The 227430-nt window shown below is 62.8% G+C and carries 204 protein-coding genes (2 of these 204 only partly in view); 110 read left to right on the top strand and 94 right to left on the bottom strand.

Translation table 11 applies throughout. The features are described 5' to 3' along the window. Together AC1Z3V_RS09230 and AC1Z3V_RS09225 are read right to left on the bottom strand one after the other, a co-directional pair. Positions 1 to 901 carry the 5' portion of an HlyD family secretion protein gene (locus AC1Z3V_RS09230; protein ID WP_483498430.1) on the bottom strand. It extends 332 nt beyond the left edge of the window, so 901 of the gene's 1233 nt are visible here — the first part of the coding sequence; it begins with the start codon at positions 899 to 901; its stop codon lies off the left edge, out of view. Between the two features lie 430 nt (positions 902 to 1331). Continuing rightward, positions 1332 to 2261, bottom strand: a complete 930-nt coding sequence (locus AC1Z3V_RS09225) for a substrate-binding domain-containing protein (protein WP_483498429.1) — start codon at positions 2259 to 2261, stop codon at positions 1332 to 1334. A 305-nt stretch (positions 2262 to 2566) separates the two neighbouring features. Here AC1Z3V_RS09225 and AC1Z3V_RS09220 point away from each other — a divergent pair, with 305 nt between their 5' ends. Together AC1Z3V_RS09220 and AC1Z3V_RS09215 are read left to right on the top strand one after the other, a co-directional pair. Continuing rightward, positions 2567 to 3712 carry a serine hydrolase domain-containing protein gene (locus AC1Z3V_RS09220; RefSeq protein WP_483498428.1) on the top strand — a complete coding sequence of 382 codons (1146 nt, stop codon included), beginning with the start codon at positions 2567 to 2569 and terminating at the stop codon, positions 3710 to 3712. Positions 3713 to 3841: 129 nt separating this feature from the next. After that, a complete protein-coding gene (locus AC1Z3V_RS09215) occupies positions 3842 to 4639 on the top strand; it encodes a C1 family peptidase (protein ID WP_483498427.1) in 798 nt (265 codons plus the stop codon). A 72-nt stretch (positions 4640 to 4711) separates the two neighbouring features. Here the strand turns inward: AC1Z3V_RS09215 and AC1Z3V_RS09210 are convergent, their stop codons facing one another. From AC1Z3V_RS09210 to AC1Z3V_RS09200, 3 genes are read right to left on the bottom strand one after another with little or no spacing between them, the layout of a single operon-like run. Next, entirely contained in the window at positions 4712 to 7873 is a 3162-nt protein-coding gene (locus tag AC1Z3V_RS09210) for an efflux RND transporter permease subunit (RefSeq protein WP_483498426.1), read from the bottom strand. Positions 7874 to 7900: 27 nt separating this feature from the next. Continuing rightward, positions 7901 to 9049, bottom strand: coding sequence for an efflux RND transporter periplasmic adaptor subunit (locus tag AC1Z3V_RS09205; RefSeq protein ID WP_483498425.1), 1149 nt, complete (start codon positions 9047 to 9049; stop codon positions 7901 to 7903). 57 nt (positions 9050 to 9106) lie between these two features. Next, entirely contained in the window at positions 9107 to 9709 is a 603-nt protein-coding gene (locus AC1Z3V_RS09200) for a TetR/AcrR family transcriptional regulator (RefSeq protein ID WP_483498424.1), read from the bottom strand. Positions 9710 to 9957: 248 nt separating this feature from the next. On the opposite strand from AC1Z3V_RS09200, the gene AC1Z3V_RS09195 reads away from it, so the two are divergent. Beyond that, the gene (locus tag AC1Z3V_RS09195) at positions 9958 to 10926 is read left to right on the top strand and encodes a DUF808 domain-containing protein (protein ID WP_483498423.1); all 969 of its coding nucleotides are present in this window, start codon (positions 9958 to 9960) and stop codon (positions 10924 to 10926) included. Between the two features lie 75 nt (positions 10927 to 11001). Here the strand turns inward: AC1Z3V_RS09195 and speB are convergent, their stop codons facing one another. Next, entirely contained in the window at positions 11002 to 11955 is a 954-nt protein-coding gene (speB, locus tag AC1Z3V_RS09190; protein ID WP_483498422.1) for an agmatinase, read from the bottom strand. Between the two features lie 240 nt (positions 11956 to 12195). On the opposite strand from speB, the gene AC1Z3V_RS09185 reads away from it, so the two are divergent. Genes AC1Z3V_RS09185 through AC1Z3V_RS09170 form a run of 4 tightly spaced genes read left to right on the top strand, consistent with a single transcriptional unit; the run spans position 12196 to position 16119 of the window. Continuing rightward, on the top strand, positions 12196 to 13302 hold the full coding sequence (locus AC1Z3V_RS09185) for a polyamine ABC transporter substrate-binding protein (RefSeq protein WP_483498421.1): 1107 nt from the start codon (positions 12196 to 12198) through the stop codon (positions 13300 to 13302). A 30-nt stretch (positions 13303 to 13332) separates the two neighbouring features. Next, complete coding sequence (locus AC1Z3V_RS09180; RefSeq protein ID WP_483498420.1) at positions 13333 to 14400, top strand: ABC transporter ATP-binding protein; 1068 nt, start codon at positions 13333 to 13335, stop codon at positions 14398 to 14400. Positions 14401 to 14408: 8 nt separating this feature from the next. Then, positions 14409 to 15311 (top strand): ABC transporter permease subunit, encoded by a 903-nt coding sequence (locus AC1Z3V_RS09175; RefSeq protein WP_483498419.1) that lies wholly within the window; start codon positions 14409 to 14411, stop codon positions 15309 to 15311. Between the two features lie 10 nt (positions 15312 to 15321). Continuing rightward, complete coding sequence (locus AC1Z3V_RS09170) at positions 15322 to 16119, top strand: ABC transporter permease (RefSeq protein WP_483498418.1); 798 nt, start codon at positions 15322 to 15324, stop codon at positions 16117 to 16119. Positions 16120 to 16229: 110 nt separating this feature from the next. Here the strand turns inward: AC1Z3V_RS09170 and AC1Z3V_RS09165 are convergent, their stop codons facing one another. Both AC1Z3V_RS09165 and AC1Z3V_RS09160 read right to left on the bottom strand, forming a co-directional pair. Continuing rightward, on the bottom strand, positions 16230 to 16499 hold the full coding sequence (locus AC1Z3V_RS09165) for a hypothetical protein (RefSeq protein ID WP_483498417.1): 270 nt from the start codon (positions 16497 to 16499) through the stop codon (positions 16230 to 16232). Between the two features lie 470 nt (positions 16500 to 16969). Then, positions 16970 to 17971, bottom strand: a complete 1002-nt coding sequence (locus AC1Z3V_RS09160; protein ID WP_483498416.1) for a helix-turn-helix transcriptional regulator — start codon at positions 17969 to 17971, stop codon at positions 16970 to 16972. A 267-nt stretch (positions 17972 to 18238) separates the two neighbouring features. Between AC1Z3V_RS09160 and AC1Z3V_RS09155 the strand changes: the two genes are divergently transcribed. Further along, a complete protein-coding gene (locus AC1Z3V_RS09155; RefSeq protein ID WP_483498415.1) occupies positions 18239 to 18616 on the top strand; it encodes a cupin domain-containing protein in 378 nt (125 codons plus the stop codon). Between the two features lie 14 nt (positions 18617 to 18630). Beyond that, entirely contained in the window at positions 18631 to 20025 is a 1395-nt protein-coding gene (locus tag AC1Z3V_RS09150; RefSeq protein WP_483498414.1) for an NAD(P)/FAD-dependent oxidoreductase, read from the top strand. 95 nt (positions 20026 to 20120) lie between these two features. Here the strand turns inward: AC1Z3V_RS09150 and AC1Z3V_RS09145 are convergent, their stop codons facing one another. The 3 genes from AC1Z3V_RS09145 to AC1Z3V_RS09135 all read right to left on the bottom strand — a co-directional run bounded on the left by AC1Z3V_RS09145 (position 20121) and on the right by AC1Z3V_RS09135 (position 23851). Then, positions 20121 to 21059 (bottom strand): LysR family transcriptional regulator, encoded by a 939-nt coding sequence (locus AC1Z3V_RS09145; protein WP_483498413.1) that lies wholly within the window; start codon positions 21057 to 21059, stop codon positions 20121 to 20123. Positions 21060 to 21317: 258 nt separating this feature from the next. Continuing rightward, positions 21318 to 23021 (bottom strand): amidohydrolase, encoded by a 1704-nt coding sequence (locus AC1Z3V_RS09140; protein ID WP_483498412.1) that lies wholly within the window; start codon positions 23019 to 23021, stop codon positions 21318 to 21320. Between the two features lie 419 nt (positions 23022 to 23440). Beyond that, complete coding sequence (locus tag AC1Z3V_RS09135; RefSeq protein WP_173518918.1) at positions 23441 to 23851, bottom strand: hypothetical protein; 411 nt, start codon at positions 23849 to 23851, stop codon at positions 23441 to 23443. A 359-nt stretch (positions 23852 to 24210) separates the two neighbouring features. Here AC1Z3V_RS09135 and AC1Z3V_RS09130 point away from each other — a divergent pair, with 359 nt between their 5' ends. From AC1Z3V_RS09130 to AC1Z3V_RS09110, 5 genes are all read left to right on the top strand, one after another. Continuing rightward, positions 24211 to 24891 carry an RNA polymerase sigma factor gene (locus tag AC1Z3V_RS09130; protein WP_483499609.1) on the top strand — a complete coding sequence of 227 codons (681 nt, stop codon included), beginning with the start codon at positions 24211 to 24213 and terminating at the stop codon, positions 24889 to 24891. 89 nt (positions 24892 to 24980) lie between these two features. After that, the gene (locus tag AC1Z3V_RS09125; RefSeq protein WP_483498411.1) at positions 24981 to 25502 is read left to right on the top strand and encodes a DUF4142 domain-containing protein; all 522 of its coding nucleotides are present in this window, start codon (positions 24981 to 24983) and stop codon (positions 25500 to 25502) included. An 8-nt stretch (positions 25503 to 25510) separates the two neighbouring features. Continuing rightward, complete coding sequence (locus AC1Z3V_RS09120) at positions 25511 to 25825, top strand: cupredoxin domain-containing protein (RefSeq protein WP_483498410.1); 315 nt, start codon at positions 25511 to 25513, stop codon at positions 25823 to 25825. 130 nt (positions 25826 to 25955) lie between these two features. Next, positions 25956 to 26978: an LLM class flavin-dependent oxidoreductase gene (locus tag AC1Z3V_RS09115; protein WP_483498409.1), complete on the top strand. Its 1023-nt coding sequence runs from the start codon at positions 25956 to 25958 to the stop codon at positions 26976 to 26978. A 124-nt stretch (positions 26979 to 27102) separates the two neighbouring features. Beyond that, positions 27103 to 28833: an adenylate/guanylate cyclase domain-containing protein gene (locus tag AC1Z3V_RS09110; RefSeq protein WP_483498408.1), complete on the top strand. Its 1731-nt coding sequence runs from the start codon at positions 27103 to 27105 to the stop codon at positions 28831 to 28833. Between the two features lie 184 nt (positions 28834 to 29017). On the opposite strand, the gene AC1Z3V_RS09105 is transcribed toward AC1Z3V_RS09110, so the two are convergent. The 5 genes from AC1Z3V_RS09105 to AC1Z3V_RS09085 all read right to left on the bottom strand — a co-directional run bounded on the left by AC1Z3V_RS09105 (position 29018) and on the right by AC1Z3V_RS09085 (position 33471). Beyond that, positions 29018 to 29326: a hypothetical protein gene (locus AC1Z3V_RS09105; RefSeq protein WP_483498407.1), complete on the bottom strand. Its 309-nt coding sequence runs from the start codon at positions 29324 to 29326 to the stop codon at positions 29018 to 29020. Positions 29327 to 29449: 123 nt separating this feature from the next. Beyond that, positions 29450 to 30220 (bottom strand): ABC transporter ATP-binding protein, encoded by a 771-nt coding sequence (locus AC1Z3V_RS09100; RefSeq protein WP_483498406.1) that lies wholly within the window; start codon positions 30218 to 30220, stop codon positions 29450 to 29452. Positions 30221 to 30229: 9 nt separating this feature from the next. Beyond that, a complete protein-coding gene (locus AC1Z3V_RS09095) occupies positions 30230 to 31210 on the bottom strand; it encodes an ABC transporter substrate-binding protein (protein WP_483498405.1) in 981 nt (326 codons plus the stop codon). Between the two features lie 38 nt (positions 31211 to 31248). Next, a complete protein-coding gene (locus AC1Z3V_RS09090) occupies positions 31249 to 32109 on the bottom strand; it encodes an ABC transporter permease (RefSeq protein ID WP_483498404.1) in 861 nt (286 codons plus the stop codon). Positions 32110 to 32118: 9 nt separating this feature from the next. Beyond that, positions 32119 to 33471 (bottom strand): LLM class flavin-dependent oxidoreductase, encoded by a 1353-nt coding sequence (locus AC1Z3V_RS09085; RefSeq protein ID WP_483498403.1) that lies wholly within the window; start codon positions 33469 to 33471, stop codon positions 32119 to 32121. Between the two features lie 514 nt (positions 33472 to 33985). On the opposite strand from AC1Z3V_RS09085, the gene AC1Z3V_RS09080 reads away from it, so the two are divergent. Both AC1Z3V_RS09080 and AC1Z3V_RS09075 read left to right on the top strand, forming a co-directional pair. Beyond that, positions 33986 to 35347: a dicarboxylate/amino acid:cation symporter gene (locus AC1Z3V_RS09080; RefSeq protein WP_483498402.1), complete on the top strand. Its 1362-nt coding sequence runs from the start codon at positions 33986 to 33988 to the stop codon at positions 35345 to 35347. Positions 35348 to 35720: 373 nt separating this feature from the next. Next, a complete protein-coding gene (locus tag AC1Z3V_RS09075; RefSeq protein WP_483498401.1) occupies positions 35721 to 36185 on the top strand; it encodes an SRPBCC family protein in 465 nt (154 codons plus the stop codon). Positions 36186 to 36418: 233 nt separating this feature from the next. Here the strand turns inward: AC1Z3V_RS09075 and AC1Z3V_RS09070 are convergent, their stop codons facing one another. The 6 genes from AC1Z3V_RS09070 to AC1Z3V_RS09045 form a co-directional block, all read right to left on the bottom strand. Beyond that, positions 36419 to 37435: an ABC transporter ATP-binding protein gene (locus AC1Z3V_RS09070; protein WP_483498400.1), complete on the bottom strand. Its 1017-nt coding sequence runs from the start codon at positions 37433 to 37435 to the stop codon at positions 36419 to 36421. Then, on the bottom strand, positions 37432 to 38427 hold the full coding sequence (locus AC1Z3V_RS09065; protein WP_483498399.1) for an ABC transporter ATP-binding protein: 996 nt from the start codon (positions 38425 to 38427) through the stop codon (positions 37432 to 37434). The genes AC1Z3V_RS09070 and AC1Z3V_RS09065 overlap by 4 nt, the downstream gene beginning before the upstream one ends. Then, complete coding sequence (locus tag AC1Z3V_RS09060; RefSeq protein WP_483498398.1) at positions 38420 to 39328, bottom strand: ABC transporter permease; 909 nt, start codon at positions 39326 to 39328, stop codon at positions 38420 to 38422. The genes AC1Z3V_RS09065 and AC1Z3V_RS09060 overlap by 8 nt, the downstream gene beginning before the upstream one ends. Then, positions 39319 to 40254, bottom strand: coding sequence for an ABC transporter permease (locus tag AC1Z3V_RS09055; RefSeq protein WP_483498397.1), 936 nt, complete (start codon positions 40252 to 40254; stop codon positions 39319 to 39321). The genes AC1Z3V_RS09060 and AC1Z3V_RS09055 overlap by 10 nt, the downstream gene beginning before the upstream one ends. A gap of 12 nt (positions 40255 to 40266) precedes the next feature. Next, positions 40267 to 41844, bottom strand: a complete 1578-nt coding sequence (locus AC1Z3V_RS09050) for a nickel ABC transporter substrate-binding protein (RefSeq protein WP_483498396.1) — start codon at positions 41842 to 41844, stop codon at positions 40267 to 40269. A gap of 915 nt (positions 41845 to 42759) precedes the next feature. Continuing rightward, complete coding sequence (locus AC1Z3V_RS09045) at positions 42760 to 43362, bottom strand: TetR/AcrR family transcriptional regulator (protein WP_483498395.1); 603 nt, start codon at positions 43360 to 43362, stop codon at positions 42760 to 42762. 449 nt (positions 43363 to 43811) lie between these two features. Here AC1Z3V_RS09045 and AC1Z3V_RS09040 point away from each other — a divergent pair, with 449 nt between their 5' ends. Next, entirely contained in the window at positions 43812 to 46955 is a 3144-nt protein-coding gene (locus tag AC1Z3V_RS09040) for an efflux RND transporter permease subunit (RefSeq protein ID WP_483498394.1), read from the top strand. Between the two features lie 15 nt (positions 46956 to 46970). Then, positions 46971 to 48122 carry an efflux RND transporter periplasmic adaptor subunit gene (locus AC1Z3V_RS09035; protein ID WP_483498393.1) on the top strand — a complete coding sequence of 384 codons (1152 nt, stop codon included), beginning with the start codon at positions 46971 to 46973 and terminating at the stop codon, positions 48120 to 48122. 143 nt (positions 48123 to 48265) lie between these two features. On the opposite strand, the gene AC1Z3V_RS09030 is transcribed toward AC1Z3V_RS09035, so the two are convergent. Continuing rightward, a complete protein-coding gene (locus AC1Z3V_RS09030; RefSeq protein ID WP_173518941.1) occupies positions 48266 to 48724 on the bottom strand; it encodes an SRPBCC family protein in 459 nt (152 codons plus the stop codon). Positions 48725 to 48870: 146 nt separating this feature from the next. On the opposite strand from AC1Z3V_RS09030, the gene AC1Z3V_RS09025 reads away from it, so the two are divergent. Beyond that, a complete protein-coding gene (locus tag AC1Z3V_RS09025) occupies positions 48871 to 49929 on the top strand; it encodes an adenylate/guanylate cyclase domain-containing protein (RefSeq protein ID WP_483498392.1) in 1059 nt (352 codons plus the stop codon). Here AC1Z3V_RS09025 and AC1Z3V_RS09020 read toward each other — a convergent pair. Beyond that, a complete protein-coding gene (locus AC1Z3V_RS09020; protein WP_483498391.1) occupies positions 49910 to 50926 on the bottom strand; it encodes an AraC family transcriptional regulator in 1017 nt (338 codons plus the stop codon). The two genes, AC1Z3V_RS09025 and AC1Z3V_RS09020, sit on opposite strands and share 20 nt — an antisense overlap. Positions 50927 to 50980: 54 nt before the next feature. Between AC1Z3V_RS09020 and AC1Z3V_RS09015 the strand changes: the two genes are divergently transcribed. From AC1Z3V_RS09015 to fabF, 4 genes are all read left to right on the top strand, one after another. Beyond that, a complete protein-coding gene (locus tag AC1Z3V_RS09015) occupies positions 50981 to 51994 on the top strand; it encodes an SDR family NAD(P)-dependent oxidoreductase (RefSeq protein ID WP_483498390.1) in 1014 nt (337 codons plus the stop codon). A 117-nt stretch (positions 51995 to 52111) separates the two neighbouring features. Continuing rightward, positions 52112 to 52717, top strand: a complete 606-nt coding sequence (locus AC1Z3V_RS09010; RefSeq protein WP_483498389.1) for a TetR/AcrR family transcriptional regulator — start codon at positions 52112 to 52114, stop codon at positions 52715 to 52717. Positions 52718 to 52762: 45 nt separating this feature from the next. After that, positions 52763 to 53956 (top strand): acetyl-CoA C-acyltransferase, encoded by a 1194-nt coding sequence (locus tag AC1Z3V_RS09005; RefSeq protein ID WP_483498388.1) that lies wholly within the window; start codon positions 52763 to 52765, stop codon positions 53954 to 53956. 127 nt (positions 53957 to 54083) lie between these two features. Continuing rightward, positions 54084 to 55352, top strand: a complete 1269-nt coding sequence (gene fabF, locus AC1Z3V_RS09000; protein WP_483498387.1) for a beta-ketoacyl-ACP synthase II — start codon at positions 54084 to 54086, stop codon at positions 55350 to 55352. 24 nt (positions 55353 to 55376) lie between these two features. On the opposite strand, the gene AC1Z3V_RS08995 is transcribed toward fabF, so the two are convergent. Then, a complete protein-coding gene (locus AC1Z3V_RS08995; protein ID WP_173518946.1) occupies positions 55377 to 55832 on the bottom strand; it encodes an Lrp/AsnC family transcriptional regulator in 456 nt (151 codons plus the stop codon). A gap of 116 nt (positions 55833 to 55948) precedes the next feature. Here AC1Z3V_RS08995 and AC1Z3V_RS08990 point away from each other — a divergent pair, with 116 nt between their 5' ends. Together AC1Z3V_RS08990 and AC1Z3V_RS08985 are read left to right on the top strand one after the other, a co-directional pair. Beyond that, on the top strand, positions 55949 to 56860 hold the full coding sequence (locus AC1Z3V_RS08990) for a DMT family transporter (RefSeq protein WP_483498386.1): 912 nt from the start codon (positions 55949 to 55951) through the stop codon (positions 56858 to 56860). A 25-nt stretch (positions 56861 to 56885) separates the two neighbouring features. After that, positions 56886 to 58091, top strand: a complete 1206-nt coding sequence (locus tag AC1Z3V_RS08985) for an aromatic amino acid transaminase (protein ID WP_483498385.1) — start codon at positions 56886 to 56888, stop codon at positions 58089 to 58091. Positions 58092 to 58146: 55 nt separating this feature from the next. On the opposite strand, the gene AC1Z3V_RS08980 is transcribed toward AC1Z3V_RS08985, so the two are convergent. Continuing rightward, positions 58147 to 58629 carry a methyltransferase family protein gene (locus AC1Z3V_RS08980; protein WP_483498384.1) on the bottom strand — a complete coding sequence of 161 codons (483 nt, stop codon included), beginning with the start codon at positions 58627 to 58629 and terminating at the stop codon, positions 58147 to 58149. 165 nt (positions 58630 to 58794) lie between these two features. Here AC1Z3V_RS08980 and AC1Z3V_RS08975 point away from each other — a divergent pair, with 165 nt between their 5' ends. Further along, a complete protein-coding gene (locus AC1Z3V_RS08975; RefSeq protein WP_483498383.1) occupies positions 58795 to 59220 on the top strand; it encodes an OsmC family protein in 426 nt (141 codons plus the stop codon). 66 nt (positions 59221 to 59286) lie between these two features. Here AC1Z3V_RS08975 and AC1Z3V_RS08970 read toward each other — a convergent pair whose 3' ends face one another. The 7 genes from AC1Z3V_RS08970 to AC1Z3V_RS08940 all read right to left on the bottom strand — a co-directional run bounded on the left by AC1Z3V_RS08970 (position 59287) and on the right by AC1Z3V_RS08940 (position 69646). Then, positions 59287 to 59667 carry a VOC family protein gene (locus AC1Z3V_RS08970; protein WP_483498382.1) on the bottom strand — a complete coding sequence of 127 codons (381 nt, stop codon included), beginning with the start codon at positions 59665 to 59667 and terminating at the stop codon, positions 59287 to 59289. A gap of 263 nt (positions 59668 to 59930) precedes the next feature. Continuing rightward, entirely contained in the window at positions 59931 to 60902 is a 972-nt protein-coding gene (locus tag AC1Z3V_RS08965) for an aldo/keto reductase (RefSeq protein ID WP_483498381.1), read from the bottom strand. Between the two features lie 120 nt (positions 60903 to 61022). Beyond that, entirely contained in the window at positions 61023 to 61460 is a 438-nt protein-coding gene (locus AC1Z3V_RS08960; RefSeq protein ID WP_483498380.1) for a hypothetical protein, read from the bottom strand. 476 nt (positions 61461 to 61936) lie between these two features. Next, entirely contained in the window at positions 61937 to 63277 is a 1341-nt protein-coding gene (locus AC1Z3V_RS08955; protein WP_483498379.1) for an HlyD family type I secretion periplasmic adaptor subunit, read from the bottom strand. A 6-nt stretch (positions 63278 to 63283) separates the two neighbouring features. Then, entirely contained in the window at positions 63284 to 65569 is a 2286-nt protein-coding gene (locus AC1Z3V_RS08950; protein ID WP_483498378.1) for a type I secretion system permease/ATPase, read from the bottom strand. 175 nt (positions 65570 to 65744) lie between these two features. After that, positions 65745 to 67787 carry a type I secretion protein gene (locus AC1Z3V_RS08945; RefSeq protein WP_483498377.1) on the bottom strand — a complete coding sequence of 681 codons (2043 nt, stop codon included), beginning with the start codon at positions 67785 to 67787 and terminating at the stop codon, positions 65745 to 65747. 128 nt (positions 67788 to 67915) lie between these two features. Further along, positions 67916 to 69646, bottom strand: a complete 1731-nt coding sequence (locus AC1Z3V_RS08940) for a hypothetical protein (protein ID WP_483498376.1) — start codon at positions 69644 to 69646, stop codon at positions 67916 to 67918. A 533-nt stretch (positions 69647 to 70179) separates the two neighbouring features. Between AC1Z3V_RS08940 and AC1Z3V_RS08935 the strand changes: the two genes are divergently transcribed. The 3 genes from AC1Z3V_RS08935 to AC1Z3V_RS08925 all read left to right on the top strand — a co-directional run bounded on the left by AC1Z3V_RS08935 (position 70180) and on the right by AC1Z3V_RS08925 (position 74886). After that, positions 70180 to 70662, top strand: a complete 483-nt coding sequence (locus AC1Z3V_RS08935; RefSeq protein WP_429809694.1) for a hypothetical protein — start codon at positions 70180 to 70182, stop codon at positions 70660 to 70662. Positions 70663 to 70826: 164 nt separating this feature from the next. Beyond that, positions 70827 to 71774, top strand: coding sequence for a DUF817 domain-containing protein (locus AC1Z3V_RS08930; protein WP_483498375.1), 948 nt, complete (start codon positions 70827 to 70829; stop codon positions 71772 to 71774). A gap of 76 nt (positions 71775 to 71850) precedes the next feature. Then, complete coding sequence (locus AC1Z3V_RS08925) at positions 71851 to 74886, top strand: AsmA family protein (RefSeq protein ID WP_483498374.1); 3036 nt, start codon at positions 71851 to 71853, stop codon at positions 74884 to 74886. A gap of 46 nt (positions 74887 to 74932) precedes the next feature. Here the strand turns inward: AC1Z3V_RS08925 and AC1Z3V_RS08920 are convergent, their stop codons facing one another. The 6 genes from AC1Z3V_RS08920 to AC1Z3V_RS08895 all read right to left on the bottom strand — a co-directional run bounded on the left by AC1Z3V_RS08920 (position 74933) and on the right by AC1Z3V_RS08895 (position 81757). Next, on the bottom strand, positions 74933 to 75817 hold the full coding sequence (locus tag AC1Z3V_RS08920) for a dihydrodipicolinate synthase family protein (protein ID WP_483498373.1): 885 nt from the start codon (positions 75815 to 75817) through the stop codon (positions 74933 to 74935). Positions 75818 to 75843: 26 nt separating this feature from the next. Next, entirely contained in the window at positions 75844 to 77463 is a 1620-nt protein-coding gene (locus tag AC1Z3V_RS08915; RefSeq protein WP_483498372.1) for an ABC transporter ATP-binding protein, read from the bottom strand. Beyond that, positions 77456 to 78379: an ABC transporter permease gene (locus AC1Z3V_RS08910; protein WP_483498371.1), complete on the bottom strand. Its 924-nt coding sequence runs from the start codon at positions 78377 to 78379 to the stop codon at positions 77456 to 77458. The genes AC1Z3V_RS08915 and AC1Z3V_RS08910 overlap by 8 nt, the downstream gene beginning before the upstream one ends. Positions 78380 to 78389: 10 nt before the next feature. Further along, positions 78390 to 79304, bottom strand: a complete 915-nt coding sequence (locus AC1Z3V_RS08905; protein WP_483499608.1) for an ABC transporter permease — start codon at positions 79302 to 79304, stop codon at positions 78390 to 78392. 87 nt (positions 79305 to 79391) lie between these two features. Beyond that, positions 79392 to 80861 carry an ABC transporter substrate-binding protein gene (locus AC1Z3V_RS08900; RefSeq protein ID WP_483499606.1) on the bottom strand — a complete coding sequence of 490 codons (1470 nt, stop codon included), beginning with the start codon at positions 80859 to 80861 and terminating at the stop codon, positions 79392 to 79394. A 56-nt stretch (positions 80862 to 80917) separates the two neighbouring features. After that, the gene (locus AC1Z3V_RS08895) at positions 80918 to 81757 is read right to left on the bottom strand and encodes a DMT family transporter (protein WP_483498370.1); all 840 of its coding nucleotides are present in this window, start codon (positions 81755 to 81757) and stop codon (positions 80918 to 80920) included. A gap of 263 nt (positions 81758 to 82020) precedes the next feature. Here AC1Z3V_RS08895 and AC1Z3V_RS08890 point away from each other — a divergent pair, with 263 nt between their 5' ends. Genes AC1Z3V_RS08890 through AC1Z3V_RS08880 form a run of 3 tightly spaced genes read left to right on the top strand, consistent with a single transcriptional unit; the run spans position 82021 to position 85295 of the window. After that, positions 82021 to 83217, top strand: coding sequence for a sialidase family protein (locus AC1Z3V_RS08890; protein WP_483498369.1), 1197 nt, complete (start codon positions 82021 to 82023; stop codon positions 83215 to 83217). Next, positions 83214 to 84170, top strand: a complete 957-nt coding sequence (gene pdxA / locus AC1Z3V_RS08885) for a 4-hydroxythreonine-4-phosphate dehydrogenase PdxA (RefSeq protein WP_483498368.1) — start codon at positions 83214 to 83216, stop codon at positions 84168 to 84170. The genes AC1Z3V_RS08890 and pdxA overlap by 4 nt, the downstream gene beginning before the upstream one ends. A gap of 6 nt (positions 84171 to 84176) precedes the next feature. After that, positions 84177 to 85295, top strand: coding sequence for an iron-containing alcohol dehydrogenase (locus AC1Z3V_RS08880; protein ID WP_483498367.1), 1119 nt, complete (start codon positions 84177 to 84179; stop codon positions 85293 to 85295). Between the two features lie 161 nt (positions 85296 to 85456). Here the strand turns inward: AC1Z3V_RS08880 and AC1Z3V_RS08875 are convergent, their stop codons facing one another. Both AC1Z3V_RS08875 and AC1Z3V_RS08870 read right to left on the bottom strand, forming a co-directional pair. After that, positions 85457 to 86158, bottom strand: a complete 702-nt coding sequence (locus tag AC1Z3V_RS08875) for a FadR/GntR family transcriptional regulator (RefSeq protein ID WP_429809676.1) — start codon at positions 86156 to 86158, stop codon at positions 85457 to 85459. A gap of 3 nt (positions 86159 to 86161) precedes the next feature. Then, positions 86162 to 87190: a four-carbon acid sugar kinase family protein gene (locus AC1Z3V_RS08870; RefSeq protein ID WP_483498366.1), complete on the bottom strand. Its 1029-nt coding sequence runs from the start codon at positions 87188 to 87190 to the stop codon at positions 86162 to 86164. A gap of 417 nt (positions 87191 to 87607) precedes the next feature. Here AC1Z3V_RS08870 and AC1Z3V_RS08865 point away from each other — a divergent pair, with 417 nt between their 5' ends. From AC1Z3V_RS08865 to AC1Z3V_RS08840, 6 genes are all read left to right on the top strand, one after another. Further along, the gene (locus tag AC1Z3V_RS08865) at positions 87608 to 88597 is read left to right on the top strand and encodes a GlxA family transcriptional regulator (protein ID WP_483498365.1); all 990 of its coding nucleotides are present in this window, start codon (positions 87608 to 87610) and stop codon (positions 88595 to 88597) included. Positions 88598 to 88782: 185 nt separating this feature from the next. Beyond that, the gene (locus tag AC1Z3V_RS08860; RefSeq protein ID WP_483499604.1) at positions 88783 to 89844 is read left to right on the top strand and encodes a hypothetical protein; all 1062 of its coding nucleotides are present in this window, start codon (positions 88783 to 88785) and stop codon (positions 89842 to 89844) included. A gap of 280 nt (positions 89845 to 90124) precedes the next feature. Then, positions 90125 to 90742 (top strand): PE-PGRS family protein, encoded by a 618-nt coding sequence (locus tag AC1Z3V_RS08855; RefSeq protein WP_483498364.1) that lies wholly within the window; start codon positions 90125 to 90127, stop codon positions 90740 to 90742. Positions 90743 to 90932: 190 nt separating this feature from the next. Next, entirely contained in the window at positions 90933 to 92648 is a 1716-nt protein-coding gene (locus tag AC1Z3V_RS08850; protein WP_483498363.1) for a type I secretion system permease/ATPase, read from the top strand. Between the two features lie 19 nt (positions 92649 to 92667). Then, positions 92668 to 94095, top strand: a complete 1428-nt coding sequence (locus tag AC1Z3V_RS08845) for an HlyD family type I secretion periplasmic adaptor subunit (RefSeq protein ID WP_483498362.1) — start codon at positions 92668 to 92670, stop codon at positions 94093 to 94095. 96 nt (positions 94096 to 94191) lie between these two features. After that, positions 94192 to 94461 carry a transposase gene (locus AC1Z3V_RS08840; protein WP_483498361.1) on the top strand — a complete coding sequence of 90 codons (270 nt, stop codon included), beginning with the start codon at positions 94192 to 94194 and terminating at the stop codon, positions 94459 to 94461. Here the strand turns inward: AC1Z3V_RS08840 and AC1Z3V_RS08835 are convergent. Together AC1Z3V_RS08835 and AC1Z3V_RS08830 are read right to left on the bottom strand one after the other, a co-directional pair. Then, positions 94430 to 95203 carry a LuxR C-terminal-related transcriptional regulator gene (locus AC1Z3V_RS08835; protein WP_483498360.1) on the bottom strand — a complete coding sequence of 258 codons (774 nt, stop codon included), beginning with the start codon at positions 95201 to 95203 and terminating at the stop codon, positions 94430 to 94432. The two genes, AC1Z3V_RS08840 and AC1Z3V_RS08835, sit on opposite strands and share 32 nt — an antisense overlap. A gap of 315 nt (positions 95204 to 95518) precedes the next feature. After that, on the bottom strand, positions 95519 to 96085 hold the full coding sequence (locus AC1Z3V_RS08830) for a methylated-DNA--[protein]-cysteine S-methyltransferase (RefSeq protein WP_483498359.1): 567 nt from the start codon (positions 96083 to 96085) through the stop codon (positions 95519 to 95521). 197 nt (positions 96086 to 96282) lie between these two features. Here AC1Z3V_RS08830 and AC1Z3V_RS08825 point away from each other — a divergent pair, with 197 nt between their 5' ends. Continuing rightward, positions 96283 to 96771, top strand: coding sequence for an RrF2 family transcriptional regulator (locus AC1Z3V_RS08825; RefSeq protein ID WP_173518970.1), 489 nt, complete (start codon positions 96283 to 96285; stop codon positions 96769 to 96771). On the opposite strand, the gene AC1Z3V_RS08820 is transcribed toward AC1Z3V_RS08825, so the two are convergent. The 4 genes from AC1Z3V_RS08820 to AC1Z3V_RS08805 all read right to left on the bottom strand — a co-directional run bounded on the left by AC1Z3V_RS08820 (position 96754) and on the right by AC1Z3V_RS08805 (position 98775). Next, on the bottom strand, positions 96754 to 96957 hold the full coding sequence (locus AC1Z3V_RS08820; RefSeq protein ID WP_483498358.1) for a hypothetical protein: 204 nt from the start codon (positions 96955 to 96957) through the stop codon (positions 96754 to 96756). The two genes, AC1Z3V_RS08825 and AC1Z3V_RS08820, sit on opposite strands and share 18 nt — an antisense overlap. A 67-nt stretch (positions 96958 to 97024) precedes the next feature. Next, positions 97025 to 97432, bottom strand: coding sequence for a cupin domain-containing protein (locus AC1Z3V_RS08815; RefSeq protein WP_483498357.1), 408 nt, complete (start codon positions 97430 to 97432; stop codon positions 97025 to 97027). A 51-nt stretch (positions 97433 to 97483) separates the two neighbouring features. Beyond that, entirely contained in the window at positions 97484 to 98236 is a 753-nt protein-coding gene (locus tag AC1Z3V_RS08810) for an SDR family oxidoreductase (RefSeq protein WP_483498356.1), read from the bottom strand. Between the two features lie 59 nt (positions 98237 to 98295). After that, complete coding sequence (locus tag AC1Z3V_RS08805) at positions 98296 to 98775, bottom strand: carboxymuconolactone decarboxylase family protein (protein ID WP_483498355.1); 480 nt, start codon at positions 98773 to 98775, stop codon at positions 98296 to 98298. A 131-nt stretch (positions 98776 to 98906) separates the two neighbouring features. Here AC1Z3V_RS08805 and AC1Z3V_RS08800 point away from each other — a divergent pair, with 131 nt between their 5' ends. After that, on the top strand, positions 98907 to 99812 hold the full coding sequence (locus AC1Z3V_RS08800) for a LysR family transcriptional regulator (RefSeq protein WP_483498354.1): 906 nt from the start codon (positions 98907 to 98909) through the stop codon (positions 99810 to 99812). Positions 99813 to 99828: 16 nt separating this feature from the next. Here AC1Z3V_RS08800 and AC1Z3V_RS08795 read toward each other — a convergent pair whose 3' ends face one another. Then, entirely contained in the window at positions 99829 to 100314 is a 486-nt protein-coding gene (locus AC1Z3V_RS08795; protein WP_483498353.1) for an Lrp/AsnC family transcriptional regulator, read from the bottom strand. Between the two features lie 131 nt (positions 100315 to 100445). Here AC1Z3V_RS08795 and AC1Z3V_RS08790 point away from each other — a divergent pair, with 131 nt between their 5' ends. Both AC1Z3V_RS08790 and AC1Z3V_RS08785 read left to right on the top strand, forming a co-directional pair. After that, entirely contained in the window at positions 100446 to 100862 is a 417-nt protein-coding gene (locus AC1Z3V_RS08790) for a DUF2000 domain-containing protein (RefSeq protein WP_483498352.1), read from the top strand. 315 nt (positions 100863 to 101177) lie between these two features. Then, positions 101178 to 102356 (top strand): MFS transporter, encoded by a 1179-nt coding sequence (locus AC1Z3V_RS08785; protein ID WP_483498351.1) that lies wholly within the window; start codon positions 101178 to 101180, stop codon positions 102354 to 102356. Positions 102357 to 102427: 71 nt separating this feature from the next. On the opposite strand, the gene ycaC is transcribed toward AC1Z3V_RS08785, so the two are convergent. Further along, complete coding sequence (gene ycaC, locus AC1Z3V_RS08780; RefSeq protein WP_483498350.1) at positions 102428 to 103054, bottom strand: isochorismate family cysteine hydrolase YcaC; 627 nt, start codon at positions 103052 to 103054, stop codon at positions 102428 to 102430. A gap of 146 nt (positions 103055 to 103200) precedes the next feature. Here ycaC and AC1Z3V_RS08775 point away from each other — a divergent pair, with 146 nt between their 5' ends. Both AC1Z3V_RS08775 and AC1Z3V_RS08770 read left to right on the top strand, forming a co-directional pair. Further along, on the top strand, positions 103201 to 104148 hold the full coding sequence (locus AC1Z3V_RS08775; protein ID WP_483498349.1) for a LysR substrate-binding domain-containing protein: 948 nt from the start codon (positions 103201 to 103203) through the stop codon (positions 104146 to 104148). A 214-nt stretch (positions 104149 to 104362) separates the two neighbouring features. Then, on the top strand, positions 104363 to 104656 hold the full coding sequence (locus AC1Z3V_RS08770) for a hypothetical protein (protein WP_429809638.1): 294 nt from the start codon (positions 104363 to 104365) through the stop codon (positions 104654 to 104656). Between the two features lie 113 nt (positions 104657 to 104769). Here the strand turns inward: AC1Z3V_RS08770 and AC1Z3V_RS08765 are convergent, their stop codons facing one another. Next, a complete protein-coding gene (locus AC1Z3V_RS08765) occupies positions 104770 to 105468 on the bottom strand; it encodes an aspartate/glutamate racemase family protein (RefSeq protein WP_429809636.1) in 699 nt (232 codons plus the stop codon). 259 nt (positions 105469 to 105727) lie between these two features. Between AC1Z3V_RS08765 and AC1Z3V_RS08760 the strand changes: the two genes are divergently transcribed. The 5 genes from AC1Z3V_RS08760 to AC1Z3V_RS08740 all read left to right on the top strand — a co-directional run bounded on the left by AC1Z3V_RS08760 (position 105728) and on the right by AC1Z3V_RS08740 (position 110941). Further along, positions 105728 to 107257: an ABC transporter substrate-binding protein gene (locus AC1Z3V_RS08760; RefSeq protein WP_483498348.1), complete on the top strand. Its 1530-nt coding sequence runs from the start codon at positions 105728 to 105730 to the stop codon at positions 107255 to 107257. A 120-nt stretch (positions 107258 to 107377) separates the two neighbouring features. Beyond that, positions 107378 to 108319 (top strand): ABC transporter permease, encoded by a 942-nt coding sequence (locus AC1Z3V_RS08755; RefSeq protein ID WP_483498347.1) that lies wholly within the window; start codon positions 107378 to 107380, stop codon positions 108317 to 108319. After that, positions 108319 to 109188 (top strand): ABC transporter permease, encoded by an 870-nt coding sequence (locus AC1Z3V_RS08750; RefSeq protein WP_483498346.1) that lies wholly within the window; start codon positions 108319 to 108321, stop codon positions 109186 to 109188. The genes AC1Z3V_RS08755 and AC1Z3V_RS08750 overlap by 1 nt, the downstream gene beginning before the upstream one ends. A 3-nt stretch (positions 109189 to 109191) precedes the next feature. After that, entirely contained in the window at positions 109192 to 110403 is a 1212-nt protein-coding gene (locus AC1Z3V_RS08745) for an amidohydrolase/deacetylase family metallohydrolase (protein ID WP_483498345.1), read from the top strand. Between the two features lie 22 nt (positions 110404 to 110425). Further along, positions 110426 to 110941, top strand: a complete 516-nt coding sequence (locus tag AC1Z3V_RS08740) for a RidA family protein (RefSeq protein WP_483498344.1) — start codon at positions 110426 to 110428, stop codon at positions 110939 to 110941. A gap of 15 nt (positions 110942 to 110956) precedes the next feature. Here the strand turns inward: AC1Z3V_RS08740 and AC1Z3V_RS08735 are convergent, their stop codons facing one another. Further along, positions 110957 to 111694 (bottom strand): IclR family transcriptional regulator, encoded by a 738-nt coding sequence (locus AC1Z3V_RS08735; RefSeq protein ID WP_429809839.1) that lies wholly within the window; start codon positions 111692 to 111694, stop codon positions 110957 to 110959. A gap of 271 nt (positions 111695 to 111965) precedes the next feature. Between AC1Z3V_RS08735 and AC1Z3V_RS08730 the strand changes: the two genes are divergently transcribed. Together AC1Z3V_RS08730 and AC1Z3V_RS08725 are read left to right on the top strand one after the other, a co-directional pair. Beyond that, on the top strand, positions 111966 to 113165 hold the full coding sequence (locus AC1Z3V_RS08730; protein ID WP_483498343.1) for an aminotransferase class V-fold PLP-dependent enzyme: 1200 nt from the start codon (positions 111966 to 111968) through the stop codon (positions 113163 to 113165). Positions 113166 to 113216: 51 nt separating this feature from the next. Then, entirely contained in the window at positions 113217 to 115052 is a 1836-nt protein-coding gene (locus AC1Z3V_RS08725; RefSeq protein ID WP_483498342.1) for an ABC transporter ATP-binding protein, read from the top strand. A 508-nt stretch (positions 115053 to 115560) separates the two neighbouring features. Here the strand turns inward: AC1Z3V_RS08725 and AC1Z3V_RS08720 are convergent. Further along, complete coding sequence (locus AC1Z3V_RS08720) at positions 115561 to 116010, bottom strand: winged helix-turn-helix transcriptional regulator (protein WP_483498341.1); 450 nt, start codon at positions 116008 to 116010, stop codon at positions 115561 to 115563. A gap of 153 nt (positions 116011 to 116163) precedes the next feature. Here AC1Z3V_RS08720 and AC1Z3V_RS08715 point away from each other — a divergent pair, with 153 nt between their 5' ends. Continuing rightward, the gene (locus tag AC1Z3V_RS08715) at positions 116164 to 117387 is read left to right on the top strand and encodes an MFS transporter (RefSeq protein ID WP_483499602.1); all 1224 of its coding nucleotides are present in this window, start codon (positions 116164 to 116166) and stop codon (positions 117385 to 117387) included. A gap of 115 nt (positions 117388 to 117502) precedes the next feature. Here AC1Z3V_RS08715 and AC1Z3V_RS08710 read toward each other — a convergent pair whose 3' ends face one another. Beyond that, positions 117503 to 118339, bottom strand: coding sequence for an oxidoreductase (locus tag AC1Z3V_RS08710; RefSeq protein WP_483498340.1), 837 nt, complete (start codon positions 118337 to 118339; stop codon positions 117503 to 117505). A gap of 115 nt (positions 118340 to 118454) precedes the next feature. Between AC1Z3V_RS08710 and AC1Z3V_RS08705 the strand changes: the two genes are divergently transcribed. Continuing rightward, positions 118455 to 119354 (top strand): LysR family transcriptional regulator, encoded by a 900-nt coding sequence (locus tag AC1Z3V_RS08705; protein ID WP_483498339.1) that lies wholly within the window; start codon positions 118455 to 118457, stop codon positions 119352 to 119354. Positions 119355 to 119444: 90 nt separating this feature from the next. Here AC1Z3V_RS08705 and AC1Z3V_RS08700 read toward each other — a convergent pair whose 3' ends face one another. Continuing rightward, positions 119445 to 120386: an MYG1 family protein gene (locus tag AC1Z3V_RS08700; protein ID WP_483498338.1), complete on the bottom strand. Its 942-nt coding sequence runs from the start codon at positions 120384 to 120386 to the stop codon at positions 119445 to 119447. A gap of 353 nt (positions 120387 to 120739) precedes the next feature. On the opposite strand from AC1Z3V_RS08700, the gene AC1Z3V_RS08695 reads away from it, so the two are divergent. Further along, positions 120740 to 121183, top strand: coding sequence for a hypothetical protein (locus AC1Z3V_RS08695; protein ID WP_429809612.1), 444 nt, complete (start codon positions 120740 to 120742; stop codon positions 121181 to 121183). 79 nt (positions 121184 to 121262) lie between these two features. On the opposite strand, the gene AC1Z3V_RS08690 is transcribed toward AC1Z3V_RS08695, so the two are convergent. The 12 genes from AC1Z3V_RS08690 to AC1Z3V_RS08635 form a co-directional block, all read right to left on the bottom strand. After that, positions 121263 to 122375 (bottom strand): ABC transporter permease, encoded by a 1113-nt coding sequence (locus AC1Z3V_RS08690; RefSeq protein WP_483498337.1) that lies wholly within the window; start codon positions 122373 to 122375, stop codon positions 121263 to 121265. A gap of 2 nt (positions 122376 to 122377) precedes the next feature. Further along, complete coding sequence (gene rbbA / locus AC1Z3V_RS08685; protein WP_483498336.1) at positions 122378 to 125164, bottom strand: ribosome-associated ATPase/putative transporter RbbA; 2787 nt, start codon at positions 125162 to 125164, stop codon at positions 122378 to 122380. Next, on the bottom strand, positions 125164 to 126234 hold the full coding sequence (locus AC1Z3V_RS08680; RefSeq protein ID WP_483498335.1) for an HlyD family secretion protein: 1071 nt from the start codon (positions 126232 to 126234) through the stop codon (positions 125164 to 125166). The genes rbbA and AC1Z3V_RS08680 overlap by 1 nt, the downstream gene beginning before the upstream one ends. Before the next feature lie 331 nt (positions 126235 to 126565). Next, positions 126566 to 127492: a fatty acid desaturase gene (locus AC1Z3V_RS08675; RefSeq protein ID WP_483498334.1), complete on the bottom strand. Its 927-nt coding sequence runs from the start codon at positions 127490 to 127492 to the stop codon at positions 126566 to 126568. Between the two features lie 214 nt (positions 127493 to 127706). Then, complete coding sequence (locus tag AC1Z3V_RS08670; RefSeq protein ID WP_483498333.1) at positions 127707 to 128513, bottom strand: phosphate/phosphite/phosphonate ABC transporter substrate-binding protein; 807 nt, start codon at positions 128511 to 128513, stop codon at positions 127707 to 127709. Positions 128514 to 128827: 314 nt separating this feature from the next. Continuing rightward, positions 128828 to 129043, bottom strand: a complete 216-nt coding sequence (locus AC1Z3V_RS08665; protein ID WP_429809601.1) for a hypothetical protein — start codon at positions 129041 to 129043, stop codon at positions 128828 to 128830. Between the two features lie 45 nt (positions 129044 to 129088). Continuing rightward, on the bottom strand, positions 129089 to 129499 hold the full coding sequence (locus tag AC1Z3V_RS08660) for an SRPBCC family protein (protein WP_429809600.1): 411 nt from the start codon (positions 129497 to 129499) through the stop codon (positions 129089 to 129091). After that, positions 129496 to 129819 (bottom strand): ArsR/SmtB family transcription factor, encoded by a 324-nt coding sequence (locus tag AC1Z3V_RS08655; RefSeq protein WP_173519002.1) that lies wholly within the window; start codon positions 129817 to 129819, stop codon positions 129496 to 129498. Before AC1Z3V_RS08655 ends, AC1Z3V_RS08660 begins: the two co-directional genes overlap by 4 nt. Before the next feature lie 136 nt (positions 129820 to 129955). Then, positions 129956 to 132160, bottom strand: coding sequence for a TonB-dependent siderophore receptor (locus tag AC1Z3V_RS08650; RefSeq protein ID WP_483498332.1), 2205 nt, complete (start codon positions 132158 to 132160; stop codon positions 129956 to 129958). A 182-nt stretch (positions 132161 to 132342) separates the two neighbouring features. Beyond that, positions 132343 to 133227 carry a helix-turn-helix domain-containing protein gene (locus AC1Z3V_RS08645; protein WP_483498331.1) on the bottom strand — a complete coding sequence of 295 codons (885 nt, stop codon included), beginning with the start codon at positions 133225 to 133227 and terminating at the stop codon, positions 132343 to 132345. A 112-nt stretch (positions 133228 to 133339) separates the two neighbouring features. Beyond that, entirely contained in the window at positions 133340 to 133561 is a 222-nt protein-coding gene (locus AC1Z3V_RS08640) for a hypothetical protein (protein WP_483498330.1), read from the bottom strand. Further along, positions 133558 to 134010: an Rrf2 family transcriptional regulator gene (locus AC1Z3V_RS08635; protein ID WP_483498329.1), complete on the bottom strand. Its 453-nt coding sequence runs from the start codon at positions 134008 to 134010 to the stop codon at positions 133558 to 133560. The genes AC1Z3V_RS08640 and AC1Z3V_RS08635 overlap by 4 nt, the downstream gene beginning before the upstream one ends. Positions 134011 to 134207: 197 nt before the next feature. Here AC1Z3V_RS08635 and AC1Z3V_RS08630 point away from each other — a divergent pair, with 197 nt between their 5' ends. Beyond that, entirely contained in the window at positions 134208 to 135179 is a 972-nt protein-coding gene (locus AC1Z3V_RS08630) for an alpha/beta fold hydrolase (protein ID WP_483498328.1), read from the top strand. Positions 135180 to 135227: 48 nt separating this feature from the next. Here AC1Z3V_RS08630 and AC1Z3V_RS08625 read toward each other — a convergent pair whose 3' ends face one another. Continuing rightward, entirely contained in the window at positions 135228 to 135959 is a 732-nt protein-coding gene (locus AC1Z3V_RS08625; RefSeq protein WP_483498327.1) for a glutathione S-transferase family protein, read from the bottom strand. Positions 135960 to 136265: 306 nt separating this feature from the next. Between AC1Z3V_RS08625 and AC1Z3V_RS08620 the strand changes: the two genes are divergently transcribed. The 7 genes from AC1Z3V_RS08620 (at position 136266) to AC1Z3V_RS08590 (ending at position 141903) form a co-directional block, all read left to right on the top strand. Next, positions 136266 to 136739 (top strand): VOC family protein, encoded by a 474-nt coding sequence (locus AC1Z3V_RS08620; RefSeq protein WP_483498326.1) that lies wholly within the window; start codon positions 136266 to 136268, stop codon positions 136737 to 136739. Positions 136740 to 136981: 242 nt separating this feature from the next. Then, positions 136982 to 137896 (top strand): glutathione-dependent disulfide-bond oxidoreductase, encoded by a 915-nt coding sequence (yghU, locus tag AC1Z3V_RS08615; protein ID WP_483498325.1) that lies wholly within the window; start codon positions 136982 to 136984, stop codon positions 137894 to 137896. Positions 137897 to 137906: 10 nt separating this feature from the next. Further along, positions 137907 to 138284: a hypothetical protein gene (locus AC1Z3V_RS08610; RefSeq protein ID WP_173519008.1), complete on the top strand. Its 378-nt coding sequence runs from the start codon at positions 137907 to 137909 to the stop codon at positions 138282 to 138284. 316 nt (positions 138285 to 138600) lie between these two features. Beyond that, positions 138601 to 139941, top strand: a complete 1341-nt coding sequence (locus tag AC1Z3V_RS08605) for an ABC transporter substrate-binding protein (RefSeq protein WP_483498324.1) — start codon at positions 138601 to 138603, stop codon at positions 139939 to 139941. A 65-nt stretch (positions 139942 to 140006) separates the two neighbouring features. After that, positions 140007 to 140153, top strand: a complete 147-nt coding sequence (locus AC1Z3V_RS08600; protein WP_483498323.1) for a hypothetical protein — start codon at positions 140007 to 140009, stop codon at positions 140151 to 140153. Next, positions 140150 to 141091, top strand: a complete 942-nt coding sequence (locus AC1Z3V_RS08595) for a carbohydrate ABC transporter permease (protein WP_483498322.1) — start codon at positions 140150 to 140152, stop codon at positions 141089 to 141091. Before AC1Z3V_RS08600 ends, AC1Z3V_RS08595 begins: the two co-directional genes overlap by 4 nt. Further along, positions 141088 to 141903, top strand: coding sequence for a carbohydrate ABC transporter permease (locus AC1Z3V_RS08590; protein WP_483498321.1), 816 nt, complete (start codon positions 141088 to 141090; stop codon positions 141901 to 141903). Before AC1Z3V_RS08595 ends, AC1Z3V_RS08590 begins: the two co-directional genes overlap by 4 nt. Positions 141904 to 141921: 18 nt before the next feature. Here AC1Z3V_RS08590 and AC1Z3V_RS08585 read toward each other — a convergent pair whose 3' ends face one another. Beyond that, positions 141922 to 142353 (bottom strand): CHRD domain-containing protein, encoded by a 432-nt coding sequence (locus tag AC1Z3V_RS08585; protein WP_483498320.1) that lies wholly within the window; start codon positions 142351 to 142353, stop codon positions 141922 to 141924. 129 nt (positions 142354 to 142482) lie between these two features. After that, positions 142483 to 143046: a TetR/AcrR family transcriptional regulator gene (locus AC1Z3V_RS08580; protein WP_483498319.1), complete on the bottom strand. Its 564-nt coding sequence runs from the start codon at positions 143044 to 143046 to the stop codon at positions 142483 to 142485. Positions 143047 to 143189: 143 nt separating this feature from the next. Here AC1Z3V_RS08580 and AC1Z3V_RS08575 point away from each other — a divergent pair, with 143 nt between their 5' ends. Next, complete coding sequence (locus AC1Z3V_RS08575) at positions 143190 to 144392, top strand: MFS transporter (RefSeq protein ID WP_483498318.1); 1203 nt, start codon at positions 143190 to 143192, stop codon at positions 144390 to 144392. Positions 144393 to 144438: 46 nt separating this feature from the next. On the opposite strand, the gene AC1Z3V_RS08570 is transcribed toward AC1Z3V_RS08575, so the two are convergent. From AC1Z3V_RS08570 to AC1Z3V_RS08545, 6 genes are all read right to left on the bottom strand, one after another. Then, entirely contained in the window at positions 144439 to 145023 is a 585-nt protein-coding gene (locus AC1Z3V_RS08570; RefSeq protein ID WP_483498317.1) for a cysteine hydrolase family protein, read from the bottom strand. Positions 145024 to 145159: 136 nt separating this feature from the next. Next, positions 145160 to 145537 (bottom strand): response regulator, encoded by a 378-nt coding sequence (locus AC1Z3V_RS08565; RefSeq protein ID WP_483498316.1) that lies wholly within the window; start codon positions 145535 to 145537, stop codon positions 145160 to 145162. Positions 145538 to 145539: 2 nt separating this feature from the next. Next, positions 145540 to 147066 (bottom strand): sensor histidine kinase, encoded by a 1527-nt coding sequence (locus AC1Z3V_RS08560; protein ID WP_483498315.1) that lies wholly within the window; start codon positions 147064 to 147066, stop codon positions 145540 to 145542. A 440-nt stretch (positions 147067 to 147506) separates the two neighbouring features. Continuing rightward, positions 147507 to 147854: an ArsR/SmtB family transcription factor gene (locus AC1Z3V_RS08555; protein WP_483498314.1), complete on the bottom strand. Its 348-nt coding sequence runs from the start codon at positions 147852 to 147854 to the stop codon at positions 147507 to 147509. Then, positions 147820 to 148338 carry an SRPBCC family protein gene (locus tag AC1Z3V_RS08550; RefSeq protein WP_483498313.1) on the bottom strand — a complete coding sequence of 173 codons (519 nt, stop codon included), beginning with the start codon at positions 148336 to 148338 and terminating at the stop codon, positions 147820 to 147822. Before AC1Z3V_RS08550 ends, AC1Z3V_RS08555 begins: the two co-directional genes overlap by 35 nt. Before the next feature lie 107 nt (positions 148339 to 148445). Continuing rightward, complete coding sequence (locus AC1Z3V_RS08545) at positions 148446 to 149777, bottom strand: PQQ-dependent sugar dehydrogenase (RefSeq protein WP_483498312.1); 1332 nt, start codon at positions 149775 to 149777, stop codon at positions 148446 to 148448. Positions 149778 to 150010: 233 nt separating this feature from the next. On the opposite strand from AC1Z3V_RS08545, the gene AC1Z3V_RS08540 reads away from it, so the two are divergent. Then, on the top strand, positions 150011 to 150904 hold the full coding sequence (locus AC1Z3V_RS08540; RefSeq protein ID WP_429809561.1) for a DMT family transporter: 894 nt from the start codon (positions 150011 to 150013) through the stop codon (positions 150902 to 150904). 57 nt (positions 150905 to 150961) lie between these two features. Here AC1Z3V_RS08540 and AC1Z3V_RS08535 read toward each other — a convergent pair whose 3' ends face one another. Beyond that, on the bottom strand, positions 150962 to 151792 hold the full coding sequence (locus tag AC1Z3V_RS08535; RefSeq protein ID WP_429809560.1) for an alpha/beta hydrolase: 831 nt from the start codon (positions 151790 to 151792) through the stop codon (positions 150962 to 150964). A 329-nt stretch (positions 151793 to 152121) separates the two neighbouring features. On the opposite strand from AC1Z3V_RS08535, the gene AC1Z3V_RS08530 reads away from it, so the two are divergent. From AC1Z3V_RS08530 to AC1Z3V_RS08500, 7 genes are all read left to right on the top strand, one after another. After that, on the top strand, positions 152122 to 153741 hold the full coding sequence (locus tag AC1Z3V_RS08530) for a benzoate-CoA ligase family protein (protein ID WP_483498311.1): 1620 nt from the start codon (positions 152122 to 152124) through the stop codon (positions 153739 to 153741). Between the two features lie 4 nt (positions 153742 to 153745). Next, a complete protein-coding gene (gene kynA / locus AC1Z3V_RS08525; RefSeq protein ID WP_483498310.1) occupies positions 153746 to 154582 on the top strand; it encodes a tryptophan 2,3-dioxygenase in 837 nt (278 codons plus the stop codon). 43 nt (positions 154583 to 154625) lie between these two features. After that, on the top strand, positions 154626 to 155759 hold the full coding sequence (locus AC1Z3V_RS08520) for an ABC transporter substrate-binding protein (protein ID WP_483498309.1): 1134 nt from the start codon (positions 154626 to 154628) through the stop codon (positions 155757 to 155759). A 93-nt stretch (positions 155760 to 155852) separates the two neighbouring features. Beyond that, a complete protein-coding gene (locus AC1Z3V_RS08515; protein WP_429809552.1) occupies positions 155853 to 156773 on the top strand; it encodes a branched-chain amino acid ABC transporter permease in 921 nt (306 codons plus the stop codon). Positions 156774 to 156780: 7 nt separating this feature from the next. Then, positions 156781 to 157752: a branched-chain amino acid ABC transporter permease gene (locus AC1Z3V_RS08510; protein ID WP_483498308.1), complete on the top strand. Its 972-nt coding sequence runs from the start codon at positions 156781 to 156783 to the stop codon at positions 157750 to 157752. Next, positions 157745 to 158494 carry an ABC transporter ATP-binding protein gene (locus tag AC1Z3V_RS08505; protein ID WP_483498307.1) on the top strand — a complete coding sequence of 250 codons (750 nt, stop codon included), beginning with the start codon at positions 157745 to 157747 and terminating at the stop codon, positions 158492 to 158494. Before AC1Z3V_RS08510 ends, AC1Z3V_RS08505 begins: the two co-directional genes overlap by 8 nt. Continuing rightward, positions 158491 to 159177, top strand: coding sequence for an ABC transporter ATP-binding protein (locus AC1Z3V_RS08500; protein WP_483498306.1), 687 nt, complete (start codon positions 158491 to 158493; stop codon positions 159175 to 159177). Before AC1Z3V_RS08505 ends, AC1Z3V_RS08500 begins: the two co-directional genes overlap by 4 nt. Positions 159178 to 159186: 9 nt before the next feature. On the opposite strand, the gene AC1Z3V_RS08495 is transcribed toward AC1Z3V_RS08500, so the two are convergent. From AC1Z3V_RS08495 to AC1Z3V_RS08475, 5 genes are all read right to left on the bottom strand, one after another. After that, positions 159187 to 160155 carry a threonine ammonia-lyase gene (locus tag AC1Z3V_RS08495; protein ID WP_483498305.1) on the bottom strand — a complete coding sequence of 323 codons (969 nt, stop codon included), beginning with the start codon at positions 160153 to 160155 and terminating at the stop codon, positions 159187 to 159189. Positions 160156 to 160267: 112 nt separating this feature from the next. Beyond that, positions 160268 to 161515 carry a kynureninase gene (kynU, locus tag AC1Z3V_RS08490; protein ID WP_483498304.1) on the bottom strand — a complete coding sequence of 416 codons (1248 nt, stop codon included), beginning with the start codon at positions 161513 to 161515 and terminating at the stop codon, positions 160268 to 160270. A gap of 13 nt (positions 161516 to 161528) precedes the next feature. Then, positions 161529 to 162452 carry an ABC transporter permease gene (locus tag AC1Z3V_RS08485; RefSeq protein ID WP_483498303.1) on the bottom strand — a complete coding sequence of 308 codons (924 nt, stop codon included), beginning with the start codon at positions 162450 to 162452 and terminating at the stop codon, positions 161529 to 161531. Positions 162453 to 162457: 5 nt separating this feature from the next. Continuing rightward, a complete protein-coding gene (locus tag AC1Z3V_RS08480; RefSeq protein ID WP_483498302.1) occupies positions 162458 to 163237 on the bottom strand; it encodes an ABC transporter ATP-binding protein in 780 nt (259 codons plus the stop codon). A 64-nt stretch (positions 163238 to 163301) separates the two neighbouring features. Next, the gene (locus tag AC1Z3V_RS08475; RefSeq protein ID WP_483498301.1) at positions 163302 to 164285 is read right to left on the bottom strand and encodes an ABC transporter substrate-binding protein; all 984 of its coding nucleotides are present in this window, start codon (positions 164283 to 164285) and stop codon (positions 163302 to 163304) included. Positions 164286 to 164446: 161 nt separating this feature from the next. Between AC1Z3V_RS08475 and AC1Z3V_RS08470 the strand changes: the two genes are divergently transcribed. The 14 genes from AC1Z3V_RS08470 (at position 164447) to AC1Z3V_RS08405 (ending at position 180751) form a co-directional block, all read left to right on the top strand. Continuing rightward, on the top strand, positions 164447 to 165220 hold the full coding sequence (locus AC1Z3V_RS08470; RefSeq protein ID WP_483498300.1) for a GntR family transcriptional regulator: 774 nt from the start codon (positions 164447 to 164449) through the stop codon (positions 165218 to 165220). Positions 165221 to 165317: 97 nt separating this feature from the next. Next, positions 165318 to 165842: a MarR family winged helix-turn-helix transcriptional regulator gene (locus AC1Z3V_RS08465; RefSeq protein ID WP_483498299.1), complete on the top strand. Its 525-nt coding sequence runs from the start codon at positions 165318 to 165320 to the stop codon at positions 165840 to 165842. A gap of 212 nt (positions 165843 to 166054) precedes the next feature. Further along, complete coding sequence (locus tag AC1Z3V_RS08460; RefSeq protein ID WP_483498298.1) at positions 166055 to 168376, top strand: bifunctional salicylyl-CoA 5-hydroxylase/oxidoreductase; 2322 nt, start codon at positions 166055 to 166057, stop codon at positions 168374 to 168376. After that, positions 168373 to 169149: an SDR family NAD(P)-dependent oxidoreductase gene (locus tag AC1Z3V_RS08455; protein ID WP_483498297.1), complete on the top strand. Its 777-nt coding sequence runs from the start codon at positions 168373 to 168375 to the stop codon at positions 169147 to 169149. The genes AC1Z3V_RS08460 and AC1Z3V_RS08455 overlap by 4 nt, the downstream gene beginning before the upstream one ends. A gap of 2 nt (positions 169150 to 169151) precedes the next feature. Next, positions 169152 to 169994, top strand: a complete 843-nt coding sequence (locus AC1Z3V_RS08450) for an enoyl-CoA hydratase family protein (protein ID WP_483498296.1) — start codon at positions 169152 to 169154, stop codon at positions 169992 to 169994. A 2-nt stretch (positions 169995 to 169996) separates the two neighbouring features. After that, complete coding sequence (locus AC1Z3V_RS08445; protein ID WP_483498295.1) at positions 169997 to 171196, top strand: acyl-CoA dehydrogenase family protein; 1200 nt, start codon at positions 169997 to 169999, stop codon at positions 171194 to 171196. Positions 171197 to 171210: 14 nt separating this feature from the next. Then, positions 171211 to 172398, top strand: coding sequence for an acyl-CoA dehydrogenase (locus AC1Z3V_RS08440; RefSeq protein ID WP_483498294.1), 1188 nt, complete (start codon positions 171211 to 171213; stop codon positions 172396 to 172398). Positions 172399 to 172408: 10 nt separating this feature from the next. Beyond that, positions 172409 to 172837, top strand: a complete 429-nt coding sequence (locus AC1Z3V_RS08435) for an acyl-CoA thioesterase (RefSeq protein ID WP_483498293.1) — start codon at positions 172409 to 172411, stop codon at positions 172835 to 172837. Then, complete coding sequence (locus tag AC1Z3V_RS08430) at positions 172815 to 173210, top strand: RidA family protein (RefSeq protein WP_173519042.1); 396 nt, start codon at positions 172815 to 172817, stop codon at positions 173208 to 173210. Before AC1Z3V_RS08435 ends, AC1Z3V_RS08430 begins: the two co-directional genes overlap by 23 nt. An 11-nt stretch (positions 173211 to 173221) precedes the next feature. Continuing rightward, positions 173222 to 175204: a 3-hydroxyacyl-CoA dehydrogenase NAD-binding domain-containing protein gene (locus AC1Z3V_RS08425; protein ID WP_483498292.1), complete on the top strand. Its 1983-nt coding sequence runs from the start codon at positions 173222 to 173224 to the stop codon at positions 175202 to 175204. After that, positions 175197 to 176399, top strand: a complete 1203-nt coding sequence (pcaF, locus tag AC1Z3V_RS08420) for a 3-oxoadipyl-CoA thiolase (protein WP_483498291.1) — start codon at positions 175197 to 175199, stop codon at positions 176397 to 176399. The genes AC1Z3V_RS08425 and pcaF overlap by 8 nt, the downstream gene beginning before the upstream one ends. A 233-nt stretch (positions 176400 to 176632) precedes the next feature. Then, positions 176633 to 178072 (top strand): NAD-dependent succinate-semialdehyde dehydrogenase, encoded by a 1440-nt coding sequence (locus tag AC1Z3V_RS08415; protein WP_483498290.1) that lies wholly within the window; start codon positions 176633 to 176635, stop codon positions 178070 to 178072. 176 nt (positions 178073 to 178248) lie between these two features. Beyond that, positions 178249 to 178374 (top strand): hypothetical protein, encoded by a 126-nt coding sequence (locus tag AC1Z3V_RS08410; RefSeq protein ID WP_334197706.1) that lies wholly within the window; start codon positions 178249 to 178251, stop codon positions 178372 to 178374. A 307-nt stretch (positions 178375 to 178681) separates the two neighbouring features. Continuing rightward, the gene (locus AC1Z3V_RS08405) at positions 178682 to 180751 is read left to right on the top strand and encodes an ATP-dependent helicase (RefSeq protein WP_483498289.1); all 2070 of its coding nucleotides are present in this window, start codon (positions 178682 to 178684) and stop codon (positions 180749 to 180751) included. 59 nt (positions 180752 to 180810) lie between these two features. Here the strand turns inward: AC1Z3V_RS08405 and AC1Z3V_RS08400 are convergent, their stop codons facing one another. Genes AC1Z3V_RS08400 through AC1Z3V_RS08390 form a run of 3 tightly spaced genes read right to left on the bottom strand, consistent with a single transcriptional unit; the run spans position 180811 to position 183562 of the window. Then, complete coding sequence (locus AC1Z3V_RS08400; protein ID WP_483498288.1) at positions 180811 to 181587, bottom strand: SDR family oxidoreductase; 777 nt, start codon at positions 181585 to 181587, stop codon at positions 180811 to 180813. Positions 181588 to 181598: 11 nt separating this feature from the next. Continuing rightward, a complete protein-coding gene (dgoD, locus tag AC1Z3V_RS08395; RefSeq protein ID WP_334197703.1) occupies positions 181599 to 182747 on the bottom strand; it encodes a galactonate dehydratase in 1149 nt (382 codons plus the stop codon). A 53-nt stretch (positions 182748 to 182800) separates the two neighbouring features. Further along, positions 182801 to 183562: a FadR/GntR family transcriptional regulator gene (locus tag AC1Z3V_RS08390; RefSeq protein WP_483498287.1), complete on the bottom strand. Its 762-nt coding sequence runs from the start codon at positions 183560 to 183562 to the stop codon at positions 182801 to 182803. Positions 183563 to 183754: 192 nt separating this feature from the next. Between AC1Z3V_RS08390 and AC1Z3V_RS08385 the strand changes: the two genes are divergently transcribed. The 4 genes from AC1Z3V_RS08385 to AC1Z3V_RS08370 all read left to right on the top strand — a co-directional run bounded on the left by AC1Z3V_RS08385 (position 183755) and on the right by AC1Z3V_RS08370 (position 188355). After that, positions 183755 to 184738, top strand: coding sequence for an arabinose ABC transporter substrate-binding protein (locus tag AC1Z3V_RS08385; protein WP_429809512.1), 984 nt, complete (start codon positions 183755 to 183757; stop codon positions 184736 to 184738). A 177-nt stretch (positions 184739 to 184915) separates the two neighbouring features. After that, the gene (gene araG, locus AC1Z3V_RS08380; RefSeq protein WP_483498286.1) at positions 184916 to 186448 is read left to right on the top strand and encodes an L-arabinose ABC transporter ATP-binding protein AraG; all 1533 of its coding nucleotides are present in this window, start codon (positions 184916 to 184918) and stop codon (positions 186446 to 186448) included. Further along, on the top strand, positions 186445 to 187395 hold the full coding sequence (gene araH, locus AC1Z3V_RS08375; RefSeq protein ID WP_483498285.1) for an L-arabinose ABC transporter permease AraH: 951 nt from the start codon (positions 186445 to 186447) through the stop codon (positions 187393 to 187395). Before araG ends, araH begins: the two co-directional genes overlap by 4 nt. A gap of 3 nt (positions 187396 to 187398) precedes the next feature. After that, entirely contained in the window at positions 187399 to 188355 is a 957-nt protein-coding gene (locus AC1Z3V_RS08370) for an aldose 1-epimerase (RefSeq protein ID WP_483498284.1), read from the top strand. A 62-nt stretch (positions 188356 to 188417) separates the two neighbouring features. Here the strand turns inward: AC1Z3V_RS08370 and AC1Z3V_RS08365 are convergent, their stop codons facing one another. From AC1Z3V_RS08365 to AC1Z3V_RS08355, 3 genes are all read right to left on the bottom strand, one after another. Continuing rightward, positions 188418 to 189437 (bottom strand): 2-dehydropantoate 2-reductase, encoded by a 1020-nt coding sequence (locus AC1Z3V_RS08365; RefSeq protein ID WP_483498283.1) that lies wholly within the window; start codon positions 189435 to 189437, stop codon positions 188418 to 188420. A 64-nt stretch (positions 189438 to 189501) separates the two neighbouring features. Then, the gene (locus tag AC1Z3V_RS08360) at positions 189502 to 190356 is read right to left on the bottom strand and encodes an EamA family transporter (RefSeq protein WP_483498282.1); all 855 of its coding nucleotides are present in this window, start codon (positions 190354 to 190356) and stop codon (positions 189502 to 189504) included. Then, positions 190353 to 190967 (bottom strand): nitroreductase family protein, encoded by a 615-nt coding sequence (locus tag AC1Z3V_RS08355; protein ID WP_483498281.1) that lies wholly within the window; start codon positions 190965 to 190967, stop codon positions 190353 to 190355. The genes AC1Z3V_RS08360 and AC1Z3V_RS08355 overlap by 4 nt, the downstream gene beginning before the upstream one ends. Positions 190968 to 191071: 104 nt before the next feature. Here AC1Z3V_RS08355 and AC1Z3V_RS08350 point away from each other — a divergent pair, with 104 nt between their 5' ends. The 5 genes from AC1Z3V_RS08350 to AC1Z3V_RS08330 all read left to right on the top strand — a co-directional run bounded on the left by AC1Z3V_RS08350 (position 191072) and on the right by AC1Z3V_RS08330 (position 197432). Then, complete coding sequence (locus tag AC1Z3V_RS08350; protein WP_483498280.1) at positions 191072 to 191962, top strand: LysR family transcriptional regulator; 891 nt, start codon at positions 191072 to 191074, stop codon at positions 191960 to 191962. A gap of 142 nt (positions 191963 to 192104) precedes the next feature. Continuing rightward, complete coding sequence (locus tag AC1Z3V_RS08345; protein ID WP_483498279.1) at positions 192105 to 193289, top strand: glycoside hydrolase family 5 protein; 1185 nt, start codon at positions 192105 to 192107, stop codon at positions 193287 to 193289. 200 nt (positions 193290 to 193489) lie between these two features. Then, positions 193490 to 195322, top strand: coding sequence for an adenylate/guanylate cyclase domain-containing protein (locus tag AC1Z3V_RS08340; protein WP_483498278.1), 1833 nt, complete (start codon positions 193490 to 193492; stop codon positions 195320 to 195322). A gap of 427 nt (positions 195323 to 195749) precedes the next feature. Continuing rightward, a complete protein-coding gene (locus AC1Z3V_RS08335; RefSeq protein WP_483498277.1) occupies positions 195750 to 197051 on the top strand; it encodes a DUF2778 domain-containing protein in 1302 nt (433 codons plus the stop codon). Positions 197052 to 197165: 114 nt separating this feature from the next. After that, entirely contained in the window at positions 197166 to 197432 is a 267-nt protein-coding gene (locus AC1Z3V_RS08330) for a DUF2277 domain-containing protein (RefSeq protein WP_429809493.1), read from the top strand. Between the two features lie 12 nt (positions 197433 to 197444). Here AC1Z3V_RS08330 and AC1Z3V_RS08325 read toward each other — a convergent pair whose 3' ends face one another. Both AC1Z3V_RS08325 and AC1Z3V_RS08320 read right to left on the bottom strand, forming a co-directional pair. Continuing rightward, complete coding sequence (locus AC1Z3V_RS08325) at positions 197445 to 199028, bottom strand: Na+/H+ antiporter (protein ID WP_483498276.1); 1584 nt, start codon at positions 199026 to 199028, stop codon at positions 197445 to 197447. 705 nt (positions 199029 to 199733) lie between these two features. After that, positions 199734 to 201047, bottom strand: coding sequence for an MFS transporter (locus tag AC1Z3V_RS08320; RefSeq protein ID WP_483498275.1), 1314 nt, complete (start codon positions 201045 to 201047; stop codon positions 199734 to 199736). 345 nt (positions 201048 to 201392) lie between these two features. Between AC1Z3V_RS08320 and AC1Z3V_RS08315 the strand changes: the two genes are divergently transcribed. The 6 genes from AC1Z3V_RS08315 to AC1Z3V_RS08290 are packed head-to-tail and all read left to right on the top strand — an operon-like array spanning position 201393 to position 208584. Next, positions 201393 to 202229, top strand: coding sequence for a MurR/RpiR family transcriptional regulator (locus tag AC1Z3V_RS08315; protein ID WP_483498274.1), 837 nt, complete (start codon positions 201393 to 201395; stop codon positions 202227 to 202229). Between the two features lie 30 nt (positions 202230 to 202259). Further along, complete coding sequence (locus AC1Z3V_RS08310) at positions 202260 to 203378, top strand: ABC transporter substrate-binding protein (protein ID WP_483499601.1); 1119 nt, start codon at positions 202260 to 202262, stop codon at positions 203376 to 203378. Positions 203379 to 203432: 54 nt separating this feature from the next. Next, a complete protein-coding gene (locus AC1Z3V_RS08305) occupies positions 203433 to 205178 on the top strand; it encodes an ABC transporter permease (protein ID WP_483498273.1) in 1746 nt (581 codons plus the stop codon). Then, entirely contained in the window at positions 205175 to 206275 is a 1101-nt protein-coding gene (locus AC1Z3V_RS08300) for an ABC transporter ATP-binding protein (RefSeq protein WP_483498272.1), read from the top strand. Before AC1Z3V_RS08305 ends, AC1Z3V_RS08300 begins: the two co-directional genes overlap by 4 nt. Continuing rightward, on the top strand, positions 206272 to 206877 hold the full coding sequence (locus AC1Z3V_RS08295; protein WP_334197684.1) for a histidine phosphatase family protein: 606 nt from the start codon (positions 206272 to 206274) through the stop codon (positions 206875 to 206877). Before AC1Z3V_RS08300 ends, AC1Z3V_RS08295 begins: the two co-directional genes overlap by 4 nt. A 21-nt stretch (positions 206878 to 206898) precedes the next feature. Further along, positions 206899 to 208584, top strand: coding sequence for a Na/Pi cotransporter family protein (locus AC1Z3V_RS08290; protein WP_483498271.1), 1686 nt, complete (start codon positions 206899 to 206901; stop codon positions 208582 to 208584). 56 nt (positions 208585 to 208640) lie between these two features. Here the strand turns inward: AC1Z3V_RS08290 and AC1Z3V_RS08285 are convergent, their stop codons facing one another. After that, complete coding sequence (locus AC1Z3V_RS08285; RefSeq protein WP_483498270.1) at positions 208641 to 209171, bottom strand: BA14K family protein; 531 nt, start codon at positions 209169 to 209171, stop codon at positions 208641 to 208643. Positions 209172 to 209442: 271 nt separating this feature from the next. On the opposite strand from AC1Z3V_RS08285, the gene AC1Z3V_RS08280 reads away from it, so the two are divergent. From AC1Z3V_RS08280 to AC1Z3V_RS08270, 3 genes are all read left to right on the top strand, one after another. Further along, positions 209443 to 210132 carry a hydrolase gene (locus tag AC1Z3V_RS08280; protein ID WP_483498269.1) on the top strand — a complete coding sequence of 230 codons (690 nt, stop codon included), beginning with the start codon at positions 209443 to 209445 and terminating at the stop codon, positions 210130 to 210132. A 323-nt stretch (positions 210133 to 210455) separates the two neighbouring features. Then, positions 210456 to 211658, top strand: a complete 1203-nt coding sequence (locus tag AC1Z3V_RS08275) for an HlyD family secretion protein (protein ID WP_483498268.1) — start codon at positions 210456 to 210458, stop codon at positions 211656 to 211658. Positions 211659 to 211801: 143 nt separating this feature from the next. Continuing rightward, positions 211802 to 213412, top strand: coding sequence for an MDR family MFS transporter (locus AC1Z3V_RS08270; RefSeq protein WP_483498267.1), 1611 nt, complete (start codon positions 211802 to 211804; stop codon positions 213410 to 213412). Between the two features lie 78 nt (positions 213413 to 213490). On the opposite strand, the gene AC1Z3V_RS08265 is transcribed toward AC1Z3V_RS08270, so the two are convergent. Continuing rightward, the gene (locus AC1Z3V_RS08265; RefSeq protein ID WP_483498266.1) at positions 213491 to 214030 is read right to left on the bottom strand and encodes an invasion associated locus B family protein; all 540 of its coding nucleotides are present in this window, start codon (positions 214028 to 214030) and stop codon (positions 213491 to 213493) included. Beyond that, positions 214030 to 217185: an autotransporter family protein gene (locus AC1Z3V_RS08260; protein ID WP_483498265.1), complete on the bottom strand. Its 3156-nt coding sequence runs from the start codon at positions 217183 to 217185 to the stop codon at positions 214030 to 214032. The genes AC1Z3V_RS08265 and AC1Z3V_RS08260 overlap by 1 nt, the downstream gene beginning before the upstream one ends. Positions 217186 to 217385: 200 nt before the next feature. Here AC1Z3V_RS08260 and AC1Z3V_RS08255 point away from each other — a divergent pair, with 200 nt between their 5' ends. Together AC1Z3V_RS08255 and AC1Z3V_RS08250 are read left to right on the top strand one after the other, a co-directional pair. Then, positions 217386 to 218480 carry a sensor histidine kinase gene (locus AC1Z3V_RS08255; RefSeq protein ID WP_483498264.1) on the top strand — a complete coding sequence of 365 codons (1095 nt, stop codon included), beginning with the start codon at positions 217386 to 217388 and terminating at the stop codon, positions 218478 to 218480. Then, positions 218477 to 219280 (top strand): LytR/AlgR family response regulator transcription factor, encoded by an 804-nt coding sequence (locus tag AC1Z3V_RS08250; protein ID WP_483498263.1) that lies wholly within the window; start codon positions 218477 to 218479, stop codon positions 219278 to 219280. Before AC1Z3V_RS08255 ends, AC1Z3V_RS08250 begins: the two co-directional genes overlap by 4 nt. A gap of 75 nt (positions 219281 to 219355) precedes the next feature. On the opposite strand, the gene AC1Z3V_RS08245 is transcribed toward AC1Z3V_RS08250, so the two are convergent. After that, positions 219356 to 220249, bottom strand: a complete 894-nt coding sequence (locus tag AC1Z3V_RS08245) for a LysR family transcriptional regulator (protein ID WP_483498262.1) — start codon at positions 220247 to 220249, stop codon at positions 219356 to 219358. Between the two features lie 146 nt (positions 220250 to 220395). Here AC1Z3V_RS08245 and AC1Z3V_RS08240 point away from each other — a divergent pair, with 146 nt between their 5' ends. From AC1Z3V_RS08240 to AC1Z3V_RS08230, 3 genes are read left to right on the top strand one after another with little or no spacing between them, the layout of a single operon-like run. Then, positions 220396 to 221007: a glutathione S-transferase family protein gene (locus tag AC1Z3V_RS08240; RefSeq protein ID WP_429809461.1), complete on the top strand. Its 612-nt coding sequence runs from the start codon at positions 220396 to 220398 to the stop codon at positions 221005 to 221007. A 59-nt stretch (positions 221008 to 221066) separates the two neighbouring features. Further along, positions 221067 to 223133, top strand: coding sequence for a 2Fe-2S iron-sulfur cluster-binding protein (locus AC1Z3V_RS08235; protein WP_483498261.1), 2067 nt, complete (start codon positions 221067 to 221069; stop codon positions 223131 to 223133). A gap of 51 nt (positions 223134 to 223184) precedes the next feature. Beyond that, on the top strand, positions 223185 to 224405 hold the full coding sequence (locus AC1Z3V_RS08230; protein ID WP_483498260.1) for an adenylate/guanylate cyclase domain-containing protein: 1221 nt from the start codon (positions 223185 to 223187) through the stop codon (positions 224403 to 224405). 12 nt (positions 224406 to 224417) lie between these two features. Here AC1Z3V_RS08230 and AC1Z3V_RS08225 read toward each other — a convergent pair whose 3' ends face one another. Further along, entirely contained in the window at positions 224418 to 224699 is a 282-nt protein-coding gene (locus tag AC1Z3V_RS08225; protein WP_334197669.1) for a DUF6074 family protein, read from the bottom strand. A 352-nt stretch (positions 224700 to 225051) separates the two neighbouring features. On the opposite strand from AC1Z3V_RS08225, the gene AC1Z3V_RS08220 reads away from it, so the two are divergent. After that, entirely contained in the window at positions 225052 to 226770 is a 1719-nt protein-coding gene (locus tag AC1Z3V_RS08220; RefSeq protein WP_483498259.1) for an ABC transporter ATP-binding protein, read from the top strand. A 98-nt stretch (positions 226771 to 226868) separates the two neighbouring features. Further along, a protein-coding gene (locus AC1Z3V_RS08215; RefSeq protein WP_483499599.1) for a D-aminopeptidase crosses the window boundary here: on the top strand, positions 226869 to 227430 show its beginning. The gene runs 1001 nt beyond the window's last position; the window shows 562 of its 1563 coding nt (coding positions 1-562); the start codon lies at positions 226869 to 226871; its stop codon lies off the right edge, out of view.

Raw genomic sequence — 227430 nt, 5'->3', positions numbered from 1 at the left:
ACAGTTCGCGGCAGTCGAGGATGCGCATCAGTTCGTTGTTCAAAATGACATTGGAACCGTTGACGACGTTGCGGCTCCACACGACGCCGCTGAAGGGCGCAGCAACGTCTGCAAATTCGAGGCTGCGAACGCGTTTCTCCTCCTCGGCCAACTGACGCTCGGTCTGTTCGGCACGCGTTCTGTTTTCGGCGATGCGGGTATTGAGGTCATTGATGCGCACGATCACTTCGTCCTGGCGCTGACGCGAATAGGGCACATCGTTCTGGCCGTCGCCGACAACGAAGATCCCTTGGCGCAATGCGGCCAAACGCTGCTCCAGCAATTCGAGCGACAGATTGCTGATCTCGACCTCCCCGCCCGTTGCAGCGCCCGCCGCCTCGGCCGCCTCCACCATCTTTCGCGTGAAAATTCCCTTGGATTCCAGTTCCTGTCGCCTGTTGATGTCGACCTTGGCAACTAAGTCCTGAGCCTGTGACACCTCGACCCGCTTGCGCAGAATGCGAAGTTCCCGCTCCAGACTGGCGATGGTCGCGCTCTTGAAGATCTCCAGCCGGTCTGCAAGCTGGCCGCGAAGAGCGACGAGTTCGTCCCGTTCCCGCTCCAGTGCCGAGACGCGATCGGCCGCGGTTTTTCCTTCGACATGCAGCGAAGCGAGGACCGTCCGATTGACCCGATCATTGCGGATTGTCAGAAGGGTTTCGTCTTCGGCAACCGGCGTTCCGATACGCGGCGGCGCCTGCCCGATTTCGCCGTCGATCGGGGCGTTGATCACCGCAAAGCGTGCGTTGACTGTGCCGTCGAGGCTGGTAAAGCCGGTCAATCCGGGCAGAAGCACGACCACGGCCAGCGTCAGAAGCAGGATGCCGACGGTGATCCGTGTGATGCGATGGTTCAGAAGCATTCAAACCGTTCCCACTCACTACGTTGCCTAGCGCGACAAACGCCAGAGCGTAGTCCCGGGTCTGTCCACGGCTCCGGCTGGGCCATGAAGATCGTCCGCCAAGGCGCGGCGGGCAACCCTCAGAATTAGGTGCTTTTGTCGTTCGGTTAACAATTGCCAACGGTTAGCGACGCCGGCGCAGCCGGACGATGACCCCGGAACGCGCACGACCCAGGCAAGGAATGGCCTCGACCCACAATGCCGTAGGCAACAGGGAGAGACGCCAGCCGGCGATCGATTTTGACGGAAGCATGCCTTGAGAAAGTTCAAGCGCATGCTCGAAACGCCGGCGGGCCGCACAGCAGCCCACCGGCTTCCCTGGCTGTCCAGCGAGAATACCAGCGGCAATCTTCAGTCGCCGCAATGCTGGCTCGCGGTCGATATCCCCGGCCTACTGGTTCGCCTTTGCGTAGTCCTTCATGTTGGCCGGCGTGACCAGTTCGAAGGGAACCCAGATCTGGCGCTCCGTCTTCTCCTCACGCGCCAGCGCGACGGCTGCATCCATCGCCGTCGCACCCTGGGCGATCGCATTCTGGAAAACGGTGACGTCGAGATCCCCGGCGGCCATCGCGGCGAGCCCATCGGGCGTGGCGTCGACCCCGCCAACCACCACCTTCGACATGTCGGTGCCTGCTGCCTTCATCGCCTGGATCGCACCGATCGCCATCTCGTCATTGTTGGCGATGACGGCATTAAATTCCCGGCCGGTCGAAAGCCAGTTGGTCATGATGTTGGTGGCTTCGAGGCGATCCCAATTGGCGCTCTGCTCCTCAATCACGCTCATGCCCTTGCATTCGTCGGTGGCGATGACGTCGTGAATATCCTTGGTGCGTGTCAGCGACGAATGGTTGTTGAGCGGCCCCATCAGCACATAGACCGCGCCCTTGCCGCCAAGCAGCCGGCAGACTTCCTTCGTTTCCAGCGTGCCCGAATCCGTCTCGTTGGACCCCACGAAGGCGGCGGTTTCCGGCAGGGTCTCGACGTCGGCCGGCGGATGGTTGGCATAGACGATCGGGATGCCGGCGGCACTCGCCATCTTCGTCAGCGCCGGCGTGCTGTCGCCGTCGACGGCGACCACGACGATTGCGTCGACGCCGGAGGAGATGAAGTTCTGCACCTGATCCATCTGCTTGCTGGGATCGTTCTGGGCGTCTTCGACCTGAACCGAGATGCCATCCAGCTTGGCGGCGCGATCCTCCATGCCCTGCCGCAGGATCGTCAGAAACGCGCTATCGGAACGCGCGATGGTAATTCCGATGTTTTCGGCATGAGCGGTGCCAGCGAGCAGAGCCGACATGGCGACAAATAGCAGCTTCTTCATTCAGAAATCCCCCAAAGAGCGACGGTCAATCGCCCTGAATGGAATGCCTGTTCCATGTAAAGTCAATATCGAAATGCACATTTCATTCAATTGCGACAATTGGTACGTCTGACTCCACCCGCGCCGAGAAATAGCGCGTAGGGGGTCACCGGATGCTCGCGGACTTTGCTGTCTCGCGGTTGCCCGCAAGGCTGCAGGCGGACCAAGGATCCGGAAATACCCCGCTAAACTCAGGATAGATTGCGTGTATACACGTGGTACACTCTACCAATACGTGTATCATTATGAAACGAGGAGGAACTGCGATGCGAGACCAGAGTGTCGTTGGTGAAACTGTCGATCGCCTCTTTTCACCACTGACGGCCAATCCCGACGATCCGCAACCCGGCAAATCGGTCGGAATACTGGTCGGAGTCACGCTTGCCGGCCAACGATACTATTTCAGATTTGGCAAGGTCGACCTAAACGATGGCGGCAGCGTCGATATCAAAGACATCGTGTTTTTCATTGGTTCGAACAGCAAGGTCGTCACGGCGACGCTGTTGGCGCTCGCGCCTGGCGAAACCAACGGCCCGGTCGGCCCGTTCACCCATGTCAGTTCGCTTCTGCCGTCGGATGTCACGGTACGGCAGCCCTATGGCGACATCCTGCTCTGGCATCTTGCCACCCACAGCGCGGGCTTCCCGGATGGGGTCTGCGGCCCGCGGCCTGCATTTGGCGACTATCCGTTCTCTTCGATGGGTCAGTTTCTCGATACCTTCGAGCCGTCCTACGGGCCAGGCAAATATTGGGTTTACAGCAACCAAGGCTTTGCGCTTCTGGGTGTGCTCCTCTCACACGCCTATGCCGGCGGGAAGACGAGTTCCGACTGGGATGAAACCTATGAGAACTGGCCCACACTCGCCATCGAAAAGGTGACGTCACCCCTGGGGATGAAGACGACACAGGTCGCTTATCAGGCGGTCGCCGCCCAGGTCGCGCAAGGTTACAACTACAGCGACAAGGGCAGTACGCCCGTCTATAACCCCGTTTCACCGCCGAACTGGGTAATGACGTCGGCAGGACTGGGTGCCGGCGCCCTGTCATCCACCCTTAACGACATGCTGACGTTCCTAGAGATGGAGATCAATCCACCAAAGGGCGCGCTCGGTACAGCGATCAAGACGACGCAACAGGCCTATCCTGGCAGCGACACGCTTTCGATGGGGCTCGGCTGGCAGCTTGGCAACGACTATCTCGACAAGGATGGCGGGCTTGGCGGTTATCAAACCTACATGGCCTTCGATCCGAGCCGCAAGGTCGGCGTCTTCGTCTTTGGCAATACCAGCGGCGGCAGGGCCGGCGGTGTCTTGACCGGAACCGGCCGCAAGCTGTTGGGCGAGCTGCGCGGCCTGCCGGCGGAGCCCTCGAACTTCCCTCATCCGACGACGATTCCCCAATGCCCCGCATAGGGGTCAGACAACCGGCGTGCACCTTCGACAAAGGACGCGCCGAGAAATGCCGGCGGGCAGTGCCGGAACAAGCCAGTGACATCAGAACCCTTCAACCTTCGCAGCTGAAGCTGCCGACAGGAGGCCTACATGTCTGTGCATGAAGCAATTCTCGATCTCGGCTACGATCCAACCATCAGAGAAGACGGGCCGCTCGTGCGGCCGCCGATCCCCGCATCGCTACCGAGCTCGGCCACCGTCGATCCGAAATATCTGCCGCCGCCGAAGGCGCAGGGGACGCCGCGTCACGTCGGCAGTCCCGGAAGCTGCGCCGCTTGGGCTTCGACCTACGGGCTTGCGACCTACACGGCGGCCGCGGCGGCGGGCCAGCCGCCATCCCGCACTTCGGAGCAGGCGAGCCCCGCCCATATCTATATCGAGGTCATGAAGAGTTACGGGCAGAAGGGATGTGCGGGATCGCGGCTGGCATCCTACCTCAACCTGCTCACGCAAAACGGTACGCCGAACTGGCAGACCGCGCCCTACTATCCGAACTGCCCCGAACTCTGGTCGAGCTACGATCCCAACGCCGCCGTCGATGCCAGCTTCCAGATCCCCGGCTGGGCTATCGTCGAAACCAGCGATCTCGATGCGATCAAGGCGATCATCGCCGCCGGTGGTGCACTGTGTTACGGCACCTCGCTGAACGACGGCTTCATGAAATACGAGGGCCCCGGCCCGATGACCGGTCCCCTCAACAAGATCCCGAATGCCGGCCATTGCATGCTGATCATCGGCTACGACGACGAGCAGCAGGCGATCCTCATCCAGAACAGCTTCGGACAGGAGTGGGGTTGCGAATGGAACGGACGTCGGGGCTATATCTGGATGAGCTACGAGCTGTTCCAATATCTGGCTCAGGGTCAGGCGATGTATGTCAAGGCCTGACCCAGGCGGTTCTGGAGCATCCCGCTGAGGGGACAAGCTCGATAGCCGGCTTTGCCTGGAGGGGCCGTGGCGCTATTCCGCCGCCACGGCCGGAGGATAAACCAGCGGCTCGTCGCGCCCGGCATTCGGACTGACCTCTTCCGCCTTCTCCAGATCGGCGCGCTCCTTCTTGGGCTCTCGCCCGAAGAACAGGGCATAGCCGGCGGGCAACACCAGAATGGTCAATACCGTCGCGACCAGGATGCCGCCCATCATGGCGTAGGCGAGCGGTCCCCAGAAGACGCCACGGGAGATCGGGATCAGTGCCAACACCGCCGTCAGCGCCGTCAGCGTGATCGGGCGGAAGCGTCGGACGGCAGAGCCGACGATCGCTTCGGCGCGGTCCATGCCGGCGGCGATATCCTGGTCGATCTGATCGACGAGAATGATCGAGTTGCGCATGATGATGCCGAGCAGCGCGATGACGCCGAGGATCGCGACGAAACCGAAGGGCGCCCCGCTGATCAGCAGTGCGGCCGCGGCACCGATAATGCCAAGCGGCCCGGTGGCGAGCACCAGCATCGCCTTGCCGAAATGCTGGAGCTGTATCATCAGCAGCACGACGATGACACCGAGCATGATCGGCGCCTTGGCGGCGATCGAGGCCTGGCTCTCCGCCGAATCCTCGGCGCCGCCCTGAATGCTGATGCTGTAGCCGGCGGGCAGGCTGTCGCGCAGCGACTGCATCTCGCCGAACATCTTCATCGCCACGTCATTCGGCTGCACGCCGTCCGGCAGGGTGCCGCGCACGGTGATCGTCGGCAGGCGATCGCGGCGCCATTCGATACCCTGTTCGAGCACGGGCACAACCTTGGCAACCTGCGAGAGCGGAACGAAGCCGCCGAAATCGGTCGGGATGTAGATGGAGTCGACCGAGCTCAGGAAGTTGCGGCTCTCCGCCGGCTCACGCGCGACGATCGCCACCGTTTCCTCGCCATCGCGGAAGTTGTCGAGCGGCGCACCGGTGACGCTCGCCTGCAGCATCTGGCGGATGCGCTGCGAGGTCACGCCGAGCGCGCGGGCACGATCCTGGTCGATCACCAGCTTCATGCCCGGCACCGGCTCCAGCCAGTCGTCGTGAACGGCACCCAACAACGGGTTTTCGTGGAACTTCGCCTTCACCCGGTCGGCAATACGCTTGACCTCTTCACGGTCCGGTCCCATGACGCGCATCTGGACGGGCCAGCCGGTCGGGGGACCCAGGAACAGGCGATCGACCTTGGCCCGGATCGACGGGAAGTCGGCGGCGAGGATCGCACGCATCTTGGCAATCAGCCGCTCGCGCGCCGGCTCGTCCTTGGCCATGACCAGAAGCTGGGCAAAGTTCGGATTGCGCAGTTGCTGATCAAGCGGCAGGAAGAAGCGCGGTGCGCCCTCGCCGATATAGGTGGCGATGAAGCGCTTGTCCTCGTCGTCCATCATGCGGGCTTCGAGCGCCTTCGCCTGCTTCTCCACCTCCTTGATGCTGGTACCCTCGGGCAGCCACAGATCGACGAGAATTTCCGGCCGCGACGACTGCGGGAAGAAGTTCTTCGGAATGAACTGGAAAGCCCAGAGGCTGACGAAGAAAATGACGAGCGTCGTCGAGAGCACGACGATGCGATGGCGCACGGCCCAGGCGACCGTCGAACGCAGATGCCGATAGAAGCGCGTGTCGAAGACATCGTGATGATTGCCGGCATGGCTGCGCTGTTTGAGCAGCATATTGCCGAGCCAGGGCGTGAAATAAACGGCGACGAACCAGGAGACGACGAGCGCGATCCCGACCACGTAAAACAGCGAACGCACGTATTCGCCTGCGGTGGAAGCCGCAAAACCAACGGGTATGAAGCCGGCCGTGGTGATCAGCGTGCCCGTCAGCATCGGGAAGGCGGTGGAGGTATAGGCGAAGCTCGCGGCCTCGACCTTGACGAGCCCCTCTTCCAGCTTTCGCTCCATCAATTCCACCACGATCATGGCGTCGTCGACCAACAGGCCGAGCGCGATGATCAGCGCTCCGAGCGAAATGCGCTGCAAATCGATGCCGAGCTCGTACATGATGGCGAATGTCGCAGCCAGCACCAGCGGAATGGTGATCGCGATCACCAGGCCCGAACGCCAGCCGATCGAGAGGAACGAGACGACGAGAACGATCGCCAGGGCTTCGCCAAGCGCCCTCATGAACTCGCCGACCGCCTCCTTGACGACCTCCGGCTGATTGGAGACCTGATCGACCTTGACGCCATAGGGCAGCGACGCCTCGAAGCGCTCATAGGTCGCTTCCACCGCCTTGCCGACATCCGTCACCTTGAAGCCCTTGGCCATGACCACGCCTATCTGAACGCTATCCTGGCCGTTGAAACGGAACTTGCGCGAGAAGGGATCCTCGAGCCCGGAGCTTACCGTCGCGATATCGCCGAGCCGGGTAATCTGGCCACCAGCGCGAAGCCTGAGGTTCTTCAGGTCCTCGACCTTGTCCAGGCCGCCCTCGACGGAGATGCGCACCGAGCGCGAGCCGGTGTCGACGGATCCCGCCGGGTCGATATTGTTCTGGCCGGCAAGGGTGCTGCGCAAATCGTTCAGCGTCAGGCCACGCTCGGCCAGCACCTTGGAAGACACGTCGATGAAGATCTTCTGCGGCTGGTCGCCGATGATGACGGCCTTCTCGACGCCCGGCGTCGTCAGGAGCATGTCGCGCGCCTGGATCGCGAACTTCTTCAGCTCCGGATAGCTGTATCCCTCGCCGCTCAGCGAATGCAGAGTGATGAAGGTGTCACCGAACTCGTCGTTGAAATAGGGACCGAGCAGGCCTTCCGGCAACTCGCTGGAGATGTCGCCCACCTTCTTGCGGACCTGGTAGAAGGCGTCAGCCACCTGCTCGGCGTTGGTATCGCCCTCGACCTGCAGCGTGATGATCGCGCTGCCGGCGCGCGTATAGGAGCGGACGAAATCGAGATGCGGCGTTTCCTGCAGCTTGCGCTCGATCTTGTTGACGACCTGATCCTGCATTTCCTCGATCGAGGCGCCTGGCCAGAAGGCCTGCACGACCATGACGCGGAAGGTGAAGTCCGGGTCCTCCTTCTGCCCCATGCGCATCAGGCCGAAGACGCCGGCGAGAATGATGAGGCCGAACAGGAAACGCGCCATGCTCGGATGCGCGATCGCCCAGCGCGAAAGATTGAAGGGCCGCTTGTCTTCAGAAGAGGAGGTCGTCATCGGCTCGGTTCCGCTATCCTGGCAACGTCAGCGCACGAGGCTGGTTTCGGCTGCCGCAGCAGCTTGGCGCGTCGTATCGTTGGAGATGGTCACCTTGAGATCGTCCGTCATGAACTGCGTTCCGGCGGCAACGACGAGGTCGCCAAATTTGAGGCCCTCGGTAACCCGCACGCCATCGGTGGTGAAATCCGCAAGCGTGACCGGCCGGCTGTGGACCGTTTCCGTACCGCGATCGACGACCCAGACGATCGGATAGCCGTCCTTCTCGGCCAACGCGCTCAAGGGAACGGAGACGAAAGGAGTGCCGCTGCCAGCGGAAGCCTCGACGGTCGCGGTCATCCCGAGCAGGACTCGCGGGTCATTCGGCAGGCTGACTCGCACCGAGAAGGTCCGCGATTGCTGGTCGGCGCTGCCGGCGACCTCGCGCACCATGCCGTCGAGCGACAGGCCCGCATCGGACCAGATCCCGACCTTGACCGGCAGACCGGCCTTGAAGTTGCCGATTTCCGTCTCGGGTACGGCGACCTGGACTTCCTTTTCGCCTTCGACCGCAACCGTGGCAACAGGCGTGCCAGAGCCGACGACCTGGCCGACATCGGCGTTGATGGCGGTCACGATACCCGGCCGGTCGGCGACGAGGTTCGTATAGACCACCTGGTTCTTCGCCTGGGATAGCGCCGACTTGGCGGCATCGCGCGTCGCAACGGCCTGGTTGTAGCTCAGCACCGCCTGGTCAAACTGGGCCTGCGAGGCGAATTTCCTGGCGAGCAACTGCTTAGCGCGATCGCGCACCAGTTCGACCGTCTCGACCTGGCGCTCGGCCGCCTCCAGATTGGCGGTGGCGCTGCGCACCGCGAGCTCGTAGTCGGTCGCGTCGATGCGAGCGAGGAGATCGCCGACATTGACGCGATCGCCGACATTGACGATCCGCTCGACAATTTTGCCGCTGACACGGAAGCCGAGGTTCATCTCGGTTCGCGCGCGAACCGCACCGGAATAGCTGAGCTGGCGCGCAGCGTCGGCCTGAGCGATCTCGACGACCTTGACCGGGCGCACGACGTCGGCAGTTTCGGATTTTTCTTCCGAGCAGCCGGCGAGCGCCGCCGAGAGGGTTGAAATCAGCGCAATGGTGGCAACGAATGAAATACGGCGGCGAAATTCAATAGGCGTAAACATAGTAACACTCCTGAAAATAGGCCGACGCCGCCATTGGCTGCGCCGGAAACAGTCCGGCTAGACCTTCAATCCCTTGATCGCGAATTCGACCAGTTCTTCCGGCGAGGCGCGGTTTGTCTTGCTGAGACATTGGGCAACCATTTGCGGGTGACAGAGCGTGACCGTCGCCGCACCGAAACAACGCGACGCCGCATCGGCATCCTGTTGCGGGAACTCGCCGGCGGCGATGCCTTCGCGGATGACGTTGGCGAGAAGCGCATCGATCCTGTCGATATGCTTGTCGATGACGTGCCACTCGCGTTCGATGGCAACGACCACCATCTCGTGCACTTTCGTATCGTCGAGCATGAGCTCGACCGTCATCTGATGCTGCGCATGGACGTACCGGCGCAGGCGTTCCGTCGCACTCAACGGCAAGGAGCAGATCTCCTGTGCCATCTGATAGCTGGCCGCGAGCATGCGGCCGCAGAGCGCCTGATGAATCTCCGTCTTGGAGGCAAAGAACCGGTAGATGTTCGCCGGCGACATGCCGAGTTCCTTGGCGATGTCGGCGACATTGGTCTTGCTGTAGCCGAAATGCCGGAACAGCCGCTCCGCGGCATCGAGGATCCGCGTGATGTTGTCCTGGCGCGTCTGGTCCACGACGGTATCGTTGCTCACCGGCATTGTTTGCCTTTCGATTTACGACTGACGAATTTTGTATTTCGTCAGTCGTAAATCGAAATGAGACACCCGTCAACGATAGAATCCGTCCCCACGATCACGATTTGATAACCAAGACTGTGCCCACCGCGCGCGGCCGACAGCCCGCGAACGGCACCCGGCGGTCGTTGACTCGACACGCTATGGTGGTTACTGCCGCTACTGGAGCCTCGTTTCTCGGATTCTTCTCAAGGGGTTAGCAATTTATGGCCACAGGTCTCATCGCCCTCCTCGACGACATCGCGGCCATCGCCAAGATGGCGGCCGCTTCGCTGGACGACGTGGCGGCCCAAACCGCGAAGGCCAGCGCCAAGGCGGCCGGTGTCGTGATCGACGATGCTGCGGTGACCCCGCGTTATGTGGTCGGGCTGACGCCTGAGCGGGAACTGCCGATCATTGCGCGGATCGCCCTTGGCTCACTGAAGAACAAACTGCTTTTCCTGCTGCCCGGCGCACTGGTGCTCAGCTATTTCGCACCCTGGGCAATTACGCCGCTTTTGATGCTCGGCGGCATTTATCTCTGCTACGAGGGCGCCGAGAAGCTTTACGGAGCAGTCTTTCCGCATGCGGCCCACGTGCACGAGGAAGCGGTGCTCGGCGAGAAGAGCGATCCGGTGGCGCTGGAAAACGAGAAGGTCTCCGGCGCCATCCGCACCGACTTCATTCTCTCTGCCGAAATCATGGCGCTTACGCTCTCAACGGTCTCCGACGCCGGCATCTACACGCAGGGCATGGTGCTCGCCGGCGTCGGCATCCTGATCACGCTTGCGGTCTATGGCGTCGTGGCGCTCATCGTCAAAGCCGACGATGTGGGCGTCGCGCTCGCGAAAAGCCCGCTGTCTGCCTTGCGATTGTTCGGTCGCGGCCTCGTTCTCGGCATGCCCACATTCCTGAAAGTTCTTGCCGCGATCGGCACCGCCGCCATGCTCTGGGTCGGCGGCAGCATCCTCGTGCATGGCATGGCACAACTGGGAATGGCCGGTCCGGAACACCTCATCCACGATGTCTCCGAGGGCGTCGCCCATACCCTGGCTCTCGCCCCGGCGGTCGTCGGCTGGCTCACGACCTCGGCGCTCCAGGCCCTGCTGGCCATCGCCGTCGGCGCCGCAACCATCATCGTCATGGGCAATGTGGTCGCGCCGCTCTGGAGCCGTCTGCGGCCGGCAAGAAGCTAGAACAGCTCGCAGACGTGTTCGGCCAGGAGGCCACTCCGGGCCTCCTGCTACTTCGTTTCCGAGCTCTCCGTCGGCCTACCGCTTGTACTTCACGCCCGGCAGCACGCAGAGCATCTCGTAGAGAAGGTTGGCCGCGGTAATCGCCGTCGTGCCTGTGGTGTCAAAAGGCGGACTCACCTCGACGAGATCGGCACCGACGAGATTAAGGCCGCGGCAGCCGCGAATGATTTCGATCGCCTGGATGACGGTCAGCCCGCCGATCTCCGGTGTGCCGGTGCCCGGGGCATAGGCCGGGTCGAGGCTGTCGATATCAAAGGTCAGGTAGGTCTTGTGGTTGCCGATCCTGGCGCGGATGCCTTCGATCAGGGGCACCAACGACTTGTGCCAGCATTCCTCAGCCGGGACGACGGTGAAGCCCTTGTCGCGCGACCAGTCGAAATCGTCGGAGGCATAGCCTGTGCCGCGCAGGCCGATCTGGAACACCAGATTGGGATTGAGGCAGTCATCCTCGAAAGCGCGGCGGAACGGCGTACCGTGCGCGATCTTCTCGCCGAACATCGTGTCGTTGATGTCCGCATGGGCGTCGACATGGATCAGGGCGACCGGCCCGTGCTTTTCGGCAACCGCCTTCAGGATCGGATAGCTGATCGTGTGATCGCCACCAAGCGTCAGCGGGATGCAATCGTGCTTGAGAATCTCGCCGATGCCGCGGGTGATGATCTCCATGTTGGCCGGCAGGTTGAAGGTGTTGATGGCGATGTCGCCGATATCGGCCACCTGCAGACTTTCGAAAGGTGCGGCGCCCGTCGCCATGTTGTAGGGGCGGATCATCACGGACTCGGCGCGGATCTGGCGCGGTCCGTATCGCGTTCCGGATCGGTTGGACGCGCCGATATCCATGGGGATGCCGACGAAGCATGCATCGAGGCCCTCAGCCGATGTCGCAGCGGGAAGGCGCATCATCGTGCCCGGACCGCCGAAGCGGGGCATGTCGTTGCCGCCGAGCGGCTGATTGAATTTCTGCTCCATGGAAGCTCTCCCTCTTATTTCGCCGAACCCTAGCAGCCACAGCAGGCCGAGAAATACCCCTTGATCGAATGTTACTTCGACGCGGGTCAAACAAACATGGCTTGATGCAGCCAAGGCAGGCGTCGATTGCCATCTACGACGCCGCTCTGCCTCCCGCACCTAGCCAAAGGGAGTGTTGCCGTCTTCGGGCCTGCCGATCACTTTGGCGAAAACAAAAATACGCCGTTCTTGGGAGGAACCATGCAAAACTTACGTCGCACCACGTTGCGCTCCATGTTCGCCGCGTCGCTTGCTGCCCTCACGATCTCAACGACCGCCCAGGCGCAGGACAAACTGTTCATCTACAATTTCTCGGACTATTTCGCCGAAGACACGGTTTCGAACTTCCAGACGCGCACCGGCGTTGAAACGCGGGTCGATTTCTACGATTCGCTCGAAGTGCTCGAAACGCGGCTGCTCGCCGGCGGCAGCGGCTTCGACATCGCCTTCCCGAGCGCCACGGTCGGAGAGCGGCTGATCCAGTCCGGCGCGCTGAAGCCGATCGATGTCACGGCGCTCAAGAACTACGGCAATCTCGACAAGGACCTCTTGAAGCTCGTCGGCGAGCACGACCCGGAGAACAAATACCTCGTGCCCTATATGTGGCTGACGACGGGCGTCGCCTACAACGCCAAGCTCGTCGCCGAGCGGCTGCCGGATGCGCCCGTCAACAGCCTCGACATGTTCTTCAAGCCCGAGGTCGCCGAGAAATTCCAGGATTGCGGCATCGGCATCGTTGACGCGCCGAACGAGGTGATCCCGATCGCGCTCAACTATCTCGGCCTCGATCCCTATTCCACCAAACCGGATGATCTCGACAAGGCGAAAGAGCTTCTACTCAAGCTCCGCCCCTATATCCGCCACATGCAGAGCGGACAGCTCGTCGCCGACATGGCGTCGGGCCAGCTCTGCCTGGCGCTGATGTGGAGTGGCGATGCCGGCATTGCGGCAGCCCGCGCCGAAGAGGCGGAGACTGGCGTCAAGGTCGACTATTCGATCCCGAAGGAAGGCACGATCATCTCCTTCGACACGATGGCGATCCCGGCCGACGCGCCGGATCCGGAGCAGGCGCTGGCCTTCATCGACTATCTCCTCGAGCCGAAGACGGTCGCCGTGATCAGCAACCACGTCTTCTACGCCAACGCCAATGCCGCGGCGACACCGGAAGTCGACGCAGCGATCCGCGACAACCCGAACATCTATCCCCCTGCCGACGTTCGTTCCAAGCTCTTCGTCGACAAGTCGCTGCCGCCGCGCCAGACGCGCGAGCGTACCCGCGTCTGGTCGGCCTTCAGGGCCGGCCAATAGCGCGAACCGTCAACAGCAGGACCAGACCCCGTGCAATCCTATATTTCGATCGAGAACCTGGCGAAGTCCTATGGCGTCGTCACCGCCGTCAACAACATCAATCTCGGTATCGAGAAGGGCGAGTTTTTCTCGCTTCTCGGCCCCTCGGGCTGCGGAAAATCAACGCTGCTCCGGATGATCGCCGGTTTCGAGACGCCGACATCCGGCGCGATCAAGCTGGAGGGGGCGGATGTCACCGACGTTCCGGCGCATAAGCGTCCGACCAACATGATGTTCCAGTCCTATGCCCTGTTCCCGCATCTGACGGTGGGCAGGAACATCGCCTTCGGATTGCAGCAGGACGGCCTCGACAAGGGTGAGATCAAGAAGCGTATCGACGAGGTCGCGGAAAAGCTGCAATTGACCGCACTGCTTGATCGCAAGCCGGCGCAGCTTTCCGGCGGCCAGCGCCAGCGCGTGGCGCTCGCCCGCGCGCTGGTCAAGCGGCCGAAGGTGCTGCTGCTCGACGAACCGCTCGGCGCGCTCGACAAAAACCTGCGAACCGAAACACAGCTCGAACTCGTCCGCCTGCAGCGGGAACTCGGCCTCACCTTCATCATCGTCACCCACGACCAGCATGAGGCGATGACGGTTTCAACCCGCATCGCCATCATGAGGCAGGGCAAGGTGTTGCAGGTGGGTACGCCGTCGGAGGTCTACGAAACGCCGCAGTCTCGCTATGTCGCCAAGTTTCTTGGCGAAACGAACGTGTTTGCCGGCAGTCGCGCGGATCGCAGCGGCGGCGAACTGCAGATCGACAGCGACGAAGCCGGCGGACGCGTCCGCGCCGCTCCGACCGACCGGGTGTCGCTCGATCGGCCGTTCTGGGTCTCGGTTCGCCCAGAGCGGGTGGAACTTGCGACTTCGGGCGGCGGTCTCGAAGGCACCGTGGAGCAACTCACCTATACCGGCGTCGAGCGGCACTATCGGGTGCGGCTGAAATCGGGGGCAACGCTCGACGCACGTCGGGTCAATCTCGGCGCCGAAAGCGACCTTCGGGTCGGCGATCGGGTGTTCGCAAGCTGGTCGCCGCAGGCAAGCCGGCTCTTGGCCGAATAGGAGGTCCCATGCTCACGGCAGCAACACCGTCCGCAAAGACGAACTGGGGCAGGCGTCTTCTGATCGCCATTCCCTATGCCTGGCTTCTGGTCCTGTTCCTGGCACCCTTTGCACTGGTTGCGGGCATCAGCCTCTCGACCGTGCGGCTCGGCATGCCACCCTTCGAACCGCTGACGGCCTGGGACGGATCGATCCTGAACCTCAGGCTCAGCTTCGAAAACTTCCTCTATGTTCTCACCGACGACACCTATCTGCTTGCCTATCTGACCAGCCTCAAGATCGCGGCGATATCCACCGCCGCCATGCTTTTCATCGCCTATCCGCTCGCCTATGGCATTGCGTCCTGCTCGCCCTCCTCAAGGTCTCTGCTGGTCTTCCTGGTGATCGTGCCCTTCTGGAGCTCGATGCTGATCCGCGTCTATTCCTGGATGAGCATCCTCAGGAACGACGGTCTTCTGAACGCGCTGCTTCTGAAGCTCGGCCTGATCAGCGAGCCGCTGCGCATCCTCAACACCGAGACGGCGATCTACATCGGCATCGTCTACACCTACCTGCCCTTCATGGTGCTGCCGATCTACTCGAACTTGAGCAGTGCCGATCGTACCTTGATCGAAGCGGCGCGCGACCTCGGCTGCTCCCGCATCTCCGCCTTCTGGAGGGTCACCTTCCCCTTGAGCCTTCCCGGTGTCTTGGCCGGCTGCGCCCTGGTCTTTATCCCGGTCGTCGGTGAATTCGTCATCCCGGATCTGCTCGGCGGTGCCGATACGCAGATGATCGGCCGCGCCATCTGGCTCGAATTCTTCAACAACCGTGACTGGCCAATGGCCGCCGCCGTGACGATTGTACTGCTCGCCCTGCTGGTGGTTCCGATCGTCTGCTTCCAGTCGCGCCAGGCGCACACGCGGACCTAGGGAGATGGCCATGACGAAACCAAGCTGGTTCAATCGGCTGTCGATCCTGTTCGGCCTTGCTTTCCTCTATCTGCCGATCGTCGTTCTCGTCGTCTACAGCTTCAACGGCTCGAAGCTCGTGACCGTCTGGGGCGGCTTCTCGACCCAGTGGTATGCGACGGTTCTCGCCAACCCCTCGATCATCGAGGGCGCGAAGGTCAGCTTCCTGGTGGCCGCGGTGTCGGCAACGGCAGCGACCATTCTCGGAACGCTCGCGGCCGTTGTCATGGTGCGGCTTCGCCGCTTCCGTGGCCGGGCGCTGTTGAACGGCATGCTGCTCGCGCCCATGGTCATGCCGGAAGTGGTGATGGCCGTCTCTATGCTTTTGATGTTCGTGACGCTCGGGATCGATCGCGGGCCGCTCACCATCACGCTGGCACACACCACTTTCACGCTCTGCTTTGCCACCGTCGTGCTGCAATCACGGCTGGTCGAACTCGACCCCTCACTGGAAGAGGCGGCGCGCGATCTGGGCTGCACGCCGGCCAAGGCTTTCGTCAGCGTTGCCTTGCCGAACATGTTCCCGGCTCTCGTTTCCGCCTGGCTGCTGTCCTTCACCCTGTCGCTCGACGATCTGGTTATCTCCAGCTTCACGACGGGCCCGGGCGCCTCGACCCTGCCGATGAAGATCTACTCGCAGATCAAGTTCGGGGTGACACCGGAGATCAACGCGATCTCGACGATCATCCTCGGCATCGTGGTGCTTGGATTGGTCGCCGCGCAACTGGTTTCGCGGCGACCGGAACAAGGGGGAAGCGCCGCGGCTTGAAGCAATTCGAAAGACGATTGGAAGGGGATCCCGCGAAATGCGATCTGCCGATGGCGTCCGGATGAACCGTTGCCGTAACGGTCCTATCGACTGGTGGACTGGCTCTATCGCTAACCTGGCGAACGATTTCCTACGGCATGTGCAGCTCGTTGAGGCTGTTGCTGGCTGGGCCTGTGCTTAAGGAGATAGGCATCGGTGCGCTGGCGCTTGTCACCAGTATAGTGTTGGTTTGCGCCGATGCCTGCGTAGTAATCTCCGTCGCATTCCTGTGCAAAGGAAGAAAGGGGCGCGACACCTGTTACCGTCACGAGAATAGTCGCCAACAAAACCCCGCGCTTCCTATTCATTGTTTCCTCCACGTTGCCGACATCATGTCTCATTCTCCTCTTCAAACACGGCCCCGGTCGGTGGTGCAGCATGGAAGACGAGCCGTCTGATGTCACCGGTTTACCGAAGAGTGGCAGCAAGCCGTTGGCGCGCTCATAAACCATCATATACAGCGAGCATAAACGGGCAATTTCGAGACGCGCATTGGATAGTGCTGTCGAAACCTCATCGTGGCGGATTGGCCGGCCTAGGGCGCCAGTAAGCCGCAAACCCTCTGGATGACTGTGCCGTCACTCCTGCGGCCCGGGACAGCCATTCCGATAAATCCCAGACAGCCGTTTACCAAATCGCGGACAATCGACTTTCGTTCGCCTATTTGAGGTCAATTGATTTCGGCGCTTCAGGGTCAAGAAAACATCCGATGGTCCTGCCCCGGAAGAAACGGTGGGATGCCCCTGATCGGCCTGAAGCACACCTTGCAAGTAGGCGCCGTCCAAATTGGAATTGGGTCATGAGGGCTAATTTAGTGCTGCGCCGGCACCCCGCCCGGCGAGAGGTATGAGACCAGCGGATCCTCGAAGGCATTGCTCGCCGACGACACGGCGTCGATGAACAGCGAGAACAGGGCGGTTTGCGAGGTGATGTCGAGCTTGGCGTAGAGGTTGCGGCGATGCAGCTTGACGGTTGCCGGTGAGATGCCGAGCTTTTCAGCAGCACCCTTGACCGAATATCCGCGCAGGATCATTTGCGCGACCTGGCATTCGCGATCAGTGAGCAGGCTGCGGCCAAAGTTCCGGATCGCCTGCGCTAAAGCGCTTTGCAGCGGCGAACTGTCATCGCCAAGGCTTTCGGGCCTGAGGTCGCGATAGTGCCGAAGCACGGCCATGCTGAGCAGCGGTGCTGCGCTCTGCAGAAAATCCTGGTCTTTCCCACTGAAGGCCGCATGCGAATGGCGCCGGGCCAGCGAGATCGCGATCTTCGTGTCGGCATCAATGCCGATGAAGAAATTGAATTCGTCGTGCAGGCCCGAGTGGCGGTAATAGTCGCGGTAATATTGCGACCGGTCGAAGGACGGATCGATCTGCCTCAGGCGGTAAAGACCGTCGTCACCATTGTCGAGCGCCAATCGGTAGAACGGATCGAGCCGGTACGGGCCCTGCAGATAGGCGCGGATATCGGACAAGCCCTTGTCAGTGCGCCAATCGTTGAACAGAATCTTCGGCGCTGCGTTTCGCCGATACAAGAGCATCAGACCTGCATCGATTGCAATGTGTCGCTTGAGCGATTGCGCCAGACGATCCTGGAAATCCGAACGCCCAACCCCCTCCATCAAGGATAGCGCCAGATCGCCAACAGCAGGGGCCTGCTGCGTCGGCGCGCAGACTTTGATGATCGTATCGTCGTTCATGTTGTTCTCCTCCAAGCGCAGATTAGGCGAAGGTTGAACTTGTCGCAAGTAACGGATTTTCACTACGGGATTTCCAAAACTATCGTTTGGGCCGGGCAAAACAACGGCAATCGCCACCAAAGCCCGGCAAGGCAAGACCTGTAGTCCAGTGCGGGGCGTCGTTTACATCCGCAACCTAGCCCTTTGGCGTATACCTAAGGTCATTCCAACCTCTTAGAAAAACAGGACAAGCCGCGCAGTAAGAACGCCGACTTGCAAAGCAAACCGCGACGGACGAGACGACATTGATCTCTGGCACCGCGTCGTATTGCGAAGATTTGAAGCAACGAAACCCTGATGCGCGGCCGATCATCTTGCCGCTCGTCCTTCTGAACTGGAGTGAATATGTCCAAGGTCATCAAACTCGGGCGCAACGGAGTCGGCCTGCGCGAGCTTGAAAAATGCAGCGTCGTGCCCCCGGAGGCGATCCTTTCCGGTTTTTCGGACGAGCTCGGCGACGTTCATTTCGAAAGCCCCGACAAGGCCGTCGCGATCGGCACCTGGCAGTCGACGCCCTATGCGGAAATGCTCTCCTATCCTGAGGGATGCGAATACAGCGTCATCCTCTCGGGCAAGGTCGCGATCACCAACCCGGACGGTTCGGTCGAGACCTTCGAAGCGGGCGAAAGCTACGTCCTGCCGGCTGGCATCGAGGTGCGTTTCGAAGTGCTCGAGACGATGCGCAAGGTCTATGTCCTCTACACCGCACCGGCCGCGAAGTGATGTGAGGCGCGCCCATGACCAAGGTAAGTAGCAAAGCCCTTGCAGATGTGAAGATGACGCCGTTCTGGCTCGATCGGCCGGATGCGCCCGAGCCGCGAGAGCGGCTGACGCGCCATCTGAAGGCGGATCTGCTCGTCGTCGGCGGCGGCTTTACCGGGTTGTGGGGTGCCATCCAGGCCAAGCAGCGCCAGCCCGAAATCGACGTGGTGCTGATCGAGAAGGGCTCGGTCGCCAATGGCGCTTCGGGTCGGCCGGGCGGCGTCGTCTCCACGTCGGTGATGCACGGGCTTTCGAATGCCGTGCGCATCTTTCCCAAGGACATCGCCGCGCTGGAGCGGCTTGGCCAGGAGAACATGCATGGCTTCCTGCGGACCCTTGAGGAACATCAGATCGACTGCCACGCCGAATGGGGCGGCGAGCTGACGGTGGCGGTGGACTATGCCCATATCGAAGCGCTGCACGAGGAGCACGAACTCCACCTCAAATATGGCCACCAGGCCGACTTCCTCGATCAGAGCGCCGTGCGCACCGAAATCAATTCGCCGCGCTACAAGGCTGGCGTCTGGTCGAAGCATATCTGCGGCACGGTGCATCCGGCACTGCTTGCCTTCGGGCTGAAGCGGGTTGCGCTCACCCTCGGCGTTCAGATCTTCGAGAACACCGAGCTCACCGGCCTTGAAGATCTCGGCGACCGGATGAAAGCCACGACGCTCTCGGGAAGCGTCACGGCACAGAAGGTTCTTCTCGCCACCAATGCCTTTGCCTCCGGCCACAAGAAGATCAAGCACCGGGTCGTCGCCGTTCGCGACCGGGTCCTGGCGACGGAACCCCTGTCGGCAGAACGCATGGCGTCGATCGGCTGGAGCCACCGGCAGGGCGTCTACGACACTCGCACGCAGATGAACTACATGCGGCTCACCAAGGACAACCGCATCATCTTTGGCGGCCGACTGGCTTATGCCTTTGCCGGCAATCCTTTCCCTTCCGTCGACAAGGAACTCGAAACCTACGAGCCCCTGGCATCCGCCTTCTTCGACACGTTCCCGCAGCTCGAAGGTGTGCGCTTCACCCACGCCTGGAGCGGACCGATCGATCTCAGCACCCGCATGGCGGTGCATTTCCAGCGGTATTACGGCGAGAAGGTCGTCTATGCCGGCGGCTATTCCGGCTTCGGCGTCTCGGCCTCCCGCTTCGGCGCACGCATCGCGCTCGATATCCTCGACGGTTCGAAGACGCCGGAGAGCCGGCTCGATTTCGCCACCAGCCTGCCGAACGCGATCCCGCCGGAGCCGCTCCGCTGGCTCGGCGCGCAGGTCACCATGTATGCGCTCGACACGGCCGACAAATCCGGCGGCTGGCGCAAGCCCTGGCTGAAAATGGTCTCCGCCATGGGCTTCCCGCTGAGCTGACGCTCTCTCCAGCAAGAGAGTGGACAGGGGCGGAACCGGTTTTACCGGTATCGCCCCTGTCTGGATGTTAGCGTTGAATGAATTCGAGGATGCGGCTATCGCCCGGCCCGCAGGCGCGACGCGCTTCGCCCCGTCTGTGAGACGCCGAATTCGCTGACGAGCAATTTCACGAAAAACGGGACCAGGCCCGACTTTGCACGCGACTTGTCGAAAGCGGCCTGGAACGGTGCCTTGTAGGTGAAGAGATCCGGACGGATCGGCCGCAGCAACCCTTCGCTGACATAACGGCTGGCGAAGTGGTCGGGCAGGTAGCCGAGGTAGCGGCCGGAAAGGATCAGCCGCGCTTCGGCCTCCATGTCGCTGACGGTTGCGCGCGGCGTGGCAATCGAGAAGATCTTGAGGTCGCGGGCGTTCCAATAGGAGCGGCCGATCAGATTGTAGGAGCGGATGTCGTCGATCTCGATCTCGCTGTCATCCCGGGAATAAAGCGGATGCTCGGCGCCGCAATAAAAGCGCTGGGTCTCGTCGTAGAGGTCGAAATATTCCAGCCCCAGCGTCGTGCGCGGAAAACTGGCGATCGCGATGTGAAGCTCCCCCGTTATCACGTCCCTCAGGAGTTCGTGCGGTGGCCGTGTGACGATCGAAAGCGCCACTTCCGGCGCTTCGTCCGTCATGCGGGCAAAGACGCGGTTGAGGCGGGAGGACGGATCGGAGAGCGTGTTGTCGATGAGGCCGACGCAGAGCGTGCCATTCAACTGGTGCTGCAATCCCTTCATGCGGATGTCGAACTGGTCGATCGAGCCGAAGAGGCGCTTGGCTTCCTCGTAGACGGCGCGCCCCTCCTCCGTGAGACGAAAGCCGGACCGGCCGCGCTGGCAAAGGGTGAGGCCCAGCCGGCCCTCCAGCGCCGAAATATGGTTGGAGATCGTCGACAGCGAGAGGTTGAGCTCGCCCTGCGCGGCCGCGAAGCCGCCCGCCTCCACGATCGTGACGTAGATGCGCAGCAGCCTCACGTCCAACGAGTCCAGTGCCATTACAACGCGCCCTTACCTTGATAAAAATCCAAGTGAAGCGCGATTATTATGCATATTCAGGCACTAAGCTAGGGCGGGCCGCGACGATCCCGTGGCAACAGCCTACCAAACTTCAGATGAGCACCGAACAGCTCCGAAAACTCGTAGCGGCAAAGCCCGCGCGCCAAATCGCCTGGCGCCACAGGCGCCCGCCGAAAATGAAAGCGCGATCGCCTTGGCTCACAAGGCGACCGGCAATAATGGTGAGCTCTCTTCGACTTACGGCTGGCGATAGACCTCGTTTCCGGCGAGATAGGTCGCCTCGACCTTGCGTTCCCGGATGGAACGATCAAGCGGATCCGGCAGCGTGCCGTTGATCACGACGAAATCCGCCCACTTGCCGACGCTGATCGAGCCGATCTGGTTGCCCCAGGGTGTCATGTCCGCACCCGCTTGCGTCAACCCGTGCAGCGCCTGGTCGAAGCTCACCGCCTGCTCCGGATGCCAGGGTCCATCACCAAGGCCGAACGGGCTTTCGCGGAAGACGGCGTCGTTGATCTGGGTCAGTGGGCTCAGCGGCGAGGTCGGCCAGTCTGAGCCGAACACCAGCGGTACGCCGGCATCGAGCATCGAATGCCAGACATAGGCCCGCGGCTCGCGTTCGATACCGATGCGTTCGGTGATGTATTTGCCGATCGTGCCGGTTGCATGGTTCGGCTGCATCGAGGCAACGACGCCGAGTTCCTTGAAGCGCTGAATGTCTTTGGTTTCGACCACCTCGATATGTTCGATGCGGTTTGGTTGCGGCCGCGGAACGGACGCCTCCGCAAACGCATCCAGCACGAGACTGACGCCGCCGTCGCCGATCGCATGCACCGCCGTCGGGAAGCCGTTTTCGTTGGAAGCCTTGATCGCGGCGGCAAGCTGCTCCTTGGTTTCGAAAGGCTTGCCCTTCCAGCCGTGCTGGTCGGAATAGTCCTCATGCATATAGGCCGTGCGCGTCGAGAGCACGCCGTCGATCACCGACTTGGTGTAGCCGAGCTTGAGCAGCGGTCCTTTCGTTTCCTGTTCGCCGGAATCCGCGGCGACCTTATCGACCTCGTCGCGATCCTTGACGGCGGCGGCGATCTTCTTCGGGTCGCCCTCGAAGAAGCCGTACCAGACGCGAAGCGGCATCTTCTTCTCAGCGAGGATCGCCGCATAGTCGTGCACGGCGGCAAGGTCGGACATGTCGTTGACGCCGGTGATCCCCAGGCTGTTGGCGAACTTCATCGTCTGCAGTAGTGCCTCGCGTCGTTCGCTATCGCTGGCGACCGGGCGGTGTTTCTCGACAAGATCACCGGCCTTTTCGAGCAGGATACCACTCGGTTCGCCCTTGTCGTCCAAGAGCACCTGCCCGCCCTCTTCGACTTTCGACGTTGCCGTCACGCCGCCGACTTCAAGCGCCTTGGAATTGACCCACACCGAGTGGAAATCGATATCGCGCAGGACGACGACGCGATCCGGCACCACGGCGTCGAGATCCTCCTTGGTCGGCAGCTTGCCTTCGCCAAGCGTGTAGTCCCATCCGCCGCCCATCAGCCAGACGCCCTTGGGCAGGCGCTGATCGGCCTCCTTGATCTTTTCGAGCCAGGTCTTCTTGTCCGGGATGTAGGAAAGATCGACGCCGGTCACCATGTCCATGCCGGATGTGAGATGCGTATGGCCGTCGATGAAGCCCGGCGTGACGGTCTTGCCACCGGCATCGATCACCTTGGTCCCGGCACCGGCGAGTGCCTTGATCTCGTCATTGCTGCCGATCGCGCTGAATTTGCCGTTCTCGACGGCGAAGGCCTGCGCCTTGGCCTTGCTTTCATCGACCGTGCGCACGTCGCCATTCAGAACGATCAGATCGGGCGCTGCCCAAACCGGCTCAGCTGCGCAAACCATGATCGCCAGGACCGAGGTCGCGCTCAGCGCCCGGGTTATTGCTGCCAATGTCATGAAATCCTCCTCCCGCGACTGCATCCCTCCAAGCCCCGGCGAGCCGCGCGACACCGGCGTGGGTGGATGATGCTGCAAGTCGGGAAGGCAGCGATATACTCCCTCGGGCTAGGTTTGCCCGTCGTCCATGCTCATGGACGCCTCCATCGAAGCAGATGTCGAGGCATCACGGCAGCCCGTTGCGCCGGGTCGAAGCTGAGGTGAGGCCGCCAATCCGCGCGCACCTTACAAAGCGGCACGATCGCACTACCTCGCTGCGGGCGCGGAGCCCGGCGACTGGAATTGGCCATGGCTGGCCGCCATGATTCACCGCAGCCTATCTCCCGGCGATCAAGTCCTGTCGCCGGGCATCAAGGACGGGAGGTGAGGGAAGCTTCCGACTGGCGCCCTGGCTTCCCTGATGGTGAGGCCGATCTGGCTCAGCTAAAGAGCGCCTTCAGTCGCGGCCAGAGGCCGATGGCTGAGCGAACCCGCCGGGCCGCATAGGCAGCACGTACCGAGCTGCCGAAATTGCAGTCGCAGACGATGTCGTGCAATTGGTGGTCCGATATTTCGAAGAACCGTTTTGCTTCGCCATAGCTGTCATCGGCAAGGCCCGCGAGCCGCAATTGCGGATCTTCGAATGCAACGGTCATGGGGGAACCGTTGACCTGCATGGCCTGCCGAACGGCAGCGGTCGCACGTTCGGTACCGGAAAGCGTGCCCAATCGGCGATCGGGATTGCTTTCCAAGAGTTCGGCCCAACGTTGAAGCCGTTCCGTTCTCGTCATCACGGGATCGGGACGGATTTCGGCGAGCGCTTGCAATTGTTCAATCGATTGATGCTTCATAGTCGTCTCTCCTGGTCCGAAGATGCGACCTCGGTGCGCGCCCCTCCACACGGAGATCGCCGCTCCACCAACTCGCCAGCACGAACCACAGTTCCCTTCTCAATAAAAAAAACACCGCCGATGCGTACCCCCGCGCGAAACCCGGCCCGGCCTCCAACTATCACTGGCGAAGATGCCCGTATTTTCCCTCCGCGCAGGCAAAATCACGCGAGCGCGGGTACCGGAAAGCGGAGACTCGTTTTCTGTTCCGGTCGCCCTTGGCAAGGGGTATTCTTTCCGTCGACCGATCGGGAACGATTTTGCCGGATCCGCATCAAACGTTGGTTTGGAGGTGGATGATGAAAGATGTTCTCTTGCAAATGCCACGGCTCGCGGCTCAGGCCGATCACTTGACGGACCACGATCTCGTCCAGCGCGCGCTCGCCAATGATCCCGAGGCGTTCCGCACCATCATGCGTCGGCACAATCAACGGCTCTTCCGCATCGCGCGTTCGGTCGTGCGCAACGACAGCATCGCCGAGGATGTGGTGCAGGAGGCCTATCTTCGCGCCTTCGAGCACCTTGAAACTTTCCGTGGTGACGCCAGTCTCACCACCTGGCTTCACCGCGTGGTTCTCAATGAGGCGCTCGGACGCTTGCGCAAGTCGTCCACGCGACATGAGGTTCCCCTGGCGACCGAACAGGCGAGCGCCGACATCGTGCCGTTTCCAAATGCGGCAGGTTCGGACGATCCGGAGCGGGCCCTCGCCCAGCGGCAAATTCTGCGTCTGGTGGAAGAAGCGACGGACGCCTTGCCGGAAGCGTTTCGCCTGGTCTTCACCGCTCGCGTCATAGAAGCGATGAGCGTCGAGGAAACCGCCGCCCTGCTGGACATCAAGCCGGAGACGGTCAGAAGCCGCCTGCACCGGGCCCGCCAGCTCCTGCGCCAACATATCGACCGCAAGATCGGACCCGTGCTGATGAATGCCTTTCCCTTTGCCGGTCGCCGCTGCGAACGGCTGACGGCAGCCGTCATGAGCCGGCTCGGGCTCGTCAGGTAAAATTTTCGGGAACCTTCGTCGATAGCGCGCATCCAATGGGTGTCATCCACAGAAACCGGCGGCAAGGCGCCGCCGGAGAGGAGTTCCCGATGTATGCCCGCCTGACCTCAGCCCTCGTCCTCGCCTGCCTCATCAGTGGCTCCAGCCTTGCGGCTGGGAGCAAGATCACCGATCCCCAGATTGCCCATATCGCCTACACCGCCGGCGTCATCGACATCGAGGCGGCCAAGCAGGCCCTGAAGATTTCGAAGGACAAGGAGGTGCTCGCCTTCGCCAACGACATGCTGCGCGACCACGAGGCCGTGAACAAACAGGCGCTCGATCTCGTGAAGAAACTGAAGGTGAAGCCCGAGGACAATGACACCAGCCGCTCGCTGACGAAGGCAGCCACGCAGGAGCGCGAAAAGCTGGCGAAGCTGAGCGGCACCGACTTCGACAAGGCCTATGTCGCCAACGAGGTTGCCTACCACAAGCAGGTCAACGGCGCGCTCGAAACCCTATTGATCCCGTCTGCGAAGAATGCCGAGCTGAAGGATCTGCTGGAGACCGGCCTCAAGCTGTTTCAGGGCCATCAGCAACATGCCGAGCACGTCGCTGCCATGATGAAGTAGGCCGCGTCATGATCTCGAAGCTGAGGCTTGGTGCCATTGGCGGTCTGGCCCTGATGCTGGCCGGATCGCCGGTGCGGGCCGAAACCATCCGGGTCACGATTGAAAAACTCGTCTTTTCGCCCGCCGAGATCAGCGCCGCCGTGGGCGACGTGATCGAGTGGCAGAACAAGGACGTCATGGCGCATACGGCAACGGCCAAGGGTGATTTCGACATCGTGATACCACCCGGAAAAACGGCGACACTTACCGTAACCAAGGCCGGCACCTTCAACTATTACTGCCGCTTTCACCCGAACATGAAGGCGCGTCTGCAAGTGCGGTAGAACCGGAAGGACCCTGTTCCATAGAGGGCAGGGTCCGCTCTGTTCACGGCGAAGTCACCGATCGCCGTCTGTATCCAAAATCGGAATCGTGTCATGAAGCGGTCGGTTTCATTCGACAGGCGGCACGACCATGAAGAAGATCGGTTTTCTTTCCTTCGGACACTGGACACCTTCGCCCCAGTCGCAGACGCGATCCGCGGCCGACGCTTTGCTGCAGTCGATCGATCTCGCCGTTGCGGCCGAGGAACTGGGCGCGGACGGCGCCTATTTCCGTGTCCATCATTTCGCCCGCCAGCTCGCCTCGCCGTTCCCGCTCTTGGCGGCGACCGGCGCCAAGACCAGCCGGATCGAGATCGGCACTGCCGTCATCGACATGCGCTACGAGAACCCGTTGTACATGGCCGAGGATGCCGGATCGGCCGATCTCATCGCCGGCGGACGCCTGCAGCTCGGCATCAGCCGCGGCTCGCCGGAACAGGTGATCGATGGCTGGCGCCATTTCGGCTACCAGCCAGCCGAGGGCGAAACCGAAAGCGACATGGCGAGACGGCACGCGGAAGTGCTGCTCGACATTTTGCGTGGCGAAGGCTTCGCTGCGCCCAACCCGCGGCCGATGTTTCCCAATCCTCCCGGCCTGCTGCGCATCGAACCTCACTCCGCCGGTCTCAGAGAGCGCATTTGGTGGGGCGCCAGCTCCAACGCCACCGCCGCCTGGGCCGCCAAGCTCGGCATGAACCTGCAAAGTTCGACGCTGAAGGACGACGAGACCGGCCTGCCGTTCCATGTCCAGCAGGCCGACCAGATCCGGGCCTACCGGGAAGCGTGGAAGGCCGCCGGCCATACGCGCGAGCCGCGCGTCTCGGTCAGTCGTAGCATCTTCGCACTGGTGGACGAGCGCGACCGCGCCTATTTCGGGCACGGCAATCAGCACGAGGACAAGATCGGCTTCATCGACGACAAGACGCGGGCGATCTTTGGGCGCAGCTACGCGGCCGAACCGGACGTTCTCATCGAGCAACTGGCAAGGGACGAAGCGATTGCCGAGGCCGACACGCTGCTCCTGACTGTCCCGAACCAGCTCGGCGTCGACTACAACGCCCATGTGATCGAGGCGATCCTGAAGCACGTCGCGCCGGCCCTCAGCTGGCGCTAAAGGCGGGCAACCCGCCGCGGCGGAACTCCGGTTGCCGTTGACCGGACCCATAAGCATTCCCTGATAGACATTTCCGGCGGACGTCCTACAATTCCGTGCATCCCATTTTGCGGAAGCGCGCGACATGGCTGAAGAACGCGCTCAACGGCGTCTCGCCGCAATCGTGGCTGCCGATGTTGTCGGTTACAGCCGCCTCGTCGAACTGGACGAAGGTGGTACGCTTGCAGCGTTGAAAGAACGCCGCAAGCAGATCCTCGATCCCCTCGTCCGCGAACACAACGGCCGCATCGTCAAGACGATGGGCGATGGCGTGCTGGTGGAGTTTGCCAGCGCCGTGAATGCGGTCACCTGTGCGATCGACATTCAGAAGGGCATGGCAGTTGCCAATCAGGGGCTTGCCGACGACCGCCGAATTCTCCTGCGCATCGGCATCAACCTCGGTGATGTCGTCGTCGAAAGCGGCGATCTCTACGGAGACGGCGTCATCGTCGCCGCGCGGCTTCAGACCATGGCCGGTCCCGGCGAAATCTATGTCTCCGGCAACATATACGACCAGGTGAGACGGCGCCTCTTTTGCGATTTCGACGCGCTTGGCCCCCACGCGATCAAGAACATAGTCGAGCCGGTTTCTCTCTATCGCATCGGCACGGCGACCTTGAACCAAGGCAGCGGCGCCAAGACCTCCTTGCCGTTGCCCATCAAACCATCCATCGCCGTCCTTCCCTTCACCAATATGAGCAACGAGCCGGAGCAAGAGGTCTTCGTCGACGGCTTGACCGAAGACCTGATCACAGATCTCTCCAGGGCCGGCGGGCTGTTCGTCATCGCCAGCAATTCGGTTTTTGCCTACAAGGGCCGGCATGAGGATGTGCGCCGCATCGCGCGCGAACTCGGCGTTCGCTACGTGCTGGAAGGCAGCGCCCGGCGGGCGGCGGGCCGTGTTCGCATCAACGCCCAACTGATCGATGCCCTGGAGGGCGATCACCTGTGGGCGGAGCGGTTCGACCGCAGCCTGGAGGATATCTTCGCCGTTCAGGACGAGGTGACGAGCAGGATCGTCGAAGCCCTGGTCGGGCGCCTCACCGACGCGCCGGCCCGCAACCGCCCATCGAACCTGAAAGCCTACGACTATTGCGTGCGAGCGCGCTCGCTCGGTCTGCAAACCGCAGGGGCAGCAAGGGAAGCGATCTTTCTTCTCCAGCGGGCGCTCGCACTCGATCCCGACTATGCGGAGGCGCATCGATTGCTGGCGCTTAACCTCTGGTTGAGTTGGGAATTCTGGGACCAGCCGATCGTTCCCTATCGGCAGCGCTCCGTCGACGAAGCGCAAAGGGCGGTAGCGCTCGACCCCAACGACGCCGGGAACCGCTGGGTCCTCGGCATCATTCTCGGTCACGAGCGCCGTTGGGAAGAATCCGACGCCGAGTTCGACCTCGCCCTGACGCTTGATCCCAACCATGCCGATGCCTGGGCGATGCGCTCCGACCTCATCGTCCTTTGCGGTCGACCGGCGCAGGCGATCGAGCATGTTCACAAGGCGCTTCGCCTCAACCCGCACCCACCGGGTTGGTACTATTGGATGCTTGGTCAGGCTCAATATGGCATTCGGGATTACGAGGCCGCAGTCCAAACCTTGCGCCACCCTGCGACCTACCGGGCGACATCACGCCGCCTGCTCGCTGCCAGTCTGGCGCGGCTCGGTCGCCTGGACGAGGCGCGGACGGAAGCGCAATTGTTCTTGATGAACAATCCAAACTTCACGATCGCCCAATGGGCCGCCTCTCAACCGTTCCGGGACGAGAAGATATTGCAGCACTTCGTCGAAGGCTACCGCCTGCTGGACCTGCCCGAATAGGGCACCGACCGACAGACGCGCGAGATCGCTATCTCACGCGTCGCCTCTACAGCGCCGCGCGTCTTATCAGACGCGCAAAGGCCGCTGTAGGACTTTGATTTGCTGCATGTCTTCGTCCTTAAATCGAGGTCGATTTAAGGAGGACATGCAGTAGGCACTGTCGGTTGGCTCCGCCGCCGGCGGCTTAAGGAACCTGTGGCGGATGCGCGACACCGAGATAGTAGTCGCCCTCGTGGGCGCCCTGGTACTCACCTGTGTAGCGCTGGCGGGCATCGCCCAAAGTCCGTGCAGGCGGGCGATAGACGTAACGTGGCGCCGGAGCCACATAGATACTCCCGGTCGGCATCGGATCGACATACACCGCACCTGGCGCCGGCGCCACATAGACCGGCGCAGGCGCGGGTTCGACGTAATACTGAGCCAGCACCGGACCAGCCGCCCCACTTAGGGCAAAGACGATTGCGGCGAATGACATTCTTTTGGAAATTCTCATAGCGTTACTCCTGTCTCGACTCGGCATCCGGCCCTGCACAGGAAGCCCAGCAGGCTGCGCCTCCTGTCGGATGCGGCCTTGAAGGGGGTAACGCTTGATCGCTGCAACCGTTCCGCCAAAGCCTCAATGCAGACCGAAGAGGTGGAGCAATTCTTCGCGATGACGGACAAATTCGGGTGCGCTGCGATCGCGTGGTCGCGGCAAGCCGATCTCGATCAGCCTGGGCTCACCGCCCTTCTCGCGCGGCAGGATCAGGATACGATCGGCGAGATAGATCGCCTCCTCGAGGTCGTGCGTGACGAGAACGGTCGTTACGTCCTCGTCACGCCATATCCGCGCCAGTTCCTGCTGCATGCCGATCTTGGTCATCGCGTCGAGCGCACCGAGCGGCTCGTCGAGCAGAAGGATTTCTGGCTGGACCGCCAGCGCGCGGGCAATGCCGACGCGCTGCGCCATGCCGCCGGAGAGCTGCCGGGGATAGGCGCCTTCGAACTGCTGCAGGCCGACGAGCTGGACGTAGCGCCGTGCCCGCTCCCTCGCCGCACCGCGGGAAAGCCCCTGCGTCTCCAGCCCAAAGCCGACATTGTCGAGCACGGTCAGCCAGGGCAAAAGCCGCGGCTCCTGGAATATCACCGCACGGTCGGTGCCGACGCCTCTCGTCCGCTTGCCGTCGATCAGCACCTCGCCGGCATCCGGGTCCTCGAGCCCCGCCAGTACTCGCAGCAGGGTCGTCTTGCCCGAGCCGCTGGCACCGACAATGGCTAGTGCCTCACCGGACCGGATGTTGAGGTTGATATCCCTGAGGACAGGCAGTGGCGTGCCGTTCAGGCGATAGGATTTGGAGAGGTGGCGGATTGCCACCTCTCCACGACGAAGGTTCTGGGAAGCGCTCATAGCCGTTCCTCAGTTGCTGACCGGAGCGTCGACGGCGAAGAGCACATCCTTGGGCGCCAGTTGGCCTTCCTTGAGCTTGCCTTCACGTACCAGGACGTCGATCCAGAACTGGACGTCGCGCTCGACGGGCAGGCCGCCCGCGCGCACCCCGTAACCGCGGAAATACTGGGCGATCTCAGGGTTTTCGCCGCGCGCCTGCAAAGCCTTTGCCAGGATCGCCTTGGTTTCCTCCGGATGTTCGCGCGCGTAATCGAGCGCACGGGCCGACTGACGAACGAAAGTCTTTGCGGCCTCGGGATGCGCCTTGATGAAATCCCGGCGCAGCACCACGAAGCCGCCGGCAATTTCCCCGAGCACGTCGGTGTCGTCGAAGATCGCCCGCAGGCCGCCGTTCTTGCGCGCTGCGCCCTCGAAGGTCGTCTGCCAATAGCCGAAAGCGGAAATGTCCACCTGGCGGGAGCGCAGCACCTGCTCGAGCTGCGGACCAGGCACGACCACCTGGTTGGCGGCGTCCGTCGGCAGGCCGACCGAATGCAAGGCTTCGCGGATCGTATAGTCGAGATGCGCGCCAAGCGTGTTCACCGCAATGCTCTTGCCGGCGATGTCCTTGATGCTCTTGATCGGGCTGTCTTCCAGCACGTAGAAGATCGACTGCACCTCGTCATTGATGCCGTTCGACGGGTAGGCGGCGACGAAATCGTTGCCGCTGATGATCGAGTTCAGCACGGCCGACGTTGCCGCACTGCCGATCTCGACATCACCCGAGGCCAATGCAATCAGCGATGCCGGGCCACCGGTGGCGTAGCCAACGTTCTCGAGCGTGATCCCGGTGCCATCGAAGTAGCCGAGCTCCTGGGCGAGTTCATGGGCAGACAGTCCGCCCTGGCTCGCGAGGTAGCGCAGCTTCACTGCGTCAGCGGCAGCCGCTGGTGCGGCCAGGCCGAGGGTGAGTACGGCAGACAGAAGAAGATTGCGGGGGTGGAAAGTCATCGGTTTGTCCTTTCAAAGGAGAAAATGGGAGGTGACGATCAGGCGTTGGGCTGTGACCAGCGGCAGAGGTTGCGCTGGGCAAGAACGAGCAGTGCGTTGGCGGCGAGACCGAGCAGGGCGAGCAGCAGGATCGCCGCGAACATCAGCGGGATTTGGAAGTTGTATTGGGCGTTCATGACCTGGAAGCCGATGCCCTTGTTTGCGCCAATCATCTCGGCGGCGATCAAGAGCAGAAGCGCCGTGGTGGCCGAGAGGCGCAGGCCGACGAAGATCGCCGGCACCGAGGCCGGCAGCACGACGCGACGGAAGACGGCGAGCGGCCCGGCACCGTAGGTCCGGGCCATCTCGACGAGCTTGTTGTCGACTTCTTTGACGCCGCCGGTGGTGGAAAGGAGGATTGGAAACAACGTGGCCCAGAAAATCACGAAGACCTTCGAGGTCTCGCCGAGGCCGAGCAGCAGGATGAAGACCGGGTAGAGCGCCAGGGCCGAAGTCTGGCGGAAGAGCTGCAGGATGGGGTCGAGCGCCTGCTCGACGAAGCGAACCTGCCCCATGAACAACCCGAGCGGGATACCGACCGCAACCGCGGCCGCGAAGGCGATGCCCGATCGCTGCAGGCTGATGGCGATATCGTCCAGCAGCGCGCCGCTGGCAAGACCGCTCCAGAGCGCGGACAGGATCACGTCGAGAGGCGGAAAGACCGCCGGATTGACCCAGCCGACTGTGCTTGAGAGTTGCCAGAAGGCGAGAAAGCCGAGCACCAGGCCATAACGCGCGACGATCGAGCCAAACAAGGCGCGCCAGCGCGAGGCAATCGCCGGGATTGCAGCGGAGTGCCCCTCAGCGCGGCCGAGCCCAAAGCCTGCCGCAAGCGACGTGTTGACGTGTTCGTAGGACATGATCGCCCCTCACTCGGCTGCCTGGACGGCCGTTCGCGCGGCGGCCCAGCGGTTGACGGGAACGGGCAGGCCGAGATTTTCCCGGAGCGTCCTGCCCTCGTAGGCGGTGCGGAAAAGGCCACGGCGCTGCAGTTCCGGGATGACCAGCTCGACGAAATCGTCGAGGGCCGTCGGGAACCAGGGCGGCAGGATATTGAAGCCATCGGCCGCTTCGTTTTCGAACCACTCCTGCAGGGTGTCGGCGACCTGCTCCGCGGTTCCGACGACCGTGTAATGGCCGCGCGCCGAAGCGATCCATTGATAGAGCTGGCGGATGCTGAAGTTGTTTTCGTCGGCGATCTGGCGGATCAGCGCCTGCCGGCTCTTCATGCCCTCGGTCGGCGGTGCCGGCGGCAGCGGCCCATCGAGATCGTAGCCATGCAGATCGAGCGTGCCGCCGGTCAGGCCATTGAGCAGGCCGATGCCGTCCTCCTCGACGATAAGCGAAGTGAGGCGATCATATTTCTCGCGCGCTTCGGCCTCCGTTCTACCTACGAACGGAGAGACGCCCGGCATGACCAGAATGTGGTCCGGGTTGCGGCCGAGCCCCCGGGCGCGGGCCTTGATGTCACGGTAGAATTCCTGCGCTGTCTCTATGTGCTGGTGGGCGGTGAAGATCACCTCTGCCGTTGCGGCTGCCAGCCCGCGGCCGTCATCGGACTGGCCTGCCTGTACGATCACCGGGTGGCCCTGAGGAGAGCGCGAGATGTTGAGCGGGCCGCGCACTTTGAAATGTTCGCCGCGATGGTCGGTATCGTGCAGCTTCGACGGATCGAAGAAGACGCCCGTTTCCTTGTCGCGAATGAAGGCGTCGTCCTCGAAGCTGTCCCAGAGTTTCCTGACCACCTCGACATGCTCGGCGGCGCGCCGATAGCGCTCGGCATGCGGAAGCTGGGTATCGCGATTGAAATTCTGCGCCGTCGGGTCGCCGGTTGTCGTCACCACGTTCCATCCGGCGCGACCGCCGGAGATCAGGTCGAGTGAGGCGAACTTGCGCGCCGTGGTGTAGGGCTCTTCATAGGTCGTCGACGACGTAGCGATGAAGCCGAGATGGGTGGTCAGTGGCGCAAGTGCCGAGAACAGGGTCACGGGCTCGAAGCCTGCCACCCGGGCGTTGCCGCCTTCACGCGCACCGCCGAAGCCGATCGCCAGCCCATCGGCCAGAAAATAGGCGTCGAACAGACCACGTTCTGCCGTCTGCGCCAGTTGCTTGTGAAACTCGAAACTGGTCGCCCCGTCGGCTGGCTGGTCAGGGTGGCGCCAGGCGGCGATATGTTGTCCACCGCCGGGAAGAAATGCTCCAAGCCGGATCTTGCGTGTCATCTCAATCCTCTCCTCTTCTCGCTGCAAATGCGTTGCGCGGCCGGATGAAGGATCGTCTGAAGCCAGACCCAGATCTCGGGCACGTCATACAGACAAGTTACATTATCCATTATATTTATAGAGAAAGAGTATTTCCCTCGCGCCGGAAGCAAGTGAAATGATTTTCGACACAGACGCAGAAAGCGGGATCAGTCGCCGTAGCCCCGCACTGAATGGGCGTCAAAGGAAGTCAGTCACGGCATGACCTTGCTGCGCGGGCAACCCAACGAGCCGAGGAATCAGCGGAACGCGCCGCTGCGCATGCTGCTTGGGCGCGGCTATCGTTTCTGACGGCGCCTCGGCTGTGCACTTGGGGCAACCCCAGGGAAAATGTTTCGGAGAGATTATTCTACTCTGAGTGGTTTTCGAGCCAAAGAGTTTCTTACCCCGAACCGGACACTCGACTATTTTTCGAGCACTTGCGGCGGCCATTGCCCAAAATTTCGGCCGCCGCCATCCAATGAGAGTGCAAGACGTGTCGCAAGCAACCACCAAATCCTCACCGAAACCGATTTACGCCGCCTTCGGTTTCCAAGTCCTGGCCGCCATGATCATCGGCCTGCTACTCGGCCTGATCGCCCGCAACATGGGCGTCGATGCCGCCGGTAATGCCAATTGGCTGACCGTTACTCTCCAGACGGTCGGCTCGATCTTCGTCCAGCTCCTTCGCGCGCTCGTGCCGCCGCTCGTCTTCACCGCGATCGTCGCCTCGATTGCCAATCTCGCGACACTGCAGAATGCCGCGAAACTCGTCTGGCAGACGCTGCTCTGGTTCGCGATCACCTCGCTGATCGCCGTTGTCATCGGTATTGCACTCGGCCTGATCCTTCAGCCGGGCGTCGGCTCGGCCGTGTCACAGGAAGCTGCCAAGGCGCCCTCCTACTCCGGCTCCTGGCTCGATTTCCTGAAGGGTCTCGTGCCTGCCAACGTACTCGGCCTCGAGGCCAGCACCAAGATCACCGAAGGTAGCGCCAGCACCTCGCTCAATTTCAATGTGCTGCAAATCCTGGTCGTTTCGATCGCCGTTGGCGCAGCCGCGCTGAAGGTCGGTGACGCCGCCAAGCCGTTCCTTGCCCTCAACCAGTCGCTGCTGGCAGTCGTCCGCAAGATCCTCTGGTGGGTTATCCGCCTGACGCCGATCGGCACGATCGGCCTGCTCGGCCGCGCCGTTGCGCAATACGGCTGGGAAACGCTGGCGCAGCTTGGCTGGTATGCCGCCGCCATCTATATCGGCCTCGCTATCGTGCTCTTTGTCGTCTATCCGGCACTGCTCGTCGGCCACGGCCTGAAGCCTTCGCGCTTCTTTGCCGGCGCCTGGCCGGCCATCCAGCTCGCCTTCGTCTCGCGCTCCTCTGTCGGCACCCTGCCCATCACCGAGACCGTGACTGAAAAGAGCCTTGGCGTGCCGCGCGAATACGCCGCCTTCGCCGTGCCGCTCGGCGCAACCACCAAGATGGACGGCTGCGCCGCGATCTATCCGGCAATCTCGGCGATCTTCATCGCACAGTTCTTCGGCCTGCCGCTCGGGATCCAGGAATATGTGCTGATCGTCTTCGTCTCGGTGCTCGGCTCGGCAGCAACGGCCGGTCTGACCGGCGCGACCGTCATGCTGACATTGACCCTTTCGACACTCGGCCTGCCGCTCGAAGGCGTTGGATTGCTGCTCGCCATCGACCCGATCCTCGACATGGGCCGTACGGCGGTCAATGTCGCCGGCCAGGCGCTGGTGCCGACAATCGTCTCCAAACGCGAGGGGATTCTCGACGAGACCGTCTACAACGGTGACAAGGCCGTCGACGACCTCGAGCCGCTCGCGGCGGCCGCCCGCGCAGCCTAACGCTATTACAGCGCCGCGCGTCTTTTCAGACGCGCAAAGGTCGCTGTACGACTTTGATTTGCTGCATGTCTTTGTCCTTAAATCGGAGTCGATTCAAGGAGACATGCAGTGGGAAAGAACATGCGGGTCACGACCGCCCGCATGTGCCCGTTCGACAAGGTGTACGGCCACCATCGGTCAAGCGCGCCTGCAGACGTCTGTTGGCAGCGGGCTGCAAATCCCCTTCCGCCGATCAGAGCTTGCACAAGCAAGCCAAGAGACGGATCTTTTACCGAGACTTATCGAATCTGGCCGGATCACATGCGCTGGCCTGCGCTTTGCTCAAGCATTGCCGCCGGCGTCCTGCGTCGTCCGGCTCTGAAGAGGACCGGCGATGCCTCTCACCGAATTCCATCTTGTCACCCGATGGGCCATCGATGCCCCGGTGGAGGATGTCTGGCGGGAGCTGAGCACGCCCGAGGCCTGGCCCGAATGGTGGCCATCGGTCAAGCGGGTTTCCCTCCTGCGTGAGGGAGATGAGCACGGCGTCGGCACAGTTCGTCGCCTGGAATGGGTGACCGCCTTGCCCTATGAACTGGCCTTTGACATGGAGACAGTGAAGGTTGAACCGCTATCGCTCATCGAAGGCAGGGCCTCGGGAGAGTTGGAGGGTATCGGCCGTTGGACGCTCCAAAGCAACGGCCCCCGCTGCCAGGTGCGTTACGACTGGATCGTCAAGATCACCAAACCCTGGATGATCAGGCTTTCGTTCGTCCTGAAACCCGTGTTCCGCTGGAACCACGGCGTGGTGATGGAACGTGGCCGACGCGGCCTCCAGCATCGCCTCGCCCGCGGCTAAATGCTGTACCGAGCAACGTTCCTTCCCGATGATTGCTTTCGGTCTTTCGTCTCCAGAGGCTCCGCTTCTGGCGGACCCGGGCGACATGCTGTCCGAGATGACAAAAAAGAGCCCCGCTCGATGGCGGGGCAGGCGCGCATCCCCAGCTTTAAGGATGCGAGGGAACTGTGGATCCGGTAGGGACCGAGGCGCCGCTCTTTGGAGAGCAACGCATCGGCAAGCCTTTCCCGGCTCTATGCGGCCGACACCTCCTGCTGAAGGAGAGCCGATCGCTTACCGCGATGAAGATCCGCCGCGAAGGTGCAGGCCGCCGTATGACCCGGCGAAAGCACACGGGATGGCGGCAGCGTCCTGGCACAATCGTCGACGACAAGAGGGCAGCGCGTTCGGAACCGGCAGCCGGACGGCGGATTTGTCGGGCTTGGCACCTCCCCGATCATCAGCGGTCCCCTGCGGTTCTTTTCGATCCGCGGATCCACCTCGGGAGCAGAAGCCAGCAGCATCTGCGAATAGGGGTGGCTCGGATGGTCGTAAAGCTCCTGGGACGGTCCATGCTCGACGATCTTGCCGAGATACATGACGTAGACGCGTGAGGCCGCCTGCCGCACCAGCGCAAGATCATGGGCAATGAAAAGACATGCGACGCCGAGATCCTTCTGCAAGCGCAGGAAGAGGTTCATCACCTGCGCCCGGATCGAAAGATCGAGGGCGCTCACAGGCTCGTCGCAGATCAGCACCCGCGGGTTCACGGCGAGCGATCTCGCAATCGCCACGCGCTGGCGCTGACCGCCCGAAAGCTCGCGCGTATGACGGTCCCTGACCGCGGATGCGAGACCCACCTGATCCAGCAGTTCCTTCGTACGGCGATCGCGCTCCTCCGGTGACCGGGTGCCGGCGATCACGAGCGCTTCGTCGATCGCCTCGCCGACCGTCTGACGGTCGTTGAGCGACGAATAGGGATCCTGAAAGACGTATTGCAGTGCCCGGCGGCTGTCCCGCAGGGCAGTTCCGGAGAGGGCGCTGAGATCGACGCCGTCGAGCAGAACGCGGCCACTGCTTGCCTTCTCGAGCCCGACGATGGTGCGCCCGAGGGTCGACTTGCCACAGCCGGATTCACCGACCAAGCCGACGATCTCGCCCGGATAGAGTTCAATCGAGACGTCGTCGACGGCATGCACATACTTGCCTCGCTGAACGCTCTTGAAGCGCGTCTGCAGGTTTTCGACTTTGAGAACGGGGGCTTGTGTCATGCGGCAGCCTTTCCTTGATTGACGACGGGGCAAGCCACGAGAACGGCGCTGTCGTCGGACCGGACCAGCGGCGGGCGGCTGTCGCCGCATGCCTGGACGGCCAGTTCGCAGCGCGGCGCAAGGGCACAGCCCTTGATCGGCGCACCGAGCGTCGGCGGGATGCCGGGAAGCCCGCGGAACTGCGAACCGATCGGGTCCTCCCGCCGCGGGATCGCGTTGATCAGGCCCCGGGTGTAGGGGTGGCGCGGGCTCACCAGAACCTTGTCGACCGGACCACATTCTGCGGCGCGCGCGGCATACATGACGACGATGTTGTCGGCCGCGCCCGCCACGACGCCCATGTCGTGGGTAATCAGCACCATCGCCATGTTCAGCCGACGCTGCACGTCCTTCAGCAATCGCAGGATCTGTGCCTGAACCGTGACGTCGAGCGCGGTCGTCGGCTCGTCGGCAATCAACAGCTTCGGTTCGCCGGCAAGCGCAATGGCAATGACGATGCGTTGCCGTAAGCCGCCGGAGAGCTCATGCGGATATTGCCGGAGCCGTGCCATGGGATCGGATATGCCGACGAGCTTCACCAGTTCCAACGCCCGCGCTTCCGCGGCCCTCGGCGTCATGTCGAGATGCAGTTCGGCCATTTCGGCAATCTGCCGCCCGATGCGACGCACCGGGTTGAGGGCGCTCATCGGGTCCTGGAAGATGAAGCCGACGGACTTGCCGCGCAGCTTCTGGATCTCTGCTTCGGGCAAGCCGATCAGTTCGCGGCCCTCGAGCTTGACGGAACCGGAGAGCATCGTCGTCACGCCTGTTGGCATCAGGCCGAGCGGTGCGAAGTTCATCACCGTCTTGCCGCTGCCGCTTTCGCCGACGATGGCGAGACACTCGCCCTGGCGAACCGAATAGCTGACGCCGTCGACGGGGCGAACCGCCGATTTCGCAGTCAGCAAATTGACCGTCAGATTGCTGACGTTCAGGAGGGGTTCGTCATGCATCGGAATTCTCCTTGCCCCAGCTTGCGACCTCGGCACGACGGATTGCCAGCATGCGCCGGGTGAGCGGTTTCGGAATGCGGTTGAGCGCGATGGATTCCCCAAGCGTGTTGAAGCCGATAACGGCGGCCGTGAGGGCAAGGCCCGGCAGCAGAACCTGGCGCGGGTCGGACTCGAGATAGGGCAGCGCATCCACAAGCATCTGACCCCATTCCGGCGTCGGCGGCTGGATGCCGAGGCCGAGGAAGCTCAGCGTCGCGACGGCGAGTGCGGCGGTGCCGGCATCGGCCGTCGCATAGACCATCACCGAGCCGATCGTGCCAGGCAGAAGGTGGCCGAAATAGATGCGCCAAGGGCTGGCGCCCAGTACCCGCAAGGCTTCGATATGCGGCTTGCTCATGATGCTGACGGCAACCGCGCGGCTGATGCGGCCGCTCATCGGCCACCAGGCGAGCGCCAGAGCCAGCACCATCGTCCAGTATCCAGGGCCGACAATGCCGATCACCGCCAGCGAGATGATCAGGCTCGGGACGGACAGGCCGACATCTACGACGCGCATAAGGAGGTCGTCGACCCAGCCGCGATGATAACCGGCGATCGTTCCGAGCAGGATGCCGATGGTCATGGCGACGCCGAGAACGGAACCGACGCTGACGAGCGAGGTGTTTGCGGCGATGATCAAGCGGCTGAAGGTATCGCGTCCCAGGTGATCGGTTCCGAGCCAGTGGGTAGCCGACGGGCCAAGTCCGGCGTCCAGCAGGTTCTGGGTGCTCGGATCCTGGGGTGCAAGCCAGGGCGCGATGGTTCCCAGAGCAACGAACAGGCCGATGGTGATCAGCGCCGCGCGCGGCATTTTGTTCAATCGGGCCAGAATTGGATTGAGCATATTCATGGTCAGCTCCATTGGCGGCGGATGCGCGGATCGGTCAGTAGGACTGCCAGATCGACGACCAGGTTCACTACGATGAAGAAAGTGAGAAAGATGAGCAGGCACGCCTGCACCACCATGAAATCGCGGAAGCGTACGCCGGCGAGGAAGTAGTCACCCACGCCCTGCCACGCGAACAACGGCTCGACGATGATGGCCGTCGCGGTCATCAAGCCGACCTGGGTGCCGAGCGCGTTGATGAAGATCGGCGTGATGTTGGGCAACGCTTCACGGAATAATATGGCGGTGCGACCGAGACCCTTGCTCTTTGCGGTCAGAACAAAGGGGCTGGTCATCGCCTCTTCCAGGCCCACCCGCACGACGCGACTGAGAACGGCCGCTGGCAAGACCGCGATAGTGAGCCAGGGCAGGATCCAGCTTTTCGGACCGTCGAAACCGAACGAGGGCAGGAGTTGGAAGGTGACGGAAAAGGCGTAGATCATCAGCGCTCCGACGAAGAACGTCGGTGTGGACGCGCCAAGGAGCGCCAGACCGCGCGAGACGCGGTCCGGCAATCTGTAGGGCCAGAAGGCACCGAGAAATCCCAGAGCCAGGCTGATGAGGGTGGCGATCACGGCCGAACCCGCAATCAGCGTTCCGGTCACGAGCATCCGGTTTGCGAGATCCGCACTGACGTCCTGACCGGTTCTATAGGAGATACCGAAATCTCCGCGGACAGCGTCACCAAGCCAATCCACGTAGCGCATCAGCAGTGGCTTGTTCAGTCCAATCTCTTCCTCGACCTGTTCAACATAACCAGGCGTGGCGACGGCTCCCCGCAGTTCGGCAATCAGGACGGCAACATTGCCCGGTGCCGACACGACGAGTGTGAAGCAAACCAGGGACGCCATGAACAAAAGGACCAGGGAATGCTTCAGCCGCTTGCTGATGAAGTGGATCAAGGCACCCTCCCGCTATTCGGCCAATACGATGTTTTCGTAGGGCATGTCGTATTCGGTGACCGGACTGCCAAAGCCCTGGACTCGCTTGGAATGCGCCCAGATGCTCGGCACGTAGACCAGCGGCGCAATCGCGTCGTTGTCCCTGAGCCAGTCAAAAACCTTCTGAATGGTCGGCTGGATCTGGTCGCCGGTCGCAGCCATCGCGGCATTGATCAACGGGTCCAGGTTGGTCGGATCGGTGACCAGCTTGCCCTCGACGTCATTCTTGAAAGTCGACAGGCACAGCCCGACGATCGAGCCGAACGGATCGTAAGGCGCGCCATAGGTCAGGAAGAAGCCGAGGTCGTACTTCTGCTCCAGCATGTCGGTGTGTTTGGAGGCATGGTCGACCGAGCGGATCACCAGGTCGATGCCGATCTCCTTCATTTCCGACTGGATGACTTCGGCGATCACCCGCGATCCCGGCACCGCATCCGGGCTGACGACCAGTTCGAGCGTCAGCGGTTTGCCGTTCTTCGATCGGATGGGGTTTCCCGTCCAGCCGGCCTTTTCGAGAAGCGCCGATGCAGCCGCGACGTCGCGGACGGGCGCATCATGTTGCGTCCCGGCATAGGGCAGAGCGCCGGAGAACATGTTGCCGGCGGGCTTGGCGTAGCCGTGGTAGAGCACCTTGGAGATCGCCGCGCGGTCGATGCCCATGCTGACGGCCTTGCGCACCTGCGGGTCCTTGAGCGCCTCGGCACGGTCGGGGTTGAACGCCATCACCAGCGTGACGTTGCCCGGATCGACAACGACGTTGAAGCCGGCTGACTCGAGTTGCTTGCCCTCCTCCGGGGTCAATGGCGCGATCCAGAAACCGCCGATGAGATCGATCTCGCCGGCACGCAACGCCGCAACCCGCGACCGCGCATCGGGGATGACCTTGGCCTCGAGACGCTCATAAGTCGGCTTGTCGCCCCAATAGCCGTCATAGTGTTCGAAGACACTCTGGGTGTCGTCGGCGCTAATCTGGACCCACGGTCCCGTTCCGACCGGATCCTTGAACTTGCCGTCGGCGCCAACCGATTTGGGCGAAAGGAAGCGTGTCGGTCGCGTGTAGGAAAGCTCCTGCATCAGCGCGAGGACCGGCTCCTTGAAATGCACGGTGATGTGGTAGTCGTCGACAACGTCCAGCGACTGGAAGTGCTTGGAGCAATTCATCCAGTTGAACTGGTCGAGACCCATCCAGCGCTCGAGGTTCCACTTGCACGCGGCGGCATCGAACTTGGTGCCGTCCTGGAACGTCACACCTTGGCGCAACGTCAGATGCAGCGTCTTGCCGCCGTCCTCGATCTTCCAGTCGGTTGCAAGGCACGGCTCGATCTGGCCACCCTTGCCATATTTCACGAGCGGTTCGAACATCAGGTCCTGGATCGCCCAGATGGCGTAGTGGCTCTGCGGATCGAGGTTGCCGGCGGGCTTGGCGATGGCGACCCGGAGCGTGCCGGCCGCTCCCTGCGCATAGGCGATCTTCGACAAAGCACCCTGCGCGATGGCCAAACCGATAGCGCCGGCCGCCCCTTGCAGGAACGTACGTCTCTTCACTGACATGGATTTTCTCCTCCTTTTTGGCGCTCCTCGCGCCGTCGACACAATCGGCCTCCACACCGTTTTGTATAGACAAAAAGACTCTCTCATGTATGCAATCTGGCGTCAATATCGTATTTTATATTGAAGACACGTTTGAACATTGAGTGAAAATTCGCCGATTACGATAGCCGGAAATGGCTACGAAAGTGCCATCTCCCGACGCTTGCCGAAGCAAGACCTCGGCAATGCTGCGGGTACGAAGCGGCCAAATCGACCCTGATCAGCAAAAGATGCCCGAAGGGGACTGCCCTACAATTGCATACAATGTGAGAACGACCGCTTCGTTCACCGGCAAGCTCGCGCGAGATTGAACGGGCCGAGCAAGCTGGCGCCTCAACTGCCCTAACCAGCCATTGCCTGAAATATCCCCACGAAGCCGTCGCCCATGTCGCGCAAGGCACGCGCTGCGAAAAGGAATGTTACCGGATGACCCGCGGCACCAATCTGGTCTCTCCGACCTTTGGTCGCTTGCATCGGCGTCATGGCCTTCGCCGATCGCTGCCTGAAGTCGCGATATGATGCAGCGGAGTGTCGGTTGTCACTACTGCATGTCTCCTAAATCGACCTCGATTTACCAACGGAAACATGCAGAAAATCAAAATTCTACAGTGACCTTTGCGCGTCTGGTCCGATGCGCGGCGCTGTAGCCGCCGGCATTCGGCAGCAGTTGCCGAGTGTCGGGGGATAGAGCGTCCCAACGGGCCACCCCGGAGGAGCGCGGTCCGGCACAAGTCTCCCGTCTCAATATCGTGATCATCCGAAGACAGCAGCAGTTTGTGCGGCTGACCTTTCCTGCAAAAACTGCAGCGCCGGCGCACCGCTTGTTGTCGCGAGTTCGATCATGGCCGACTGAAATCTCCGCAGCGGCCTCACCACCTATTCCAAAGCAGTGCGGCTCCCGGCGAAGGACAGAATCGCCGCGTCGGCGATCTCCGCAAAGCGGGCGCTTGGCCCTTCGGCGCCGCTGCTTTGCTGAGCGGCGCGCGCGCCCTCGATCAAAAGCAGCAGCGTGTCGCAAAGCAGTTCCGCATCAGCGATGCCGGCCCTGCGGCAAAGCCCCACGACACGGTCACGCTGCGCATCCTTGAACATCCGGATGACCGAGCGCCCGGGATGATCCTCGTCCGTAAGCTGGACGGCGGCGTTCATCAATTCGCAGTGGCAATTGTCGTCACCGAGATGCTCGGAAATCCGCCGGACCCAGGCCCTGAGCTGTTCCATCCCGTCACCGGGATACGCGTCTTCCAGTTCGCGCCAGAAGTGGTCCATCTCCATTCCCGCGTGGCGGAGGCATTCGACGATCAACTCGTCTTTCGAATTGAAGTGGCGGTAGAGTGTCATCTTGTTACTGCCGGCGGCATCGGCGATCGCATCGACGCCGGTCCCGCGAATGCCGTGCCGGCGGAAGAGATCACGCGCAGCCGCGACGATACGATCGCGCGGCGAACGACGTGATGGGTTGCAGGTATCCGTTGTCATCGCATTGGCCCGGCGTGGTCGGCGTGGAAAATCTTGCCCCTTGACGCCCTGGCATTGGTCGATAACATGCAGCGATGTTACCGACCAGTAACATTTTCGCCAACGCGGCACGTCGAGGAATGGCCGCTTGCCGCAAAGGCCCTTTCAGAGACGGCGGTAACCGAAAATAATTCTAGCGCAGTGTCGGCGGGCGCGGTCGTCAGACGTCTTCTATCCAGAGCGCACACCGAAGAGACTTTTAAAATTCGATAACGCTCGTGATTTGGGTCGATCCGGCCCATCATGATCTCGTGCTGGAGCCTGACAATGCGCATGCTGGATGGGCTTAAGGCTGGAAAATACGTCTCTGACCTGATGGTCTGCGTGGCAGGCGCGCGCGTGACCGGTTTCAAAACGTTCCGACTTGCCGCCCGACGGGCTGGCGGCGCTCCAAAAGGATCGATCCTGCCATGATCGACTTCTTCATTCACCGGCCGATCTTCGCATCGGCGATAGCGATCATCATGACGCTCGCCGGCGGCATCTGCTATTTCCTGCTGCCGATCTCGCAGTTTCCCGACGTGACGCCGCCGCAGATCGTCGTCGCCGCCAATTATCCGGGTGCCAGCGCCCAGGTGGTTGCCGACACGGTGACGACGCCGCTCGAACAGCAGATCAACGGCGTGCCGGGCATGCTCTACATGACCTCGACGAGTTCGAACGACGGTTCGTCGCGGATCATCATCTCATTCGAGGTGGGCTATCCGATCGACGTCGCGGCGCTCGACGTGCAGAACCGCGTCTCGCAGGCGGCATCCTCGCTTCCCGCGCTCGTCAACCAGACCGGCGTCACCATCGCCAAGCAGATCCCCAATTTCACCGTGCTGGTGAGCCTGGATTCGCCGGACAATTCGGTCGATTTCGCCTCGGTCAGCAACTACGCCTACCTGCAGATACTCGATCCACTGAAGCGCCTGCCCGGCATCGGCGACGTCCAGCTTTTCGGCGAGCGCCGTTATTCGATGCGCGTCTGGCTCGATCCCGACCGCATGGCCAATCTCGGTATCACTGCCGTCGACGTCCAGAACGTCATCGCCGAGCAGAACATCCAGGTCGCGGGCGGCAAGGTCGGGCAATCGCCGGCGCCAGCCGGCACGCCCTTCGAGATGCAGATCAATGCGCTCGGCCGGTTGAGCGACCCCTCGCAGTTCGGCGATATCGTGCTGCGGGCCGACCAGACGACCGGGGCGACGACCAGGCTGCGCGATGTGGCGCGCATCGAACTCGGGGCACTGCTCTATTCGTCCTCCGTCACCTTCAACGGCAAGGAGAGCGTGGTGCTTGCCGTGTTCCAGGCGCCGGGCTCCAACGCGCTCGATCTGCAGAGCCGCGTGCAGGCGAAAATGGACGAGCTTTCGCAGCGCTTCCCCGCAGGCATCGCCTATCACATGTTCTACGACACCACGCGGTTCGTCTCGGCGGCGATGAAGGACGTCGTCTTCACGCTGCTCGAGGCCCTGGCCCTCGTCGTTTTCGTCGTCTTCCTCTTCCTGCAGAGCCTGCGCACCACGATCATCCCGACGATCGCCATTCCAGTCTCGCTGATCGCGACCCTCGTCGTCATGTATCTGCTGGGCTTCTCGTTGAACATGCTGAGCCTGCTCGGCATGGTGCTCGCCATCGGCCTCGTGGTGGATGATGCGATCGTCGTCGTCGAAAACGTCGAAAGGCAGTTGGAGTCCGGCCTGCCGCCGCTTGCCGCCACACGCAAGGCCATGCAGGAGGTCACGGGTCCGATCATCGCGACGACGGCCGTGCTTCTCGCCGTCTTTGTGCCGGTCGCCTTCATTCCGGGCGTCGCCGGTAGCCTTTACAATCAGTTCGCCTTGACGGTCGCGATTTCGGTGGCTTTCTCCGCCTTCAATTCGCTGACCCTCAGCCCGGCGTTGAGCGCCGCCTTTTTGCGCTATCGCGGCGAACCGCGCTTTGCACCGTTCCGCTGGTTCAACACCGGCTTCCATGCGTTGTCGCACGGCTATGCGCGCAGCGTCGCCGGGCTCGTGCGCTGGCATTGGGCACTGTTTGCCCTCTTCCTGCTGGCGATCGGCTCCACCTACGCGCTATGGCAGCGCACCCCGTCGACCTTCCTGCCGGTCGAGGACCAGGGCTATTTCTTCGTGGTCATCCAGCTTCCGGATGGCGCCTCGCTCGAACGCACCGAGGCCGTCGCGCAGCGATCCGAGGAAATCCTCCGCGGCACCGCAGGCGTCGATTTCGTCGGTTCCGTCGTCGGCTTCAATTTCCTGTCCTTCGCCGCCCAATCGAACTCCGCCGTGCAATTCGCCGTGCTGAAACCATGGGACGAGCGGCCGCCGGAACAGGGCGCCTCGGCGCTCCGCCAGGCCGTGCAGCCGCAGCTCCTGCAGATCCCGGACGCCCTCGTGCTCGCCTTCGATCCGCCATCTATCCAGGGGCTTGGCGCTACGGGCGGTTTCGAATTTCAGGTGGAGGACCTGGGCGGACGCAGCGCCCAAGCGCTGAACGACGCAACGCAGGCACTGATTGCCGAGGCGCGCAAGCAGCCCGAGATCAACCCCTATCAGCTCTTCACCACCTTCAGCACGTCGAGCCCGCAATTCGACTATGACCTCGACCGCGACAAGGCAAAGCTCCTCGGGCTCACTTTGCCTGATATCTTCAACACGCTGCAGATCTATTTCGGCTCGCTCTATGTCAACGACTTCAACCTCTTCGGCCGCACGTTCCGCGTGACGCTGCAGGCCGACCAGGCCGCCCGGGCCTCGGCCACGGATCTTTCGCGCCTTTACGTGCGCAACACCCGGGGTGAAATGGTGCCGCTCAACACGCTTGGGACCTTCAGGCCGACGGTCGGCCCCGAGACCGTCACCCACTACAACAACTACCCGTCGGCGCTGATCAACGGTGCGGCAGCGCCCGGCTTCAGCTCTAGCCAGGCAGTGGCGGCAATGGAGCGCGTTGCCCGTACGACGCTGCCGCGGGACTACACATTCGAGTGGACCGGCATTACCTATCAGGAGATCCGGGCAGGCTCGATCGCCGCGCTCGTCTTTGCGCTCGCACTCGTCTTCTGTTTCCTGATCCTGGCCGCCCAGTATGAAAGCTGGTCGATGCCCTTCATGGTGCTGCTTTCGGTGCCGCTCGCGCTTCTGGGCGCGCTTTCGGCGCTGTGGCTGCGCGGAATGCAGATCGACGTCTATTCGCAGATCGGTTTCGTGATGCTGGTAGGACTTGCTGCCAAGAATGCCATCCTGATCGTCGAATTCGCCCGTCGCCGGCGCGAGGAAGGGCTGGATGTGGTCGCCGCGGCTGCGGAAGCAGCCCGCCTGCGCCTACGGCCGATCCTGATGACGGCCTTCGCCTTCATCCTCGGCGTGCTGCCGCTGATGTACGCCAGGGGCGCAGGGGCCGCCAGCCGCCAGTCGATCGGCACCACGGTCTTCGGTGGTATGCTGGCCGCGACCATTCTCACACTCATTTTCGTCCCGGTCTTCTACGCGGTCATCGAGCAATGGCGGGAGGGGGTCTCGTCCAAGCCCGTGGGTCCGAGCCAAGAGCCGGAGGCGGCGGAATAGGAATTGGAGCCTGATATGCGTGGTTCGAAACTGGTCCTTGCCGCAGTGGTCGTGAGTGCCGCCCTTGTCGCGGCCTATCATTACAAGAACGGGGGCTTTGAGATCAAAGGCGGCGATGCCGGCGCAGCGGTGGGGCCGCCGCAGCAGGCGATGCCCGTTCCCGTCGCGTCGGTCGTCAAAAAGACGGTCCCGATCTATTTCGACTATTCGGCGCGCACCGAGGCGATCCGCAACGTGACGCTTCGCGCCAAAATCACCGGCTATATCGAGTCACAGGCGGTACCTGACGGCGCGGACGTGAAGCACGGCGACCTTCTCTACCGGATCGACGCCCGCGATTACCGCGCGCAACTCGATCAGGCAAAGGCCCAGGTCGAACGCGATGAGGCATCGCTTGCTTACCTTCGTTCCAATCTCACGCGCGGCAACGAGCTCGCGACCACAGGCTATCTCGACAAAGACAGTTTCGACCAGCGCCAGAGTGCCGTGCATCAGGCGGAGGCGGCGCTCGCCATGTCGCGGGCGGCGGTTCGCACCGCGGAGATCAACCTCGATTACACCGAGATCCACGCTCCCTTCGCCGGCCGCTTGGGCCGCAACCAGGCGCCGGAGGGTACGCTGGTCAGCAACACGACCGGAACTCCGCTCAACAACCTGGTGCAGCTTTCGCCGATCTACGTCTCGTTCAACCCGAGCGAATCCGAGCTCGCCGACATCCAGAAGGCTCGGACGAAAGGCAAGGTGGAGGCCGAAGTGCTTCTGCCCGGCGATACCGAGCCGCGCTATCGCGGCGACCTCAGCTTCATCAACAACTCGGTCGAGGGCAATACCGGGACGGTCGTGGCGCGTGTGACGATCGACAACACGGACCTGACCCTGCTCCCCGGCCAATATGTCCGCGTGCGGCTGAAGATCAGGGATGAGCAGAACGTGCTGATGGTGCCGGAAACGGCGCTCGGTTCAAGCCAGCTCGGCAAATACGTCTATGTCGTCGGCAAGGGCGACACGGTCGAACAGCGGCTGGTCTCCCTTGGCCCGACGAGCGGCAGCCTCATCGGCCTGACGTCGGGGGTTTCGGAGGGCGATCGGGTGATCGCCGGAAACCTGCAGAAGATCTTCCCCGGCGCTCCGGTCAAGCCGATGCCTGCGGAGCAGGCGCAGAAGTAGCGTTCCCTCCACGACCTGCGGGAGCCGGTGCCGGTATTTCGCCGAGCGCTACAATGCCGACGAAGGCCGTCATACCTACGCGTCGGTGGCAGATGTCACGCCGGATGCGCTTTTGCCGATGTGTCTGATCGGGGGAGAGATGGTCAACTGCTGCTGCCGTCGCGGCCGAGCCATGGATCCGGCCCGGGATCTCGCCCCGACGCGACCTGCCCCAAGCGCTCCAGATAGTGCGCCCAACCTTCCGCATGGCCGGCGCATTGCTCGGAATTGGGCAACCCCGTGTGGGTGAGACGCAGCAGCGTTCCATCCGGTTGTTCGATCAGGTCGATCTCGACCAGACTGGAACCGGGCGGGACGATGTCGCTGCCCTCCCAGCCGAAGCTGTAGGCGAGCCGATGCACCGGCACCACCTCACGGAAGGATCCGCGGGCAAACCGGGCGCCGGTCACGTTGACGAGGTAGAGACCGCCGGGCTCCGCCTTGGTGTCGGCTTCCGTTCCCATCCAGCGGAGGATCTTCTCCGGATCGGTCAAGAGAGCGAAGACGGCAGCAGGCGGTGCCTGAATATGCGTTTCGCGGCGGACGACGAGGGCTTCCTGCATCGGTCTTCCCTTTGCTATTTGGCCTGCCCGCCGGCTCTTAAGAAAGGAAGCACGGAACCCAGGCTGCCGCGATCATAGACCCGCGCGGCCAATGGCGCCACCGGGATGGCTCTTGCCCGAACGGGTCCCGGCGCTATCATTCCGGCATGGATTTGTCCGCACCCCTCGCCTGGCTGGTGGATGAAGCGAGCGCCGCGCCTGAACCGGACCGTTTCCTGGCGCAGCTTGGACGTCTGCTTGTCGCCGACGAACTGCCGCTTGCCGGCGGTGCCCTCACCCTTTCCGTGCCGCACCCGATCATCGCTCGCCGTAGCTGGTTGTGGCGGGCAGAGACCGGCGTGGTGATCGAAAGCCTGGGCTTTGCGGGCGCAGTCTCCGATCGGGCAGGTCAAGATTGGCTGGCCGGGCTGGGGCCGGTGCTGGAACAATCGACCGGTTCGGGAACGGATCGGGCGACGCTCGCTTGGGCCGGCACCCGCCCGTTCGACCCGGCCGAGACGGCAAAACTTCGTCAGGTCGCCCGCTTCGCCGCCGCCCCCTTGGCCGCTCTTGTCGAGCGGGCAGCGCTCGCTGCGCTGCTCGAAGCCTATCTCGGCCGCCGCAGCGCCGCCCGCGTCCGGGCCGGGGCGCTCACCCGCGGAACCGGGGAAACCATTCCCGCAGCATTGTTTTACGCCGATCTGCGCAATTTCACCGTTCTGTCCGAAGCGACGGAACCCGCTTTGGTGATCGCGGCACTCGACGCCTGGTTCGATCGCGTGGCCGGCGCGATCCATGCCTTCGGCGGCGAGGTGCTGAAATTCATCGGCGATGGCGTCCTGGCGATTTTCCCGGTCACTGGTTCGCCGACCGAAGCCTGTGATGCGGCTTTGCGCGCGGTCACGGCCGCTCGCGCCGGCATGGCCCATCTCGATCAGACACGGCAGGCCGAGGGTCTGCCGCCGCTCTCCTTCGGCGTGGCCCTGCATCTCGGCGACATTCTCTGGGGCAACATCGGCGCAGCCGACCGGCTCGATTTCACCGCCATCGGTTCGGCAGTCAATCTCGTCAGCCGCCTCGAGGGATTGTGCCGGCCGCTCGGCCGGTCGGTACTGATCTCGGGCGCCGTTGCCGCAGCGACCTCGACGCCGCTCCTGCCGCTCGGCGATCACACCTTGCGCGGCATCGCAACACCTTGCGCCGTCTTCACCCTGCCGGACGCGTAGGGCCACCGTTGGGCTGCCGGTCAGAGCGCGCTCGGCGAGAGTTGGCCAAACCGCCAGCGTTCGTGCGCTGCCGCGGCGAGCGGCCCATGACACGTTTGAACGCGGTGCTGAAGGCGGCTTCCGAGGCGTAGCCGACAGACTGCGCGACCATCGCCACCGACTGGCCACCATCCTGTAGCTTTCGCTCTGCCAGCCGCATGCGCCATTCGGCGAGATAGCCGAGCGGGGCGATGCCTGCGACGGTCTTGAAGTAGGTGGCAAAGGCCGTACGCGACATTGCCGCGGCGCGGGCCAACTCCGGCAAGTGCCAGTTGCGTGTCGGGTCGCCATGCATCAATAAGAGCGCCGGCGCCAGCTTGGGATCGCAGGCGACACGCAGCCAGCCGACATCGACGCCGCGCTCGCGTGAAAGGTACCCCCTGAGGATCTGCAGAAACATCAGATGGGCGAGGCCCGTGCGTGCGGCATCCGCGCCGGGTGTGCTGTCCATCGTTTCCTGCACCAGTTCCCGGATCAGCCATTGCAGTTGACCCGCCCCGGCATCGTCGCTTTGCAGGTGAATAACCGGCGGTAGATTGTCGATGAGCAGCCGGCTGCTCGCAGTGCCGAGGTCGATATGGCCGCCCATGAACAGGAAATCCTCGCCCTGCCCCAGCGACGCCATGCGCTTGCCTTCGGTATAGAGGTCACAGGCATCGATGGGGGAAATCCCATCTGCGCTGGCAATCGTAAACGGAGCCGCTGTCGAAAGCAGCACGACATCGCCGGTAGCAAGCTGCAACGGATCGCCGAGGCCATCGACCGCAAGCAGGCAGGCCCCGCGGGCAATGGCGAAGAACTTGATCTTTTCCGGCGGCGGAAAGCGGATAGCCCAATCGCCGCCGGCACTGAAACCGCCGGCATAGACCGCTCGGGCTTCGATCAGCGACAAGATGGAGGAAAGCGGATCTTGGTCCATTTCTGAACTATGGCGAAAGAACTGCGGATTCTCAAGCATTCATAATTCGTGGGATGATAAATATCTCCAGGGTGCATCAACTGGAGACCCACCATGTCCACTTTGCAAGAGCCCATCAACTCCGGCTTCACCGCCGCCTCGACCACATCGGATGTCATCCGCGGCATCGACCTCACCGACAAGATCGCCATCGTTACGGGCGGCTATTCCGGCCTTGGCCTCGAGACTGTACGAACCTTTGCGCAGGCTGGCGCCAAAGTGGTCGTGCCGGCTCGCGACGTCGAACGCGCCCGCATGTCGATCGCAGAGGTTGCAGCCGGGATAGAAGTGCGACCGATGAACCTAACCGATCCGGCCTCGATCGACTCTTTCGCTGACGATTTCCTTGCCTCCGGCCTGCCGCTCCATATCCTCGTCAACAGCGCCGGTATCATGGCCGTCGATGAACTGACGCGTGACGCGCGCGGCAACGAACTGCAATTCTCTACGAACCATCTCGGCCATTTCCAACTGGTTGCGCGGCTCTGGCCGGCGATGCGGCGGGCACAAGGCGCGCGCGTCGTTTCCGTATCTTCCGCCGGGCACCGCTTTTCGCCCGTGATGTTCGACGATATCAATTTCGAGCGCCGCGCCTATGATCCGTGGCTCGCCTACGGCCAGTCGAAAACGGCGAATGTTCTCTTTGCCACGGCGCTCGACGCACGCGGCAAGGGTCACGGGATTCGTGCCTTCTCCCTGCATCCGGGCGGCATCGTCGGAACCGGGCTGACCCGCCATCTCTCGGTCAAGACTTTGCAGGCGCACGGTGCGCTGGACGACAAGGGCGAACCGATCCTCGACCCGTCGCGCGACCTGAAGACGCCGGCACAAGGGGCCGCCACCCAGGTCTGGTGCGCGACCAGCCCGCAGCTTGACGGCAAAGGCGGGGTGTTCTGCCTGGACTCTGATATCGCGCCGCAGCTTCCCCCGGACACACCCTGGTCGATCGCGCGCCATACGACATCTGCCCGCCTCTCCGGTGTCGAGGCCTATGCCGTCGATCGAGGGGCCGCCGAGCGGCTCTGGTTCATTAGCGAGACGATGACCGGTGTGCGGCTAGGCGCCTGAAGCGCCCTCAGCGGCCACTCAAGCGGCCGCTGAGATTGCGATCACCATCTATGCTTGACGAATAGATGGTGATCGCAATATATTCTGGCTGTCGCATTTTCCTGATGGGAGCAGGCCATGAGAGTGAGCCGCGCACAGGCGGAGGAAAACCGCCGAACGGTCATCGACGTCGCCAGTCGCCTTTTTCGGGAGAACGGCTTCGACGGCATCGGCCTGAACGACCTGATGAAGGGCGCAGGACTGACCCAAGGCGGCTTCTACAAGCAATTCGAATCCAAGGACGACCTCATCGTCCAGGCCTCCTCCAAGGCCTTGGAGAAGGGCGTGGCGAACTGGACCGGGGTCGTCTCCAAAGCGGCCGGCAAACCGCTTCGCGCCCTGCTCCGCTTCTACCTGTCGGATACGCACCGCCATGAAAAGGCGGACGGATGCGCCTTGGCAGCGCTCGCGCCGGAGGCTGCCCGCCGCGGCAAGGCGCTTCGCCAGGTTTTCGAGGCCGGCGTCGAAAGCCATCTCGATATTCTCGATGGCATGATGACACCTGCGCCGGGACAGGAGGCGCGTGACCAATCGATCGTCGCACTCTCGACCATGGTCGGTGCACTGATGCTGTCTCGGGCCGTCGACGACGCGCAACTCTCCAATAGGTTCCTGAAGGCGGGCGCGGACCATCTGTTTCCGGAACCCTCTACCGGGGACGCGTCCCAACATCTGCCTCAGTGAGCGGCGGGCACCGCACCGTCATTTTCCAGCCGGAAAGGTTTCGACATGTCCAGTCCCATTGATCCGATCGTCATCGTATCGGCGGTGCGCACGCCGCTTGGCCGCTTTCTTGGCGATCTGGCTCCGGTCCAGGCAAGCGCACTTGGCGCCCACGTCATTCACGCCGCACTTGAACGGGCCCGGCTCTCACCCGATCGGCCGGACGAGGTGCTGATGGGTTGCGTGCTTCCCGCTGGCCAGGGACAGGCACCGGCCAGGCAGGCCGCCCGCCGCGCCGGCCTGCCCGATGCCGTCGGCGCCACCACGATCAACAAGGTCTGCGGTTCCGGCATGAAGGCGACCATGCTGGCGCATGATCTCATTCTCGCCGGATCGATCGATGTCGCGGTCGCCGGCGGCATGGAGTCTATGTCGAACGCGCCCTATCTACTCCCCAAGGCGCGGGCCGGCTATCGCGCCGGGCACGACCACATCTTCGACCATATGATGCTCGATGGCTTGGAAGATGCCTATGAGCCCGGCCGGCCGATGGGTGATTTCGGCGAGGCGGCGGCCGAAGCCTATGGGTTCAGCCGCGCGGATCAGGACGCCTATGCGGTTGAGACGCTGACACGTGCCCGCGCCGCGATCGAAACCGGTGACTTCGCCGACGAGATCGCACCGATCACCGTCGCTGCCAAGGGGGCAGACAAGGTCATCGATAGCGACGAACATCCGCTGAAAGTGTCGCCCGAAAAGATCCCGAACTTGAAGCCCGCCTTTCGCGCCAATGGCACGATCACGGCCGCCAGCGCGTCGGCCAATGCCGATGGCGCGGCCGCTCTCGTCCTGACCCGCCGCTCGATCGCCGAGCGCGAAGGCATGCCGATCCTTGCTGAAATCAGGGCGCATGCGACGCATAGTCAGGAACCCGCCTGGTATACGACGGCGCCTATTCCCGCGATCCGCAAGCTATTGGAAAAGACCGGCTGGAGTGTCGATGACGTTGATCTCTTCGAAATCAACGAAGCCTTCGCCGTCGTCGCCATGGCCGCGGCCAGGGACCTTGGGATCGCCCGCGACCGGCTGAACGTCAATGGCGGCGCCTGCGCGCTCGGTCATCCAATCGGTGCCACCGGCGCGCGGCTGATCGTGACCCTGCTTCACGCCTTGGCACGCCGGGGGCTTTCGAAAGGCGTCGCGGCCCTGTGTATCGGCGGCGGTGAGGCCACTGCGATCGCCATCGAACGCCCACGTTGAGAGCACTGAGGATCAAAAGGGGCATCCGCGCTGCTGCACGCCCGTTGCGGCCCGCATACCAGAGCAATTTCGCAACAACACGAATGGTTTTCCGTTCGGGCTGTGTAAACCTAGGTCAGGAGAATAGATGCGTCGCATCGTCGTAACAGGCATGGGGGCCATCAGCCCTTTGGCAGCAGGCGTAGAGGCAAGCTGGTCGCGGCTTCTTGCCGGACACTCGGGGCTTCGGCGTCTGCCGGATGAGGTCGTCGCCGACCTTGGCAGCAAGATCGGCGGGACGGTGCCCACCCTTACCGACGACGCCATCGCTGGCTTCGATCCCGATCGGATCGTTCCGCCGAAGGACCAGCGCAAGATGGACCGCTTTATCCTGCTGGCGCTGGCGACAGCGGAAGAGGCAATCGAGCAGTCCGGCTGGAAGCCTGCAAGCGCGATCGAACAGCAGCGCACGGCCACGGTGATCGCGTCCGGCATCGGCGGCTTCCCGGCAATCTCGGAGGCGGTCCGCACGGTCGACCAGCGCGGTGTGCGGCGGCTCTCGCCCTTCACCGTGCCCTCGTTTCTCGTGAACCTCGCCGCCGGCCAGGTTTCGATCCGTCACGGTTTCAAAGGGCCGATCGGCGCGCCGGTAACAGCCTGCGCCGCAGGTGTCCAGGCAATCGGCGATGCGGCCCGGATGATCCGCGCTGACGAGGCGGATATCGCGATCTGCGGCGGGGCGGAAGCCTGCATCAACACCATCAGCCTCGGCGGCTTCGCCGCCGCTCGCTCCCTATCGACCGGATTCAACGAGACGCCTCATCGCGCCTCGCGACCGTTCGATGTCGATCGCGACGGCTTCGTCATGGGTGAAGGCGCCGGCATCGTCGTGATCGAGGCGCTGGAGCACGCATTGGCGCGCGGCGCGACGCCGATCGCCGAACTCGTCGGCTACGGCACGACGGCCGATGCCCACCACATCACCTCGGGCCCGGAGGACGGTGCGGGTGCCCGGCGAGCCATGGAGATCGCCATTGCCCAGGCCGGCATTCGGCCAGGCGATATCCGTCATCTCAATGCCCATGCCACATCGACGCCCGTCGGCGACAGGGGCGAAATCGAGGCGATCAAATCGGTCTTCGGCCGCAACGGAGAAATCGCCGTCAGCGCGACGAAATCCGCGACCGGACATCTGCTGGGCGCAGCCGGTGGTCTGGAGGCAGTCTTTACCGTGCTTGCGCTGCGCGACCAGACGGTGCCGCCGACGCTCAACCTTGAAACGCCGGATCCGGCTGCCGACGGCATCGACATCGTCTCTGGGGCGGCACGAAAGATGCCGCTCGATCATGCCATCTCGAACGGCTTCGGGTTCGGTGGCGTCAACGCCAGCGTCATCTTCCGACGCTGGGCGGCGTGACGAGGCCCGGCACTCGCTGGCCGCTCACAGACGCGGAAAGACGGTCGCACGCTTGACCGTGCCATAGGCAAAGCTCGTATCGATCGCCGCAATGCCCTCAATGTTGTGCAACTGCGTGCGGACGAACTGTTCGTAATCCTTGAGGCTTGTCACCAGGACACGCAGCAGATAGTCCGCCTCGCCGGTCATGACGTAACAATCCTGGATATTGTCGATTGTTCTCACCTTGCGTTCGAAGGCGGCGACGGAGGCTTCGGAGTGACGCTCCAGGCGGATGCGGACGAAGGCCGTGATCGGCAGACCATAGGCCTCCTCATCGACGATCGCCGTGTAGCCCTTGATGATCTTCGCCTCTTCGAGCAAACGCAGCCGCCTGAGGCACGGCGACGGCGACAGCGCAACCTTCTCGGAAAGGTCCTGATTGGAAAGGCGGCCGTCCTTCTGCAGCGCCCAGATGATCTGCCTGTCCTTTTCGTCCATTCACCCCTCCTTGTTGGCAGATTCTGCCAAAGTCCATGTGCCAGGCCAGTGAAATAGCAAGAAATCGACAGCCCGAGAAGCATATCATGTGAGCCATCCAGACAGCGAGGCTCCGCATGACCGATGTGACGTCAGATTTCCAGCAATCGAGAACCGGATGGCTGACACCAACGGCAACCGGCTACGTCGTGCTCTCCATCGTCGTCTTGGTCTGGGCGGGTTTTGCGCTGACCATGCGGGCGATCGGGGCGTCGCCGCTCGCCACCGCCGACGTCGCCGTCATCCGTTTCGCGATCCCCATCATCGCTTTGCTGCCGGCCATCCCTCAGCGGCTCTCCGCGCTTCGCAAGGTCAAGCTACGGGATGCGGCCCTGGTCTTGCTCGGCGGCGTGCCGTTCTTCTTCGTCGTCTCCGAGGGCGCCAAGGCGACATCCGCGGCCTATGTCGGCGCGCTGGTTGCAGGAACGACGCCGCTTTCCGTTGCCTTGCTCGCGCTTCTGCTCGAGCGAAAGAGCATTGCGAGGAAGCGCTGGCTGCCACTCGCGCTGATCCTTGCCGGAGTCATCGGCATCGTCGCCGGGCAGAAGCATGCGGTAACGACCGAGACGCTGCGCGGCGTCGGCCTGCTGCTGATCGCGAGCCTTATCTGGGGCGCCTATACGATCGGCCTTCGCCGCACCGGCGTGGATGCGATCAGCAACGGTCTGCTGCTCTCCATCGGCTCGCTCGTCATCCTCGCTCCACTGCTGCTCACGGGCGCCGTCACCATGCATATCGGGCAATTTTCGTGGCACCAGGCCCTGCCCTTCATTCTGGTCCAGGGGCTCGGCGTCGGTCTCGTCTCGACCGTCGGCTACGCCTTCGCGATCTCGCGGCTCGGCGCCGCCAGAAGCGCGACGCTCGGCTCACTCGCGCCGGCGCTTGCAAGCCTGATGGCGATTCCGATCCTCGGCGAGGCCCTCGCGCTCGCGACCGCCATCGGCATCCTGGTCATCACCACGGGCGTGATCCTGGCAAACCGCCATTAGTTTCAAGAACGACAGGAACCCAAGCATGCTCGCTGCTCTGCCAATCGCCGACCCCGATCCGTTGTGGGCCCTCATCAACGCATTTCGACAGGATCGTCGCGGCGACAAGATCGACCTCGTCGTCGGGGTCTATCGCGATGCTTCGGGCCAAACTCCGGTGATGCGAGCCGTGCAGGACGCTGAGGCGCGCCTCGCTTCCGCCGTTGCCTCCAAAGCCTACAGGGCACTCTCCGGGAACCTGGCGTTCAACGATGGAATGTCGAGACTCCTTCTCGGTGAAGGCGCCGAGGCGCTCGACCGTCAATGCACGATCCAGACGGTTGGTGGCACTGGCGCGCTTCGCGTCCTCGCCGATTTCATAGCGCTCGTCTCGCCGCACGCGACGGTCTGGAACACCAATCCCGGTTATGTGAACCACCGCCCGATCATGACTGCCGCGGGCCTGATCGTGCGGGCGTTCCGTTGGCAGGAGAACGAGGCCGGCCTTGATATCGACGCGGTCGTCGCAGATCTCGAGGAAGCCCGCCGGGGTGACGTGGTTCTCCTCCATGGCTGCTGCCACAATCCCACCGGTATCGACCCGACATCACAGCAGTGGCGCCGGCTTGCCATGCTCTGCAAGGAGAGAGGACTGATCCCCCTTATCGACATGGCCTATCAGGGCTTCGGCGACGGGATCGAACAGGATGCTGCGGGCTTGCGCCATTTCGCTCAAGAACTCGACACGGTGCTCGTTGCGGCAAGTTGCTCCAAGAACATGGGCCTTTACTGCGAACGGACCGGTGCGGCGATGATGATCGCGCCAGAGAGAAACCTGCTCGGCAACATTCGTGCCACACTGGAGAGGATCACGCGAGCCAACTATTCCATGCCACCGGAGCACGGCGCTGCCATTGCCGCGCACCTCTTCGAAAGCCCCGGAATGTGGCTTTCCGAACTGGAGGCAAGCCGCTGGCGCGTCGCCGAGGTCCGCCGCGACCTCACCGCGGCGCTCGCTCGCTGCGGCGCTCCAGAGACGTTCCAGGCATTGCGCCGTCAAAAAGGCATGTTCTCGCTGCTGCCGCTCGACCAGCACCAGATGAGCCGGCTCCGCGAGGATTTCGGCGTCTATGGAACCGCGAACGGTCGCATCAACATTGCCGGGCTGTTGCCTCGCGACATCGAGCGACTGGCCGAAGCCCTCCGGGCGGTTTCAAGCTCTCCGTACCTGGTTCACGCTCGAGCGGGATGAGGAAACTGCGTGCGGTTTCCGCTCGCATCCCTCCCCTCTCACTGATCGTCGTGATCTAGAGCCAGCGCCTGACACGTCCCTTATAAGCGCGATAGACATCACCGAACTTGCGCTCGAGATAGGCTTCCTCGCGGGCGACGACGCCATAGCGGATGACAAGGTAGAAGGGGAGCAGCAGGATCAGCAGCCACAGGCTGTCGAAGACGATGGAAAAGCCGACCAAGCCGAGGAACATGCCCGTATAGATCGGGTTGCGCGTGAAGCGGTAAGGCCCGGATTCAACGATCGTGGTGGTCGGCCGGTCGATCTGGATCTCGGTTCCCGCCCGCCCGAAGGTCATGGCTGACCAGATCAGCAGTGCCAGACCGGCGAGAAAAACGATGCCACCGGCCACAACTCCGGGCACCGCGTCGGGCACAAACGGCAGCGGGTAGAGGCGGTCAAGCACGAGGCCGCCCCCTACTGCCAACACCCAGGCGATCGGCGGATGGACCACCGCGCCGGAACTGTCAGCCGATTTTCCGGTCGTCTCGTTCATCCGACTTGATGCTCGCCCTGTTTCGCGTGCAAATGAACACAGGCTCCATTTTAGCGAAAGCGGGCCATTTGCGAAAACCCTTTGAGACGTTATGTGAACTGGAGATCATCGACCCCGACCCCCTGGGTCCATGATCCGGGCAATTGCTGCAATGGGACGAGACACATGAAAGCACGCGTCAAATGGGTGGAAGACCGGACCTTCGTCGGAGAGTCTGGAAGCGGCCACAAAGTCGTATTGGGAACCGCCTTCGGTGAAGAAGGGCGCACGCCGGGGCCGAGCCCCATGGAGATGGTGCTGATCGGCACGGGCGGCTGCTCGGCCTATGATGTCGTCCACATCCTCGAAAAGGGCCGCGAACCGGTTGAGGACTGCGTTGTGGAACTCGATGCGGATCGCGCCGAGACGGAACCCCGCGTCTTCACCCGCATTCACATGCACTTCATCGTCAAGGGGCGCGGGCTGGCGGTCAACAAGGTCGAACGCGCCATCTCGCTCTCGATCGAAAAATACTGCTCAGCCTCGGCCATGCTCGCCAAGACCGCGACGATCACGCACGATTTCGAAGTGATCGACACCAGCGCCGGCTGAGACCCAACCCACCGCTCGCACCCAGCGGTACGCGTGGCATCAACGAACGTGCTCAGGGCGCGAAAGTCATCGGCCCGCTGGCTGAAACAGTTCGATGACATTTCCGGAGGGGTCGATCAGCAGGATCTGCGCCCCTCCGGGACCGGTGACGATGTCGTTGCGAAACGTGACGCCGGCGTGGCGCAGCCGTTCCACTTCGGCCTTGAGGTCGTCGACAATCAGATGGATGCGGTTCCAGCCGCCGGGCCCCGGCTTCTCGCCATCCGGCATCGGCCTGCCCGCAGAACTCGTCGGCCCGCTGAGCAGGAGCCGCAACGCACCGCGCTGGACATCCGCGAAGGCCGGCGCGTGATTCGACAGAACCGAAAAGCCGAGATGGGCCGTGTACCAGGCGATCGCCGCCTCTACGTCGTCGACCATGTAGCGGACATTGACTGTTTCCGACATTGCCTTTCCTCCAACGGAGCTCGGCCGATGCGGCTCCCTCGCGACGGCCAGTGCTTATTCCGGTAATCCCAGAAGCCTCCCGCCTCCAACATGCAGCGCAAGCAGCATCGCGTCCCTATGTGGCGACGCGAGAACGGTATCAGCGGCGCGACGCACGCCCTCCAGGCGGCCGAGTTGCGGCGAGCAATCGGCAGGCCGAACCAAGATCGATCCAGCCGCCGCGCCACTCTCCGATCCTCGGCTAGGCGGGCGAAACAGGCCGTTCAATCCCGGTAGAAGTTGCGCCGCCAGCGATGGGCGCTCAGCTTTGCGCGCTGAGCATCCGGCAAGCCCAGGCCGTCGCCGATGGCGCAATTGCGCTCGACGTTGCGCACCGAGCGCATGCCGGGAATGACCGTCGATACCGCGGGGTGGCTGAGAACGAAGCGCAGCGCCGTTTCGGCGAGCGCATCGGGCGCGATCTCCAGGTCTTCGACGATCTTCTGCGTGCGCTCCTCCACCTCGCGCTTGCGCTCGCCCCGGAAGTAGGTCTCGCGAAAATCCCCTTCGGGGAAGACGGTGTCAGCGCGGATCTGACCGGTCAGGCCGCCTTCGTCCAGCGCCACACGAACAATGACGCCGACCTTGTGTTCAAGGCATGCGGGCAGCAGCTTTTCCTCCGGCGCCTGCTCGAAGATGTTGTAGATCACCTGCACGCTGTCGACCACGCCGGTCTCGATAAGCCTCAGGGCGTTGTCGGGCTCATAGTCGTTGATCGAGACGCCGAAGTAGCGGATCTTGCCGTCACGCTTCAGCCGCTCGATCCCCTCCAGCCAGTCGCCACGACCGACCCATTCATCGGACCAGACATGGAACTGCTGAACGTCGATCGTCTCGACCCCGAGATTGCGCAAGCTCATCTCGGTACAGGCGATCACATGGTCGGCAGGAAAGGTCTGCTCAACCGGCGTGCCGGCGCGGGCAGGCCATTGCATGTTCTTCGGCGGAATCTTGGTGGCGACATGGATCGTCTCCGACCGCTCTCGCAGCAAAGCCCCGATCAGCCTCTCGCTGTGACCCTGGCCGTAGCCGAGTGCGGTGTCGATGAAGTTCACGCCCAGATCGACCGCGCGGTTGAGGGCCCGGGCGGATTCGTCGTCGCTCGCGCCCCGCCAATGGCTCTTGCCGATGCCCCAGGCACCATAGCCGATTTCGGATATGCGAAGGCCGCTGCGGCCGAAGGTTCTATAGTACATGATGAGCTCGCTGGCGTTGGAAGGGCGGCGTGTCGCCCGTTATCTAGGGTTCGGCCTTCCCCCGTCAACCGTCGCGGCACTGCAGAGATCGGGCAATATCACCCGCAGGTTTTCGTCGCCCTATGCGAGGAACCAGAAGAAGACTGCTGACAGGAAGATGAAGGCGAGCACCAGGCCGATGAACTGCCGCATCGCGTCGCTGGTATTATCGCCGAGCACGGCCAACCAGACCGGCCCGCCGGAGCAGTCCTCGTCACGCATATCCTGGATGGAACCCAGCTTGCCAAGCTTGACCGCCGGACGGCTATAATCGTGCGGAGACGGTTGGCGGCTGCGATCCGGTTCAAGGGTGACGTCAAGGTCGGGAGCTACCAGGCCGCCGTCGCCCGCGTCGACAACCTGCGCGCGCGGTTCTTCCTTTACCGCTCGGCTGCGCGCCTCAGCGCCTTGCGCCCGGCGAAGGCTCCCCGCGCCGTGGTGAAACGCCCATCGCGGTGATTTCAGTTCCACACTGGATTTCAACTGCCGGATAGACATTGGAACCTCCTTGATATTCAACCGTCCAGCCGGCGCTTTGTTCCGCGAAGTTGGAGCGCGCCATGCACCCACCGTCGCTCTCGGCGTATGTGCGCAAGGTGAGGTTTCCATCGGGCGAAAAACAAAAGAGCCCGCCGCGGGAGGAGCGGCAGGCTCTTTAGAAAACCGATCAGCAGCCCTGGGAGGAGGAGTGGCGCTGATCTCACAAACGACCTTTGGGAGGAGGAGAAAGTCGTTCGCCTGTCGAAGCTCTGCGGGAGGAGGTGCATCGCTTCGATGCTTTTGAATATATAGCGATCGCGCCGAAATCGTAGCGGGGATTTCGCAAGCCAGCCATGCGTCCTGCGCGCAACGGGTGACACGGGGAGGCTGCACCATCGAAGCCTTCAAGGGTACCGGTGGCGAGGGCCTCTTCTATTGCTTCGCCGCGAATTGAAGCTACGGCATGTAACCCAGGCGATTGGTACGCTCTGCGAACGACCGTCGAAAGGCCAGGATCAGTTTTCCATGAAGGCGCGGGCCATGCTGTCGCGGATCGGTTTCGTAAGATAATCGAAGAAGGTCCGCTCGGCCGTCTGGATGAGGATTTCGGCCGGCATGCCCGGCGTCACGGCAAAGTTATGGACCCGTGCGAGTTCACTGGCCGGCAGACTGACGCGGGCCAGGTAAACCTCGCGCGTCCCGTCCTGCGTCTGCACGGGCAAGGCGTCGGCAGACACATAGAAGACCTGCCCGTTGAGAACTGGCGTCGTGCGCTGATTGAGCGCCGTCAGTCGCACGGTTGCCTTCTCGCCGACCTTGATATTGTCGATCTCGGTGCGCAGGACCTGTGCCTCGATGATGAGAGGCACGTCGGCCGGCAGGATTTCCATGATCGGCTTGCCGCTTTCGATGACGCCGCCTGATGTGTGGTAGTGCATCCTGATGACCGTCCCGGTTACCGGGGCGTTGATCGTGGCACGGCGCAGCACGTTGGTAGCCCCGCGCAACTGCTCGCGCACTGTGTCCAGTTCGGCTTCAGCTTTCTGCAACTCGTCGAGAGCCGCCTCCTTGTAGCTCTCTTCCGTCTGGTTCACTTGCTGCTCCTGCTTCAGGATCTGTGCACCCGTTTCGGAAACTTCCGACATCAGCCGGCCGATCTGGCCTTCGGCATCGGCGATCGCCCGCTGGATGGTCTTGATCTCCGTCTTCCGGATCAGGTCTTTCGCCAACAGCACTTTCTTGCCGGCGTATTCCTCGTCGAGAAGGGCGCGCTGCTCGCGGACCGCCTTCAACTGCTCCTGGAAGCCTTCGGACCGGAATTCCAGGCTCTCGATGTTGCGCTTCAGCAGGCCGATATCACTATCGAGCTTGCTTCTCCACGTCTGGAAATTGAGCTGCTGGCTTTGCACGATCGGCGCGATTTCCGGATCGTCCTTCAGGTGCGATGTCAGAACATCGGGCAATGTGATCTCCTTGAGACCATGCGCCTGCGCATTGAGGCGGGCGACGATCGCCTCAAGCCTTGCCCGTCGCAGGAAGAACTGGCGCTCATTGGCGAGCGCGGCCGTCTCGTCGAGACGGATCAGCGGCTGGTCTGCCATCACGCGATCGCCCTCGCTGACCAGGATCTCCTTGATGATCCCGCCTTCGAAATGCTGGATGACCTTGTTCTGGCCGGTGGCGACGAAACTGCCTTGTGCGATGATCGCCGCCGCCAACGGTGCGGTAACGGCCCAGACACCGAAGCCGCCAAATGTGACGCCGATAAGCACGAAACCGATCAGCGTGTGTTGCCATATGGAGCGCGGTACCTCCGCGTACCATGTCAGGTCCTGTACTTTGGCTACGTCCGTCATGATTGCCTACGGAAGTTGGGTCTGATCGAGTGGATTACCTTCGGTGTTCACCCCGCGCGCAGCGAGCGCCTTGAGAACATCCTGCCGATAGCCGAAGAGGGCCACGGTGCCGTTCACCAGCAGCAGGACCTTGTCGACGCTGTTGAGAAGCGCGGGGCGCTGCGTGATGGTGATGACCGTGATCTTCTCGCGCTTTGCATGCGCCAGCGCGCGCGTGAGCGCCGTTTCGCCTGACGTGTCCAGATTGGAATTGGGCTCGTCGAGCACGACCATGCGTGGATTGCCGAAGAAGGCGCGCGCCAGCGCGACGCGCTGCTTTTGGCCGCCCGAGAGCGGCGAACCGTCGGCCGCAACGACGGTCTCGTATCCATGTGGCAACATCGCGATCATGTCGTGGACGTCGGCAAGCTTGGCGGCGGCGTAGATCTCCGCATCGGTGGCATCTTCACGCATGCGGGCGATATTGGCCTTGATCGTCCCCGGGAAAAGCTGCACGTCCTGCGGCAGATACCCGATGCTCTCACCGAACTGGCGCTGGTCCCAGTTCCTAAGGTCCATGAGATCGAGACGGACATTGCCTGACGTCGGCAGGATCGAGCCGACCAGCATTTTTCCCAGCGTCGTCTTGCCGGCACCGGAACTGCCGATCACCGCAAGCGAGTCGCCCGGCTCGAGCGCGAAGGTAATGCCGTTCAGCACGACCCGTTTGGTGCCCTGCGGAACGAAGAGCAGGCGCTCGACGTCGAGGCGTCCTTCGGGCCGCGGCAGTTTCAGCCGCTCGAAATTGAGCGGAGACGTATGCAACAGCGCGGAAATCCGCCCATAGGCGGCCCGGGCCTGGATCACCTGGTGCCAGCCCTCGATCGCCGCTTCGATGGGGCCGAGCGCGCGGCCGGCGATGATCGAGGCGGAGATTACCATGCCGCCCGTCAGCTGGCCGTGCAGAGCCAGGTTCGCGCCCCAGCCGAGCATTGTCACCTGGGTGAGCAGCCGCACCGCCTTGGAGAGCGACGCGAAGGCGATGTTGCGGTCCTGTGCCAGAACCTGAGCCTTGAGCGAGCCGGCCATGTCCTTGCCCCAGATGTGGACGGCTTCGGGGATCATCGCCAGCGCATTGATGATCTGCGAATTGCGCGACATCGAATCCAGATGAAGGTTCGCCTTCGTCTGGTAGTTGGTCGCCTCCCCGAACCCGGCCGCGGTCGCCCGCTGGTTCAACAGCGTCACGATCAGGAGAAGAATGGCCGACGTAATGACGATCGCGCCAAGATGCGGATGGATGAGGAATACCGCCAGCACGAAGAAGGGCGCGATCGGCGCGTCGAGAAAGGAAAGCAGCGTTCCCGATACCAGGAAAGCGCGAAGCTGCTGCAGGTCGCCGAGCGTCTGATATTCACGCCCGTTGCTGTGAAGGGCGGCTCTTGCGGCGGCGCTCAGGATCGGCGCGCCGAGCTGGGCGGCAACCTCCACCGCCGTCCGCATCAGGATCATGCGGCGGATACCGTCGAAAATCGTCTGCAGCACCACCGCGCCGACGATCAGGGCCGTCAGCATCACCAGCGTGTCGATCGAGCGGCTGGTCAGTACCCGATCGGAAATCTGGAACAGATAAACCGGTATCGCGAGTACGAGGACGTTGGTGGCGATCGTGAACACCATAACGATCATCAGGTTCTGCCTGATCGCTTTGAGGCCGGCCTTGAGGCTCGCGGTGAAATCCACCGGTCCCAGGCGCTGGTGAAAGACGCTTGCGCCGCCGCCGTGACCACCATTGCCGCTCGAAGAGTCGCCATCCTTGCCGGACGGTCGCGCCTCTGCCTTGATCGGCCCGCGATCGCCATCGATCACGACCATGCCCGGCGGCGAGTTCCTCTCCTTCACTTCGGCCGCCGGCCAGACAACCGGTTTGTCGACATCGGGCTTACGTTGCTCTTGCGCTGGCCGCTGTTCCGCCGACATCCGATCACGCAGGGCCGAGAGCGTTTCTACCTTGGCCGGGTTCTCGACTTTCGGGGGGCAGGCGCGCTGTGCGACGCTGCCCACCTGCGCGGCATTGTTTGCCGGAGGCGCCGCGTTTGTGGTCGTCGGTACGGGTTTGACTGGCTGGGGCACGATATTCGTCGGCGGTGGGGTCACGTGGGTGGCCGGAGGTGTCGGGAAAGCCCTGACGCCTGGGCTCGCACCGGGTGCCCGGACGGGGTTTGCCCTGCCCTCATTTTCGCTGGCGTCGTTGGCCGCCGCTCTGCGCAGTTGCTCTGCAAACCCGTCGATCTCTTCTACGGCTCGGTCCAAGATGCTCTCCTGATGATCAAGTCTGCGAAGGAGCCGCTGCTGAGTGGCTTGCGTATCCGGCGATCCGGCCTGCCGTGGTTTCTCATCGGCATCCGCAGGAAGCGCGTTTCCGGCTTCGGTAACGTCTTGCCGCGACGGGTCGGTGCGGTCGGCCATGGAATCCTCCCGCGCCCCTTCAGGCGACCATGCTATGCATGGGATCGACGCTGACGGTGTCTGACGTATGCATGGCCGAATGCGGTGATGCGTGGCCCTGCGACTGATGACCGGTATCCGGACTCAGCATGTCGTCGCCGAGGAAGACGACTGCCTCGCTCGCCAGTGCATTCGGATCCTGCCCCTCGAGGAAGGGCTCGTTCTTGATCAGTTCGGCCTGCACGAGCACTTCGTCAGAATAGATGCCGCCACCGGCATAGATGGTCTTGCCGGAATCCACGTCGACGATGCCGGCGTAGTTCATCAGGGCGTTCTTGCCTGTCGAAATGGTCCAGTCCGCATCCGGACGCTCCGTCAGCGCGTTCATGGCCAGCGTCACCTGGTCGCTGTCGCCCAGAATATTGGTCTGCTGAATGTAGTTGAGACTGACGAGATCGCCGGAAACATAGAGCACTCTCAGGCCCAATAATCCGGCAAAGACAGAATCGTGCATGAAGTCTTTCGATGACGGGTTCTTGCCTTCAGAGAGGTCTTCCAGGGCCGACAGGTAGCTTTCGGGCATCGGGTTCACCGGGCCCGCGCCACCCGCTTCAACGATGCTGGCATAGTTCCACAAGAGGTTGCCGCCGGTCGAAACTGACCCATGGCCGCTCATATGGAAACCGCCGACAGCCCCGATGAAATCATTGTCGAGCAGGATGTTGGTCTGCTGGATGATGTTGGCATCAAAGACGTTTCCGCCGACGAAGACGAGATCGAAGCGATATCCCAGTTCCAATACCGAGATCTGGTTGGCGGCCGTATTGTCGCCGGCAATGATCGACAGCTTGGAGCCGGAGGCGGCCAGGATCGCCGTGTCGTTGTCGGACATGATGGTGAATTGCTGGTGCCAATTCACCATCATCAGGTCACCCTTGATTTTGGTGATGGCCCAAGCCTTGGGAAATGCATTCGTCTCGTCCTGTGCAGTTTCCGTCGACTCGACATGCTTGAACGATGCGATATTGAGCGCCTCGGTCAGCTTTTCCGCCGCAAGCTCCCCACCGGTGAGCGTGGCGCCCACGGCGTCATTGTCGGAATAGACATTGGTCTGGATGATAGCGTTGTGCTGGACGTGATCGCCGGCAGCCGCAAGGACATTCGCTTGCAGCCAGTTACCTGAAATCACGACCTCGTTGACCAGCGTGTTGCTGCCTGCATCCAGTTCAACCGAAGCCACGACCGGAACGGGGCCCTCGCCGTGCGCGACAGCGCCACTGGCCTCCTTCGGGCTGTTCGTCAGTTCAGGCTCATCGGGTTCGTTCGACGGTTCGTCGGGGTTTGGCAGATGATCCTTGAGAACCGGCGCCTTCTCGACGAGTTCACCGTTCACATGGATGCCTTCAAGCGTGTCGCCTTTGGCGACGAATTGGCTGGCAACCAACCCATCCACTTGCCCCGTATCGTCGGGAGAATAGGCATCAAGCGTCGCGGCCGTTGTCGTAACCAGGCTGGCGATCGTTGCATCGGAGCCGGCAACGTCCACGGGGCCCAGCGGCGAAACCTGCTGCGCGGCGTCTATGAGCTGAGCCATCGTCGCGCTGTCGTCGATATGCAGGCCGGATTTCAATCCGTGCCCACCCATATCGACGAAATCATTATCCGAGAGCTCGACGGTCTGTTGGCTGTAGACGGCCACCGACCCCGGGGGATTGATGGTGTGCGGTGTGCCGACAAAGGACGCCTTGATGGACCAGGTTTGCGCGACACCTTCAACGTCGCTGCGACCAATCACGCCTTCCGTGAGCGGGGGCTCCGGAAAGGGCAGTCCGGCATATCCGTCCGGAACGGGCCCATAGATGTTCGTGTCGAGCGGATGGTAGGGGACGTCGGGACTGAAGTCGTCGAGATCGTAGGGAGCCTGCGCCTTGACGGGCGCGGCCTCGATGTCCGTCGGATCCTTGTGAACTTCACGTTCCGGGTCGAACTTCTCGTGCGCCTCGCGTATGCGAATATCTTCGATCGAGACTTGGAAAAGGCCGATGAAGTGGGCGATGGATTCGGAGATTTTCGCGGAGTACATGGTTAGTGTCTCCTCTTTGTTGCCGGTAGTGCCCGTAGCGGATCGGGTCATGACGGGCTGCGCGGGACCCGCGCAGCCCTGTTCGAAACCGATTGCGAACCGTTGGAACCGGCCGCGTCACCTCACGATCAAGAGTTGTCGTCGTGACCGATCACGTCGGCATGGTAGTCGCCACCGACGACCGTCATGTCGATCGTGTTGCCTTGCAGGTTCGCGCCGAGCACGATCTGCTGGTTGAAGGCATTGGTGTCGATCGTGGCATCTGCCGTCGCCTGGGAGAGCCCCTCGACCACGGAGTCGCCGCCGTTGAAGGAGCCCCAGGTGCCGGCATCGCCGCCCGCGCCGCCATCACCGTTGGTCGCGAAGCCGCCGGCTCCGCCAGCTCCGCCGTCGCCGCCCCAGGCCTCGCCACCATAGGCCGCACCGCCTTCGCCGCCACTGGCCCACGAGCCCGTGAGAGCAAGGCCGCCAAGGCCATGACCACCGGTAGCAGCGCCGCCAGAGCCGTCGCCGCCATAGGCGTCACCACTGGTCCCACCGCTCGCATCGGCAGCACCGCCGGCACCGCCATCGCCACCATAGCCAGCACCTGCGCCAAAGCCGCCGCCGGCACCGGAGCCTGCGCCAAAGCCGTTGCCGCCATTGCCGGCATCGCCTGAGCTGCCACCATCGGCGTCACCAGTCTGACCGAGTGCTACGCTGTTGCCACCGTCGTTGTCGCCACCGTCGCCACCGAAGTTGAGGATCGGAAGCACGAACCCACCGGCGTCCCCACCGTTGCCAGCGTCCGACGCGTTGGCGTCGCCGCTTTGGACGGCACCCGACCCGCCACCGTTCCCGGCAGTGCTGTCACCGCCTTCGCCACCGGCTGCGGCACCGACACCCAGACCGACGCCAAGACCGAGGCCAACGCCGAGACCTGCGGCGCCTGCGCCACCGGCACCACCAGTGGCAGCACCACCGTTGGCATCACCGCTCGTGCCGTCCGCACCGACGCCTACGCTGGCTGCGATACCACCAAGGCCGTGCCCGCCGGTTGCGTCGCCATCGTTGTCGGAATCGCCGCCGTCACCCTCACCGCCGGCAGCAAAGCCGCCGATCGTGTGACCGCCGGCGCCACCGGCGCCGCCATTGGCATAGGACTCGCTTCCGCCTGCTCCGCCGTCAGCACCGGACTGGATACCGTCGCCAGAATTGGCGGTGCCACCCCAAGCGCTGCCGTTCTGGTTTAGCTGTCCGCTGTTTTGGATGTTTTCAGCCTTGTCGTCGTCCGACATGATGGCGTTCTGGCTGAAGACGTTGGCCACGTTGTTGTTGCCGTTGAGCGAGTCGTTCAGGATGTCCTTGAAGCTCGTGCTCGCCATGCCGTCGATCTTGGAATGGTCGATGTCGTTGAAGTCATCGTCAGACGGCTTGTAGCCATCAAGGTCGACATCGACCTTGACGTCGACGTTGGTCTTGCTGTCGACGTCGACATGGGTGTTCGATGTATTTTCATTGTGGTTGGCGTTCAGGTTGCCGTTGGCATTCAGGTTGCCATTACCGTTCAGGTTGGCGTTGCCGTTGGCGTTACCGTTACCGTTGGCATTGCCGTTACCGTTCAGATTGCCGTTGCCATTCAGGTTGCCGTTGTAGGATTCGCTGTACTGCGACTGGCCCTGGCCCTGATCTTGTCCTTGCCCCTGATCCTGTCCTTGCCCCTGCCCCTGCCCCTGGCCCTGGCCTTGTCCCTGACCCTGAAGCTGGCCCTGGAGCTCAGCTTGCAGTTGTCCTTGTCCCTGGCCTTGTCCCTGATCCTGGTCCTGGCTCTGGTCCTGGCTCGGGTCCCATGGGAACAGGAAATTCTTGTCCTTGCTCATAACGATCACCTCAAGTTGAGACCGCTACAGCCGAACCGCATTCTTCTCTTACGCGGATTTGGGCCATCAGCGGGCTGCGGTTGGTTTTGATGAAAGTTTGGATCCTCCGAGGCGCTTGCGCGCCCGCATGTCAATAATTTGCAATCAACTAAAATAGAGCTGCTCTCTCTCCCGCTTGGTCGAGAAGAGCTGATCAGGTTCTAAAAAGGGCATTATTCCATTCGGTGCAGTGTCCAGCCCTCAAAAGCCTGAGTGCATCCTGCTCTCCGGTTGCGTCAGCAGTCTGTCGCAAACAGACACGTGTTGTAAGCTGCCACTTCGGGTTAGCCTCGCCGGGGTAGCGCGGCCGTTGCCCTCGGTCCGCCCAAGGTATTACCTATTAGAAGTAGCTTTTAAACGGAGTCATTGCGCGCGATCGAGCCGGCACCGAATACGTGCGCCGCATCGTCCTATTGGAAGAATTTACTGAAAACGGGAATGCGCTATTCTGGAACGGAATGGTTCTTGGACAGCAAGGTTTTGGCAGGGGCCCAATGGCGAGATTTCACGACATCCTTCTCCTGATCGGGCAGCTCAACTACACCTGGACCAACACGGAAAGCCTGCTCATCTATCTGATCGCCGGCCTTGCGCGGGTGGACAAGGAAACCGCGATCGTCATCTTCCTGACGCTGAACACGACGCGGGCTCGCATCGAGCTCGTCGAGCGGTTGGCCAAGACAAACAAGACGCCGCCGAACCAACGGCAGGAAATTCTCGCGCTGACGCAACAGCTCGCCCGGCAGGCGAAGCTTCGCAACAAGTACAGCCACTGCATCTATTCCTTCGATGAGACCGGAGACCAGGCAAGCACCCAGTTGATGGCGATCTTCGACAGCAAGGACACGATCAAGTACGGCAAGATCGAGCAGATCAACGATGCCGAGATCTCCCGGATCAACGACGTCATCGAGCAGCTCCAGGGGGTCAACAGGGAAATCTGGGCGGTCGTCGAGCGCTATTCCTTCCCACGTTGAGGCCACTGGCCCGCAGGCGCTGCCGCAAGATGGAATGAGCCGGTGTCGCAATGAGGCGTCCGCACGTCCGTCCACCTGACAGTTGTCGTCCATCCATAATTCAACCGCATTGTCCCGCCATCGCGTCTCCAACGGTGAAGCGGGAGGCGGAAACGGTGGCTCAAATGTCAGACGGCAGGCGTTTTACGAGCCGGGAAGCGCGTATCGATGCTGTGGCGCATCGCCTCCTCGACCGACTTCCTGCGAGCGGCCTCCTCGGCGGTCTGACGGAGTTCCTGGTGTTCGGCATCAAGCAGGCCTTCGCCTGCCTTTTCGGCGGTGCCATGCTCGCCCTGATGCTCGCGACGAAAATGTTCTGGCCGGAGGAGATGGGCATCGCCCGCTATGATTTCCTTTTCCTCGCCGCCCTTGCCATCCAGGTTTGTCTGCTCGTCTTCAAGCTTGAGACCATTGCCGAGGCCAAGGTCATTCTGATCTTCCACGTCGTCGGCACGGTCATGGAGATATTCAAGACCTCGGCCGGGTCGTGGATCTACCCGGAGCCAAGCATCTTCCGCATCGGCGGCGTGCCCCTGTTCTCAGGCTTCATGTATGCCGCCGTCGGCTCCTATCTCGCCCGCGTGACCCGCATCCTCGACATGCGCTACGACGGCTACCCGCCGCTCTGGGCGACGGTGCTGCTCGCCTTGGTAATCTATGCCAATTTCTTTACGCACCACTTCGTCATCGACCTGCGCTACGCGCTGTTTGCGATCACCGCGGCACTGTTCTTGCGCACCACAGTGCACTATCGCGTCTTCCGGTTTCGGCACCGCATGCCGTTGCTTCTCGGATTCCTGCTGGTCGCCCTATTCATCTGGTTTGCCGAGAATATCGGCACCTGGTCGCGCGCATGGATCTATCCTTCTCAGCACAATGGCTGGACCCCGGTATCGCTCCAGAAGCTCGGCGCCTGGTACCTGCTGATGATCCTGTCCTTCGTGCTGGTCACGCTCGTGCATCGCCCGCGAACATATGTGGCAGCAGCTCGGAATGTGTCGACGACGAACAGCGATGCGGAGGCGAGGACGGACGTCACCGCGGGTGCAGGAGGTGCGGCGGCTTCCAGGTGAACCCACCGCAAGAGTTGCAAAACACGCCGCCGTGGAAAACGATACCGAATCAATCGCTTTCGCAACGGAGAGGCACATGCGGCGTTTCTTTCTTGGCCTGCTGGCGCTCGGCGTTCTCGTCGTCATTTCTCTCGTTGTCCTGCCGAGCTTCGTTTCCAGCGACTGGATGCGTGCCGAACTCAGCCGACAGCTCTCGAGCGCGACAGGCAGCTCGATCGAACTGAAGGGTCCCGTCCGGCTTTCCGTCATCCCTCACTTGGCAGTTGTGGCCGAGAATGTTTCGCTCGACGCAGAAGGCGATGGCGTGACCGCGGAAATCGGCGAAGTCGCCGGATCGGTGACACTCTCCTCGCTTTGGTCGGACCGCTTGCACGTCAAGGAAGTCAGGCTCGCGCGCCCGGTCGTGGTGATACGGCAGAAATCAGTAAACGCAGCGGTCGCGGATGACGGCGGCGGCAATGGCGCGGCAAAGCCGAATGACCCGCTTGCCGCCCTGGTTGCCTTCCTCGAACGAAGCGCGATCGATACGATATCGATCACCGAAGGCACTCTGAGACAGGTGAAGGACGGCGGGGCGACTGAGGTCGTCAGCGATCTCGACGTTACACTTCAGGCCCCTGACATTGACGGCGAACTTTCGCTGTCGGCCGGTGCCCGGCTCAAGGACCAGCGCTATCAGATTGCGCTCTCCGTCTCCCCGCTCCGCCCATTGCTTGAGCGCAAGCCGGCCGATCTCAGCCTCTCGGTGGAAGCCGATCCCGTGCTTGCACCAGGCCTGACCGAAATCAAGGCTAGCGGGCAAGTCGCGCTCAACAGCAATGGCAGCTACCAGATCCGCGGCGGCAAACTGCTTGTCGGAGAGGAAGAGCTCAGCCTCGATGCGCTGTTCATTCCCGGTGACCGGCCGCGATTCTTGGCCGATCTCAGTGCCGACCAGTTGGATTTCAGCGCCTTTGTCGAAACCAGCGCCTCGGGGTCGTCCAAATCCGCGGGGCAATCGGAGAAGCAGTCGACTTCGGCCGGCTTGCAGGCACTCGCCGGTTTTGATGCCGATGTCAGCATCAATGTGGGCGCCATTACCGTCAACGACATTTCCGCCGCTGATGTGGCGCTGACGGCGACGCTGAAGGATGGATTGCTTACGACCCGGCTCGAGCATCTTGGCATAGACGCCGGCGGCATTTCGGCCGAGATCACCGCCGACGTCCGCAAGGGCGAGCCGTCTTTCAAGGGCCGGGTCGCGAGCAAAGGGCTCGACATCTCGAAGCTCGCGAGCCTCGCGGGCCAATCGGTTCCACTATCCGGCACGCTTGCGATGGATACCGGGTTCGCGTTCCGCGGCCTCGGCGGAGACACATTCCGAAAGACCGTCAATGCAAGCGGCACGGCCAGCCTGCGCGACGCCACCTTCGTGACGCCAGGCATCAGTGACCCGTCGATGAGCGAGGTGAAGATCAGGAAGCTGGTAGTCAAGATCGACGATCTTACCAAGCCGGTGCTCCTGTCCGGCAAGCTGGTTTGGCGCGGGAAAGCCGCCGATGCCGATTTGCGGCTGCCCGTCCGCGACCTGCTCTCGGGCTCGGTGCCAGGTGAGCTGCCCTTGAAGCTCGACCTGCGCATGCCGGAAGCGACACTCTCGCTTGACGGCAAGGCGGCACTTGCGGGCAGCTATGTCGGGAAGGTGAATTTCGCGGCAGCCGATATGCGCGCGCTTCTGGCCTGGATTGGCCAAGGCGGCGGCGACAGCGTGGAGCAATTCGCCTTCAAGGGCGAAGTCGATGCCAGCGCCTCCGGCGTCGAGTTTCAAAAAGCCACCCTTTCGGTCAATGGGGTCGAAGGAACCGGCAACGGTTCGGTACAACTGGGCACCCCGCTCAAGATAGCCGGTGCGCTCCATTTCGCCGAACTGGACCTGGCGCGTCTTGCCGGTGCCCGACCAGCATCGTCGCAAGCGAAGGGCAAAGCCGGCAGCCCCGCTCCCGACGCGCCGCTGGATCTGTCGTCGCTTCGAACGATCGATGCGTCCATCAAGGTCGATGCCGAGAGGCTTGGATATGGCCGCGTCTTTGCCGGACCGGTGGCAACCACTCTGGCGATCTCCGAGGGTGTGGCCAGTCTCGACCTGCCTGAAAGCCCGTTCTATGGCGGTCGGATGGCCGCGAACCTCAAGGCCGATGGCACCGGAGAAGGGGCGTCGATCGCCTTGAAGGCCTCGATTGCCGGCGCTTCGGCCGCCCCGCTGCTGATCGACCTTGCGAATTTCAAGCATCTCGAAGGCGCACTGCAGGCCCAGTTCGATATCGCGGGCGCGGGCGCAACGACTGGAGCGCTCAAGCGTGCGCTTCAGGGGTCGGCGAACGTCCGCTTCTCCGACGGTGCTATCCGCGGCATCGACGTCGCCGATGTCTACAACAACCTCGTCGGCCTGATGTCGTCGGGCTTCACGCAGAACGAGAACAGCGCAACCGGCTTTACCGAGCTCGGGGCATCCTTCGCCATCGAGAACGGCGTCGCGCGCACCGAAGATATCAAGCTCATCGGCCCGCTGGTGCGTATGAGCGGCAGCGGTGAGGCAAACCTTCCGAACGACCAGTTGAACTTCCGCCTGGATCCGCGCGTCGTCGCCTCGCTGGAAGGCCAAGGCGCCGATATCGCGACCGAAGGCATCGGCGTTCCTGTGATGATCGAGGGTTCCTTTGCGGCTCCGCGCATTTATCCCGATCTCTCAGGCCTGCTGAAGAACCCTGACGCCGCACTGTCGGCGCTGAAGAAGCTGGGACTGCCCACCGAAAAGCTGAAGCTCGACGAGCTTCTCTCCGGCGGCGGGAAGGCCGGATCGATCCGCGACATCATCGGCGGCGCGATCGGCAAATCACCGAAAGACGGAGGGGATCATCTCTCCATCAAAGAGATCATCGGTGGCAACGCGACCGAGGGCAGCGAGACGCCGCCCGCGCCGCCGGCTGAAGAACAAGTCGTAACGCCCGACGTCGCCGCCGAACGACCGGGACCGGCAGTGCAGCAGCCCGACCAGCAACCAGCCGCCGAAGCGGAGCAGCCAGCGGAGGAAAGCGGCACCTTGGGAAAGCTGTTCAACCAGCTTCTGCAATAGCCCGCGCCTGAAGCGCCTTCCTCGCCGATCCGGCCGCCGAGGAACGTCACCCCTGAAGTTCGTATTTCCGAAGGATTGCCGCGATCTGGTCGTCCTGCCCTGCGTTCGGAAGCAGGGCGGGCTGGCGGCTCGCGCCGACGGAGGGGTCCTGCAGGAAGAGCGCGCGCTTGACCATGGCCGGGGCGAAGCCCAGCGCATAAAGGTCGGTGCGGAAAGCGGCAAAGATCGCCTGCTGCTTTTCGGCTTCACCGATCTCGCCCGTATTGAAGGCCTTCAGGATACCCGCAAGCACCTGCGGCATGGCGTTGCCGAGCCCCGAAATGCAGCCGGCCGCACCGTTCTGCAGCGCCCAAAGCACGAGATGGTCGGGACCGGAATAGACCTCGAACCCATCGACCTCCTTGGCAACCTGCAGATAGGCTTCCAGCGTCTCCTTTGCGCCGCCCGAATCCTTGATGCCGGCGATGTTGCCGTGGCCCGCGAGCGTGCGCGCGGTGTCGGGCTCGATGTGGTTCTGGGTGCGGGCCGGAATGTCGTAGAGGTAGAGGGGCGTCTGCACGGCGTCGGCGACGGTGGAGAAATGGCGGACAAGACCATCCTGCGTGCAGGCGATGAAGAACGGCGTGATGACAGCGATCCCGTCGACACCGATACGGTCGAATTCGCGGGCGAGCTTCACCGTCTCGAAGGTTGCGGGCATGCCGGCATTGACGATCACCTTGACCCGGCCGCCGACCTCGTCGACCACCTCTTCCGTCAGGCGCACCTTCTCCTCGAAGGTCAGCGCCGTGAAGTCACCATTGGTGCCGGCGCACATGATGTTGTTGCCGGCCGCGACCTGGCGGCGGACCTGGGCGCGGGTCGCCTGGTAGTTGATGGTCTCGTCCTCGTTGAAGCAGGTCACGAGGGCGACGAAAGCTTGCTTGGTCATGCGGCTATTCCTTTGATTGACGCGTCTCAGGACGCGCGCTGAAGACGGGCGGCGCGATGGGCGGCCTGGACGTCAGGATCGGGGTCGAGGCCAGCGGCGAGCAGCGCGCGCGTATAGTCTTGCCGCGGTGTCTCGAACACGTCGCGCACCGTCCCAAGCTCCACGATATTGCCTTTCTGCATGACCATGACGTGGTCGGCAAAGTCGCGCACGACCGGCAGGTCATGGGCAATGAAGATGAAGGCGATGCCCATTTCCTTGCGCAGCCTGTCGAGCAGCGCAATCACCTGAGCCTGCACCGAGACGTCGAGTGCCGAGACGGCCTCGTCGCAGATGATGAGCTGTGGCTCGAGCGCAAGTGCGCGGGCGATTGCGATGCGCTGGCGCTGACCGCCGGAGAACTGATGCGGATAGCGGCCCATGTGTTCCGGACCGAGACCGACCTGCACCAGGAGTTCGGCCACGCGCTCGCGCCATTTCGCCTTGGGCAGGATATCTGGATGGATAACCCAGGCCTCGGAAATGAGCTGATAGACCGTCATGCGCGGATTGAGCGACTGCGTCGGATCCTGGAACACCATCTGCAGGTCGCGGCGCAGCTTGTAAAGTTCAGCTGGCGACATGGTAAAGAGGTCGCGGCCCTTCCAAAGGGCACTGCCGCTGTCCGGCTCGTCGAGGCGCAGCAGGATGCGCGCCAGCGTCGACTTGCCCGAGCCGCTCTCGCCGACGACGGCCATGGTCTCGCCGGGCATGAGATCGAAGGACAAGCCCTTCAGCGCCTCGAAGGAGCCATAGCGTTTGCGCACGTCGCGAACCGAGAGCACCGGCTCGGCGCGCGCTGCGGGCGCATGCATCTCGCCCTTGCCGGGGGCGGCGGCAATGAGCTTCTTCGTATAGGGGTGCTGCGGGTTCTTGTAGACCTCGCGCACCGTGCCGGCCTCGACCAGGACGCCTTTTTCCATCACTACGACGCGGTCGGCGATCTCCGCGACGACACCGAGATCGTGGGTGATGATGAGGACCGCCATGCCGGTCTCCTGCTGCAACTCCTCAAGCAGCGCGAGAACCTCGGCCTGCACCGTGACGTCGAGCGCCGTCGTCGGCTCATCGGCAATCAGGAGGTCCGGGCGAAGCGCCAGCGCCATGGCGATCATGACGCGCTGGCGTTGGCCGCCCGAGAATTCGTGCGGATATTTGTCGAGCGAGCGCTCGGGGTCGGGGATACCGACCCGCGTCAGCAGCCGCAACGCTTCCGATGCGGCTTGTGCCGCATCCGTTCCGTGGGTGGTGAGTGCCTCGCGGATCTGCCAGCCGACGGTATAGACCGGGTTGAGATGGCTCAGCGGATCCTGGAAGATCATGGCGATGCGGCGCCCGTTGACCTTGCGCCTTTCCTGCGTCGGCATCGTCAGCAGGTCGACGCCGTCGAGCAGGATCTCTCCGGAGCTGATGCGTCCCGGCGGCATGTCGATCAGGTTCATGATCGCCGAGGAGGAGACCGACTTGCCGGACCCGCTCTCGCCGAGGATTGCCAGCGTTTCGCCGCGGTCGAGGTGGTAGGAAATGTTGCGGACCGCCTTCACGACGCCGGCTGCGGTGTGGAATTCGACCGAAAGGTCGCGGACTTCCAGGAGATGGTCAGCCATTCTTGCGACCTTTCATTTCGAGGCGCCAGCGCTGCACCGGGTCGAGCGCGATGCGCAGCCAGTTCGAGAGCAGATTCAGCGACATGGTTGTGAGGATGATCGCAAGGCCGGGCCAGAAGGAAAGCCACCATGCATTGGTGAGGTACTGGCGTCCCTGAGAGATCATCAGGCCCCAGGTGATCTCCGGCGGCTGGATGCCGATACCGAGGAAGGAGAGCGCGCTTTCCGCCAGCATCACATAGGCGAAGTCGAGCGTCGCAAGCGTCGTCAGCGTCGGCAGCACCACGGGCAGGATGTGGCGGAAGAGGATGCGCTTCGTCGATGCACCCATCACGCGTGCGGCCTGCACGAACATGCGCTCGCGGATTTCCAGCACTTCGGCACGCGTCGTTCTCAGGTAGACCGGGATACGCGTGATCGCCAGAACCAGCATCAGGTTGAGGATCGATGAGCCGAGAATATAAAGCACGATGACGGCGATCAGCAGCGACGGGAAGGACATGATGACGTCCGCGAGCCGCATGATGACCTGATTGACACGCGGCGAGGAGAAGCCGGCGACGAGGCCGAGGAAGGTACCGACGGTTGCCGAAAGCGCGACCGCGCCGGCGGCGACCATCAGCGTGTTCTGGGTGGCGACGATGATGCGGGCCAGCAGTGGCCGCCCAAGGGCATCGGCCCCCATCCACCAGACCCAGCCGCGCTCCCAGTCGAACGGCACGGCGTTGCGCCCCCTAAGGTTTTGCTTGGTCGCGAGATCGCCGAGCCAGCTCGGCCCGACGATCGCGAGGATCAGGACGAAAAGCAGGAAGATCGCGGCGCAAAGCGCGAACTTGTCGGCAAGCAGCATGCGGAACATGCGCGTCACAAAGCGCGGTTCGTCGGCGAGGACGGTATCGGCGGTCTGCAGGGTCATGTTCGCCTCCTCAATGCCGGATGCGCGGATCGAGCAGCGCATAGGCCAGATCGATCAGCAGGTTCATGAGGAAGATCGCCAGCGCCGTGACGAGGATGGCGGCAAGCACGACGTTGAAATCGCGCTGCAGGATAGAATCGATCATCAACTTGCCGACCCCGGGAAAGCCAAAGATGGTCTCGACGATCACCGCGCCGTTGAGAAGACTCGCCGCCTGGTCGCCGATGACGGTGATGACCGGCAGCATGGCATTGCGCAGTGCATGCACGAAGATGATCGGCCCCGATCTGACGCCCTTGGCGCGCGCCGTCTTCACATAGGCGGAGGAGAGCGCCCCGATCATCGAGCCGCGCACCACCTGCACGATGATGCCGAAGGGCCGGATGAACAGAACCGAGATCGGCAGGATCCAATGGAGCAAAGACCCGGTGCCCGAAGTCGGCAGCCAGGCAAGGTTTACTGAGAACACGACGATCGCGACGATGGCAATCCAGAAATCGGGAACCGAAGCGCCGACCAGCGAGATCAGCGAGGATAGCCGGTCGAAGAAGCCGCCGGCGCGGAAGGCGGCAAGCGAGCCGACGACGATCGCGGCGCCGGCGACGAGCGTCATGGTGATGACGGCCAGCCAGAGCGTCCAGGTGAAGGCCTCGAGGACGACGTCCAGTGCAGGGCGGGCCTTGCGCAGGGATTCGCCAAAATCGCCGGTCACGACGTCGCCGACATAACGCGCGAACTGCACCAGCATGGGATCGTTCAAACCGTGCAGTTCGCGGAACTGCGCCTTCATCTCCGCGGAGGCTTCGACCGGCAGGAACAAGGCGGCCGGATCCCCCGTCAACCGCGACAGGAAGAAGACCATGACGAGCAGCCCGACGAGCGAGATCAGACTGGCCACGGCGCGTTTTCGAACGAATTTCAGCATGGCGCCCTCGAAGAAATCCGGCGGCAGGATCATCCCACCGCCTTGATTGCTGTTGTGACTGGCGAACCTGTCGTTCGCCAGGGCAGATTACTTGATCTTGATCTCCGAGAGCTGCAGCGTCCCGTTGGTGGCCATCGTCGGCTTGAAATCGAGCCGCTCGGAGACGCGGGAGAAGCCGACCATGTGGAAGAGCAGGACGTCGGCAACGACGTCGTCGTGCAGATATGCGATCAGCTCCGACCAGAGCTTGGCGCGTTCTTCGCCGACGGCGGCCGATGCGCGCTTGATCAGGTCATCGACCTTCGGATCGGAGAAGCCGGACTGCGTGCCGTCGGTCGCATATTTGAAGAACATCGAGAACGACGGATCGCCCTTGGAATTGTCGTGCATGGCAGCGACGATCTGCGGGCCGCGGCCTTCCTTGAAGGGCTTCGAATAATACTGCTCGTGCTCGGCGACCTCGACGAACTTCAGATCGACCTTGAAGCCGACTTCCTGGAGCTGCGCCTGAATGGCCTCCATGATTTCGGTCACATTCGGGAAATTGGCCGAGCGGGCGATGATGGTGATGGGCGTTTCGACCTTCACGCCATCGGCCTTGGCTTCCTCGAGCAACTTCTTTGCGCCTTCCGGATCGTACGGAAAGACCTTGACGTCGGGGTTCCAGCCGAGCGTCGGCGGCGGCACGATGGCGGTGGCAAGCAGCGCACTGTCGGGAACCAGCGTGCCGAGGAAGGCCTGGCGGTCGATGGCGATGTTGAGCGCGCGGCGGACGCGAACGTCGTTCAGTGGCTCGATGTTGTGATCGATGCGCAGATAGACGGTTTCACTGTCGAGATAGGAGAAGTCCGTGGCCGGATTGGTGGCGTCGAGCTGCGAAATCGACGGCGAAAGATCGGCTTCGCCAGTCTGGACCATGGCGGCACGCACCGATGGGTCGGCGCGGAACAGATATGTGGCTTCGGTTACTTCCGGCTTTGTGCCCCAGTAGTCGTCACGGCTGGTCAGCACGATCTGCTGGCCCGGAGTCCAGTTGGTCAGCTTGTACGGGCCGGTACCGACCGGCTCGCGCACGAATTCGAGCGGTGTTTCCTCCGGCACGATCGTGACGAGAGACATCAAGAGCGGCAGGATCGGCTGGACCGGATCGGCGCTGAAATCGATCGTGTAATCGTCGACCACTGTGGGGGTCACCGTGATGCCACCGAAATAGCGGCGCGACTCGCAGGTGTTCTTGTCGCTCATGATGCGATCGAAGCTGTGCTTGACGTCCTTGGCGTCGAAGGTCGTGCCATCGGAAAACTTGACACCCTGGCGCAGGTGAAAGCGCCAGCTGCCGTCTTCATTCTGTTCCCATTTCTCGGCAAGGCGCGGCATGACGCCCTTGTTGCCGCGGACGTCGAGCTCGGTCAGCGTTTCGCTGACGTTCTGCATGATGACGCGGCCGATGTTCGAGCGCGTCGCCATGCAGGGTTCGAGCAGGTCCGCTTCCTCGGCGAGCACGATCTTGATCGGGCCCGATCCCGCGAAAGCGGGCGACAGGGCCGAACCCAGCATGAGCGCACTCAAGACGAATAGTTTCTTCACGGCATTTCCTCCCTAGTGAAATTCATTCAGCCGGATGTTGCTTTTCCGGATCGCGCGGCGATCAGCGCCGCACAACCGATGAGCCCGCCGCCGCAAAGGGTGGTGAGGGCAATGTGTTCACCAAACAGCGCAAAGCCGCCGAGCGCCACGAGCGGCAGGCGCAGGAAATCCACCGGCGCGACGATCGTGGCGGGCGCAAGCGAAAAAGCATGGGTCATCATCCCCATGCAGACGGTTCCGACGACGCCCTGCAGCGCCAGGAGGCCCATCTCCCTTGCGCCCGGCATGGTCCAGAACGGCAGAGCGAAGACAAGCGCGATCGGAACGGTCAAGAGGAGGTTCCAGACGACAAGCGTCGACGTCGTATCGCCCTTCGACATCGACTTCAGGATCAACTGAATGGCCGACTGGAGCACCGCGCCCGTAAGCGCGAGAAGAATGGCAAGGCTGAAGCCGGCGCCCGAAGGGCCAATGATCAGCATTGCCCCCAAGAAACCAAGCGCCACCGCGCCGATCATCGCCGGTCCGGGCTTCTCGCCCAGCGCCAGCACGGCGCCGAGCAACAGGAAGATCGGTGACGTGAAGGCGATGGCCGTCACGTCGGCAAGCGGGCCCCAGCTGAAGGCGGCGAAGAATGCGACCATCGCCAGCAGCTTGAAGCCCGCGCGGACCGCATGCTGGCGCAAGGGATGGCTCGATCTGAGGACGGACGGGCGCAGGGCGACCCAGGGCAAAAGGATAACCGCACCGAAGAAGGCACGAAAGAAGCCAATGACGAAGGGATGCACGGCACCATTCAGCGCCCGCACGATCACCGCGTCGACTGCCGCCAGGATCGCGGCACCGACCGCGAACATGACTGCCATCTTAGCCCCCTGGGGGCTGGCTTCCGGCATGAGATCCTCCTCCCCGGCATCCTCTCGCCGGCTTGCCCAGACCATCCTCTTTTCGCTTAAGTTTGTCAAATTAATTCTCGATGTAAAAATCAATGCCGAATTTTCGTCATAAATAATCATTCAAAATCAATAAATTAATGGAAACATAGATGGAGGATGCGTCGATTTGTAACTTTATCAAACTTGACAACTTTGAAAATTTGGCGATTTTCGAAGCGCACAGGAGGAGCCCCATGGACCCGGAAGAAATCGCCCGCAGCATGAATGGCCTGCTTCAAGCCGCCTCGCCCGGACGCATGGAAGCGCTATTGCCTTCGCCGATGATCCAGAATCATGCTGCCTTCCTGCATCTGCTTTCAGATGGCGCGCTCGCCTGCGCCTGGTTCGGCGGCACGCTCGAGGGCAAGTCGGATATCTCCATCTTCGCGTCCGTCCTGCCGAAGGGCGCGACGCAATGGGGTCCGCCGCAGCGTCTGAGCTTTGACCCTGCGCATTCCGAGCAGAACCCGGTGCTTTTCACCGCGCCCGACGGCAGGCTGTGGCTCTTCCACACGTCCCAACCCTCCGGCAATCAGGACGAGTGCCGGATCCGGATGGCCGAGATCCGCCGCAACGCATCCGACCCGCTGACACTGGCGACGACCGAGGGCCGCCATCTCGACCTCCCCCGTGGCTGCTTCATCCGTGCGCCCCTCGTGGTGCGCGGTGACGGCGCCTGGCTGTTGCCGATCTTCCGCTGCGTTCAGCGCCCTGGCCAGAAGTGGAACGGCAGCCACGATACCGCCGCCCTCGGCATTTCGTTCGACCAGGGAGAGACATGGCAGCTGGAAGAATTGGATCAATCCATCGGCTGCGTGCACATGTCGCCGGTGTCGCTCGGCGACGGCCGCCTTGCCGCCCTCTTCCGCCGACGGCAAGCGGACTGGGTTTATAGAACCGAGAGCCTCGACGAGGGCCGGACCTGGTCGAGGCCGGAAGCAAGCGACGTCCCCAACAACAATTCCTCGATCGCCGCCCTGCGCCTGAGAGACGGCCGGATCGCGATGATCTGCAATCCCGTCAGCGCGGCCGACACTGCCGAGCGGCGCGCCTCGCTTTACGACGAACTTGGCGAGGACGACAGCCGCCCCGACGCCGACCCGACAGGCGGCTGTGTTCCGGTATGGGGTGTGCGGCGTTCACCCGTCGCCCTCTGCCTCTCCGAGGATGGCGGCAAGACCTTTCCTGTCCGACTGCTGATCGAAGACGGCCCAGGCACATGTCTTTCCAATGACTCGACCGACGGCCGCAACAAGGAGCTGTCCTATCCCTGGCTGCTCGAGGGGCCGGACGGCACCATGCACCTCGCCTACACCTATCACCGGCGCGCCATCAAATATGTCCGCCTGGCCCCTGGCTGGGACCACGCCGACCAATGGAGACCTTCATGAGCAATATCATCGGCATAACCATGGGCGACCCGTGCGGCGTCGGCCCCGAAATCTCGGTGCGCGCGCTTGCCGACATGTCGCAGCAAGAGCGCGACACGATCCGGATCTACGGCAATCTCGCCACGCTCGAAGCGGCCCGCGCTGCCCTCGGTCTCGAGATTGATCTGGCGCCGCACGTCGTGGATCTGCCGATCGAGGGTGCACCGCTTCCCTGGGGACAATTGAGCCCGATCGCCGGCGACGCAGCCTTCCGCTTCATCGAAAAGGCGGTGCGCGACGCTGAAGCCGGCGTCATCGGCTGCATCGTCACGGCACCCATCAACAAGGAAGCGCTGAACCTTGCCGGCCATCACTATGACGGCCATACGGGGATGCTGCGCAGCCTGACGGGCTCGAAGGCGGCCTATATGCTGCTTGCCTCCGAGCGGCTCAAGGTCATCCACGTTTCGACCCATGTGGCGCTGCAGGAAGCGATCCGACGCTCAACGACCGAACGGGTTCTCGCCACCATTCGCGCCGGCGACGGCCATCTCAAACGCATCGGCTATATGGCTCCCAAAATCGCGGTCGCCGGCATCAATCCCCATTGCGGCGAGAACGGCCTTTTCGGCACCGAGGATGACGACCAGATCGCGCCGGCCGTCGCGGCGGCGCGGGCGGAAGGCATCGACGCCTATGGTCCGATCTCCGCCGACACAGTGTTCCACCGCGCCTATTCGGGCGCTTTCGACCTCGTGGTCGCGCAGTATCACGACCAGGGACACATCCCGGTGAAACTCGTCGCCTTCGACACCGCCGTCAACGTGTCGGTGGACCTGCCGATCGACCGCACCTCGGTCGATCACGGCACGGCCTTCGACATCGCCGGAAAAGGCATCGCCAACCACGGCAACATGAACTCCGCCATTGCCTATGCCCGCAAGCTCGTGGCAGGCGCTGCCAAGCGAGGATGACCCCCAATGACCATCGCTCCGATTACTCTTCATCAGCCGCGCCGCCTGGCCGTCGGCGCCGGCACGATCGCAGATGTCGGCGCCTGGGCAGTAGACGCCGGCTCCGCCCTCGTCATCGGCACACCGATCACCGCAGGCTTCGTCGATCGCCTGAAGCTTTCGGGCCGCGCCACGGTGTTTGACGCGATCCCAGGCGAACCGAATGTCGATACCCTGAACGCCGCACTCGACACCGCGCGGCGGTGCAAGCCGGACCTTATCGTCGGCCTTGGCGGCGGATCTGTGCTCGACGTTGCCAAGCTGGTTGCCGTACTTTGGGATTCAGAGCAGACGCTTGCCGATGTTGCCGGGCCGAACCGGGTTCTGGGCCGCAACACGCGCCTTGCCCAGGTGGCGACGACCGCCGGTACTGGCTCCGAGGCCGGCATCCGTTCGCTGATCACCGACCCGGTCAAGGGAAACAAGATCGCGGTCGAAAGCCCGCATATGATTGCCGATTTCGCCGTTCTCGATCCGGAGCTCACCTATTCCGTCCCGCCGGCTGTAACTGCAGCTACCGGTGTCGATGCCATGGCCCATTGTGTGGAAGCCTTCACCAACCGCCGCGCCCATCCGATGATCGACGGCTTTGCCCGCATGGGCTTCAAGCTCGTCGGCAAGTACCTCGCGCGCGCTGTCAAGGATGGTGCTGATACCGAAGCGCGCGAAGGGATGATGCTCGCCTCCTATTACGGCGGCATCTGCCTAGGTCCGGTCAACACGGCCGCCGGCCATGCCATCGCCTATCCGCTCGGAACGCGGCTTCGCTTGCCCCATGGCCTGGCGAACGCGATCATCTTTCCGCACGTGCTTGCCTTCAACCAGTCGGTTGCTGTGAACAAGACCGCGGAAGTCGCCCGGGCCTTGGGCCTCGGTGAAAATCTCCCCGCCAACGAACTCCTGGATGCAGCCTGCGGCTTCTGCCGCGAGCTCGGCATCGAGATGTCGCTTGCCGCGCATGGCGCCAAGGCCGACGACCTGCCGCTCTATGCAAGCGAGGCCCATGCCAACCGCCGGCTGATGGACAACAACCCGATCGACATGGGCGTGGAAGACGTGCTCGCCATCTACAGGGCAGCCTTCTAAAGCATGTCGCGCAAAAGTGTGCGGCGGTTTTGCGATAACGACATACGAAATATCAAAGACTTAAAGCGCAAGGAGTGAATCTGAAAGACCGCGGCGCGCTTTAGTTCATCGGCCGCTGCCGAAATCAAAGCCCCGGCGCCGCCGGGGTTTTTGCAATCCGACTACTTCGTCGCCTGGAACAGGCGTTCGCGGGATCCGGCAAGGTGGTCATGCATGAGTTGTCTTGCCCTTGCGGCTTCCCGCGCGGCAATGGCTTCGGCAATCGCTTCGTGCTCCGCGAAGACCCGCGTCAGCCCGGTGGTCTCCCGCTTGACCGAAGCGCCGTGAAACCGCATGCCGACGGCGATGTGATCCTTCAGCGCTTCCATCGCCGTGAAAAAATAGCTGTTCTGGGCGGCACGCGCGATCGCGAGATGAAACTGGAAGTCCGCATCCTCCCGGTGCGATTGCCGATTGGTGGCGTCCCGCATCAGTTCCAGCGCCTGGCGGATGGCAGCCAGGGTGGTGGCATCATGCCGCTCGGCCGCAGCCGCCGCAGCGGCCGGCTCGACCGTCAGGCGGAACTCGTAGCAGTTCAGAAGATCGGCGACGTTCTCCAGTTGCCCGAAGCCAAGCGGCTCACGCATGCCGACGGCACGAACGAAGCTGCCGGCACCCCGGCGCGAATAGATGAAACCCTGCTCGCGCAGCCGGCGCAGAGCTTCGCGAATGATGGGCCGGGAAACCTCGAACTCGCTTGCCAGATCATGCTCGGTCGGCAAGCGCTCGTCCGGCTTGTAGGCGCCGGACTTGATCGCACGGTGCATACGCTCAAAGACGAGATCGCCGAGGCTTTTGCGTGCTGTTCCGTTCTCCAGTCCCATCCGTCATCCCATCTTGCGGAGGACAGCCTCCGCGATTTCCTTCAGTGTCTCCGCCACGCCGAATCCGCCGGACTTGGCGATGATGCAACGTCCTTCGACCTCAGCCAAGCCCAGGCCAGGCAGGCATTCGCCGAGCAGCCGAAAACGCCGAATGCCCATTCTCTTCAAAACCGCCTCTGCGGTTGCGCCACCGGACAGAAGCATTGTCCTTGCCGCTTGGACGAGGCCTGGACAAACGCTGTCGGCAAGCGCTTCCGAAACCGCCTCCGGCGTCACCTCCCCCTCGCCTGGCACCGCCTGCACGAGGGTGATCGCGCCGCCAACGTCGTATTCTTTCACAAGTCGCCCATTCGGCGCCGGCAGATAGGACAGAGCAATCGCGCTACGAAGCACGTCAATCTGGGCAAGTGTAATCGGGTCCCGGGAGCCGATAACGAACAAGGCCGGCCCGACCGACACTTCGGCGGCGCGCGTTTCAGCTCCGCCACTCATCCGCTCGGCAAGCGCTTCGGCCAGGCCACGCGCTCCGATCAGCAGATCCGTGCCGCTTCGCTCCGCCTCTTCGAGCAGAGAGCGCATTTCGGCTTCGGTGGTTGCATCCGGGATCAAGGCTTTTGCCGCATGCCGGCCGAGCCTCTCGGCAACGGAAATAGGTGCATCTACTCCGAAGCCCTGGACACGGCCGGATGTCACCACCCTGCCAAAGGCAGGAATGGCCGGCGCCACCAGCGCAGAATGGAAGGCCATCGCGTCGAGTTCGGCAACAATGTTGCCCTTTAGACGCGAGTCGACCTTCTTGAAGATCCGCGAACCGGAAGGCAGGGCGGCGAGAGCGGCGGCGGAATGCTGTTTGGCGATTTCCGCGCTCAGTTCGCGCGAGCCGAGATTGACCGACAGCACGTCCGGTTCCGCCTCCAGAGCATCACCGATCGCTTCGGCGGCCAACGCGACTTCGACGTGGAAGCCTCTCGCGGCAAACGGTGCCGCGGCATCCAGTGCGCCGGTCAGATCATCAGCGACAATGGCGAGCATCTCATGAGTCCAGGTGATTTGTTGTTATCTTTATAACTATCTTTTCCATTGAAATGTCAATCTTTTTGAAATCAATCTTACAAGTAAAAGGGTTTCTCGGCCACACGCCGCCGTCACGCAACATGGTACCCGCCGCAGGTCTGCCTCATCCCGCGACGAGCACCGGCCAGGACAGGATTTGAAAGATAGAACGCATCGGGCGCCGGCTGATCTTCATGAATGATTGTGATCCCCTGGCACGCGGATTTCAGATAGGATAACGGATCGGGATCATGGTCGCAGAATGCGAGGCTTGCGGTTCCTATTGTCGGTGCTCTTGCGATGGTGCGCCACGGTCCTCGGGAGGTGTGTTGGCCGTGACGGGTGGCCTGCAGGCGCCAACTGGGAGGAGAAATTGAAAGTGGGTTCTCAAGGACGATGAACACGAAATCCAATGATGCTGCAGCCAACCGTCTCAAGATCGGTTTCGTACTGGCGCGATCGTTCACGCTCTCGGCCTTCGCTCTCTTCATCGACACGCTTCGGCTGGCCAGCGACGAACTCGACAAATCGGGCCGCGTGCGCGCCGATTGGCAGGTCCTCGGCAATACCCGCCATCTGATCGCATCCAGTTGCGGGGTTCAGGTGGCGCCGACGTCTGGCCTCGTCGACCCCGGCCAGTTCGACTACATCGTGATGGTCGGCGGCCTTCTCAAAAACGAACATCCGATCGACGACGAGACCATCGCTTTCCTCAAGAAGGCAGCCGCGAAGAAGGTTCCTTTGATCGGCTTGTGCACCGGGACCTTCATCCTGGCGGAAGCAGGACTGATGGCGGGGCACGTCGTTTGCGTCAGCTGGCTCCACTATCAGGCGTTCCGCGAGCGCTTCCCGGATCTGAAGGTTCGCTCGGACCGCCTCTTCAACCTCGACCGCACCCGCGGGTCCTGCGCCGGCGGCAGCAGCGCGGCCGACATGGCAGCCCATATCGTACGCCTCCACATCAGCAGGGAGGCGGAGCGCAATGCGCTGGAAGTCCTACAGATCGACAAGGCCCGCTCGCATCTTCATGTGCAACCGAGAAAGCCGCTCGCGATCGAGAGCAACGATCCCCGCCTGAACGCTGCCCTCATCATCATGGAGCAGAATACCGAGAACACGATCTCGATCCCGGAACTGGCGGCCTCCGTCGGCCTGTCCCGGCGACAACTCGAGCGCCTGTTCATGGAAAAGGCGAAGATGTCGCCGGCACATGTCTACAGGAAGTTCCGGCTGGAGCGCGCCAAGCACCTTCTCACCCAGACCGACGCTTCGCTCATTGAAATCGCCCTCGAAGTCGGCTTCGAGAGCGCGGGGCATTTCTCCAGGATGTTTGCCAAGACCTTCGGCCAGTCGCCGCGCCAGATGCGCGCGACACTGTCGAAATAAAACCTGCTTTGCGGTTCTCGGGGCTCGGGCCGCGATAGCCGATCGACTAATGGCCTCCCCGAACGGACGTAGCCGAATTGCAGGCTCACCTTTTGCCGCAACCGCCTTCAAAATAGTTCGCAATGCGCGCTCGCACACGCTGCATGATCGTGCTGCGAGGGATCGAGCCTATGGGAGTCATGGCGATGACGGAAACTCGTCTTTTGTCGGAAGAGGCACCGAACGCGAACTCCAATCAGAGCACGGTCGCCGGTGGACATCTCGCGCTGGTTCCGACATGGCTTCCGCTCGACATAGCGCCGGCGCAGAACTCCGCCGGAAGCGGCGGCAACGGCACCAGCCTGGGCACGATCGGCAGCAACACGCTGGCGATGTTCATGCCGTCGAATACAGCAATCGCCGGCCCGCATACGGACGCCGAGGCGCACCAGGGTAACAACGCGCTGATGAACCAGCACGTCACCGAGATGGCAGGCATCGGCGGCGAAGGCGGGAACGGCAACGTGGCGGTCGGCCATGGCAGCGGCAGCGTGGCCGGCGGTGGCGGTGATGGCAGCTTTTTTGGCGGCCTCATCAGCACCGACACCGCTGTGTTTGCGCCGTTGAACCTGGCGGTGGCGGCCGGTCCAGGCGCGAGCGCCTCGGCCGGGCAGACAAACAATGCCGCCTTCCTCCAGGGCGCCACCCAGATCGGCGGCGTTGGCGGCTCGGGCGGGGACCATAACGTTGCCGGCAATACCGCCCCCGCCCCGCAGGGCGCGACGTTTATCTTCAATGGCGACGCCTATGCAGGCCACGGCGGCGACGGCACTTTCATCGGCAGCATGGTCGACGTAAACGTCGCGGTGTTCTCACCGATCAATATCGCCGTCGGCGCCGCCGGCGGCGATGCCCATGCCATGCAGACGAACAACGTGATCTTCGACCAGGGCGGCGTGCAGATTGCCGGCGTCGGCGGCAAGGGCGGCGGTTTCAACCTCTCCTCGGACACGATCTTCACCGGAAGCGGGGTCGCCGGCGGCGGCGGTGACGGCTATTCGAACGGCAGCACCGTCGACGTCAACATCGGCTACTTCCACCCGATCAACATCGCCGTGCCTGCGGGCGGCATCGCCGAAGCCGACCAGCTCAACCACCTGCTCGTCGACCAACATACGCTGCAGATCGGCGGTATTGGGGGAGCCGGCGGCGAAGGCAACATCGCCGATACCAATACCGCGCTGATCGACGACGTCCTGCACGGCTGATCCGTGGCGCTCCAAAATCAGGATCGGCGACCGGTCTTAACGCCGGGGAGCGGCCCCGCTCATTGCTCACGATCAACATCCATCGAATCGAACCCGGACAAATTTGCGCCGGCAAAACCCGCGGCACTGCAGAACCTACCCAAAGGAACGTCACCAAATGTCCGGCTGGTTCCCCCCGATGATCACGCGCACCATGGTTTGCGCTGACCCCCGCCCGTGGCGGTGTGCTGTGGCATCGAACCGTCCAAGACTACGGGGCAACAAGTAGAGGAGAGACGCTATGCCTATTACGCAAGTGACATCAGACACGATTAACCTGACCAATCCCACTGCGGGCGACGCGAATGCAGGTAACGGTGGCGACGGCACCAGCAACGGCGATATCTTCTACAGTCCAGTCGCCACTCTCGCCAGCACACAGACTGTCGACGGCGCAGACCCCACGGTCGTCAATGGCGACAATGTTGGGCAGGGCGCTGACTGGGGAACCGGCGACGCCAATGGCGGCGGCCTCGTTCAGACGCCGATCGCCACCCTTGCAGCCCTCACCAATAGCGGCGCAGCCCTCAGCAATAGCGGCGCCGGCGGTGCAGGCGGGAACCCGACCTCGAGTGGCGACCAGAGCAATTCGAGTGGCGGCAACGTCGTGGGCATGGGGGCGGACACCACCGCCACCCAGACCAATACACTCGTTGCCGACCAACATGGAACGATCATTGCAGGCATGGGCGGTGCCGGCGGCAGCGGCAATGCGGCCCTCGGTGGCGATATTTCCGCAGCTCTGGTTCATTCGAACCCGATCTCGGAAACCACAACGACGACCAACACCACGGCGGTCTCGAATGTACTCGACAATTTCGACAACACCTTAGGCAGCATCAGCGACATCGGTATCTGAGTCGCTCGACAAGGATCGCCGGCCATGGCCGGCGATCCTCCTATTCGCCTTTCCTGCGGCACCGCGCCTCCGTTCGGACGCGCAAGGTGCCGTAGCACGTTGAACCGCTGCGGGATTTTGTCCCGAGATCGATTTCGGTCCAGAGAGTCCCGTGGGAACCGAGCCGCCGTGTCAGTATCGAGATCTGATAATGACAACGAATTCGACAGGAGCGCACCTTCCTCCGACCCATCTCGTCATCGCTCTCAGGGCCTGCACCGGGGCGTTCCTGCTGGTCTTCCTTTATAGCTGCGCCTATAACCTGTTCCTGCTCGCTCCTTCCATCTACCTGCTGCAGATCTACGATCGCGTCCTGTCGAGCCGCAGCGCCGACACGTTGCTCATGCTGACGCTCATCATCGCGGCGGCGGTATTGGTCGGCTCGATCCTGGATATCGTGCGGCGCGCGGCATTGTCGCGGATCGGCAGTTGGCTGGACCACCGCCTGCGGCCGGTCGTGCTGACGGCATGTTTCGAGTACGGAGCCCGCACCGAAACGGGCCTCGCCAACGACTGCTACCGCGACCTGTCAACCCTGCGCCAGTTCCTCGACGCCCCGGCAAGTTCGCTGCTTTTCGACGTTCCCTGGGCCCCGATCTTCCTGCTGCTTCTATTCCTCGTCCACCCGCTGCTCGGAACCATCGGCCTCTTCACCGCGCTCACCTTGCTGCTGCTTGCCATCGTAACGGAATTCTCGACCCGCGAACCGCTGGCGAAAGCGAACCTGGCACTCTCCCGCAGCCACATGCGTTTCGCGACCGCACTGCGCTACATCCAGGTCATTCGTGCGATGAACATGCAGAACGGCGCCGCTCAACTCGTCTATCGCGACGCCGAGACCGCGCGGCAAGCGCAGGACGATGCGATGAAGCGCACCGAGACCATTCTCGGGCTCTCGAAATCCGTGCGCATGCTGGCGCAGATCCTGATGATGGGGTCGGCTGCCTGGCTCGTCCTGGAGGAAAACGGAAACCCCGGCATCATCTTCGTCTCCAGCCTGCTTCTCGGTCGCGGGCTTGCACCAGTCGAGGGCGCGATCGGCGCGTGGCGCGCCGTTGCCTTCGCCTATGCCGCATTCAATCGCATCAACACCATGCTGATTTCGATCGCCGCGCAGGACAATGTGCGCACGATACCGATGCCCGAAGCGGGCGGCCTCGTGCTCGAGCGCGTCGGCTACACCCTTCCCTCAGGCAACCGCCAGATATTGAATTCCGTCACCTTGCGGCTGATGCCGGGCGACTGCCTTGCGCTGATCGGTCCCTCCGGCTCCGGAAAGTCTACCCTTGGCCGCATCATCGCGGGCGTGCAGCCGACGACCTTCGGCAACGCCCTGCTCGGCGGCGTCGATATATCCACCCTCCGGCTCGGAGGCGGCATGCGTCACATCGGTTACCTGCCGCAGGACATCGAACTCTTCGGCGGCGCGGTGAAGGACGTCGTCGGCCGGCTCGACGGCGGCGACGTCAACAAGGTCATCGAAGCGGCAAAACTTGTCGGGCTGCACGATGTGATCATGCAACTGCCACAGGGCTATGAGACGGATATCGGCGACGGCGGCGCGACCCTGCTTCGGGCCCAGCGCCAGCAACTGGGATTGGCGCGCGCGGTCTACGGCAATCCCGCGCTCGTCGTCCTCGACGATCCCAATTCCAGCTTGGACTATGACGGCGAACGCCGATTGTTTGCAGCAATCGCCCGCATGCGCGCCATGGGAATGATGATCGTCATCATCACGCACCGCATGGGCATTCTCCCCGTGACCAACAAGATCGCGATCATGCGCAACGGCACGATCGAAGCCTTCGGCGACAGCGACTGGGTGTTCGATACCTATCTGCAACCACCAGCGCGAGCGGGCACGTGAGCAGGGAGGCACGAAAACGATGGAGCTCATCAAATCCGACCTGACCCGACGCGGACCTGAAATCGATGGCTACGTCTCAGACAGCAAGGGGATAGCCAGGCCCCAACCCTCCGCCGCCGTCGCCACCTGCCTTCCGCTGACACTTGCCGGTGCTTCACCGATGTCGAGGCTGCGGCATGTCGCCTGGACGGGAAATCTGCTGGTCGGCGTCTTCGTCGTGGGCCTCGGCATCTGGTCGGTTCTTGCACCGCTCAGCAGCGCGGCGATCGCGTCCGGTGTCGTCGAGACCGAAGCGAACCGCAAGACCATCCAGCATCTTGAAGGCGGGATCGTCAGGCGGATCCTGGTCCGCAACGGCGACGCGGTATCTGCCGGTCAGGTGCTGATCAAGCTCGACGACACGAAACCCCGCTCGGAACGGGACAGCCTTCGTGGCCAACTCTGGGATGCCGAGGCGCGGCAGGCGCGGCTGACCGCCGAGCAGGACGGTTCGGACCACGTCGCCTTTCCGCCCGATCTCGTGGAGCAGGCCGGCAACTACCGGGTGATCCGCGACATTCTCGACGGGCAGCAGAACATCTTCGATGCGCGGCGCCAGGTGATGCAGTCGGAGATCGTGATCACGCAGCAGAAGATCAAGGAGGTGCTGGAGGAAATCGCCGGCCTGAGCGCCCAGAAGGCGTCCCTGGTCGAAAGAAACACCATATCGCACCAGGAGCTTGAAACCGTCTCGATGCTGACCGAGAAAGGCCTCGAACGAAGGAGCCGGGCCCTCGTCCTGGCCCGGGAAAAGGCTGACATCGGCGGCCAGATCGGCGAAGTCTCCGCACGCATATCCCGCGCCCACCAGGTCATCAGCGAGTCACAATCCTACATCGTCAAGCTGCGTAGCGACCGACTGAATGAGGTCGCGCTCACGCTGCGTGACACGGAAAACCAATTGGCCCAGCTACGCGAACGCTTGAACGCCATCGATGATCAATTGGCGAGAACGGAGATCCGGGCGCCCGACGACGGAGTGATCATGGACCTGCGCGTCCACACCACAGGCGGTGTCATCGGTGCCGGAGAGCCGCTGGCCGACCTCGTGCCGGACGCCGGCGCGCTGGTCGTGGCAGCGCGGGTGAAACCGGAAGACATCGCCCAGGTCCATGCCGGGCTCGAGGCTCAGGTTCATCTCATTCCGTACAACCAGAGGCGGGTTCCGCTGCTGAAGGGCACGGTCTCCTATGTATCCGCCGATCATCTGGTCGACCGGCAAACCGGGCACAGCTACTACGCCGCAACGATCCGCGTTACCGATGAGCGGCTGGGTCGGATGCCGGGCGTCGAGATGGTACCGGGCATGCCGGTGCGGGCCATGATAGAGACCGGTACGAGCAGCGTGGCGCTTTATGCGCTGCGTCCGTTGATTGACAGTTTCAACACCGCATTTCGCGAGAACTGAGATATGCCGCGCGGGTACGCCGTGGCCTATCACATGGGCTCTGTTTCTTGCCCTCGCGATCACATGTGCCACTCGGTCCCCCGAAGGACAGCCGCGATGGGCAAACGCAAGTTCAATGACGACGAAGTCCTGGAGATCCTGAAGGAGCATCAGCACGGTGCAACCGTCGCCGATGTCTGCCACCGGCATGGCATCAGCCAACCGACTTTCTATCGGTGGCAATCGTTGCAAATCAGAGGCCCTAACTTCGATGCGGACCGCGTGAAGGCGCTCGAAGTGGAGAATCAGAAGCTCAAGAGGCTGCTGGCCGAAGCCATGCTGACGGCGGCCACCCTCAGCGAGATGCTCGAAAAGACATCACGTTGACGACGCTGCTGCCGTTGGTGGCGGTGGCATGACCATCGCCGGCGGTTGCCCGGTCGGCGAGCAAGGCGACGACCTCGGTTCGGTTCTGCACCTGCAATTTCCGCATGATGTGCTGCAGATGCATCTTCACCGTATGGTCGGATAGATTGAGCTTTCCGGCGATCACCTTGTTCGAAGACCCGCAGCGCAGCTCGGCAAGGACGTCCGCCTCGCGGGGCGTGAAGTCGGCGAGCGCAAACTCGCTTCGGTAGGCGCTGATCGGCACCCTTTCACTTTGACGAGCGACAGCGGCACAATCGGTGAGCGCGGCAAGCGGGTCCGGACAGAAGACGCCGCCGGCAAGGATCAGCCGCAAGCCTGCAAGCGCCAGTTCGATCCGCAGGGACGTCGTGAAGAAGCCGCGAACGCCAAGCTTGAGAACGTCGGCGGCAGTCGCCTTGTCGTCAGTGTCCGAGAGCACCGCAACCGGCACGTCCGGAAAGCACTTACGAATTTTCGCGAGCGCGTCATGCAAGCTGTACCCGACGTCGCTTCGAGCGCTCAGGTCCAGCACAATTAAACGCACGTCGTAGCCGAGCGCCTGGTCAAGGCAGTCGGTCGAAACCATATCGATAAAGTTCCAACCGGAGAGTTCGCACTCGAGAATGGCGACGATGACGCTGCGCACCAGCGTCTGACGTTCTATCACGATCCCCGTTGGCGTACGGTCCTTGCGGCACGGCGTTCCTGAACTGATGGACATGCGTCACCCCCAGGATTCGTTTGCGACAAGATTGTGACGCTAAAATATTTCCGTTCTGATAGTCTGTCATGAGAAAATCGGAATTAATCCGATCGGGCAGATTCAGCAACATTTTGAAAACACTATGTATTTCTTGAAATGCTAATGAAGCTTGTAACATATATTGAGCAGTATGTCCGAGAACCTCTCGGAAAGAGGGCGGCACGGCGCAACCATCAGTCCACACCTGTTCCTACAACACACGCGCACGGCGTCCTATTTCATTCAGCAAAAGCGACCTTGAGCGCCGGATCCGTCTGACGCTCGTCGAAGTCTTTAGAACCCGAAGGACTGTTGCGTCGGTTCGGCCGGCTGAGCCAGATGGACGCCTTCCAGCTCGAGCATGCGGGTCTTGGTGGTGGAACCGCCGGGCGCCGAGAAGCCGCCAATCTTGCCGCCGGCGGCAAGCACCCGGTGACAAGGGATGATCAAGGATACCGGATTCCTGGCCATGGCCTGACCGACATCACGCGCCGCCTCCGGCCCGGCACCCAGCTCCTTTGCCAGCGCACCATAGGTGGTGGTCTGTCCCCAGAGCAGCGCGCGGGTCGCGGCATAGATGCGGCGGAAGAGCTCGTCCTGCCCTTCCAGATCAACCGCAAACCCGGTGAAGTCGACTTCCTTGCCGTCGAAGTAGCGTCGGACGGCTTCCACGGCTTCCCGGATTTCGGAGGTCGGTTCGGAAGCCTGGGCGACCGGCAGGCGCCGCAACAGCAGCCGCTCGGTTGCCTCTGCCGTGCGGGTCGGCAGTTGGAAGCGCGTGATGCCCACGTCGTTCCAGGCGATACCGCAAAACCCGGCGGCAGTCTCGAAGATGAAATAGCGATGTCCTGCCTGGCCCATCGGTACGGCCTCCCTGTGTCTACCCATCAAAATCGTGCCGGGGAGGCGAGAATTCAACCCGTTTCCTGCCACTATGCCCGCCGCTTGACTGCGTGGCTGCTCAAAGCGCTGTTTACACGGCGGGAAAATAGGGATATTTGTTGTCCTTAATAGGTGCGAATGGCATCGGCCGGACGAATGCATGATCGTTAGAACACATGATCCTTAAGAGCCAAGTCGAATGGGCGTTGCATTGCTGTGCGATCCTCGCGGGCCTGCCTGAGGGCCGCTATCTCTCGACCAAGGCGCTTGCCGAGTTCCACGGGCTCCCCAAGGAATATCTGTCGAAGGCGCTGCAAAGCCTCTCGCAAGCCGGCCTTGTCCACACCACCCTCGGTCCGTCGGGCGGATACCGGCTGGCAAAAGCACCGGCCGAATTGACCTTTCTCGATATTGTCGAAGCGGTCGAAGGCAAGGCGCGAACCTTCGTCTGCACCAACATCAGGGCCAACAATCCCTGTCGCGCGCCCGGCTATTGCGAGAGCACGCCCTGCGCGGTGGCGCGCATCATGTGGGAAGCGGATGAAGCCTGGCGCGAGAAGCTCCGCAATGTGCGCTTGTCCGATCTGATCGAGATCCTGTCGAAGGAAATTCCCGCAGACCTTATGAAGCGTACGTTCGGCTGGGTGCTAGAGCGCGCCGGCTGAACGGAGTTGGGTGCCTGTCTCGGCAGGCGGGGCATAAAGATATGCCTGCGGCAGCAGGGCGGCCGCGCCCTGGAGGTGCTGATCGTCGTTTCGATGCGGCATGATGCCCGCAAAGAGGAGAACCGCCGTCATTACGCAGAAGAAGAGGATCTGGACGAGCGGCAATGGCAGATTGTCGGCGAGCATGATCGGCTCCAAAGGTTGCGCCCGAACGAAAGGCCGGCTGCGCGATCGGCACCCGGCCTTCCTTGCGTTACTTCGTCATCGGATGGGTCAGTTCCTTCTCGGCAGTATCGACGACGAAGACAGCAAGCAGCTTGGCCGGTTCGGTCTTGCTGCCGTTTTCACTGACGCCATGGCGATCGCCGGGCATCTCGGAGAAACTCTCACCAGCCTTGTACTCCTTGACCGGGCCGTCATTGACCTTGCTTCGGATCGTGCCTTCGAGCACCGTTGCGTAGATGAAAGCCGTGCTCGGATGGGTATGCGCCTCCGAGGAACCGCCCGGCCCATATTCCACCAGAACACCCTTGATGCTTTTGCCCGGGACATTTGGCAGTTCGTGCTCGTAGACGAGCGTGACCTTGGAAGCGTCGCCGGCAGCGGCTGATCCAAACAATGCGGCCGTGATCGCAAGAGCGGAAACGAGTGACTTGATCATGTCGGAAATCCTTTCGGGGGTCTGGTGGCGTGCGCCAAGCACACGGTGTTTTCACTTGCGAGCGGAGGTGGCGAACCACTGCTCGAAGGTGATGCGGCCGAGCCGAGGGTTGTTGTCGGAGACGAGCGAACCGTCCTCCAGAAGTGCACCGAAATAGCGCGCCCGGCGGTCCGGCTTGACCTTGCGGCTGTCACCGCTGGCCTCGAGATGGCGGGCGACGAGATCGCTGAGACGCGAACGCTCCGGGCCGGCAATTTCAATCGTGCCGTTGGCAGGGGCGGCGAGCGCGATCTCGGCCATGGCATCGGCAACATCATCCGAGGCGATCGGCTGCACATAGGCAGGGGACAGATGCACCGTGCCGCCGACGGTTCCCGACTGGGCGATGCCGCCCAGGAACTCCATGAACTGAGTCGAGTGCACGATCGTATAGGGGATGCTGCCAGCCTTGATCAGCTTCTCCTGGGCGAGCTTGCCGCGGAAATAACCGCTTTCCTGCAACCGCTCGGTGCCGACGACCGAAAGCGCGACATGGTGTTTGACGCCCGCCTCCTTTTCGGCCGCAAGCAGGTTGCGGCCGGAGGTCTCGAAGAACGCGAGCACCGCCTCGTCCTCGAAAGAGGGCGAATTGGCGAGATCGACGACGACGTCGCAGCCGGCAAGCGCTTCAGCGAGCCCTTCGCCCGTGATTGTGTTCACGCCGGTATTCGGGGAGGCGGCGATCACCTCATGGCCCTGCTTTCGCAGGCGCTCGACCGTCTTTGAGCCGATAAGGCCCGTGCCGCCGATGATGACGATTTTCATGGGATCCTCCAATCGCTGCGGCGCACGCGCCGCCTTGCTCGATCACTCTGGAACAGGGGTCAGTTCAGTCCGGCCTTGTCGAGGCCATAGAGTTTGTCGGCCGAACCGGGCACGTTCTTGAAGGCGACGCTGACACGGTTCCACGCATTGATGATCGAGATTGCGAACGTCAGGTCAGAGATTTCCTTCTCCGAAAGCTGACCGCGTACCCGCTCGTAAAGTTCGTCCGGAATGCCGCCTTCGGGCAATTTCGTCACCGCCTCGGTCCAGGCCAGCGCGGCGCGTTCGCGCGGGATGAAGAGGTTCGATTCACGCCAGATCGCGACGTGGTAGAGGCGCAATTCGCTCTCGCCGTGGATCTTCGCTTCCTTCACATGCATGTCGAGACAGAAGGCGCAGCCGTTGATCTGCGAGGCCCGGATGTTCACGAGGTCGCGGATCTTCTGCTCGACGACGCTGTCCTTCAGGCTGAAGCTGAGGTCGGAGAGCTTCTTCACGAACTCGGGGGAATGCTGTGCATAGTTCAGGCGCTGTGTCATGGCTTCTTGCTCCGTTATTAAGGATAACTAATGTCCTTATGGATATAAGATATCCTTAATATCTGGACAGTAAAGCGCATTGGGCATACACTCGGCGCATAAGCCTTATGCCGAAACGTTTGGGGACCTGAATGGACATCGTCTCTGCGCTGAGAGCCTTCCTGCGGGTGGCGGAAACGGGCTCATTCTCTGCAGCAGCGCTCGACCTCAACCTGACACAGCCGGCGGTTTCGCGGCAGGTGTCAGCGCTGGAAGAGCATCTGAACACGCGCCTTCTGCATCGAACGACGAGCGCGCTTGCGCTCACCGCCGAGGGCGAACATATGATTCCGATGGCGCTGAGGGTGGTCGAGGCGGTCGACGCACTCAACGAGGCGTCCTGCGCCGAGACCGCCATGGCGTCCGGACGTGTACGGCTCACCCTGCCTGCACCGCTCGGCCTCTATGTCAGTGACCGCCTCGCTGCCTTCCTCGAGCGGCATCCGGGCCTGTCGGTCGAATTGATCTTGCGCGAAGAACCGTCTGATCTTGTCGGCGAAGGCATCGATCTCGAAGTGCGCCTCGGCCCTGTGTCAGACAGCAGCCTGATGTGCCGGCGCATCGGCTGGACGACCGCCTTTCTCGTCGCAGCACCCGGCTATCTGGACGGAAGAAGCGCACCGAAAACACCGGACGAGATCGGCGGCCACGCATGTATCTGTTATAGCCGCGCCGGAGACGGGCGCTCCTGGACCTTTTCCGATGGATCCGACGACATCTTCGTGCGCATCGCGCCGCGTCTCGTCGCCAACAACGCGGTGGCCGTGCATCGGGCGGTATTGGCAGGGGGCGGACTTGCGGTTCTTTCACATATACTGGCCTGCCCTGACATCGAAGCCGGCAGGCTGGTGAACATCATGCCGGACTTTCCGCCGGCACGCCTGCCGATCAGCGTCGTCTATCCGTCACGCCGGAACATGCCGCTGAGGGTACGGACGGTTCTCGACTTCCTCGTGCAGGTCGTCCGGGAGGACCCCTTGATGGCGTCCGCCTCCTAACCACGAAACGCTTCGCTCAGCGGTGGCCGGTCGTCGCGCGCAAAGGGAGACCGCTGAAGGCCTTGATCTCCTTCAGAACGAAGGTCGTCTGCATTTCCTTGATGCAGGGCAGTCGCCGCACGACCTTCATGGCGAAGTCCGAGTAGGAATCGAGGTCGGATGAAACGACCTGGAGAAGAAAGTCCGCATCGCCGGCAATGCTGTAGCAGGCGACGACGCTGTCGAGCTTCATCACTTCGTCGGCAAAGGCATCGGCTTCCGCCTCCGTGTGGCTGTCGATTTTTACCCGGATGAAGGCAAGCACCCCCAAGCCGATTTCCCTCCTGTTCAGGACAGCCATGTAGCCCTGAATGACACCATCGTCCTCAAGCTGGCGCACGCGCCGCCAGCACGGCGAGGTCGACATGCCAACTTCCTCCGAAAGCGCCTGGTTGCTCAGGCGCCCGTCATTTTGCAGGGCGGTCAATATCTTCACGTCGGCAGGCGTCAAAGCCGCAGGCATACTTTACCTCGAGGATCACTTGTCTTGGTAGCATCTACCTCATCCGAACATTTTTTCGCAACATCCGAAAGAACCTACCTCGAAGCTCGGCCTATTCTCCCGATCAAGAAACAGAGAAGGAATAGACCACCGTGCTTCAGGACATCCGCCTCGCCATCGTCGTCAATCCGGAACTGCCACCGGGCCACCTCGCCAACACTATCGCGGCGATTTCCATCGGCATTGGCTCGGCGATGCCCGACCTTGGCAACCAGAGACTGACGGACAGCAGGCAGAATACGATCGATATCAGTTCCAACCGCCCCGTTCCGGTTCTCCAGGCCGACAGCCGCACGATCAGCGCGCTGCTTCTAAAGGCGCTGCCGAAGCAGGAGGATCGCATCGTCGTGCCGTTTCCGGCCTTCGCGCGCTCGCTGCACAGCTATGCGGATTATGAAGCCCAGTTCCCGGAACGAGACCTTGCAGAGGAAGCGATCGACGGCATCGGCCTCGCAGGCACGGCCAAATGGGTGAAGTCGCTGACGGGATCCCTGAAGCTGCTCACGTGATGCGCGCCGGAGGCAAATGTGCGGCGCCCATTCGCAGGGCCGCCGCCCATGCCTATGTATATTATTTTCATATCAGCCCGGCATCACACGGGAAGGTGGCGACCCATTCGCAACACCCTCCTGCCATTCGCTCCAGAATTGCTGCGTTTTCGCCAGAGAGGCTCTTTCCAGGCTTGACGGCATCTGTCGTGCACGACAAGCTCTGAAAACGATTTTCAGAATATCAGAATTGCTTCATGGACCGCATCGGATCGACGGCGTCGCCGCTGCCGAGGCCGGAGTGCGCAATACGACAACTATTGGGGAACAATGCCCATGACCAACCAACGGCTCATCATGCTGATCTTCTTCCTTCAGCCGATTGCATTCGGCGCCTGGCTGCCGCGCATTCCCGATGTACAGCAGCGGCTTGGCCTGGGACCGGCGGAGCTCGCCGTTGCCCTCCTCGGCATGCCGGTGGGCATCCTGCTTACCCTGCCCTTTGCCGGGCGTTTCGTCGCCTGGATCGGCGGCCGCGCCACCATCCTCTATGGTTTCGTGGTCTTTTTGGCACTTGTCTGGCTGCCGACGTGGGCGTCAAGCATCGAAGGGCTCTTCGTGACACTCGCCATCGTCGGCGTGGCGTTGGCAACGCTTGAGCTTGGCCTCAACGTCGAGGCCGACGCGATCGAAAAGCACTCCGGGCAGTTGATCATGAGCACCTGCCACGGGTTCTGGAGCCTTGGCATCATGACCGGCAGCCTGATCGGTGTCGGCTTCGCCGCGCTCCGTGTCGCGCCGGAATGGGCAGTGCCACTGGCGGCGGCGCTCATGCTGCCGATCGGTGTCTTCTTTGCCAGCAAGCTGCCGCGCCTCCAGACCGGCGAGGCCGCGTCTGCGGAGGCGGCGCCATCCAGCCGACGGTTGCCGAGCCTTGCACTGCTTGGCGTCTGCTTCTTCGTCTTCGGCATCACCATGACTGAGGGCGCCGTGGCCGACTGGTCGGCCGTCTTCCTTCGCGACGTCTACGGGCTCTCCGGCGCCAGCGCCGGCTTCGGATATTCCATCTTCGCCTTCATGGTGGCAGCCGGCCGCTTCGCCGGCGACCGGCTGAAGGCGAGCTATGGACCGGTTGCCGTCGCGCGCGCCTGCGGCATCGCCAGCGTTACCGGGCTGGTTCTGGTGGTCATCAGTCCCGCCGCCTGGGCCGCGCTTGCCGGTTTTGCCGCCATGGGCTTCGGTGTTTCGGTCGGCTTTCCGCTCGCTGTCACCGCGGCAGCCGACCAGAAGGACCGGCCAGCCGCCGCCAGCGTCGCCATCCTGTCCTTCATCGCACTTCTGGGCTTCCTGCTCGGACCGCCGCTGATCGGCCTCGTCGCCGAACACAGCGACATGCGCTTCGGCCTTGGCGTGCTCGTGCCCTTCCTCGTCACCAGCCTGCTTTTGACCGGCCGGTTGAAGCCCGCCGCCCGCGTCACCGCGCAGGATGTTCAACGGGCCGCCAGCAGCGCGTAACGCCACTGCGATATGCCATGCGAAAAGCCCCGGCCGTGGCCGGGGCTTTCGTCGCTCACCGGCAGCGTGTCTTACTTGCGCGCCGCGATGGTGGTGTAGCTGGTGATGAGGTTGCGGTAGTCGGGGATGTGGTTGGAAAACAGCGTACCGAGACCCTCGATGTCGTTGCGCCAGTCGCGGTGCAGTTCGCAGGCTACGCCGAACCAGGTCATCAGTTGAACGCCGGCGGCGGTCATGCGCGACCAGGCTGAATCGCGGGTCACCTCGTTGAACGTGCCGGAGGCGTCGGTGACGACGAAGACCTCGAAGCCTTCTTCGATCGCCGAAAGTGCCGGAAACGCCACACAGACCTCGGTCACCACGCCGGCGATCAGCAGTTGCTTCTTGCCGGTGGCCTTCACCGCCTTGACGAAGTCCGCGTTGTCCCAGGCATTGATCTGACCCGGACGGGGAATGAAGGGCGCGTCGGGAAACAGTTCCTTCAGTTCCGGCACCAGCGGGCCGTTCGGGCCGTCTTCGAAGCTGGTGGTCAGAACCGTCGGCAGCTTGAAATATTTGGCGAGATCACCGAGCGCCAGGACATTGTTCTTGAACTTGTCCGGATCGAAGTCGCGCACCAACGACAGGAGACCGGTCTGATGGTCGACGAGCAGGACGGCAACATCATCCTTGTTGAGACGTACGTAGGGCTTGGTCATCGGAAGTCCTTTCCTTCGCTGGGTTTCCATCACCGCCGACCGTGCGTTCGCCGCTGCCTGATCCGCTGTGATTGGATGTAGGCTACCGTAGGACCGCTCATGCAAAAAGATTGTGAATTTCGACGCAGCGTTCTATTTGTAGAACGATGCAAGACCTGAACGACCTCTATTATTTCGTGCAAGTCGTGGAGCATGGCGGCTTTGCGGCAGCGGCACGGGCGACCGGAACACAAAAGTCCCGACTGAGCCGGCGGATTGCGATGCTCGAAGACCGGCTCGGCGTTCGGTTGATCCAGCGTTCGCCGCGCCGCTTCTTCGTCACCGATGTCGGCCGCGAGTACTACCAGCGCTGCGTCGCCGTGTTGATCGAGGCCGAAGCGGCCGATGCCTTCATTGCGCAGCACCAGGGAGAGCCGCAGGGCACCATCCGGGTGAGCTGTCCGACGGCGCTGATCTCCTTCCAATTCGGCCGGCTCTTCGCCCGGTTCATGACCGCCCATCCGAAAATCAGCCTGCAGCTCGAAAGCACCAACCGCCGCGTGGACGTGATCGCCGAGGGCTTCGACGTCTCGATCCGGGTGCGGTTTCCGCCGCTGGAAAGAAGCGAGCTCGTCATGCGCAAGCTCGACGACAGTTCGCAATATCTCGTCGCCAAGCCAGGCTTCCTCAAAGAGCCGATCCGGGCGCCCGAGCAACTGACGGGACTCGCCAGCCTTGCCTGGACATCCGCCACCCACAGCTATGAATGGCGGCTGGAAAGTTCCTCCGGAGAGCAGGCGGTCGTCCGGCATGAGCCACGCTTCCTGACCGACGATATGGCAGCGTTGCGCGAGGCCGCACTCGACGGCGCCGGCATCGTGCAATTGCCGACGATGATGATCTGGAAGGACCTGGTGGCCGGAACCCTGGTGCCGGTGCTGCCGCACTGGCGGCCTGCGTCAGGCATCGTTCACGCCGTCTTTCCCTCGAGGCGCGGGCTTTTGCCGTCGGTTCGCACCTTCATCGACTTTCTCGCCCAGGAATGCGCTGCCGACCGCCTGACGATCGACGAGAGCCTGGCATGGCCGGCGAAGATTACCCATATGGGTGGTTGAGGCGCCCGGGAGACACCTCTTTTGCCACAGGTCGCGACCCATGCGCAGAGCGCATAGTAGCCATTCCTTGCATACCGCGCCGCTATTCACGATCTTAATGAGGAAGCCGCGTTCGACGCCGGCTCCCTTCAGCGATCCATCACAGTCGTAGACTTTTCCCCCGGCCCTCCGGCCGGCGCGGCCAATTCCGGCTTCAACAACAGGGAAGGTAATCATGCAGACATCTGCCAAGACGCTTGACGCCAAGACACTGGACAAGATGACGCTTCACGAGCGTTCGGACATGATGGCGCTCGTCGCAGACGCACTCGAGGCAACGGCCGAAAAGGCCTACGAGATCGGCGATGATCGGTTCGCGGAGAATTCGATCAGCCTCGCCAACATCATCACCAGCTGTGCCGACGATCTGATCGCTGGCGACTTGCCGGCAGCCGAACTTCTGCTTCAGCAGGGCATCGCGTTGCTCAGCCTGTTTCAGGGCGAGCCCCGAGCATTCACCTTACACTAAAGGCTTGCAACCACGGCCGGCGATTCCGCCGGCCGTCAAAGCATCGCGCGGCCAGCGCCCCTCCGTCAGCATCCCCTGCCCGACCCGGCAGCAGCCGATGGCATCTCAGCCACTCACGCGCCTTCGAGCGCGAGATCCACGGCGGCGAGCGCATGGATCTCGGTCGTATCGAAGACCGGGACCGGGCTGTCTGCCTGCGAAATCAGAAGCATGATCTCTGTGCAGCCCATGATGATCGCTTCCGCGCCCGCAGCGACAAGCCGCGCGATGATGGCGCGGTAGGCGTCGCGCGAGCTGTCCTTGACGATGCCGGCGACGAGTTCGCGATAGATAATCTCGTGCACCTTGGCGCGGTCTTCCGCCTCCGGCACCAGCACTTCCAGACCGAACGCGTCTTTCAGGCGGCCCTTGTAGAAGTCTTGCTCCATGGTGAAGGCGGTGCCGAGCAGGCCAACCTTGCCGAGGCCTGCCGCCCTGATCTTCTCGGCGGTCGGGTCGGCAATATGAAGCAGCGGGATGGAGACGGCTGCCGAAACGTCGGCGGCCATCTTGTGCATGGTGTTGGTGCATATCATCAGGAAATCGGCGCCGCCTGCTTCCAGTCGGCGTGCGGCCGCGATCATTTCCTCCGTCAGCGCCGGCCAATTGCCATCGTGCTGAAGCCGCTCGATTTCACCGAAATCCATCGACCACATCAGCGACTTTGCCGAATGCACGCCGCCGAGCCGGTCGCGGACCGTCTCGTTGATGATACGGTAATACTGGGCGGAGCTCTCCCAGCTCATCCCGCCGATTAGCCCAATGACCTTCACCTGGCGTCTCCTCTTTCCACCGACCTTCGAGCTAACAAATCGCTGACGATAGCGAAAGCTCCTGCGCGCGGGAATTCCCTAGTGAAACAGGCATTTCCTCGCCCGAAACCGCCCCGGCCTCGCCGGTCTCCATCAAGCCTGACGTTCGACAATGCCCGTAACACGACGGCCTCCGGTTGACATTTCCGACTTTGTGCCTTTTTATATTCCAAAATAAAGAACGCCATAGCACAACTATGGAATATGAGGAGGAGCAATCATGAAATCGACTAAACTTGCCTTGCTTGTCGGAACGGCGCTCATTGCATCGGCATCCTTCGCCTTTGCGCAGGAAAAAGGTGGCGTCATCAATGTCGCGACGGTGGGCGAACCGCCGACGCTCGATCCGATGGCCTCGACCGCCGATCTCGTCGGCATCGTCTCACAGCACATCTTCGAGACGCTCTACACCTTCGACAAGGACTGGAAGCCGACGCCGCTTCTGGCCAGCGCGCTGCCGGAGATCAGCGCCGACGGCAAGACCTACACGATCAAGCTGCGCTCCGGCGTCAAGTTCCATGATGGCACCGACCTCGACAGCAAGGACGTCGTCGCCTCGCTCGAGCGCTGGACCAAGGTTGCCTCGCGCGGCAAGCAGACGGCAACGACGATCGCCGGTATCGAGGCGGTCGACCCGCTGACGGTGAAGATCTCGCTCAACACCCCTTACGCGCCGCTCGTCTCGCTGCTGGCCTTCAACAACTCCGCAGCGATCGTGCTTCCGTCGGAGAAGCAGGCCGAACCGATGACCGATTTCGTCGGCACCGGCCCCTATCAGCTCAAGGAGCGCAAGGCCGACCAGTATATCCAGCTCACCCGCTTCGACGCCTACAAATCACCGGAAGGCGAGGCCAACGGCTATGGCGGTGCCCGCCACCAGTATGCCGACGAAATCCGCTTCGTGCCCGTTCCGGACCCGAACACCCGCGTCGAGGCCGCCGTTTCCGGCCAGTATGACTATGTCGACTCGCTGCCGGTCGAATCCTTCGAGCGGGTAAAGGGTTCGAGCGCCTCCGAGCCTGTCATGCTGCAGCCTTTCGGCTGGCCGGTCTTCGTGCTGAACTCCGGTAACGGCATGACCAAGAATGTCGAGCTGCGCAAGGCGATCCGCGCCTCACTCAGCATGGAAGACATGATGGCGGCCGCCTTCGGCAGCACCGACTTCTATGCGCTCGACGCGGCCCTCTACCCGTCGCAATACGCCTGGCGGACCGATGCAGGCACCGAAGGCGCCTACAACATCGCCGATCCGGAGAAGGCTGGCGAACTGTTGAAAGCCGCCGGCTACAAGGGTGAGCCGCTGCGCATCCTGACCAGCCGCCAGTACGAGTTCCACTACAAGATGGCCCAGGTCGCGGCCGAGTATCTGAAGCTTGCCGGCTTCACGGTCGATCTGCAGGTGGTCGACTGGGCAACGCTCACCCAGCGCCGCGCCGACCCGACGCTCTGGGACATCTACATAACCCACAGCCCCTTCCTGCCGGAACCGGCGCTGATCGGCATGATGTCGACCAAGGCACCCGGCAATTGGGATACCCCGGCGCGTGCCAAGGCGGTCGATGCCTTCAATGCCGAGTCCGATCCAGCCAAGCGTGTGGCCCTTTGGGCTGACGTGCAGAAGGTGATCTACGAGGAAGTACCGTTCATCAAGGTCGGCGACTTCAACGCGCTCTCGGCAAAGTCGAAGACACTGGAAGGCGTCTCGCCGGCGCCATGGCCATACTTCTGGAACGCTTCGATCAAGAAATAAGCTCCCACCTCCCAGGGATTTCGGCGGGCGCGCGGCCATTTGCTGGGCGCCCGCCAGAAGGACGCGCCGGTCTTCATCCGCTTCGGCGGTTGACGCGCACAGGAAAGTTTCGAGGCCACCATGTTACGCTACATTCTCCAGCGGCTGATGGGCATGATCGTCGTCATGGCGCTCGTCGTCACGATCGTCTTCGTCATCGTCCGCGTGACCCCGGGCGACCCGGCTGCGGTGATGCTCGGTCCGGAAGCGACTCAAGAAGACATCGCGGCATTGCGCACCCGGCTCGGCCTCGATCAATCGTTGGGGCTGCAATATGTCTACTATATCGGGCAATTGCTGCAGGGCGATCTCGGCCAGTCGATCTTCCTCAACCAGCCAGTCACCTCGGCCCTTGCCGAACGGGCCGAACCGACCTTCTTCCTGACATTGTTCTCGATCGTGATCGCCTGCGCCATCGCGCTGCCGATCGGCATCTACGCCGCCTATAAGCGCGGTTCCCTCGTCGACCAGGCGGCAACAACGCTCGCAATGCTGGCCGCCAGCATACCGAGCTTCTGGCTCGGCCTGATCCTCATCCAGGTGCTTGCCGTCCGCTTCGGCTGGTTTCCGGTCTCCGGCTATGGCGGTCCCGGCTCTTCGTTCACTGAGCGCATGTATCACCTGACCTTGCCGGCGATCGCGCTCGGCGTCGTCTCCTCCGCACTGATCCTGCGCTTCACCCGCGCCTCGATGCTCGACGTACTCGGCGACGATTTCATCCGCACCGCCCGGGCCAAGGGGCTCGGCGAACGCAAGGTGGTGATGAAACACGCGCTCAAGAACGCGCTCATCCCGATCCTGACGATCATCGGCCTCACCGCCGCCGTGCTGATTTCCGGCGCGGTCGTCACGGAGACTGTGTTCGGCCTGCCCGGTGTGGGCAACCTCGTCGTCTCCGCCGTGCTTCGCCGCGACTATCCGGTGATCCAGGGCGCACTGCTCGTCATCGCCGCACTTTACGTGCTGATCAATTTTGCGATCGACATGCTCTATCTCCTCGTTGATCCAAGGGTGCGCTACTGATGGCTATCACCGTATCCGTGCCCTCCGAGAGCGAGGGCCGCAAGTTCATCCGCCGGCTCCTGAAGCGCAAGACGGTTGCTCTCGGCCTGATCGTCCTCACCGTCTTCGTGCTGCTTGCCGCCTTCGCTCCGCTGATTGCGCCCCATGCGCCCGGCAAGCTGTCGATCGTCAACCGGCTGACACCGCCCGGCATGCAATGGTTCTTTGGCACCGACGAATTCGGCCGTGACGTCTTCTCCCGCACGATCTATGCGGGCCGGCTGTCGCTCTTTGTCGGCGCGGCGGTCGTCACGCTTGCGACCGTCATCGGCGTCGTGCTCGGACTGCTTGCCGGCTTCTTCCCGAAGCTCGACACGCCGATCGCCCGGGTCATCGACGCGATGATGGCCTTCCCGGACATCCTGCTTGCGATCGCGCTTGTCGCTGCCCTCGGGCCATCACTGACGACCGTGATTATCGCGCTCAGCATCGTCTATGCGCCGAGGCTCGCCCGCGTCGTGCGCGCTTCGACGCTGGTGATCCGCGAGTTGCCCTATGTCGAGGCGGCGCGCGCGCTCGGTATTTCGACGCCGCATATCATGACGCGGCACGTGCTGCGCAATCTTCTTTCACCGGTGCTCGTGCAAGGCACCTTCCTCTTTGCCCACGCCATGCTCGCCGAAGCCGGTCTCTCCTTCCTCGGCGTCGGCGTCAGCCCGGAAATTCCGACCTGGGGCACGATGATCGCCTCGGGTCGCCAATATATCGGCCAGGCCGATTGGGTGACGCTCTTCCCCGGCATCGCCATCGTGCTTTCGGTGCTGTCGCTGCAGATGGTCGGCGATGGCCTGCGCGACATGCTCGACCCCCGCCTCAGAAAGGATCTGTAAGTCATGACGAACGCAACTCCCGGCGCTGCTCCCGTGCTGATCCGGCAGGTGAAGCCCGTCGCCTTCGGTATGGCGGCGCCGACTGAGACGATCGACATTCTCGTCAACGGCGAGGGCCGCATCGCGGCACTGGGCCCGAACCTTGAGGCTCCCGGCGGCGCGCGCCGGGTTGAAGGCAAGGGTGCCTGGATCTCCCCCGGCTGGATCGACCTTCACGCCCATGTCTGGCATGGCGGCACCGACATCTCCGTGCGCCCGCAGCTCTGCGGCATGGAGCGCGGGGTCACCACCATCGTCGACGCAGGTTCGGCCGGCGAGGCCAATTTCCACGGCTTCCGCGAATATATCATCGAGCCGGCACGCGAGCGCATCAAGGCGTTCCTCAATCTCGGGTCGATCGGTCTCGTCGCCTGCAATCGCGTCAGCGAACTCTCCGATATCCGCTCGATCGACATCGACCGCATCATTGCCTGCTACCAGGAAAACCGCGAGCACATCGTCGGGCTGAAAGTCCGCGCCAGCCACGTCATCACCGGTTCCTGGGGCGTGACGCCGGTGAAACTCGGCAAGAAGATCGCCAAGATCCTGAAGGTCCCGATGATGGTCCATGTCGGCGAGCCGCCGGCGCTCTATGACGAGGTTCTGGAGATCCTCGGTCCCGGCGACATCGTCACCCATTGCTTCAACGGCAAGGCAGGGTCGAGCATCATTGAGGACGAGGACCTGTTCGAACTTGCCGAGCGCTGCGCCGGCGAAGGTATCCGCCTCGACATCGGCCATGGCGGCGCCTCCTTCTCCTTCCGCGTCGCGGAAGTCGCGATCGCCCGCGGGCTCCTGCCCTTCTCCATCTCCACCGACGTGCATCTGCGCAGCATGAACCAGTCCGTCTGGGACCTCGGCACGACCATGTCAAAACTCCTCAGCGTCGGCATGCCCTTCGAGAAAGTGGTCGAGGCCGTAACCCACGCGCCGGCCTCGGTGATCCGCTTGCCGATGGACAATCTGCTCGCCGTCGGCGCTCGCGCCGAATTCACCCTCTTCGACCTCGTCGACTCCGAACTGCGCGTCTTTGATTCACTCGGCGCAGAGGCGCACCTCAATCGCCTCTTCGAACCGCGTTACGCAGTGATGGGCACCGATGTGGTCACGGCCAACCGCTACCAGCCGCAGCGCGTCGAATGCCCGGACCACAGCCATGGCTACGGCTACCGCTGACCAAAGGCCACCGAATACAGAAATGACAGGACATCGCGTGAACAGTCTGGATCAGAAGAAAGACAGCCCCGAAGCTGCCTCACCCTATCAACGGCTTCGGGCCCTCGGCATCGACCTGCCACCGGCGCCGCCGCCGATCGCTAACTTCGTGACGCATGTGCGCGAGGGCAACATCCTCTACCTTTCGGGCCAGGGACCGCGCGAGGTCGACGGCCATCTGCATGCTGGCAAGGTGGGTGCGGATGTCGATATCGACAGCGCCTATGACCATGCGCGGCTGACCGGCATCAACCTGCTTGCCGTCATGCACGACGCGCTGGGCGATCTCGGACGGGTCAAGCGCATCGTCAAGATCCTCGGCATGGTTAACGCAGTACCGGACTTCGCCGAGCATCCGCGCGTCATCAACGGCTGCTCGGACCTGATGATCGACGTTTTTGGAGCGGCCGGCAGCCATGCGCGCTCGGCGGTGGGTTTCGGGTCTCTACCCGGCAACATCACCGTCGAGATCGAGGCGATCGTCGCTCTGCACGAGTGACGACGGGAGGTCGGATCAATGGCTGCGCCAGCCCATCATCTTCTCGATACGCTCCGCGGAAACCCTGACGTGATCGGCGTAAAACGCCCGATCGTCGAGGATCTTCTGCTCCGGCAGCACGATCGAGATCGTGGCAGCGCAATTGCCTTTGTCGTCGAGGATCGGCGCGGCGACGCAGGCGACCGCATAATCGGATTCACCCGCTTGGATCGACAGCCGCGCGGCCAGCGCGCTTTCGGCCTGGGCGGAAAGGGTCGCCGGATCGATATCGGCGCGGCCGGTCGGCGATGTGCGGGCGCAGCGGCGGAAAAGCTCGAGCCGTTCATCGGCCGGCAGATGGCCGACGAGCAGCCGGCCGGAGGCCGTCCAGTTGAGCGGCACGCGTGTGCCGACGCGCGACGTGACCTGGAAATGGCCGGGACCGTCGGCCATGGCGAGCACCTGCATATAGTCGCCGTCGCGACCGCAAAGCTGGATCGTCTCGGAAACCACACGGCCGAGGTCGTGCATCTCGCGGGTGGCAACGCCGAGGAAGTCGAGAGAGCGGGCATAGGCCAGGCCATAGTGATAGAGCCGGTCGCCAAGCCAGACGAGACCATCGGCATCGCGGCTGAGAAGGTTCTTTTCGACCATGTCGTCGACGATGACGTAAGCCGTCGACAGCGGCGCACCGACGGCCTTGGCGATGGCGTAGACGCCGCTCGGGGCGCCCGTCTCGTAAAGGAAATCCAGAACCTGCAAGGCGCGGTCCATGCCGCTCACGCGCGAACGGCGCGGCTTGCCGGTCGTTTCAATGTCGTCGTTCGGCTCTGCGCCGGTCGTCGTCTTGTCCACTGCTCCACTCCCGCGCGGCTTGGATCTTATATCGACAGCGAAATGCGAGGCTGCAGCCATGCAGGTCCGCTCAAGACGGCTGGACCGTACGGCGAAACGCCTCACGCTTACTTCATTACTATGGTAGATATTCCGCGAAAACGGAATAGTCTAGCCGCCTGGACGACCAGAAAATCACATGGAGACCACTATGCCTGACCGTGACATTCGCGAAGCTCTCGGACTTCGTCCCGTTATCAACGTCTCCGGCACGATGACCAGCCTCGGGGCATCGATCGTGGTCCCGGAAGCGATTGCCGCAATGACAGGCATACTGCCGCAGTTTGTCGAGATCAACGATCTGCAGCGCAAGGTCAGCCCGGTCATCGCACGGCTAACGGGTGCCGAGGCCGGTTTTGTGACCGCTTCCTGCTCCGCGGGCATCAGCCTCGCCGTCGCCGGCACCATGACGGGCAACAGTCTCGCGGCAATCGAGCGCCTGCCGGATACGACCGGCCTCAAGAACGAGGTTATCATCCAGATGGGCCACGTGGTGAGCTACGGCGCCCCCGTCGACCAGGCCATCCGCATCGCCGGCGCCAAACCGGTGCTCGTCGGCCAGGCGACCTCGGCCTATCGCTATCATATCGAAGGTGCGATCAACGAGCGCACGGCCTGCGCCATCTATGTCGTCTCCCATCACGTCGTGCAGTACGGCCTCGTCGGTCTCAAGGAGTTTGCCGAGGTCTGCCATTCGAAGGGCGTCCCCGTCATCGTCGATGCTGCCTCTGAGTACGATCTGCGCATCTTCCTCGAACAGGGCGCCGACATCGTGCTCTATTCCGGCCACAAGTTCCTGGGCGGCCCGACCTCAGGCATCGTCGCCGGCAGAAAGGACCTGGTGCGCAACACCTTCCTGCAGAACCTCGGCATCGGCCGCGGCATGAAGGTCGGCAAGGAAAGCATGCTCGGCGTAATGGCGGCACTCGAAGCCTGGGAGAGGCGCGACCATGCCGGCATCCGCGAACGCGAAACCGGTTACCTGAACCTCTGGTACGAGACGCTGAGCGGTCGTCCCGGCATCAAGCCGGTAATCGAGGCTGATCCGACCAATAACCCACTCGACCGTCTGCGCGTCGCCATCGATCCGCAGGAGGCCCACATCACCGCCTGGGATCTCGCCGATGCGCTCGCGCGCGGCGCGCCACCGATCATCGTGCGCGACCACGAGGTCGAACATAATTACTTCTACCTGGACCCCTGCAACCTGCATCCCGGTCAGGAGAAGATCGTCGCAAGCCGCCTTGCCGAAGAACTCGACAAGGCGAGAGCATCGAACGAGATCATTGCCACCTCGCTCAGCGAGCGCAACGCCCGCCGCTTCGCCGGCCTTCTGCGCTGGCTCGACTGATCTCAGCATCCAAAAGCGACGAGACGCACAATACCAGGCGGAGGAGCCGATATGACCGAGACCCAAGCTCAGCAGGACCGTTCGACGGCGCCCGTTCTCTCTGTCGAGAACCTGACCACTTCATTCCTGGTTGACGGCGCCTGGAAGCCGGTCGTGCGCGACATCTCCTTTGAGGTCGCACCCGGCGAAACCGTTGCGATCGTCGGCGAATCCGGATCGGGCAAGAGCGTCACCTCGCTCTCGATCATGCGGCTCCTGCAGAAGGAGACGAGCCGCATCGAGGGACGGGTGATGATGGGCGGGCGCAACATCCTCGACCTGCACGAAAGCGAGATGCGAAATGTACGCGGCAACGACGTTGCGATGATCTTCCAGGAACCGATGACCAGCCTCAATCCGCTGTTCACCATCGGCGACCAGATCTCCGAGGCGCTGCTGTGCCACAAGCCCATGTCGAAGGCCGACGCCCGGGCAGAAACCATCCGCCTGCTCGAAAAGGTCCGCATCCCTTCTGCGGCGTCCCGCTTCGACGAATATCCGCACCGTTTCTCCGGCGGCATGCGCCAGCGCGTGATGATCGCCATGGCGCTTGCCAGCCGCCCGAAACTTCTGATCGCCGACGAGCCGACGACGGCGCTCGACGTGACAATCCAGGGCCAGATCCTCGACCTCATCAAGGTGCTGCAGGAGGAGGAAGGCACCTCGGTACTCTTCATCACCCACGACATGGGCGTCGTTGCCGAGATCGCCGATCGTACCGTGGTGATGTTCCGTGGCGACGCCGTCGAAACGGGACGCACGGAGGACATCTTCCTCCGGGCGAAACATCCCTATACGCGCGCACTGCTTTCGGCCGTGCCGATGCTCGGCTCGATGAAGGGTGAGAGCCAGCCGATGCGCTTTCCTGTCGTCGACGCGGCGACCGGCCTGCCGACAGCCTCAGCCGAAGCCACCGATACGGTTCAATCCGGCCGCAAGCCGATCCTCGAGGTCAAGAACCTCGTCAAGCGCTTCGACATCCACGCCGGCCTTCTCGGCAAGCTCAAGGGCCGCGTGCACGCGATCGAGAACGTCTCCTTCAGCCTGCAGCCGGGCGAGACGCTGTCGCTCGTGGGCGAATCCGGCTGCGGCAAGTCGACGACCGGCCGCGCCATCATGCGCCTGATTGAGCCGGAAAGCGGCTCGGTGATGCTCGACGGACAGGATGTTCTGGCAATGGACCGGAAGCGGCTCCGCGAGATGCGCCGCACCATGCAGATGATCTTCCAGGATCCCTTTGCCAGCCTCAACCCGCGCATGACGGTGGGGGCCGCGATCGCTGAACCCTTTCTCGAGCACAGGCTCGGCACGGCCAGACAGGCGCGCGAGAAGGTTGCGGACCTTCTGGAACGGGTCGGGCTGCAGGCCGAGATGGCCGCACGCTACCCGCATGAATTCTCTGGCGGCCAGCGCCAGCGCGTCTGTATCGCCCGGGCGCTTGCGCTCGACCCGAAGGTCATCGTCGCCGACGAATCCGTCTCCGCGCTCGACGTCTCGATCAAGGCGCAGGTCATCAATCTGCTGCTCGATTTGCAGGCGAGCCTCGGTCTTGCCTACCTCTTCATCTCGCACGACATGGCCGTGGTCGAGCGCGTCAGCCACCGCGTTGCGGTCATGCATCTCGGTGAAATCGTCGAGATCGGGTCGCGCGCCCAGGTGTTCGAAAACCCGCAGCACCCCTATACGACGAAGCTGATCGCCGCCGTGCCGATTGCCGATCCGACACGCCGCCATGCCCGCCGCGGCGTCGCGAGCGACGAGCTCAAGAGCCCCTTGCGCGCCCCCGACTATGTTCCGGCCGAACGGCGTTACCGGCAGGTCGGGGAGGACCATTTCGTCCAGGTGTAGCTGGATTGGATCTAGCCGGAAGTACCCGCCGGCAAGGCCAGCCGTGCCACGCACGGCGATCCGCTCGCCGTCATGCGGCACCGCCAAGGTGCCGCCGCCATCAGGGTACTTCTTGTCACCGTGCTTTAGAGCGGTGCCGTTCGCAGCGGTCTTTCGCGGCTCTCGATCGGCTGGGCGCACGCGCCTGCGATCGGGCACCCGTATCCCGTTGCAGGCGCGGAACTTTTTCCCGGCAGGACTATTACCCAACCGAGCGCGAACCGTGTCAACCGGACGCGGCAGGGATGGCGAACATGGCGGTTTTTCCGGTTTCTCGCCATGGCCAACGAAACGGCAGTCGAGCGCCCAACCTGCCCGGTTCGTCTCACTTCTGTATCGAGGTTCAAGGCACACCCCCCGGAGAGCTTCGCCGGCACGCGTCGCCGGCCGGAGAACACCGAAAACCCGCACCAGCCGTCCGGCTGGCGACGAATAGTTTGTCCCCGTTGTGCGATCGTTGCAGACCCGATCAGTCTTCGGGAACCTTGATCAGGACCGTCTCGGCGGCACCGATCGGCCTGCCATCCTGCGTGCGGATATCGAGCTTCACCGGCAACCCGGTTTCCTTTTCGACCAGCAGGGAATGCTCTTCGCCGGGCTGAAAGAGGTGTTGTTCACCGAACTGCCGCAAGGCAACCATCACGGGAAACAGGTCCCGCCCCATGGCCGTCAACTGATACTCGACCCGGGCCTTCGTCCCGTCCACGGGAACCGTCTCGAGAATGCCGCGGTCGACGAGCGTGCGCAGACGATCCGTCAGGATGTTCTTGGCAATGCCGAGGCTTTTGTGAAAATCGCTGAAGCGCCTCAGTCCGTCGAACGCATCGCGCACGATCAGCAGCGACCACCAGTCGCCGATCGCGTCCAGCGATCGCGCGCTCGGGCAGTAGTCGCCCTTGAGGCTTTTGCGCGCCACCATACGAACTCTCCTCTCCCGGGCCACGAGATTTTTGGTTGCATTATACAACCAAATCGGTATTCATTGCTTGGTTTCATTATTAAACCAAAACAAGGAAGAAGTCCAATGGATGGTAGAGCTGCTGCGGCGTCGAGCGACGCCGCAAACGATGGCATGCGCCCAAATGCCGGTGCTGCGGTGTCACCGTTGACGCGCCCGATGATGTCCCTTTTTGCTTTTGCCGCTGGCCTTGCGGTCGCCAACGCCTATTTTGCGCATCCCCTGCTGGATGTGATGGCGGCCGACCTCGACCTTTCACAAAGAGGTGCCGGTTTGATCGTCGGGGCGACGCAAGTCGGCTACGCACTCGGCCTGATCCTGCTTGTTCCGCTTGGCGACCTTTTCGATCGCCGCAGGGTGATCATCGCCCAATCGCTGTTTTCGGCGATGGCGCTCGGCTTCGTGGCCCTTTCAACCAACACGGAAATGCTGATGGCCTCGATCGCGACCGTCGGCATGCTTGCCGTCCTGACGCAGGCCCTGGTCGCCTATGCGGCCAGCCTGGCCCGGCCATCTGAACGTGGCCACGTGGTCGGTTTCGTCACCAGCGGCATCGTGATCGGCATCCTGTCCGCCCGTACCGTCGCAGGTCTTCTGACGGATCTCTTCGGCTGGCGATCGGTCTATCTCGCATCGTGTGCCGTGACGCTTGTGATCACCGTCTTGCTGTATCGGCTCCTGCCACACCAGAAGCGGGAAGCGAGCAAGCTCAGCTACCCCCGCCTTGTCGGCTCCACCTTCAAGCTGATCTGGCAAGAGCCGGTGCTGCGCACCCGGGGCGTGATCGCCCTGCTGATTTTCGCGAACGTGACGACGCTGCTCACCCCACTTGTCCTGCCGTTGAGTGCGCCGCCCTTCTCCATGTCGCATACGAAGGTCGGTCTTTTTGGCTTGGCAGGCATCGCCGGGGCACTGGCTGCTTCTCGCGCGGGCCGCTGGGCCGACCTTGGACTGGGCCAGACGACGACGGGCATTGCACTCGCGCTCATGCTCATTGCGTGGCTTCCGATCTCATTGCTGGACCAGTCCATTCTGTGGCTGATCGCCGGTGTCCTCGTTCTCGACTTCGGGCTCCAGGCGGTCCACGTCACGAACCAGGCCTTGATCTACCGGGTCCGCCCGGAAGCGCAGAACCGGCTGACGGCTGGCTACATGCTGTTCTACTCGCTCGGCAGCGCGATCGGATCCTCCCTTTCCACCGTCGCCTACGCGCATGCGGGATGGAGCGGCGTCTGTCTGATGGGCACGGTGATCAGCCTTGCCTCGCTCGTCTTCTGGCTGGCGACCCGACCTTCGAGGTCGCAGTCCCCGGCGGAAGGCGCAGCGTCGAACGGTTAAGTGACCTGCAACAGCGCCGACAGTTCAAGCCCGTCGGCGCGAACTAAGTTGGCCTGGCAACGAGAAGGCCCCGCACCATGGCGGAGCCTGAGGAAGCGGCCGACCGCCTCAACGTTTATGCGGCCGGGTAGAAATCGGTCGAGAGGGACACGGCACGCCATTGGGCCAGAAGCTCGGCGTCCGACGCGTGTTTGGCTTCGATCGCTGCCACCGTGTCGCTACCGAGCGGCAACCGCACCGGCGGATTTTCTGCGTCGACGAACGAGATCAGCACCTCTGCCAGCTTATCGGGGTTGCCCGGCTGGTTATGGCTGATGTCCTTCGCCTTGCTGCGAACGACACCGGCCGTCTCCGCGTAGTCGTCGATCTCGATCGGGCTGACGCTGAGCGAGGTCGAGTCGAGGAAGTCGGTGCGGAAATATCCGGGCTCGATCGCCGTGGCATGAATCCCGAGCGGGGCAAGCTCCGCCGCAAGTGCCTCGGTCAAGCCTTCGACCGCAAACTTCGTCGAGCAATAGACGCCAAAGCCGGGCCCGCTGCGATATCCGCCGATCGACGAGAAGTTCAGGATGCGTCCCGAATGCTGGCGGCGCATATGCGGCAGCACGGCACGGGTAACGGCCAGCAAGCCGAAAACATTGGTGCGGTAGAGGGCCTCGATCTCGGCACCGCTTGCCTCTTCGACCGCACCGAGCAGTCCGTAGCCGGCATTGTTGACCAGAATATCGATCCGGCCAAAGCGTGCGATCGCCTGCCCGACGGCCTGATGCGCCTGAGCCTCGTCGGTGACATCGAGCGCCATGGCCAGAAGATTGGGCTGCGCGCCGAAACGCTCGACGATCGCCTTCGGATTGCGCGCCGTCGCGACGACCTGATCGCCCTTGGCGAGCGCCTTTTCAACGATGAGGGCACCAAATCCGCGAGAAGCCCCGGTGACGAACCAAGTATGCATGTGAACCTCCTGTTGTTTCGCCGCTCCATCGTCGGCGGCTGAGAAGGTTCTACCCCGTCACATCTGCTGAGATAATCGACTGGATTCTCCCTGATCTAATGAGTACCATTCAACAATGAGAACCGTATCGCCTTCCGATCTGTCTTCCTTCCTGGCGTTGGCCCGGCATCGAAGCTTCCGCCGCGCCGCAGACGAACTGGGCTGCACGCCATCGGCGCTCAGCCATGCCCTGAAGGCTCTTGAAGAACAGCTCGATCTTCGTCTCTTCAACCGAACCACCCGCAGCGTCGCGCTGACGGAAGCAGGCGAACTTCTGCTCACCCGGGTCGCCCCTGCCTTCCGCGACATCGAGGATGCGCTGGACGACCTCAACAACTTCCGGGGCACCCCTGTCGGGCGGTTGAAACTCAATGCGGCGCGCGCCTCCGCAAAGATGGTGCTTCTGCCTCTGGTCGCGCGTTTTCTCGAAGCCTACCCGAAGATCAGCATCGAGATCGTCGTCGACAACGACCTGGTGGACATGGTGTCGGAGGGCTTCGATGCCGGCGTTCGTTTCGGCGAAGTCATCGCACAGGACATGATTGCCGTACCGATCGGGCCGCGCCAGCGCACCGCGATCGTGGCAACGCCTTCCTTCTTTGAACGCTTTGCCAAGCCAACCGCTCCCGATCACCTGAAGGAACTGCCGTGTGTCGGACTGCGCTTCGGCAGCGGCCGGCTTTATGCCTGGGAGTTCGAGCGCGGCGGCGTGGAGCTTCAGGTCGAGGTGAGCGGCCCGCTGATCGTCGACGACCAGGACATGATGGTGGACGCCGCGCTTGCGGGCGCCGGCATAGCCTTCACCTTCGAGGATCAGGTGCGATCGCTCGTCGAAGAAGGAAAACTCGTTCGAGTGCTCGAGGATTGGTGCCCCTATTACGGCGGCTTCTATCTGTATTACCCCAGCCGGCGGCAAATGCCGGCGGCGCTGCGCGCCTTCGTCGATTTCGTCAAAACCGCGGGCCCCAAATCTTAGCGCTAAGCCGCTTCATGCGACCGATCGCGCCGCGGTCGGTCCTGATACTGTCTCCGGCCAGGCAAAGCCGCCCGATGCAAAGTCCCTGACTTACGCCCTGTTTTCCACGGCAGAGGAAGTGGCCTCCGCAACGGCCAGCGCGGCCATGGCGAAGGCCGCTTCGCGCGTTGCGGCCGCCGCGATGAAGCGGCCATTGTGACAGAAGCTCGCGCCTGCGACCCCACAGACCGCCTCCAATTCGCCGTTGGTCAGACCGGCCCAGGCCACCGGCAGGTCTGCGCGAAGCTCGAAGCCCTCATCGGCCTTGCGGATGCCCGTCAGGCACCAGTCTTTTTCGCGCGGATGAACGACGAACAACAAGTGATCGGCGCCAGATTTCACGACGGCCGGACGAAAGGGCATGCCCATCGGCAACTCGAGGATTCGACTGTCGCCGGCCTGGGCGATTTGCTGAAGGACGAGCGTCTCGGCCCTCAGTTTTGCCGCGCGTTGCGCTACGCCAGCCTCGACGAGCGTGCGGGCAATCGCCAAGGCCGCCTGAAAGCCGCGATCCTCAGCCTCCTGGCCGGCCTCGTCGAAAACGGGTTTCAAGGTTTCCAACAGCGCCGGCAGCGTGAGCCCGGCCAGCGGTCCGGCAACGGACGGATCGAGCGCGCCATTGTCCATCAGGTCGACCGGAAGCACGAAGCGGACGTCGAAGGCGGCATGGACCGCCTCGACATGGTCTCCAGGAACGCCTGAAGCGGCCAGATAGTCGCGGCCATAGTGCTTCCAGATCAGTCCGAACGAGCTATAGGGCTGGCCGTCCGCTCTCAGCGGCGCGCCGCGCTGATGATGATCGAAGATACCGGCGGCGGCGTCATATTGGCCGCCCACATCGTAGATGATGCGGTCTGCACCGGGCCTGATCCATTCCGCAGCCCGACTGCGGACGAGACGGGCCTCTGGAAAAAGCCGCGTGAGGATGACGGTGGACAACAGCTCGTCGGCATGGAAGCCACCGGAATGGGTGACGAGAAACTCTGGGATCATCCCGATTGGCCTTGTGGTTCGTTGAAGAGGAAGCGCTCCACATAGCCATTGCTTGCTGCCACCTCAACCCACCATCTTCTTCGCGGCGTGGAAGATCTCGCAACCGGACTGTTCGATCGCACGACGACGAACCCCATCTGCTGTTTTTACGACACCCCTATTTCCAATCCACCAGCCTTCCCTCGGATATCGACTTCGAATGACGTAAGAGCCTTTCACGGACTGGATGTCAGCCGGTTCAAGTCACTGCGGCAAGATGATAGTTGTTCGCCCGGCAGCGATCAGACGCCGGGGGACTGGATACGCCGCTGACGCTTTGACAACATAGGCGCTCAAGGCAGGGTTGCGATTCGATGACGATTTTCTTTAAGGCAGCAATTTCCGACGACGTGGCATTCGGAATGATCGAGCGGTGTTTTTCCCATCCGGACGACTATGACGGCTATCTCGATATCTTTGGCGATCACACCGAGCGGACCGTTTCGTGGAGCAAGGGACGGTCGGTAGACGAGTTCAAGGCGGAGATAACGGAAGCATTGCGGTCCGCCTGGGAAAGCGCGCGTTACTGGCAGGTTTACGAACGGCGCGAAGACCGGGACGATGCCGGCACTAACGAAATCCGACGCGCGGCCATCAACCTGACACGCACCTATGGCGGCGTGATCGTGATCACGCTGAGCCTGCTTGGCAGACGCAGCAGCACTCACGATCTCGAACTGGTGTTTGTCTGCTTCCAGGAAGATGCCCAGCGTCGGAATTTTCGCGTGCGCTACGACGGGAAATTCATTCCCGTCTGACGCCTCCCGCAGCATGGAAAGCAGCGATCAAGCGTCGATCGGTCGGCATCGCCTTCCGATCAGCCGCCATCTGCGGCGTCTATTTCAGAAATGCCCGAAAGCGTCGCATGGCGAAGGCAAACAGGATCGCGCCGATCACCAGCAGGGCAAGAAGCTGCGGCCAGACCACGTCTAGACCGGCGTCGCGAAAAAGAACCGCCTGCGCCAGAATGACGAAGTGCGTGTTCGGGGCCGCCAGCATGATGTTCTGGATGATCTCGGGCATGCTTTCGCGCGGCGTCATGCCGCCGGACAGAGCCTGGAGCGGCAGAAGCACCAGCATCAGCAGCAGGCCGAACTGCGGCATGGAGCCGGCAATCGTTGCAAGCAGGATGCCCATCGACGTGGTCGCGAAGAGCTGCAGGGCTGTTGCCAGCAGGAACAGGGCGAACGAACCCTGTACCGGAACGGCGAGCGCCCCCTTGACGACGAAGATGAGCGAGACCGCTGAGGCGAGCAGCACCACGAGCCCCATCGACCAGACCTTGCTGACCATGATTTCGAACGGGGTCACGGGCATGACCAAAAGATGCTCCACCGTTCCGTGCTCGCGCTCGCGGATGAGCGCCGCGCCCGTCAGCACGATCGACAGGATGGTGATGTTGGTGATGACGTTCATAACCGCGCCGAACCAACCCTTGTTGAGTTCGGCGTTGAAGCGCGCGCGCAGGACAAGATCGACCGGCAGCGGCGTCTCGCTGCGGTGTCGGTCAAGGAAGCCCGAGACCTCGCCGGTTACGATCTGCTGGATATAGCCATTGCCGGAAAAGGCCTGGCTCATGCGCGTCGCATCGACATTGAGCTGGATCGTCGGCGAGCGGCCGGCCAAGAGATCCGTCTGGAAATTCGGCGGAATGTCGAGCGCGAAAGTCTCGAGCCCCTGGTCCATGCGGCGGTCCATTTGCGCCGGCGTGATCATCTGCGGCGGCACGAAATAGGGCGGATAGAATGCGGTCGAGATGCGCGTTGAAACCGGCGATCGGTCCTCGTCGACGATGGCGATCGCCGCGCGGTTCAGCGTTTCCGGCATTGCGGTCGAGCCCGTATAGACCGACAGCGTGAAGGAATAGACGATCAGGACCAACAGGATCGGATCGCGCCAGAGCCCCCAGAGTTCCTTGATGCCGAGATGATAGATATGGGACAGGCGCATCGTCACCTCGCCTGCTTCTTGAGGAAGAACGTGCCTACCGCAAGCAGCACGGGCACCGCGATCAGCATCGGCACGAAGGCGCCGCCGAGATCACCGAAGCCCAGAGCCTTGGAAAAGGTGCCGCGGGCGATCGTCATGAAATGGGTGGTCGGATAGATCTGGCCGATGAAGGCCCCCGCGCCTTCGAGCGAAGAGACCGGATCGATCATGCCGGAATACTGGATCGCCGGAATGAGCGTCAGGATCGCCGTGCCGAAGATCGCGGCGATCTGGCTCGACATGAAGGTCGAGATGACGAGCCCCATGGCCGTCGCCGCCGAGACATAGATCAGCCCGGCGGCCGTCCAGGCAAGCAGGCTGCCGGTAAAGGGCACCCGGAAGACGAAAATCGCGAAGGCCGTCAGCAACACGAAATTGAGCATCGCCAGGGCAATATAGGGGATCTGCTTGCCGATCAGGAATTCGAGCCGGGTGACCGGCGAGACATAGAGATTGACGATCGACCCCAGTTCCTTCTCGCGCACGACGCTGAGCGCCGACAACATCGCCGGGATCAGCATCAGCAGGAGCGGGATGACCGCCGGTACCATGGCGACGATGCTCTTGACGTCGGGATTGTAGCGGAAGCGCGTCTCAATCCTGAAGCTGCCGGTGGTTGCGGCGGCCCCATAGCGTTCGCGGATCTTGCCGGTCAGCCAATGGGCGTGCAGCCCCTGGACGTAACCCTTGACCGTTTCGGCACGGCTCGCCATCGCGCCATCGATCCAGGCCGCGATCTCCACCGTATCGCCGCGCGCCGCATCCCGGGCGAAACCGGGTGGAATCTCGATCGCCAGGCTCAGTTCGCCGTTGCGCATGCGCCGGTCGAGATCGGCATAGTCGGTGATCGGATCCTTCTCAATGAAGTAGCGCGAGCCGGCAATCTCGAGAATGTAGTCGCGGCTGGTCGTCGTCTGGTCGCGGTCGAGCACCGCGAAGGTCAGGTCCTCGACATCCATGTTGATTCCGTAGCCGATGACGAACATCAGGATGACCGTGCCGATTGTGGCGAGCGTCGCGCGGATGGGATCGCGCACCAGTTCCAGCGCCTCGCGGCGGGTGTAGCTGAACATGCGCCCGACGTCGAAAAACTCTGATTTCGGAGGCCGCGTGGCCTCGGCCGATCGCTCGGCGGCCGGCTTCAGCGGCGTCGTGGCCCTGACCACTGCGGGAGCCGGCTGCGTTGCCCCGGCGATCGCCTCTTCCAGATAGGCGATGAAAGCCTCCTCCAGGGTCGAGGTGGAACGGCTTTTCATGATGCCGGCCGGTGTGTCGCTGACGAGCACTTTGCCCGCATGCATCAGCGACATGCGATCGCAGCGCATCGCCTCGTTCATGAAATGGGTGGAAATGAAGATCGTCACCTGGTCGTTGCGGGAGAGATCGACGAGGATCTGCCAGAAACTGTCGCGCGCCACGGGATCGACGCCGGACGTCGGCTCGTCGAGAATGAGGATATCCGGTGAATGGATCAGAGCCACCGCAAGCGAGAGCCGTTGGCGCACACCGAGCGGCAAGGCGTCCGGCAGGACCTCCATGACATCAGAGAGATCGAAGCGTTTCGCCAGTTCCTCGATCCGTTTCGGAATGTTCTCCGCCTCCATGCCGAACAGCCTGGCATGTAGTTCCAGGTTCTGCAGGACCGTGAGCTCGGTATAGAGCGAAAAGGCCTGCGACATGTAACCGACGCGGTGGCGTACCTCCATGTCGCGCGGGTCGACCTCGCGTCCGAAGAGCTTTGCCATCCCTTCGCTGGCGGCCAACAGGCCAGTCAGCATCTTCATCGTCGTCGTCTTGCCGCAGCCGTTGGAGCCGAGGAAGCCAAAGATCTCGCCGCGCCCGATGCGGAAACTGACATTGTCGACGGCGACGAAATCGCCAAAGCGCATGGAAAGGTTGCTCGCCTCGATGGCGATGTCGTCGCTTGCGCCTTCCGGGCGCGGCGGAATGACGACGTCGTGGTGCTCGCGCCTGATCTCCTCGGGAAGCAGCGCAATGAAGGCGGAATCGAGCGTGCCGACACTGGTCTTTTCAAGCAGTTGATCGGGTGTGCCCGTTGCCAGCACCCGGCCCGCATCCATCGCGACCAGCCAGTCAAAGCGGGCGGCTTCTTCCATATAGGCGGTCGCGACGATAACGCTCATGCTTGGCCGCTCGGCGCGGATGTCGTCGATCAGCTCCCAGAACTGCCGCCGCGACAGGGGGTCCACGCCGGTCGTCGGCTCGTCGAGGATCAGGAGATCGGGGTCATGGATCAGCGCACAGCAAAGCCCGAGCTTCTGTTTCATGCCGCCGGAGAGCTTGCCCGCAGGGCGCTCGGCAAACGGGGCAAGGCCGGTGCTTTCGAGCAGGCTGACAATCCGCCGCTCGCGTTCCTTGCGATCGTGGCCGAAGAGCCGGCCGAAGAAATCGACATTCTCGAAAACGGAAAGCGTCGGATAGAGATTCTTGCCGAGACCCTGCGGCATATAGGCGATGCGCGGGCAGGTCCGGCGCCGATGACCAGGATCGGCAATGTCGCCGCCAAGCACCTCGACGCGCCCCGCCTGCACGGCACGTGCGCCGGCGACAAGAGACAGCAGGCTCGATTTCCCAACGCCGTCCGGCCCGATCAGCCCGGCCATGCAGCCGGACGGGATGTCGAGCGTCACGTCGTCCAGCGCCTTCGTCTTGCCATAGGAAAGCGTGACGGCGTTCAAGCGAACCACGGGCTCTGTCGGCGGCAGGCCGGCCCTGTCGGATCCAGCCATCACTGCACCAGCGTGCCGGTCTGGCTCGCCGGCCATTCTGCATTCGGATCGACCTTCACATAGGCAACGCCCGGAAGACCGGTTTTCACCATGCGGATGTATTTCTTCAGGAGTTCCTTCGGAATCTGCGCCTTGATGCGGAAGGTCAGCTTCTGCCGCTCCTCAGCCGTCTCCACCGTCTTCGGCGTGAACTGCGCGACGTCGGCTACATAGGAGACCCTGGCGGGAATGATGTATTGCGGCGCGGCGTCCAGGACGAGCCGGACCTCGCTGCCGATAGACAGGCGTCCAGCCTGATCCGTCGGCAGGAAGAACGTCATGTAGACATCACCGAGATCGACGAGATTGAGCACGCGGCCACCTGCAGCCAGCACTTCGCCCGGCTGGACCACACGATACTGAATACGGCCGTCGCGCGGCGAGACCAGGGTGCTGTCATTGATGTCGGCGATGATGCTTTCGACCGAGGCCTTGGCCGCCTCGACCGAGGCTTCGGCATCGACGACCTGGGACTTCGCCGAATTGATCGCGGCATTCGACGCGGCAAGCGACGCCTCGGCAGCACTCGCTGCCGCCCTGGCACCCTCAGCAGTGGCTCGGTCGTCGTCGAGTACCTGCTGCGAAACGGTGCTCGTCCTGACGAGTTGCTCGGACCGGGCGAGCCGTCGTTCGGCAGCGTCCAGTTGCGCTCGCCGCTGCGCCAGCACGGCTTCCGCCGCCGCCTTTTCCGCTTCGCGCTGCGTGACCAGGTTCTTCGCCGCCTCGACGCCGATAATCGCACGATGCTGCTGCGCTTCGGCCTGCCGCTTGTGCGCTTCCAACTGCGCAGTGTCCATCTGGGCGAGCACCTGGCCGGCAATGACGAAGTCGCCCTCGTCCACCAGGATCTCCTTGATCCGTCCCGCGGTCTTGGTTGAGATATCGATCTCGACGGCCTCGATGCGTCCGTTACCGCTCGCGATCCCGGCAGGCAGCGCATTGCGATCCAAGTTCTGCCAGGCATAGTAACCGCCCGCGAGCGCCAGGACGACCAGACCGATCAAGAGCCAATTCTTCCGGGCTTTTTCCATTTCAGCGTCCCACCTTCAACACATGCCACGACAATAGCCCACGGCGGCGCAATCACAACCGGTAATAGGCAGACCCGGTGGCCGCACACGGCGGCGCAGGAGGGTCGTCGCTAGAACAGGCCTGAAGGACCCGGTTGCTGCATTGACTCATGTCAATTGCCGATCAGCCGCGCCTTGGCGCCAAAGCCGGGTTGAATTGGTCGCCGCCTGCAAGGCCGAAAAACTCTGCGGCCTTGCGCGCCTTCGTCGCCCATCACCGGGCACGCTACGGGCAGGTCGCCTAGAGTTTTCACCTCCAGACCTCGTGGCCTCGTTCCGCTCGCTTCCTGAGCTACGGATGCTGCGGATGGCGCGGATCGTCGTGCGGCTTCAGGAGAAATCGGCGCGCCACGTCGAGATAGCCGCGATAGATGAGGCCACCATTGATCGTCAGCAGCGCAACTCTGTGCCGGCGATAAAGGCCCGGAATCTGATACCAGGGAATGCCCGGCCGCTGGTGATGCAGCACATGCAGATTGTTGTAGAGAAACAGGAGACCGAAGAGCGGCGTCCCTTCGACGATCGCCGTCCGCTCGTCGTGATGGCCGGCGTAACGATGTTCAGCATAGGAGCGAAGCCTCGTCAGCGCGGCACCGACATAGACGAAGCCGAAAAGATAGAGCCAGAGCGGCAGGCCGCAAACCGCGACAATCCAGACGAGCACGACGGCAACGCCTGCCGCGTGCGCACGCCAGATCCTTATCCGCGCGCAGTCACCCCGCGCGATCAGGACCGCCTCCTGCGCGAGGAAGCTCAGGATCATGACCAGCGGGCCGACCGTCAGCCGGCCGAGCAAGGTCGTGTTCCACTCGGCAAGTTTCCGTCCCACTTTGCCCATGCCTTCCCAGGCAGTCCGGGTGAAATAGGAGGACTCCGGATCCTCTATCGGATCCGTCAGATGTTCGTCGCGATGGTGGACGAGATGCCCTTCGCGATAGATCGCATAGGGCAGCCAAAGGGAGAGCGGCGGCCATCCGATCGCATCGTTGACGTGCTGATTGCGCGTCGGATGCCCGTGAATGGCCTCGTGCTGCAGCGATCCGTGCCAGGCAATGAGCCAGCCGCCAAGGCCAATCACGACGGCAATAGGAAGCGATTGCCAGAACCAGGTCAGGGCGAGAAAGCCACCATAGATGACGAGGGTCAGGGCGACGGTCTGCCATTCGACGCGGGCGATTGCAGATAGGCTCGATTGTTGGGGCAGCGCGTCAGTCGACATCGGGTCTCCGGTCGGAAAAAGCGATCGATTTCAATCGCCAATATAAAAAGCCGATCAATGAGAACGCGCCGCATGGCATTGCGGCGAAGCCACGCAAAGGGGAAAAGTGCTTGCGCCAAACGCCACAGTCACAAAATATTTATTCTATGTAATTTATATTCTACTCTGCCAGTCTTGCTCATGCTCGTCGGGATGAATCGCGGTTGATGAACCGTCAGGCGATCGTCGGGTACCCGTGGCCAGCAGCATCGCGGTCAAGCGCAGCCAAAGCCTCATAGTCGCCGTCTCCCAGCAGGCTGATGCCGCGCAGCGAAAGCGTGTCGCAGATCTCGGCAACCGCCGGATCGGCGATGGTTTCCGCAAGCACGCGGCGCAGCAGCACAAGATCCCTTGCCGGCGTCGATACGGCGGTGATGAACGGCAATCCCGGACCTTTTTTCGTTTCCGCCAGGATGCGCACGCCGGCAACGCGATCCGGGTCGAAGCGCAAGGTATTGCCGAAGGTCACGCAGTCGATCGCGGCGATATCGGCGATCCCGCTCGAAACCGCGTCGATGCTCGCAACATGGCCGCCGGTCTCCAGCACCGACGAGAAAAACCGACCGCCGATCGCATGGGGTGCCACAAAGGCGCGAAAGAGGTTGTAGCCGGAATTGCTGCCGGGATCGTTGATCGCCGCGCGAGCACCCCGCAAATCCTCGATCGAACCCGCAGAGGATTCGGCATTGACGATGATGAAACTGCATTTGAGCGGACCATCGCAGCCCGGCAGTCCGTAGACCGGTGTCGCCACCAATTGCACCTGGCCGCGCAGCCGCTGGACATAGGGATAGCCGCAGGTCTGGCCGAACAACAGATCGGGACGAAGCCAGGCCTCGTCATAACGTATGTCCTCCTGCAGTGCCGCGGGCGCATCGAGCCCCACCGCACGAAGGCGATCCGCCAGCGCCTCCCAGAACAGCCGCGTCGCGTCTTTCAGCGGCGCCGGGCTGACATACATGGCAAGACTTGCGATGGGCATGAGCGACCTCGGGGCGATATCGTGAATGCGATTGAAAATTCTATGCATTGCATAGACTTAATTCTCAATCGAATTCTATGCGACCCCGAAGCCCGCCTCGAGGATAGGGGATTGCCGCACGCGCTTGTCTTATGACCGCCTTCGGTTCTTTGAGAAAAAGAACCGTCGGACGCGGGCGGCCACCCTCGTCCAACGATGGGGATCGGATCGCGCACCCGCAGGCCATTCATCATGCTGAGAACCGGGTGTCTCGGCCCGTGGCTGTTGCGCGTCGATGGGAATGGCGTCGACTGGTGCCGCCAGCCGCGACGCCCCTACTCGGCCGCCTGAACCCTATCTCGCGGCTTGCTCAGATAGGGTAATGCGAAGAGATAGAGCCCCGTCGGCAGAAGCACGGCCAGCGGCGGCAGAGGCAGGTAGTAGACCCATTCGGGGAGCACCACCAAAGCCATGCCGGCAAAGATCGCAGCAACGGCCAGGGAGAACAGCAGCGACGCCCATCGATGGATTGTCCGGATGAGAGAGGTCATTCTGGCACCTTGATTGTGAAAAGCGGTTCAGAAGCCAAGCGATGGTCAGTCGAGTTTCGCGACGACCTCTGCCAGCTGGGTGATGAAGCGCGGCCATCCGACGGTCGCACCCTGGAAATAAGCCTTCTGGTCCGCCCGGAAGCCGCGCTGCTCCATGCGCAGGTTCGTGCCGCCATCGGCGGCGGCAAGAGTCCACGTAACGACGCTGGTGAGATCTTTGGTATCCCAGCGATAGGCGAGCTCGCGGTTCGCCTCGATCGTCTGAACCTCGCAATCGACCTGCCCCCAGTCGGCGGAGAGGGTAAAGCGACGGCCGACCTCAGGGATGAAATCGTTCCGCATCAGCCATTCGGCGATCAGATGCGGTTGTGTCAGCGCGCGCCAGATCTTCTCTGGCGGATAGGGAAAATTGCGTTCGACGACGACAGCGCGGGTAGTTTCGGTTGTTTCGATCATTGGTCCATTCTCTTCAGTAGATCATCGAGATCGTCGAAGCGGTCCTGCCAGAAGCCGGCCATCTCCGTCGTCCAGTCAACTAGGGTCCCGAGCGCTTCGCGCCGGGCACTGTAATAGGTGTAGCGGCCTTCATGCCGGTCGTGCACGAGCCCTGCAGCTTTCAGGATCTTCAGATGTTTGGACACGACCGGCTGCGAAACGCCGGCATCGGCCAGCAAACCGACGACGGTCGTATCGCCCTGGCGGCAGAGACGCTCGAAGAGCCCACGACGTGTGGGATCTGCGAGTGCCCGAAAGACCGCGTCCTGTAACTGCGACATGTCTCATACCCAATTGGCTATGAATGACGTATAGTCAATTGGCTATGCGTTTGTCAAATGGGTTGTGGCGAAACCTGCTTGCAGGTCTCGTCCGTCTTCCAATGGCAGTGAGAGAGGAAGGTGAGCTAGTAGGAGATTACCATTTCTTGCTGAGCTTGAACGTGACGGTCCGGGCGTCGCCGTAACCGCAGACAAGGACACCGCTGCAACCGCTCGCATATTCCTTGTCGAACAGGTTGGTGACGTTCAGAGCGGCACCCCAGCCGTCCTTCTCATAGCGCAGTCCGGCATCGAAGACCGTCGAGGACGGCACCTTCGCCGTGTTCTCCTTGTCTGCCCAGCTTTCACCGCGATAGCGAACACCGGCACCGAGGCTCACGCCCTCGAACGCGCCCTGCTGCACGGTGTAGTCGATCCATAGCGAGGCCTGCGCATCGGGGACGAGATAAGGCGACTTGCCGACCAGTGCCCGGTTTGCGTCGTCGGTCACCTCGATATCCATGAAATCGAGGCCGGCGATCACCTTCCAGCTCTCGTTGAGATTGACCTTGCCCTCGAGTTCGATGCCGCGGGAGCGCACTTCGCCGGTCTGGGTGGAAATACTCGTCAGCGGGTCGGTCACCAGCGCGTTGCGTTTCGTCAGCTGGTAGACAGACGCAGTCAGCACACCGTCGAAGAAGGTCGGCTCGTATTTGACGCCGGCTTCGAACTGTTCGCCTTCCTCGGGCTTGGTGTTGCCCGTCGCCGTCACCGCCACGATCGGATTGAAGAAGGTGGCAACGCTGACATAGGGGGTCAGGCCATTGTCGAATTCATAGGCAAGCCCGGCGCGGCCGCTGGCGGCGCCTTCGCTGTAATCGAAGGTCGAATTCTGCGTCGGAGCCCAGAAGGTGGGCCCATTGTCGGTCCGGGTGTCGACATAGTCATAGCGGCCATTGAGCGTGACGAGCCAACCGTCGCCGAAGCGGATCTGGTCCTGTGCGTAGACGCCCAGCTGCTGCTGGGTGATCACCTGGTTGACATAGATGGCGTTGGCCGGCTGCGGTGCGCCGTAGACCGGATCCGTGGCGCTGATCGGCGTTCCCGCCGACGACGCCTGGACGTGATCCAGGCGGAAGAGCTTGTAGTCCAGCCCGAACAGCAGCGTGTGATCGAGGGCGCCGGTCTCGAACTCTCCCTCGAGGCGATTGTCGGCGCTGAACGCATCGACCTTGGAGGTCGCCTCGAAGCCCAGGCGATAGAGCAGATTGCCGGGCGTAGCCGGCACCGGCGAAACCGGGAACGGCAGGCTCGGATCGTAATAGCCGTCGGTATACGGGCCATTCTCGTACTTGTAGAGGTGGCCGTAGCGCAGGTTCTGGCTGAACTGCCAGCCGCTGTCGAACTCGTGCCTGAACTCGTAGCCAAGCATCTGCTGGACATAGGTGCCGGTATCGATCCCCGGTTCACCGAAGAAGGCCTTTCGGTCGATCTTCCCGAAGGGCGCGTCGACGACCGAGCCGACATAGGGCAGGAAGCCGCCGCCGGTGTGGACCTGATCAAGGCCCTGCAGCAGACCGTAAACCGTCAGGCTGGTCGCATCATCGGGTTGATAGGCGATCTGCGGCAGGATGAAGCCGCGCAGGTCTTCCGAATGGTCCACATAGTTGTCGCCGCCGGAGATCTTGCCGGTGACGCGGTAGTTGATCGCATCGTCCAGCGGCCGGTTCACGTCGATGCCGAGGAAGGCATTGCCGCTGTTGTTGATCCCGGTCTCCACATAGGCGGAGGTGTCATCACTTGGCCGCTTGCTGATGAGGCTGACGATGCCGCCGGGATTGGCGCCGCCATAGAGCACCGACGTAGGCCCTTTCAGCACCTCGACGCGCTCGAGCATGAAGGGATCGATCTGGAAGCCGCCGAAACCATAGGAGAAGAGGTTGAGGCCATCGAGGAAGACGCCGCTCTGCGTCGCGTCGAAGCCGCGGATATAGAACCAGTCCGTGTCCGGATCGACGCCAAAGGGCTCGGCCATCACGCCCGGCGTATAGCGAAGCGCCTCGTCGACCTTGTTGACGACACCGCGATCGTCCAGCTCCTCGCGGCCAATGACTGATACGGATTGGGGAATTTCGCTGATCGGCGTTGCGGCCTTCGAACCGGTGGTCGTCGCCTTGGCGACATATCCCTCGACCGGACCGGTCGCGCCGTCTTGGGTCGCGCCGGCCTGGACCTCGATCTTTTCCAGCCGGGTTGCCGGTGCATCCTGCGCGATCGTGGCACCCGCCGCGAGAATTGCAATGCCGGCTACCCCGCCTGCCAGCCATTCGGCCAAACCGGCCGCCCTGCCACTCACCATCATCTCTTCATCGCCCTGAGCCGCCCATCGCACCAATCCCCCGGACGATATGCAGCGCTAAAAACAAAACCTCAGATAAGATGAGTGTTTATATCAACTATTATGCCGACGCTTGGAGCGATCCACGGAAATTGAACGATCCTGGGCTATTCACAGCGAACGTCTGCCCGCGCCAGACGAGTTGCTCAGGCCAATCGGCTCCGCCGCCATTGCGCCGGCGTGGTGCCGACGACTTTGCGGAAAACCCGAGTGAAATGCGCCTGGTCCGAGAATCCGGTCTCGACGGCTACGGCCGTTAATGACGTGTCATTTTTCAGCAAGAATTGCTTGGCTCGCTCGATACGTGCATTCGTCTGCCATTGATGCGGCGCCATGCCGGTCGAGGCCTTGAAGGCATGGCTGAAATGCGATTGCGACAATCCCGCCAGCGTCGCCAACTCCTCGAGCCGGATGTTGCGGCCGAAATTCTCCTCGATGTAGTCAGCCACGCGGCGCATCTGCCAGGCGGCAAGTGGGCTGCGTTTGCGCGGTGCAGCGCGGTTGAGCTTCATCAGGTCGATGAACAGCGCGACGGTCAGACCATCACCATAGAGATCATGCAGCGGCTGCGGATTGAGGCACTCCACGGCGATGAGCCGGGCGAGTTGCAGGAATCGCTCGTCGTGAAACATCAGCCGTGGCGCGTCGCAACGGCTGACATCGAGATCTTCCATCAGCCGCCCGCCGAGGACATCGAGATTGAAGTGCAGATCTAGATGGCGGATGTACTGCATATCGACGACATCTGCCCGGATTTCCATGCCGGCCGGGATGTATGAAAGCCCCTGTTCGCGATAGTTCTGCACGGTCCCGGGGCCACCGGGCGAGAGCTTGACGTTGCAGCGGCTCCCGCCCTGCGCATCGAGCACGATGAACATGCGCGGATCATCCGACACATAGTGGCCGCCCGCCCGCGCCTCGCATTCGACGTCCCAGACATCGGCGATGATTCCGTTCCATTCCCGGCGCCGCAAGCCGCCGAGAACCTTGAAGCCGGAGATCTTGTTCTGCATCCGTGGCTGAAATGTCATCAATTGCCAAATGCTCGGGGAAATCAGAGGCCGTGCCTCGGTTTAATTCCTTCCTTCTTTACTCACCTTTAATGCGTAACGGAAGCCCTGATCGGGGGCGCATTAGCGACGCCTATCGAAGGCGGATCAGGCCGGCATCGGTGGGAACGAACCCGCAGGCTTCAAAATAGAAGCCGTGAAGATGTGCCTCGAAGTCGACATGCAGCCATGCGAAGCCCGACGACTTTGCATTTTCTACCGCCTCCTCGACGAGCCGACGTGCATAGCCCTTCGCCACCAAGGGGAAGTCGCCGCCCCATATCAGGCGCGGGTCGGCAGCGCTGTTTCCCGTCATCCTTTCTTCCATCCGGAGGCGGGATCACGTGTTTCCTCCGATATCGCATGTTCGGCAATGATCGACAGCCTGAGCTTTGCGAACTCGTCCAGCAAAGCGCTTTCCGCCTTGTCGAACGCCTGCACCAGGGCGGCATTCGCTGCCCGCTCTACCGGACAGGTGGGGTGATCTTCCGAAAGGCCGGCGGCCAGGACCTCGCCGTCATCCAGCGCCTTCTGAATATCAAGGACTGTCAGGTCGTCCAGCGACCGCAACAGAACCCATCCGCCGCCTCGTCCTCCTTCGGAATCCACCACGCCCTTGCGCTTCAAGGCCGCCATCGTGCGGCGCACGACCACTGGATTGGTGTTCAACATTTTCGCGATGGTTTCCGAAGTCTCGCGCCCGCCCAGAAGCCCCATATGGATGAGCACGTGGATCATCCGCGCCAGCCGGCTATCTCTTTTCATATGCCACCCCTAAAGCGTAACTATAATTGTTACGCATTCTTGACCTCATCCGATTCTGTAACTTATAAAATTACGGAATCAAGGACCCAAGGATGCGAAGACGGACGATATTGGCCGCTCTGCTGGCAGCAGCGTGGCCGACAAGGAGCGCTGAGATCGCCATCCGAGGCACTGCATTAGAAGCGGAAGGACTGAAAATGCCTGCTCGTACCATCGAGACGCGAACGATCCGGATGAATGTCGCCGAACAGGGAGAAGGGCCGCTCGTCCTCTTCTGCCACGGCTTTCCGGAAACGGCCCACGCCTGGCGTCATCAATTGGCGGCACTGGCTAAAGCCGGATTTCGTGCGGTGGCACCGGATATGCGCGGATATGGGCATACGGAATGCCCAGCAGCGATCGATGAATACACCCTGTTTCATCTCGTCGGCGATATGGTCGCACTCTTGGACGCGCTCGGCGAAGAGACTGCCCTCATCGTCGGCAACGACTGGGGCTCCACGGTCGCGTGGCAGGCGGCGCAAATGCGGCCGGATCGCTTCCGTGGCGTGGTCGCGATCAGTGTGCCGATGATGACACCTCCGCCCGTGCCGCCGAGCCGGATCTTCCCGCAGACCGATAAGGCACAGCTTTACACGCTCTACTTCCAGGAACCCGGTATCGCCGAGGTGGAACTGGAGCGGGACATTCGGCAGACGCTAAGGAAAATTCTCTTTGCAGCTTCCGGAGACGCCGGCCCGCGGCAAGCCGGGGATCAGACGCCAAATCCATTCGGGATGGTTTCCCGGCGCGACGGACTGCTCGCGGCTCTTCCTGATCCGGATAAAATGCCGGACTGGCTGACGGCCGCCGACCTCGAGGCCTATGCGCAGGCGTTCGCCCACTCCGGTTTTCGCGGTGGCCTGAACTACTACCGCAACCTGGATCGCAACTGGCAGCTGCAAGCGTCGCTCGCCGGCATGAAGGTCGATGTACCTGCCCTGTTCATGATCGGCGAGCGGGACACCGGACTCAGCATCCCAGGAATGCAGGCCATCATCGACGCAATGCCCGGCCTCGTTCCCCAACTCCTGGACCAGGTCGTCGTGCCCGGCAGCGGACATTGGCTGCCGCAGGAACGTCCCGACCTCGTGAGCGACGCCATCATCGATTTCGCGCGGCATATCTGACGGTCGATGGGTTGCGCCCCGCGCTCGTCGGCGCACAACCTCATCGGATCAAAGCGCGCCGGTCATGCGCAACACGTCCTGAAGCGGAACCAGCCCTTTCATCGAACCGTTACCGGCAGCCGACTTTCCGTCCTCGATCGCCAGCGCGAAGCGGAAGGCGGGATCGGCCTCGATGCGTTTACGCAGCGCGTGGATGCGCGGATAGTTCTGCTCATAGTCCTGGGGATCGATCGCCTCGTGAAAATCCGCCCAGCGCGCGACGCCAACGAACACCGCATCGGCGAGCGTTGGCCGGTCGCCCAGCAGATAGTCGCCGTCGCCCATCATCGCCTCGAGCTGCGCATGGCGCTTGGCGACAAATTCGCGACCGAAGGCGCGGAGCGTTTGGCGATAATCCTCCGTGGCCTCCTCCGCCTCCAGCGCCACCCACAGGGGGAAGAAGGCGCTGGTGAAGCCGGTGTTGAGGAAGGCGATGAACTGATGCATCCGGTCAGCTTCGTACGTTCCGGGCGCGAAGCTGATGCGGCGCTCTCGGTCCCGCTCCTCCAGCCACAGCGCAATCGCCATCGTTTCGGTGAGGACACGGCCTTCCTCGCTGACCAGGACGGGGGTTTCGACCCGACCGTTCAGCCGCCGATAGGCCTCGGTGCGCATTTCCCCGAGCATGTCGACGCGGGTGAGGCGGTAGGGTTGGCCGAGCCATTCGAACGCCGTGACAAGTCCTGCGGAACTGCCAAGCGGAAAGCCCGCGGTAAAGATCGGTTCAGAGATAGAGTGCATGTCGGTTTCTCCATGGTTGGTGCCACGGATGTAGCTGGGTAGACGCTGCCTCTGTAGACGGCCGGACTTGGACTTATCGTCTACATGCGTAGACGCTGACTGCCGGGGCATCGCGGCCCGGCTTTCCACCAGATGGCGCTCCGATCGATCGCGCGCGCAAATATGCAAGGCGATGAAGCTGTCATGATGCGGGCTCGGCAGAGCCCATGAGCGCTTTCGGTCTGGAGAAAACCGGTAGGCTACCTATTTCGTAGGAGACCCCATGGAGAGGACCGCAGGTCTTCAAAGCGAAAGGAATAAGAGCTTATGGCAAAGAACACGATCTGCCTGTGGTACGACAAGGATGCCGAAGCCGCCGCACGCTTCTACGCCGAAGTCTTTCCGGACAGTCGCGTGACGGCGGTGCACCGGGCACCCGGCGGCTATCCGTCCGGCAAGGAAGGCGACGTGCTGACGGTCGAGTTCACCGTTGCCGGTGTCGCTTGTCTCGGCCTCAACGGAGGACCGATGTTCAAGCACAACGAGGCCTTCTCGTTCCAGATCGCCACCGACGATCAGGAAGAGACCGACCGCTACTGGAATGCCATCGTCAACAATGGCGGCGAGGAGAGCGCCTGCGGCTGGTGCAAGGACAAATGGGGGATCTCCTGGCAGATCACGCCCCGCGTCCTGACGGAAGCGCTGGCCGCCGGCGGCGGCGAGGCGAAGCGCGCGTTCGAGGCCATGATGGACATGCGGAAAATCGACGTGGCCGCAATCGAAGCGGCAAGGCGCGGCTGATGCCCCGCCAACGGGCGGTCCTGCCAGCGGCGTTCTTAGCCGACCAGAACGGACGTGCGCATGTCGAAAAGCCGCGCGTCTGCGAGACTTGCATGCTCGTGCGTGCGCACGAAGTGAAACCGTTTTTCTGGAAGGCGCCGAAAGGACGGTATAGAACTGCGCGAAGCAGCTGGCCGACATCGGATGCTTTGTGACGTTGCTTGCCCGTTGGATATGCACTTGAGGCGATAAGGACAGAGTTCATGACCGAAAAATCTCCCGCTGACAATTTCCCCGCCGGCTACCAAGTTCCAAAGGTCTGGACCTGGGACAAAAGCAACGGCGGCGCGTTTGCCAGCATCAACCGCCCGATCTCCGGGCCGACCCACGACAAGGACCTGCCGGTTGGCAAGCACCCGCTGCAGCTCTATTCGCTCGCGACTCCGAATGGCGCGAAGGTCACGATCATGCTCGAAGAGCTTCTGGCCGCGGGCCATTCGGGCGCCGAATATGATGCCTGGCCGATCCGTATCGGCGATGGCGAACAGTTCGGATCCGGTTTTGTCGACGTCAACCCCAACTCCAAGATCCCGGCTCTCCTGGACCGTAAGCCGAAAGGCGGTGGCGAACCGGTCCGCGTCTTCGAGTCGGCCTCCATCCTCACCTATCTCGCAGAAAAATTCGGCGCGTTCCTGCCGAGCGAGCTTCGTGCCCGTACCGAGACCTTCAACTGGCTGTTCTGGCAGATGGGCTCGGCCCCCTTCCTCGGCGGCGGCTTCGGTCATTTCTACGCCTATGCGCCGATGCACATCAAATACGCCATCGACCGCTATGCGATGGAGGTGAAGCGCCAGCTCGACGTGCTCGACCGTCATCTCGCCGATCACCGGTTTCTGGCGGGCTCCGAATACACCATCGCCGACATGGCCACCTGGCCCTGGTACGGCAACCTCGCGCTTGGCCAGGCCTATGGCGACGCCGGCACCTTCCTCGAGGTCCAGAGCTACGAACACGTCCAGCGCTGGACGGCCGAAATTGCCGCGCGCCCGGCGGTCAAGCGCGGTCGCATGGTCAACCGGTTGAGCGGCGATCCGTCGGAACAACTACACGAACGCCACGACGCCTCCGACTTCGAGACGAAGACGCAGGACAAGATCGCTCAGGCCGAGACGGCCTGAGGAGGATCGCATGGCAAACCTGCCCGACATGACCAAACACCGGGGCTTTCCGTCCGGCATGCCGGGCACCGGCATCCAGTTCACCATTCGCCGGGCCAATCCGCGCGGGGTAACGCCGCTCAAGGCGATACCGCGTCGCGGCCGCCCGGGCACGGCGGAACACCGGATCGACGCCGCCTTCCTGCATGCTCTCTGGCATTACTTCGGCGCGGAACCCTTCGAGCGCGGCAATCTCGACGCCGCCCGCCTCTGCCTTCTCTTCGGCCGCGAGGTCGTGGCCGCGGACAAGGACTTCGATCCGCTGTCCTACGAATCCCTGCTCGTGATCGATGAAAGGGTCGCCCGCCAGAGCTTCCCGGAGTCGTTCGAGGACGTATTCGAGGTATGACCGCCGCGTTTGGGCCTTGAGCATCTTTTAGCCGAGGCCCAGTCGGCTTTTCCGTTTCCCAACGCGCTGACGGGAGCGGTTTCGGCTCTTCCAGCAGCATTGACGCGGCGATCGGACCGGCTGAGAAATTCCTACCCCGGCCGATGGGTCGTTGCAGGAAAATCGTTCTCATAAAATCCATAAAATATATGGATTATATGTATATAGAAGTCATCTTCTCCTCCATGATGCTGAAGCAAGGTCACGCGGCGCTGACCACCAGCCGACGGATTGGCGCGCGCCGACCGCCAGAACCCAGATCTCGACGGAGGATCCGATGTCCAATTCCATTTTCGGCCAGGCCTACCGCCGCCGCAGCGTGCTGAAATCGCTTGCCGCCGCGGGGACGCTGCCTTTCATCGCACCGCTTGTCGCGTCGACGGCGCTTGCGTCCGGCAACAAGTACGCCGGGCGCGCGATCAATCTCTTGATCATCCAGCCGCATGTGGTCACCGGCAAGAAGATCGCCGAGGATTTCGAGAGGTTGACCGGCGCCAAGGTCAACGTCACGGCGGTCCCTTATGACCAGGTCAGCGTCAAGGCGACACTGGATGTGCAATCGGGCGCGAACCAGTTCGACGTCATCGACTATTTCTATACCTACAAGGGCCAGCTCGCCTCAGATGGCGTGATCGAGGATGTGACGGACCTGATCGAGCGCGACAAGACGGAGATCCAGCCGGACGATTTCATCCAGACCATCTACAACCAGTACACGCTGCATGATGGCCGCCGCTATGGCCTGCCCTATGACGGCGACAGCCACCTGTTGTTCTACAATCGTGAGCTCTTCGACCGCTATGGCCTGAAGGCGCCCTCCACCTGGGACGAATACAATGAAAACGCCAAGGTGATCACCGAGGCCGAAGCGAAGAACGGCATCTACGGCGCGGCCGTTCTGGGCGCCAAGATCCCCGTCATCATCCTCTCCACCTATGCCAACCGCCTGACCGGCTTCGGCGGCAACTTCCTGAAGCCGGACGGCACCTCCGCGCTTGACAGCACCGAGGCGGTCGAGGCCTTGAAGTCGCTGCTCGCCTCGGCACCCCATGCACTGCCGACCCCGCTCGAAACCCGCTTCGAAGAGGGGCTGCCTGCCTTCCTCAACGGCAAGGCGGCGCAGATCGATTTCTGGACCGACCTTGGCGGCTATGCCCAGGATCCCAAGGGCTCGAAGATCGTCGACAAGTGGGGCGTAGCCCGCATTCCCACCGGCGGCAGCAACACGACGCCGCGGCTCGCCTTCAACGCCGGTTTCGGTTTTGCGATCACCAGCGGGTCCAAGAACAAGGATGTCGCCTGGGACCTGATCAAGCTCGCCACCAGCAAGGACTATCACGAGCTACTCCTGACGCTGACCGGCTCTGGCATCGACCCGGACCGCCAGTCGGGCCTGAAGTCGGAAAAATTCAAGGCGTTCCAGCCGCTCGTGCAGCCGCTGCTCGACGACGGCGCCTTGGAGAACAGCCTCGCCTGGCCGACCGCCGTCTATGCGCCGAAGCTCGAAAACGCGCTGACCGACGAGTTGGCGCTGGCGCTCGCCGGCACCAAGAGCGCAGAACAGGCGATCGCCGATGCCCACCAGGCCTGGACCGAGATCATCGAGACCAACGGCTGATTGCTCGCTGGGGGCGCTCGCTTCCTCCCGGCAGCGCCCCCTCTTCTCTTTAGAGGTAAAAGATCATGACCACGCAAACCTTGCCGAAGCGCAGGCTCGGCCGCAGCGAATTCGAAATCACGCCTGGTCACTTCGATGACATCGAGGACATGCTGGTCGCCACGCGGGCCGGCAGCGGACCGATACGGCCCGCTCTGGCAGAGGCCGCATGACCGCCTTCACCCTCGACGCCCTTGGCCCGGGCGCGAACCGAAAGACCTGGCGCCGAGACACCCTGTCGGCACGCTTCGGACGTGCGTTATGGATCGCCCCCGTCGTGTTCGCGCTGGCTGTCACGACGCTCTACCCGACCGTCTTCCTGCTCGGGCTCGCCTTCAGCAAGAGCACGCTTGGAAAACCGTTTCGCGGCTTCGTCGGCATCAAGCATTTCGTAACGGCGCTGCAGGATCCGGTCTTCCTTTCGGCGATCGGCAGAAGCGTCGCCTATGCGTTTTCGACGTCGCTGCTGCAACTCGCATTCGGTTTTCTGATCGCGCTGCTTTTCACGTCGCTACTGAAAGGCGGCCGTTTCCTGATGAGCCTCGTGCTCTTGCCTCTGATGACGCCGCCCGTCATGGTCGGCATCGCCTGGAAGCTTATCTTGGCGCCGGCGGGCGGACTGCTGAACGGCACGTTGATCAACTCCGGCGTGATCTCCCAGCCGATCTCTTTCCTCGGCCACCCACTGTTCGCCTGGCTGGCGATCGCCGTCGCCGACCTCTGGCAATGGACGCCCTTCATCGTCATCCTCTGCTTCGCGGCGCTTTCGACGATTCCGGAAGGGGTCCGGGAGGCGGCACTCGTCGATGGCGCGAATGGCTGGCAGCGCTTCTGGCACATCACGCTGCCACTGGTCGCCGCGCCACTCTCGTCGATCTATCTCTTGAAATTGATCCTCTCGTTCAAGCTGTTCGACCTCGTCTACATCCTCACCTTCGGCGGGCCGGGTTTTGCAACGACATCGGCGGGATTTTCCATCTACAGGCGGGCGATCGAGCAGTTCGATGTCGGGCGGGCGGCCGCCGAGACGATAATCTATGCGCTGGTCATAGGGCTGGCGACACTGCCAGTCGTGCGTCTCCATCAGCATTTCGAAAGGCGCGAATTATGAAGCTCGTCGCACGGCATCTCTGGCTGGGCCTTGCAACGGCACCGATCGTCGGCTTCTTCGCCCTACCCTTCCTCTATCTCCTCGCCGTCTCCCTGAAGACGAAGGACGACGTGCTCAACGGACACTTCTGGCCGACGGCGCCGACGTTTGCCAATTGGCCGGCGGCCTTCGAAGCGGCCAATGTCGTCGGCTTCATCGTGAATTCCGTGATCGTATCGCTCGTTGCCGGATCGCTCACCATCGCGCTCACGCTGCCTTCAGCCTACGCAATGCTGCGGCTGAAGATCGGCGGGCGATGGCTTTCGGACGTAACGCTCTCAAGCTACATGGCACCACCGATCGTGGCACTCATCCCGCTGTTTTTCCTGCTGAAGGCGAGCGGTCTCCTCGACACGCGCACCGGTCTGGTTCTCATCTACGGTTTCGCCAACGTACCCGTCGCCTTCTGGCTGCTGACGCCATTCTTGCGCCGGATGCCGATCGAGATCGAGCAGGCCGCCGCCATCGACGGAGCGGGGCCGCTTCGCATCTTACTGCAGATCGTGGTGCCGATCATCGCGCCGGGCATCGTGGCGACCTTCATCATCATCACGGTGCTCGCCTACAACGAGTTCCTCTTCGCTTCGGCCTTCACCTTCTCCGATGCCACGCGAACGCTGCCGGTCGGCATTTCGCTGTTCCAGGGCGACAGGCTGGTGAATTTCGGCCAGATGGCTGCGGCCTCTCTGGCGGGCATCGCCCCGGTCTATCTGATCGCACTGTTCATGCAGCGCTATCTGGTCAGCGGGCTGGCCCATGGCGCCGTGAAATAGGCGGGAGGTCGCGAGCCTTTACTGTGCCTTCTCCACCTCGCCGCGGATCTCACCGTCGGGGAATTTCGCCGTGTGGATGTTGAGGTACCACTTGCCGCCTTGCAGATCGGCGATCTGCTGATCGGTGAGTTCGGCCGAGCCCGATTTCATGGAGGTCGAGATATCGACGACCGGGTCGGCGTTTTCGCCCGCGGCTGCGGGACCGTGGAAATGGGCGGCGGTCGGATCCCCTGACAGGCCATCCGTCGTCACGATCCAGGTCAACGTCTTCGACGTTGTATCGAGGGTGACTTCACCCATGCCCTTACCCGCGCTTTCATTGGGCGGCACCTCTCCCGATCCCGTCATATCCGCCTTGAATTTCAAGGTTTCGGCAGAAACGCCGCCGGCGGCCATAATTGCAATGGCAGCAAGGCCGGCCAGAAGGGAACTCTTGTGGATCGGTCTCATCTCGCATCCTCCAGAACAAGTGTTGGCAGGCCTTCCAACCCCTAGCACCAGTTTAAGTTCCGGTTGCAGGATCTTCGCAGGACCCGCGGCGGGTTGCGCGTGCTATCGTTCTCGGGAAGCAAGTGCGCCTCAAGGCGCCGGTTTCGCCGCCAGCGACGCCCTCACCAGACGCTCGACATGCGCGGCGTCCGGCGCACCGCCGAAGAGGATCCGATACATGATCGGCGCGACGACGCCATCCATGACGGTCTCAACATCCGGAAAGACTTCACCGCGCTCCCCGGCGCGTTCGGCGATCGTTTCGATCTGCTGCCGGGTGAAGTTGCAGCACTGGTAGGCGCCGCTTCCATCCTGCGCCGCAAGCACGTCGCGGATCATCTGGCGACCCGGCCCCGAGGACATTTCCTCGGCATATTGCTCGGCCCAAGCCATCAGGTCACTGCCAAAACTTCCGGTGTCGACAGGTACCATGTCGGGGCGCAGTCGCTCGACCGCGACATCGGCGAGCAGTTCCTGCAGGTCGCCCCAACGGCGATAGATTGTCGAAGGCGTAACGCCCGCTTCCGCCGCGATCAACGGAACCGTGACCTCGGTGCGCTCATGCGTCGCCAGCAAGGTCTGCACGGCCTTGTGAACCGACGCCTGAACCCGGGCGCTTCGTCCGCCCGGCCGCGGGCCTTCCTTTGTCGCCATGCGCTCCAACCCCGTCTTTCTTCGGCCGCAGCCGATGCTTCAGAAATTCTCACAACAGCATAAAAGCAAATTATTTGCTTTTAGTGCGGCGGCGCATACCTAAATCTGCCAAACGCAACGATTTAGCTTTAAGGGTTATATAGATGTCTTCCACCTCCGAATCCAGAGAGAGCGCCCGCCCGGCAGGTCCCATCGCCTTCTACGCCGTCACGCTCGCGACATTCTTCGGCGCCTCCTCGGCCCCAACCCCGCTCTATCGCTTCTATCAGGAAAACTTCGCCGCCAGCCCGGTGGAAATGACCGTTATTTTTGCGGTCTATGCCTTCGCACTTCTCGTGGCCCTGCTGATCGCCGGTTCGATCTCGGACCATCTCGGGCGCAAGCCGGTGATATTCGCAGCATTGCTCGTCGAGATGGCGGCAATGTCCCTGTTCGTGCTCGCCGACGGAACCCACTGGCTGATCGCGGCACGCATCGTGCAGGGTCTTGCGACGGGCGTCGCCGGCGCTTCGATCGGCGCAGCACTCGTCGATGTCGACCACGCCAGGGGGCAGCTCGTAAACTCGCTCGCACCCCTGATCGGCCTGGCGGTCGGGGCGCTCGGCAGCAGCGCGCTGATCCAGTACGGCCCCCTTCCGCTTCATCTCGTCTATGTCCTGCTGTTCGCAGGCTTCCTGGTGCAGGCGGCGGCGATCTGGCTGATATCCGAAACCGGTTCGCGCCGCCCCGGAGCGCTATCCTCGCTGATGCCGCGGATCGCCATTCCGCAGCGCGCCAAGCGACCGCTGGCGCTCGTCACCCCCGTCAACGTAGCGAACTGGGCGCTTGGGGGTTTTTATCTTTCGCTCGTCCCCTCGCTGGTCGTCGCCACCACGGGAAGCAAGAACCCGCTGATCGGGGGCGCCGTCGTCGCGGCGCTGATGGCGGCCGGCGCATTCGCCGTCTTCCTCCGCCGCGCCCGCAATCCTCAGGCAAACCTGACCTTCGGCGTCTTGAGCACGACTTTCGGCATGCTGACCGTGGTCGCCGGAACCCACCTCGCCTATGTGCCCGTCCTGATTGTCGGCACGCTTCTCACCGGCATGGGTTTCGGCACGAGCTTCCTTGCCACGCTCGGCTCGGTCATGCCGCTGGCAAAAGCCGACGAGCGCGCCGGACTGCTATCCACCATCTACATCCAGAGCTATCTGGCGTTCAGCCTGCCGGCAATTCTCGCCGGCTTCCTGGCGAAGGCGCTGGGCTACCAGCTCACGACCGACATCTATGCGGCAGCGATCATCGGCGTGGGTATCCTCGGCCTGATTGCCAGCCGGGCGTCTTCGGAAAGGGAGCCGAGCATGGCCTGACCTGTGGCGCGAAGGGATATTTGCAGAGGCTCCCGAATGGCGGCGTCTAGGCCCGCGCCAGCGAAAGCCACTCCTGCGTCGTCGCAATCTCAAGCTGAACCGAGAAGCGATTGCCGAGGAGGTCGAGCGCGGCATTGTATGTTTGATCGACGGAGCTGCAGACGGCGTCCTTCAACAGGATCACCTTGTAGCCAAGGTCAATCGCGCCGAGCGCGGTCGCCAGGACGCAGACATCCGTTTCGCCGCCCGTCACCACGATCGTGCCGACGTCCTGATGAGCGAGCAAGCTTTCCAGCTTGCCGCTTAGCCAGGGCGAATAGGTGCGCTTGTCGAGGACCCGGGCAGGCGGCACCAGACGCTGCAAGGGATGAAGCAGATCGAGCAGGCCCGGGTCGAGCCGTGTCGCTGTCATCATCGGCCATTTTTCATAATAGGACCGCCACATGCCAGGCATTTCTTCCGGCAATTTTGGCGGAATGAACCGGGTAAAGACAGTGCGATCAGGAAAACGACCGGCGACCTCCAGCACCTGGTCCGAGATCGTCGCCATCCAGTCCACCTGCCATGGCGTCTCCTCGTTGAACATGCGCTGCATGTCGACGCAAATATGAATCCAGCGTTCCGCGTTCATGATCACAATCCACCCGACACATTGCGCCATCCCATGCATTTGGGTCCGACGACCCAACCCGCGGGATGAAATGCGGTTCCTTCTCAGGGCTGTAGGCACTCGATGCAGGCGCGACCAGCCAGGCTGCCCGGGCCCATCATGAGCGGCTGCCTTCGAAAAGCGTCGTGAGAGCCTTTACCAGTACCGCGCTCGCGAAGGGCTTGGAAAGGATCGGGGCCGCATGGCGTGTTCCGCTGAGAGCCGTGTCGCCATAGCCGCTCAGGATGAGAAAAGGGATCGATCTTTCATCGCATGCGTCCGCGACCGGAAGCCCGCTCTGTCCCTGGAGGTTCATATCCAGCACGACGGCATCGATTTTGGCCTCGTCCTGCAGCAGCCCCAATGCCCGCCCCACGGTGGGCGCAGGACCGACCACTTCGCCGCCGGCATCGATCAAGGTGTCCTCGATCGACATGGCCACCAGCATCTCGTCTTCGACGACAAGTATCCGGCGTCCCGCCAAAATCGCAGACATGGTCATTCCCCCCTGTCGTCCACGCCGGCGCGCCGCCCGTCGACGAAATCCATCCCGATCGTGCAGGTAACACCCGCCGGCTCGAACCGAAGATCGACCGGGTGTCCAAGTTCGTTGGCGAGCCCGCGGTTGAGAACGCGCAGCCCGAACCCCTGGTGGTCCGGAGGTGACGCCGATGGTCCGCCGCGCTCTTCCCACCGGACCGAACATGCGTCGCTGCATTGCCACGACAATAAAACGCGGCCACTGGTGTTCGACAGAGAGCCGTATTTGATCGCATTGGTCAGCAATTCGTTGAACGCCATCGAGAGCGCGAGGGCCTGTTTGGGGCTGATGCGGACCGCAGGTCCTTGAAGAGACACCCGCCCATCTTCGATCCAGGCTGCGAGAACGGCTTGGGCAATGTCGTTGAGGTATACCGCCTGCCATGCCTCGCGCGTGAGCAGGTCGTGCGCCTTGGCAAGAGCAAGCAGTCTGGTGTTGAACGCGCTGGCAAACGCTTCCGGCGTCTCCGAGCTCTTCAGCGTCTGTTCGGCAAGGGACTGCACGGTTGCCAGCGTGTTCTTCACACGATGATTGAGCTCGCCGATGAGCAGCTTCTGGCGCTTTTCCGCCCTGCGCTCCTCGGTTCGATCCCTGAAGATCTTGAGGTAGCGGTCCGGTCCGCTCTCCTCGACGGGAAGCATGACGCCGGAACCCCAGAAACGGGATTCATCCTTGCGGTAGTGCCAGCGCTCGTTGGTTGCCCGGCCCTCCTCGCGAGCCGTTCGCATCTCCTGGTCGGGGACATCCGACGCGCGGTCCTCAGGGCTGAAGAAAATGTCGCCCGGTTGGCCAAGTATCTCGCTCTCGCGATAACCGAGCAGCCGTTCGGCACCACTGTTCCAGCTTGCGATCCGTCCGGCACCGTCGAGCGTGATGATCGCATACTCGCTGGCGCTATCGAGGATGATCCGCAAGCGCTCGTTGCTGCGGCGAAGTCCCTCCTCGGCACGCTGGTGCGCCTCCTCGATCCGTCTGCGCTCGATGCTGAAGCCCAGTTGCCGGGCGATCGTCAGGGAGAGAACGGCTTCCTCCTCGGTGAAGACGTGCACGACTTCGCGATAGGTCATGAACTTGCCAATGACCACGCCGTTGGCGGTCAAGGGAATGAAGGCGAGCGCGCGGATCCCCTCGCGCCTTATGATGTCCTTCAGCGCCTGAGGCTCGTCGGCGAGCTCTATGTCGCTGATGAAAATCGGGGTGGCGTCGCGGTCACCAGGTCTCCACGGCGAATGGCCGTCGACAGCCCGGCGATAACCTTCCGAGAGCCCGCGAGACGCGACGAAACGCATCACCCCGGCATGATCGAAAAGCAGAATGGAGGCACGGCTGCAGCGCAAGGCTCGCTCGATCGCATCGAACGTGGCATCGAAAATGTCGGTGATCGAATCGGCGCGGTAGAGAGCATCCGTGAACTGAAAGAGGGCCGCCAGTTCGTCGGCCTTCTTGATCCAGGAACTATCGACGCCGGACGAACCCTGCCTCATGTCTGCACCTCGGGTCCCGGCGAGAGGTCTGCCGAAACCACCCCTGAAAGGCTGCGATCACGAATGCCACTTGCGAGATTGGTCCGTCCACGCACGCCCGGTGACCAAAAGAAAACAACTGTAGCGCGGCGCTTCGATTTCAAGCCTGCCCGGGACGTCGATCGAACCGATCACGGACAAGTGCGACGAGCGATCCGGGCGGGGCCTCCCGATCGTTGCCGGCACGAGATGGGCTTCGAGCGCCGAGGCGAGACGCTCCCGGCGCCTGTCCGCAAGTGGTCCGTCGCGAAAGACCTATCCAAGGCCGGGACCGTCGGCAGGACCGCAACCGCGGTGTCGTTTCTCCTCTCCGACGCGTCGGACTGGGTCATCGGCCAGGTCAGCCAAGTTGCCGGCGGGCACGCACGTTGATCCGGCCATCCGGGCCGAACGGCTTCGCCTCAGGGTGTCTCGACAAGCGACTTGAGCCGGTCAAGCGCCTTGTCCCAGCCCTTTGCGATCGCCTCGAGAAATGCGCGCGCCTCTTCAAGGCGGCGCGGATCGACCGCATAGAGGACCTCCTTGCCGTGACGCTCGTGCACCACCAGCCTTGCCGTCACCAGCACCTGTAGGTGTTTCACGATCGCCTGCCGGGTGATTGCCTGCCCCTCGGACAGTGCCGTTGCCGTCAGGGCACCTGCGGCCAGGAGCCGCGTGACCAGCGCAAGGCGGGTCGTATCGCCGAGCGCCGCAAAGACGCCCGCCAGTTCCCGCTCAGGCGTGTTCGACATGGCGCTTGATGTTTTCAATCTGGGCGCTCCAGCCACCGTCATTCATGAGAAATGCGCGCTTGCGCCGATGCGCCGGCACGTTTTCGAAGCCGGATTCCGTGACCGTCAACCGTGTGTCGCCGGCAACCGCCTCCAACCGGAATTCGACAAGTGTGGTCGGCTCCCGCGCGGGATCGCATTCGGCGTCGAGGCCGTAGGGTATCCAGCGGAAGCTGAAAAGCCGCGGCGCATCCATTTCCTCGACGGTGCAGAAAACGGCATTCGGTTCGGGCAGGCGGATCGGTGCCGGCTGGAGACCCATCGAGGCCTGATATTTCGCAATATGCTCTTCGTTGAACTCTCCCTTGAATGAGCCGGTTACCGCCCGTCCCGGAGCAAAAGGCTCGTTCAGCTCGACGCCAAACCACTGCCCGAATTCCGAGACGTCGGTTATCGCCCGCCAGACGCGCTCGATGGGCGCGCGCAGCAGGATTGCCTTCTCGATACGATCGAATGAGCTCATAACGCTTTCCTTTCGTGCAACGATTTGGTTGCAAGTATAGCGACCGCCGACAGATGCGCAACCAAATAGTTGCACATTTGTCCACCGACCCTTCGTCGCGAGATCGCTCAGGATGCGGGCGCGACCCTCCACACCTTGTTGCCGACATCGTCGGCAACCAGCAGCGCACCGTCTCTAGCGATCGCGACACCGACCGGCCGCCCCAGCGCCTTGCCGTCGTCGGTCAGGAATCCCGTCAGGATATCCCGCGGCGGGCCGGACGGCTTTCCGTTGTTGAAAGGCACGAAAATCACCTTGTAGCCGCTGCGCGGGATCCGGTTCCACGAGCCATGCTGGCCTACGAAAGCGCCATTCTTCATGTCGGGGCCGAAGAGGTCGCCGGTGTTGAAGGTCAGGCCGAGAGAGGCGGTGTGGGGGCCGAGCGCATAGTCCGGCTTGATCGCGCGCGCCACCAGTTCGGGAGCCTGCGGCTTGACCCGCTCGTCGACATGTTGGCCATACCAGCTATAGGGCCAGCCATAGAAGGCGCCATCCTTGACCGAGGTCATGTAATCGGGAACGAGATCGGGGCCGATCTCGTCGCGCTCGTTGACCGCAACCCACAGTTCACCGCTATCCGGCTGCCAGGAGAGGCCGTTGGGATTGCGAAGCCCGGATGCGAATAGCCGCATTTTCCGGGTGGAGAGGTCGATCTCATGAACGGCGGCGCGTCCCTTTTCCTCCTCCATGCCGTTTTCACCGACATTGGAATTGGAGCCGACGGTGACATAAAGCTTCGACCCGTCCAGGCTGGCGATGACGTCCTTCGTCCAGTGGTGGTTGCGACCGGCTGGCAGGTCGACGATCTTCTCGGCGGGTGCCGTAATCTCGGTTGCGCCTTCCTGATAGGGAAAGGCCACGATTGCATCGGCATTGGCGACATAGAGCTTGCCGTCGCGCAGGGCCATGCCGAAAGGCGAATTGAGCCCGTTGATGAAGGGCGTCTTCGTTTCGGCCACACCGTCACCATCGGCATCGCGCAACAGCGATATGCGATTGGCGCTCTGGCTTCGGGCACCGGCCCTGCCCTGGATGAGTTGGGCAACAAAGGCCCGCACGGAAAAGCCTGGCTCGGGCTGCGGCGGTGCATTGCTTTCAGCGACCAGCACGTCGCCATTCGGCAGCACGTGCAGCCAGCGCGGATGATCGAGGCGGCCTGCAAACTCCTTGACGGCAAGGCCCTCAGCCGCCGATGGCATCGTGCCCTCGGGCCAAGGCGTGGCTTCCGCGACATTGACGGACGGCATGCGCTCGATCTTTGGTTCGACCAGGACCGGGTTGGGACCATAGGTCTCTTCGATCGGCACCGTTGCCTCCTGTCGCGACAGGTAACCAAGGCCCACGCCGCCAGCAGCCGCAACGACGCCAAAAGCCAGAAGGGCGATCAGAAGCTTTTTCATGGCGGATTCCTTCGATGTCCGAACCTAACGACAGCCGGCTTCAGGCGTTCCGGGCGCCTGGAGAAAAGTGCAGAAAAACGCATTCGCAATCAACGCCAGCGCGCAAACGCCGTCCAGAATGAAACACCCTGTTGATGCGGCTGAAAAAGCGCTGGACGAACGCCGTTTGCTCAAGCTTTAACGGAGGCCGAGGAGAGCTTTTTCGCAAGCCGCAGTCTACCGATCGGAACATCATGCCAATTCATGAACTCGCCGCGCTGGGGGCGGCGACCTGCTGGGCCCTGACGGGATTGATCTCGGCCGGGCCGGCCGGCCATCTGGGCGCGCCCGCCTTCAACCGCCTTCGGCAGATCTTCGTCACGGGGCTCCTGGCAATCTATGTGCTCGCCACCGGGACGTGGCGTGAGCTTCATGCAGCAAGCGTCACACCACTGCTTTTGTCCGGTTTGATCGGCATTTTCATCGGCGACACTCTGCTCTTTGCAGCGCTCAATCGGCTCGGTCCGCGACGCTCAGGCATCCTTTTCGCCCTCAACGCGCCGATCGCCGCGTTGCTCGGCTGGCTGCTGCTCGGCGAAACACTGTCGCCCACAGCGGTTGGAGGCATCGCGCTGACGGCCACCGGCGTGTTTCTCGCCATTCTCTTCGGCAAGCGCCGGGCGCAGATTCACGAATGGGAAAAGGTCAAGGGGCCGCTTTGGATCGGAGTGCTGCTCGGACTCGGCGCTGCCACCGGTCAGGCGATCGGCTCGATCATCGTGCGACCGGTCATGGCCGCCGGCATCGATCCTTTTGTCGCCTCCATGCTGCGCGTCGGCATTGCGGCCTTCTGCCTGAGCATCCTGATTCAGCTACCGATTCCATCGGTCAAACCGAGGGCGCCACTGACGCTGAAGGTTGCCGCAATGACGGCGCTGACCGGGGTGCTCGCGCTTGGCATGGGGATGACGCTGCTGCTCTTCGCGCTTTCAGGCGGCAAGGTGGGCATCATATCGACATTATCGGCGACCTCGCCGGTCATGATCCTGCCGATGCTCTGGCTGAGGACGGGCGAGCGGCCCGCCGCGGGAGCCTGGGCCGGGGCTGCCCTCGTCGTTCTTGGCATGGCGCTGATCTTCATTCGCTGACACCCGCAGCCCCGTGGATGCGGGCTTCGCGACCATCCCCTTGGTCCGGCGCCGCGCTCACACCGAAAGCAAGGTTCTCGTCAGCGGATGCGCGGCATCGGCAAGGCCATCTATGACGTTGAAGTGATGCCTGTCCGGCTCCACGACGGTCGCCGTGGTCGCCCCGAGACCGGTCCAGATATTGGCGAGCAGCGCATTCTGGCGCAGGAATTCCGCGCGCTCGCCGCCACCGACCCAGCAGGTGATGCGGGCATTTGGCATGGGCCGCAGCAGCGCCGGGCTTTCCGAGAGCGCCTCCGCCTCATCGATCGCCAGCTTCTCGTTCATCCCGGTCGACATCATCGGGCGCAGGTCATGCACACCCGAGATCGAGACGACGTTGCGGATGCGCTCCTGGACATCGGGAGAAAGCGGCGCGGTCGCCGTGATCATCCGGCTGGCGAGATGGCCGCCGGCCGAATGGCCGGTCAGCATCAGCGGGCCCTCGACCAGTTTCGCTGCTTCGCTGATGGCCGCCGCGACCTCCCCGACAATCCCGGCAATGCGGATCTCCGGGCAGAGCGTATAGGACGGCATGGCAACGGCATAGCCATGGGCGACGGCGCCGGCGGCAAGATGCGACCAGAAGCTTTTGTCGAGCTGCAACCAGAATCCACCATGGACAAAAACGACCAGACCCTTCGCCGCCTCATCCGGGAAGAACAGATCCATCCGGTTTCTGGATCGCTCGCCATAGGCAACGTCAAGCTTGGCCAGCCCGGATGCCGAAAGCGCGTTGCGGAATGCCTCGGCAGGCCCCGCCCATGCCTCCGGCCACCGATCGCCCCGCGCAATGTTCACGCCATTGGCATAGGCATCGTTCCAATCGGAAACACGGTGTTCCAGCATCGATGCAATCCTCCCTTCGATGTCTCCCCATGCACTAGAAATCACCCGCCCCGGCGAGAAACGCAATGGCGTCATTGGAAAAAACTTTAGGCTTGAAATAATTTTGGACTGGTGCGATGCTGCCCCATGTTCAGCCGAGAAGTGGAGGTCTCGCTGTGCCCATCACGATCATTGGAGTCGTCGCAGCGACGGCGCAGCCCATCGGCGACGATGCGGCGCAGCCTGCAACCTGTTCGCACGGCAGGGCTCCGCACCACCGCAAGAAATTTAGCCGGCTTTGAAAAATGCCTGCGCAACAGGCAGGAACTGAACAAGGGAACAGCCGCCACATGCTCGGACCGACTTCGCACGTCGATACATTCACACGCGACCATCTGCCGCCACCGGAAGAATGGCCGGAATTCCTTCTCGAAGGCTTCGACTACCCGGACCACCTCAACGCCGCCGTCGAACTGACGGATGCCATGGTCGCCAAGGGTTTTGGCGACCATACCGCGCTGATCGGCAACGGCCGCCACCGAACCTATAAGGAACTGTCCGACTGGACAAACCGGCTCGCCCATGCGCTCGTCGAGAACTACGGCGTAAAGCCAGGACATCGCGTGCTCATCCGCTCCGCCAACAATCCGGCCATGGTTGCCTGCTGGCTGGCGGCGACAAAGGTCGGCGCGGTCGTCGTCAACACCATGCCGATGCTGCGCGCCGGCGAACTGACGAAGATCGTCGACAAGGCGGAGATCGGCGTGGCGCTCTGCGACACGCGCCTGATGGACGAGATGATCGCCTGCGCCAAGGACAGCCGCTTTCTGAAACAGGTCATCGGCTTCGACGGGACCGCGAACCACGACGCCGAACTCGACCGGATCGCGCTCGACAAGTCCGTGGTCTTCGAGGCAGTGCATACCGGGCGCGACGACGTGGCACTGCTCGGCTTCACCTCGGGCACGACAGGTGTCCCGAAAGCAACCATGCATTTCCATCGCGATCTGCTTGCAATCGCCGACGGCTACGCCAGGGAAGTCCTTGGGGTCACGCCCGACGACATCTTCGTCGGCTCGCCGCCGCTCGCCTTCACCTTCGGCCTCGGCGGCCTTGCGATCTTCCCCTTGCGTTTCGGGGCAGCGGCAACGCTGCTCGAGCACGCGACGCCTGCCAACATGGTGGAGATCATCGAAAAATACAAAGCGACGGTCTCGTTTACCGCCCCCACCGCCTATCGGGCAATGATGAAGGCGATGGACGACGGTGCCGACCTCTCTTCCCTGCGCGTGGCGATCTCCGCGGGCGAGACCTTGCCGGGACCCGTCTTCGAGGAATGGACGGCAAAGACCGGCAAGCCGATCCTCGACGGCATCGGCGCGACCGAAATGTTGCACATCTTCATTTCCAACCGTTTCGAGGACCGCAAGGCCGCCTCGACCGGGAAACCCGTCGGCGGCTATGAAGCGCGGATCGTCGACGACGAGATGCGCGAAGTCCCCCGCGGCACGATCGGCAAGCTTGCCGTGCGCGGCCCGACCGGCTGCCGTTATATGTCGGACGCGCGCCAGCGCGACTATGTTCGCGACGGCTGGAACCTCACCGGCGATGCCTTCTACCAGGACGAGGACGGTTTCTTCCATTTCGCCGCCCGGTCAGACGACATGATCATCACCGCCGGCTACAACATCGCCGGCCCGGAGGTCGAGGCCGCCCTGATTTCCCACCCGGAAGTCGCCGAATGTGCCGTCGTCGGCGCGCCCGATGCGGAGCGAGGCCAGATCGTCGAGGCCTATGTCGTGCTGGTATCAGGCGTGTCGGCGGACGACGCGACGATCAAGCGCCTGCAGGACCACGTGAAGGCGACGATCGCGCCCTACAAATATCCGCGATCGGTAAAGTTCCTGGACAGCCTGCCGAAAACAGCCACGGGCAAGATCCAGCGGTTCCGATTGCGGTCGGAGAACTAAAACCATGAGCAAATCATACGACCCTTCGAAAGAAGGCGCCCAGATGTCGTTCAAGGGCCGCATGTCCTACAGCGACTACCTGATGCTGGAGAAAGTGCTCGACGCACAGGAGCCGCTGTCCAAGGCCCATGACGAGATGCTGTTCATCATCCAGCATCAGACATCCGAACTCTGGATGAAGCTCGCGCTGCACGAGATCAACGCCGCGGTCCGTTCGATCCGCGACGACCGGCTGGAACCCGCCTTCAAGATGCTGACGCGGGTCGCGCGCATCTTCGAGCAATTGAACAGCGCCTGGGACGTGTTGCGTACCATGACGCCGAGCGAATACACCACGTTCCGCGAATCGCTCGGCCAATCCTCCGGCTTCCAGTCCTGGCAGTACCGGGCAATCGAGTTCCTTGCCGGCAACCGCAATGTCGCAATGCTAGGGCCGCATGCGCACCGGCCCGACATCATGGAGAAGCTGGAAGCGATCCTCGCCGCGCCGTCACTCTACGACGAAGCGATCCGGCTGCTATCGCGCAACGGCTTCGATGTCGGCGAGGAGGCCGATCGGACCGAGTGGCGCGAAACCCGCACGGAAAGCGACAAGGTCTTTGCTGCCTGGCAGACCGTCTACCGCGATCCCGAGCGCTACTGGATGCTTTACGAGCTCGCCGAGAAGCTGGTCGATTTCGAGGATTACTTCCGCCGCTGGCGCTTCAACCACGTCACAACGGTCGAACGCATCATCGGCATGAAACGTGGAACCGGGGGCACATCCGGCGCGTCCTATCTGAAAAAGATGCTCGAAGTGGAACTCTTCCCTGAGCTCTGGCACGTGCGCACGGGTCTCTGATAGAACACAATTTATAAGGGAACCCCAAAACGAGGAGAACAGCATGAACCGCATTCTGGCAGCGAGCCTTCTTGGCCTCTCGCTTGCGACGTCGAGCCTTGCCGAGCCGGTGAAGATCGGTGTCATCACCACGCTTTCGGGGGGCGGCGCGGGTCTCGGCATCGACATGCGCGATGCCTTCACGCTTGCGATCAAGCAGTCGGGCAACAAGGACGTGGAACTGGTGATCGAGGACGATGCCCAGAAGCCGGAACTTGCGGTGCAGATCGCCGAGAAGATGATCCAGGGCGACAAGGTCGATCTCATGACCGGGATCATCTGGTCGAACCTGGCCATGGCCGTCGTGCCGAACACGGTTGCGCAGGATGTGATCTATCTCTCGCCCAATGCCGGCCCGTCCGCGCTTGCCGGCGCGAACTGCAACCCGAACTATTTCAACGTCGCCTACCAGAACGACAATTTCCACGAGGCGATGGGGCAATACGCCAACAAGGACTACAAGAACGCCTTCATCCTGGCGCCCAACTATCCAGCCGGCAAGGACGCGCTGACTGGCTTCAAGCGCTACTATAAGGGCAGCCTCGCCGGCGAGATCTACACGCAGGTCGGCCAGACGGATTACGCCGCCGAAATCGCCCAGATCCGTGCATCCGGCGCCGATAGTGTCTACTTCTTCCTGCCCGGCGGCATGGGTATCGCCTTCATGAAGCAATATGCCCAGTCGGGCGTGAACATCCCGGTCATGGGCCCCGGCTTCTCCTTCAGCCAAGACGTTCTGCCGGCAATCGGCGATGCCGCGCTTGGCGTCAAGAACTCGGCGACCTGGTCGAAGGACCTCGACAACGAGGCCAACAAGAAGTTCGTCGAAGCCTTCAAGGCCGAGTACAAGCGCCTGCCCTCGATCTATGCGGCGCAAAGCTGGGATACGGCCAACCTGATCCTTGCCGCGCTTTCGAAGGCGAGCGTCAAGGATAAGGACGCCTTCCGCGCGGCACTCAAGGCGGCTGACTTCCAGTCGGTGCGCGGCAAGTTCGTCTTCAACAACAACAACCACCCGATCCAGAACATTTATGTGCGCGAGGTGGTGAAGGAAGCCGATGGTGTGCTGACCAACAAGATCATCGCCACGGCCTTCGAAGATCATAAGGACGCCTACGCCGAGAAGTGCAGCATGTGATGCCAGCACCCGTCGTCGCCCGGATGCACGGCCCTGATGCCGGCATCCGGCCGATGATCCATGTCCTCCCGACATCAAACTTGGACCGGTCTCTTGTTCACCGCACTCCTGATCGAACAACTGCTTAACGGGCTTCAGCTCGGTGTGATGCTGTTTCTGATGGCCGCCGGCCTGACCCTGATTTTCGGCGTCATGGGCCTGATCAACCTTGCCCACGGCTCGCTTTACATGATCGGCGCCTTCGCCTGTGCGACCGTCGCTGCGGCCACCGGCTCCTTCTGGATCGGTCTGATCGCCAGCCTCGCCGCCGCCGCCGGCGTCGGTGCGATCATCGAGGTCGCGGTCATCCGCAGGCTCTACGACCGTGATCATCTCGACCAGGTGCTTGCCACCTTTGCGCTGATCCTGATCTTGTCCGAGGGCGCGCGCTGGCTCTTCGGCTCGTTCCCGCTCTATCTCGACATACCGCCTTTGCTGCAGGGTGCGGTGCCGCTCCCGGGCGGCGGCCAGTACCAGCTTTATCGCCTGGCTATCATCGGTGTCGGCATCGCGGTGGCCGTCGGTCTCTACCTGCTGATATCCAGGACGCGTCTCGGCATGCGCATCCGGGCGGGCGAGTCCGACCGCGAGATGATCGGGGCGCTCGGCGTCGACATCGGCACGCTCTATACGGTCGTCTTCGCGCTTGGCGCAGCACTCGCGGGCCTTGCCGGCGCCCTGGTCGGGGCGCTGCAGTCGGTACAGGTCGGCATGGGCGAGCCGGTGCTGATCCTGGCCTTCGTCGTCATCGTCATCGGCGGCATCGGCTCGATCAAGGGCGCGCTCGTCGGCGCGGTGATCGTCGGCGTCGTCGACACGATGGGCCGCTTCCTGCTTCCCTCGCTGCTGGCGCTCACCATGCCCGCGTCGCAGGCGACGACGATCGGCGCAGCACTCGCCTCGATGCTGATCTATGTGGTCATGGCCCTGATCCTCGCCTTCAGGCCGAGCGGCCTGTTTGCGGCGCAATCGTGAGGTCCCGATGAGCCGCGAAACCACCGTCAACCTGCTGCTCGCCCTTCTGCTTCTCGGCACACCGCTTCTGGCCGCCGGCCTGGGCGAACCGTTCTACGTGACGCTCGCGACCCGCGTCGTCGTGCTGGCGCTCGCCGCCGTCGGCCTTAATCTCGCGCTTGGGCTCGGGGGGCTGCTCTCCTTCGGGCATGCCGCCTTCTTCGGCCTCGGCGGTTACGTCGCCGGCATCCTCGCGACCCACGCCTTCAATGCAGAACCGCTCTTCGCCAACATCCCCGCAACGTCGTCGATGCCGCTCATCTGGATTACGGCGATCGCCGTCGCCGGTCTGATCGCATTGCCGATCGGTGCGATCAGCCTGCGCACCTCAGGCGTCTATTTCATCATGATTACGCTCGCCTTTGCGCAGATGATCTATTATTTCGCGATCTCCTGGCCGGCCTATGGTGGCGAGGATGGTCTCTCAATGTCGATGCGCAATGCCTTTCCCGGTGTCAACACCGCCAAACCCCTGCCCTATTTCCTGATCTGCTACGCGGCGCTGATGGCAGCCCTTCTTCTGTTCCGTGTGGTCGAAGGCTCGCGCTTCGGCAGCGCGCTGCAGGCGGCAAGACAGAACGGAACCCGCCTTGCAGCCGTCGGCATCGCGCCCTTCCATATCCGCCTCGCCGCCTTTGCGGTCTCGGCGATGATCACCGGCTTTGCCGGGGCGCTCTATGCCGATCTCAACCGCTTCGTCGGCCCCTCGATGCTCTCCTGGCACATGTCGGGCGAGCTGATCGTGCTGATCATTCTTGGCGGCAAGGGCCGGTTGTTCGGACCGGTCGCCGGCGCGATGATCTTCGTCTTCTTCGAATATGTGCTCGGCGGCATCACCGAGCGCTGGCAGTTCTTCCTCGGCCTCATCCTGCTCGGCATCGTGCTCTTTGCCCGCGGCGGTCTACTGGGTCTCCTCTCCGGAAAGCCGCGCCATGCCTGAGCCCGTTCTCGAAATCCGCGATCTCCGCAAATCCTTCGGCGCGCTGAAGGCGACCGACGGCGTCAGCCTCGAGCTTCGCCCGGGCCAGATCCACGCGCTGATCGGCCCGAACGGCGCCGGAAAAAGCACGCTGATCAACCAGATCGCCGGCTCGCTGAAAGCCGATAGCGGCACCATCCGCTTTCTCGGCCAGGATATCGGCGGCCTCGACATGGCCGCGCGCGCCCGGCTTGGCCTCGCGCGCAGCTTCCAGATCTCGTCGCTCGCGCAGGAGTTTTCGGCCCTTCGCAATGTCATGCTGGCGGTGCAGGCGCGCGAGGGCAGCAGCTTTCGCTTCTTCCGCCAGGTGACCCGCGACAAGGAGCTGATCGAACCGGCGATGGCCATGCTGGAGCGCGTCGAGCTTGCCGCGCGCGCCCATGTGCCGGCGGCCGAACTCTCGCACGGTGAACGCCGACAACTCGAAATCGCCATCGCGCTGGCGCTGTCGCCCAAGGCGTTTCTCTTCGACGAGCCGATGGCCGGCATGGGACCGGAGGGCTCGAAGCGGTTGATGACGTTCCTCGACGGCTTGCGCCACGAAGCGCCGATGCTGCTGGTGGAACACGATATGGATGCGGTCTTTGCGCTCGCCGACCGGATCTCCGTGCTCGTCTATGGTCGCATCATCGCGTCAGGCACGGTCGATGAGATCCGCAGCGACCCGGAAGTCCGCCGGGCCTATCTGGGAGAAGCCGCGTGAGCCTGCTCGAAATCAAGGGCCTCGAAACTTTTTACGGGGCTTCCCAGGCGCTTTTCGGTGTCAGCCTCGATGTACGGGAGGGCGAGGTGGTCGCGCTCATGGGCCGCAATGGCATGGGCAAGACGACGACGATCAATTCGATCCTTGGCCTCGTGCGCCCACGCTCCGGCGTCATCTCCTTTGCCGGCAAGACGATCTCCGGCCTGCGGCCGCACCGGATCGCAAGACTCGGCCTTGGGCTTGTGCCCGAAGGACGACGCTGCTTTCCCAATCTGACCGTCATGGAAAACCTTGTCGCCACCGCCCGCGGCAAAGGGTGGACCTTCGAGAAAGTGACCGCACTCTTTCCCCGCCTCGGCGAGCGGCGCGACCAATATGCCAATACGCTTTCGGGCGGCGAGCAGCAGATGCTGGCGATCGGCCGTGCCTTGATGACCAATCCCAGCCTGCTCATTCTCGATGAGGCAACCGAAGGGCTGGCGCCGGTCATCCGCCAGGACATCTGGTCGGCGATCCGCACGCTCAAGGCAGCGGGGCAATCGATCCTCGTCGTCGACAAGACGCTTTCGGAACTACTGCCGGTCGCCGACCGCTGCTTCGTCCTGGAAAAAGGTGCGACGGTGTTCGAGGGCGCTCCAGCCGCGCTGACGCCAGAACTTCAGGACTGCTATCTCGGCGTTTGAGCCAGTCGCTCAGGCTGCGGGGATGCCCCCGCCGAGCACGGTGGAATAGGTGATAGCATCGATGTTGCCGCCCGAGATAACGCAGACGATGTTTCCCTTGAGATCCGGCCTGGCGATGGCTGCGGCAAGCGAGGCAGCACCCGCGCCCTCGGCGACGATCTTAGCCTTCTTGAACAATAGCCGCATCGCGTCGCACACATGCCCCGGGCTGACGGCAATCGCACCGTCGATCAGGTCGCGCGCCACCGGCCAAAGCTGCGGCACCAGCGACGGCGCGCCGATGCTCTTGATGAAGGACGGTCGGGTTTCGATCGTCACGATTTGGCCAGCGGCAAGGGCCGCCGAAACCGGGGCGGCGCTGTCATCCTCGACCGCAAAGACCCGGCAACCGTCAGAAGCGGTCTTGACGGCGCTTGCAATCCCCGTGGTCATGCTGCCACCGCCAAAGGGGGTGAGCACCACGTCAACATCGGGCAGATCCTCGGTGATTTCCATGCCGATGGAAGCGTTGCCGGCAAGCACGGCCTGATCAGTCACTGGATTGATCAGCAGTTCCGGTGCATCCGGCCGGTCCGCGCCGGTGATATAGTCCCACCACGTCTCTTGGGTGACGAAGCGCACCTCGCCGCCAAGCGCGCGCACGCCGTCGACCTTGGTCTGCGGCGCGCCGCGATACATGTAGGCAACCATGGGCACGCCGACGAGCCGTGCCGCCCAAGCCATGCCATAGGCCATGTTGCCGGAACTGGTGACCGCCACGCCCTGCCGCAGATCGACCGGATCGCGCGACAAGACTGCATTCAGCGCCGGGCGAAGCTTGAAGGCGCCAATCGGAGACAGCGTCTCCAGTTTCAAGAAGATCTGCCGGTCGGGAAATCCGAGGTCGAGCCTGACCAGCGGCGTGCGCTCAAAGTGCGGCGCAATACGCTTGCGGGCTTCGGCGATTTCATCCGGGGTCGGACGGTATGGCGCGATCATTGCTTAAGTCCCCCGTTCGCCGTCCTCTCACCTTCTGCACAGTGACCCTGAACCAGTCCGCTGCTGGGCGGCGACCTTAGTCTGCGTCTGAACAGTTCGTCAGCGCCATCAATCAGGTCACGGCTGCACGGACCGCGAAACGCGCATCCTGCCATGCACCGGTGCTGAGGATCTCTTCCAGAATCTCAACCGCCTGCCAGACGTCGGCATAGCTCACATAGAGCGGCGTGAAGCCGAAGCGCATCGTGGTGGGCGCGCGGAAATCGCCGATGACGTCACGGGCAATCAGCGCCTGCATGATCTCGTAAGCGTGAGGGTGGCTGAACGACACCTGGCTGCCGCGCTTGACGCCGTCGCGCGGGCTTTCGAGCTCCAGCCCATAAGCACCGCATTTCGCCTCGACCAACGCGATGAAGAGGTCCGTGAGGCGGATGCTCTTCTCGCGCAGCGCCTTCATGTCGACCTCGTCCCAGACGTCGAGCGCGCCCTTCAGCGCCCGCAGCGACAGGATCGGCTGCGTGCCGCAGAGGAAACGTCGAATGCCCTCGCCAGCGGCATAATGCTTTTCGAAGGCGAAGGGTCGGGCGTGGCCCCACCAGCCGCTGAGCGGCTGGTGGATATCGCTGTGATGCCGGGCGGCGGCGTAGATGAAGGCAGGGGCTCCGGGGCCGCCGTTCAGATACTTGTAGGTGCAACCGACGGCGAAATCGACATTGGCGCCGTCGAGATCGACCGGCAGGGCGCCGGCCGTATGGCAGAGATCCCAAATGACTAGCGCGCCGTGTTCGTGCGCCTTGCGGGTCAACACCGCCATGTCACGCAATTCACCAGACTTGTAGTTCACATGGTTGACCAGAACGACGGCGACGCTGCCGTCGATCAGGTCCTCGATCTCGGGCGCATCGACCCCTTCGAGCCTGAGAGAAGCACCGGGGCGCGTCGAGACCACTCCTTCGGCCATGTAGAGATCGGTCGGGAAACTGCCGCCCTCGCTGACGATCACCGACCGGTCGGGCCGCAGGGCCATCGCCGCATGCAGCGCCTTGTAGATGTTGATCGACGTCGTGTCGCAAACGACCGTCTGGCCGGCGGACGCCCCGATCAGCCGCCCGACCCGATCGCCGAGCGCAAGCGGCATGTCGAACCAGCCGGCGGTATTCCAGCTACGGATGAGGTCCTGCCCCCATTCCACGGTCGCGGCCTTCTGAAGCTCGTCGAAGGCGGCAGTCGAGGCAACGCCGAGCGAATTGCCGTCGAGATAGATGAGACCCGGCGGCAGGATGAAACGCTCACGCATCGCCTTAAGCACGTCGGCCGCATCCATGGCCTTTATCGCGGCAAGATCAGGAACTGCATTCATGAAGGGATCCTCATTATTCGCGAACGGTTTCGCGGGCGGGTGCGGGCCCGCGGCTTCGCTTGAGGCTCGGAAGAGCCAGCATGGCCAGAACGAACAGGCCGGTCGCAAGTTTCAGGTCCGGCGGCGGCATGCCGGCCGCCAGGCAGAAGGAGACGAGCTGGTAGTAGACGATCGCGCCGACAAAGGGGGCTGCGAGCTGGCGCAGCACATTTTGCTTGCCGACGATCGCCTCGCCGATCATGAGCGCCGCAAGGCCGTTGATCAGGATGCCGAGCCCCATGTTGACGTCGGCAAAGCCCTGCGACTGCACCATCAGCGCGCCGCCTGCAGCCGAAAACGCGCCTGCAAGACCGACACCGCCGATCGTCGCCAGCCAGACATTGATGCCTTGCGCTTCGGCCATATCGGGATTGGCGCCGACGGCGCGCACGGCCGTGCCCTTCTCCGTCCGGAAGAAGTGATAGAGCAGGAAGAAGACGATGAGCGCGATCAGCCCGGCGACGACGATCTTGCTTGCCGGAAAGCCCGGCTGCAGCCCCGGCGCCCAGTCGAACACCGTCGACGCGCCGAAGACCGAAAGGTTCGATCGGCCCATGATCCTGAGATTGATCGAATAGAGCATCGTCATCATCAGGATGCCGGCAAGCAGCGTGTGGATCCGGAACCGCAGATGAATGAAGGCCGTGCAGCAGCCGGCGACGAAGCCGGCGACGAGCGCGATGGCGATTGCGGCAAGCGGCGACATGCCGGCCGCCATCAGCACGCCGCAGACGCAGCCGCCGAGCGGGAACGCGCCCTCGCTGGTGAGATCAGGAAAGCTCAGCATGCGGAACGGGATCATGATCCCGAGCACGACGAAGGCGAGGATCAGGCTCTGCGCCAGCGTCACGGGAACGAGCGAGATGAAGCTCGCGAGGGTGTTTTGAAGAATATCCATGATCGTCAGCTCGCCAGGAACATGCGGTCGGTTTTGACGGAGAAATGGCCGATCAGGTCTGGCACCGTCGTCTGGGCCTTGTCCTTGCCGTCGATTTCGAGACGCACGCGCCCGGCATCAAGCATGATGACCTTGTGGCCAAAGTCCACCGCGTGCTGCATGTTGTGCGTCACCATCAGCGTCGTCAGCTTCAAGGCCTCGACCGCACGGATCGTCGCCTGCATGACGATATCGGCGGTGCGTGGATCAAGGGCCGCGGTGTGCTCGTCGAGCAGCAGCAACTCTGGCTCACCGCCGACCGCCATGATCAGCGACAGCGATTGCCGCTGGCCGCCGGAGAGCAACTCCACCCGCGTGTCGAGACGGCTTTCGAGGCCGAGCCCGAGCAGCGACAGGCGCTCCTTGTAAGTGGCAAGCCGCGTAGGGTTCAGCCCGCGGCGCAGGGTCCGCTTGTTGCTGCGCAGTTCGGCAAGCAGCATGTTTTCCGCCACCGTCATGCTGGCGGCGGTGCCGCGCATCGGGTCCTGGAAGACGCGGGCAAGCCGCATCGCGCGCTTGTGCACGGGCGTTGCGGTCACGTCGTCGCCATTGATGACGATCTGGCCGCTATCGAGCACCAATGCACCCGAGATGGCATTGAGCATGCTGCTCTTGCCGGCGCCGTTCGAGCCGATGACGACTCCGAATTCGCCTGTCTTGAGATGCAGGTCCAGGCCGTCCAGCGCGACCTTTTCGTCCGCCTGCCCCTTGTAGAAAACCTTGCGGGCCGATCTGATTTCCAGCATTGGCTCCCCCTAATGATCGAGTGACGGCGCCCTTAACGCCGTCACTGTTGAGACCAACTGGAAATCAGTCGACGACGCAGTTGCACTCGGTGGCGAGCGCTGCCGGCACCTCGATGCCGAAGGCCGCCGCCGCCTTCTTCGAGATCAGCGGTGCGTGATCTTCATAGGCCGGGCGCGACGGCGCAATCGTCTTCGGGTCCGTACCCTTGAGGATCTGGGCGGCAATCTTGCCGGCGTTGACGCCGACCTGCTCGTAGTTGACCGCAAAGCTTGCCGGCACGACGCCATCGCGGACGGCGCCGTCATCGGAATTGACGATCGGGATCTGCGCCTGGCGTGCGGCCGCCGAAACGGCGCCGATCGCCGGTTGCAGCAGGTTCGATGCAGGCGTGTAGATCACATCAGCCTTGCCGGCGAAGGAGGCGATGCGCTGCTGGATGTCATTGACGTTGTCGACGCCGACCTCCACGACCTCGAAGCCGGCGGCAGGGGCTGCTTCCTTGATCTTGTCGAGCAGCGCGGTGTCGTTCGCTTCACCCGGGTTGTACGGCACGCCGAAGCGCTTGGCGTCCGGCAGGAGCTTACGGGTAAAGGCCATCACGGCGGCCACGTCCTGAAGGTCCGTCGCGCCGGTCATCCCTTCGTCACCCGCCTCCCAGGATGGAACGAGCTTCGCGGCAACCGGATCGGTAACGGCCGAAAAGACGACCGGAATACCGGAACCGGCAAGCGCCTTCTTGGCGATCTGCGAGACGGGCGTGGTGATCGTATAGACCAGCTTCGGCTGTTCGGCCTGCAGCTTGGCAATCATCTGCGGCACGAGCGAAGCGTCGAAGTTGGTGTGGCTCTCGGTATAGACCACATCCTTGCCTTCGACGAAGCCGTTCTCGGCCAGCGCCTTCTTGAAACCGGCGATCGACGCGTTCAATTGCGGATGTTCACCGAAATTGGCGATACCGATGCGGATCGGATCGGCGGCGGCGATGCTCATTCCCCATGCCATTGCGCCGGCGACGACCAACCCCGAAAGCCAAGTGCTCTTGCTCATACATCCCTCCCAGAACTTGACGAGCGTTACCGCCCTCCTCGGCGGCGTGCGTGGATGATGGCGAGGGTCGGAGGTCTTGTCAAACAAATATATATATTTTCACGATTGAAGTGGAACTATATATATTTGTATCGATCCGACGCGGGCGCTAAGGGAACGGGATGCAGGAGCACGAACAGTCGACCAAAACCGAATCGGCCTACCGGTTGCTACGCCGCGACATTCTGGCAACGCGGCTGAAGCCCGGTGCGCCGATGAAATTGAGCGCGCTGCGCGAGAGCTATGGGATCGGCTGGACGCCTCTGCGCGAGGCGCTGTCGCGTTTGGAGGCAGAGGGCCTTGTCACCGCGATCAGCAATCGCGGCTTCGCCGTCGCACCAGTGTCACGCGAGGAGCTGGATGATCTCACCCGCGCGCGCCTCGCGGTGGAAATACCGCTGTTGATCGAGTCGATCGAGAACGGTGACGGCGCATGGGAATCCGCCGTCGTCACGGCGCACTATCGGCTGTCCCGCTGCAAGGTCTCCATCGAGCACTTCTCCGAAAGCGAGGTCGACGAGTGGGACGAAAAGCACGCCGGTTTCCATGCGGCGCTGATCAGCGCGGCGCGATCGAACTGGCTCGCGCGCTTCCAGGCGACGATCTCCGACCAGCTTCGGCGCCACCATCGTTTCTTAAGCCTTGCCCCGACGATGAGGGCTGCCGCCGGCATGAGCGAGGGCTATGAGGAGGCCGTCGCAGCCTTGCAGGACGCCATGGCGATCACGCATCACACCGAGCTCATGGAGGCGGCACTCGATCGCGACATCGAGCGCGCCAAGGTGCTGATGGCCGACCACATCGGCTTTACCGTCAATGTCTATGTTCAATCCGAAGATGGCGGGCGCGCCTCGGCTTCCACGCGACAGACGACGCCGGGGCTTGCGTCCCAATGACGACCCATGACAGCCTGTCCAAGAGCCGCAAACGCCTTTAAAAGCAAAAGCAGGAAGAGCCTGCCGATTTGCGCAGGGTTAGAAGCGGACATTGGGAATGATGGGTGAAGACAAGTTCGACACTTCGCCGGAATGGGTGGATGGCGAGACCAAGGCGCTCGAGGCTCCGGGCGATCACCGCGCCGAGCTGAGACTCTGGCTGCGCCTGCTGACCTGCTCGACGCTGGTCGAGAGCGAGATCCGCCGCAGGCTCCGGGAAGAATTCGACTCGACCCTGCCACGCTTCGACCTGATGGCCCAGCTCGAACGCGCGCCCGACGGCATGGTGCTTGGCGAAGTCTCGAAGCGCATGATGGTTTCGCCCGGCAACATCACGGTTCTGGTAGAGCGCTTGACCGAGAGCGGCCACATCAGCCGCACGACGCTTCCGACGGATCGGCGCGTGCAAGTCATCGCGCTGACACCCTTCGGCCGTGCCGAATTCGAGAAGATGGCAGCAACGCATGCCGATTGGATCTCCGAACTGTTTGCGGGTGTTTCACCGCAGGACAGCACCGTGCTGATGGACGAGCTTGCCAAGCTCAAGCGGTCCATTATCGCCGCACTGGCGCGCAATAGCTGAGGCGCTCGCTTTTCCTTCCCCCTCGAGAACTTCCGCAGGCACGACGTCTCCGCGTCGTCTTTCGACGCGTGCGCTGGCATCGCATTTGCCCAAAACAATTTTAAGCTTGAAATTTCTTCCGAACGAGTCCAACCTGCTCCCAGCAGTCCGGGATGACGGCCGACGGCATCTCGACGGCGACACGCGCAGCCGGAGCTCGGGAGGAGAACCATATGCGGATCGTCTGTATCGGTGGCGGGCCAGCGGGCCTGTATTTTGCGCTGCTGATGAAGCGCCAGCACCCGGAGCATCACGTCACCGTCGTCGAGCGGAACCGCGCCTTCGACACCTTCGGCTGGGGCGTCGTCTTCTCCGATGCGACCATGCAGTCGATGCGGCAATGGGATCCGGAGACGGCCGAGGCGATCGAGGTGTCGTTCAACCACTGGGACGATATCGAGCTGGTCTTCAAGGGCCGCAAGATCAGGACGACCGGCCACGGCTTCGTCGGCATCGGCCGCAAGAAGATGCTCAACATCCTCCAGGACCGCTGCCTCGAACTCGGCGTCGAGCTTCTGTTCGAGCAGGACGTCGAAAGCGACGAGCAGTTTTCCGATGCGGACCTGATCATTGCTTCCGATGGTGTCAACTCGCGGATTCGCAACAAGTATGCAGACGTCTTCCAACCCGACATGGTCGTTCGGCCGAACCGCTATGTCTGGCTCGGCACGAACAAAAAGTTCGACGCCTTCACCTTTGACTTCCAGCGCGCCGAATATGGCTGGTTCCAAGCGCATATCTATCGCTTCGACGAGAACACCTCGACCTTTATCGTCGAAACGACCGATGACGTCTTCCGGGCCCACGGCCTCGACCGGATGGACCAGGAGCAGTCGATCGCGTTCTGCGAGAAGCTCTTTGCCGAAACCCTCGACGGCCACAGGCTGATGACCAATGCGCGGCACCTGCGCGGTTCCGCCTGGCTCAACTTTGGCCGGCTGATCTGCGAGAAGTGGAGCCATTTCAACGGCCGCAGCCACGTCGTTTTGATGGGCGACAGCGCCCACACCGCCCACTTCGCCATCGGCTCGGGCACCAAGCTTGCCATCGACGACGCGATCGAGCTTACGCGCCAGTTCGACATCCTCGGTCACGACAAGGCCAATATCCCCGCGGTGCTCGCTGCTTACGAGGAGGTGCGCCGCGTCGATGTCGCCCGCATCCAGAATGCGGCCCGCAACGCGATGGAATGGTTCGAAGTGGTCGGCACGCGCTACGCCGACACGCTGGAGCCCGAGCAGTTCATGTATTCGATGCTGACCCGCTCGCAGCGCATCAGCCACGAGAACCTTCGCCTGCGCGACAAGCACTGGCTCGAAAGCTTCGAGCGCTGGTTCGCCGAACGCGCCGGCGTCGAGCCGGCCGCAAACGGGGCGGTCCCGCCCCCGATGTTCACGCCATTCCATCTCCGCGGCCTGACGCTCAAGAACCGTATCGTGGTTTCGCCAATGGCGATGTATTCAGCGACCGACGGCTTGCCGAACGATTTCCACCTGGTGCATCTCGGCGCGCGCGCCATGGGAGGGGCTGCCCTCGTCTTCCCGGAAATGACCTGCGTCTCGGCCGATGCCCGCATCACGCCCGGATGCCTGGGGCTCTGGAACGACGAGCAGGCGCAAGCCTTCAGGCGCATCGTCGATTTCGTGCACCAGCAGACACCCGCCAAGATCGGCATCCAGCTCGGCCACGCCGGGCGCAAGGGCGCTACCAGGGTGCCATGGGAGGGGATCGACCAGCCCTTGAGCGAGGGCGGCTGGCCGCTCATTTCCGCGTCCGCCCTGCCCTATCTCAAGCATTCCGACACGCCGCGCGAAATGACGCGTGCCGATATGGATCGCGTCGTCGCCGACTTCGTGCAGGCCACCGAGCGTGCTCGCGATCTCGGTTTCGACATCCTCGAACTGCACGTGGCGCACGGTTACCTGCTGTCGAGTTTCCTGTCACCGCTTACCAATCTGCGCACCGACGAATATGGCGGCGATCACGCGGCGCGCGCCCGCTTCCCGCTCGAAGTCTTCCGCGCGGTTCGCAAAGCGTGGCCAGACGACAGGCCGATGTCGGTGCGCCTGTCGACCCATGACTGGCACGAGGGCGGCAACACACCGGAGGACGCGGCGATCTTCGCCCGTCTGTTCAAGGAGGCCGGCGCCGACATGATCGACTGCTCGTCCGGTCAAGTGGTGAAGGAAGAAAAGCCGGTTTATGGCCGGCTGTTCCAGACCCCGTTTTCCGACAAGATCCGCAACGAGATCCAGGTCCCGACCATCGCCGTCGGGGCGATCTCCGAAGCCGACCACGCCAATTCGATCATCGCGGCCGGGCGCGCCGATCTCTGCGCGATTGCGCGTCCGCATCTGGCTGACCCCTCCTTCGTCATGCATGAGGCGGCAAAGATCGGTTATGACGGCCAGCCCTGGCCGAAGCAGTACCACTCCGCCCGGGCGCAATATGTGAACAATCTGGCACGTGCGGCGACGTCGGCGGGCAAGCCATGAGCAAACGGCACGCCTTCGTCACAGGTGCGGGAAGCGGTATCGGCAAGGCGATCGCGCTGGCGCTCGCCGCCGAAGGCCATGTCGTCAGCCTCGCCGGACGCCGCGCCATGCCCCTCAAAGCCGTACGGGACGAAATCGTTGCTGCGGGCGGACAAGCCTTTGTCCGCGACGGCTTCGATGTGACCAACCCGGAGGCCGTCGAGCAAGGCGTTGCAGCCGCGATCGCGGAAACCGGGGACATCGCCGTTCTCGTCAACTGCGCTGGCGAGGCACCCTCGGCCCCGTTCGAGAAGACCGATCTCGCACTCTGGCAGCAGGTGCTCTCGATCAATCTGACCGGGGTCTTTCTCGTGACGCAGGCAGCCCTTGCCTCGGTTCGCCGCGCCGGCAACGGCCGGATCGTCAATGTCGCAAGCACCGCGGGCCTTACCGGCTACGCCTATGTTTCCGCCTACTGCGCATCGAAGCATGGCGTAATTGGCCTGACGCGCGCACTGGCGCTCGAGCTTGCCCGCACCGACGTGACCGTCAATGCCGTTTGCCCCGGGTTTACCGACACGCCGCTGATCGACGGCGCGCTCGATACGATCAGCGAAAAGACCGGTCGTTCGCGCGAGGAAGCACGCGCCAGCCTTGCCCGTTCCAACCCGCAAGGGCGCCTGGTGACGCCGGATGAAGTGGCCGACACCGTCTCCTGGCTCGTATCGGAAAAGGCAACCGCGATTACCGGCCAGGCGATCGCCGTCGCCGGCGGCGAAGTTCTCGGAGGATAAAGATGACGAACCCGATGCAGGCCAAGAAGCGCGCCTTCAAGGACCACAAGGCCAGGCACTTCCTGTTCGAAACGGATGCGGACGGCCGGGTTGCGACGATCACGCTCAACCGCCCGGAAAAGAAGAACCCGCTGACCTTCGAGAGCTACGAGGAGCTGTGCGATCTCTTCCGGACACTCGCCCGCGCCAGCGACGTACGCGCCGTGGTACTGACCGGCGCCAACGACAACTTCTCTTCGGGCGGTGATGTCTTCGAGATCATCGAGCCGCTGACGCGCATGTCGATGCCCGATCTCCTGGATTTCACCCGCATGACCGGCGAATTGGTTCGCCAGATCCGTGCCTGTCCCCAGCCGGTCATCGCCTCGGTCGACGGTATCTGCGCCGGCGCTGGCGCGATCCTGGCGATGGCCTCGGATTTCCGTGTGGCGACGCCGGAGGCGAAGACGGCCTTTCTCTTCACCCGTGTCGGGCTGGCGGGTGCCGACATGGGCGCCTGCGGCATTCTTCCCCGCATCATCGGCCAGGGCCGTGCGGCAGAACTGCTTTTCACCGGGCGGGTGATGACCGCGACAGAGGGACATGCCTGGGGCTTCTACAACGCACTGCACGAACGCCCGTCGTTGCTTGGCGAGGCGCAGAAGTTCGCGCGCAGCATCGCCGATGGCCCCTGGTTCGCCCATGCGATGACGAAAAAGATGCTCGACCAGGAATGGGCGATGGGCATCGACCAACTGATCGAGTCGGAAGCCCAGGCTCAGGCGATCTGCATGGCGACCGGCGACTTCCGCCGCGCCTTCGAGGCCTTTGCCGCCAAGGCGAAGCCTGAATTCAAAGGGAATTGAGCATGCGTTCCCATGACACGGCTTTGCACCCACCAACCCGCGATCACCTCGACTGGCCCTTCTACGATGAAAACCATCGCGCGCTTGCCGCCGAGTTGGATGACTTCGTAGCCGGTGGCGGCCTCGGCGAAGTCGATCATGCAGATGCCGATGCCGCCTGCAAACATCTGGTCACAGCGCTGGGCAGCGCAGGCGTGCTTCGCCATTGCGTGCCGAAAGCCTTCGGCGGCGTGAGCGAAGAGATCGACAGCCGCGCGCTCTGCCTCATCCGCGAGACCCTTGCCTATGCCGACGGCCTTGCCGACTTCGCCTTCGCCATGCAGGGGCTCGGCACCGGTGCGATCAGCCTTTCCGGCTCCGAGGCGCTGAAGCGGACGGTTCTGCCCAAAGTCGCCCGCGGCGAGTGGATTTCCGCCTTTGCGCTTTCCGAACCCGAGGCGGGATCGGATGTGGCCGCCCTGGCCTGTGCAGCGCGCCGCGACGGTGATCACTTCGTGCTCGACGGCGAGAAAACCTGGATCTCCAACGGCGGCATTGCCGACGTCTACACCGTCTTTGCCCGCACCGGCGAAGCGCCAGGCACGCGCGGCATTTCCGCCTTCGTGGTTTTCGCCGACACGCCCGGCCTCACGATCGCTGAACGCATCGAGACGATCGCGCCGCATCCGCTCGCCCGGCTCCGCTTCGACAACTGCCGCATCCCGGCCTCACAGCTTCTCGGGTCCCCCGGTGAAGGCTTCAAGATCGCCATGCGCACGCTCGACATCTTCCGCCCGTCCGTCGCGGCGGCGGCGATCGGTTTTGCCCGCCGCGCGCTCGACGAGGCGGTGGCGCATGCAAAGAACCGCAAGATGTTCGGCGCGACCCTTGCCGATCTGCCGACAGCGCAAAGCACGCTCGGCGAGATGGCGACCGCAATCGATGCTGCGGCACTTCTCACCTGCCGCACAGCGTGGCAACGCGACGTGCGGAAGCGGCCGACGACGCGCGAGGCGGCGATGGCGAAGATGACCGCGACCGAGAACGCGCAGTGGGTCATCGACCAGGCGCTGCAGCTCTTCGGCGGCCGCGGCGTGCGCGTCGGTGAGATCACCGAACGGCTCTATCGCGAGATCCGCGCGCTCAGGATCTACGAGGGCGCGACCGAGGTTCAAAAGCTCATCATCGGCCGCGAGCTGATGAAGGGCACGGGACGATCATGAAGGGGATGTCGAACATGCAGGGTTCGAAGGCGTCATTCGACTGGCAGGATCCATTCAACCTGGATGCGCAGTTGACCGAAGAAGAACGAATGGTGCGGCGCACCGCGCAAGGCTATGCCGAAGATCGGCTGGCGCCGCGCGTGCAGGAGGCCTTCCGCCACGAAAAGACCGACCCGTCGATCTTCGCCGAGATGGGCGAACTCGGCCTGCTGGGGCCGATGGTGTCAGAGGAGTATGGCGGGGCCGGCCTCAACTATGTCTCCTACGGCCTGATCGCCTGCGAAATCGAGCGCATCGACAGCGGCTACCGCTCGATGATGAGCGTGCAGTCCTCCCTGGTGATCGTGCCGATCTACGCCTTCGGCAGCGAAGACCAGAAGCGCAAATATCTGCCAGGGCTGATTGCCGGCACCAAGATCGGTTGCTTCGGCCTGACCGAACCCGACCATGGCTCCGATCCCGGATCGATGATCACCAAAGCGGCCAAGGTCGACGGTGGTTATCTGCTCTCCGGCTCCAAGACCTGGATCTCCAACGCCCCGATCGCCGACGTCTTCGTCGTCTGGGCAAAAACCGCCGATGGCGCGATCCGTGGCTTCATCCTCGAAAAGGGATGGAAGGGTCTGAGTGCACCAGCGATCCACGGCAAGGTGGGTCTGCGGGCATCGATCACCGGCCAGATCGTCATGGACGAGGTCTTCGTTCCGGACGAAAACATGCTGCCTGGCGTAACCGGTTTGAAGGGCCCCTTCACCTGTCTCAACTCCGCCCGTTTCGGCATCGCCTGGGGTGCCCTTGGTGCAGCCGAGTCCTGCTACGAGACGGCACGCCAATATGTCATAGATCGCAAGCAGTTCGGCCGGCCGCTTGCCGCCAATCAACTCATCCAGAAGAAGCTCGCCGACATGGCGACGGAGATTGCTCTTGGTCTCCAGGGGTGTTTGCGCCTCGGACGGATGAAGGACGAGGGAAATCCGCCGGTCGAGCTGACGTCGATCCTCAAGCGGAACTCCTGCGGCAAAGCGCTCGAGATCGCCAGGACCGCGCGCGACATGCTCGGGGGCAACGGCATTTCGGACGAATTTCCGGTGGCCCGCCATCTCGTCAATCTCGAAGTGGTCAACACCTATGAGGGCACGCACGACATCCACGCACTGATCCTCGGTCGCGCCATCACCGGCATCGCCGCTTTCGCAAACTGAGGTCGGAGCCATGTTCAGGACCAAGAGACGGCTGCGTTTCGGAGACTGCGACCCCTCGGGGATCGCCTATTTCCCCTCCTACCTCAACATCCTTGTCGGGGTGACGGAGGACTTCTTCGCGTCGCTCGGCTTTCCCTGGAAGGCGATGAATGACGAGCGACGGATCGGCGTGCCGACGGTGCGCCTCGATCTTACTTTCGTTCGCCCCGGCTTCCAGGGCGACGAGCTCGATTTTGCGCTGGCGGTCCGCGGCATCGGCCGGTCGTCGCTCGATATGGAGCACAGGGTCTCGGCGAGAGACACCGTGCTTTGGACGGCGAAACAGCGGGTCGTTGCCACCTCGCTCGACAATCACGCTTCTTTTGCATGGCCGGACGACATCCGCGCTGCGCTGACACAACATCTGGAGACGACCGATGCACACCATCCTGCAACCTGAAGGCTGGGCAAAGCCCATCGGCTATGCCAACGGCGTGGCTGCAACGGGCCGCACCGTTTTCGTCGGCGGCCAGATTGGCTGGAACGCGCAGTCCGAGTTCGAGACCGACGATTTCGTCGAGCAGGTGCGCCAAACGCTGAAGAACGTCGTCGCGGTGCTCGCCGCCGGCGGCGCCGAGCCGCATCACATCACCACGATGACCTGGTACTTCACCGACAAGCAGGAATATGTCGGCAACCTTCGCGGCATCGGCCAGGCCTATCGCGAGATCATCGGCCGGCATTTCCCGGCCATGGCCGCGATGCAGGTGGTCGCGCTCGTCGAAGACCGCGCCAAAATCGAGATCCAGGCCACCGCCGTCGTTCCTGATTGAGGCTTGCCGACATGGCCGAGATCCGATTTTCAGAGAGCGTTTCCGCCCGCCTTGAAGAGGGTGTCCTCGTCGTCGCCATCGACAACCCGCCCGTCAACGCGCTCTCCGCGCATGTTCGCTCCGGCCTGATGGCGGCGCTCGATCATGCGGCCAGTCTTTCAGCGGTCGCAGGCGTCGTGATCACGGGCGCCGGCAACACCTTCATCGGTGGCGCCGATATCAGGGAGTTCGGCAAGCCACCGATCGAGCCGACGCTTCCGGAGGTGATCGAGCGTATCGAGACATTCGACAAGCCGGTCGTCTCGGCCGTCAATGGTGCGGCCCTTGGCGGCGGTTGCGAGGTGGCGCTCGCCTGCCATGGCCGCGTTGCCGGCGGGAAGGCATCGTTCGGTCTGCCCGAAGTCAAACTCGGCCTTGTTCCGGGCGCCGGCGGCACGCAGCGCCTGCCGCGTCTGATCGGCATAATGGCGGCGATCGATCTCATTGGTACCGGACGGGCCGTCAAGGCCCCCGAAGCTGTGACGCTTGGCCTTGCCGACAGCATTGCCGCCGATCCGGTAGATGCTGCACTGGCTTTTGCGCAGGAACATGTCGGCAAGCCTCTCCGTCGGACCGGCATGATCGCCGTTCCCTCGGCGGACGCCACCGCGATCAGCGCAGCGCAGGCAAAGATCCTGGCAAAGGCCCGGGGCCAAGCGGCTCCCGCCGAGGCGGTTCGCCTCATCAAGGCGGCAGTCGAACTCGACCTGAAGCAGGGATTGGCGGAAGAACGTTCCACCTTCCTGCGTCTGCGCGATTCCACAGAGTCAGCAGCCCTCAGGCATGTGTTCTTTGCCGAGCGCGCCGCCGGCAAGGTAGAGGGGCTCGACAAGGTAGCGCCCAGGCCGATCGAGACGGTCGGCGTGGTTGGCACGGGGCTGATGGGATCCGGCATTGCCGTCTCCGCCCTGGTCTTCGGCTATCGCGTGGTGGCACTCGAGCAGACGGAAGAAGCCGCCGCCAGCGGGTGGGCACGCATTTCCGAGACCCTCGACAGGACCGTGCGCTCCGGACGGCTGGCGGCGGTTGGCCGCGACGACTGCCTCGCGCGGCTGAAGATAACCACGGAAGCGAGAGACCTCGGGAATGCCGACCTCGTCATCGAAGCGGTGTTCGACGATATCAAGGTCAAGACGGAGCTGTTTCAGAGGCTCGACAGCATCGTCTCCCCTAGCGCCATTCTCGCAACCAACACAAGCTACCTCGACCCTGATGCGATTGCCGCGGCGACAGTCGATCCCTCCCGCGTTGTCGGGCTGCACTTCTTCTCTCCCGCCAACGTCATGCGGCTCGTTGAAGTCGTCGATTGCGCCAGGACAGCGCCCGACGTGCTGGCGACGGCCCTTGCCTTCGTCAAACGCCTCGGCAAGCTGCCGATCGTTTGCGGCGTGACCGAAGGGTTCATCGGCAACCGCATCTTCTCCGCCTATCGCCGCGAGGCGGAGTTCATGCTGGAGGATGGAGCGCTCCCGCAGGAGATTGATGTCGCGCTCGAGGCCTATGGTTTTCCGATGGGGATCTTCGCCGTCAACGATATGGCCGGGCTGGAGATCGCCTGGGCGCGCCGCAAGCGCCAGACGGCGACACGCAACCCCGCCGCGCGTTATGTCGAGATCGCTGACAGGCTCTGCGAGGCGGGACGTCTTGGCCGCAAGAGCGGGCGCGGCTGGTACGCCTATCCCGATGGCGAGCGCACCGTCGATCCCGAGGTTACGGCGGTGATCGAAGCGGCGCGAGCGGTGAAGAACATCACGCCACGCGACTTCACCGCGGACGAGATCATGACCCGGCTTTTGAAGGCGATGGCCGACGAGGGAACGGCCCTGCTGGCAGAAGGCATTGCCGCGCGTCCCGGTGACATCGATCTGGTGCTGATCAACGGCTACGGCTTTCCCGCGCACAAGGGCGGACCGATGTTCGCCGCAGAGCAAAGCAAGGACAAATCCCATGGGTGAAGCCTATATCGTCGGCGGCGTCCGCACGCCCATCGGCCGTTATGGCGGCGCGCTCGCGAGCGCGCGCCCGGACGATCTTGCGGCCCACGTGATCCGCGAGGCGCTGGTGCGTGTTGCGTCCGTGCCGGCCGAAGCGGTCGACGAGGTCGTGCTCGGTTGTGCCAGCCAGGCGGGGGAAGACAACCGCAACGTCGCGCGCATGGCCGCCTTGCTTGCCGGATTGCCGGATACGGTTGCCGGAACGACGATCAATAGGCTCTGCGGCTCGGGGCTGGATGCCGTCGGTTATGCCGCCCGCGCGATCCGGCTTGGCGAGGCGGAGATCGTTGTCGCCGGCGGCGTCGAGAGCATGTCGCGAGCACCCTTCGTCATGCCGAAGGCCGAAGGCCCGTTCCAGCGCAGCACCGAGATCCACGATACGACCATCGGCTGGCGCTTCGTCAATCCGCTCATGAAGGACCTTTACGGCATCGACTCCATGCCGGAGACGGCTGAGAACGTCGCCGCCGAGTTTTCAATCTCGCGGGCCGACCAGGACGGCTTTGCGCTGCGCAGCCAGGCGCGCGCCGCGGCCGCGCAAAAGAGCGGCCGGTTCACCCGCGAAATCGCTCCCTACGCCATCAAGGGACGCAAGGGTGAGACAACGCTCGTCGAAGGAGACGAGCATCCGCGCGAGACGACGATCGAAAAGCTTGCCGGCCTGCCGACGCCGTTCCGCGTCAATGGCTCGGTGACCGCCGGCAACGCCTCCGGTGTCAACGATGGTGCGGCCGCGCTCATCGTTGCCTCCGCCCGCGCGGTTGAACGCTACGGGCTTGAGCCGCTCGCGCGGGTCGACGGGATGGCAACCGCGGGTGTTGCGCCGCGCATCATGGGCATCGGTCCGGTCTTTTCCACACGCAAGCTCCTGGAGCGCTTTGGCCTTGGGATCGGCGACATCGATATCGTCGAACTGAACGAGGCCTTCGCGGCGCAGGCTCTCGCTTGCATGCGTCAATTCGGGCTTGCCGACGATGCGCCCCACGTCAATCCGAATGGCGGCGCCATCGCGCTCGGCCATCCGCTGGGCATGTCAGGCGCGCGCCTGGCGCTGACGGCGGCATTGGAGCTCGGGGCGCAAGATGCCAAGCGCGCGATCGCCACCATGTGCATCGGCGTCGGACAGGGCATCTCGATGCTGTTGACGCGGCCGTAACACACGCTTCCGCGAACATCGGCGTCCAACGGCCGACCCGGCCGCCGGGCGGCCCTCGATCGGCCGAATAGCTGACGGCATCGGACATCCGGCCGGCGCGCGAGCCTTTGACAAATCGCGTCTTGATATTGTCGGCGGAAGCGCCCAACTGATCCCGTATCGCTCCTTCTCAAGTTCCTCAGCGACGCGTCCTGCGCTTGCAGCAACCGACGTCAATCTCCAAAGGTTCCCCCATGACCCAGTATCCGGACATCCTCCTTCATATCGACGGCACCTGGCGGCCGGCTCGAGCGGGCAAGACCATTCCCGTCGTCGACCCGGCCACAGAGGAAACGATTGGCCAGGTGGCCTGGGCGGAAGTGGCGGATCTGGACGAAGCGTTGACCGCGGCTGAGAAAGGCTTCCAGGTCTGGCGCGCAACTTCGGCCTTCGATCGGGCAAAGCTCATGCGGACGGCAGCAGGTCTCCTTCGCGAGCGCGCCGGCGACATTGCATGGCTAATGACGCGGGAGCAGGGCAAGCCGATTGCCCAGTCCAAGGGTGAAATCCTCAGCGCTGCCGAGATCATCGAATGGTTTGCCGAGGAAGGAAAGCGAGCCTACGGCCAGATCATTCCACCGCGCGCGCCTGATGTCACCCAGATGACCGTCAAGCTGCCTGTCGGGCCGGTCGCGGCTTTCACGCCGTGGAATTTCCCGATCAATCAGGTGGTGCGCAAGCTGTCGGCGGCGCTGACGACCGGCTGCTCGATCATCGTCAAGGCACCGGAGGAGACGCCGGCTTCGCCCGCGGAACTGATCCGGTGCTTCGTCGATGCAGGCATTCCCGCCGGCGTTGTCAATCTCGTCTATGGGGTGCCGGCGGTGATCTCGGAGTATCTGATCTCGCACCCGGTGATCCGCAAGATGTCGTTCACAGGCTCGACCCCGGTCGGCAAGATGCTGGCGGCACTTGCCGGCCAGCACATGAAGCGCGCGACGATGGAACTTGGCGGGCACGCCCCGGTCATCGTCACCGACGACGCCGACATCGATCAGGCCGTCGCGATCATGTCCGGCAGCAAGTATCGTAACGCCGGACAGGTCTGCGTGTCGCCGACCCGCTTCCTGGTGCAGGAACGGGTGGCGGACCAGTTCCTTGAAGGTTTCGTCGCGGCATCGCGCAAGATCAAGGTCGGCAACGGCCTGGAAACCGGTATCGACATGGGGCCGCTGGCCAATGAGCGCCGCATCCCGGCGATCGAAAACCTGGTCGCCGACGCCGTGGAGCACGGCGCACGATTGGCAACCGGCGGCCATCGCATCGGCAACCGCGGCTATTTCTTCGAGCCGACGGTGCTTGCCGACGTGCCGCTCAGCGCCCGCATCATGAACGACGAACCCTTCGGTCCCGTCTCGATCATCAATCGCTTCAACGAACTGGATGAGGCGATCAACGAGGCGAACCGCCTGCCGTTCGGGCTTGCGGCCTATGCCTTCACCGGCTCCGAGCGAAGCGCCCATCGTCTCGCCAGCGAAGTCGAGAGCGGAATGATCTCAATCAACCATCTCGGCCTGGCGCTGCCCGAGGTGCCCTTCGGCGGCATCAAGGATTCGGGCTACGGCACCGAAGGCGGCTCCGAGGCGATCGAAGCCTATCTGGAAACCCGCTTCGTCACACGCAAGAGCGTGTGACAGCCGCATTCGCTGCCTCCCGTTCGCGCCTGATTGCGCGGGCGGGAGATACGCTCCACGGCCGGCGCCTCGCATAGAGCCGCGTGCTCGCCCCGCAGAAGTAGCGACCATAAGTTTACGCCCTCGTTACCAAATCCAGCCACCATCCTGACAGGCATGATGCCGAGGGGAGAGCAATGATGGGCTATGATTGGGATGGCGCACGCGGGCGCCGCATGAAGATCGCACGATTTGGCACGGCCTTCGCTTTGGCTGCCCTTTTGGTATCGGTCGCGGCACAGGTCGTGACCCGGGCGATCTGAGTGGCAACAGATAGGCTTGCTCGGCGCACCGAAGGGCAGAACGTTCCGAACGCCGAGACCAACAAACTCGGGTCTCGTTCTTGAGAACGAAATTCCGACCGTCCACGGCTCGGCTCCTGCATCGCAACCTGGTGAAAGCCCGGCGCACTGGGTTTGCAGCGGCGAACGAAGCTGATACGTTCCATTTTTGTTCCGAGTCTGCTTCGCGCGGCGAGTCTGCGGCTACGAAGCGGAATCCGTTTAGTCTTTCAAAGGGATGAAACGGCGCGAGGAATTGGGGATTCTTGCTGACAACGCCTGGACACGAATGAGCGCCGCCTATCTCGAAAAACTGAACGACCGCCAGCGCGAAGCGGTGGTGCATGGTGTGGGATTGCCGCAAGGCGAGGCCGGCGGCCCTCTGCTGATCATCGCCGGCGCCGGCTCGGGCAAGACGAACACGCTCGCCCACCGAGTGGGACATCTGATCGTCAATGGCGCGGACCCGCGCCGCATCCTGCTGATGACCTTTTCCCGCCGCGCTGCGGCGGAAATGACGCGCCGGGTCGGGCGCATCTGCCGCCAGGTACTTGGCGACAATGCCGCCGTCATGACCGATGCGCTTTCCTGGGCCGGCACGTTCCACGGGATTGGAGCGCGGCTCCTCAGGATCTATGCCGAACAGATCGGCCTCGGTCAGGATTTCACCATCCATGATCGCGAAGACAGCGCCGATCTCATGAACCTCGTCCGCCACGAGTTCGGCTTCTCCAAGATGGAAAGCCGCTTTCCGACAAAGGGCACATGCCTTGCGATTTATTCGCGCGCCGTGAACTCGGAAAGCTCGATCATCGACGTATTGAAGACGGCCTATCCCTGGGCGATGAGCTGGGAACAGCAACTGAAAGAATTGTTCGCCGGCTACGTGGAGGCCAAGCAGGCGCAGAACGTGCTGGATTACGACGATCTGCTTCTCTACTGGGCGCAAATGGTTTCCGATGCGGAACTGGCGCAGGACATCAGCAGCCGTTTCGATCATATCCTGGTCGATGAATATCAGGATACGAACCGCCTTCAGGCCTCTATCCTACTGTCGCTCAAGCCCGAAGGCCATGGCCTGACGGTCGTCGGCGACGACGCCCAGTCGATCTATTCCTTCCGGGCCGCGACGGTCCGCAACATTCTTGACTTCCCGAGCGCGTTTTCGCCGCAACCGGCAGACGTCATTACGCTCGATCGCAATTATCGCTCGACCCAACCGATTCTTGCGGCCGCCAATGGCGTCATCGGGCTTGCGCGGGAGCGGTTCACCAAGAACCTCTGGACTGACAGAGAGTCAGAGCAACGCCCGCTGCTTGTCACCGTCAAGGATGAGGCGGATCAGGCCGCCTATATCGTCGAGCAGGTTCTCGCCAACCGAGAGGTCGGCATGGCGCTGAAACAGCAGGCGGTGCTGTTTCGCTCCGCCAACCACAGCGGCACGCTCGAAGTCGAGCTCACCCGCCGCAACATTCCCTTCGTGAAGTTCGGCGGCCTCAAGTTCCTCGACAGCGCGCATGTCAAGGATCTGCTGGCAGCCTTGCGGTTCGCGCAGAACCCGCGTGACCGGGTCGCCGGCTTCCGGCTGTTGCAGATGCTGCCCGGGATCGGCCCGCAGACCGCGGGCAAGATCCTCGACGCGATCGCCGCCGATCCGGAGCCGCTCGCAGCGCTTGCGGAAATCCCGGCGCCACCGAAGACCGGAGAAGATTGGGTGAGCTTCGTCGATCTCGTTTCCGCCCTGCGCAAAGCCGACACCGGATGGCCGGGAGAAATCGCGACCGCACGGACCTGGTACGAACCCCACCTCGACCGCATCCACGAAGACGCCGAAACGCGCAAGGCCGATCTCCTGCAACTCGAGCAGATCGCCGGCGGCTACCAGAACCGGGAACAATTCCTGACCGAATTGACGCTCGATCCGCCGGACGCCACCAGCGACCAGGCGGGCGTGCCCCTGCTCGACGAGGACTATCTCATCCTTTCGACCATTCATTCGGCCAAAGGGCAGGAATGGCGCTCGGTCTTCATGCTCAATGTCGTCGATGGGTGCATTCCATCCGACTTGGGCGTCGGCACGACGGCCGAACTCGAAGAGGAGCGGCGGCTGCTTTATGTCGGCATGACGCGGGCGCGCGACCACCTCGCGCTGGTCACACCGCAGAGATTTTTCACATACGGCCAGAACAGCCAGGGCGACCGGCATGTCTACGCGTCGCGGACCCGCTTCATTCCCGCAACGCTGCTGCAGTTCTTCGAGACGACGAACTGGCCGAAGATCTCGGCCGCCGCCGGCGAACGCAGCGCCAAGCAGATCCGCATCGATGTCGGAGCCCGGATGCGCTCCATGTGGAAGTGAGGCTGGGCTCGCGACCGCAATACGCAGAAATGCGGCACTATTTCAGTGTGTTCGGCGTCTCACGGATGATGCAGCACGCTCATTCCGCCATCGACCGTCAGGCAGGTGGCGTTCATGAACGGGCACTCGTCGGAAATCATGAAGAGCGCCGCCTTGGCGATTTCCTCCGGCGTGGCGATGCAGCCGCCGGGATGGAGCTTCATCGTTTCCGCCTCTGCCGCGACCGGGTCCGGAAAGCTGTTCCAATAATCCACGACCTTCTGGGTCCTGACATATCCCGGCGCCAGCGCATTCACCCGCACGCCCTGGCCGGCATATTCCAGCCCCAGCGCCTTGGTCATGCCGAGAAGCGCATGCTTGGCGACCGGATAGGGAAAGGTGTGCGGAATGATGGTGAAGGCGTGGGTGGAGGCGATGTTGAGGATGACACCGCCGCCGGCCGCGATCATGCCCGGCAGCACGGCCTTGCTGCAGGTCCACGCGCCCTTGAGGTTGATGTCGAAGCAACGCTGCCAATCGGCATCGGAGAGCTTCAGCGGCTCGAAGAACACGTTGACGCCGGCATTGTTGACGAGTGCATTCGGCTGGCCGATCTCACGGGCAGCGGCAGCAATCGCCTGCTCGATAGCATCCGCATCGGTGATATCGGCCGCGGTGTAGCCGACCTTTTCGCCCGTCGCGCGAAGCCGCACGGCCTCGTTCGCCAGCAGATCGCCGTCGCGGTCAATGAGAAAGAGGTTCGCGCCTTCCGCAAGGAAGGTCTCGGCGATGGCGAGGCCGATGCCCTGTGCCGCACCGGTGATGACGACGCACTTGCCCTCAAGACGACCCGCCATGTCCGCGTTCCTCACCACTCGGCGACGCTGCCGTCGGCATGACGCCAGATCGGATTACGCCAGCGATGGCCTTCCTTCGCCCGCTCGATGACATATTGTTCATCCACCTCGATGCCGAGACCGGGGCCTTGCGGGATCGACACGAAACCATCCGCGTAGTGGAACACTTCCTTATTCGAGATGTAGTCGAGGATATCGTTGGCCTCGTTGTAGTGGATGCCGAGGCTCTGCTCCTGGATGAAGGCGTTGTAGCTGACGGCGTCGACCTGAAGGCAGGCAGCCAGCGCGATCGGGCCGAGCGGGCAATGCGGCGCCAGCGCCACGTCATAGGCTTCCGCCATCGCCGCGATCTTGCGGCACTCGGTGATCCCGCCGGCATGCGAAAGGTCAGGCTGCAGGATGTCGACATAACCGTCTGACAGCACCGACTTGAAGTCCCAGCGCGAATAAAGCCTCTCGCCAAGCGCGATCGGGGTCGAGCAATGGTTGGCGATTTCCTTCAGCGCCTCGCGGTTTTCCGAAAGCACCGGCTCCTCGATGAACATCAGGTTGAAGGGCTGCAGTTCCTTCGCCAGCACCTTGGCCATCGGCCGGTGCACGCGACCGTGGAAATCGACGCCAATGCCGATATGCGGGCCGATCGCCTCGCGGATCGTCGCGATGGTTTCGACCGCCTTTTCCACCTTCTCCCAGGTGTCGACGATCTGCATTTCCTCGCAGCCATTGAGCTTGATCGCCTTGAAGCCGCGGGCGACGACGTCGCGGGCATTGTTGGCAACGTCGGACGGACGGTCGCCGCCGATCCAGGAATAGACCTTGATACGGTCACGCACCTGACCACCAAGCAACGCATGGATCGGCTGGCCATAGGCCTTGCCCTTGATGTCCCAAAGCGCCTGGTCGATGCCGGCAAGCGCGGACATATGTACCGCGCCGCCACGGTAGAAGCCGCCGCGATACATGACCTGCCAATGGTCTTCGATCAGCAGCGGATCCTTGCCAATCAGGTAGTCCGAGAGCTCGTTGACCGCCGCTTCCACGGTCAGCGCGCGCCCTTCGACGACCGGCTCGCCCCAGCCGACGATGCCCTCGTCGGTCTCGATCTTCAGGAACAGCCAGCGCGGCGGGACGATGTAGGTCGTGAGCTTGGTGATTTTCATGGTGCGATATCCGCTGGGTGCAACGAGGCGGCGACGGCCGCCAGGAAAAGGGTTCAGCGCGCCGAAGGGGCGGACCGGTGACGTTCGACGGCAAGCTTGAGGTCGCGGGCTGCAAGGTCGAGCATGCGCATCGAACAGTCGCGCGCCCGGGCCTTGTCGCGCAGGCGCAGCGCCTCGACCAGCTCGCCGTGAATATCGACGGCTTCGTCACGGCGATCGGCCACTTCGTTGGAAGCATGCAGCGAGAACTTCAGCGCTGCCTGGATGATGCCGACCAGTTGCAGAAAAACCTGGTTGTGGCTGGCTTTGAGCAGGCAGGTATGAAAGGCGACGTCGGCGTCGGTGAAACCGATCAGATCGCGCTCGCCGTCACGCATCCCCTGCCAGGCGCGCTCGAGATCGGCGATCTCCTGCACGGTCGCGCGCTCGGCTGCAAATTCCGCCGCTGCCGGCTCGATCGCCCGGCGCGCCTCCAGAATGCAGTTCAACAGATCGAACTCGAAGATGCGCTCCCCGATCCATTCGAGCACCTGGGAATCGAGGATGTTCCATTCGTCCTTATTGCAGACGATCGTGCCGACCCGGGAACGGCCGCGCACCATTCCCTTCGATTCCAGCACTTTCAGGGTCTCGCGGATCACGGTCCGGCTGACGCCATAGCGATCGCATAGATCGTTTTCGCGTGGAAGGAACGAGCCGACCGGGAAGATATCGGCGCAAATGTCCGAAGCGATGGCGCGCGTCACAGTCTTTTGAACGCGGGGGCGGCGCTGGCCGCGCTCCTCAATGGCACTCTGGTCCTGCTGCTCTTCCACCGCCACTTTTCCTCTCCCTCGCATCTCCTCGTCGCTGAATAGCGCAGACGCCGGAACGCGACAACGCGCCGAAGCACGCTGCTATCGTTATACACCCCTAGCTCATTCATCATACAAAGGCAATTGACGAATATGATGATTCATCATACACAAATGCTCACTGCAGGAGGCAGTTCACCAGGGAGAGACATCATGCGCTTTATCAAGGCAGCCATTCTGGCTGGTACCGTCGCCGTGCTCACGGCTACCTCGGCCTTTGCTGCCGACGTCAAGATCGGCTTCATCGTCAAGCAGCCGGAAGAGCCGTGGTTCCAGGACGAATGGAAGTTCGCCGACGTCGCCGCCAAGGAAAAGGGCTTCACCCTCGTCAAGATTGGCGCCGAAGACGGCGAGAAGGTGCAATCGGCGATCGACAACCTCGGCGCCCAGGGCGCCCAGGGCTTCATCGTCTGCACACCAGATGTCAAGCTCGGCCCCGGCATCGTCGCCAAGGCCGCCGCCAACGAACTCAAGCTGATGACTGTCGACGACCGGTTGGTCAACGCCGATGGCAGCCCGATCGAAGACGTTCCGCATATGGGCATATCCGCGACGAAGATCGGCGAGGCCGTCGGCCAGGCGATCGTCGACGAGGTCAAGAAGCGCGGCTGGGACATGAAGGACGTCGGCGCCATCCGCGTTTCCTACGACCAGCTCCCGACGGCGGTCGACCGTGTCGAAGGCGCGCTCTCGGTGCTCAAGGCCAACGGCTTCCCGGAAGCCAACATCTTCGATGCGCCGCAGGCCAAGACCGATACGGAGGCAGCGCTCAACGCCTCGACGATCGTGCTCAACAAGAATGCTGGCATCAAGAAGTGGGTCGCTATCGGACTCAATGACGAAGCGGTGCTCGGCGCCGTGCGCGCGACCGAGACGGTTGGCATTCCCGCCGACAGCATGATCGGCGTCGGCATCGGCGGCGCGGATTCGGCGATCAACGAGTTCAAGAAGCCTACGGCTACCGGCTTCTTCGGCACAGTCATCATCTCGCCGAAGCGTCACGGCTACGAAACCGCACTCAACATGTATGAGTGGATCGCCAACGGCAAGGAGCCGGAAAAGCTGACATTGACCGCCGGCCAGCTTGCGCTACGCGACAACTACGAAGCCGTACGCAAGGACCTCGGCATCGAGTGATCGCAGTTTGCGACACGAGATCACGATTGTTTTGGGCCAGACCGACCCAAAACAATAAAGGTGTTCGATTCTCGTAATCTAGAGCGGGATGCAGGCGGAAAGCCGCGCACACGTTTCCTCATCCCGCTCTATCGACCCGGCGGCCCGTCCGCCGGGCAATCCGCCTCGGAGCCGCGCATGCAAGATTTCCTCGAATTCCGGTCCATCTCCAAAGGCTATCCCGGCGTCCAGGCGCTGTCGGACGTCTCGTTTGCCGTGCGCAAGGGTGCCGTTCACGGCCTCATGGGCGAGAACGGCGCGGGCAAGTCGACGCTCATCCGCCTGCTGTCCGGTGACCAGGCAGCCGACGAGGGTGAGATCCGTATTGAAGGCGAGGCGCAAGGCTATCGCTCCGTGCGCGATGCCTTTCGGGCCGGCGTCATCGTCATCCATCAGGAACTGCAACTCGTTCCGGAACTGACGGTGGCCGAAAATCTCTGGCTCGGCCACTTCCCTGGCAAAGGTGGAGTCATTGATCGCCGGCAGTTGATCCGTGTCGTCGGCGAGAAACTCGCGGAAATCGGCATCGACGTCGATCCGTCCGCCAAGATCGCTTCGCTCTCGATCGGCGAGCGCCAGATGGTCGAGATCGCCAAGGCCGTCATGCTCGATGCACGTGTCATCGCGCTCGACGAGCCGACGTCGTCGCTGTCTTCACGCGAAAGCGAGATCCTGTTTGCGCTCATCGAGCGCCTGCGTTCGAACGGCACCGTGATCCTCTACGTATCCCACCGCCTCGACGAGATTTTCCGCCTCTGCGACAGCCTGACGGTGTTGCGCGACGGCAAGCTTGCCGCCCACCATCCTGACATTTCCAAGGTGACGCGCGACCAGATCATCGCCGAGATGGTCGGGCGCGAGATCTCCGACATCTGGGGCTGGCGGGGTCGCGATCTCGGACCTGAGCGCCTGCGCGTCGAGGCGATCGCCGGGCCGAAACTGAAAACGCCTTTAAGCTTCTCCGTCCGGCGCGGCGAAATCCTCGGCTTCTTCGGCCTGATCGGTGCCGGCCGCAGCGAACTGGCACGGCTCGTCTACGGCGCGGACACGCGCTACCAGGGAACGGTCGTGATCGACGGTGCGAAGGTGCCGGCCGACAGCCCGCCGCAATCGATCCGCGCCGGCATGGTGCTGTGCCCGGAGGACCGCAAGTTCGACGGCATCGTCCAGGGGCGCAGCATCGAGGAGAACATGGCGGTCTCGTCGCGCCGGCACTTTTCACCCTTCGGCATCCTCGATCTCAAGAAGGAGGCGGAGCTTGCCGACCGCTTCATCGCCAAGCTTCGGATACGCACGCCCTCGCGCAAGCAGGACATCATCAACCTCTCCGGTGGCAACCAGCAGAAGGTCATCCTCGGCCGCTGGCTTTCCGAACAGGGCGTGAAGGTGCTCGTGATCGACGAACCGACGCGCGGCATCGACGTGGGCGCCAAGTCGGAGATCTATGAAATCCTTTACGAGCTCGCCTCCGAGGGCATGGCGATCGTCGTCATCTCCAGCGAGCTGCCGGAGGTGATGGGTATCACGGACCGCATTCTCGTCCTGTGCCAGGGCCGGATCGCGGCCGAAATCGCGCGCGCCGATTTCGACGAACGCCGCATCCTCGCCGCCGCCCTTCCCGATGTGGCAAACGCCAGCGAACTTCCAACCGAGCAGGTTCAGCCGTCATGACTTCACTGAAAAAACTTCTTCTCGGCGAACAGGGTCTCGTCGTCATCTTTGCCGTCGCCTTCGCCATCGTGGCTTTGACGGTTCCGAACTTCCTGACCGAGCGCAACATGCTCGGCCTCCTGCAGTCGGTCGTCACCATCGGCATCGTCGCCTGTACGATGATGTTCTGCCTCGCCTCGCGTGACTTCGATCTCTCCGTCGGCTCCACGGTTGCCTTTTCCGGCATGGCCGCCGTCATGGCCTCGAACGCCTCGGGCTCGATTCTCGTCGGCCTCATCGCGGCGCTGATCTGCGGCGGCATCGTCGGCCTCGTCAACGGCGTGATCATTGCGCACTTCCGCATCAACGCGCTGATCACGACGCTTGCCACGATGCAGATCGTGCGCGGCTTCGCACTGATTGCCTCCGACGGTCGCGCCGTTGGCATCAACGATCCGGGGTTCTACCAGCTTGCGCTGTCGAAGTTCCTCGGCATCCCGGCACCGATCTGGGTCATGGGCGTCTTCTTCGTCGCCTTCGGCTTCGTGCTCAACCGCACCGTCTTCGGCAAGAACACGCTGGCGATCGGCGGCAATCCCGAAGCCTCGCGCCTCGCCGGCGTCAACGTCTCCAACATGCGCATCTGGATCTTTGCACTGCAGGGCCTTGTCTGCGCCGTTGCCGGCGTTCTCCTTGCCTCACGCATCACCTCGGGCCAGCCGAATGCGGCGACGGGCCTCGAACTCTCGGTCATTTCGGCCTGCGTGCTCGGCGGCGTCTCGCTCGCCGGCGGCCGCGCGGCAATGACCGGCGTGATCGTCGGCGTCCTGATCATGGGCATCGCCGAGAACGTCATGAACCTGCTCAACATCCAGGCCTTCTACCAGTATGTCGTACGCGGACTGATCCTTCTGCTGGCCGTGCTGCTCGACAATCTGCGCTCGGCCGCCGCCGGCCGGCGCGGCTAACGCATGGCGGAAGACACCGTCCTTCTCGAGAATGACGTCGGGCTCACCGTCGAGGTGAGCCCGCTCGGCGGTGCCCTCCTCTCCGTCCGCTGGCGCGGCGCTCCGGTGCTCGCGCCGACACCGGCGCCGGGGCTCGCCTCGCAGATCTTCGGCGCCGAAGCCTGCTTCCCACTCGTGCCCTTCGGCAACCGCATTCGTGACAATCGCTTCCACTTCGAAGGTCGCGATTACACGCTGGCGCCCAACACGGCAGACCTGCTCGTTCTGCACGGCGATGCCTGGCTTGGGCGCTGGTCGATCCTTCGTCGGGACGGACATTCGCTTGCGCTGCACTATCGGCAGGAGGCAAGCGCCGCCACACCCTTCGCCTATGAGGTGGTGCAGATGGTGACGATTGATGGTTCGAACTTGACGCTTTCGCTCGCCGTCACCAACCGCGCCGCGCAGGCGCTGCCCTATGGACTGGGCCTCCATCCCTATTTTCCGCGCACGCGGGGAATGCGCCTCTTTGCCCACGCCGATCGTTACTGGACGGAACGGGAGAACCACCTGCCGGACGCAATGCAGCCAGTTCCGCAAGATTTGGACTTCACGGCCGGTGCAGCGCTGCCACCGGGCTGGCTGAACAATGCCTTCGAGGGCTGGGATGGCAAGATGCGCATCGAGTGGCCGGAAACCGGCCTTGCGCTTTCGCTTGATGCGGACGAGACCTTTCGCTTCTTCGTCCTCTATTCGCCCTCCATCGATGCCGACTTCTTCTGCTTCGAGCCGATGAGCCACCGACCGAACGCCCACCATCAGGCAGAACGCGGTGGTCTCGTCAGGCTGGCGCCCGGAGAAGCCCTGGAAGGCACCGTCACGTTGCGGGTCGATCAACTCGGCCCTGAACGACCCAGCGGCTGCGACTGGCGGGATTGCCGGAGTACCGACACGGGTGCGTCATCCTGGCTCCGACCGTAGGCGCATCATGCAGGACTGTCTGCGATGCCGAGCGCCTGTCTGCGAAAACAGGCCCCCTCTTTCTATCCTGAGCGCGCGCTCTGCCTGAGATCGGCAAGCAATGCATCGGCCTCCCACGCCTTCGGCCTGGAGGCGGCTGCTTCCTTGACCAGCGTGCACAGCCGCGCGTTGACCGGTGCCCGACGACAAAGCCTTGCCGCAAGCGCGACGACTGCGCCATTGATCCAATCCACTTCGGGGAAGCGGCCGGCGGCAAGGTCGTCGGCCATCGACGAACGCGCCGTGGCGTCGATCTTCAGCATGCGGCCGGCAATGATCCGGAACAGAGCATCCGGCAGGCTCAGGACGGGCGGCAGCCAAGCTGGTGGCAGCGGTGTCAGACGTGCCGGCTGGAGGCGTTCCTCAGCGGCCAGCAGCGAAAGTGCTTCCCGCTGGGCAAGCGCCAGGCAAAGGCGAAAGCCCCGCATCTGGAGCTCTTCACGCAAGGGCAAGCCGGAGAGCGCGTTGATTGCGTTGTTGAGGTTCATCAGCAGCTTCGCCCATTGCACCGCTTCCATGTCGCCGCGCAGGTCGAGCGCCAGTCCCGCGGCCCTGAAGAGCAGTGCGGCCGCGGCCGTCACCGGGTCGTCCTCGACAGCAATGCTCCCTTCCGTTGCACGATGCAGATGAGCCGGGTCGGGTGCGGTCACGTTGAACGGAACCATGCCGCGCAGGATTTTGGCAGACGGTAGCAGTTGCTGCAGGATCGCTGTGTTGCTCACCCCATTCTGGAGGCTGAGGACGGGAATGCCGGAGCGTAGCACCGCGCAGAGCTCCTTCGCAGCAACCGCGGTCTGCCCGGATTTGACCGTCAGGAGGATAAGATCGCAAGCCGCCAGGCAAGAAACAGACTCGAAGTAGACGACCCGTTCGGGCGCGACGAAATCGTCACGTCCGTCCAGATCGGTAAGGCGCAATCCGTTTTTCTGCCAGGCCGCACCGCGGGCCGACCGGCCGACGAAAATGACCTCCGCGCCACCAGCCAAAAGGCACCCGCCGACAAAACCGCCGACCGCGCCGGCACCGAACACTCCGATCTTCACGACACTTGCCCCTCCTCGCATGCCTGGGAGTATAGGCCGGCATCGTCGCATTCCAACTCGTCGTTCATGATCGAGCGGAAACGCGTTGACTGAGCCAGATGCTGCCGACGACCGACAGGACGCCGACAATCTGAAAGGCACTCAAGGACTGGCCCAGGAATACCCATCCGAGCAGGACGGCCGTCAGTGGGCTTAGGAAGAGAAGTGCCGACACCGCCGCCGATTCCAGCCGGCCGATGCCGCGAAACCAGAGAACATAGGTCAGCGCCGCGCCGATCAGGCTCAACCAGGCGAGCGCAAGCAGATTGGGAACAGTCGGCAACGGCACCACCGGCTCGAAGGCAAGGGCGACGGGAACGAGGAGCAAGCCACCGGCCGTAAGCTGCCAGGCCGTGGACGTGAGTAGCGATTCCGGCGACTTCCACCTTCGGGCCAGAACGTTGCCGAAGGCCATGGAAACTGCCCCGGCAAGACCGGCTGCGATCCCGACCTCGTCGAGTGCGGCCTGCGGAGTCAGCACCAAAAGAGCCACACCGACAATTCCGACCATGGCCGCGACAACTGACAAGGGACGGATCGGCGCCTTCAGGAGAAGCGCCGCAATGAAGACGACGATCAAGGGCTGGACTGCCGCAACGGTTGCCGCGACGCCGCCCGGAAGCCGATAGGCGGCGACGAACAGCATGCTCAGAAAGATCGAAATGTTGAGCGCGCCGAGCGCAAAGGCGCGGAACCACCAGATGCCGGTCGGCAGTCGCCTGACGATCAGCAGCAGGAGCAATCCGGCTGGCAATGCGCGCAGCAGCGCGACCGTCAGCGGCGAGAACCCCTGCAGGAACTCGGTGGCGACGATATAGGTGCTGCCCCAAATGACGGGGGCCATTGCCGTGATGGTGATATCGGAAAGGCCGGCTTTCATGAGAAGTGAAGAACCTCGTCAAGTGGCCGGCGTGGTTTTTGCGGCCAGTTTCCGGGTGCCGCGCGGCCAACCGCGACAAGCATTGCCGGCAGTTCATTCGGCCCCAGATTGAATTCCTGCGCCACGCCTTCAGCATCGAATCCCCCCATCGCGCCGGACGACAGTCCCAGCGCTTCGGCGGCGTAGATCAGGGTCGCGGCACCGAGCGTCGCCGAACGCACCGCTTCGTCGCGGGCAACCTTTGCATCGGCATATTGCGCGCGCACGGCTTCCTGCCAGCCGGAGACCATCTCGGTTTGCATGTGTCCGGTCTCGACGAAGGGGCGCAGCCTGGCAGCAAGCGCCGCGTGATCGGGCAACAGGCCGCAGACGATGAAGGTCACGGCGGCTTCCGAGATCTTGGATTGCCCGTGCGCCACATCACGCAGCCTGGCTTTGCCTCCCGGCGTGCGCACGGCGATGAACCGCCAGTTCTGAAGATTGTAGGCCGTTGGCGCGCGGGTCGCGAGGCGCACCAGTTCCTCGATTTCCGCGTCAGCCAACGCATGGGTCGCATCGAACCGGTTGGCGGACGCGCGCTGTTCGATGAGGGCGATCATGGGATGTGTCATTCTTTCGGTCCGATGGAAGGTCATTCGGATCGACCGTATTGAAATCACCGTAGATTGATAATATCGCCATTTTACAAGACATACTTCACCTTTGGGAAATTATCGTGGATCGTTACACTGCCCTCCAGGTCTTCCGCCATGTGGCCGAACTCGGCAGCTTTGCCGAAGCCGGGCGCAAGCTCGGCCTGTCTCCTGCCGCGATCAGCAAGAATGTTGCCGAGCTCGAAGCCAGCGTCGGCGCACGGCTCATCAACCGGACCACGCGACGCATGGCGCTGACGGACGAGGGCACACTCTATCTCGAGCACGTCGTGCGCGGACTGGATGCATTGAAGGATGCCGATGCGGCGCTCTCGCCCGTCCGGCGGACGCCGGGCGGGACGTTGCGCGTCGCCGCCCCGATGACCGTGACGCTGATGCGGCTTTCCTCCGTCATCCCCGCGTTCCTGTCCCGCTACCCGGACCTCAAGCTCGATCTGCATCTCGACGACAGGCGTGTCGATATCGTGCGAGAGGGGTTCGATCTCGCCATTCGCGGCAGCGACAAACTGGAGGATTTAAGCCTGATTGCGAGAAAACTCGCAGTCATGCCGCATGTCGTCTGTTCGGCACCCGCCTATTTCGAGGCGCATGGCGAACCTACCGATCCCGCGGACCTGAAATCGCACAACTGTATCCGCTTCAGTCTTTCGGGCCATGCGGACTTATGGGAGTTTCGCAAGGGCAGTCGAACGGAGAAAGTGACCGTGAAAGCCCGCTATTCCGTGACGTCAAGCCTTGCCGTTCGCGACGCACTGCGCGCCGGCTTCGGGATCAGCCTGATACCCCGTCCTTATGTGGAAGACGACCTGAGGAACGGTCGACTGCAACGCGTACTCTCCGACTGGGATACGGTCGAAACCACGCTCTACGCCATCTACCCCTCGCGACAGCACGTCGCGCCGAAGATCCGGGCGTTTCTCGATTTTCTCGCCGAAACATTCAGCCGCCCGTAATTGCGCGCCCGCTTGCGGCGATCAGGCCGCGACGCGACCGGACAGACGATCGCGACAAAGTCTGCCCCTGTTCCCTGGGGAACATCGGCGATGCGATGCGCCAGGTTACCGGCACTCGAACCCGTGCTCCAAGGATGACCTCATGCGCCTGCTTGCCGCCACCCTCTTCGCTTTCAGCCTTGCCGGCCCGGCCAATGCCGCTGATCTCATGACGTTCTGGGACAAGCCGCAGCATGGCGGCAACAGCTTCAATCGGCTGCCGCCGGACGAGGCCTACTTCAGGGCGTTGGCGGGCTATGACGCCACCTGGGTGCGCCTTTCCTACGACAAGTGGAAGCCGGCAAAACGCGACTACCTGATCGGCGACGCCGACAGATATGCGGGCATTCCGGCCGCCGATCTCGAAACGTTGAAGGCGACGCTCGACCGCGCCGACAAGGCCGGCCTCAAGGTCGTGATCGCACCGCTGTCGCTGCCAGGCATGCGCTGGGCCCAAAACAACGGCAACACATTCGACGGTCGGCTTTGGCGAGACAAGGCCTGGTGGGACCAGGCGGCAAATTTCTGGCGGGATCTGGCGCGCGAACTGAAGGACCATCCGGCGGTCGCCGCCTACAACATCATCAACGAACCGGCGCCGGAGAAGAATAACGGCCTTGCCGAGCACGCCGATCCGCAGGCGATGCGGGCCTGGTACGCCAGCAAAAAAGGCAGCGCTGCGGATCTGAGAGCCTTCTACGAGACCATCATTGCGGCCATCCGCGCGGTCGATCCGACAACACCCATCATGGCAGATGCCGGCTGGTATGGGGCAGCTGACGCGTTTTCCTACTGGCCATCGGGACTCACGGACCAGAAGGTGCTCTACAGCTTTCACATGTACGAGCCCTATGCGGCGACGAGCGCGCCCAACATCAAGCGCGACAAGCCCTATGCCTATCCGGGCAAGGTGCCCTTTGGCGAAGGCGAAGAGACCTGGGACAAGGCGCGAACGGCCGGCTATCTGGCAAAGCCGGTGCAATGGGCCAAGGACAGCGGCATCCCGCTCAATCGTCTCGTTGCCGGTGAATTTGGCTGCATGCGGCGCTGGTCCGGCTGCAAGACCTATCTCGAGGACGTGTTGACCGCGCTCGACAAGGACGATCTGCACTGGGCCTTCTACAGCTTCCGCGAGGATGCCTGGGATGGCATGGACTATGAGCTCGGCTCGAAGACCGTGGGCTGGAAATATTGGCAGCAGATGGAAGCCGGCGAGCGCGACACGACGCCGCGCCAGTCGACGCCGGAGTTTGCGCCCATCAGCAGGCGCCTTGCCAATGATCCGTGATCAGTATTACCGGAGCGCTCGGAATCTGGCTGTACCGGTGGTCGAGCCGTCGCAAAGCGATCCCTTGCGATGCACATCACGTCTCGGCCTTCGCCCAACCAACCGGACCTGATCCGCTTGGAAAAAGGGCAAGAATCGTTAGAACAACCTTTAACCTTGCAAGCGCCGCGACGTCCGTGGTGCCGTTTGAAACTTGAGGCATGTCCGTGGAGACGACCGGGGCGACCGACGCCGACACACGAAAGCGAACCATTTCCCTGTCGCGCACGCTGGCGATCGTGATGGCGGCGTTGGTGGCGCTGACCGCCGCTGTCATCCTCTCCGTCGTCTGGTATATGTCGGCCGGTGCAACCCGCGAATTGCTCGCCCAATCGGCCCATCTCGGCCTCGATGCCGTCCAGACGAAAATCGGAAGCCGGTTCGCCCCGGTTGAGGACCAGCTGGCGTTCCTCGCGAAGGAAGTCGGGGCCGGCCGCCTCGATCCGAAAGACACGTTGGCGCTGGAGCGCGTAATGACTGGTGCCCTGGCGGCGACTCCGCAGGTTCGCGTGCTCTCCTTCGTCAGGCCAAATGGCGAAATCTTCGGTGTGACCCAGGGCCCCAAGGGCGTCTTTTCCTTCGCCGACACCATCAAGACCGACAACGAGCGCACGGAGATCGACCAGGCGCGCCGCAGCGGCAAAGCCCAATGGGGACCGGTTTACTTCGTGCCGGACCCGGCGATACGCACATCGGTCACAAACCGACAGCAACCGGCAAGCACGGGAGGCCAGTTTGCCGGCGTCTTCAGGGCAACGATCACGGTCGATGCCATTTCGGACTTCCTGCGCCAGATCGCCGTCTCGAATCCCGGGACGACACCCTTTGTCCTTTATGGCCGCGATCAGGTACTCGCCCATCCCCTGATGGCGTCAGGCCATCCATTGTTATCCGCGGCGCACCGGCTGCCGAAGCTTAACGAACTTGGCGATCCGTTCCTTGCCGTGCTGTGGGAGGGGGAACCTCAGACCTTCCACGATTCCGCACTGGAGGCGCGCTTTGTGGAAGCGGGCCAAGACGACCGTGTCATTCTCACCCGCGAAATCAGCGGCTATGCACCGGCCCCTCTCATCGTCGGCGTAGAGATACCAATCGAATCCCTGGAAAAACCGATTTGGGACCTGCTGCGCGCCGGCATAGCCGGTCTCGTGGTCCTGCTCGCAGCAATCGTCATCGCCTGGGTCGTCAGCCGCCTGATCGTTCGCCCGGTCGCCAGCATGGCGCATGAGGTCCGTGCCGTCGGCATGCTCGACTTTGCGGCTCTTCATCCCCTGCCCGGCAGCCTGTTCACGGAGTTGAACGAGCAGGCACGGGCCTACAATACGATGTTGACCGGGCTGCGTTGGCTCGAAACCTACGTGCCGAAGAAACTGGTGCGCCACCTCCTTGGAAGCGGCGATCTCGTCTCGACGCAGCGAACGGTGACGATCATGTTTACCGACGTGGTCGATTTCACCGCCACGGCCGAAAAGACCACCGCTGCCGAAGTCGCCACGCTCCTGAACAGACATTTCGACTTGCTCGGCCGTTGCATTGAGGATGAAGGCGGCACGATCGACAAGTTCATCGGCGATTGCGTGATGGCATTTTGGGGCGCCCCGGACGACCAGCCGGATCACGCCGATCGCGCCATGCGCGCGGCCCGCGCCATTGCCCTCGCGGTCGCGGAGGACAATGCGGACCGGCGCCGGCAGGGGCTGTCTGCCCTCCGCGTGCGCGTCGGCGTCCATTCCGGTCCGGTCGTTTCGGGCAATATCGGCATGAGCGGGCGGTCCGCCTATACGATCGTCGGCGATGCGGTGAACGTGTGCAATCGCCTGGAGCAGTTCGGCAAGTCGGTGGCGCCGAATGAAGAGATCGTCGTGCTCCTGAGCGGTGAAACAGTCAGTTTCTTGACCGAAGACCGCTCCGACCTCACACCACTTGGCAAACACTGCCTTTCCGGTCGGACGGAACAGACGGAGATTTACCGGCTGCCGACCAAAGCGGGATAAGCGGCCCCACCGATGCCGCCGAGCCGCTCAGATCGCAGTCATTCGCCTTCAGGAGAAATGGGCCGCGCGCCGGCTGTCGGTATGCATCCGCAGTGACGGATAATGGACGCCGCCTGCGCTCAGCTTTTTCGGTTCTATCGCAGGCGATAGACAATCCTGAAGCGCATTCGTCGGCTGGCAGCGCGCGCCGCGAGCAGACCCTTTCAGAATTTCGGATGGCCGTTGATAAAAATGCTGCTTTTCGCCGGCTGGAAAGCAAAATTTAACCATACTTCTCCATCTTTTGTCCATCAGTCGTCAAGAAGGGGACAATCCGGAAAGTCGCGTAGCGATGGTCGCTCGCCGGCCTGAGGGCCTTTTGCGTGAATTTCTGGCTTGATTTGCGTTGTTGAGTAAGATCATTCGCCCACAGTCTTTGAATCGTCTGTTGCGTCCATTGCTGATCACTTGCTGCGGCACCGCTCTTGTCGGCGCGGCTGCGTGGTCACTCGTCGGCATGGTCGCGGTGGGCGGTTCCTTCGCGCATGGTTCGGGCCGCCTGCTGCCCAAACCGCAGCTCCATTTGGCTGAAAAAACGAAAGAACGCGCCTGGGACAAGCACGCCAGGGTCAACCAGGCGACGCGGCTCGTCGCGGCCGCCGCGGCGCAGCCATTCGTCTCCGCAACGAGATTTGCGAGCGATCTCGAATTCCCGAGAGATGCCGAATTGCTCGGCAAGAGCGCGCGTCTCGCAACGGCCGTGAAGAAAGCCGTATTGGCGTCCGAACAGCTCGCCAGCGCCTCCGCTCCCGCGGTTTCCGCCCAATCTCGCCAGGTGACCGCGATGGCCGGCGTAGCCGCGCCGGCCCGCTTCGCTCCGGTGACGACCGGTTTCGCCGACAAGCCGGCGATCCAGCTCGCCTATGCCACTCCGTCTCAGAGCCACGTGGAAGGCAGTGCGTTCTCCGCCGTGCTGACCGCACCTCCCGAGGACGATCTCGCCGAACAGCCGGATCCGGACACGACGGATGATACGGCCGCGTTGCCGAGCCATGAAGACACGCCGTCCGTCGGTCCCATGCCGCAATTTCGGCCGCGCAGCGAACAAGCTGAGAAGCCCGCTGCCGAACCCGAGAGACCTGCGACGAAACAGGCCGAAGTCGAGGCGGCGATAAAGGCCGAAGAGACGGGGAAGCCGGCCGACCGCGAAATGCCGGTAAAGCCGAAGGTCGCTTATGCGCGGCCAGAAGATCCGACGGAAAATAGCTCCGGCACCGGCTTCGGCCAGGCGCTGCGCAACATGTTCGGCGGTGGAGCCAAGGCCGGAAATGGCGTCGCCGTCTACGACATAACCGCCGCCAAGGTTTACATGCCCGACGGCAGCGTGCTCGAGGCCCATTCCGGCATCGGCAAGATGGCCGACAATCCGCGCTACGTGGACGTCAAGATGACCGGCCCGACCCCACCGCACACCTACAATCTCAAGATGCGCGAGACACGCTTCCATGGGGTCGAGGCGATCCGCATGCTGCCGATCGACGGAAAGAACAAGCACGGCCGCGACGGCTTCCTGACCCACAGCTACCTGCTGCGCGGCAAGCGCGCGGAATTGCATGGCTGCGTCGCCTTCGCCGACTATCCGCGTTTCCTGACCGCCTTCAAGCAAGGCAAGGTCAAGCAGATCGTCGTGGTGCCGAGCGGCGGACGCGCGGCCGGCATGCGCCTGGCACAGAACGGCAGGAGCTCCTGACAGGAGCCGCCCGACAGTCGGATTGCAGGAGAAGGACGGTAAAGGTCTTCCGCCAAGGAGGAACGGGCATTAAGATCCGGGCCTTGAGCGAGAACGAAAGGACCGGGAGCCGTCATGTGCCGAAACATAAAACCCCTGTTCAATTTCGAACCGCCGGCGACGGACGCGGAAATCCATGACGCCGCGCTGCAATTCGTTCGCAAACTGAGCGGAACGACCAAACCGTCCAAGCGCAACGAGGCGGCGTTCGAGCACGCGGTCAATTCGATCGCGGCCTGCGCCCGGGAATTGCTCGATTCACTCGAAACGTCGCAGCCGCCACGCAACCGCGACGAAGAAGCCGCCAGGGCCCGCGCCAGGAACGCGATCCGCTTCGCCTGAGACAACGCAGCCTCATGCCTTGGCGGCAAGCGCACTCAATTCTTCAAGGTCGAGGTCCCGTTCCAATTCGTGCAATGTCTCGTCGTCGATGTCACCGGCGCGATGAAGCCGGATGAGTTCGCGCCGTCCCGTGGCGACCGCTTCGAGCACGACGTCGAAATGGGCATGAAGAATGGGCATGTAGTGCTCCGTGCGCTGGGCATAGTCGACGATCGACACCGCACGGCGCTGATACCTGTCGAGCAGTTGCGGATGAATGAGCTTGCCTTCGTCGTCATAGGCCCGGCTCTGAATGGTTACGAGCTGTGCTTGCGCCATGGCCGCTTCGGCCTGGCTCATGCTCAGGCGCGCCTTTTCCGACGGTGGCTCAACCAGCCCCGCCCACGCGATCACCCGCCCGAGTGTCGTGCCCTGGACGAGCACCGTCCCGAGGATGACGGCAAAGGACGTAACGAGGATGAAGTCGCGACCGGGAAAACCCTCCGGTATGCTGAGGGCCAGGGCGAGCGTGACGACGCCGCGCACCCCCGCCCAGGAGACCACCGTTGCGCCGCGCGCTCCAAGTGGCCGATAGCGCTCCATCCCCAAGACATTGCCGAGGCGGATGACGATATCCGACCCGAACACCCAGGCAAACCGTGCGACGGCGAGCGCGACGAGAATTGCAAGGATTGGCCACCACATGGTTGCGGCAACGACACCGAAGCCGCCTCCGCGCTCGACCACACCACGTAGCGACAGGCCGATCAGAATGAAGACGGCAGCCTCCATCAGGAAGACGATGACGGTCCAGAACGACGAACCGCGCATGCGTGTAGCCGCCGAGAGCACGGTGTGCTGGTGCCAGCTTGCGATCAGGCCGGTGGTGACCGTGGCGATGACGCCTGAAACATGCAGGAACTCGCCGAGCAGGTAAGACGTCCAGGAAAGCAGAGCCGTGGCAGCGATGATCAGATATTCGTCGCCAAGGCGGCGCGCGAGTAGAACCCAGGCCGTGCCGATGGCGGTACCGACGAGGGCGCCGCCGATCGCCAGCACGAAAAAGCTGCCGACAGCCTCACTCGCGCTGAAGGCCCCGGTGACACCGGCGGCAATCGCGAAGCGGAAGAGTACGAGGCCACTCGCATCGTTGAGCAGACTTTCCCCTTCGAGCAGGATCTGCAGCCGCCGGGGCAGCCGCACGCGCTGCAGCACGGCACGAGCCGAGACCGCGTCGGGCGGCGACACGATCGCCCCAAGCGCCGCGCAGGCGGCCCAGGGAAGCGAGGGGAAAAGCAGATGCGTGACCACGGCGACGACGGCACAGGTGAAGAATACCGCGCCGATCGCCAGCGAGGCGATGCCGATCAAATGACGGCGCAAGCGGCCGACGGCGATGGTCCATGCGCCGTCGAGAAGCAGCGGCGGCAGGAAGATGACGAGCACCAGATCGGGATCCACCTCGATGGTCGGCAGGCCCGGCACGAAGGCGAGCAGCGCGCCGCCGGCCAGAAGCGCCACGGAAGGCGACAGACCGAACCTGCCCGCGACATAGTGCAGGGCGATGATGGCCACAAACATGCCGATCACCAGCTCGAACAGATGTGTCGGTTCCACGCTCCCTGCCTCCACCCTCCAGGACGACGGCATTACAGAACGCGTTTTGCCGAAACGCAATTGGCGCGGCCCATCAACAGCGCCTGCGGCTATCGTTTGTGAGGCTGGGTTGGCGGCAAGGCCGATCGCGGAGCGGAGAAAGGACGCACGGCCAGAAAGAAAAAAGGGCCAACGGAAAACCGCGGCCCATAAGGTGTGAAGGTCAATTAACCTCCAGAGGGGAACAGCTGCTGCGGCGGCATTGGGAGGAGAACCGCCATGTGCATCAGCTGTGTGCTTTATGCCTGATTTTTGACCATATGGAAAACAATTATTGTGCAATGCAGCTATGCGCGTGCCGCACAGGAGCAGACCCAGGCGATCCACCGCACGCCCACGCTTGGCGAGTGCGGCGGTTGCAAAACGATGGCGGAACCGCATCTACGGCCGAAGAAAGATCTGGATAGAGGATCGGGACCGGTGCGAACACCGGTCCCGATGATATAGCTGCTACACTAGCGACCGTGGGATCGGCCGCATCTGCATGCTAGGGCGCTCTGCTCGATCCGAAAGCCCGGTTCCAGAGCTGCCCGAGTTGTCCGCATTCTATCCACCGGTTGCGCACAGGCCGATCTTGCCGCAACATCTTGGCAGAGCTCCCATTTTTTCGGCTCTGTGATTTGCGCTTTCTTCAGCGGGAGCGCTGAGCGGATTCGTCTGCGGACCTCACGCCAGCGACGTCTGGCGCGTTTCCGCATCGATCAGGCAGGCGGCTATCGCAGCCACGAGCAACAGGCCCGCAAAGGTGCCGATCGCAAGCCCGAAACTCTGGGCCACCAGAAGGCCGAGCAAGGACGGGGCGAGCAGACCGCCGAGCCGCGCCATGCCGCCCGCCGCGCCCATTCCGGTTGCCCGCGCCTCCGTCGGATAGAGTTCCGGCGTATAGGCATAGAGCGCGCCCCAGGTGCCGAGCAGCGCAAAACTCATGATGAGCAGCGACGCTGCGATGATTGCGGCGCCATTTGCCACGACAAAAAGCAGGCAACTCAAGGCGGAGAGAAGACAAAAGCCGATCAGCGTCGGCCGGCGCCCCCATGCCTCGACGCCGTAGGCGGCAAGCGCATAGCCTGGAATTTGCGCCAATGCGATGAGAACGAGAAAACCATAACCGCGGACGAAGCCGAAGCCTTCACCCGCGAGCCGTGGCGGCATCCAGGTGAAGACGCCATAGTAGGAGATCGAGACTAGGAACCACACGGCCAAGATCAGAAGACTACGGCGGCGCAGATCCCCGGAGAAGATGCCGGCATCCGGTGAGGCCGCAGGAAGCGTGATCGACACCGCTGTTTCAAGTTGAGCGTGGCGGTTGGCGACGAGCATCCGGTTGACGATGGCTTTTGCTTCGGCGGCCTTGCCCGCACGAAGCAGATAGAGCGGAGACTCCGGAACGAGAAAGCGAAGCCCGAGGCCGAACACCGCGGGGATGGCGGTGACAGCGAATATGTAGCGCCATGCGTCCGCGAGTTCCGCGCGCGTAACGAGCCATGCCGCCACTGCGACGACCAGCGTTCCCACCGCCCAGAACCCCTCGAGCATGACGAGCCATCGTCCACGGCTACGGGCAGGCAGGAACTCCGACATCATGGCATAGTCGACCGGCAGGGTACCGCCGACTGCAGCGCCCGTGAGGAACCGCAGCAGCAGCAGGACGCCGAAGCTGGGCGCAAAAATCGACAGCATGCCGAAGACCGCATCGCAGGCAACGGTGACAATCAGCACCCGCCGGCGGCCGACCCGATCGGCCAGCCGGCCGAAGCCGACGGCGCCGATCAGCATGCCGAGAAAGAACAGGGTACCGGTCTGGAGCGCCTGCGGAACCGTCAATCCGAACGTTGCGGCGATGGAGGCCGCCGTGAAGCCCACGGCAAGAACCTGCATGGCATCGGCGGCCCAGACCAACCCGAAGATGCCGATCAAGCGATATTGATAAGGTCCCGTACCGGCACGCTCGAGCGCTTCGTTCATCGTGATCGTCGTCATTGCGTCCCGCCCTGCAAATCAATGCGCGGACACTACGTCGGCAAATCGAACTTGAATAGCGCCCTCGAAGCGGCGGAAGACCGGCTATAGCGCGACACAGACAGTTTGCGCCGCCTTGCAGAGATTTTTCCGGACCAAATCCGAAGTTGTGTTCGCGCGCACAAAACAAACGCAAAGGTAGTCATCAGAGGTCGGTTTCACGCTCTGGGCATCCCGATCGAGAACAGCCGAACTTGCGCGCCTGGACGCCTTGCAGGACTTTGCAAAGATTCTTGCACTCATCTTGTTGACGGCACGAAGAATTGCAGAAACCATAGATCCTGCAAATGAACTTGCGGGGACGTCATGACGATACTCGATCGCATCAAGACCTATTCCAGGCGGCTGACCGATGCCGATCAGAAACTGATCACGACCATGCTCGAGAACCGGGCGGAAGCTGCATTCCTGTCCGGCCCGCAGCTTTCCCAGCGCGCTTCTGTGCATGAAGCCACCGCCACGCGGCTTGCTCAGAAGCTGGGCTACAAGGGCTTTCCGGACCTTCGCGCGCAATTGCAGCGCGAGGTGCTGGACGACCAGGACGCCGCCAACCGCATGCGACGGTCGGTCTCGAAGGTCGAGCATGGGGATTATCTCACCGATCTGATTGCGGCCGAGATCACCGCGCTCGAAACGCTCGCCCGATCGGTGGAACAGGCGGATATCGACAGGGCTGCCGATCTGATCTTTTCCGCGCGCCGGGTCTTCATCTTCGGGCAGGGCCACGCGCAATCGGTCGCCGGCTTCCTGCAGCGCCGCCTCGACCGCTTCGGCATGACCACGATCCAACTGACGGGCCGCGGCCGGGACATAGCCGAGCGCCTGGTCAGCATGGAGGCCGGCGACCTGGTCGTGGCGCTTGCCTTCCGCAAGCAGCCGCAAAGCTATGGCCCGCTGGTTCGGCATGCAGCTCGCGTCGGCGCGCGATCGATCCTCGTTTCGGATCTGGCCGGGCCGCTGATGGAGCCCGCCGCTGATCTGATGCTCGCAGCACCCCGGGGGCGCTCGCGAAGCGAATTCCAGACACCGACGATCCCGTTCGCGATCGTCAACGCCATTGTCCTGACGATCGCCGGGCGCCACCAGGGGCAGGTCATCGGCAGGCTGGAGAAGCTGTCGGAGTTGTTCAACGACTTCGACTGATGGGGAATTGAAAGGGAGGAGCAGGAAATGTTGAAAAGACTGAGCAATGCCGCACTTGCCGCATGTTTCGTGATGCCGTCGATCGCGATGGCGTCCGATCTCGACGGATTGACGCCGCAGCAATTGCTGCCACTCGCACAGAAAGAGGGAAGCGTCACCGTCTTCTCGCTGTCGAGCCGCATCGCCAAGATCGAGAAGGCCTTTGAGGAAGCTTACCCGGGTATCGACCTGATCGGCCTCGACATGAGCTCGACCAAGCAGATCGCGCGCGTCGAGGCGGAGCAGCAAGCCGGCGTTTATGCCGTCGACGTGCTTTACATCGCCGATACGCCTGTTGTGTTCACCAAGCTTCTGGAGGGCAAGCGGATCGTCAACTACGTGCCGCCGCGCATATCGAATGAACTGGAGGACCGCTACAAGGCACCACTGCTGACCCAACGTCTTTCGACCAAGGTGCTGATGTACAACGAAAAGGCGTTTCCTGACGGTTCGCCCATCACCAACCTTTGGCAGCTCACGGAGCCGGAATGGCAGGGCCGGGTGCTGATGGTCGACCCGAGCCAACGCGGAGAACTGCTCGATCTTTTGACCGAGATCGCGCTTCATCCGGACGAGATGGCGGCCGCCTACAAGGCCCATTTCGGCAAGGACATCGAAGTGGAGCCCGATCTTCAGGGCGCGGGCGAACAGTTCATCAAGAACCTCTTCGCCAATGACCTGATCCTCGTTCCGAACAGCGACGTGCTCAACAAGTCGGTCGGCGACGTCAATGCCAAGAACCCGCCCATCGGTTTCGGCACTTATTCCGACCGGCGCGACAACGAGAAGGAAGGCTGGGCACTGCAGGTCGCCAACAATGTCGAGCCCGCCAATGGCATCCTCTTCCCGGCGGTGCTGACGGTTGCGGACAAGGCCCCCCATCCGGCTGCCGCCCGGTTGCTGATCGACTTCATGTTCGGCGACGACACGCCGACGGGCGGCGCCGGTTTCGAACCGTTCAACGTTCCCGGTGACTACGCAACCCGCAAGACCATCGCCGACCATCCAGACTCGGTCAAACTCAGCGAACTGAAAGCCTGGACAATCGATCCGGCAAAGACGGCCGCCGCGCGCGGACGCATCGCCGACCTGATCATCACGCTCCAGTAACAGAAAACCGTCTGTCGGCACGCCATGCGTGCCGACAGACGCCGAGGCTCGCACATGACATCCCTATTGATATCCGCACCATCGGGCAGCCGGCTGCTCCGATCGGGTTTCCTCCTGCCGGCCCTTCTCGTTGCTATCGTCGCCATCCTGGTTGTCGCGCCGCTACTGCGCATCCTCGTCACCACGTTGACGCCAGAAGGCATTGCGGCCTGGAAGGCCGTGCTCGCCAGCCCGCTCTCCGCCAATCTCTGGTGGCGGCCGCTTCTCAACACCATGATCCTCGGCTTCAGTGTCGGCGGCGGCTGCCTGCTGATCGGCGGCTTCCTCGCCTGGCTGGTCGTGCTCACCGACGTGCCGGGGCGCCGCTTCCTCGGGCTGATGGCATCGCTGCCCTACATGATCCCAAGCTTTGCCGCCGCACTTGCCTGGGGAACGCTGTTTCGCAATTCCCGTCTCGGCGGCTCGGCCGGTTTCTTCGAAACCAGTGGCCTTGCCATTCCCGACTGGCTGGCCTGGGGCCTGATCCCGACGGCGATCGTGCTGATTGCACACTACTATTCGCTTGCCTACACGATCATCGCTGCTGCGCTGAGCTCGGTGGGTGCCGATCTGGTCGAGGCCGGACAGATGGCGGGCGCCAAACGTCCGCGCATCTTCTTCGGCATCATCCTGCCGGTCGTGACACCGGCGCTCGTCGCCGCCACGTCGCTGACCTTCGCCGGCGCCGTCGCCAATTTCGCCGCACCCGCCTTGCTCGGCCTGCCGGTGCGCATGCAGACGCTTTCCACCCGCCTCTTCGGCATGATCGAGACCGGGCAGAACGAACGTGGTTTCGTGCTCGCGCTGCTGCTGATCGCCGTGTCGGCGCTCTTTCTCTGGCTGTCCGATCGCATCGTCTCAGGCCGCAAGGCCTTCATCACCGTCACGGGCAAGGGCGGACGAACCAAACGCTTCCCGCTCGGCGCCTGGCGCTGGCCACTCTTCGCCATCGCCGTGGTGATCGGGCTTCTGACCACGGCGCTGCCGGTGCTCGTGCTTGCCGCATCGAGCCTTGCGCCGCAAAGCGGGGCACTCTTTTCCAACTGGACGCTGCATTTCTGGATCGGCGAGGGCGGCGGCGAGATGGCGCAGGGACAGGCCGGCATCTTCCGCAATCCGGTTCTGATCGATGCGATCTGGAATACGATCCGCCTCGGCCTCGTCGTTGCCTTCACGACGATGCTGCTCGGCCTTGCGCTCGCCTACACCATTGTCCAGCGCAAGGGCAGCCTGCTTGCGAGCGTGCTCAGCCAGCTCGCCTTCCTACCGTTGCTGGTGCCGAGCATCGCCTTCGCCGCGGCCTATATCGCGCTCTTTGGCGCGCCGATCGGCCCGTTGCCCTCGCTCTACGGCACCTTTGCTCTGCTGGTCATCGCGGCGTCGGCCCATAACCTGCCCTTTGCCGTGCAGTCCGGCCGCTCCGTGCTAGGCCAGATCTCCGCCGACATCGAGGAAAGCGCCCGGCTGACGGGTGCGGGGCTGATCCGTCGTCTGTTCGCGATCATCTTCCCGCTCGCCATCCGCGGCCTCTTTGCCGGGGCGATCCTCGTCTTCGTGAAAATGGTACGCGACCTCTCGCTGGTCGTGCTGCTGTTCACCGCGACCTCGCCAGTGCTCAGTATGGTCGCCTACCGCTATGCGGCCGAAGGCTTCATGCAGTTCGCCAACGCCATCACCCTCGTCATCCTCGTCGTCTGCCTGGCAGCCTCGTTCCTGGCTCATGCCCTGCAGAACCGTGTCCAGAAATGGAAACAGCCATGAATGCGATTGCAACCGGCGCCGCGGACGCCATCAAGATCCGCAACCTCGTCAAGCGGTTCGGTGCCTTCACCGCCGTCAAGGACGTCAATATCTCCGTGCCTGCTGGCTCCTTCCTGGTTCTCGTCGGCCCCTCCGGCTGCGGCAAGTCGACCCTTCTTCGCATGCTGGCCGGGCTTGAAGGCCCGAGCGAAGGGGAAATCGCCTTCGTCGGGCAGACCGTCTCCAGCGGCGCGGGCGGCGTCATTGCTGACGCCGGTCGGCGCAATGCCGGCCTCGTCTTCCAGAGCTACGCGCTCTGGCCGCACATGACCGTCGCCGGCAACATCGCCTGGCCGCTGAAGGTCGCCAAATGGCCCCGGGAGAAACGTGAAAAGCGTGTCAGAGACGTGCTTGCGCTTCTCGGTATCGATGCGCTTGCCGAACGCTATCCGGCAGAAATCTCCGGCGGCCAGCAGCAGCGCGTGGCGATCGCCCGAACCATCGCGCCGGAGCCGAGCATCCTCTTGTTCGACGAGCCGCTGTCGAACCTCGATGCCAAGCTGCGTATCGAGATGCGCAGCGAACTGATGCGCATCCATCGGGCGACCGGCGCAACCTCGGTCTATGTCACGCATGATCAGGTCGAGGCCATGACCATGGCGACCCACGTGGCCGTGCTCAACAATGGCCGCATCGAGCAGTTCGGCAAACCGATCGATCTTCTGCGCAACCCGCAAACCACTTTCGTCGCGACCTTCCTCGGCACACCGCCGGCAAACCTGATCCCGGTTCATCGCGTGGATGACCGGCTGCTCTTCGGCGAAACGGCACTTGCGCCGGCAACGCTTTCGGCCGGTCGTGACACGGTGCAGCTCCTTTACCGCGCCGAGGATGTCAGCGTCGGGTCGGTCGCCGGCGCGCCATCGCTTGCCGCCCGCTTTGCCGAAGCGGCGCCGATTGCCGGACGCACCATGGTGACAGCGATGGTCGGCGACCTGCGTGTCACCGCCATGGCCGACGGCTATTTCACCGCAACACCGGGGGAGACGATCCCTCTTTCCTTCATTCGCACACCCGATGCGGTCTTTGCCGCCACCGGAGAAAGGATCCATCAATGAGGCTCATCCTCATGCGCCACGGCGAGACCGAGTGGAACGCCGAACAACGCCTGCAGGGCCAGGACAACTCGCTCCTGTCCGAGCGCGGGGTCGCGCAAGTGAGGCGGTTTCGCCCCTATGCCAAGGCGCTGAAGCCGGTTCGCATCATCGCCTCCGATCTCGGCCGCACCCGCCAGACGGTCGCGCTCATCGGCCATCCCGACGCACCGACCGACGTGCGCTTTCGCGAACTGGACATGGGCGAGTGGACCGGGCGGCGTAAGCCGGATCTGATCGCCGAGCGTCCGGAGGACTATGCCGCCTGGCGCGCCGGAACCTTCACGCCGGCCAATGGCGAGACCTGGGGCGCCTTTCGCGGGCGCGTGGCCGAAGGCGTGCACGACTGGATGTCGCGCACCGAGGGGGACCTGCTGATCGTCGCCCATGGCGGCGTCGTTCGTGCCGCTTGCCACGAATTCCTCGACCTTCCGCCGTCGCGTGTCGTTCCGGTGACGCCCGGGACGGCGACCATCCTGCATTTCCCGCGACGCGGCAGCATGGCTGCGCAGCTCGAAGGCTACAATATCGGCTCTGTCGCCCCCGACGAATCCGTCGCCGACTGATGCTTGCGACGAGGCAGTGAGATGAACTCTGGTACATTGGTTATCCTGGAACTCCTTGGCGGCGTGGCGCTGCTTCTGTGGGGCGTGCGCATGGTGCGCACCGGCGTCATGCGTGGCTGGGGCGACCGGCTGCAGCGCTTCGTCGAGGAACGCCTGTCGAACCGGCTCACCGCCTTCGGCGGCGGCGTCCTGGCAACCGTCGTGCTCGGCAGTGCCACCGCCATGGCGCTGATCGTTGCCGGGCTTGCGGGCGCCGGGGCGATCTCGGCACCGACCGGCCTTGCCGTCCTGCTCGGGGCGGATATCGGCTCGGCGCTCGTCTCCGGCCTCTTTGCCTCCGGCTCCTCCCTGGCGGCAACGCTCGCTCCGCTGTTCCTGTTCGCCGGCTATGTCGCATTCAGCGCATCCAGCGAGTTTCGACCGCGAAACGCCGGTCGCATCCTGATGGGCCTCGGCCTGATGCTAATGGCGTTGAAGGTGATCGTTTCGGCAACCGCGCCCTTGCGTCAGGCGACGCTCTTCCACGATATGCTCGGGGCAGTGGCCGGGGAGCCGGCGCTCGGCTTCCTCGTCGGCGCGCTGCTGGCCTGGCTCTGTCACTCAACGCTTGCGGTCATCCTGCTTGTGGCTTCCCTTCTGATGAATGGCAGCCTCGAAATTGCCGGAACCGTACCCCTGATCCTGGGCGTCAATTTCGGCGGCGGCCTTCCGGCCGTCAGCGCCACGCTCGACCAGCCCCCCGTGGCCCGCAAACTGCCGCTCGCCAACCTCTTTTGCCGCGGCCTGCTGGCACTCGCGCTGCTGCCCTTCACGCAAGAGATCGTGGAGGTGGCCGGGCGCCTGCGCGCCGAACCGCTTCATGTGGCCGTCGGCCTCCACGCTGCCTTCAACCTGCTGGTCGCAGCCGTGTTCCTGCCGCTGTCACCCATAGTCATCCGCCTGGTGGAGCGACTTGTCCCGGCGCGCGCCGCCGCCGACGACCCGCTGGCATCCCCGCGCTACCTCGATCGAAGGTCGCTGGAGACACCGGCAATCGTGCTCAGCAATGCGACGACGGAAACGATACGCATGAGCGAATTGCTGGAACGCATGTTCCTGATATCGCTGGCGGCGCTGCAATCCCGCCGGATGGAAAGCCTGAAGGAACTGCCTTCGATCGATGCGAGGCTTGGAAACTACATGGTCTCGGTCCACGCCTATCTCGGACAGCTGACGCAGGACGAACTTTCGGCGGAGGACACCGTGAGAGCCCACGAGATCATGCTGTTCGCGAGTAACCTCGAACATGCTGGCGACGTCATCAAGCTCAGCCTCGCTGACCGCATCCGAGCCAAGGTCAAGCAGAACATTTCCCTTAGTGCGAGCCAGCGCGAGGCGCTCGACGCCCTCTCGGAGGTGATCGCCGCTTCGCTGAGGTTGCTTCCCGCGGCGCTGTTGTCGCGCGACGTTTCCGCCTCAGCCCGCCTTGCCGCCCAGAAGGATTGCTTTCGCGAGTTGGAGGACGATGTCGTCAGCCGGCATCTCGGCCGCGAACGCATCGAAGCGACAACTGACGCGAAAGGCAACGCGCTCTTCATCGACCTCGTTCGCGATCTGCACAGGATCAATTCCGACATCGCCGCCGCCGGCTACCCATTGGTTCAGGCAGCCGGACTGTTGAGCAGCAGCCGGATCAGAAGCGCCTCGCCGACAGGTGCTGCCGGCTGATCGGAAGGCGGTGGTCACTCGTCGAGCGGTGACATTCTCACGAAAGCTACGACCCGTCAGTAGGGCGAGACGCAGACCTGCCGCGGACCGTAATAGGGCTGGAAGGTGTCGTCGTAAGCCCTGTAGGATCGGTAACGGGCATAGCACCAGCGCGTATGCGCATTGCCGCTATAATAGGTCTGCCGGTAATAGTGCGGCGCATAGTAGCGTGGCGCATAGTAGCGTGGTGCATAGTAGCGCGGACGATAGTAGGTCGGGCCGTAGTAGCCTTGGTCATAATAGCCCTGGTCGTAGTAACCCGGGCCATAGTAGGGCTGCGCCAGCGCTCCACCGAGGATCGTGCCGACGGCCAGTCCGCCGAGCGCCCAGGCCCAACCATCGCCGCCATGGTGATGGTGCCCGTGGTAGCCGCCACCGTGGTAGCCGCCACCGTGATAGTAGCCGCCACCGTATCGCCGGTACTGTACCAGTTGCGCTTGCGTCGTCTCGACCTTCGGGACGTCCGCTGCTGTGGGAAATGCCATGGCCGGCGGAACGCTCGTCAGCGCCGACGCCATGGACAAGGCAATGATCGCTAGCCTGTTCATCGGCTCACCTCCATTTTCCCTGCCTGATGCAATTATACATCGGAAATGGCGCCGAAGCACTGCGTTTGGCCGCCGCGCCTGGGTGGTGGTCAGTGGAAAGCCAAAGCCATTCCAATTATTTCATTTTTCGCAATTAAATTATATATATTATTTCTATTCTTCGGCACAATCAGCCGCGGTAATCTCTCTTTATCGGCAGCAACCGACGGGCCAGAATGGCCAACGAATTCCACGCCCCGCCCGCCGGCGGCCACCACTGAGGAGAGAAGACATGTCCAGCAAGCTCGAAGTCCTGACCCCCGCCAACAGCCAGCTGATCTTCATCGACCAGCAACCTCAAATGGCTTTCGGCGTTCAGTCGATCGATCGGCAGGTCCTGAAGAACAATGTCGTCGGCCTGGCCAAGGCAGCCAAGGTCTTCAACATCCCGACGACGATCACGACTGTCGAAACCGGTTCCTTCTCCGGCCACACCTACCCTGAGTTGCTGAGCGTCTTCCCGGAAAACGACATCCTCGAGCGCACCTCGATGAATTCATGGGACGACCAGAACGTCCGCGACGCGCTGGCAAAGAATGCCGCGAACGGCCGAAAGAAAGTGATTGTTTCCGGGCTCTGGACGGAGGTCTGCAACACCACCTTCGCGCTGTCCTGCATGCATGACACCGACTATGAGATCTACATGGTTGCCGATGCATCCGGCGGCACGTCGGCCGATGCGCACAAATACGCCATGGACCGGATGGTTCAGGCCGGTGTCGTTCCGGTCACCTGGCAGCAGGTCCTCCTGGAATGGCAGCGCGACTGGGCGCACCGGGAAACCTACGACGCGGTCACGGCAATCGCGAAGGAGCATTCCGGCGCCTACGGCATGGGCATCGACTATGCCTATACCATGGTCCACAAGGCAGCCGAACGCGTCGCACATGGCAAGACGATCGGCCCGAACCCGGCGAAGTGATCGCCAAGCGTGCCTGGGTGAACACCGGCACATACCCGCAATCGCCGCAGAAGAAGACAAGGCCGGTCCTCAGGGGGCGGCCTTTCCGTTCAGTGCGCATTCACGCGCCCTCAAGACCCGGCGCCGATCCAGCTTTGGAGCCAGCCCTGTCGCCAGCATTATCGGGACTCCCATGTGCGACTTCAGCACTAACAATTAAGGAATACGACTGCTTTCCAAATTCTGTTGACAGTTCGCTTTTTCTCGCGCATTTTAGAAAGCAATAGTTTTCCTAATTTGGCAGGACGCGTTTCGCCCCGCCACACCGGGGAAAGGAACCGGCCATGAACCAGCATACGCCACTTGCCATTATCGACAGCCCCTCGCCGACCGCGGAAGCGATGCCGACCATCCGGCTCCCGCAGGAACTGCCTGCGAACCCGCCTGCCGTGACGCCGGCAGCGACCATGCGCGGAAAGCGGTTGATGCGTGGTCTGCTCTTTGCCTCCGTGGCCGTTGCCGCCCTCGCCGCCGCCGCCGATTACGGGTGGGGGTACTGGACGACTGGCCGCTTCCAGGTGTCGACCGACGACGCCTATGTGAAGGCCGACAGCACGACGATTGCACCGAAGGTTTCCGGCCACATCGCCGACGTGCTCGTCGCCGACAATGAGCGGGTAAAGGCGGGACAGATCCTCGCCCGCATCGATGATCGCGATTTCAAGGTCAGCCTCGAACAGGCCAGGGCTCAGGTCGAGGCTGCCGAAGCGAACATTGCCAACAAGCAGTCGGCCCTGGTGGCTCAGCAGTCCGCCATCGACGCGGCAAGGGCGACCGTCGAAGCGGACAAGGCCGACCAGACCTTCGCCGAGCAGGACGACAAGCGATACTCCGAGCTTGCCCGCCAAGGCTTTGGCACCATCCAGAATGCCCAGCAGGCCGCTTCGCGCATCACAGCCGCCCGGGCCGCCGTAACGCGCGACACGGCGACGCTTGCCAGTGCGACCAAGCAGCTTGACGTGATCAAGGCTGAGGTTCAGCAGGCGAAGGCGGCACTCGACAGCGCCAAGGCCGCCGAGGACCAAGCCGGTCTGAACCTTTCCTATACCGCGCTAACCGCTCCCATCGACGGCGTGATCGGGAACCGCACCCTGCGGGTCGGACAATACGTGCAGGCAGGCACGCAGCTCATGGCGGTGGTGCCGACGGACGCGGCCTATATCGTCGCCAACTACAAGGAAACCCAGCTCACCGACGTTTATCCGGGCCAGAAGGTGACGGTGGAAGTGGACACTTTCCCCGGAAAGGTCTTCGAGGGTCACGTCGACAGCATCTCGCCGGCGAGTGGTCAGGAATTTGCGTTGCTGCCGCCGGACAATGCGACCGGCAACTTCACGAAAGTGGTGCAGCGCATCCCGGTGAAGATCGTGCTGGATCACGGAAGCCCACTGTCGGTGACGCTTCGACCGGGCATGTCGGTTTACCCGACCATCGACACCAACCCCGCGGCAAGCGAAGTCGCGTCAACGTCGGCAACGGTTCACTAAAGCGCCCGTGTGTTCAGCGAACGCGCTCAGGTTACCCTGACATTTGAATCTCTTTCCGCTTTCAAGTGCTTCCACTTGAAAGCGGGATGCTCGAGGGGCGATTAGGCGCCCATCTCACCAGCCAGACAAGGCAGGAGGGTGTTATGTCCACCATTGCTGAAACGGTTGCGCCCGGCGCGCTGCCAGCCGCTGCAGTCCCATCGGAAAAAGCGAGTACGAGGGCATGGATCGCGGTGCTCGCCGGCCTGATCGGCGCCTTCATGGCGATCCTGAACATCCAGATCACCAATGCCTCCTTGCTCGATATCGAGGGCGGCATCGGCACGGGCGTCGATAACGGCGCCTGGATATCGACGTCCTACCTGATCGGCGAGATCGTGGTGATCCCGCTTACCGACTACTTGAGCCGCGTCTTCTCGTTCCGGCGCTATATCCTGGCAAATGCCATCCTATTCCCGATCTTTTCCGCGGCTTGCGCCTTCGCCCATGACCTCGGTTCGATGATCGTTCTGCGCGGTCTGCAGGGCTTTGCCGGCGGCGTGCTCATCCCCATGGCTTTCACCATGATCCTGACCCGTTTGCCCAAGGCGCAGCAGCCGTTCGGGCTGGCGCTCTTCGCCCTGTCCGTCACCTTTGCGCCGGCGATCGGCCCGACGATCGGCGGCTACCTCACCGAGAACTACGGCTGGCAGTCGATCTTCTTCGTCAACACGCCCCCAAGCATCGTCATGGTGGTTGCGCTCTATTTCACGCTTGAGAAGAAGCCGATGCAATTGTCACTGCTCAAGGAGGGCGACTGGGCCGGCATCGTCACCATGGCGATCGGGCTCTCGGCGCTGCAGACCGTGCTCGAGGAGGGCAACAAGGACGACTGGTTCCAGTCGCCCTTCATCGTCAAGCTCGCCCTCACCGCGGCTGTGTTTCTGACCGCCTTCGTCATCATCGAGTTCAGGGTCGGCAAGCCGCTGGTCCAGCTTCGCCTGCTCCGGCAGCGCAATTTTGGTGTCGGCGTCCTCGTCAACGTGCTGGTCGGCGTCGCACTGTTCGGCACCGTCTATATCCTGCCGCAGTATCTGGGTCAGGTGCAGCGCTACAATGCCGAACAGATCGGCTTCGTGCTCGCCTGGACCGGCTTGCCGCAGCTCCTCATCATTCCGCTCGTGCCGGCGCTGATGAAGCAATTCGACGCGCGCTATGTCGGCTTCGTTGGCATCAGCATCTTTGCGGCCAGTTGTTTCATGAACACAACGCTCTCGCTCGACAGCGCCGGCGACCAGTTCTTCGTGCCCAACATCGTGCGTGCCATCGGCCAGGCCCTCGTGCTGACGCCGATCACGGTAATCACGACCGCCGGCATAGCGCCTGGCGAGGCCGCCGCCGCCTCCGGTCTATCGAACATGCTGCGCAATCTCGGCGGTGCGGTTGGAACGGCCACGCTAGCGACCGTGTTGACCAAACGGGAGCAGTTCCATTCCAACATCATCGGCCAGTCCGTCACGCTGTCGCGCGATGAGGTCCGTGACCGGATCAGCGATCTGACCCATCACTTCATGACGCATGGCGTATCCGACGCCGCGGTTGCGCAACACAAGGCGATCGCCGTGATTGGCGCGACAGTTCGCCGGCAGGCGCTTATCCTGGGGTTCAGCGACACGTTCGCGGTGATCGGCACCGTGCTGGCGCTCGCTGCCATCACCCTGCTTTTCACCCGGAAGATCCGGCTCGGCGGCGCGGGTGCGGGTGGCGCCCATTGAGAGCTGCCCGCAGGATTGCGCAAGCCAGCGACCACGCCTCGGACCGGGTGTGTTCCGCCGATGCGGGCCGGAACCGGCCTACGCCTTGCCGGAGAGCGCAAGCACGCGGTCCAACGCCGCCGCAAAGCCTTTGAGCGACACCGAGAACGCGACGTCCTTTTCCGTATCGCTCGCAAAGGCACCGATTTTCAGCGTCGTTCCACTGCGCAGCAAGGCGACCGTGCCCTCGGTAAAGGTCAACGATACGATGCAGCCGATGGGCAGGCAGGTCCGGAATGGCGTCGGCTTGCTGCCGGTCGCCTCATCAACGCCAAGCGTGACGCCCTTTTCCAGATAGAGGCCGAAAGGAAGCGCGAGGCTCCCCTCCAGACCGGCCTTTTCGGCCGGCCGAAGCTCGAGTGTCAGCACATGCTGGCCACTCTCGTGAAACTGCCGCTGTGACAGAATGCAGCGCCTCTTACCCGCGACCTCGGCGCAGGCCACGCTCCAGTCCTCGTAGGTTTCGGCAAGCTTTGAGGGCGCGAAGGCTCTGCCAGCCGCCACGTCCTCGCCAAGGAGCGGCGTGGTGGCGACGAAAGTCGCCACCAGCATTGTCGAGAGCCAGACGAACCGGCGCATCAGAAGCGCACGTCAAGCTTGGCATCGACCGCATTCTGCGTCGTGCCGGAACCGAACTGGCCGGTGTAGGTGATGCCGAGGCTGGCATTGCCCGTCAGTGCGAAATCGATGCCGGCCTCGATGATCGCCGCATCTTCGGCGATCGGCGTACCGGCCACCGAGAAGGCACTGCCAGTGCCAAAGGCCATGGTTGAAAATGGCGTCGTGTCGCCGAAGGCGTGCTGCCAGCCGAGCATGCCGCGCAGCTTCGCATCGGTCGTGCCAAGGCTGAGCGGCGCAGAAGCACGCAGACCAAGCGTCGTGAAGGTCGTGTCGGTCGTGTTGCTCCTGCTCGAAAGCGCCGCCGCGGCTCCGCGCTCGGTGAAGCCGTCGGTGTGCAGGCTGACATAAGCGAGGTTGGCAAAGGGCTCGAGCGCGACTCTCGGCAGATCGATGCGGTAGCCGACTTCACCGAACGCCTGGAACGTTCCGGCATCGTAATCGGCCTTCAACTGATCGGTGAAACCGGGGAAGGCAACGGAGCGCGCGGTGTTGATCGAATGCCAGGTGTAGGCAAGGCCCGATCGCAGCGCGACATCGCCCCAGCGGCCGCCGCCATAGACACCGAGGTGGTAGTTGTCGCTGTCGCCGCTGGAGGCACGGCTGTCGACATCGAAGTTCGTCCGGCTGTAGCCGGCCATGATGCCGATCAACGCGTTGTCCGAGACCGCGGCATCGAAGCCGGTGACGAAACCGCCCGTCGACTGGTCAAGCGCGCCGGCGTTGCCGTTGCCGTCGGTGTTGGTCCAGGAGCCGAACACCTGGCCCCAGCCCACCATTGCCGGCGGTGCAACGGACGCCGCGTTGATCGCCCCGACGGCACCGGTCGTGATCTTGTCTTCCGGACCATAGGCCAGAACCGGGACATTCGCCGCTGCCACGTCGTCGAAGGCTGCGCGAATGCGGTCGTTCGCAGCGTTGCGCAACAGGCTGCTGTCGTTGATCAGCGCCGTCTGTGCCGAAGCATGGACTTCGCCGGACAAAAGGTCGAAGGCGCGACGCGCTGCATCGCCGTCCAGCAGGATCAGGGCATTGTAGAGCCCGAGCGAAGGGCCGCTCTGGCCGAGCGTGTTGAGGGCCAGCGCCGTCCGTCGCTGGTTGCCCGTGGCAGCTTCGCCTTCAAAGACACCGGGCTCGGGTTCGCCGGGTTTCGGTTCCCCCGGTTTCGGTTCCCCCGGTTTCGGCTCACCAGGTTTGGGTTCACCAGGCTTGGGTTCCCCCGGCTTTGGTTCCCCGGGCTTCGGTTCGCCGGGCTTGGGCTCCGTGCCCCCGTTCTTCACCTTGATCTTCAGGTCGACCTGCTTTTCCTTCTGGTCGAGCGACACTTCGAGGAAGGCGGATTTGGAGATCGCTTCGGCGAATTGCCCATCGATCGCCCGGTCCGCAGTCAGGATCGTATAGGTCTGCCCGGTCTTGTAGCTCGTGTTGGCGTCGAGTGCAGTGACCTGCACATTCGTACCGCTGCCGATCTTGGCGATACCGGTATTTTCGTTGTTGCCGATGCTCTTGACGACGATCCGGTCGGAGCGGCCGTCACCGGCAATATCGGCCTCGTAGACCGAACCGGTCGCCATATCCAGCCGGCCCATGACCGTCAGCGTGCCGGTGGAATTGTTGCCGGGCGAGATGACCGCCTTCGAGTCGATATAGGTGTTGCCGACTGTGCCGGAACCGCCGAGGCGTCCAAAGGCGGTCGAGTTCGGATTGCGGACGCGGTTCATCTCGCCGAATACGTTCACCTCATTGGTATAGAAACGATCGCCCTCGACCCGTCCTGTCGTGCCATCGACGATGAGCGTGCCATCGCTCACTTCGAAGCGGGTCTCGCTGTAGTAGAAGGGAGCGGTGCGCGGGTCGTTGTCGACCGTGTCAAGATTGCTCTTCAGCACCAGCTTGCCGCCGGAGACGTTCACCTTGCCGTGGAATTTGCTGAGATCGCCGCCGACGATGGTTTCGCCGGAGAAATTGGTGATCGTGCCCTTGCCGCCGATCGTGTTGGCAAACTCGTAACCAGCGTTCGTGTGGTTGAAATTGACGTAACCCCTTCGTGGGCCGAAATCGATCTTCGCCGCCGGATCGACCGTGCCCGCCGCCTGTGCCTGCCGAGCGACGGGTTCGGCGATATTGTTGAGGTCGACCTTGCCACCGATCGTCAGGCTGCCCATACCTTCGTTGTTGACGCCACCAATGCCGGAAAGCACGATGCCGCCGCCCGCCGAAAGCTTGCCGCCGTTTGCGACGGAAAGGTTGACCCTGCCGCTGTCGCCGATCGTCAGCTTGTCGGCGACCTTGAGCTCGCTGCCGGCGCCATCGATAACAGCCTGGATCGTGTCCGTGCTCTCATTCTCCTCGAGCACCGCGGTGTTGGTCGAGACCACGGCGCCCTTTTCGATCGTGAGGCTGTCGCCGATCGTGAATTCGCCGGTATTGACCCATCGCGAATTCTCGCCGGTCACCAGAACCGTGCCGTTCTCGAAGTAGGCCGTCCTGGAGTTGACGAGACCGCCGTTCTCGATCCTGACCGCGGCGGTGTTGAGTGTCAGCGCACCATCGGCGACACCCAGGTAATCGGTGGAAAGCATGGAGCCGGCACCGCGCACCACGAGCGTTCCGTCGCCCTCCTGCAGGGAACCGACATAGGTCTCCTTGGCAGAGACCTTGCCGCCGTTCTCGACGATCAGCGTGCCCTTGCCGCCATAGATGCCGTTTTCGAAACCGCCGATAAAGAGCGCGCGGTAGCCGTTCGGATTGGCATCAACGATATCCCAGGTGGACCCCGGACCGGAGACGACGACCGTGCCGACGGAGCCTCGGCTGTCGGCGATGTAGCCGTTGGTGCTTTCAACCTTGGCGCCGTCCTTGATCGTCAGCGTGGCGCCGGCCGGGCCGCCGCGGATCACGAGATTGCCGTTGATCGTATGGTCGCTGGACCAGGTCTCATCGTTTGGCACAAGCAGTCCGGCCGCCTTTGCCGGCGACGGGATGAACGGCGCGGCCGCCAGCATCATCGAGAGAAGACCGGCGCGGCCAAGCGCGGTCGAACTCAGAAGGTTGATCCTCGAAACGTCCGCCTTCGCACAGATAGTCAATGTCTGCCCCTTTTCCTTTGCATTCATGGGCGCACAACTCCCAGGCGAACGGGCTCGCCGGGAAAGCGCGGGTCATGGGCGGCTATAGCAAGCCGGCGAAAGGGGAGAATTCGGGTTTCTGCAAACGGCAAATTGCAGCGCTGAAGGGCTGTGGCTTTCTGCAAACGGCTTGAATTCGCCGACGAACGGCAATCGACATCGGCGCCCGCTTGAACCATAAAAATGGCATGAAACCAGAGGATGAGACCAAATCAGTGGACAACGGCGCCTATATCGAAAGCGTGCGGCGCGCGACGCTCTGGCTCGGGTTTCTCTACTGGTTTGTTGAATTCATCATCAGCAGCATCCTGTGGGGCATACTCGGCATTGATCCGATCATGTCGGCGCCGGGAAAGCTGCTCCTGATGATCTGCGGCATGACCTTTTCCTATGGCATCGCTGCGGCGATGTTCGGCGTGCGGCATCACCACATCGCAATCAAGATCGTCGTCGGCTTCGCCACCTCGCTCGTGGCCGCTTTTGCCAATACCGGCGTCGACTTCATGCTCTACCTTGTCATCGTGCGTCCCGATCCGATCGCGCCCGACTGGACCAGCATCGGATATACGCTCGTCTACAGCATGGCGACCTTCGTCGGCTGGTCGTTCTTCTTCGTCGCGCTGCTCTACAGCTTCGAGCTGCGCGAACGCGAGCGGCGCCTCGCGATCACGCGCGAGGAGGCGCTAGCGGCGCAAATGCGGGCGCTCCGCTACCAGGTCAATCCGCACTTCCTGTTCAACACGCTGAACTCCATCACCGGCCTGATCGAGGAAGGGCAGACCGTTGCCGCGACGCGCATGGTGATGTCGCTTTCAAACTTTCTGCGCACGACCCTGGAGCTCGATCCCCTGCACGACGTGCGGCTGGCGGATGAATTGGCCCTGCAGACCGGTTATCTCCACATCGAAGGCGAGCGGTATTCCGACCGGATGAAGCTCAGGATGGACATTGCCAGCGGCCTGGAAGAGGCGCTGGTGCCGAGCCTGATCCTGCAACCCCTGATCGAGAACGCGGTCAAACACGGCGTCGGCCGCTCGCCAGAACAGGTCGAGATCGTCATCAGTGCGGCCAAGGTCGGTCAGGCGCTCGAAATCACCGTCGAGAACGACATTGCCGCAGAGACCGACAATGGGCGGCGCCAGACCACCGGCACCGGGATCGGCCTCAAGAATGTCGCCGACCGGGTCCAGGCGCGTTTTCCGGGTGTCGGCGCCTGTGTATCCGGGTTCGTGACGCCCAGGCGTTTCAGAGCCGCAATTACAATGCCCCTGAGGCTTGCATGAACGAAATCCAGACAGTCTCCCTTTCGATCCTCATCATCGACGATGAGCCGCTTGCCAGACGCCGCCTGCTGCGCCTGCTCGGCGCGATGCCTGGCGTCGACGTGTTGGGAACAGCCGGCAATGTCCAGCAGGCCTGTGACCTTATCGCCGAGCTGCAGCCGGACGTGATCCTGCTTGATATCCAGATGCCTGGCGGCACCGGCTTCGACATCCTGGAGAAGCTGGGCAGCCATGCGCCCGCAGTCGTCTTCGTGACCGCCTTCGATCACTATGCGCTTCGCGCCTTCGAGGCAGCCGCCGTCGACTATGTCACCAAGCCGATCGAGGCGAACCGCCTGCGCACCGCAATCGAGCGGGCGCGCGTGGCGATTGCGGCACGAACGAGCACCGAACGTGTGTTGGAACTCAATGAAACCGTGCAGGCGCTGCGCCAAGCCCTGCGCAAACACGAAACCCAGTCGTCCGATCTCTGGATCAAGTCCCGCGGAGAATTCGTTCGTATCGCGCTTGACCGGGTCGTGCGTTTCCAGGCGGAGCGCGACTATGTCCGCATTCATATCGAAGGCCGGTCCTATCTGCATCACGAAAGCCTCGCATCGCTCGAACGCCGGCTCGACCCGGCCGAGTTTCTGAGGCTTCACCGCAGTTCGATCGTGCGCCGCGACTGCATCGTCGGGCTCAAGCAGGCCCCCTTTGCTGCCCTTATCGCCCTGCTCTCCGATGGCAGCGAAATCCGCGTAGGGCGAACCTATGCGCGCCAAATCCGGCCGACCACCGCCGAGCGCCCACAAGCGGGCTGACGGCCGAGGCCAGGGCGCTGGACATACGAAATACCAACCGCTTGAAGCGCCGCGAGCAGAAGGATCGCGACGCGCTTAGCGCAAAACTGCGCGCAGCCGTGGCACCGCAAAATCCACGAAGGCCCTGAGCTTCATCGGCACCAGGCCCTGCGGCAGATAGACCAGCTGGACCGGAAGCGGCGGATGTTCGAACACCTCCAGCAAGGGAACAAGCAACCCCTCAGCGACGGGACGCGCCACCTGATAGGAAAGCACCCGCGTCAGGCCGAGGCCGGCGATGGCGGCATCGACGGCCGATTCCGCCGTGTTGACGATCAACCGCGACCGGATCGGCGCCGCCAGTTCGCGCCCATCGTCGAGAAAGCGCCAGACATGGGCGGCGGTGACGTTTTCGAAGGTGATGCAGTCATGCTCGGCGAGTTCGTTCGGATGCTGGGGCGCGCCGAGCCGCGCGACATAGTCGGGGCTCGCATAGACCACGCGGCGGACTGTACCGAGCTTGGTCGCAACCAGGTTGCTGTCGGGAAGATTGCCGATCCGAAGCGCCACGTCGATGTGGTCGTCAACGAGATTGGCAAACCGGTCACTCAGCGCCAGCCGCGTGTCGATCTGGGGATGAGCCTTCAGGAAGTCCACGACGACCGGAAGGACGTGCAGGCGGCCGAAGACGATCGGAGCAGAGATCGTCAGGTCGCCCTTGACCGCGCTGTATTCGCCGGCGGCCACTCTTTCCGCCTCTTCGACGCGCGCCAGGATCTCCTTGGCCGCTTCCACATAGGAGCGGCCGGTTTCCGTCAGAAGGACTTTGCGGTTCGTCCGGGTGATAAGCTGGGCGCCAAGATGCGCCTCGAGTTCCGAAACTTTCCGGCTGACGGTGGCAAGCGGCACCTTGAGCTGCCGCGAGGCGGCCGACAGGCTGCCGTTCTCGATGACGGCAAGCAGAACGCCCATGGCGTCGAGACGGTCCATTCTTTCCTTCCAAAAAATGAGAATCGGACTACCGAATATCCATTCTACTGCCAAAAATTGGAAAGTCATAGATTGCTGTCGAAGGCGGTTCATCCCGGACCGCCGGAGGGCCGCGACGGTTCTCACGCTCTTCGAGGACATCTCCCATGAAACTCTACCGCCATCCGCTGTCCGGCCATTCACACCGTGCGCAGCTCTTTCTATCGCTGCTCGGCGTACCGCACGAACTGATCGACGTCGATCTCAAGGCCCGGGCGCACAAGGAGCCGGAGTTCCTGAAGCTCAACCCGTTCGGACAGGTTCCGGTCCTCGATGACGACGGCACCGTCGTTGCGGACTCCAACGCCATCCTCGTCTATCTCGCCAAGAAGCTCGGCCGCATCGACTGGCTCCCGGAAGATCCAGCTTTGGCCGCCAAGGTGCAGAAGTGGCTTTCGGTTGCCGCAGGCGATATCGCCTTCGGTCCGGCGGCAGCCCGGCTCGTCACCGTGTTCGGCGCCAATCTGCGGGCGGAAGAGGCGATTGCCCGGGCGCATCGCGTGCTGGCACAGATTGATGCTGAACTGACCGGCCGCGACTTTCTGCTCGGCGCCCGGCCGACCATCGCCGACGTCTCGCTCTATAGCTACGTTTCCGCCGCGCCCGAGGGCAACGTCGATCTCTCCGACTACGCCCAGGTCCGGGCCTGGCTTGCCCGCATCGAGCGCCTGCCCGGCTTCGTCGGCTTCCAGAAGACGGCTGTCGGCCTCGCCGCCTGACGAACCGGGCCGGGGCAGCCACCTTGCCCCGGGCCTCCCCCCCAACGAGGTTTCAGATCATGCCGGACAATGCACAACAGAAGCGGCCGGACTCTCCCTGGCACGAAGGCGAACTTGCCATCCAGCGCAGCCTCGGCGTCGTCGAGCGCATGGACGCAACGGGGCGGAACTTCGTGCGCAGCTTCATGCCCGAGCAGCACCAGCAGTTCTTCCGCATGTTGCCATTCGCCGTCTTCGGCGCGGTCGACGCAAAAGGTGACGTCTGGGCGACGATGCGCGCCGCAGCCCCCGGCTTCATGCAGGCCCCCGATGCCTTGAACCTCGACGTGCGGCTGCCGCGCGAACCCGATGATCCTGCCGACGCCGGCATGGATGACGCCCATTCGATCGGCATGCTCGGCATCCAGCTCGAAACCCGGCGCCGCAACCGGCTGAACGGCGCGATCCTGCGTGAGGGCGACGACGGGTTCACCATTCGTGTGCGCCAGAGTTTCGGCAACTGCCCGCAATATATCCAGCTCCGGCAGTTCTCCTTTTCCCGTGCCCCGCACGAACCGGCATCGAAGCGGCCGGTCAGCTACACGGCTCTCGACGAGCGCGCCCGGGCGATCATCGCCAATGCTGATACCTTTTTCGTCGCCTCCTATGTCGACCGCGATACCGGCGAGCGGCAGGTCGATGTCTCCCATCGCGGCGGAAGGGCCGGTTTCGTTGAGATCGGCGACGATGACGTTCTCACGATCCCCGACTTCTCGGGCAACCTGTTCTTCAACACGCTCGGCAACTTTATGGTCAATCCGCGCGCCGGTCTGCTGTTCGTCGACTTTGCGACCGGCGACATGCTGCAGCTGACCGGCAGCGCCGAGGTCATCCTGTCTTCGCCCGAGGTCGCCGCCTTCCAGGGTGCCGAACGCCTGTGGCGCTTCCGGCCCGAACACGTGGTCTATCGCCAGGATGGCCTGCCGCTTCGCTGGGCTTTCGAGGATGGTGGATGGTCCCCTAGTCTGCAGACGACAGGCAACTGGGAGCAAGCGAAGGCACGCCTGCAGGCCGCAACCCTGGCCGAAAAGTGGCGGCCGTTCCGGGTGGCACGCGTTGAAGAGGAAAGCGCGACGATCCGCTCGCTCTACCTCGCACCGGACGATGGCGTCGGCCTCATGGCCCACCGGGCTGGCCAGCACCTGCCGATCCGGGTGCGGACGGACGCGAACGGCAAGCCACTTGTGCGAAGCTACACGCTCTCCTCCGCCCCGACCGATGCGCTCTATCGCATCAGCGTCAAGAGGGACGGCACCGTTTCACGGCAACTGCATGGGCTGAAACCCGGCGACCGGATCGAAGCGCGTGCGCCAGCCGGCAGCTTCACGATCGATGGCACCGAGCGGCGGCCGGCGGTGCTGATCGGCGCCGGCGTCGGCATCACGCCGATGGTGGCTATGCTCCAGCACATCGTCCACGAGGGTCGCCGCAAGCGCCGCACACGTCCGACCTGGCTTTTCCAGGCCGCCCGCTCCTTGGAGGAACGTGCCTTCGACCGGGAAATCGCCGCTCTCGTCGAGGAAGGCCAAGGCAACATTCGCCTCGTGCGCGCCCTCAGCCAACCGGCGGGTGCGACTGAAGGCCAGGACTATGACGTTAGTGGCCGGATCGATCTCACTCATTTGAAAGCCACCCTGCCCTTCGACGACTACGACTTCTATCTTTGCGGCCCGGCGGCCTTCACGCAGTCCCTCTATGATGGTCTGCGCGCGCTCAATGTGGCCGACGCCCGCATCCATGCGGAAGCCTTTGGGCTGTCGTCGCTGACACGGCGGCCGGATGGCGGTGCTGCGCCGACCATCGCACCGCCGGCAAGCGTTCCCGTCCACGTCGTCTTTGCGAAATCCGCCAAGGAGGCCCGCTGGCAACCGGGCGACGGCAACCTGCTCGATCTCGCCGAAGCCCGCGGGCTGACGCCCGAATTCGGCTGCCGCAACGGCAGTTGCGGATCCTGCAGGACGCCGGTGCTTGAAGGGAAAGTGACATATCCGTCCGAGCCCTCCTTCCCGGTGGCAGAGGACGAAGCGCTGATCTGCTGCGCCGTTCCGGCGGAAGACGAGGAACGCAAGCTGCATCTTTCGCTCTAAGCCATGCATCGGCTATTGATGAGTCTCATCAGCAGCCAAGCGGGATGCAGCATGAACGATCAACAGATCCGCGATATCGTCCTCTGGCTTTCCGAGCAGGGCCTCAAAGGGCTGGATGAGTCGGAGCTGTTCGCCGGCTTCTGCGAACAGTGCCGCGCAGCCGGCGTCGATCTTTCCCGCGCGCTCGGGCTGATCGACACGCTACATCCGGAGTTCGAGGGCCGCGCCTTCCAATGGAACGATGAAAGCGACGTGACGCCGGAGGTCATCCAGTACGGCTCGACCAGCAGCGGCGACGCTCTCACGAACTGGCAGAATTCCATCTTCTACCACATGCTCAACGATCATGAGTTCGAACGGCGTATCCGCCTAGCGGCCGAAAAAACCGTCAGCTTCACGATGCTGAGAGACCTCAAGGAGCAGGGGCATACCGACTGCGTCAGCATGATCCACCATTTCACCGACCAGGGCCGTGTCGGCGGAATGGACTGCTTCTATTCCTATTGGACGACCCGCAAGCCATCCGGTTTCAAAGAGGAAGAGCTCGCCGCGCTCCGGGTGCTGCTGCCGACCCTGGCGCTCGCGGTAAAGGCCGGCTCCTGCATGCGCATCATCAGCACGCTTGCCGACGTCTATCTCGGTGCCGACGCCGGCAAACGCGTGGTCGAGGGAAGCATCGCCCGCGGCTCGGCCGTGCGCATCGAAACGGTCATGTGGTTTTCGGACCTCAGGAGCTACACCCGCATCTCGGACACCTCTTCGCCCGACCAGATCATCCCACTGCTCAACGATTATTCGGGGACGGTGATCACTGCCATTCACGACCATGGCGGCTGCGTGCTGAAGCTCATCGGTGATGGTGTGCTTGCGATCTTCAATGCCGACGATCCGGCAACCGCCTGCGCCAACGCTATCGCCGCCGAGCGGCAGCTCCGCCGCATGCTCGCCGAGCTCAACACGAGCCGGCAAGCGGAGGGCAAGCCGACGACCGACGTCTATCTCGGCCTCCATATCGGCGAGGTATTCTACGGCAATATCGGCAGCCAGACCCGGCTCGATTTCACCGTCGTCGGTCCGGCCGTCAACGAAGTCAGCCGCATTTCATCCATGTGCCGTTCAGTCGAGCGGCACATGATCATGTCTTCTGATTTCGTCGAGGCCTGCCCGCCGGAACATCAAGTCCATGCGGTGTCGCTGGGGCGTTTCGCGCTGCGCGGCATCGCCCGGGCAAAGGAGCTGTTCACCTGGGATCCGGAACTGCCGGCGAACTGAAAAAGCGCGCCGTTACTGGCTCATCACGCCCTGAGAGACGCGCGAGAGGTGGCGAAACTGCAGCTCGGCTTGAACCTCACCCTGGAAGTCCATCACCTGCCGGCGCGCTTCGTCTTCCGAGCAGCCGCAGGCAAGAAGTTCGTCGGCAAGGGCGCGGCACCGGCGGCGCCAGAATTGCAAAGCTTCGGCGCCATGCAGATCTTCAAGTTCGACGGCAGCGGTGCGGATGGCGGTCAATCTCCTTGCCACCGGAAACGGAACGATCGTGCTCGCATCGGATTCCGTGGCTTTCACTGATTGCTTGCCTGCCATCTTCTCATTTGCCCCCTGGAGCTTCCTGCGTTAACGCGAACGCATGAAGACGCCCTACGCTTGTCGATATCGAGCACCTCACGCGCCGGCGGTGTCCCCAACCGCAGGCGAAGCACTCTGGTGATTCCTGTTCTACGAAGCTTATGGTTAACGTTTCCTTCCCGCCGCCGCCGCCAGATGCGGATTGACCGTTTGCGGGACCGAAGATGCGGCCTCGTCAAACCCGCGACACGGTCTTCCGCTTTTCTGGGTTGGTTTCCGACATAAAACATGACATTGGAATTCATATTTCTGTCGACCACCCTCGGTCGCTGCCCCCAGTGAGTGCACCTGCATGTTGAAGCGTTTCTTCGCGTTTTACCGCCCCTATCGCGGCTTGTTCATGCTCGACTTTTCCTGTGCCGTGCTTTCCGGCCTGCTCGAGCTCGGCTTCCCGATCGCAGTGAAGCTGTTCGTCGACCAGCTTTTGCCGAGTCAGGAATGGACCCTGATCCTGTTGTCCTCGGCCGGACTGCTGCTCGTCTATCTGCTCAACACCGGCCTGATGGCGACGGTCACCTATTGGGGCCACATGCTTGGCATCAACATCGAGACGGACATGCGACGGATGGCCTTCGACCATTTGCAGAAGCTCTCCTTCTCGTTCTTTGACAACCAGAAGACCGGACATCTGGTCGGGCGCCTGACGAAGGACCTCGAGGAGATCGGCGAAGTCGCCCACCACGGGCCTGAAGACCTGTTCATTGCGATCATGACCTTCATCGGCGCACTCTTGCTGATGCTGATGGTGCATTGGCAGCTCGCACTGATCACGGCTGCCGTCGTGCCGATGACGGCCTGGGTTACCGGCCGCTACGGCGGGCGGATGACCCGGAACTTCCGCAGCCTTTACGGCCGGGTGGGCGATTTCAACGCCCGCATCGAGGAGAATGTCGGGGGAATACGGGTGGTGCAGGCCTTCGCCAACGAAGCGCATGAGCGCAGCCTCTTCGAGACCGACAACCAGAACTATCGCCGCACCAAGCTCGAAGCCTATCGCATCATGGCCGCCAGCACGTCGCTCAGCTACATGAGCATGCGGCTGACGCAGCTGATCGTCATGATCACCGGCTGCTACTTCGTGCTGATCGGCGAGCTGACGAATGGCGGCTTCGTCAGCTTCCTGCTTCTGGTCGGCGTGTTCTTCCGCCCCGTCGAGAAGATCAACTCAGTCATCGAAACCTATCCGAAGGGTATTGCCGGCTTCAAACGCTTCCTCGAACTCATGGAGACCGAACCGGATATCGAGGACCGGCCGGGTGCTGCCGACGTCGCCGGCCTCAAGGGTGACATCACCTATAGCGGCGTCTCGTTCGGCTACAGCGCCGAGAAGCCGATCATCCAGAACATCGACCTGATGATCCATGCCGGCGAGACGATCGCGTTCGTCGGTCCCTCGGGCGCCGGCAAGACGACGATCTGCTCGCTGCTACCACGCTTCTACGAGGTCAGCGAAGGCTCGATCACCATCGACGGCACGGATATCCGCGACATCACGCTTTCCTCGCTGCGCGGCCAGATCGGTATCGTCCAGCAGGACGTCTTCCTCTTCGCCGGCACCATTCGCGACAACATCGCCTATGGCCGGCTCGGCGCCAGTGAAGCCGATATCCTGGATGCCGCTCGGCGGGCCAAGCTCGACGGCACGATCCAGGCTTTGCCGGACGGCATGGACACGGTGATCGGCGAGCGTGGCGTCAAGCTTTCCGGCGGGCAGAAGCAGAGGCTGGCGATCGCCCGCATGTTTCTGAAGAACCCGGCAATCCTCATCCTCGACGAGGCGACCTCGGCGCTCGACACCGAAACGGAAAGGGCGATCCAGCAGTCGCTGGCCGAGCTTTCCAAGGGCAGGACGACACTGATCATCGCGCACCGGCTGGCAACGATCCGCGATGCCGATCGTATCGTTGTGGTCGACGGCAGCGGCATTCGCGAACAGGGCCCCCACGAGACACTGCTCGCTGCCAAAGGCGCCTATAGCCGCCTCTATCACGCCCAGGCAGCTGCCGTCTGACGATGGCCGCGGCAGCGTAGGCATTGCATGCGGATGGAGGGGGCGATACGAACGGAACATAAATGTCCCTCCCCTCCGTCCGCCAGATCCTAAGCGCCATGAACACTCCCGATCTTTCCGTCCTTGAACGCGCCATAGCAGCCTTGCCGCAGCACTATCCCGGACCGGGCGGCGTTGCCGGTGTGGTGAGAGATGGCGAGGTCCTCTTTCGCCACACCTGGGGCTATGCCGACCTGACCGCCCGCAAACCGATGACGATGGCGACGCGGATTCCGATCTGCTCGATCACCAAGCAGCTGACCTGCGCGGTGCTGCTCGATGCGGTTGGTCGTCCGGAGAAGCTCGACCCTGCGCTCGACGCCTACCTCCCCTTGCTCGAAGGCAAGCGCCCGACCGCTGCCCATCTCTGCCACAACCAGTCCGGACTTCGCGACTACTGGGCATTGACGGTGCTTGAGGGCGCCAGCCACGATGGTGTCTTCCGCCGTGAGGATGCACGCCCGCTGCTGTCCAAGGCACGCTCGACGCACTTCGAGCCCGGCACCCGCTATTCCTACTCCAATGGCAATTTCCGCATTCTCGCCGACCTGATCGAAGAGCACACCGGCCGCTCGATGGCGGAACTCTATCAGCGCTCCGTGTTTGGTCCCGCGGCCATGC

Source organism: Ensifer sp. 38_S197 (assembly GCF_056924495.1).
Note: the sequence above shows the minus strand (reverse complement) of the source record. Positions and strands in the feature narration are given on the sequence as shown.

Coding starts and splice junctions, on each gene's coding strand:
- AC1Z3V_RS08470 (WP_483498300.1), top strand. CDS start 164,447: ATGCAGGAGCACGAACAGTCGACCAAAACCGAATCGGCCTACCGGTTG.
- AC1Z3V_RS08760 (WP_483498348.1), top strand. CDS start 105,728: ATGAAATCGACTAAACTTGCCTTGCTTGTCGGAACGGCGCTCATTGCA.
- AC1Z3V_RS08845 (WP_483498362.1), top strand. CDS start 92,668: ATGGAGCTCATCAAATCCGACCTGACCCGACGCGGACCTGAAATCGAT.
- AC1Z3V_RS09045 (WP_483498395.1), bottom strand. CDS start 43,362: ATGACAACGGATACCTGCAACCCATCACGTCGTTCGCCGCGCGATCGT.
- AC1Z3V_RS08695 (WP_429809612.1), top strand. CDS start 120,740: ATGACGATTTTCTTTAAGGCAGCAATTTCCGACGACGTGGCATTCGGA.
- AC1Z3V_RS08400 (WP_483498288.1), bottom strand. CDS start 181,587: ATGGCGGGTCGTCTTGAGGGCAAGTGCGTCGTCATCACCGGTGCGGCA.
- AC1Z3V_RS08835 (WP_483498360.1), bottom strand. CDS start 95,203: ATGTCCATCAGTTCAGGAACGCCGTGCCGCAAGGACCGTACGCCAACG.
- dgoD (WP_334197703.1), bottom strand. CDS start 182,747: ATGAAAATCACCAAGCTCACGACCTACATCGTCCCGCCGCGCTGGCTG.
- AC1Z3V_RS08385 (WP_429809512.1), top strand. CDS start 183,755: ATGCGCTTTATCAAGGCAGCCATTCTGGCTGGTACCGTCGCCGTGCTC.
- AC1Z3V_RS08620 (WP_483498326.1), top strand. CDS start 136,266: ATGGCAAAGAACACGATCTGCCTGTGGTACGACAAGGATGCCGAAGCC.
- AC1Z3V_RS08710 (WP_483498340.1), bottom strand. CDS start 118,339: ATGCATACTTGGTTCGTCACCGGGGCTTCTCGCGGATTTGGTGCCCTC.
- AC1Z3V_RS08785 (WP_483498351.1), top strand. CDS start 101,178: ATGACCAACCAACGGCTCATCATGCTGATCTTCTTCCTTCAGCCGATT.
- AC1Z3V_RS08640 (WP_483498330.1), bottom strand. CDS start 133,561: ATGACGGGAAACAGCGCTGCCGACCCGCGCCTGATATGGGGCGGCGAC.
- AC1Z3V_RS08405 (WP_483498289.1), top strand. CDS start 178,682: ATGAGCGCCGCCTATCTCGAAAAACTGAACGACCGCCAGCGCGAAGCG.
- AC1Z3V_RS08565 (WP_483498316.1), bottom strand. CDS start 145,537: ATGTCTGCGATTTTGGCGGGACGCCGGATACTTGTCGTCGAAGACGAG.
- AC1Z3V_RS08530 (WP_483498311.1), top strand. CDS start 152,122: ATGCTCGGACCGACTTCGCACGTCGATACATTCACACGCGACCATCTG.
- AC1Z3V_RS09145 (WP_483498413.1), bottom strand. CDS start 21,059: ATGGCACTGGACTCGTTGGACGTGAGGCTGCTGCGCATCTACGTCACG.
- AC1Z3V_RS08815 (WP_483498357.1), bottom strand. CDS start 97,432: ATGATCAAGTCACTCGTTTCCGCTCTTGCGATCACGGCCGCATTGTTT.
- AC1Z3V_RS09125 (WP_483498411.1), top strand. CDS start 24,981: ATGTATGCCCGCCTGACCTCAGCCCTCGTCCTCGCCTGCCTCATCAGT.
- AC1Z3V_RS09120 (WP_483498410.1), top strand. CDS start 25,511: ATGATCTCGAAGCTGAGGCTTGGTGCCATTGGCGGTCTGGCCCTGATG.
- AC1Z3V_RS08300 (WP_483498272.1), top strand. CDS start 205,175: ATGAATGCGATTGCAACCGGCGCCGCGGACGCCATCAAGATCCGCAAC.
- AC1Z3V_RS08540 (WP_429809561.1), top strand. CDS start 150,011: ATGCCAATTCATGAACTCGCCGCGCTGGGGGCGGCGACCTGCTGGGCC.
- AC1Z3V_RS08665 (WP_429809601.1), bottom strand. CDS start 129,043: ATGACCTCTCTCATCCGGACAATCCATCGATGGGCGTCGCTGCTGTTC.
- AC1Z3V_RS09005 (WP_483498388.1), top strand. CDS start 52,763: ATGTCCAGTCCCATTGATCCGATCGTCATCGTATCGGCGGTGCGCACG.
- AC1Z3V_RS08830 (WP_483498359.1), bottom strand. CDS start 96,085: ATGGGCCAGGCAGGACATCGCTATTTCATCTTCGAGACTGCCGCCGGG.
- AC1Z3V_RS08535 (WP_429809560.1), bottom strand. CDS start 151,792: ATGCTGGAACACCGTGTTTCCGATTGGAACGATGCCTATGCCAATGGC.
- kynU (WP_483498304.1), bottom strand. CDS start 161,515: ATGAATGCAGTTCCTGATCTTGCCGCGATAAAGGCCATGGATGCGGCC.
- AC1Z3V_RS08900 (WP_483499606.1), bottom strand. CDS start 80,861: ATGCTGGGTTCGGCCCTGTCGCCCGCTTTCGCGGGATCGGGCCCGATC.
- AC1Z3V_RS09085 (WP_483498403.1), bottom strand. CDS start 33,471: ATGACACGCAAGATCCGGCTTGGAGCATTTCTTCCCGGCGGTGGACAA.
- AC1Z3V_RS08850 (WP_483498363.1), top strand. CDS start 90,933: ATGACAACGAATTCGACAGGAGCGCACCTTCCTCCGACCCATCTCGTC.
- AC1Z3V_RS08990 (WP_483498386.1), top strand. CDS start 55,949: ATGACCGATGTGACGTCAGATTTCCAGCAATCGAGAACCGGATGGCTG.
- AC1Z3V_RS08755 (WP_483498347.1), top strand. CDS start 107,378: ATGTTACGCTACATTCTCCAGCGGCTGATGGGCATGATCGTCGTCATG.
- AC1Z3V_RS08630 (WP_483498328.1), top strand. CDS start 134,208: ATGCCTGCTCGTACCATCGAGACGCGAACGATCCGGATGAATGTCGCC.
- AC1Z3V_RS08660 (WP_429809600.1), bottom strand. CDS start 129,499: ATGATCGAAACAACCGAAACTACCCGCGCTGTCGTCGTCGAACGCAAT.
- AC1Z3V_RS08240 (WP_429809461.1), top strand. CDS start 220,396: ATGAAACTCTACCGCCATCCGCTGTCCGGCCATTCACACCGTGCGCAG.
- AC1Z3V_RS09015 (WP_483498390.1), top strand. CDS start 50,981: ATGTCCACTTTGCAAGAGCCCATCAACTCCGGCTTCACCGCCGCCTCG.
- AC1Z3V_RS08855 (WP_483498364.1), top strand. CDS start 90,125: ATGCCTATTACGCAAGTGACATCAGACACGATTAACCTGACCAATCCC.
- AC1Z3V_RS09195 (WP_483498423.1), top strand. CDS start 9,958: ATGGCCACAGGTCTCATCGCCCTCCTCGACGACATCGCGGCCATCGCC.
- AC1Z3V_RS09155 (WP_483498415.1), top strand. CDS start 18,239: ATGTCCAAGGTCATCAAACTCGGGCGCAACGGAGTCGGCCTGCGCGAG.
- AC1Z3V_RS08995 (WP_173518946.1), bottom strand. CDS start 55,832: ATGGACGAAAAGGACAGGCAGATCATCTGGGCGCTGCAGAAGGACGGC.
- AC1Z3V_RS08690 (WP_483498337.1), bottom strand. CDS start 122,375: ATGCGCCTGTCCCATATCTATCATCTCGGCATCAAGGAACTCTGGGGG.
- AC1Z3V_RS08560 (WP_483498315.1), bottom strand. CDS start 147,066: ATGAGGCAGGGTTCGTCCGGCGTCGATAGTTCCTGGATCAAGAAGGCC.
- AC1Z3V_RS08930 (WP_483498375.1), top strand. CDS start 70,827: ATGTCAGACGGCAGGCGTTTTACGAGCCGGGAAGCGCGTATCGATGCT.
- AC1Z3V_RS08970 (WP_483498382.1), bottom strand. CDS start 59,667: ATGTCGGAAACAGTCAATGTCCGCTACATGGTCGACGACGTAGAGGCG.
- AC1Z3V_RS08935 (WP_429809694.1), top strand. CDS start 70,180: ATGGCGAGATTTCACGACATCCTTCTCCTGATCGGGCAGCTCAACTAC.
- AC1Z3V_RS08230 (WP_483498260.1), top strand. CDS start 223,185: ATGAACGATCAACAGATCCGCGATATCGTCCTCTGGCTTTCCGAGCAG.
- AC1Z3V_RS09110 (WP_483498408.1), top strand. CDS start 27,103: ATGGCTGAAGAACGCGCTCAACGGCGTCTCGCCGCAATCGTGGCTGCC.
- AC1Z3V_RS08330 (WP_429809493.1), top strand. CDS start 197,166: ATGTGCCGAAACATAAAACCCCTGTTCAATTTCGAACCGCCGGCGACG.
- AC1Z3V_RS08715 (WP_483499602.1), top strand. CDS start 116,164: ATGCGCCCAAATGCCGGTGCTGCGGTGTCACCGTTGACGCGCCCGATG.
- AC1Z3V_RS08975 (WP_483498383.1), top strand. CDS start 58,795: ATGAAAGCACGCGTCAAATGGGTGGAAGACCGGACCTTCGTCGGAGAG.
- AC1Z3V_RS09095 (WP_483498405.1), bottom strand. CDS start 31,210: ATGACTTTCCACCCCCGCAATCTTCTTCTGTCTGCCGTACTCACCCTC.
- AC1Z3V_RS08270 (WP_483498267.1), top strand. CDS start 211,802: ATGTCCACCATTGCTGAAACGGTTGCGCCCGGCGCGCTGCCAGCCGCT.
- AC1Z3V_RS08880 (WP_483498367.1), top strand. CDS start 84,177: ATGACCATCGCTCCGATTACTCTTCATCAGCCGCGCCGCCTGGCCGTC.
- AC1Z3V_RS08980 (WP_483498384.1), bottom strand. CDS start 58,629: ATGAACGAGACGACCGGAAAATCGGCTGACAGTTCCGGCGCGGTGGTC.
- AC1Z3V_RS08450 (WP_483498296.1), top strand. CDS start 169,152: ATGACGAACCCGATGCAGGCCAAGAAGCGCGCCTTCAAGGACCACAAG.
- AC1Z3V_RS08480 (WP_483498302.1), bottom strand. CDS start 163,237: ATGCTGGAAATCAGATCGGCCCGCAAGGTTTTCTACAAGGGGCAGGCG.
- AC1Z3V_RS08875 (WP_429809676.1), bottom strand. CDS start 86,158: ATGGGACTGGAGAACGGAACAGCACGCAAAAGCCTCGGCGATCTCGTC.
- AC1Z3V_RS08795 (WP_483498353.1), bottom strand. CDS start 100,314: ATGCCTGCGGCTTTGACGCCTGCCGACGTGAAGATATTGACCGCCCTG.
- AC1Z3V_RS08670 (WP_483498333.1), bottom strand. CDS start 128,513: ATGCCCATCGCAAGTCTTGCCATGTATGTCAGCCCGGCGCCGCTGAAA.
- AC1Z3V_RS08925 (WP_483498374.1), top strand. CDS start 71,851: ATGCGGCGTTTCTTTCTTGGCCTGCTGGCGCTCGGCGTTCTCGTCGTC.
- AC1Z3V_RS08595 (WP_483498322.1), top strand. CDS start 140,150: ATGACCGCCTTCACCCTCGACGCCCTTGGCCCGGGCGCGAACCGAAAG.
- AC1Z3V_RS09075 (WP_483498401.1), top strand. CDS start 35,721: ATGCCTCTCACCGAATTCCATCTTGTCACCCGATGGGCCATCGATGCC.
- AC1Z3V_RS08220 (WP_483498259.1), top strand. CDS start 225,052: ATGTTGAAGCGTTTCTTCGCGTTTTACCGCCCCTATCGCGGCTTGTTC.
- AC1Z3V_RS08770 (WP_429809638.1), top strand. CDS start 104,363: ATGCAGACATCTGCCAAGACGCTTGACGCCAAGACACTGGACAAGATG.
- AC1Z3V_RS08650 (WP_483498332.1), bottom strand. CDS start 132,160: ATGATGGTGAGTGGCAGGGCGGCCGGTTTGGCCGAATGGCTGGCAGGC.
- AC1Z3V_RS08910 (WP_483498371.1), bottom strand. CDS start 78,379: ATGACCCTGCAGACCGCCGATACCGTCCTCGCCGACGAACCGCGCTTT.
- AC1Z3V_RS08680 (WP_483498335.1), bottom strand. CDS start 126,234: ATGGAAAAAGCCCGGAAGAATTGGCTCTTGATCGGTCTGGTCGTCCTG.
- AC1Z3V_RS08725 (WP_483498342.1), top strand. CDS start 113,217: ATGACCGAGACCCAAGCTCAGCAGGACCGTTCGACGGCGCCCGTTCTC.
- AC1Z3V_RS09035 (WP_483498393.1), top strand. CDS start 46,971: ATGCGTGGTTCGAAACTGGTCCTTGCCGCAGTGGTCGTGAGTGCCGCC.
- AC1Z3V_RS08545 (WP_483498312.1), bottom strand. CDS start 149,777: ATGAAAAAGCTTCTGATCGCCCTTCTGGCTTTTGGCGTCGTTGCGGCT.
- AC1Z3V_RS08550 (WP_483498313.1), bottom strand. CDS start 148,338: ATGAGCTCATTCGATCGTATCGAGAAGGCAATCCTGCTGCGCGCGCCC.
- AC1Z3V_RS08705 (WP_483498339.1), top strand. CDS start 118,455: ATGAGAACCGTATCGCCTTCCGATCTGTCTTCCTTCCTGGCGTTGGCC.
- AC1Z3V_RS08280 (WP_483498269.1), top strand. CDS start 209,443: ATGTCCAGCAAGCTCGAAGTCCTGACCCCCGCCAACAGCCAGCTGATC.
- AC1Z3V_RS09225 (WP_483498429.1), bottom strand. CDS start 2,261: ATGAAGAAGCTGCTATTTGTCGCCATGTCGGCTCTGCTCGCTGGCACC.
- AC1Z3V_RS09150 (WP_483498414.1), top strand. CDS start 18,631: ATGACCAAGGTAAGTAGCAAAGCCCTTGCAGATGTGAAGATGACGCCG.
- AC1Z3V_RS08840 (WP_483498361.1), top strand. CDS start 94,192: ATGGGCAAACGCAAGTTCAATGACGACGAAGTCCTGGAGATCCTGAAG.
- AC1Z3V_RS08410 (WP_334197706.1), top strand. CDS start 178,249: ATGATGGGCTATGATTGGGATGGCGCACGCGGGCGCCGCATGAAGATC.
- AC1Z3V_RS08625 (WP_483498327.1), bottom strand. CDS start 135,959: ATGCACTCTATCTCTGAACCGATCTTTACCGCGGGCTTTCCGCTTGGC.
- AC1Z3V_RS08275 (WP_483498268.1), top strand. CDS start 210,456: ATGAACCAGCATACGCCACTTGCCATTATCGACAGCCCCTCGCCGACC.
- AC1Z3V_RS08415 (WP_483498290.1), top strand. CDS start 176,633: ATGACCCAGTATCCGGACATCCTCCTTCATATCGACGGCACCTGGCGG.
- AC1Z3V_RS08510 (WP_483498308.1), top strand. CDS start 156,781: ATGAGCCGCGAAACCACCGTCAACCTGCTGCTCGCCCTTCTGCTTCTC.
- AC1Z3V_RS09115 (WP_483498409.1), top strand. CDS start 25,956: ATGAAGAAGATCGGTTTTCTTTCCTTCGGACACTGGACACCTTCGCCC.
- AC1Z3V_RS09135 (WP_173518918.1), bottom strand. CDS start 23,851: ATGAAGCATCAATCGATTGAACAATTGCAAGCGCTCGCCGAAATCCGT.
- AC1Z3V_RS08915 (WP_483498372.1), bottom strand. CDS start 77,463: ATGGCTGACCATCTCCTGGAAGTCCGCGACCTTTCGGTCGAATTCCAC.
- AC1Z3V_RS08570 (WP_483498317.1), bottom strand. CDS start 145,023: ATGAACGCGGAACGCTGGATTCATATTTGCGTCGACATGCAGCGCATG.
- AC1Z3V_RS08345 (WP_483498279.1), top strand. CDS start 192,105: ATGCGCCTGCTTGCCGCCACCCTCTTCGCTTTCAGCCTTGCCGGCCCG.
- AC1Z3V_RS08590 (WP_483498321.1), top strand. CDS start 141,088: ATGAAGCTCGTCGCACGGCATCTCTGGCTGGGCCTTGCAACGGCACCG.
- AC1Z3V_RS08585 (WP_483498320.1), bottom strand. CDS start 142,353: ATGAGACCGATCCACAAGAGTTCCCTTCTGGCCGGCCTTGCTGCCATT.
- AC1Z3V_RS09070 (WP_483498400.1), bottom strand. CDS start 37,435: ATGACACAAGCCCCCGTTCTCAAAGTCGAAAACCTGCAGACGCGCTTC.
- AC1Z3V_RS08320 (WP_483498275.1), bottom strand. CDS start 201,047: ATGACGACGATCACGATGAACGAAGCGCTCGAGCGTGCCGGTACGGGA.
- AC1Z3V_RS08945 (WP_483498377.1), bottom strand. CDS start 67,787: ATGTACTCCGCGAAAATCTCCGAATCCATCGCCCACTTCATCGGCCTT.
- AC1Z3V_RS09060 (WP_483498398.1), bottom strand. CDS start 39,328: ATGGAGCTGACCATGAATATGCTCAATCCAATTCTGGCCCGATTGAAC.
- AC1Z3V_RS08340 (WP_483498278.1), top strand. CDS start 193,490: ATGTCCGTGGAGACGACCGGGGCGACCGACGCCGACACACGAAAGCGA.
- AC1Z3V_RS08730 (WP_483498343.1), top strand. CDS start 111,966: ATGCCTGACCGTGACATTCGCGAAGCTCTCGGACTTCGTCCCGTTATC.
- AC1Z3V_RS08870 (WP_483498366.1), bottom strand. CDS start 87,190: ATGCTCGCCATTGTCGCTGATGATCTGACCGGCGCACTGGATGCCGCG.
- AC1Z3V_RS08235 (WP_483498261.1), top strand. CDS start 221,067: ATGCCGGACAATGCACAACAGAAGCGGCCGGACTCTCCCTGGCACGAA.
- AC1Z3V_RS08675 (WP_483498334.1), bottom strand. CDS start 127,492: ATGTCGACTGACGCGCTGCCCCAACAATCGAGCCTATCTGCAATCGCC.
- AC1Z3V_RS08435 (WP_483498293.1), top strand. CDS start 172,409: ATGTTCAGGACCAAGAGACGGCTGCGTTTCGGAGACTGCGACCCCTCG.
- pcaF (WP_483498291.1), top strand. CDS start 175,197: ATGGGTGAAGCCTATATCGTCGGCGGCGTCCGCACGCCCATCGGCCGT.
- AC1Z3V_RS08305 (WP_483498273.1), top strand. CDS start 203,433: ATGACATCCCTATTGATATCCGCACCATCGGGCAGCCGGCTGCTCCGA.
- AC1Z3V_RS08355 (WP_483498281.1), bottom strand. CDS start 190,967: ATGACACATCCCATGATCGCCCTCATCGAACAGCGCGCGTCCGCCAAC.
- AC1Z3V_RS08775 (WP_483498349.1), top strand. CDS start 103,201: ATGCAAGACCTGAACGACCTCTATTATTTCGTGCAAGTCGTGGAGCAT.
- AC1Z3V_RS08255 (WP_483498264.1), top strand. CDS start 217,386: ATGAAACCAGAGGATGAGACCAAATCAGTGGACAACGGCGCCTATATC.
- AC1Z3V_RS09210 (WP_483498426.1), bottom strand. CDS start 7,873: ATGACGACCTCCTCTTCTGAAGACAAGCGGCCCTTCAATCTTTCGCGC.
- AC1Z3V_RS08655 (WP_173519002.1), bottom strand. CDS start 129,819: ATGTCGCAGTTACAGGACGCGGTCTTTCGGGCACTCGCAGATCCCACA.
- AC1Z3V_RS09175 (WP_483498419.1), top strand. CDS start 14,409: ATGCTCACGGCAGCAACACCGTCCGCAAAGACGAACTGGGGCAGGCGT.
- AC1Z3V_RS08430 (WP_173519042.1), top strand. CDS start 172,815: ATGCACACCATCCTGCAACCTGAAGGCTGGGCAAAGCCCATCGGCTAT.
- AC1Z3V_RS08455 (WP_483498297.1), top strand. CDS start 168,373: ATGAGCAAACGGCACGCCTTCGTCACAGGTGCGGGAAGCGGTATCGGC.
- AC1Z3V_RS09105 (WP_483498407.1), bottom strand. CDS start 29,326: ATGAGAATTTCCAAAAGAATGTCATTCGCCGCAATCGTCTTTGCCCTA.
- AC1Z3V_RS09050 (WP_483498396.1), bottom strand. CDS start 41,844: ATGTCAGTGAAGAGACGTACGTTCCTGCAAGGGGCGGCCGGCGCTATC.
- kynA (WP_483498310.1), top strand. CDS start 153,746: ATGAGCAAATCATACGACCCTTCGAAAGAAGGCGCCCAGATGTCGTTC.
- AC1Z3V_RS08740 (WP_483498344.1), top strand. CDS start 110,426: ATGACAGGACATCGCGTGAACAGTCTGGATCAGAAGAAAGACAGCCCC.
- AC1Z3V_RS08505 (WP_483498307.1), top strand. CDS start 157,745: ATGCCTGAGCCCGTTCTCGAAATCCGCGATCTCCGCAAATCCTTCGGC.
- AC1Z3V_RS09170 (WP_483498418.1), top strand. CDS start 15,322: ATGACGAAACCAAGCTGGTTCAATCGGCTGTCGATCCTGTTCGGCCTT.
- AC1Z3V_RS08810 (WP_483498356.1), bottom strand. CDS start 98,236: ATGAAAATCGTCATCATCGGCGGCACGGGCCTTATCGGCTCAAAGACG.
- araH (WP_483498285.1), top strand. CDS start 186,445: ATGACTTCACTGAAAAAACTTCTTCTCGGCGAACAGGGTCTCGTCGTC.
- AC1Z3V_RS08745 (WP_483498345.1), top strand. CDS start 109,192: ATGACGAACGCAACTCCCGGCGCTGCTCCCGTGCTGATCCGGCAGGTG.
- AC1Z3V_RS09010 (WP_483498389.1), top strand. CDS start 52,112: ATGAGAGTGAGCCGCGCACAGGCGGAGGAAAACCGCCGAACGGTCATC.
- AC1Z3V_RS09140 (WP_483498412.1), bottom strand. CDS start 23,021: ATGACATTGGCAGCAATAACCCGGGCGCTGAGCGCGACCTCGGTCCTG.
- AC1Z3V_RS09220 (WP_483498428.1), top strand. CDS start 2,567: ATGCGAGACCAGAGTGTCGTTGGTGAAACTGTCGATCGCCTCTTTTCA.
- AC1Z3V_RS09065 (WP_483498399.1), bottom strand. CDS start 38,427: ATGCATGACGAACCCCTCCTGAACGTCAGCAATCTGACGGTCAATTTG.
- AC1Z3V_RS08800 (WP_483498354.1), top strand. CDS start 98,907: ATGGACATCGTCTCTGCGCTGAGAGCCTTCCTGCGGGTGGCGGAAACG.
- AC1Z3V_RS09215 (WP_483498427.1), top strand. CDS start 3,842: ATGTCTGTGCATGAAGCAATTCTCGATCTCGGCTACGATCCAACCATC.
- AC1Z3V_RS08520 (WP_483498309.1), top strand. CDS start 154,626: ATGAACCGCATTCTGGCAGCGAGCCTTCTTGGCCTCTCGCTTGCGACG.
- AC1Z3V_RS08250 (WP_483498263.1), top strand. CDS start 218,477: ATGAACGAAATCCAGACAGTCTCCCTTTCGATCCTCATCATCGACGAT.
- AC1Z3V_RS08360 (WP_483498282.1), bottom strand. CDS start 190,356: ATGAAAGCCGGCCTTTCCGATATCACCATCACGGCAATGGCCCCCGTC.
- AC1Z3V_RS08860 (WP_483499604.1), top strand. CDS start 88,783: ATGACGGAAACTCGTCTTTTGTCGGAAGAGGCACCGAACGCGAACTCC.
- AC1Z3V_RS08265 (WP_483498266.1), bottom strand. CDS start 214,030: ATGCGCCGGTTCGTCTGGCTCTCGACAATGCTGGTGGCGACTTTCGTC.
- AC1Z3V_RS08610 (WP_173519008.1), top strand. CDS start 137,907: ATGGCAAACCTGCCCGACATGACCAAACACCGGGGCTTTCCGTCCGGC.
- AC1Z3V_RS08965 (WP_483498381.1), bottom strand. CDS start 60,902: ATGTACTATAGAACCTTCGGCCGCAGCGGCCTTCGCATATCCGAAATC.
- araG (WP_483498286.1), top strand. CDS start 184,916: ATGCAAGATTTCCTCGAATTCCGGTCCATCTCCAAAGGCTATCCCGGC.
- AC1Z3V_RS08605 (WP_483498324.1), top strand. CDS start 138,601: ATGTCCAATTCCATTTTCGGCCAGGCCTACCGCCGCCGCAGCGTGCTG.
- AC1Z3V_RS08485 (WP_483498303.1), bottom strand. CDS start 162,452: ATGGATATTCTTCAAAACACCCTCGCGAGCTTCATCTCGCTCGTTCCC.
- AC1Z3V_RS08260 (WP_483498265.1), bottom strand. CDS start 217,185: ATGAATGCAAAGGAAAAGGGGCAGACATTGACTATCTGTGCGAAGGCG.
- AC1Z3V_RS09040 (WP_483498394.1), top strand. CDS start 43,812: ATGATCGACTTCTTCATTCACCGGCCGATCTTCGCATCGGCGATAGCG.
- AC1Z3V_RS08735 (WP_429809839.1), bottom strand. CDS start 111,694: ATGGACCGCGCCTTGCAGGTTCTGGATTTCCTTTACGAGACGGGCGCC.
- AC1Z3V_RS08905 (WP_483499608.1), bottom strand. CDS start 79,304: ATGCTGAAATTCGTTCGAAAACGCGCCGTGGCCAGTCTGATCTCGCTC.
- pdxA (WP_483498368.1), top strand. CDS start 83,214: ATGAGCAATATCATCGGCATAACCATGGGCGACCCGTGCGGCGTCGGC.
- AC1Z3V_RS08370 (WP_483498284.1), top strand. CDS start 187,399: ATGGCGGAAGACACCGTCCTTCTCGAGAATGACGTCGGGCTCACCGTC.
- speB (WP_483498422.1), bottom strand. CDS start 11,955: ATGGAGCAGAAATTCAATCAGCCGCTCGGCGGCAACGACATGCCCCGC.
- AC1Z3V_RS09205 (WP_483498425.1), bottom strand. CDS start 9,049: ATGTTTACGCCTATTGAATTTCGCCGCCGTATTTCATTCGTTGCCACC.
- rbbA (WP_483498336.1), bottom strand. CDS start 125,164: ATGGCTGGATCCGACAGGGCCGGCCTGCCGCCGACAGAGCCCGTGGTT.
- AC1Z3V_RS08635 (WP_483498329.1), bottom strand. CDS start 134,010: ATGAAAAGAGATAGCCGGCTGGCGCGGATGATCCACGTGCTCATCCAT.
- AC1Z3V_RS08825 (WP_173518970.1), top strand. CDS start 96,283: ATGATCCTTAAGAGCCAAGTCGAATGGGCGTTGCATTGCTGTGCGATC.
- AC1Z3V_RS08600 (WP_483498323.1), top strand. CDS start 140,007: ATGACCACGCAAACCTTGCCGAAGCGCAGGCTCGGCCGCAGCGAATTC.
- AC1Z3V_RS08245 (WP_483498262.1), bottom strand. CDS start 220,249: ATGGACCGTCTCGACGCCATGGGCGTTCTGCTTGCCGTCATCGAGAAC.
- AC1Z3V_RS09130 (WP_483499609.1), top strand. CDS start 24,211: ATGCCACGGCTCGCGGCTCAGGCCGATCACTTGACGGACCACGATCTC.
- AC1Z3V_RS08440 (WP_483498294.1), top strand. CDS start 171,211: ATGCAGGGTTCGAAGGCGTCATTCGACTGGCAGGATCCATTCAACCTG.
- AC1Z3V_RS08465 (WP_483498299.1), top strand. CDS start 165,318: ATGATGGGTGAAGACAAGTTCGACACTTCGCCGGAATGGGTGGATGGC.
- AC1Z3V_RS08575 (WP_483498318.1), top strand. CDS start 143,190: ATGTCTTCCACCTCCGAATCCAGAGAGAGCGCCCGCCCGGCAGGTCCC.
- AC1Z3V_RS08425 (WP_483498292.1), top strand. CDS start 173,222: ATGGCCGAGATCCGATTTTCAGAGAGCGTTTCCGCCCGCCTTGAAGAG.
- AC1Z3V_RS08475 (WP_483498301.1), bottom strand. CDS start 164,285: ATGAGCAAGAGCACTTGGCTTTCGGGGTTGGTCGTCGCCGGCGCAATG.
- AC1Z3V_RS08895 (WP_483498370.1), bottom strand. CDS start 81,757: ATGGCAGTCATGTTCGCGGTCGGTGCCGCGATCCTGGCGGCAGTCGAC.
- AC1Z3V_RS08315 (WP_483498274.1), top strand. CDS start 201,393: ATGACGATACTCGATCGCATCAAGACCTATTCCAGGCGGCTGACCGAT.
- AC1Z3V_RS08820 (WP_483498358.1), bottom strand. CDS start 96,957: ATGCTCGCCGACAATCTGCCATTGCCGCTCGTCCAGATCCTCTTCTTC.
- AC1Z3V_RS08700 (WP_483498338.1), bottom strand. CDS start 120,386: ATGATCCCAGAGTTTCTCGTCACCCATTCCGGTGGCTTCCATGCCGAC.
- AC1Z3V_RS09020 (WP_483498391.1), bottom strand. CDS start 50,926: ATGCTTGAGAATCCGCAGTTCTTTCGCCATAGTTCAGAAATGGACCAA.
- AC1Z3V_RS08805 (WP_483498355.1), bottom strand. CDS start 98,775: ATGACACAGCGCCTGAACTATGCACAGCATTCCCCCGAGTTCGTGAAG.
- AC1Z3V_RS08295 (WP_334197684.1), top strand. CDS start 206,272: ATGAGGCTCATCCTCATGCGCCACGGCGAGACCGAGTGGAACGCCGAA.
- AC1Z3V_RS08290 (WP_483498271.1), top strand. CDS start 206,899: ATGAACTCTGGTACATTGGTTATCCTGGAACTCCTTGGCGGCGTGGCG.
- AC1Z3V_RS08920 (WP_483498373.1), bottom strand. CDS start 75,817: ATGACCAAGCAAGCTTTCGTCGCCCTCGTGACCTGCTTCAACGAGGAC.
- ycaC (WP_483498350.1), bottom strand. CDS start 103,054: ATGACCAAGCCCTACGTACGTCTCAACAAGGATGATGTTGCCGTCCTG.
- AC1Z3V_RS08645 (WP_483498331.1), bottom strand. CDS start 133,227: ATGACATTTCAGCCACGGATGCAGAACAAGATCTCCGGCTTCAAGGTT.
- AC1Z3V_RS08720 (WP_483498341.1), bottom strand. CDS start 116,010: ATGGTGGCGCGCAAAAGCCTCAAGGGCGACTACTGCCCGAGCGCGCGA.
- yghU (WP_483498325.1), top strand. CDS start 136,982: ATGACCGAAAAATCTCCCGCTGACAATTTCCCCGCCGGCTACCAAGTT.
- AC1Z3V_RS08285 (WP_483498270.1), bottom strand. CDS start 209,171: ATGAACAGGCTAGCGATCATTGCCTTGTCCATGGCGTCGGCGCTGACG.
- fabF (WP_483498387.1), top strand. CDS start 54,084: ATGCGTCGCATCGTCGTAACAGGCATGGGGGCCATCAGCCCTTTGGCA.
- AC1Z3V_RS08460 (WP_483498298.1), top strand. CDS start 166,055: ATGCGGATCGTCTGTATCGGTGGCGGGCCAGCGGGCCTGTATTTTGCG.
- AC1Z3V_RS08865 (WP_483498365.1), top strand. CDS start 87,608: ATGAACACGAAATCCAATGATGCTGCAGCCAACCGTCTCAAGATCGGT.
- AC1Z3V_RS09185 (WP_483498421.1), top strand. CDS start 12,196: ATGCAAAACTTACGTCGCACCACGTTGCGCTCCATGTTCGCCGCGTCG.
- AC1Z3V_RS08955 (WP_483498379.1), bottom strand. CDS start 63,277: ATGACGGACGTAGCCAAAGTACAGGACCTGACATGGTACGCGGAGGTA.
- AC1Z3V_RS08985 (WP_483498385.1), top strand. CDS start 56,886: ATGCTCGCTGCTCTGCCAATCGCCGACCCCGATCCGTTGTGGGCCCTC.
- AC1Z3V_RS08580 (WP_483498319.1), bottom strand. CDS start 143,046: ATGGCGACAAAGGAAGGCCCGCGGCCGGGCGGACGAAGCGCCCGGGTT.
- AC1Z3V_RS08495 (WP_483498305.1), bottom strand. CDS start 160,155: ATGATCGCGCCATACCGTCCGACCCCGGATGAAATCGCCGAAGCCCGC.
- AC1Z3V_RS09165 (WP_483498417.1), bottom strand. CDS start 16,499: ATGAGACATGATGTCGGCAACGTGGAGGAAACAATGAATAGGAAGCGC.
- AC1Z3V_RS08750 (WP_483498346.1), top strand. CDS start 108,319: ATGGCTATCACCGTATCCGTGCCCTCCGAGAGCGAGGGCCGCAAGTTC.
- AC1Z3V_RS08940 (WP_483498376.1), bottom strand. CDS start 69,646: ATGAGCAAGGACAAGAATTTCCTGTTCCCATGGGACCCGAGCCAGGAC.
- AC1Z3V_RS09100 (WP_483498406.1), bottom strand. CDS start 30,220: ATGAGCGCTTCCCAGAACCTTCGTCGTGGAGAGGTGGCAATCCGCCAC.
- AC1Z3V_RS08890 (WP_483498369.1), top strand. CDS start 82,021: ATGGACCCGGAAGAAATCGCCCGCAGCATGAATGGCCTGCTTCAAGCC.
- AC1Z3V_RS09025 (WP_483498392.1), top strand. CDS start 48,871: ATGGATTTGTCCGCACCCCTCGCCTGGCTGGTGGATGAAGCGAGCGCC.
- AC1Z3V_RS09030 (WP_173518941.1), bottom strand. CDS start 48,724: ATGCAGGAAGCCCTCGTCGTCCGCCGCGAAACGCATATTCAGGCACCG.
- AC1Z3V_RS09090 (WP_483498404.1), bottom strand. CDS start 32,109: ATGTCCTACGAACACGTCAACACGTCGCTTGCGGCAGGCTTTGGGCTC.
- AC1Z3V_RS08445 (WP_483498295.1), top strand. CDS start 169,997: ATGCGTTCCCATGACACGGCTTTGCACCCACCAACCCGCGATCACCTC.